At 35.4% G+C, this 230,686-nt stretch carries 197 protein-coding genes and 3 tRNA genes (2 of these 200 cut by a window edge); 87 read left to right on the top strand and 113 right to left on the bottom strand.

All coding sequences use genetic code 11. The features are described 5' to 3' along the window. From EV142_RS03600 to EV142_RS03515, 17 genes are all read left to right on the top strand, one after another. On the top strand, nt 1-422 hold the 3' portion of the coding sequence (locus EV142_RS03600; protein WP_132032782.1) for an ABC transporter ATP-binding protein. The gene continues 274 nt to the left of window position 1, outside the view; only the last 422 of its 696 coding nucleotides appear in the window; the start codon falls outside the window, past its left edge; the stop codon is at nt 420-422. A gap of 88 nt (nt 423-510) precedes the next feature. Further along, on the top strand, nt 511-3,132 hold the full coding sequence (porW, locus tag EV142_RS03595; RefSeq protein ID WP_132032780.1) for a type IX secretion system periplasmic lipoprotein PorW/SprE: 2,622 nt from the start codon (nt 511-513) through the stop codon (nt 3,130-3,132). A 4-nt stretch (nt 3,133-3,136) separates the two neighbouring features. Continuing rightward, a complete protein-coding gene (locus tag EV142_RS03590) occupies nt 3,137-3,547 on the top strand; it encodes a bactofilin family protein (RefSeq protein ID WP_132032778.1) in 411 nt (136 codons plus the stop codon). Beyond that, a complete protein-coding gene (locus tag EV142_RS03585) occupies nt 3,513-3,740 on the top strand; it encodes an AtpZ/AtpI family protein (protein WP_132032776.1) in 228 nt (75 codons plus the stop codon). Before EV142_RS03590 ends, EV142_RS03585 begins: the two co-directional genes overlap by 35 nt. 569 nt (nt 3,741-4,309) lie before the next feature. After that, on the top strand, nt 4,310-5,458 hold the full coding sequence (gene atpB / locus EV142_RS03575; protein ID WP_132032772.1) for a F0F1 ATP synthase subunit A: 1,149 nt from the start codon (nt 4,310-4,312) through the stop codon (nt 5,456-5,458). 99 nt (nt 5,459-5,557) lie between these two features. Beyond that, a complete protein-coding gene (gene atpE / locus EV142_RS03570; RefSeq protein WP_053472986.1) occupies nt 5,558-5,749 on the top strand; it encodes an ATP synthase F0 subunit C in 192 nt (63 codons plus the stop codon). Nucleotides 5,750-5,874: 125 nt separating this feature from the next. Next, on the top strand, nt 5,875-6,375 hold the full coding sequence (locus EV142_RS03565) for a F0F1 ATP synthase subunit B (protein WP_132032770.1): 501 nt from the start codon (nt 5,875-5,877) through the stop codon (nt 6,373-6,375). A gap of 4 nt (nt 6,376-6,379) precedes the next feature. Continuing rightward, nucleotides 6,380-6,913 carry an ATP synthase F1 subunit delta gene (atpH, locus tag EV142_RS03560; protein WP_132032768.1) on the top strand — a complete coding sequence of 178 codons (534 nt, stop codon included), beginning with the start codon at nt 6,380-6,382 and terminating at the stop codon, nt 6,911-6,913. 38 nt (nt 6,914-6,951) lie between these two features. Next, entirely contained in the window at nt 6,952-8,529 is a 1,578-nt protein-coding gene (gene atpA / locus EV142_RS03555) for a F0F1 ATP synthase subunit alpha (protein WP_127338104.1), read from the top strand. 90 nt (nt 8,530-8,619) lie between these two features. Next, nucleotides 8,620-9,480 (top strand): ATP synthase F1 subunit gamma, encoded by an 861-nt coding sequence (atpG, locus tag EV142_RS03550; protein WP_132032766.1) that lies wholly within the window; start codon nt 8,620-8,622, stop codon nt 9,478-9,480. 573 nt (nt 9,481-10,053) lie between these two features. Then, nucleotides 10,054-10,500, top strand: coding sequence for a GNAT family N-acetyltransferase (locus EV142_RS03545; protein WP_132032764.1), 447 nt, complete (start codon nt 10,054-10,056; stop codon nt 10,498-10,500). Between the two features lie 94 nt (nt 10,501-10,594). Next, the gene (locus EV142_RS03540; RefSeq protein ID WP_132033191.1) at nt 10,595-12,055 is read left to right on the top strand and encodes a lipopolysaccharide biosynthesis protein; all 1,461 of its coding nucleotides are present in this window, start codon (nt 10,595-10,597) and stop codon (nt 12,053-12,055) included. 44 nt (nt 12,056-12,099) lie between these two features. Then, nucleotides 12,100-12,534 (top strand): dUTP diphosphatase, encoded by a 435-nt coding sequence (dut, locus tag EV142_RS03535; RefSeq protein WP_132032762.1) that lies wholly within the window; start codon nt 12,100-12,102, stop codon nt 12,532-12,534. 89 nt (nt 12,535-12,623) lie between these two features. Then, nucleotides 12,624-13,640 carry a sugar phosphate nucleotidyltransferase gene (locus EV142_RS03530; protein WP_132032760.1) on the top strand — a complete coding sequence of 339 codons (1,017 nt, stop codon included), beginning with the start codon at nt 12,624-12,626 and terminating at the stop codon, nt 13,638-13,640. Between the two features lie 48 nt (nt 13,641-13,688). Continuing rightward, nucleotides 13,689-15,038 carry a tetratricopeptide repeat protein gene (locus tag EV142_RS03525; RefSeq protein WP_132032758.1) on the top strand — a complete coding sequence of 450 codons (1,350 nt, stop codon included), beginning with the start codon at nt 13,689-13,691 and terminating at the stop codon, nt 15,036-15,038. A 14-nt stretch (nt 15,039-15,052) separates the two neighbouring features. After that, the gene (locus EV142_RS03520) at nt 15,053-15,832 is read left to right on the top strand and encodes a DUF4292 domain-containing protein (protein WP_132032756.1); all 780 of its coding nucleotides are present in this window, start codon (nt 15,053-15,055) and stop codon (nt 15,830-15,832) included. Nucleotides 15,833-15,855: 23 nt separating this feature from the next. Next, nucleotides 15,856-17,109: a murein hydrolase activator EnvC family protein gene (locus tag EV142_RS03515; protein ID WP_132032754.1), complete on the top strand. Its 1,254-nt coding sequence runs from the start codon at nt 15,856-15,858 to the stop codon at nt 17,107-17,109. Nucleotides 17,110-17,147: 38 nt separating this feature from the next. On the opposite strand, the gene EV142_RS03510 is transcribed toward EV142_RS03515, so the two are convergent. Then, nucleotides 17,148-17,561 (bottom strand): CBS domain-containing protein, encoded by a 414-nt coding sequence (locus EV142_RS03510; RefSeq protein ID WP_132032752.1) that lies wholly within the window; start codon nt 17,559-17,561, stop codon nt 17,148-17,150. Between the two features lie 227 nt (nt 17,562-17,788). Between EV142_RS03510 and rbfA the strand changes: the two genes are divergently transcribed. The 3 genes from rbfA (at nt 17,789) to EV142_RS03495 (ending at nt 20,982) form a co-directional block, all read left to right on the top strand. Then, nucleotides 17,789-18,181: a 30S ribosome-binding factor RbfA gene (gene rbfA / locus EV142_RS03505; protein ID WP_047774669.1), complete on the top strand. Its 393-nt coding sequence runs from the start codon at nt 17,789-17,791 to the stop codon at nt 18,179-18,181. A gap of 1 nt (nt 18,182) precedes the next feature. Further along, nucleotides 18,183-19,382: an ABC transporter permease gene (locus EV142_RS03500; protein WP_132032750.1), complete on the top strand. Its 1,200-nt coding sequence runs from the start codon at nt 18,183-18,185 to the stop codon at nt 19,380-19,382. A gap of 172 nt (nt 19,383-19,554) precedes the next feature. Then, nucleotides 19,555-20,982, top strand: coding sequence for an MATE family efflux transporter (locus EV142_RS03495; protein ID WP_132032748.1), 1,428 nt, complete (start codon nt 19,555-19,557; stop codon nt 20,980-20,982). 177 nt (nt 20,983-21,159) lie between these two features. Here the strand turns inward: EV142_RS03495 and dusB are convergent, their stop codons facing one another. Beyond that, nucleotides 21,160-22,152 (bottom strand): tRNA dihydrouridine synthase DusB, encoded by a 993-nt coding sequence (dusB, locus tag EV142_RS03490; RefSeq protein ID WP_132032746.1) that lies wholly within the window; start codon nt 22,150-22,152, stop codon nt 21,160-21,162. Nucleotides 22,153-22,371: 219 nt separating this feature from the next. Here dusB and EV142_RS03485 point away from each other — a divergent pair, with 219 nt between their 5' ends. Then, nucleotides 22,372-23,481 (top strand): hypothetical protein, encoded by a 1,110-nt coding sequence (locus EV142_RS03485; protein ID WP_132032744.1) that lies wholly within the window; start codon nt 22,372-22,374, stop codon nt 23,479-23,481. Between the two features lie 90 nt (nt 23,482-23,571). On the opposite strand, the gene EV142_RS03480 is transcribed toward EV142_RS03485, so the two are convergent. The 35 genes from EV142_RS03480 to EV142_RS03310 all read right to left on the bottom strand — a co-directional run bounded on the left by EV142_RS03480 (nt 23,572) and on the right by EV142_RS03310 (nt 57,648). Continuing rightward, nucleotides 23,572-24,864, bottom strand: a complete 1,293-nt coding sequence (locus tag EV142_RS03480) for a phenylacetate--CoA ligase family protein (protein WP_132032742.1) — start codon at nt 24,862-24,864, stop codon at nt 23,572-23,574. Between the two features lie 2 nt (nt 24,865-24,866). Next, complete coding sequence (locus EV142_RS03475) at nt 24,867-26,528, bottom strand: C45 family autoproteolytic acyltransferase/hydolase (protein WP_132032740.1); 1,662 nt, start codon at nt 26,526-26,528, stop codon at nt 24,867-24,869. A gap of 8 nt (nt 26,529-26,536) precedes the next feature. Continuing rightward, complete coding sequence (locus tag EV142_RS03470) at nt 26,537-28,054, bottom strand: phytoene desaturase family protein (protein WP_132032738.1); 1,518 nt, start codon at nt 28,052-28,054, stop codon at nt 26,537-26,539. Nucleotide 28,055: 1 nt separating this feature from the next. Beyond that, entirely contained in the window at nt 28,056-31,736 is a 3,681-nt protein-coding gene (locus EV142_RS03465; RefSeq protein WP_132032736.1) for a 1-acyl-sn-glycerol-3-phosphate acyltransferase, read from the bottom strand. 2 nt (nt 31,737-31,738) lie between these two features. Beyond that, a complete protein-coding gene (locus tag EV142_RS03460; RefSeq protein WP_132032734.1) occupies nt 31,739-32,920 on the bottom strand; it encodes a DUF2062 domain-containing protein in 1,182 nt (393 codons plus the stop codon). 18 nt (nt 32,921-32,938) lie between these two features. Continuing rightward, nucleotides 32,939-33,424, bottom strand: a complete 486-nt coding sequence (locus EV142_RS03455) for a hypothetical protein (protein WP_132032732.1) — start codon at nt 33,422-33,424, stop codon at nt 32,939-32,941. 2 nt (nt 33,425-33,426) lie between these two features. Continuing rightward, on the bottom strand, nt 33,427-33,798 hold the full coding sequence (locus EV142_RS03450) for a hotdog family protein (protein WP_132032730.1): 372 nt from the start codon (nt 33,796-33,798) through the stop codon (nt 33,427-33,429). 4 nt (nt 33,799-33,802) lie between these two features. Next, nucleotides 33,803-34,432: an outer membrane beta-barrel protein gene (locus tag EV142_RS03445; protein WP_158286289.1), complete on the bottom strand. Its 630-nt coding sequence runs from the start codon at nt 34,430-34,432 to the stop codon at nt 33,803-33,805. A 20-nt stretch (nt 34,433-34,452) separates the two neighbouring features. After that, nucleotides 34,453-35,073 (bottom strand): outer membrane beta-barrel protein, encoded by a 621-nt coding sequence (locus EV142_RS03440; protein WP_132032726.1) that lies wholly within the window; start codon nt 35,071-35,073, stop codon nt 34,453-34,455. 6 nt (nt 35,074-35,079) lie between these two features. Next, nucleotides 35,080-35,697 carry a porin family protein gene (locus EV142_RS03435; protein ID WP_132032724.1) on the bottom strand — a complete coding sequence of 206 codons (618 nt, stop codon included), beginning with the start codon at nt 35,695-35,697 and terminating at the stop codon, nt 35,080-35,082. Between the two features lie 37 nt (nt 35,698-35,734). Beyond that, the gene (locus EV142_RS03430; RefSeq protein WP_132032722.1) at nt 35,735-36,370 is read right to left on the bottom strand and encodes a hypothetical protein; all 636 of its coding nucleotides are present in this window, start codon (nt 36,368-36,370) and stop codon (nt 35,735-35,737) included. After that, on the bottom strand, nt 36,336-36,962 hold the full coding sequence (locus tag EV142_RS03425) for a LolA family protein (protein ID WP_132032720.1): 627 nt from the start codon (nt 36,960-36,962) through the stop codon (nt 36,336-36,338). Before EV142_RS03425 ends, EV142_RS03430 begins: the two co-directional genes overlap by 35 nt. A 129-nt stretch (nt 36,963-37,091) precedes the next feature. Beyond that, nucleotides 37,092-37,874: a polysaccharide deacetylase family protein gene (locus EV142_RS03420; RefSeq protein ID WP_132032718.1), complete on the bottom strand. Its 783-nt coding sequence runs from the start codon at nt 37,872-37,874 to the stop codon at nt 37,092-37,094. After that, nucleotides 37,871-38,932: a beta-ketoacyl synthase N-terminal-like domain-containing protein gene (locus EV142_RS03415; protein ID WP_132032716.1), complete on the bottom strand. Its 1,062-nt coding sequence runs from the start codon at nt 38,930-38,932 to the stop codon at nt 37,871-37,873. Before EV142_RS03415 ends, EV142_RS03420 begins: the two co-directional genes overlap by 4 nt. Then, nucleotides 38,929-40,128, bottom strand: a complete 1,200-nt coding sequence (locus tag EV142_RS03410) for a beta-ketoacyl-[acyl-carrier-protein] synthase family protein (protein WP_132032714.1) — start codon at nt 40,126-40,128, stop codon at nt 38,929-38,931. Before EV142_RS03410 ends, EV142_RS03415 begins: the two co-directional genes overlap by 4 nt. 113 nt (nt 40,129-40,241) lie before the next feature. Beyond that, a complete protein-coding gene (locus EV142_RS03405) occupies nt 40,242-40,499 on the bottom strand; it encodes a phosphopantetheine-binding protein (RefSeq protein WP_132032712.1) in 258 nt (85 codons plus the stop codon). Between the two features lie 2 nt (nt 40,500-40,501). Then, on the bottom strand, nt 40,502-41,116 hold the full coding sequence (locus EV142_RS03400; protein ID WP_132032710.1) for a beta-ketoacyl-[acyl-carrier-protein] synthase family protein: 615 nt from the start codon (nt 41,114-41,116) through the stop codon (nt 40,502-40,504). A gap of 90 nt (nt 41,117-41,206) precedes the next feature. Further along, nucleotides 41,207-41,821: a hypothetical protein gene (locus tag EV142_RS03395; RefSeq protein ID WP_132032708.1), complete on the bottom strand. Its 615-nt coding sequence runs from the start codon at nt 41,819-41,821 to the stop codon at nt 41,207-41,209. A gap of 29 nt (nt 41,822-41,850) precedes the next feature. Next, nucleotides 41,851-43,002, bottom strand: a complete 1,152-nt coding sequence (locus EV142_RS03390; protein ID WP_132032706.1) for a beta-ketoacyl-[acyl-carrier-protein] synthase family protein — start codon at nt 43,000-43,002, stop codon at nt 41,851-41,853. Between the two features lie 96 nt (nt 43,003-43,098). Next, complete coding sequence (locus tag EV142_RS03385) at nt 43,099-43,548, bottom strand: acyl-CoA thioesterase (protein ID WP_132032704.1); 450 nt, start codon at nt 43,546-43,548, stop codon at nt 43,099-43,101. Continuing rightward, the gene (locus EV142_RS03380; RefSeq protein WP_162304643.1) at nt 43,523-44,806 is read right to left on the bottom strand and encodes an ABC transporter permease; all 1,284 of its coding nucleotides are present in this window, start codon (nt 44,804-44,806) and stop codon (nt 43,523-43,525) included. Before EV142_RS03380 ends, EV142_RS03385 begins: the two co-directional genes overlap by 26 nt. Then, on the bottom strand, nt 44,796-45,548 hold the full coding sequence (locus EV142_RS03375) for an ABC transporter ATP-binding protein (RefSeq protein ID WP_132032702.1): 753 nt from the start codon (nt 45,546-45,548) through the stop codon (nt 44,796-44,798). Before EV142_RS03375 ends, EV142_RS03380 begins: the two co-directional genes overlap by 11 nt. A gap of 7 nt (nt 45,549-45,555) precedes the next feature. Beyond that, entirely contained in the window at nt 45,556-46,554 is a 999-nt protein-coding gene (locus EV142_RS03370; RefSeq protein WP_132032700.1) for a BtrH N-terminal domain-containing protein, read from the bottom strand. After that, nucleotides 46,554-46,958 carry a hypothetical protein gene (locus EV142_RS03365; protein ID WP_132032698.1) on the bottom strand — a complete coding sequence of 135 codons (405 nt, stop codon included), beginning with the start codon at nt 46,956-46,958 and terminating at the stop codon, nt 46,554-46,556. The genes EV142_RS03370 and EV142_RS03365 overlap by 1 nt, the downstream gene beginning before the upstream one ends. Nucleotides 46,959-46,981: 23 nt before the next feature. Continuing rightward, nucleotides 46,982-47,449: an ABC transporter permease gene (locus EV142_RS03360; RefSeq protein WP_132032696.1), complete on the bottom strand. Its 468-nt coding sequence runs from the start codon at nt 47,447-47,449 to the stop codon at nt 46,982-46,984. A 7-nt stretch (nt 47,450-47,456) separates the two neighbouring features. Then, nucleotides 47,457-47,888, bottom strand: coding sequence for a hypothetical protein (locus EV142_RS03355; RefSeq protein WP_132032694.1), 432 nt, complete (start codon nt 47,886-47,888; stop codon nt 47,457-47,459). Then, nucleotides 47,888-49,021: a beta-ketoacyl-ACP synthase III gene (locus tag EV142_RS03350; RefSeq protein WP_132032692.1), complete on the bottom strand. Its 1,134-nt coding sequence runs from the start codon at nt 49,019-49,021 to the stop codon at nt 47,888-47,890. Before EV142_RS03350 ends, EV142_RS03355 begins: the two co-directional genes overlap by 1 nt. A gap of 16 nt (nt 49,022-49,037) precedes the next feature. Beyond that, a complete protein-coding gene (locus EV142_RS03345) occupies nt 49,038-49,940 on the bottom strand; it encodes an NADPH-dependent FMN reductase family protein (RefSeq protein WP_132032690.1) in 903 nt (300 codons plus the stop codon). 33 nt (nt 49,941-49,973) lie between these two features. Beyond that, nucleotides 49,974-51,623: a phytoene desaturase family protein gene (locus EV142_RS03340; protein WP_132032688.1), complete on the bottom strand. Its 1,650-nt coding sequence runs from the start codon at nt 51,621-51,623 to the stop codon at nt 49,974-49,976. A 71-nt stretch (nt 51,624-51,694) separates the two neighbouring features. Then, nucleotides 51,695-52,576 (bottom strand): LpxL/LpxP family acyltransferase, encoded by an 882-nt coding sequence (locus EV142_RS03335; protein ID WP_132032685.1) that lies wholly within the window; start codon nt 52,574-52,576, stop codon nt 51,695-51,697. Then, the gene (locus EV142_RS03330) at nt 52,576-52,830 is read right to left on the bottom strand and encodes an acyl carrier protein (RefSeq protein ID WP_132032683.1); all 255 of its coding nucleotides are present in this window, start codon (nt 52,828-52,830) and stop codon (nt 52,576-52,578) included. The genes EV142_RS03335 and EV142_RS03330 overlap by 1 nt, the downstream gene beginning before the upstream one ends. 3 nt (nt 52,831-52,833) lie before the next feature. Further along, nucleotides 52,834-54,057, bottom strand: a complete 1,224-nt coding sequence (locus EV142_RS03325) for a beta-ketoacyl-[acyl-carrier-protein] synthase family protein (protein ID WP_132032681.1) — start codon at nt 54,055-54,057, stop codon at nt 52,834-52,836. Between the two features lie 17 nt (nt 54,058-54,074). After that, on the bottom strand, nt 54,075-54,806 hold the full coding sequence (fabG, locus tag EV142_RS03320) for a 3-oxoacyl-ACP reductase FabG (RefSeq protein WP_132032679.1): 732 nt from the start codon (nt 54,804-54,806) through the stop codon (nt 54,075-54,077). Nucleotides 54,807-54,880: 74 nt separating this feature from the next. Continuing rightward, a complete protein-coding gene (locus EV142_RS03315; protein ID WP_132032677.1) occupies nt 54,881-56,092 on the bottom strand; it encodes a WG repeat-containing protein in 1,212 nt (403 codons plus the stop codon). 35 nt (nt 56,093-56,127) lie between these two features. After that, complete coding sequence (locus tag EV142_RS03310; RefSeq protein ID WP_132032675.1) at nt 56,128-57,648, bottom strand: HAL/PAL/TAL family ammonia-lyase; 1,521 nt, start codon at nt 57,646-57,648, stop codon at nt 56,128-56,130. 101 nt (nt 57,649-57,749) lie between these two features. Between EV142_RS03310 and EV142_RS03305 the strand changes: the two genes are divergently transcribed. Beyond that, nucleotides 57,750-59,000, top strand: a complete 1,251-nt coding sequence (locus EV142_RS03305) for an NAD(P)/FAD-dependent oxidoreductase (RefSeq protein WP_132032673.1) — start codon at nt 57,750-57,752, stop codon at nt 58,998-59,000. A 19-nt stretch (nt 59,001-59,019) separates the two neighbouring features. Here the strand turns inward: EV142_RS03305 and EV142_RS03300 are convergent, their stop codons facing one another. The 5 genes from EV142_RS03300 to EV142_RS03280 all read right to left on the bottom strand — a co-directional run bounded on the left by EV142_RS03300 (nt 59,020) and on the right by EV142_RS03280 (nt 64,973). After that, nucleotides 59,020-59,625 carry a hypothetical protein gene (locus EV142_RS03300; RefSeq protein ID WP_132032671.1) on the bottom strand — a complete coding sequence of 202 codons (606 nt, stop codon included), beginning with the start codon at nt 59,623-59,625 and terminating at the stop codon, nt 59,020-59,022. Between the two features lie 117 nt (nt 59,626-59,742). Beyond that, nucleotides 59,743-61,428 (bottom strand): sodium/sugar symporter, encoded by a 1,686-nt coding sequence (locus EV142_RS03295; RefSeq protein ID WP_132032669.1) that lies wholly within the window; start codon nt 61,426-61,428, stop codon nt 59,743-59,745. Between the two features lie 202 nt (nt 61,429-61,630). Beyond that, nucleotides 61,631-62,692, bottom strand: coding sequence for a UDP-glucose--hexose-1-phosphate uridylyltransferase (locus EV142_RS03290; RefSeq protein ID WP_132032667.1), 1,062 nt, complete (start codon nt 62,690-62,692; stop codon nt 61,631-61,633). A gap of 16 nt (nt 62,693-62,708) precedes the next feature. Next, nucleotides 62,709-63,869: a galactokinase gene (gene galK / locus EV142_RS03285; RefSeq protein ID WP_132032665.1), complete on the bottom strand. Its 1,161-nt coding sequence runs from the start codon at nt 63,867-63,869 to the stop codon at nt 62,709-62,711. A 48-nt stretch (nt 63,870-63,917) separates the two neighbouring features. Beyond that, a complete protein-coding gene (locus EV142_RS03280) occupies nt 63,918-64,973 on the bottom strand; it encodes an aldose epimerase family protein (protein WP_132032663.1) in 1,056 nt (351 codons plus the stop codon). Between the two features lie 101 nt (nt 64,974-65,074). Between EV142_RS03280 and EV142_RS03275 the strand changes: the two genes are divergently transcribed. The 3 genes from EV142_RS03275 (at nt 65,075) to fsa (ending at nt 69,037) form a co-directional block, all read left to right on the top strand. Then, nucleotides 65,075-66,073: a GntR family transcriptional regulator gene (locus EV142_RS03275; protein ID WP_132032661.1), complete on the top strand. Its 999-nt coding sequence runs from the start codon at nt 65,075-65,077 to the stop codon at nt 66,071-66,073. Between the two features lie 244 nt (nt 66,074-66,317). Further along, the gene (locus tag EV142_RS03270; protein WP_132032659.1) at nt 66,318-68,366 is read left to right on the top strand and encodes a transketolase family protein; all 2,049 of its coding nucleotides are present in this window, start codon (nt 66,318-66,320) and stop codon (nt 68,364-68,366) included. Between the two features lie 14 nt (nt 68,367-68,380). After that, nucleotides 68,381-69,037, top strand: a complete 657-nt coding sequence (gene fsa / locus EV142_RS03265; RefSeq protein ID WP_132032657.1) for a fructose-6-phosphate aldolase — start codon at nt 68,381-68,383, stop codon at nt 69,035-69,037. A gap of 314 nt (nt 69,038-69,351) precedes the next feature. Here fsa and EV142_RS03260 read toward each other — a convergent pair whose 3' ends face one another. After that, nucleotides 69,352-70,041 carry an NUDIX hydrolase gene (locus EV142_RS03260; RefSeq protein ID WP_132032655.1) on the bottom strand — a complete coding sequence of 230 codons (690 nt, stop codon included), beginning with the start codon at nt 70,039-70,041 and terminating at the stop codon, nt 69,352-69,354. A 565-nt stretch (nt 70,042-70,606) separates the two neighbouring features. Between EV142_RS03260 and EV142_RS03255 the strand changes: the two genes are divergently transcribed. The 27 genes from EV142_RS03255 to EV142_RS03135 all read left to right on the top strand — a co-directional run bounded on the left by EV142_RS03255 (nt 70,607) and on the right by EV142_RS03135 (nt 108,029). Beyond that, nucleotides 70,607-73,663: a SusC/RagA family TonB-linked outer membrane protein gene (locus tag EV142_RS03255; RefSeq protein ID WP_132032653.1), complete on the top strand. Its 3,057-nt coding sequence runs from the start codon at nt 70,607-70,609 to the stop codon at nt 73,661-73,663. A 31-nt stretch (nt 73,664-73,694) separates the two neighbouring features. Next, the gene (locus EV142_RS03250; RefSeq protein ID WP_132032651.1) at nt 73,695-75,257 is read left to right on the top strand and encodes a RagB/SusD family nutrient uptake outer membrane protein; all 1,563 of its coding nucleotides are present in this window, start codon (nt 73,695-73,697) and stop codon (nt 75,255-75,257) included. A 119-nt stretch (nt 75,258-75,376) separates the two neighbouring features. Continuing rightward, on the top strand, nt 75,377-76,381 hold the full coding sequence (locus EV142_RS03245) for an arabinan endo-1,5-alpha-L-arabinosidase (RefSeq protein ID WP_132032649.1): 1,005 nt from the start codon (nt 75,377-75,379) through the stop codon (nt 76,379-76,381). A gap of 61 nt (nt 76,382-76,442) precedes the next feature. Next, on the top strand, nt 76,443-77,990 hold the full coding sequence (locus EV142_RS03240; RefSeq protein WP_132032647.1) for an alpha-N-arabinofuranosidase: 1,548 nt from the start codon (nt 76,443-76,445) through the stop codon (nt 77,988-77,990). Between the two features lie 10 nt (nt 77,991-78,000). Beyond that, complete coding sequence (locus EV142_RS03235; protein ID WP_132032645.1) at nt 78,001-79,620, top strand: arabinan endo-1,5-alpha-L-arabinosidase; 1,620 nt, start codon at nt 78,001-78,003, stop codon at nt 79,618-79,620. A 180-nt stretch (nt 79,621-79,800) separates the two neighbouring features. Next, entirely contained in the window at nt 79,801-80,760 is a 960-nt protein-coding gene (locus EV142_RS03230) for a glycoside hydrolase family 43 protein (RefSeq protein WP_132032643.1), read from the top strand. 232 nt (nt 80,761-80,992) lie between these two features. Next, entirely contained in the window at nt 80,993-81,976 is a 984-nt protein-coding gene (locus EV142_RS03225) for an arabinan endo-1,5-alpha-L-arabinosidase (RefSeq protein WP_132032641.1), read from the top strand. Nucleotides 81,977-81,989: 13 nt separating this feature from the next. After that, a complete protein-coding gene (locus EV142_RS03220) occupies nt 81,990-83,972 on the top strand; it encodes a glycoside hydrolase family 127 protein (protein ID WP_132032639.1) in 1,983 nt (660 codons plus the stop codon). Between the two features lie 176 nt (nt 83,973-84,148). After that, a complete protein-coding gene (locus EV142_RS03215; protein ID WP_132032637.1) occupies nt 84,149-86,134 on the top strand; it encodes an alpha-L-arabinofuranosidase C-terminal domain-containing protein in 1,986 nt (661 codons plus the stop codon). A gap of 168 nt (nt 86,135-86,302) precedes the next feature. Continuing rightward, nucleotides 86,303-87,994: a ribulokinase gene (locus EV142_RS03210; protein WP_132032635.1), complete on the top strand. Its 1,692-nt coding sequence runs from the start codon at nt 86,303-86,305 to the stop codon at nt 87,992-87,994. Next, nucleotides 87,978-88,679 carry an L-ribulose-5-phosphate 4-epimerase gene (locus EV142_RS03205; protein WP_132032633.1) on the top strand — a complete coding sequence of 234 codons (702 nt, stop codon included), beginning with the start codon at nt 87,978-87,980 and terminating at the stop codon, nt 88,677-88,679. Before EV142_RS03210 ends, EV142_RS03205 begins: the two co-directional genes overlap by 17 nt. Nucleotides 88,680-88,836: 157 nt before the next feature. Then, complete coding sequence (gene araA, locus EV142_RS03200) at nt 88,837-90,345, top strand: L-arabinose isomerase (protein ID WP_132032631.1); 1,509 nt, start codon at nt 88,837-88,839, stop codon at nt 90,343-90,345. A 105-nt stretch (nt 90,346-90,450) separates the two neighbouring features. Further along, on the top strand, nt 90,451-91,635 hold the full coding sequence (locus EV142_RS03195) for an aldose epimerase family protein (RefSeq protein WP_132032629.1): 1,185 nt from the start codon (nt 90,451-90,453) through the stop codon (nt 91,633-91,635). Between the two features lie 244 nt (nt 91,636-91,879). Further along, a complete protein-coding gene (locus EV142_RS03190; protein ID WP_132032627.1) occupies nt 91,880-92,347 on the top strand; it encodes an OsmC family protein in 468 nt (155 codons plus the stop codon). Nucleotides 92,348-92,662: 315 nt separating this feature from the next. Then, complete coding sequence (locus EV142_RS03185; protein WP_132032625.1) at nt 92,663-93,973, top strand: tyrosine-type recombinase/integrase; 1,311 nt, start codon at nt 92,663-92,665, stop codon at nt 93,971-93,973. Continuing rightward, entirely contained in the window at nt 93,954-94,208 is a 255-nt protein-coding gene (locus EV142_RS03180; RefSeq protein ID WP_132032623.1) for a hypothetical protein, read from the top strand. Before EV142_RS03185 ends, EV142_RS03180 begins: the two co-directional genes overlap by 20 nt. Nucleotides 94,209-94,329: 121 nt before the next feature. Further along, nucleotides 94,330-94,617, top strand: coding sequence for a helix-turn-helix domain-containing protein (locus EV142_RS03175; RefSeq protein ID WP_132032621.1), 288 nt, complete (start codon nt 94,330-94,332; stop codon nt 94,615-94,617). Nucleotides 94,618-94,804: 187 nt separating this feature from the next. Further along, nucleotides 94,805-95,044: a hypothetical protein gene (locus EV142_RS03170; RefSeq protein ID WP_132032619.1), complete on the top strand. Its 240-nt coding sequence runs from the start codon at nt 94,805-94,807 to the stop codon at nt 95,042-95,044. A gap of 553 nt (nt 95,045-95,597) precedes the next feature. After that, the gene (locus tag EV142_RS03165) at nt 95,598-98,435 is read left to right on the top strand and encodes a CHC2 zinc finger domain-containing protein (RefSeq protein WP_158286288.1); all 2,838 of its coding nucleotides are present in this window, start codon (nt 95,598-95,600) and stop codon (nt 98,433-98,435) included. A 708-nt stretch (nt 98,436-99,143) separates the two neighbouring features. Continuing rightward, nucleotides 99,144-99,311: a hypothetical protein gene (locus EV142_RS23975; protein ID WP_158286287.1), complete on the top strand. Its 168-nt coding sequence runs from the start codon at nt 99,144-99,146 to the stop codon at nt 99,309-99,311. A gap of 224 nt (nt 99,312-99,535) precedes the next feature. After that, nucleotides 99,536-99,691 (top strand): hypothetical protein, encoded by a 156-nt coding sequence (locus tag EV142_RS23970; protein ID WP_158286286.1) that lies wholly within the window; start codon nt 99,536-99,538, stop codon nt 99,689-99,691. 341 nt (nt 99,692-100,032) lie between these two features. Further along, a complete protein-coding gene (locus EV142_RS03160; RefSeq protein ID WP_132032615.1) occupies nt 100,033-100,662 on the top strand; it encodes a hypothetical protein in 630 nt (209 codons plus the stop codon). A gap of 165 nt (nt 100,663-100,827) precedes the next feature. Continuing rightward, nucleotides 100,828-101,349, top strand: a complete 522-nt coding sequence (locus EV142_RS03155) for a TlpA family protein disulfide reductase (RefSeq protein ID WP_132032613.1) — start codon at nt 100,828-100,830, stop codon at nt 101,347-101,349. 6 nt (nt 101,350-101,355) lie between these two features. Then, nucleotides 101,356-103,515 (top strand): peptidase domain-containing ABC transporter, encoded by a 2,160-nt coding sequence (locus tag EV142_RS03150; protein ID WP_132032611.1) that lies wholly within the window; start codon nt 101,356-101,358, stop codon nt 103,513-103,515. Nucleotides 103,516-103,949: 434 nt separating this feature from the next. Then, complete coding sequence (locus EV142_RS03145) at nt 103,950-104,918, top strand: hypothetical protein (RefSeq protein ID WP_132032609.1); 969 nt, start codon at nt 103,950-103,952, stop codon at nt 104,916-104,918. Further along, entirely contained in the window at nt 104,915-105,430 is a 516-nt protein-coding gene (locus EV142_RS03140) for a hypothetical protein (protein WP_132032607.1), read from the top strand. The genes EV142_RS03145 and EV142_RS03140 overlap by 4 nt, the downstream gene beginning before the upstream one ends. 145 nt (nt 105,431-105,575) lie before the next feature. Continuing rightward, nucleotides 105,576-108,029 carry a P-loop NTPase family protein gene (locus EV142_RS03135; RefSeq protein ID WP_132032605.1) on the top strand — a complete coding sequence of 818 codons (2,454 nt, stop codon included), beginning with the start codon at nt 105,576-105,578 and terminating at the stop codon, nt 108,027-108,029. A gap of 195 nt (nt 108,030-108,224) precedes the next feature. Here the strand turns inward: EV142_RS03135 and EV142_RS03130 are convergent. Beyond that, nucleotides 108,225-108,304, bottom strand: a tRNA-Leu gene (locus tag EV142_RS03130). A 289-nt stretch (nt 108,305-108,593) separates the two neighbouring features. On the opposite strand from EV142_RS03130, the gene EV142_RS03125 reads away from it, so the two are divergent. Both EV142_RS03125 and EV142_RS03120 read left to right on the top strand, forming a co-directional pair. Beyond that, a complete protein-coding gene (locus EV142_RS03125; protein ID WP_132032603.1) occupies nt 108,594-109,535 on the top strand; it encodes a ribose-phosphate pyrophosphokinase in 942 nt (313 codons plus the stop codon). A 120-nt stretch (nt 109,536-109,655) separates the two neighbouring features. Continuing rightward, nucleotides 109,656-110,267, top strand: a complete 612-nt coding sequence (locus EV142_RS03120; protein ID WP_132032601.1) for a 50S ribosomal protein L25/general stress protein Ctc — start codon at nt 109,656-109,658, stop codon at nt 110,265-110,267. A gap of 175 nt (nt 110,268-110,442) precedes the next feature. On the opposite strand, the gene EV142_RS23965 is transcribed toward EV142_RS03120, so the two are convergent. Then, complete coding sequence (locus EV142_RS23965; protein WP_158286285.1) at nt 110,443-110,586, bottom strand: hypothetical protein; 144 nt, start codon at nt 110,584-110,586, stop codon at nt 110,443-110,445. Between the two features lie 421 nt (nt 110,587-111,007). On the opposite strand from EV142_RS23965, the gene pth reads away from it, so the two are divergent. Next, the gene (gene pth, locus EV142_RS03115) at nt 111,008-111,634 is read left to right on the top strand and encodes an aminoacyl-tRNA hydrolase (RefSeq protein ID WP_132032599.1); all 627 of its coding nucleotides are present in this window, start codon (nt 111,008-111,010) and stop codon (nt 111,632-111,634) included. A gap of 138 nt (nt 111,635-111,772) precedes the next feature. Beyond that, the gene (locus EV142_RS03110) at nt 111,773-112,384 is read left to right on the top strand and encodes a superoxide dismutase (RefSeq protein WP_132032597.1); all 612 of its coding nucleotides are present in this window, start codon (nt 111,773-111,775) and stop codon (nt 112,382-112,384) included. 515 nt (nt 112,385-112,899) lie between these two features. Here EV142_RS03110 and EV142_RS03105 read toward each other — a convergent pair. The 6 genes from EV142_RS03105 to EV142_RS03080 all read right to left on the bottom strand — a co-directional run bounded on the left by EV142_RS03105 (nt 112,900) and on the right by EV142_RS03080 (nt 117,612). Continuing rightward, the gene (locus tag EV142_RS03105; protein ID WP_132032595.1) at nt 112,900-114,798 is read right to left on the bottom strand and encodes an amidophosphoribosyltransferase; all 1,899 of its coding nucleotides are present in this window, start codon (nt 114,796-114,798) and stop codon (nt 112,900-112,902) included. A gap of 82 nt (nt 114,799-114,880) precedes the next feature. Continuing rightward, nucleotides 114,881-115,804 carry a PfkB family carbohydrate kinase gene (locus EV142_RS03100; protein WP_132032593.1) on the bottom strand — a complete coding sequence of 308 codons (924 nt, stop codon included), beginning with the start codon at nt 115,802-115,804 and terminating at the stop codon, nt 114,881-114,883. 212 nt (nt 115,805-116,016) lie between these two features. After that, entirely contained in the window at nt 116,017-116,358 is a 342-nt protein-coding gene (locus tag EV142_RS03095; RefSeq protein ID WP_132032591.1) for a type II toxin-antitoxin system RelE/ParE family toxin, read from the bottom strand. After that, nucleotides 116,316-116,570 carry a hypothetical protein gene (locus EV142_RS03090; protein ID WP_132032589.1) on the bottom strand — a complete coding sequence of 85 codons (255 nt, stop codon included), beginning with the start codon at nt 116,568-116,570 and terminating at the stop codon, nt 116,316-116,318. Before EV142_RS03090 ends, EV142_RS03095 begins: the two co-directional genes overlap by 43 nt. A 69-nt stretch (nt 116,571-116,639) precedes the next feature. Beyond that, the gene (locus EV142_RS03085; RefSeq protein WP_132032587.1) at nt 116,640-117,041 is read right to left on the bottom strand and encodes a hypothetical protein; all 402 of its coding nucleotides are present in this window, start codon (nt 117,039-117,041) and stop codon (nt 116,640-116,642) included. Beyond that, nucleotides 117,025-117,612 (bottom strand): RNA polymerase sigma factor, encoded by a 588-nt coding sequence (locus tag EV142_RS03080; RefSeq protein WP_132032585.1) that lies wholly within the window; start codon nt 117,610-117,612, stop codon nt 117,025-117,027. Before EV142_RS03080 ends, EV142_RS03085 begins: the two co-directional genes overlap by 17 nt. 325 nt (nt 117,613-117,937) lie before the next feature. Between EV142_RS03080 and EV142_RS03075 the strand changes: the two genes are divergently transcribed. Continuing rightward, on the top strand, nt 117,938-118,285 hold the full coding sequence (locus EV142_RS03075) for a DUF6249 domain-containing protein (protein WP_132032583.1): 348 nt from the start codon (nt 117,938-117,940) through the stop codon (nt 118,283-118,285). A 52-nt stretch (nt 118,286-118,337) separates the two neighbouring features. Here the strand turns inward: EV142_RS03075 and rnhA are convergent, their stop codons facing one another. Both rnhA and purN read right to left on the bottom strand, forming a co-directional pair. Further along, nucleotides 118,338-118,814: a ribonuclease HI gene (gene rnhA / locus EV142_RS03070; RefSeq protein WP_132032581.1), complete on the bottom strand. Its 477-nt coding sequence runs from the start codon at nt 118,812-118,814 to the stop codon at nt 118,338-118,340. Nucleotides 118,815-119,022: 208 nt separating this feature from the next. Beyond that, nucleotides 119,023-119,586, bottom strand: coding sequence for a phosphoribosylglycinamide formyltransferase (gene purN / locus EV142_RS03065; RefSeq protein WP_132032579.1), 564 nt, complete (start codon nt 119,584-119,586; stop codon nt 119,023-119,025). A 175-nt stretch (nt 119,587-119,761) separates the two neighbouring features. Between purN and EV142_RS03060 the strand changes: the two genes are divergently transcribed. The 5 genes from EV142_RS03060 (at nt 119,762) to pyk (ending at nt 124,292) form a co-directional block, all read left to right on the top strand. Further along, nucleotides 119,762-119,998, top strand: a complete 237-nt coding sequence (locus tag EV142_RS03060) for an acyl carrier protein (protein ID WP_007137004.1) — start codon at nt 119,762-119,764, stop codon at nt 119,996-119,998. Nucleotides 119,999-120,236: 238 nt separating this feature from the next. After that, nucleotides 120,237-121,490, top strand: a complete 1,254-nt coding sequence (gene fabF, locus EV142_RS03055; RefSeq protein WP_132032577.1) for a beta-ketoacyl-ACP synthase II — start codon at nt 120,237-120,239, stop codon at nt 121,488-121,490. A gap of 8 nt (nt 121,491-121,498) precedes the next feature. Then, nucleotides 121,499-122,239: a ribonuclease III gene (gene rnc, locus EV142_RS03050; protein WP_132032575.1), complete on the top strand. Its 741-nt coding sequence runs from the start codon at nt 121,499-121,501 to the stop codon at nt 122,237-122,239. A 125-nt stretch (nt 122,240-122,364) separates the two neighbouring features. Continuing rightward, complete coding sequence (locus tag EV142_RS03045) at nt 122,365-122,853, top strand: IPExxxVDY family protein (protein ID WP_132032573.1); 489 nt, start codon at nt 122,365-122,367, stop codon at nt 122,851-122,853. Nucleotides 122,854-122,858: 5 nt separating this feature from the next. After that, complete coding sequence (gene pyk, locus EV142_RS03040; RefSeq protein WP_132032571.1) at nt 122,859-124,292, top strand: pyruvate kinase; 1,434 nt, start codon at nt 122,859-122,861, stop codon at nt 124,290-124,292. 83 nt (nt 124,293-124,375) lie between these two features. Here pyk and EV142_RS03035 read toward each other — a convergent pair whose 3' ends face one another. Next, a complete protein-coding gene (locus EV142_RS03035) occupies nt 124,376-125,236 on the bottom strand; it encodes a CPBP family intramembrane glutamic endopeptidase (protein ID WP_132032569.1) in 861 nt (286 codons plus the stop codon). A 78-nt stretch (nt 125,237-125,314) separates the two neighbouring features. Next, nucleotides 125,315-126,112: an AraC family transcriptional regulator gene (locus EV142_RS03030; RefSeq protein ID WP_132032567.1), complete on the bottom strand. Its 798-nt coding sequence runs from the start codon at nt 126,110-126,112 to the stop codon at nt 125,315-125,317. Between the two features lie 236 nt (nt 126,113-126,348). Between EV142_RS03030 and EV142_RS03025 the strand changes: the two genes are divergently transcribed. After that, nucleotides 126,349-127,545, top strand: coding sequence for a C1 family peptidase (locus tag EV142_RS03025; RefSeq protein WP_132032565.1), 1,197 nt, complete (start codon nt 126,349-126,351; stop codon nt 127,543-127,545). A 357-nt stretch (nt 127,546-127,902) separates the two neighbouring features. Here the strand turns inward: EV142_RS03025 and EV142_RS03020 are convergent, their stop codons facing one another. From EV142_RS03020 to rseP, 7 genes are all read right to left on the bottom strand, one after another. Next, nucleotides 127,903-130,146 carry an AAA family ATPase gene (locus EV142_RS03020; RefSeq protein ID WP_132032563.1) on the bottom strand — a complete coding sequence of 748 codons (2,244 nt, stop codon included), beginning with the start codon at nt 130,144-130,146 and terminating at the stop codon, nt 127,903-127,905. 605 nt (nt 130,147-130,751) lie between these two features. Further along, entirely contained in the window at nt 130,752-131,141 is a 390-nt protein-coding gene (locus EV142_RS03015) for a helix-turn-helix domain-containing protein (RefSeq protein ID WP_132032561.1), read from the bottom strand. 209 nt (nt 131,142-131,350) lie between these two features. Beyond that, nucleotides 131,351-131,968 carry a class I SAM-dependent methyltransferase gene (locus EV142_RS03010; protein ID WP_132032559.1) on the bottom strand — a complete coding sequence of 206 codons (618 nt, stop codon included), beginning with the start codon at nt 131,966-131,968 and terminating at the stop codon, nt 131,351-131,353. Nucleotides 131,969-132,050: 82 nt separating this feature from the next. Continuing rightward, nucleotides 132,051-132,908, bottom strand: coding sequence for an AraC family transcriptional regulator (locus tag EV142_RS03005; protein ID WP_132032557.1), 858 nt, complete (start codon nt 132,906-132,908; stop codon nt 132,051-132,053). 116 nt (nt 132,909-133,024) lie between these two features. Then, a tRNA-Asn gene (locus EV142_RS03000) sits at nt 133,025-133,098 on the bottom strand. A 38-nt stretch (nt 133,099-133,136) separates the two neighbouring features. Then, nucleotides 133,137-133,210, bottom strand: a tRNA-Asn gene (locus EV142_RS02995). Between the two features lie 83 nt (nt 133,211-133,293). Further along, nucleotides 133,294-134,637: an RIP metalloprotease RseP gene (gene rseP, locus EV142_RS02990; RefSeq protein WP_132032555.1), complete on the bottom strand. Its 1,344-nt coding sequence runs from the start codon at nt 134,635-134,637 to the stop codon at nt 133,294-133,296. 351 nt (nt 134,638-134,988) lie between these two features. On the opposite strand from rseP, the gene EV142_RS02985 reads away from it, so the two are divergent. The 12 genes from EV142_RS02985 (at nt 134,989) to hflX (ending at nt 150,527) form a co-directional block, all read left to right on the top strand. Continuing rightward, on the top strand, nt 134,989-135,309 hold the full coding sequence (locus EV142_RS02985) for a hypothetical protein (protein WP_238698646.1): 321 nt from the start codon (nt 134,989-134,991) through the stop codon (nt 135,307-135,309). A gap of 62 nt (nt 135,310-135,371) precedes the next feature. Then, nucleotides 135,372-135,620 (top strand): hypothetical protein, encoded by a 249-nt coding sequence (locus tag EV142_RS02980; protein WP_132032553.1) that lies wholly within the window; start codon nt 135,372-135,374, stop codon nt 135,618-135,620. A gap of 92 nt (nt 135,621-135,712) precedes the next feature. Further along, complete coding sequence (locus tag EV142_RS02975) at nt 135,713-136,180, top strand: hypothetical protein (protein WP_132032551.1); 468 nt, start codon at nt 135,713-135,715, stop codon at nt 136,178-136,180. A 95-nt stretch (nt 136,181-136,275) separates the two neighbouring features. Beyond that, on the top strand, nt 136,276-137,418 hold the full coding sequence (locus EV142_RS02970) for an HlyD family secretion protein (RefSeq protein WP_132032549.1): 1,143 nt from the start codon (nt 136,276-136,278) through the stop codon (nt 137,416-137,418). Continuing rightward, nucleotides 137,419-139,569, top strand: a complete 2,151-nt coding sequence (locus tag EV142_RS02965) for a peptidase domain-containing ABC transporter (RefSeq protein WP_132032547.1) — start codon at nt 137,419-137,421, stop codon at nt 139,567-139,569. A 116-nt stretch (nt 139,570-139,685) separates the two neighbouring features. Further along, a complete protein-coding gene (locus EV142_RS02960) occupies nt 139,686-140,756 on the top strand; it encodes an NADH:flavin oxidoreductase/NADH oxidase (RefSeq protein ID WP_132032545.1) in 1,071 nt (356 codons plus the stop codon). Nucleotides 140,757-140,983: 227 nt separating this feature from the next. After that, a complete protein-coding gene (locus EV142_RS02955; protein WP_132032543.1) occupies nt 140,984-142,024 on the top strand; it encodes a Gfo/Idh/MocA family oxidoreductase in 1,041 nt (346 codons plus the stop codon). A 386-nt stretch (nt 142,025-142,410) separates the two neighbouring features. Further along, on the top strand, nt 142,411-143,628 hold the full coding sequence (locus EV142_RS02950) for an MFS transporter (RefSeq protein WP_132032541.1): 1,218 nt from the start codon (nt 142,411-142,413) through the stop codon (nt 143,626-143,628). Nucleotides 143,629-143,914: 286 nt separating this feature from the next. Then, complete coding sequence (locus EV142_RS02945) at nt 143,915-146,746, top strand: carboxypeptidase-like regulatory domain-containing protein (RefSeq protein WP_132032539.1); 2,832 nt, start codon at nt 143,915-143,917, stop codon at nt 146,744-146,746. Between the two features lie 21 nt (nt 146,747-146,767). After that, on the top strand, nt 146,768-148,117 hold the full coding sequence (locus EV142_RS02940; protein WP_132032537.1) for a DUF5689 domain-containing protein: 1,350 nt from the start codon (nt 146,768-146,770) through the stop codon (nt 148,115-148,117). A gap of 135 nt (nt 148,118-148,252) precedes the next feature. After that, nucleotides 148,253-149,119 (top strand): hypothetical protein, encoded by an 867-nt coding sequence (locus EV142_RS02935; protein WP_132032535.1) that lies wholly within the window; start codon nt 148,253-148,255, stop codon nt 149,117-149,119. 166 nt (nt 149,120-149,285) lie between these two features. Then, nucleotides 149,286-150,527: a GTPase HflX gene (gene hflX / locus EV142_RS02930; protein ID WP_132032533.1), complete on the top strand. Its 1,242-nt coding sequence runs from the start codon at nt 149,286-149,288 to the stop codon at nt 150,525-150,527. 375 nt (nt 150,528-150,902) lie between these two features. On the opposite strand, the gene EV142_RS02925 is transcribed toward hflX, so the two are convergent. The 7 genes from EV142_RS02925 to EV142_RS02895 form a co-directional block, all read right to left on the bottom strand. Next, complete coding sequence (locus EV142_RS02925) at nt 150,903-151,853, bottom strand: DUF3078 domain-containing protein (protein WP_132032531.1); 951 nt, start codon at nt 151,851-151,853, stop codon at nt 150,903-150,905. A gap of 78 nt (nt 151,854-151,931) precedes the next feature. Next, nucleotides 151,932-152,441, bottom strand: a complete 510-nt coding sequence (locus EV142_RS02920) for a DUF2480 family protein (protein ID WP_132032529.1) — start codon at nt 152,439-152,441, stop codon at nt 151,932-151,934. Between the two features lie 73 nt (nt 152,442-152,514). After that, complete coding sequence (locus EV142_RS02915; protein ID WP_053472865.1) at nt 152,515-152,838, bottom strand: SUF system Fe-S cluster assembly protein; 324 nt, start codon at nt 152,836-152,838, stop codon at nt 152,515-152,517. A gap of 189 nt (nt 152,839-153,027) precedes the next feature. Beyond that, nucleotides 153,028-153,438, bottom strand: coding sequence for a GxxExxY protein (locus tag EV142_RS02910; protein ID WP_132032527.1), 411 nt, complete (start codon nt 153,436-153,438; stop codon nt 153,028-153,030). Between the two features lie 119 nt (nt 153,439-153,557). Then, a complete protein-coding gene (locus EV142_RS02905) occupies nt 153,558-153,980 on the bottom strand; it encodes a SufE family protein (protein WP_132032525.1) in 423 nt (140 codons plus the stop codon). A 2-nt stretch (nt 153,981-153,982) separates the two neighbouring features. Then, entirely contained in the window at nt 153,983-154,336 is a 354-nt protein-coding gene (locus tag EV142_RS02900) for a hypothetical protein (protein ID WP_306462529.1), read from the bottom strand. Nucleotides 154,337-154,422: 86 nt separating this feature from the next. Beyond that, a complete protein-coding gene (locus tag EV142_RS02895; protein ID WP_132032521.1) occupies nt 154,423-155,637 on the bottom strand; it encodes an aminotransferase class V-fold PLP-dependent enzyme in 1,215 nt (404 codons plus the stop codon). Between the two features lie 220 nt (nt 155,638-155,857). Between EV142_RS02895 and EV142_RS02890 the strand changes: the two genes are divergently transcribed. Next, nucleotides 155,858-157,204 (top strand): serine hydrolase domain-containing protein, encoded by a 1,347-nt coding sequence (locus EV142_RS02890; protein WP_132032519.1) that lies wholly within the window; start codon nt 155,858-155,860, stop codon nt 157,202-157,204. Between the two features lie 106 nt (nt 157,205-157,310). On the opposite strand, the gene sufD is transcribed toward EV142_RS02890, so the two are convergent. The 7 genes from sufD to EV142_RS02855 all read right to left on the bottom strand — a co-directional run bounded on the left by sufD (nt 157,311) and on the right by EV142_RS02855 (nt 162,280). Continuing rightward, the gene (gene sufD, locus EV142_RS02885) at nt 157,311-158,627 is read right to left on the bottom strand and encodes a Fe-S cluster assembly protein SufD (RefSeq protein ID WP_132032517.1); all 1,317 of its coding nucleotides are present in this window, start codon (nt 158,625-158,627) and stop codon (nt 157,311-157,313) included. Between the two features lie 66 nt (nt 158,628-158,693). Continuing rightward, nucleotides 158,694-159,440, bottom strand: coding sequence for a Fe-S cluster assembly ATPase SufC (sufC, locus tag EV142_RS02880; protein WP_132032515.1), 747 nt, complete (start codon nt 159,438-159,440; stop codon nt 158,694-158,696). A 13-nt stretch (nt 159,441-159,453) separates the two neighbouring features. Continuing rightward, complete coding sequence (locus tag EV142_RS02875; protein ID WP_132032513.1) at nt 159,454-159,942, bottom strand: flavodoxin family protein; 489 nt, start codon at nt 159,940-159,942, stop codon at nt 159,454-159,456. A gap of 6 nt (nt 159,943-159,948) precedes the next feature. After that, a complete protein-coding gene (locus EV142_RS02870; RefSeq protein WP_132032510.1) occupies nt 159,949-160,221 on the bottom strand; it encodes a Txe/YoeB family addiction module toxin in 273 nt (90 codons plus the stop codon). Beyond that, nucleotides 160,212-160,409, bottom strand: coding sequence for a DUF2683 family protein (locus EV142_RS02865; protein WP_132032508.1), 198 nt, complete (start codon nt 160,407-160,409; stop codon nt 160,212-160,214). The genes EV142_RS02870 and EV142_RS02865 overlap by 10 nt, the downstream gene beginning before the upstream one ends. Before the next feature lie 15 nt (nt 160,410-160,424). Beyond that, on the bottom strand, nt 160,425-161,873 hold the full coding sequence (gene sufB, locus EV142_RS02860) for a Fe-S cluster assembly protein SufB (protein WP_132032506.1): 1,449 nt from the start codon (nt 161,871-161,873) through the stop codon (nt 160,425-160,427). A gap of 77 nt (nt 161,874-161,950) precedes the next feature. Next, nucleotides 161,951-162,280 carry a HesB/IscA family protein gene (locus EV142_RS02855; RefSeq protein ID WP_132032504.1) on the bottom strand — a complete coding sequence of 110 codons (330 nt, stop codon included), beginning with the start codon at nt 162,278-162,280 and terminating at the stop codon, nt 161,951-161,953. Nucleotides 162,281-162,650: 370 nt separating this feature from the next. Between EV142_RS02855 and EV142_RS02850 the strand changes: the two genes are divergently transcribed. Beyond that, nucleotides 162,651-163,565 (top strand): hypothetical protein, encoded by a 915-nt coding sequence (locus EV142_RS02850; RefSeq protein WP_132032502.1) that lies wholly within the window; start codon nt 162,651-162,653, stop codon nt 163,563-163,565. Nucleotides 163,566-163,796: 231 nt separating this feature from the next. Further along, nucleotides 163,797-164,654: an MBL fold metallo-hydrolase gene (locus tag EV142_RS02845; protein ID WP_132032500.1), complete on the top strand. Its 858-nt coding sequence runs from the start codon at nt 163,797-163,799 to the stop codon at nt 164,652-164,654. A 77-nt stretch (nt 164,655-164,731) separates the two neighbouring features. Here EV142_RS02845 and EV142_RS02840 read toward each other — a convergent pair whose 3' ends face one another. The 4 genes from EV142_RS02840 to EV142_RS02825 form a co-directional block, all read right to left on the bottom strand. Further along, nucleotides 164,732-167,212 carry a T9SS type A sorting domain-containing protein gene (locus tag EV142_RS02840; protein WP_132032498.1) on the bottom strand — a complete coding sequence of 827 codons (2,481 nt, stop codon included), beginning with the start codon at nt 167,210-167,212 and terminating at the stop codon, nt 164,732-164,734. Then, nucleotides 167,178-167,777 carry a carbohydrate binding domain-containing protein gene (locus tag EV142_RS02835; protein ID WP_132032496.1) on the bottom strand — a complete coding sequence of 200 codons (600 nt, stop codon included), beginning with the start codon at nt 167,775-167,777 and terminating at the stop codon, nt 167,178-167,180. The genes EV142_RS02840 and EV142_RS02835 overlap by 35 nt, the downstream gene beginning before the upstream one ends. Nucleotides 167,778-167,938: 161 nt before the next feature. Further along, nucleotides 167,939-171,991 carry a T9SS type A sorting domain-containing protein gene (locus EV142_RS02830; protein WP_132032494.1) on the bottom strand — a complete coding sequence of 1,351 codons (4,053 nt, stop codon included), beginning with the start codon at nt 171,989-171,991 and terminating at the stop codon, nt 167,939-167,941. A gap of 139 nt (nt 171,992-172,130) precedes the next feature. After that, on the bottom strand, nt 172,131-173,834 hold the full coding sequence (locus EV142_RS02825) for a T9SS type A sorting domain-containing protein (protein ID WP_132032492.1): 1,704 nt from the start codon (nt 173,832-173,834) through the stop codon (nt 172,131-172,133). Between the two features lie 239 nt (nt 173,835-174,073). On the opposite strand from EV142_RS02825, the gene EV142_RS02820 reads away from it, so the two are divergent. Then, nucleotides 174,074-175,708: a S8 family peptidase gene (locus EV142_RS02820; protein ID WP_132032490.1), complete on the top strand. Its 1,635-nt coding sequence runs from the start codon at nt 174,074-174,076 to the stop codon at nt 175,706-175,708. Nucleotides 175,709-175,770: 62 nt separating this feature from the next. Further along, nucleotides 175,771-177,651 carry a M1 family metallopeptidase gene (locus tag EV142_RS02815; protein WP_132032488.1) on the top strand — a complete coding sequence of 627 codons (1,881 nt, stop codon included), beginning with the start codon at nt 175,771-175,773 and terminating at the stop codon, nt 177,649-177,651. Nucleotides 177,652-177,725: 74 nt separating this feature from the next. Here the strand turns inward: EV142_RS02815 and EV142_RS02810 are convergent, their stop codons facing one another. Further along, nucleotides 177,726-178,925, bottom strand: a complete 1,200-nt coding sequence (locus EV142_RS02810; protein WP_132032486.1) for a DUF418 domain-containing protein — start codon at nt 178,923-178,925, stop codon at nt 177,726-177,728. Nucleotides 178,926-179,115: 190 nt separating this feature from the next. Then, complete coding sequence (locus EV142_RS02805; RefSeq protein ID WP_132032484.1) at nt 179,116-180,054, bottom strand: L-threonine 3-dehydrogenase; 939 nt, start codon at nt 180,052-180,054, stop codon at nt 179,116-179,118. A 511-nt stretch (nt 180,055-180,565) separates the two neighbouring features. On the opposite strand from EV142_RS02805, the gene EV142_RS02800 reads away from it, so the two are divergent. Beyond that, the gene (locus EV142_RS02800) at nt 180,566-181,174 is read left to right on the top strand and encodes a hypothetical protein (protein WP_132032482.1); all 609 of its coding nucleotides are present in this window, start codon (nt 180,566-180,568) and stop codon (nt 181,172-181,174) included. Continuing rightward, the gene (gene mfd, locus EV142_RS02795) at nt 181,167-184,532 is read left to right on the top strand and encodes a transcription-repair coupling factor (protein ID WP_132032480.1); all 3,366 of its coding nucleotides are present in this window, start codon (nt 181,167-181,169) and stop codon (nt 184,530-184,532) included. Before EV142_RS02800 ends, mfd begins: the two co-directional genes overlap by 8 nt. A gap of 219 nt (nt 184,533-184,751) precedes the next feature. Here mfd and EV142_RS02790 read toward each other — a convergent pair whose 3' ends face one another. From EV142_RS02790 to EV142_RS02735, 12 genes are all read right to left on the bottom strand, one after another. Further along, entirely contained in the window at nt 184,752-188,105 is a 3,354-nt protein-coding gene (locus EV142_RS02790; protein WP_132032478.1) for an Ig-like domain-containing protein, read from the bottom strand. A 252-nt stretch (nt 188,106-188,357) separates the two neighbouring features. Continuing rightward, a complete protein-coding gene (locus tag EV142_RS02785) occupies nt 188,358-190,538 on the bottom strand; it encodes a glycoside hydrolase family 97 protein (RefSeq protein WP_238698645.1) in 2,181 nt (726 codons plus the stop codon). 51 nt (nt 190,539-190,589) lie between these two features. Further along, nucleotides 190,590-191,969: an alpha-amylase family glycosyl hydrolase gene (locus tag EV142_RS02780; RefSeq protein WP_132032476.1), complete on the bottom strand. Its 1,380-nt coding sequence runs from the start codon at nt 191,967-191,969 to the stop codon at nt 190,590-190,592. A gap of 121 nt (nt 191,970-192,090) precedes the next feature. Then, the gene (locus tag EV142_RS02775) at nt 192,091-193,203 is read right to left on the bottom strand and encodes a SusE domain-containing protein (protein WP_132032474.1); all 1,113 of its coding nucleotides are present in this window, start codon (nt 193,201-193,203) and stop codon (nt 192,091-192,093) included. 12 nt (nt 193,204-193,215) lie between these two features. Next, nucleotides 193,216-194,733 (bottom strand): RagB/SusD family nutrient uptake outer membrane protein, encoded by a 1,518-nt coding sequence (locus tag EV142_RS02770; RefSeq protein WP_132032472.1) that lies wholly within the window; start codon nt 194,731-194,733, stop codon nt 193,216-193,218. Nucleotides 194,734-194,741: 8 nt separating this feature from the next. Further along, complete coding sequence (locus tag EV142_RS02765; protein ID WP_132032470.1) at nt 194,742-198,008, bottom strand: TonB-dependent receptor; 3,267 nt, start codon at nt 198,006-198,008, stop codon at nt 194,742-194,744. Between the two features lie 131 nt (nt 198,009-198,139). Beyond that, nucleotides 198,140-199,321: a FecR family protein gene (locus tag EV142_RS02760; RefSeq protein WP_132032468.1), complete on the bottom strand. Its 1,182-nt coding sequence runs from the start codon at nt 199,319-199,321 to the stop codon at nt 198,140-198,142. A gap of 231 nt (nt 199,322-199,552) precedes the next feature. Continuing rightward, nucleotides 199,553-200,116, bottom strand: a complete 564-nt coding sequence (locus EV142_RS02755) for an RNA polymerase sigma factor (protein ID WP_132032466.1) — start codon at nt 200,114-200,116, stop codon at nt 199,553-199,555. A gap of 377 nt (nt 200,117-200,493) precedes the next feature. Then, entirely contained in the window at nt 200,494-201,150 is a 657-nt protein-coding gene (locus tag EV142_RS02750; RefSeq protein WP_132032464.1) for an aspartate kinase, read from the bottom strand. Nucleotides 201,151-201,270: 120 nt separating this feature from the next. Continuing rightward, entirely contained in the window at nt 201,271-201,630 is a 360-nt protein-coding gene (locus EV142_RS02745) for a YraN family protein (protein WP_132032462.1), read from the bottom strand. A gap of 203 nt (nt 201,631-201,833) precedes the next feature. Continuing rightward, nucleotides 201,834-202,733, bottom strand: coding sequence for a S66 peptidase family protein (locus tag EV142_RS02740; RefSeq protein WP_132032460.1), 900 nt, complete (start codon nt 202,731-202,733; stop codon nt 201,834-201,836). 154 nt (nt 202,734-202,887) lie between these two features. Next, complete coding sequence (locus tag EV142_RS02735) at nt 202,888-203,961, bottom strand: serine hydrolase domain-containing protein (RefSeq protein WP_132032458.1); 1,074 nt, start codon at nt 203,959-203,961, stop codon at nt 202,888-202,890. Between the two features lie 139 nt (nt 203,962-204,100). On the opposite strand from EV142_RS02735, the gene EV142_RS02730 reads away from it, so the two are divergent. Together EV142_RS02730 and EV142_RS02725 are read left to right on the top strand one after the other, a co-directional pair. Next, nucleotides 204,101-205,186 (top strand): endonuclease/exonuclease/phosphatase family protein, encoded by a 1,086-nt coding sequence (locus EV142_RS02730; RefSeq protein WP_132032456.1) that lies wholly within the window; start codon nt 204,101-204,103, stop codon nt 205,184-205,186. A 151-nt stretch (nt 205,187-205,337) separates the two neighbouring features. Next, on the top strand, nt 205,338-205,877 hold the full coding sequence (locus EV142_RS02725; protein WP_132032454.1) for a 3-hydroxyanthranilate 3,4-dioxygenase: 540 nt from the start codon (nt 205,338-205,340) through the stop codon (nt 205,875-205,877). A gap of 199 nt (nt 205,878-206,076) precedes the next feature. Here EV142_RS02725 and EV142_RS02720 read toward each other — a convergent pair whose 3' ends face one another. Further along, the gene (locus EV142_RS02720; RefSeq protein ID WP_132032452.1) at nt 206,077-207,036 is read right to left on the bottom strand and encodes an MBL fold metallo-hydrolase; all 960 of its coding nucleotides are present in this window, start codon (nt 207,034-207,036) and stop codon (nt 206,077-206,079) included. Between the two features lie 182 nt (nt 207,037-207,218). On the opposite strand from EV142_RS02720, the gene amaB reads away from it, so the two are divergent. Continuing rightward, on the top strand, nt 207,219-208,772 hold the full coding sequence (amaB, locus tag EV142_RS02715) for an L-piperidine-6-carboxylate dehydrogenase (RefSeq protein WP_132032450.1): 1,554 nt from the start codon (nt 207,219-207,221) through the stop codon (nt 208,770-208,772). A 73-nt stretch (nt 208,773-208,845) separates the two neighbouring features. Here the strand turns inward: amaB and EV142_RS02710 are convergent, their stop codons facing one another. The 18 genes from EV142_RS02710 to aspS form a co-directional block, all read right to left on the bottom strand. After that, a complete protein-coding gene (locus tag EV142_RS02710) occupies nt 208,846-211,692 on the bottom strand; it encodes a pectate lyase family protein (protein WP_132032448.1) in 2,847 nt (948 codons plus the stop codon). A gap of 635 nt (nt 211,693-212,327) precedes the next feature. Beyond that, a complete protein-coding gene (locus EV142_RS02705; RefSeq protein WP_132032446.1) occupies nt 212,328-213,101 on the bottom strand; it encodes a Bax inhibitor-1/YccA family protein in 774 nt (257 codons plus the stop codon). A gap of 163 nt (nt 213,102-213,264) precedes the next feature. After that, nucleotides 213,265-214,656, bottom strand: a complete 1,392-nt coding sequence (locus tag EV142_RS02700) for an NADH-quinone oxidoreductase subunit N (protein ID WP_132032444.1) — start codon at nt 214,654-214,656, stop codon at nt 213,265-213,267. A gap of 64 nt (nt 214,657-214,720) precedes the next feature. Continuing rightward, nucleotides 214,721-216,160, bottom strand: a complete 1,440-nt coding sequence (locus tag EV142_RS02695; RefSeq protein ID WP_132032442.1) for a complex I subunit 4 family protein — start codon at nt 216,158-216,160, stop codon at nt 214,721-214,723. Between the two features lie 10 nt (nt 216,161-216,170). Then, nucleotides 216,171-218,054, bottom strand: coding sequence for an NADH-quinone oxidoreductase subunit L (gene nuoL, locus EV142_RS02690; RefSeq protein ID WP_132032440.1), 1,884 nt, complete (start codon nt 218,052-218,054; stop codon nt 216,171-216,173). A 6-nt stretch (nt 218,055-218,060) separates the two neighbouring features. After that, nucleotides 218,061-218,381, bottom strand: a complete 321-nt coding sequence (gene nuoK / locus EV142_RS02685; RefSeq protein ID WP_017494599.1) for an NADH-quinone oxidoreductase subunit NuoK — start codon at nt 218,379-218,381, stop codon at nt 218,061-218,063. Beyond that, nucleotides 218,381-218,920, bottom strand: coding sequence for an NADH-quinone oxidoreductase subunit J family protein (locus tag EV142_RS02680; protein WP_132032438.1), 540 nt, complete (start codon nt 218,918-218,920; stop codon nt 218,381-218,383). Before EV142_RS02680 ends, nuoK begins: the two co-directional genes overlap by 1 nt. Further along, entirely contained in the window at nt 218,921-219,466 is a 546-nt protein-coding gene (locus EV142_RS02675) for a NuoI/complex I 23 kDa subunit family protein (RefSeq protein ID WP_127338242.1), read from the bottom strand. Between the two features lie 108 nt (nt 219,467-219,574). Continuing rightward, nucleotides 219,575-220,630: an NADH-quinone oxidoreductase subunit NuoH gene (nuoH, locus tag EV142_RS02670; protein WP_132032436.1), complete on the bottom strand. Its 1,056-nt coding sequence runs from the start codon at nt 220,628-220,630 to the stop codon at nt 219,575-219,577. Nucleotides 220,631-220,632: 2 nt separating this feature from the next. Further along, a complete protein-coding gene (locus EV142_RS02665) occupies nt 220,633-221,664 on the bottom strand; it encodes a 2Fe-2S iron-sulfur cluster-binding protein (RefSeq protein ID WP_132032435.1) in 1,032 nt (343 codons plus the stop codon). Nucleotides 221,665-221,768: 104 nt separating this feature from the next. Beyond that, entirely contained in the window at nt 221,769-223,139 is a 1,371-nt protein-coding gene (gene nuoF / locus EV142_RS02660) for an NADH-quinone oxidoreductase subunit NuoF (protein ID WP_132032433.1), read from the bottom strand. Between the two features lies 1 nt (nt 223,140). After that, nucleotides 223,141-223,671, bottom strand: a complete 531-nt coding sequence (locus EV142_RS02655) for a complex I 24 kDa subunit family protein (protein WP_047774917.1) — start codon at nt 223,669-223,671, stop codon at nt 223,141-223,143. A gap of 204 nt (nt 223,672-223,875) precedes the next feature. After that, nucleotides 223,876-225,114 carry an NADH-quinone oxidoreductase subunit D gene (locus EV142_RS02650; RefSeq protein WP_132032431.1) on the bottom strand — a complete coding sequence of 413 codons (1,239 nt, stop codon included), beginning with the start codon at nt 225,112-225,114 and terminating at the stop codon, nt 223,876-223,878. A 25-nt stretch (nt 225,115-225,139) separates the two neighbouring features. Next, nucleotides 225,140-225,661 (bottom strand): NADH-quinone oxidoreductase subunit C, encoded by a 522-nt coding sequence (locus EV142_RS02645; protein WP_132032429.1) that lies wholly within the window; start codon nt 225,659-225,661, stop codon nt 225,140-225,142. A gap of 1 nt (nt 225,662) precedes the next feature. After that, nucleotides 225,663-226,211, bottom strand: coding sequence for an NADH-quinone oxidoreductase subunit B (locus EV142_RS02640; protein WP_127338250.1), 549 nt, complete (start codon nt 226,209-226,211; stop codon nt 225,663-225,665). 127 nt (nt 226,212-226,338) lie between these two features. Continuing rightward, a complete protein-coding gene (locus tag EV142_RS02635) occupies nt 226,339-226,704 on the bottom strand; it encodes an NADH-quinone oxidoreductase subunit A (RefSeq protein ID WP_007809098.1) in 366 nt (121 codons plus the stop codon). Between the two features lie 243 nt (nt 226,705-226,947). Beyond that, nucleotides 226,948-227,142 carry a cold-shock protein gene (locus tag EV142_RS02630; RefSeq protein ID WP_007137066.1) on the bottom strand — a complete coding sequence of 65 codons (195 nt, stop codon included), beginning with the start codon at nt 227,140-227,142 and terminating at the stop codon, nt 226,948-226,950. A 295-nt stretch (nt 227,143-227,437) separates the two neighbouring features. Beyond that, nucleotides 227,438-229,189, bottom strand: coding sequence for an aspartate--tRNA ligase (aspS, locus tag EV142_RS02625; protein WP_132032427.1), 1,752 nt, complete (start codon nt 229,187-229,189; stop codon nt 227,438-227,440). Nucleotides 229,190-229,347: 158 nt separating this feature from the next. Here aspS and EV142_RS02620 point away from each other — a divergent pair, with 158 nt between their 5' ends. Both EV142_RS02620 and EV142_RS02615 read left to right on the top strand, forming a co-directional pair. Beyond that, nucleotides 229,348-230,343, top strand: a complete 996-nt coding sequence (locus EV142_RS02620) for a TlpA family protein disulfide reductase (RefSeq protein ID WP_132032425.1) — start codon at nt 229,348-229,350, stop codon at nt 230,341-230,343. Nucleotides 230,344-230,554: 211 nt separating this feature from the next. Continuing rightward, nucleotides 230,555-230,686, top strand: partial view of a toxin-antitoxin system YwqK family antitoxin gene (locus EV142_RS02615; RefSeq protein ID WP_132032423.1) — the 5' end (the start) only. 216 nt of this gene lie beyond the right edge of the window; 132 of the gene's 348 nt are visible here — the first part of the coding sequence; it begins with the start codon at nt 230,555-230,557; the stop codon falls past the right edge of the window.

Here is a 230,686-nt window from a genome sequence, read left to right as displayed (position 1 = left end):
AATATTTTTATTTTATTGGCGATTTACGTCATCAGAATAAAGCGGACGTTGATGCTTTATTAGCCAGACACGAAGAGTTTTTTAATGGAGAAATCCTGAAGAACAAAAAATATTTGCGTGATTTGTCAAAAGGAAATCAAAAGAAAGTAGGTATAATTGCAACCCTTATTGGTCATCCCGAGGTAATTATTCTGGACGAGCCTTTTGCTAATTTAGATCCGACTACGGTAAGCAGATTAAAAAAAATCATCAAGGAACTGGCTGAAGATCCAAACGTAACCGTTTTGGTTTCAAGCCATGATTTACAGCATACAGTAGAGGTTTGTGATCGAATTGTAGCACTGAATAAAGGAGAAATTGTAAAAGATATTCAGACATCAAAAGAAACCTTGCAGGAACTGGAATTGTTTTTTGCGGTATAAGTTTCCATATTACAAAAAGAAGCGTATTTTTACAAGTCATTATACTAAAAATCGTTTTTAGAAGTTAAATGATTTAAACTCTTTTCTATTGAAAAAGAATACTCTTAAATATAGTTTTTACCTGGTGTTTTTCTTCTTTTTGATAGCTTGTTCTACCAAAAAAAACACTTTTTTATCGAGGAATTCACATGCTTTAAGTACAAAATATAATATTTTGTACAATGGCGGTATTGGTCTGGACAAGGGTTTAAAATCAATTCAGGGCAATAATCAGGATAATTTCTGGAAAATGCTGCCGATTGAAAAAATGCAGGTTGACGAAGGTTTTGCGGATGAGAACAAGGCTAAAAATCCTGATTTTGAAAAAGCGGAAACAAAAGCAACAAAAGCCATTCAGAAGCATTCCATGAACATTGGCGGAAGGGAAAAAAACTCACAAATGGATGAAGCTTATCTGATGCTCGGAAAAGCCAGATATTATGATCAGCGTTTTATTCCGGCTTTAGAAGCATTCAATTATATTTTATACAAATATCCAAACAGCAGTAATATTTATACCGCAAAAATCTGGCGCGAGAAAACCAATATGCGTCTGGGAAATGATGGAATTGTAATTAAAAACATTAAACTCTTATTAAAAAATGCGGACTTAGACAAGCAGACTTTTTCGGATGCCAATGCTTTGCTGGCCGAGGCTTTTTTAAATTTAGAAGAAAAAGACAGTGCCGTTACCAAACTTAAAATTGCGGAAGATTTTAGCAGGATAAACGAAGACAAAGCCCGTTACCGTTTTATTTTGGGGCAAATGTACCAGGAACAAGGAAAAAAAGACAGTGCCATTTATTATTATGACGGAGTCATTGATATGAACCGAAAAGCAGATCGTAAATACATGATGCATGCCTACGCTAAAAAAGCGCAGTTGTATGATTATGAAAACGGTAATGACACCATATTCCTAAAAACCTACAACAAACTGACGGCAGATCGGGAGAACAGACCTTATTACGATGTCTTGTTTTATGAAATGGGAGTTTTTTATGATAAAAAGAAAGAACAGGAAAATGCGCTGAAATTCTATAATAAATCATTGGCCAGAAAATCTAAAGACCCTTATTTAGTAGCTTCCGCTTATCGAAATATCGGGAACCTGTATTTTAAGAATACAGACTACACGATGGCTGCAAAATACTACGACAGCACATTGGTAAAGTTAGATCCAAAAAGCAGGGAGTATACTTTTATAGAAAAAAACAGAAAAAACCTGGACGACGTTATTAGATACGAAGGAATTGCAAAACGCAATGATAGTATCATAATGGTGTATGGTTTGCCTGCTCCGGACAGAAAAATTTATTTTGAAAATTACATTGCCGAGCTTAAGAAAAAAGACGAAGCCAAACGCATTCTCGAAGAAAAGGAAAAAGAAAAACTTGCAAATATAGAACGCAATACCAAAGAAGACAGCGGTCCAACGGCTGTAAATCCTCAATCCCAACCCGGAATTACGCCACCCGGAGTCGGAACTTTTAATCCACCAACAGGGAACGAGCCGACAAGTACCTTTTATTTTTATAATCCAACAACAGTGGCTTACGGTAAATTGCAATTTAAAAAAACGTGGGGAAACAGAATTTTAGGAGGGTATTGGAGGATGGCTTCGGCAAAAGCAGCAAATGATGATGCACTATTAAAAGAAGCTGCGGAAATCAATGGAGATTCTATAAATGCAGTAAAAAAAGATTCTATAATTATAGAAAAATATACTACAGCATTTTATGAAAAACAGCTCCCAACAACTCAACCTGCAATGGACAGTATTGGCAAAGAACGCAATTTTGCCTACTATCAGTTAGGACTTATTTATAAAGAAAAATTTAAAGAAAATAAATTAGCGAGTGACAAGCTGGAGCAATTGTTAAAAAACAATCCGGAGGAAAAATTAATTTTACCGGCGATGTATAATTTGTATAAGATTTATGAAATTACAGATCCGGCAAAAGCGCAAGCGATAAAAGCAAATATTACAGCAACATATCCGAATTCGAGATATGCCCAAATTTTAAATAATACCAATAATGAAGATTTAGCCTCACCGGAAAAAGAATATCATAAATGGTATAAACTTTTTCAGGAAGAACAATTTGATGTGATACTGGATAATATAGATAATTTGATCAATCAATATTCCGGAGACGAAATTGTTTCTAAGTATGAATTACTGAAAGCGAATACCTTAGGGAAAGTAAATGGTTTGGCGTCTTACAAAAAAGGGTTAGAATCAGTTGCAGATAATTATCCGAATAGTGTTGAAGGCAAAAATGCGCGTGAAATTTTAGAGAAACAGGTTCCGGGATTAGAAAAACTTGATTTTACAGCAGTTGATGGTAAAAACTGGAAAATTTTATATTTAATTTCTAATAACGATTCGAAATCGCTTCAAAAAATTGAAGAAGCATTAAAGGTATTTTTGTTAGTTGAAAATTATGAGAGACTGACAACTTCTGTCGACAAATACAATAAAACCCAAAAATTTGTAGTTATTCATGGTATGAAGTCTGAAGCTTATGCTAATGATCTTGCAGGTGTTTTCAGAGATGATAAAAAGTACAAAATTACAACTCCTCCTATCATTATTTCAAGTGACAACTACAAAATAATTCAAATTAAAAAGAATCTTGAAGCTTACTTAGCTCCTAAAAATCCATAAGATAATGTTTGATAAAGCCAAAAAAAACGGAACCGAACTTTTAGGAAAAACCAATAGAATTGTAGAAGGCACATCAATTATTGGTGATATAGTATCAAAAGCTGATTTTAGATTAGATGGAGAATTGATAGGAAATTTTACGTCGCAGGGAAAATTAGTTATTGGGGTATCGGGTGTTGTAAAAGGAGAAATCGTTTGTAATAATGCTGATATTGAAGGAGTTTTTCAGGGAAAAATAAAAGTTTTGGAAGTCCTTAATATAAAAGCGACAGCGCATATTCATGGAGAAGTTGCTGTTGGAAAATTATCTATAGAACCAGGAGCCGATTTTACTGCTACTTGTACCATGCTAACCAATACTAAAGAAGTTACCGTAAAAGATGGAAAAAGAGCCGAACAGAAGCCCGAGGAATAAATGGATTGCACTCATTAATATTCCTATTCAAATGGGAGCTATCATTTTCTTGTTTTCCTATCTGGGAAACTGGTTAGATGAGAATCATCCTAGCCCTAAAGTGTATTACAACAAAATTCTTATCATGGTAGGAGTCGCGTTAGCCTTATACAATGTATTTCGCCAGGTTAACGAAATCAATAAAACAAAGTAATTTATCTTTTAAAACAGCTTTAAATAAATGTTGCATCTTTGCATGAAAATTATTTAAAATGCTTTTAAAAAATCACAAACCCATTCTACATTTATTTTTTCTTACTGTAGTGGCTTATATCGTGCATAAAGCCGTGTTTTTAATTTTTGGAATTCAGGATCAAAACTTTCATTACACAATAGAATTGTTGTATTTGATTTTTTTTGCATTTGCAACGGTTTTATTCATGATACTGTTAAAGTTTAAAACAACTCATTTTGATAATATCGGAATGCTTTTTATGGGAGGAACTTTTATTCAAATGTTTTTTTTGTATTTTGTTTTGAGACCTATATTAGTGGACAAGCTGCAAAACATGGCAATTGAAAAAATCAATTTTTTTATAACATTTATTTTATTTTTGTTATTTGAAACGCTTTTAACTATCCGATTATTAAATGAAAAGCGTTAAATTAGCGATTCTGTAAAACAAGGTTAAAAAATAATTTTTCATATCCTTTTGAATATTAATAAAAAATGTACCTTTGCACCAAATTTTAGAAACGTAAAAAATAAGATTTTTAACAGATATGGTGATTCCAAACAAACCACTCAGATTTATTCTTGTAGCTTTAGTAGCTTGTCTTCCGGTAATAAGCTTTGCTAATTCCGAAAAAGACGCTGTACATACTCAAACTGAAGTAGCTCACGAAGCTGCTCCGGAAGGCCATCATGCAGAGCCAACAGATATAAAATCTAAAATTAAAGGTTTTATTGGCCACCACGTTTTAGATTCTCATGATTTTACGGTAACTCAGGATGATGAGACAGGAAAATATTATGGTTTTCCATTACCAGTTATTATCTGGGATAATGGTTTACAAATTTTTTCTTCTTCAAAATTTAATCATGGTCACGCTGTAGCAGAATCAAATGGTAATTTCTACGCGATTAATCATCATGATGGTAAAATCTATAAAACAGATGCTACCGGAGAAATCAAAGAAGATGAAAAAACAGGACACCCGACAAATGTGCGTCCTATTGACTTTTCAATTACAAGAACAGTAGTAGCCATTTTTTCAGCAGCTATCCTAATGTTTTTATTGTTTTCAAGTTTAGCAAAATCGTATGCTAAGAACGGAGGAATTGCTTCAGGTGTTGGAAGAATCTTCGAACCATTAGTAGTTTATATCCGTGACGAAGTTGCCATTCCAAATATTGGTGAAAAACATTACAGGAAATACATGAGTTATTTACTGACTATTTTCTTCTTTGTATTGTTTTTAAATATTTTAGGTTTAACTCCACTGGGGATTAATGCTACAGGTAATTTAACCATTACATTTGCTTTGGCATTGGTTACTTTCTTAATTACAAATCTTTCGGCAAACAAAAATTACTGGGGTCACATTTTCTGGATGCCAGGGGTGCCAAAACCAATGAGAATTATTTTAGCTCCGATTGAATTGTTAGGAGTTTTCATTAAGCCATTTTCATTAATGATTCGTTTGTATGCAAATATCTTTGCAGGTCACATAGTTTTAATGAGTATCATCGGATTAATGTTTATCTTTAAAAGCTGGATTGGAAGCAGTTTATCTTTTGGATTATCATTTGTGCTTTCTATTCTTGAAATTTTAGTAGCATTTTTACAAGCTTATATTTTCACCATGCTATCTGCGCTTTACTTTGGTTCAGCAGTAGAAGAGCATCACCATGAGGAAGCTCATCATTAAAACGTAGATTTCGGAATTTAGATTTCAGATTATTCAAATCTAAATCTACACTCAAAATCTAAAATCAATTTGAATGTTTAATTTTTAATATATATACATATGAACGGTTTAAATTTCATAGGAGCAGGATTAATTGTAATCGGAGCTGCATTAGGTATTGGTAGAATTGGTGGTTCAGCAATGGACGCTATTGCACGTCAGCCAGAAGCTTCAGGAAAAATCCAAACAGCTATGCTTATCGCAGCTGCACTTATTGAAGGTATTGGTTTCGCTGCATTATTTGCTGCTTAATTAAAACACAAAAAAACACTAGTTGTAACGGTTGGTTGCAACTAGTGTTTAAAAATTAAAACATTAAAATTGCTTTTAAACAGTAATTTAAAAAAGACATAATTTAAAATTTATAATTATATATAATGGATAAGTTAATAAATCAGTTTGAGTTCGGTTTGTTCTTTTGGCAAATATTAATATTTGTTGGATTGATATTTTTGTTAAAAAAATTCGCCTGGAAACCAATTCTTGATGCAGTTAATGATAGAGAACAAGGTATTAAAGATGCATTGCTTTCTGCTGAAAGTGCAAGACAGGAAATGCAAAATCTGCAAGCTGACAATCTAAGAATTTTGAACGAAGCTCGTGCAGAACGTGACGCGATGTTGAAAGAAGCTCGTGAAATGAAAGAGAAAATGATCGCTGATTCTAAAAACGAAGCTCAGGCTCAAGGTCAAAAAATGATCGAGCAGGCTAAAGCGGCTATCGAAAGCGAAAAAAATGCTGCAATGGCTGAATTGAAATTACAAGTTTCAACTTTATCCTTAAGCATTGCTGAAAAATTGTTGAAAGAAGAATTATCTAACAAAGAATCTCAAACTAGATTAGTGGAGAAAATGTTAGGTGACGTAAAGTTAAACTAAGATTATGGCAAGTACAAGAGCAGCAATTCGTTATGCAAAAGCAATTCTGGACTTAGCAAACTCTAAAGGTGTTGCCGAAGTTGTAAATAACGATATGAAGTCGATTGCCTCAGCAATTGAAAACAATTTAGAATTGAGTGCATTTATTCAAAACCCGACTGCAAAAGTTGAAGTTAAAGAAAGTGCTCTTTTAGAAGTTTTTGCAGATGTAAATGGTGTAACCAAAGGTTTATTTCATTTATTATTCGAAAACAAAAGATTCGAAATTCTGGAAGCAATTGCAGTAGAATACAACAAAGTATTTGATCAGAGTAATGGTGTTGAAATAGCAAAAGTTACAACAGCGATTCCTATGGATGCAGCTTTAGAAGCTAAAGTTTTAGCAAAAGTAGCTACATTATCAGATAAAAAAATAACAATAGAAAATATAGTTGATCCGGCGATTATTGGAGGATTTATTCTAAGAATAGGGGATCAACAGTACAACGCTTCTGTTGCAAACAGATTACAAGTATTAAAAAGAGAGTTAAGTAATTAGTTTTATCACACATAAAAGTGTCTAAATTATAAATTAAGATGGCGGAAATCAAACCTGCTGAAATTTCAGCAATATTAAGAAAGCAAGTAGAAGGTTTTGAATCTGGTGCTACGCTGGAGGAAGTAGGAACGGTACTTCAAGTTGGAGATGGTATTGCTCGTATTTACGGGTTATCTAATGTACAATATGGTGAGTTAGTTGAATTTGATAACGGACTTGAAGCTATTGTATTGAACCTTGAAGAAGACAATGTTGGTGTGGTACTTTTAGGACCATCAACAGGAATCAAAGAAGGATCAACAGCAAAAAGAACACAACGTATTGCTTCTCTTAAAGTAGGTGAGCAAATGGTAGGACGTGTAGTAAACACTCTTGGTTTTCCAATTGACGGAAAAGGACCAATTGGCGGAGACTTATACGAAATGCCTTTAGAAAGAAAAGCACCTGGTGTTATCTTTCGTCAGCCGGTAACAGAACCATTACAAACAGGAGTAAAAGCAGTTGATGCTATGATCCCTGTTGGTCGTGGACAACGTGAGCTTGTTATTGGTGACCGTCAGACAGGTAAATCAACTGTTTGTCTTGATACCATCTTAAATCAAAAAGAATTTTACGATGCAGGAAAACCTGTATTCTGTATATATGTTGCAATTGGGCAAAAAGCTTCAACTGTAGCAGGAATTGCTAAAATGTTAGAAGAAAAAGGTGCAATGGCTTATACCGTTATTGTTGCAGCTAATGCTTCTGATCCGGCTCCAATGCAAGTTTATGCTCCTTTCGCAGGTGCAGCAATTGGAGAATACTTTAGAGATTCAGGTCGTCCTGCACTTATTGTGTACGATGATTTATCTAAACAAGCTGTTGCTTACCGTGAGGTTTCTCTTTTATTAAGAAGACCACCGGGACGTGAGGCATATCCTGGAGACGTTTTCTACTTACACTCCCGTTTATTAGAGCGTGCTTGTAAAGTAATTGCAGATGATGGAATTGCTAAAAACATGAACGATTTACCGGATTCTATCAAGTCTATCGTAAAAGGTGGTGGTTCATTAACGGCCTTGCCAATTATCGAAACTCAGGCTGGTGACGTTTCTGCATATATCCCAACAAACGTAATTTCGATTACAGATGGTCAGATTTTCCTTGATGGAGATTTGTTCAACTCAGGAGTTCGTCCTGCGATCAACGTAGGTATCTCTGTATCTCGTGTTGGAGGTAATGCTCAGATTAAATCTATGAAAAAAGTTTCCGGAACTTTAAAATTAGACCAGGCTCAATTCCGTGAATTGGAAGCTTTCGCTAAATTTGGTTCTGACTTAGATTCTGTTACTTTAAACGTAATTGAAAAAGGTAAAAGAAACGTTGAGATCCTGAAACAAGGTTTGAATGATCCTTATACAGTAGAAAATCAAGTAGCTATTATTTACGCTGGTTCTAAAAACTTATTAAGAAACGTTCCTGTAAATAAAGTAAAAGAATTTGAAGCTGATTTCTTAGCTTACTTAAACAGTAAACATAAAGATACGCTTAATGCGTTGAAAGCTGGTAAGTTAGATGACAACATTACTGATGTTATTGAAAAAGCAGCAAAAGAAATTTCAGCAAAATATATCTAATTAGATAATAAGCAAATTAGATAATTAGAATATATCTCTGGATACTTCTAATTGTCTAATTTTCAAATTGTCACATTTTTTAATTAACAAATGGCAAATTTAAAGGAAATACGTAATAGAATTACTTCCGTTTCATCGACGATGCAGATTACATCGGCTATGAAAATGGTTTCTGCTGCAAAGCTTAAGAAAGCACAAGATGCAATCACTGCAATGCGCCCTTATGCCGAGAAATTAACAGAGCTGTTGCAAAACCTTTCTGCTTCTCTTGATGGTGAAGTTGGAGGTGACTACACAACACAACGTGAAGTAAAAAAAGTATTACTTGTTGCTATAACTTCAAACAGAGGTTTATGTGGGGCATTTAATACTAATATTATTAAAGAAGCTAAAAATCGTAGTTTGTTTTATGAAGGAAAACAAGTTGATATTTTTCCAATAGGTAAAAAAGGAAACGACGTTCTGGCTAAAACGCATAAAGTTCACGGTCATCATAATGCAATTTTTGACCATTTAACTTTTGATAATGTAGCTTCAATTGCAGAAAAATTAACTGAAAAATTCCTGTCTGGAGAGTACGATAGAATTGAATTGATTTACAATCAGTTTAAAAATGCTGCTACTCAGATTGTTCAGGTAGAGCAGTTTTTACCGTTAGCTCCAATTAAAACGGATCTTCCAGTAGCTTCTGCTGATTATATTTTTGAGCCTTCTAAAGAAGAAATTGTGTTGACTTTGATTCCTAAATCATTAAAAACACAATTATATAAAGGTATTCGTGATTCATTCGCTTCAGAACACGGAGCGCGTATGACAGCAATGCATAAAGCAACTGACAACGCAACTGAATTAAGAAACCAATTAAAATTGACTTACAATAAAGCACGTCAGGCAGCTATTACTAACGAAATCTTAGAGATTGTTGGTGGGGCAGAAGCTTTAAACGGATAATTTATTTTGAAATCATAGAAAAAGGGCCAACAATTGTTGGCCCTTTTTTATTTATAAAATTGTTCTCGAATTTTTTATATTTTTAAAATGGTAATTCCCGATTCAATCATAAACCGAGAATCAAAACCATTTTAAAACTTATGCACAGATTATAGACATCTGCAACGCTTTGTCTTTTATGGGAACAAACTAGCTTTATTAATCCCAATGCTCTGTTTTTTTTAGGGTTACATATCAGCAGAATCAATCCCTTGTGCTTTGTCTTTTGTGGGAACAAACTAGCTTTATTAGTCCCAATGCTCTGTTTTTGTAGGGTTACATTTCAGCAGAATCAATCCCTTGTGCTTTGTCTTTTATGGGAACAAACAAGCTTTATCAGTCCCAGTGCTTCCTTTTTTATAAGGGTTGTATTTAGCTTTCTCAATCCCTGTTTAGCAAATTTAAGAAAGAGTCAGTCAAAATTACTTACATAATTTTTGGCAATAATTTATATATTTCACATACGCAGTTGTGAATTATATAAGGAACAATGAAAAATAAATTAAGTATTTTTGATGATCTATTTTTAAAATCATGAACTTACACATACAAGAATTAGTGACTGTTCCGGAAATGCTGCTCCAGATTGAAACCATGAGATTTCTCTACCCCAACCTTTCCGTTGAAAAATACGAAGCCTATCTTTCTGAGATGGTACCACATAATTATATTCAGATTGGAGTTTTTGAAGGTGAAAGCTGTGTAGGAATAACAGGTTGCTGGTCAGCTACTAAATTATGGACCGGTAAATATCTCGAAATTGACAATTTTGTTGTTAATCCAAACCATCGCTCTAAAGGAATCGGAAAATTACTGACCAATTATATAGAGGAAAAAGCTATGACTCTGGAGTGCAGCAGTATCGTTTTGGATGCTTTTACCGGAAATTTTGCTGCACACCGATTTTATTACAATCAGGGCTATGGTCCAAAAGGATTTCATTTTGTTAAAATCCTAGATGAAAAAAAATTAACGGTATAAAATCATATGTAAGTTTTTTTATTGAATCAACAAAAGCAATAATTAACCAAAGAAATGGTTATTTTTGTTTCACAAACTTTATTACGAATATATTTTGGGATTATATAAGAATCTATTTAAACAAACGGCTATTTACGGACTAGCAACGGTTTTGCCGCGAATGCTAAGTTTTTTATTAGTAAGATTGTATACCGGTATTTTACCAACATCAGAATACGGAGAAGTTTCTATCGTTTTGTCGTGGATGGTATTCTTTAATGTAGTACTTTCTTACGGAATGGAAACTGCTTTTTTTAGGTTTTACAGTGCCGAAGAAGATAAGAAAAATGTCATCGCAACGTCTACGATATCTATTTTCTGGTCTTCGATAGGATTTTTGTTTGCTGCTTTAATTTTTAGAAATACGCTGGCCAATTGGGCTGAAGTCGACACGCAATATATTACCTATTCTGTTTGGATTTTAGTTCTGGATGCATTGGTTTTAGTTCCATTTTCCAAGCTGAGGGCTAATCAGAGGCCAATGGTTTATGCGGCCATAAAAATTGGGAATGTGGTAATTAATATGGTACTGAATTTTTTCTTTTTAATCTACTTACCAAAACTTGCAGCGTCTCATCCCAATACTGTCTGGGATAACTTATATGTAGAGAACTTTCAGATTGCGTATATTTTCATTGCTAATTTATTGGCGAGCTTAGCCACCTTCGTGGTTTTGTCTCCCAATTATCTTTCGCTTGGACGAAAATTTGATCCTGTTCTTTGGAAGAAAATGATGAAATACGGTTTGCCAATTCTTGTAGCAGGACTTGCCTTTGCCGTTAACGAACATTTTGATAAAATTTTATTGGGTTATTTATTGCCGGAAAACCTGGCGAAATCGGAAGTTGGGGCTTATTCGGCCTGTTATAAATTAGGTTTGTTTATGGTTTTGTTTGCAACGGCTTTTAGACTGGGTATTGAACCGTTCTTTTTTAGCCATTCTAAAAATGCAAACGCACCTCAAACCTACGCTGTTATCACGAAATACTTTGTGATTTTTGGCTCGTTGATTTTATTGAGTGTTATTGTATTTGCAGACTTTTTAAAGTTTCTTTTACTCGATAATAAAGCATATTGGGAAGCTATGAAAGTGGTTCCCCTAATCATACTGGCAAATTTCTTTTTGGGAATTTACAATAACTTATCGGTTTGGTACAAACTTACAGATCAAACGAAAATCGGAGCTTACATTTCTATTGTCGGAGCAATTGTGACATTGGTTTTGAATTACTTCCTGATTCCAAAATACAGTTATTACGGATCTGCAATTGCGACTATTTCTGCCTACGGTTCCATGATGTTAATATCCTATTTTTTAGGAAACAAGTATTATCCAATACCGTATGATATGAAAAAAATAGGCGCTTATTTGGGGATTTCAATTCTATTTTCTGCTGTTTCTTTTTATGGATTCAGGGAAAAATATTATGTTGGCATCCCGCTGCTTTTAGTCTTTATTTACTTTGTTTATCACAACGAAAAAGACACCATCAAAGGAATTATGAATAGGAAATAAGATTGGTTTTAAATCCAGTTTTGTTTTTAAGATTTTAAATAAAAATGAAAATACAAATTATCAATAAATCACAGCACGACCTTCCAAATTATGAAACTATTGCTTCGGCAGGAATGGATTTACGTGCTAATCTGAATGAATCAATTACTTTAAAACCATTAGAAAGAACCATTGTAAAAACGGGACTTTTCATTGAATTACCAATAGGATACGAAGCACAGGTGAGACCAAGAAGTGGTCTTGCAGCCAAAAAAGGAGTTACTGTTTTAAATTCACCCGGAACCGTAGACGCTGATTACAGAGGAGAAATAGGGGTAATTTTAGTAAATTTGTCCAATGAAGTTTTTGTAATTGAAAACGGGGAAAGAATTGCACAATTGATTATTGCCAAACAAGAAAGAGCGGAGTGGATTGAAGTGGAAGAACTTTCAGTAACCTCCAGAGGCGAAGGTGGTTTTGGGAGTACGGGAGTGAAGTAGTTTTCAGTCTCAGCTTTCAATTTATAACTTTACAACAAACCAAACCAATAGAAGATTTCCCAATCTTCCCATAAAAAATAAAAAGACAAATGAAGATAATCGTTCCAATGGCGGGTCGCGGATCACGACTTAGACCACATACCTTAACTGTTCCCAAACCATTAATTCCGGTTGCAGGAAAATCAATTGTGCATCGATTGGTTGAAGATATTGCTGAAATATTAAAAGAACCAATTGAAGAAGTTGCTTTCATACTGGGAGATGCTGCTTTTTTTGGAGATGATCTTGTGGCAAGTTTAGAAGAATTAGCCGGAAGCTTAGGTGCGAAAGCATCTATTTACCGTCAGGATTTACCTTTAGGAACAGGACATGCTATTATGTGTGCCAAAGAATCTCTGTCAGGGCCAGCCGTAATTGCTTACGCTGATACTTTAATCAGAGCAGATTTTGAATTAGATCCGGCAGCAGATGCTGTAATTTGGGTAAAACAGGTAGAACAACCAGAAGCTTTTGGAGTAGTAAAATTAAATACAAATAATGAAATTACAGAACTGGTTGAAAAGCCAAAAGAGTTTGTAAGCGATTTAGCAGTTATTGGTATTTATTATTTTAAAGAAGTTGGTGATTTGAAAAAAGAACTTCAGAATGTTTTGGATAATAACATTCAAAATGGAGGAGAATATCAGATCAATGACGGAATCAAGGCCATGATGGCTAACGGAAAAGTTTTTAAAACCGGTAGTGTCGATGAATGGATGGACTGCGGAAACAAAGATGTAACCGTTGAAACGAATACAAGAATGCTGGGTTTTTTACATAATGATGGAGAACACTTAGTTGATTATAATGTAGTATTAGAAAATGCGACAATTATTCCACCGTGTTATATCGGGGAAAATGTAGTGTTGAAAAATGCAACCGTAGGACCTAATGTTTCTCTGGGAAAAGGATGCCATGTTATTGACAGCACTATTAAAAATAGTTTAGTACAGACCTATTCCCAAATTAAAAATGCTAACTTAGACAATGCGATGATAGGAAATCACGTTGTTTATGATGGTAAGTTTACCAGTATCAGTATTGGTGATTATTCTGTTTTAGAATAGTTTAGGCATTTAAAAATCCTTCTAATTAGGAATAGAATTATAAAAAGGATGAAAAAAGAGTTTTGGATAATTTTATTTTTTGCTCTGTTTAGCAACACAGCTTCCGTTATGGCTCAGACAGAACCGGAAGATATTGCTATGGCTACCGATCAATATCAGGACTCTTTTTATGAATCATTAAAGCAAAAAGGAATTGAAAATTACGATAAAGCCATTCTGTCCTTAGAGAAATGTATTAAGCTAAAACCGAATGATGCTGTTGCTTATTTCGAATTAGGCAAAAATTATCTGGCTTTAAAACAATATAGAAACGCACAGGATTCTTTCGAAAAAGCGACTCAGTTAGACCCAAAAAACAAATGGTTCTGGTTAGGAATTTATGATGTAAGTTTTGAAACCAAAAACTATCCTCTGGCAATTGAAACCATTCAGAAAATTATTGTTTTTGATGAAGAGTATAAAGATGATTTGATTTCGTTGTACATGATTACCAATCAACAGGATAAAGCATTGATTGCGATTAACGAAATGAATGATAAGTTTGGAAAATCATCAGATCGGGAAATTTATAAAAACCAGATTTTATCCCAGGGGAAATATCAGAATGCTGAAATTGGTAATTTGATCAGTGAGATTAAGAAAAATCCAAAAGAAGAATCCAATTATGTCAACCTGATTTTTTTATATTCGAAAGCAGAAGAAACAGATAAAGCCTTAGACGTTGCAAAGCAGTTAGCAAAAGAAATTCCAACTTCTGAATGGGCGCAGGTGAGCCTGTTCAAAGGATATTTAGAAGCCAATCAAGCTGATAAAGCAATTAAGGCGATGAATGTAATTTTGTCAAGTTCCAAAATTGATTCCAAAATAAAACATCGTACCTTAAATGAGTTTTTGATCTATGTGAATAAAAATCCACAGTACGCTCCGGATCTGGAAAAAGCAATTTCTTATTTTGACAACGATAAGGAAATCGACGTTGCGAAAGAAATCGGAAAATTTTATCACAGTAAAAATCAATTTGAAAATGCGATTAAGTATTATGAGAAAGAGTTGAAATCGAATTCAGATACAGATCGGGAGACCAATTTACTTTTGCTTGAAGCATATACGCAGGCAAAACAATTTGAACCTTTGACAAAAAGGGCGATGTATATGATTGAAGTTTATCCGAGTCAGCCACAGTTTTATTACTATGCCGGTTTGGGAAATAATCAGTTGAAACAATTTAAGAATGCAAAAACCGTTTTAGAAATGGGACTTGATTATGTTGTTGATGACATAAAGCTGGAAGCAAATTTTAATATTCAGCTAGGTGAGGCTTACAATGGGCTGGGAGACGCTAAGAAAAAAGAGGAATACTTTTTGAAGGCAAATGAAGTATTAAAGAAAAAAAAATAAAAGACTAAGATTAGATGAAAAAATATATAGCCTTACTACTGGTATCCGTTTTTGTGATTTCCTGTAAATCTAAAGCGGTTGCCGTACAAAATAATAGTGCTGCAGTTGTTGAGACAAAAACGGACAAAAAAGCAATTGATAAACATTACGAAAACAAATTAAATTTCAAGACATTATACATAAAATCGAGTGCCAGATATGTTGATGAGAAACAAAGCCAGAATGTTTCTGCCGAAATTAAAATTGAAAAAGACAAGCAGATTTTAGTAAGTGTTCGCTTTCTTGGAATTACAATGGCAAAAGCTCTGATTACACCAACAACCGTAAGTTATTATGAAAAAATAAACAGCACATATTACGAAGGTGATTTTACGAGTCTGAGCAAATGGCTGGGAACAGAACTGGATTACAGCAAAGTGCAAAATTTATTAATCGGAGAAGCTTTAGACGATTTAAGAAAAGGAAAATATACGCAGGCAATTGTAGAAAATCTTTTCCGTCTGGATGATGAAAAAGAAACCAATATTAAAAAAACGTTCTTTTTGGAACCGGAAAAATATTTGCTGCAAAAAGAACAAATTTCACAGCCTTCGGAAAACAGAATGTTAGAAATTAGATATTCTGATAATAAAACGTTTGACCAGGGAACAATTCCAACAGCAATCGAAATTAATGCGGTTCAGCCAAAAGGAAAAACAGACATTAATTTAAATTACAATAATATTACATTCAACGAAGAACTTTCTTTTCCTTATAGTGTACCAAGTGGCTATAAAAAGGTTATAATTAAGTAAATTTGCAAAAAGAAAACAGAAACATGCCAAAATTTCTCCTAAGCCTAATTTTTATATGCGCCACTACAATGTTGTGGGCACAAGATTCGCAACAAGAAAAACTTGAACAGCGAAAAGCTCAGATTCAGCAGGAAATTAGAGACAACGAAAAAATGTTGCAATCCGTAAAGAAAAAAGAAAAATCAGCGGTAAATGTATTTTTAATTCAGGCAAATAAAATCAAGCTGAAGGAAAAACTAATCAATACAACAGCGAAGCAGGAAAAATTGCTGAGCAATGATATGTATATTAACCAGGTCAAGGTTAATAAGTTAAAAAAAGAACTGACAGTTTTAAAAGAAGATTATGCTAAAATGATCCTTAAATCTTATAAAAGCCGTTCAGAGCAAAGCAGAGCGATGTTTATTCTATCATCGGAGAGTTTTTTACAGGCCTATAAAAGAGCACAGTATTTAAAGCAATATACTAATTTCAGAAAAAACCAAGGGTTAGAAATTCAGTCTAAAAGTGCACAATTGGTCGATTTCAATGCAAAACTGAATGGTCAGCGACAAGACAAGAAGAAAATTATTGCTGAAAATCAAAAAGAGCGACTGGCTTTGGAAGTTGAGAAAAAAGAGCAGCAAAAGCTGGTGAACTCCATTAAAAAAGATAAAAATAAAATCATTGCAGATACAAGAAGCAAACAGCAGGAAGCGAAAAGAATTGACAGACAAATTGATCGTTTGATCCGCGAAGCTATTGCTGAGGCCAATAGAAAAGCAGCTCTTGAAAAAGCAAAAGACAATCCGGGATCGGCGCCATCAAATGCACCAGTTTCCTCTTCTAAAATTGCTTTAACGCCGGAAGGAAAAATTTTAGCGGCAGACTTTAAAGCAAACCGCGGAAAATTGCCATGGCCGGTAGAAAAAGGATTTATTTCGCTGGGTTACGGAGATCAGCCTCACCCGCTTTATCCGTCATTAACCGTTCATAATTCTGGAGTAGAGATCACAACCGAACAAGGCGCAAACGCCCGCGCGGTATTTGAAGGAGAAGTTTCCAGTATTATGGTTTTATCTCCTATAAACAGGGCCGTTATGATACAGCACGGGGATTATTTTACCGTTTATCAAAATTTGAGTCAGGTATTTGTAAATAAAGGAGATAAAGTAAATATTAAACAAAGTATCGGAAAAGTAAGAACCAGCGGGGATACCGGAAAAACAATTATTAAGTTTTTGATTCTTCAAAATACATCCAATAATAATCCGGAAGGATGGTTACAAAACAGATAAAAAAAGGGAGCTCAGTGAAGCTCCCTTTTTTTTCAATTCTATTGCTCTAAAAAATAGTGCATCACATCGGTTGTGGTGACAATGCCTTTTAGGATTCCCTTATCAACTACAGGTAAAGCATGAAACTCTTCTTTTGCAAAAATCTCAACGAGATCCCGAATACTGGTTTCAGGTGAAACAGTTTTAGGTTTGGAAGTCATTATTTGTGCAATGGAAAGCATTTCGAGGATCGCTTCATCAGCACCTTCCTGGCCTTCAAATAAAGCGCCAAAAGTAAGTCTGTTGATATCCGAACGACTTATAATACCAATAACTTCGTTGCCATTAACAACAGGAATGTGCCGAATAGCATTTGATTTTAGTTTTGCGACTACTTCTTTGAGATCATCCATTTGATTTACGGTAATGACACTTTTAGTCATGATATGACTGACTGGTTCTCTTTTTTTCATAATTAAAGCTGTTTTGTTTGTGTCAAATATGTAAAATATTTCTTATATAAAACATGATTTTTGTCACCTTCAAAACAGTAGTTTTTGGCTTTTTATAAAGTTGTTACTTTTTATTTAACTAAAAAAAAGAGTCTAAAATCGAAATTGAAATAAAGAAGAGTTTAAAAATCACTTTATTGTTTATTTGAAATTGTATTGATTGAAATTTAAAATAGTATTTTTGCAGTATGGAAACAAATAGACAGAAAAAAATAGGCGGTGTCATCCAAAAAGATTTGGTTGATATTTTGCAAGGTGAAGTGCGAAAAAACGGAATTAATAATTTAGTAATTTCGGTATCCAAAGTTAGTGTTACTTCAGACTTATCAGTGGCAACAGTATATTTAAGCATCTTTCCTCAGGAGAAAGCCAAAGAAACTTTAGAAGGAATTAAATCGAACAGTACTTTAATCAAACACGATTTATCTCAGCGTGTGCGTTTGCAATTGCGTCGTGTACCAAACCTGGTATTCTTTATTGATGACTCTTTAGATTATATTGAGAAAATTGACAACGCATTGTCAAACAGAGAAAACCCAATTGAAAATCGTGATCTTTTAGAAAAAAGAAGAAAGTCATAAATTGAATTTTCCGCTTTACATAGCCAAACGTTACATTTTTAGCAGAAGTAAAAACAATGCTATAAATATTATCAATCGTATTGCCAGCATGGGAATTATTGTTGGTACAATGGCTTTGTTTGTGGTATTGTCTGTTTTTAGCGGGCTAAAAGTTTTTAGTCTTTCGTTTACAAATGAAATCGATCCGGATTTAAAAATGACCAGTACATATGGAAAATCATTTTTACTGACACCCGATCAGGAAAGTCAGATTAAAAAAATTAACGGTGTAGCGTCATATACTAAAATTATCGAGGAACGTGTTTTGTTTATTTTTAAAGACAAGCAACAAGTTACTTACATAAAAGGAGTTGATAGCAATTATGTAGTGGTAAACGACATCAAAAAAAAGCTGTTTAACGGACAATGGCTGAAACCGGATACCTATCAGGTGGTTGTTGGCTATGGAATTGCCCGTGACTTTTCTATGGGATTATTGGATTTTGAAAACCCATTGCAGATCCTAGCCCCTAAACCCGGAAAAGGAGCCTTTGAAAATCCAGAAGAAGCATTTAATAAAACGGATGTCTTGCCAGTCGGAATTTATTCGATTAGTGAGGATCTGGATTCGAAATATGTGTTTACCGATTTGGCACTGGCACAGGAATTATTGATGTACAAACCCAATCAGATTTCGGGAATTGAATTGAATCTGAAAGAGAATGCAGATGAAGCGGCTATCAATTCTCAATTAGAAAAGATTTTTAAAAATAAGATTACTTTAAAGAACAGGGCACAACTCAACGAGTCTTTGTATAAAATGCTCAACACCGAGAATATTGCCGTTTACCTGATTTTCACCTTAGTTATTATCGTTGCACTTTTTAATTTGATTGGTGCTTTGATCATGATGATTTTAGATAAAAAAGGAAATCTGAAAACCCTTTTTAATTTGGGAACGGAAATCAATGATCTGAGAAAAATCTTTTTGCTTCAGGGCACTTTACTAAGTGTTTTCGGAGGTATTATTGGTCTTGTTCTGGGGATTATTTTAGTACTGCTGCAACAACGATATGAGTTGATTATGATTACGCCAACTTTGGCATATCCTGTAGTTTTTACTTTAGAAAATGTACTTATTGTGATGGGAACTATTGTTTCTCTTGGCTTTGTGGCTTCTTTAATTGCCAGCAGCAGGGTAAGTAAAAAGCTGTTAGATTAGTACCCTTCCGTATAAAATAATTACTTATATTTATCCCCTTAAAAAACTCATGTCTATGATTGTTTCTTCCTAATCCTATTTTATTTTTCGAATAATTAGGATACTTACGTTTTTTTTCTTCAGTTCAGATCTATTATATCTGGGCTAATTTTATCATTTATCCTATTATATCATGACAGAAACAACTATACAAAAGAGTTTATTTTCTAAAATTTTTACCACTTTAAAATTAGCGATCAAAGGAGACGAATCTTTTGATTATACTTCCGGAAGCATTAAAAAAGCAGTCATTCTCCTGGCCATTCCTATGGTTCTGGAAATGATGATGGAATCGGTGTTTGCACTAGTCGATTTATATTTTGTTGGGCATTTGGAGCATAGCAGTTTTGCGATACAGACAGTAGGTTTAACCGAATCTGTAATTACAATAGTGTATTCGGTTGCAATTGGTATTAGTATGGCTGCAACAGCAGTTGTAGCAAGACGAATCGGAGAGAAAGATCCGATTGCCGCCGCAAAAGCAGGTATGCAGGCCATCATTATAGCTTTTGTAATCAATAGTGTAATGAGTATTCTGGGTTTTATTTATGCCAAAGATATTCTGATATTGATGGGTGCCTCTCTTGATGCTGCGGAACACGGTTACCGATTTACACAGATTATGATTGGTGGAAGTTTGTGTATCATGCTTCTATTTCTGATTAACGGAATTTTTCGCGGAGCCGGAAATGCTGCCATTGCCATGAAAAGTCTTTGGCTGGCCAATATTTGCAATATTATTCTATGTCCGGTATTAATTAACGGTTTTGGTCCCGTTCCCGCTTTTGGGTTGACGGGCGCTGCAATTGCAACTACCTTGGGACGAAGCATTGGAGTTCTGTATCAATTGTACCATTTGTTTTTTGGGAAGGGTGTTTTAAAGATCATTGCATCGTATTTTATTCCTGATTTTAAACAAATAAAAGCATTGATAAAAATTGCTGCTCCCGGAGTGTTACAATTCGTAATCGCATCCTGCAGTTGGATTTTCCTGGCGCAACTGGTGGCAACAACCGGAGGTGATCATGGATCTGCCGGATACCAGACGGCACTACGAATCATGATGTTTTTTATACTTCCAGCCTGGGGATTAAGCAATGCAGCCGCAACTTTGGTTGGACAAAATTTAGGTGCAAAACGAATTGATCGTGCTGAAAAATCGGTTTATACCACGGCCAAATACAATGTGATCTTTATGGCTACCATTATGGTCATAACCTTATGTTTCGGAAAATATATCATTTCCTTTTTTACCAATGATGAAATGGTGAAAACCATTGCCGTTGAAGCCTTACAGATTATGAGTATTGGGTTTATTTTCTACGGAATCGGAATGGTATTGATCAACACCTTCAATGGGGCAGGAGATACCTGGACACCAACCGGAATTAATTTCTTCGGCTTTTGGCTGTTTCAGATTCCGTTGGCTTTTATATTGGCAAAACATTTTCAGATGGGACCAACGGGTGTTTTTATAGCAATTCCGGTTGCTGAAACGGCCATAACACTGGCGGGTATTTTCTTTTACAAAAGAGGGAAGTGGAAACGAACTCAGGTGTAAAGTAAATGGCAGAAATATTTTAGAATTTAACCGCAAAGAACGCCAGGTTTTTTACTATAGTATTTTATATAATCGCAAAGTTCGCAAAGCTATATCAATTATAGCTTTGCGAACTTTGCAATTTTTATCATATTGCCAGGATATAAATTTTAGCGTCCTTGCGATTAAAATTATTTTTTACACAAACTCGTATCCGGCATAAACCTCTTTTATTTCATCCATAATCGCGAATAAAATTTCAGGTTCATCAGTCGTAACCAGTTTTTGCTTGTATTCTTTAAAAGAATGAATTCCTTTGAAATAGTTGGTATAATGACGACGCATTTCTACAATCCCTAAACGTTCGCCTTTCCAGTCCATAGACCATTGCAAATGATTTCTGGCGGCTTCAACACGATCACCAACCGTTGGAGCAGCTAAATGCTCACCGGTCTTAAAGTAATGTTTAATTTCGTTAAAAATCCACGGATAACCAATTGCAGCACGACCAATCATGATTCCGTCGATGCCGTATTCGTTTTTATATTTTAGTGCTTTTTCAGGACTGTCGATATCGCCATTTCCAAAAATTGGCATTGTAATTCTTGGGTTGTTTTTTACTCTTGCAATGTGCGACCAATCGGCGTGGCCTTTATACATTTGCGCACGCGTTCTGGCGTGAATTGTTAAAGCCTGAACACCAATATCCTGAAGCCTTTCGGCAACTTCATCAATATTAATGGAGTTATCATCCCAGCCCAGACGTGTTTTTACTGTAACAGGTAAATCAGTACTTCTGATAACCGCTTTGGTTAAACGAATCATCAAATCAACATCTTTCAGCACTCCTGCACCGGCACCTTTGCAAACGACTTTTTTTACCGGACATCCAAAATTGATATCCACTAAATCGGGTTTTACGGTTGTGACAATTTTTGACGAAAGTGCCATCGCTTCTTCATCACCACCAAAAATCTGAATTCCAACCGGGCGTTCGTAATCAAAAATATCCAGCTTCATTCTGCTTTTGATCGCATCACGAATCAATCCTTCTGACGAAATAAATTCAGAATACATTAAGTCAGCGCCATGCGTTTTACATAATCTGCGAAACGGTGGATCGCTCACATCTTCCATCGGTGCGAGTAGTAAAGGAAATTCGGGTAATTCTATGTTGCCAATCTTGACCATCTTCAATATTTTGTGCAAAATTACAACATTTAGTTTAATTCATTGCTATTTAGAGGTTCAAAGGGGTAAAGTGACAAAGGGTCAAAGGTTTAGTTTAAGTGCGGAAAAAATTAGAAGAGCAAAGTTTAAGTATTCCATAAAATTAATACTGTAGTATTTATCCTAAAATCACATATATTTGAGTAATAAATTATTAAACCCAAAAACCTAATCAAATCTATGAAAAACTTAAAATTTATTTTCATGTCATTTATGGCTTTAACAATGCTTTCGTGCTCTGAAGAAACCATGAAGCAAAATGATGAAATTTCACTTACAAAAAACACAGTCAGCACTAAAAAGATAGCAGCAGAAGACTGCAGTACACCTGCCTTAATTGGTCCGGCTGATACTTCTTATAACTGCTTTGGACTTGCTTTTTCTTTAAGTGAAACAGAAGAAAAAAAACCAATGGACAATGCAGAAATATATCAAGCTTATATTGCAACAGGTATATTTAAGGAAGACAACAGTAATAAAGCAACAAAAGTATTATATTGGAATAATTTGACAGATTATCAAACAGGTAATTATACAGCGATTGACCACGCCGCTATAATAACTGATAGCGGAAATACTACTGTCTATTCGAAACAAGGTTTAAATGCTTTATATAAAAATTGCATTGGATATTATTACCTGAATACCACAAAAAGTTACTATCGAACTTATTCTCTAAATGTAGATTTAAATAAACCCGTTACTGCTCCGATAAGAGGAGAGGTTTTTTCAGTTTCACTTCAGCACGATGCTCATTCTTTAGGAGTACAATATAGTTGGGTGTATGATACCGATAATTTACAACTAATCTCAAATGATGGAATCACACTTACATTAAAAGTAAAAGATAATGCAGTAGCAAAAAGCTATAGTATTACATTAAATGCAAAACATCAGGCAGGCGTGGTAATAAATGGTTTATCATTTCCAAAAACAGTGACAAGTTCATACAGTTTTGTGTTGGCTTCAAATACTCCTCCAGCACTTACAGCCAGTTTTACAGGTTCCAGTTATGTAACAAAAGCATCAATGGGATCCTGGTCTGCAACAGTTTCCGGAGGAACGACTCCTTATCAGCAATACAGCTGGTGGATTAAGCGTCATGAAGATCCAGTTTCGTCTTACATTCAGATTGGTACTGGAAATCCATTGTACTTATTTACCAGAACATCTGTAAAATCAACTTATTACGACTTGTATTTCAGAGTTATCGATGCAAACAATCAGTCCTATTCAACAACTCCACAAATAATTCAGTCTACCGGAGTATTAGAGTTATTCGATATGTAAATTTTGAATCTAAAGCCTGGTATCAACCAGGCTTTTTTTATTCGGATTACAAGCCTTTGCCCCTCTGAACCTCTGCAACTTTGAAACTTACTATTGAACTCTATAATCAAAAAATCGAATTGGTTTTCGGCTCATTGGGTTAAAAACCAAAGGATTTAAAGTTTCTTTTGAAGCGAATTCAATCTTTGGCGTTACTCTTAATTTGGCTCTGAAGTGATCTTTTATTTCCTGTAAGAATTCAGGGCTTTGATTTTTTACGGCAATTTTTATTACAATTTCATCCGTGCCTAAATCATTGGTTGAAATTTCAATAATATGATTTTCGATATTGTCGAAATCACTTAAAACATCGTTCATGGCAGGCGGATAAAGTGTCGTTCCTTTGTATTTAATCATTTGCTTTTTACGTCCGACAACCGGACCAACGCGCAACGTATTTCTTCCGCAGGCACAAGGGCTGTTATGCAATTGTACAATATCGCCTGTTTTAAAACGTAATAAAGGCATGGCTTCAATACCTAAAGTGGTAAAAGTCAATTCACCGATTTCTCCTTCTTTTACAGGAATATTATTTTCGTCCAGGACTTCAACAATGATCAATTCCGGATGATGATGACCGCCAACGCCATGTTCGCATTCCGTAAAGGCAGTGCTCATTTCGGTAGAAGCATAAGTCGAAAACAACTTGATATTCCACTTTTCAGTGATTTTATTGGAAAGGATATTCATCGAAAAATCCTGATTTCTTAGCGATTCTCCAATGCAAATGGCCCCCTTTATACTTGAATTATTATAATCAATTCCGTGTGCTTCGGCATATTCAATTAACTTCAGTAAAAAAGAAGGAACCGTAATTAAATAGGAAGGTTTGTATTTCAAAATCGAGTCCCATTGCAATTCTGGAATTCCGGCACCCACCCGAATTACGCCGACTTTTAATTTTCGCAATCCCAGAAAATAAGCCAGACCAGCCATAAATTTTCGGTCGATTGTAGTCATTAACTGTACGACATCGCCTTCTTCAATTCCGGCACAGGCAAACGAAATGGCTTCATTATACGCCAGTCGGTCTAAGTCCGCATCGGTTAGACCAAAAGTCACAGGATCTCCCAAAGTCCCTGAAGTAGAAGCATAATCAATAATTTTATGTTGCGGAACGCATAAAAAATCATCGTTGTACTGTTGTAAATCTTCTTTTGTTGTTACAGGCAAATGCTGTAAATCTTCCAGGGTTTTTATTTTTGAAAGATCAATATTCTGCCCTGCGAAAAGTCTTTTGTAAAAAGGGGAATTCTGACTGATATACGTTAAAAGTTCCGCTAATTTCTGCTCCTGAAAATTTTTAATCTGTTCTAAAGAATCCTTTTCTATTGATGGAATCATTTTCATTTTCTTTTGAGTTTTTTTAAATATTTTTCAATTGCTTCTTTGTCAGGAACAGTTGTGATTTCTTTGGTTAATGCTTTTTCAAAATTAATCTGAGCCAGCCGGAAGTATTTCTTTTGGTAAAAATACAATCCTGCTTTATAATACACAACCCAATAATCCGGGTTTAAAGATTGGTAATTCCGAATAAAATCAAAAGTAATTTCGGTTTTATTCTTCAGGTAGGAATCTATTTTATGATCTTCAATTCTAAATTTCTGATAGTTTTTGAAAGTGGTAGTTTCCAGAAAAGGATCTTTGGCAATGTTATGGCTTTCTTCTTCAAATGAAATGACATGTTCGTTTTTTCTTTCTTTAAAAACAGAATCTAAATTATAGCAGACAAATTCTCCCATTTGATAAGGATTTGCAGAAACCCAGACTAGTTTTTCTTTCGGTTTAAATATAATTCCGTGATGCGCCATCAATTGATTTAGTGCTTTTTCGTTGCCGTAACCCAAAGCTATATTTTGTAAACCCTCTTTATTTCTTAGAATTTGGGATGCTATTTCGGGATTGATTTTTGGGCTTTCTGCAAAAAGTTCCCGCATTCTGTCAAAGCGATATTTCGAATGACTATTGGCAATTTGCAATTGGTTCCTTTCGTCATTTTTAAAAGCATCGCTCTGAAAATGGTTCGAACAAATTAACTGACTGCTATTTGGAGCATCAAATACATCCATTTTTTCCGGTGATACTTCAATTAAAACCGCTTTGTTGTCCTGAGCGCTTCCTACCATTATAGATTCTGAAACAAATACTTTTCTTTTTTTGGCGATCGCAATTGCTTCCTCAATATTTTGTGCATGCTGTAAAATCTCTCTCGTCAGAATAGAGATGGGTGTTTTTGCCGTCATTGGAATTTTAGATTTCCCTGCATTTATGGTCACGGTCAGTCCTTCATTATTCATTCCGGAAACAGCGCCGATCATACCGGCCCAGGTTACCATCATAAAAGGATGGCCTTCCTTCGGATTTATAAAAGCCACGATTTTATTTTCCGCGAAAGCGTCATTCACATAAAAATCAAAATTACGGCCCAGAATTAAATGACCATCTTCAGATTTGTCACCCCAGGCAGCAAAAGAGGAACAGCCTACCAAAGCCAGATCCTGTAAAGCGTGACCAATATCGTGTGCGGCATGCAAATATAAATTGCGCAGGTATTGCGGGGCTAAGTTGTCAAAATCATGAGAAGCATATTGGGAAACACCGTAAATCTCCGTTTGATATTCATCAGGTACATTCTGGAATAATTTTCTGTTGTACCATTTTAGAAAATTGCGAAGCAGCCTTTGCTGGAATTTTGAAGGTACAAAATCTTCAATTCGGGAGAAAAAAATCTGTTCCTGCTTTTTTAAAAGAGAATCGGAAAGAGCCCCGGTTACAAGCCCAATTTCAAGCGGATTACCTTCAACGTATAATTCCCAAAGGCCTTGTTTGTTTTTTAAAAGTGAATTTTTACCCGAAAGAAATACACTGTCGGAGAATTTTGTAACAATCGGTTTTGCGGCTTCGTAATGCGCGATATCCGGCAGGTGATTTTTTGATTTTGAGATACCACAAGAAACCAATACTCCTAATAAACCAATAAAGATAAGTAGATGGATCCGGTTTTTCATGATACTAATTATTCAGATGCCTGATTGATTTTGTTAATGAGATATTCTTTTCCAATAATTTCAGAGCAGGTTACGACCGCTCCGATGGTAACTCCCAAAACGCCATGCATATTGATACTTTGTCCGGTAAGGTAAAGATTGTCTAATTTGGTTTTGGAGGCAATCAGTGTCTTCATCGGATTATTGGAATCCTTTACGTAACCATACATATTACCTCCGTCGCCACCAATGTAATCCCTGTACGAAAGCGGTGTGGAAGTATGTACGGATCTGATGCAGTCTCTGATTCCGGGGAATTTTATTTCAATTTCATCTAAAAATTTAGCGGCTTTTCGGGACTTAAATTCCTCGTAACTTTCGCCTCTGTCATTTTTATCAGCTGCCGTATTGTAAGTTTCCGTCCACGGCAGGACATCATCAAATTTCATGTAGGTAATAAAAGTCATTCCTTCGGCCCATTCTTCCTCTTTTTTAGAAGCATTCATCGATGCCATATACGCTTTTGGCCAGGTTTTTTCATCATACTCATGAGAGGTCCAGACTTCTGTACTCTTTTTAAAATGATAATAATTATGATTGATGTAGTGGAACGTTTTAGGTTTAAAAACAATATAAAGGCTAAAGGCAGAAATCACACCTTCAAGACTCTGAATGCGACTGTAGAATGATTTCCTGAAATTTTCTTCGCCGACCATTTTTAAGGTCGTTTTCGGTTCAATATTCGAAATAAAATAAGTGCCGGAAACCTCGGTTCCGTCTTTCATTTTTACAGCAGTTACTTTGTTATTTTCAGATGGAAAATGAGTTACTTCTTTGTGTTTGTAAAATTCTCCTCCGTGTTTTTTGAGCTGTTTCAGGAGTTGTTTTGTAATCTGGCTTCCGCCATTGATGCAACGCCAGGAACTTTGAATATAGGAGTTTACAGAAAGAGCATGAACATAAAATGGTGATTTGTCGGCAATTCCGGCATACAAAAAATTAGAGCCGCCAAGAACCGCTCTTAGTTTTTCGTTTTCTGTAAATTCGTCAATAGTTGCTTTGGCATTTAATTCTAAAATAGCATTGTCATATTTACCTTCCCACTCTAAATTGTAAAGGGGAAACGAATCGCAGATGGTTCTTATTTTCCGGCAATACGCTTCCAGATTTGTTTTTTCTTCGGGGAAATAATTTTGCAATTGTTTTACAAAATTATCATACCCCTGCGCGTGGGGATATTCGATTTTATCATCTTCAAAAGAGATCATATCGAAACCATTTTCATCTAATCTTTTTAAATTTAAATGATCGATTATTCCGAGATATTTGAAATATTTATACAGGTTTTGTCCTTCCTTCAATCCTCCGATATAATGAATCCCGGTATCAAAAATGGTTTTGTCCCGTACAAAAGTCTGCAGGTTTCCGCCATATTGATTGTTTTTTTCAAGCACACAAACGCTATAGCCTTCTTTAGCCAGAATTATAGACGACACCAATCCGCCTAAACCGCTACCTACAATTACTACATCGTAATGTTCTTTCATCCTAGTTTTTCTTTAATACAATTAGGGCACCTTCATCCAAAACAGAATGAAAACCAAAGTTAGTCAAAGTGTTTTTTAAACCCGAGCTATCAATTAAAATTACCAATGAAGTAAGGGAAATAATTTTTTCAAGATCAGTTTTATAATTTTCATCGGAAATTAAAATGGCATCATATTGATTTTCGAATGCGGTCTCTCTATTTTCCAGATAAGAAATCTTTCTTTTTGTAACGATATAATTGGTTTTGGCAACGGCTGATTTTTCTTCGTCATGATGAAAAGAATAAATTTTTCGCTGCGGTTCCTGTAAAGTCAATAAGACATCCAGTTGCCCGTAATCATCCGACAAATGTAATATTCTGGCTTTCGCCGAAAGATATTTATTGAGTTTATGATACGTTTCAAAATGAGTTTTCAGATTACTTTTAACACTCTTGATGACTTCAATTTCTTTGTAATCATAACTGTGAATAAGCATTTTTTTCCAGTATTCCGGACCTTCTAATTCGTGACGAAGGCTGCTAAATTGATCCCTGAAAAAAGAACCTATTTGTTTGGTTCTTTCGCCATAATTTTTTCCAAACGAAAGATTTTCGGGCGTGATTCTTTCTAAAATAGAAAGTGTGAGATAACTGTGATGAATGACAAAATCTCCTTTCGGAATAGCTTCTGAAGCACCGTGGATCAGGACAGGGACAATGTCTAAATTAAATTCTTCGGCAAGATAAAAGGCACCTTTATGAAAACGATTAATCTGGTTGCTTTCTGAACGCGTTCCTTCCGGAAAAATCATTAAGGAATATCCTTCGTTTACTTTTTGGCGTAAATGCTCAACGCCTCCTTCGATTCCTTCTGAAACCGGATAAAAACCTGCTTTTCTGACAGTACCACCAAAAATAGGAGAGTTGTACACCCAGTCATTGACCAAAAATATAATCTTCGGACTCAGCATTCCCATAGCCAGAATGTCAATAAAGGACGAATGGTTGGCAATAATAATAGCCGGTTTATCGAAATTTTCGTTACACTTATTAATGATTTTTTTATGTAAAAGCGGACTTGAATACAGGACAGATTTCATAAATTTTGAAATCACATATCGAAATGCTTTCATTTTTGGTTTTTCCCGAACCGGAAGAATCGGCATGATAGTCATGCTGAAAACAGACATTAGAATACCGCCAAGTCCGTAGTAAGCAAAGGATATTATTCCATGAAGTAAGCTTCGCAATTCAAAAGGAGCATTTCCTTTTTTTGAACGGTTTGAGATAAATACTTTGAACAGGATCGGATAGAAAATAAACGTAATAATAAGCGCTGCAAAAACCCCGATTAAAGAAACCGAAGAAATAGACCTCAGGGCAGGATGCTGTGCAAAAATCATGGCACCAATTCCTAAAATAGTGGTAATGACGGCCAGAATAATGGACGTTCTGTAAATGGCAATTTCGTTTTTCCCGTTGGTATATTCTTTCTGAAGTGCGCTTGTCATAAAAATACTGAAATCTACCCCGTGGCCAAAAATAAGCGTACAGACGATCATGCTGAAAATATTCATCTGAATGCCAAAAATGCCCATAATTCCGGCCGTTACAATTCCCGTTAAAGCAATCGGAATACAGCTTACAATAACCAGTTCGATTCTTCTGAAGAAGAAAAACAAAATCAGGATTACGGCAACAAAAGAATAATTGACGAGCGAATTAAAATCAGTTTTTAAAGTGCTGAAAAAAGTTTCATTCATCTGCTGACGGTCAATTACGATCAGATTCTTTTTGGTTTCAGCCGATTTTACAAATGCATCACGTTGTCCGGGACCTACTTTTACTAAAGTGGAAATCGTAAAAAAACCATTTTTTTCTGTGACAAATTCATGCAATTGCAAAGCCTGAACTTTTAGATATTCAGCTGCTGAAATCGGTTTGAAATCTAAATCTAAATGCTCAAAAAAGCGGGAATAAGTCGTTGGTTTGAAACCCAATTTTAAACCTTCCGAAATCAATTGGGATTTTAGAAGCTGTTTTTTATTCAAATCCCAAAAGGAATTCCATTGGTCAATTTTTTGCTGTTGCTCTTTTTGCGAAAGCATGATTCCGCCAACGGAGCTGAAATTTAATATTTTCTGTTGTTGTTTTTCTTTAGACAAATCAGTAAAAAGGCGGCTGTTATTTTGCAGCACTTCTTCCATCGTTTTTCCGTACGAAGCAACATAAATGGTTTTGGAGGTTAAACTGGTACTTTCCTCCAGGTCTTTTTCGGCAGCTTTTATTTCTTTCGGAACAAAATTCAATTGCGACAAATCATTGTTGAAGCCCACATTATTATAAGTAAAACAGCAAACAATCGTGATCAGTACACAAAAACCAATTAGGATTTTATTATTATGGAATGAAAAATGCGCCAGTTTATCGATCACATTTTTCTTGTGGTCGAAATTATTTTCTTTCGGCTTGTACAAATGGGGAACAATCAAAAGGGAGAAAAAAGCAGAAGCCATAACGATAACAGCTGCAAAAATTCCTAAGTCATTCAATGCGTCTGATTTTACAAAAAGCAGGCATAAAAAGGCAACAGCAGTAGTAGAACTACTCATGATGACCGGCATGGTAATGTCTTTGTACAACGTTTTTACATCGCTGTTGTGTTTGTAATGCGTCAGGATATGAATGGAATAATCAATCGTGATTCCCAATAAAATAGAACCGATTCCCAGAGAAATAGCGGAGATTTGTTCTTTTACAAAATATAAAAAAGCGACGGCAAACAAAGCACCAAAAACGGTCGGCAGAAAAATGATTAACGGTATTAATACTTTTCTGTAGAATAAAATCAGAATCAACATCAGCGTAATCATCGCGATTGATGTCGTTAAGATAATATCACTTTTAATTTGATTGGCGTTGGCAACAGCAATCAGAGCGGAACCAAAATAACTGATGGACGTTTTGGTTTTGAATTTCTGATTTAAATTTTCCTGAATCGATTGAAGCCTGGCAGCAAAGAGGGTGTTTTTTTCAGTTTCGCTGGAGGGAAGATTAGACGTAATAAATAGCAGTAATTTCTTTTTGTCTTTGGTCATTACAAAACCATTATCGAGCGTAAAATCATCGCCCACATTGAGCTGTTGTAATTTTTTTAAGGCAATAAAAGAAATTCCCAAAGGATCCTGCAGGATAAAATCTTTGGTTACGAATCCAGACGGTGAAATAATCGATTTGTAATTTCCCTGAACAGTTGCTGCAATACTGTCTTTTTGCAGTTTATCCTGAATAGCGGTGTAATCTTTATTTTCCAGAAACAAAGGCAGATTGCCGTAAACAAAATCAATTGTTTCCTGAATATTTTCTTCGTCTATTTTTCCCTGAATTCCTGTTATATAAGGCTTGCACGATACAGCAACACTGTCTGAAAAAGCAGTGGACATTTCTTTTAAATCTTCCTGAGTTCCGTTTTTATCCAGTTTGAAAATAACGGTAATTTTATCCGCAAAATTGAGTTGTTTCAGCACTTTTGCCGTAACATCAGACTTATCGTTTGTTGGAATAAGCTTGGTAATATCTTCTTCAAATTTTATACGGGAAGCAAAAAAACCAAAAAGGAAAAGCATCGCAACTGCAAACAAAACCGACAGCGATTTTCTTCGATTTACAAATAAATGAATAGCGTAGAAATAATGATGCATGTTTATTTTTTGTTTTTTCTTGAACTAAAAATGGTTAAAAGCAAATAGCTTAAAAGCCCTGTAATCAACGCGGAAACGGTTGCTAAAATAAGACTTCCTACGATATATTGCGTTGCATTTTTCTGAATATCGTCAAGTGTAAGCGAACTGTCTAAAACTAAAGGAGTTTCACTGGACACAAAATAGCTTCCCATTTTCAGGGAACCATAAATAATGAAGGGAATAAAAGGAGGAAAGCTCACATTTGATGACAGGTAGGCAATGACTTTATTAAGCTTAAATAAAGTAGCGAAAAACAAAAGCAAAATGGTCTGGAATCCCCAAAAAGGAGACATTCCAATAAAAATTCCCAGTGCAATTGCGGCTGCTTTTTTGAAATCGGAATCACTGCTTTCTAAAATATCTTCCAGGAAAAATTTCTTAAATCCTTTTTTTTTTGCTCTTCTGAAAAAATCTCTGGGTTTAATGTACAAAAGCGTATTGATAACCAAAACAGTATTCAGAATACTGATTCGGGTAAAATCTTTAAACGGACGAAAATGCGAAACCCTTTCGGCAGGATCGTATAAAATCTGAATCGGAATATTTTTTACGACAATTCCTTTCCAGGCCGAGCGGACGATAACTTCAATTTCAAATTCAAATTTATTGGTATAATATTTTTTCGGAATCAGCTGCAACGGATACAACCGGAAACCCGATTGTGTATCTTCAAGCTTAATTCCGGTTTCAAACCAGAACCAGAAATTCGAAAATTTGTTGCCGAAACTACTTTTCTTAGGCACATTTTCCTGTGTCATGTTTCGGCTTCCGATTAATAAAGAATTCGGCTGATTTTGAATTTCAACAATAAAATTCGGAATATCGGAAGCAAAATGCTGTCCGTCGGAATCGATTGTAATGGCGTATTCAAAATTCATTTCAATTGCTTTTTTGAAACCGTTTCGCAAAGCCATTCCTTTTCCGGAATTTTTGGTGTGATGAATCTGAGTTAACTGCGTATATTGTTTTAGGATTTCACTTGTTTCATCGGTCGATCCATCATTAACTATAATGACATTGGGAGTGAAATCTAAAATAGAATCCAGCACCTTTTTTAAAGTTTTGTGATTATTGTACGTGGGCACAATGACACAAAAATTAATAGTAGGAAGGAGTTCTTGTTGTGGTATTACAGGTTTCATTGCATTTGGTTTCTTCGTCTACTGCACAAATTGCTTCTCTTTTTTAGAGAAACTTTTAGATTGCAGGACAAAGTCTTTTAGATATCCTTTTAAAGCAGCATTTTGCTCGCTGTAATGGTCAGTGATATATTTTCTGTCTTCTTTGATGTTTTTCTTGTAACCTGTAATTCCGGGTACATTTTCCTGAATACTCAGGCGGATCATTCGGATTTCGATATTGTTTGGTTCGTTCGCAATAGTCGATTCCAATAGTTTCGCACCTTCTTTAAAACGTTCCATTTTTTGGCCTAATTTCTTCTCGAATTTAGAATCCAGTAAAATCGAAGCCGCTTTATAAGCCACTAATATTTTTTCATCAGTCGTAGAAATGCCTGAAAGTTTTTCTACAAAATCTTTGGCAGAAGCCTCTGATTTCGGAGCAGTAGTATACATTTTGCGAATGCTTGCCAAATCCGGGGTTCCGGCAAAATTTATCCAGAGCAGTACTGACAGTAGTAATTTCATAATTATATTTTTTTATACACATTGCTTAATTTTAAAGCAACCGTATCGTTAAAATAGGTGGTGTTTTTCACCTTTACCAAATCATCATCTGTAGTTGTTATATCAAGTTCTAAACGCAATTCCGGATTCGTTTCAGGATTTATCAATGCCATGAATTTTACATTGGTCAGTGTCTGAATCATCAAAGTACTTTTAGTAATAGATTCTGTCAGTTCTTTAATAATCTGAATCATGCAAACGCCCGGCATAATTGGGTTTCCAGGAAAATGACCTTTAAAAACATCATGATTGGCATTAACCAATATACGAATATTATATTTGGCATCTCCTGTTTCTTCTTCTGAAAGGACTTTATAGAAGTCTTTTAAAACCATAATTTTATTTTTTTCCGAATGTATAGGCTGCACCTATTTGATAAACCAGATTCGTATTTACCGTAGCCGATCCGTTCACATCATCAAATGCATCTCTTGTTCCTTTTTTGATTCTTGCTTCAAAAGCAATTCCTTTTGGAAGGCTAAATCCAACACCTCCGATAATTCCAAAATCAATATCTTCACCTTTTGAAATCGGTGCAAAAAAATTATTCGACTTATCGTACTTCACTTCATCACCCACCATAAAATCAACAAAAGGACCGGCCAGCAGATATATGTTTTCCGTAAGATTAAATTTATTCATCGTTATAAATGACAAATACTGAAGCGAAATATCCAGACTTCTTTTTTCAGTTATAGTTTGTGATTGGCCATAATAAAATCCTTCAACAGAACCTTTTGATCCTTGTCTCGAATAGGTTATTTCAGGCTGTAAAGTATAAATTTTACCAAGTTTCAGCGCTCCAAAACCACCAATGTAGAAATCTGTTTTGCTTTTTAGATCCAGCTCCGTTTTTCCTATTTTAGAGATAGTAGCTCCAGCCTGAATTCCGGGTCTGAAAGTTACTTGTGCTTTTGTTTTTGTAAAGCTTAAAAAGATAATGGCAAAAAGTAAAAATGTTTTTTTCAAGATATTTATTTTAAAATGGTTTATTTTTTTGCTGCAAAAGAATAAGAAATCCCTAATTGAAAATTCATATTGGTATTATAATCTCCAAATAAATAATAATCATTATGATCATTGTGATAATAATCACTGTCTAATACGTCAAGCAACCCTTTTTTCAATCGCGCTTCAAGGGTTAGATTGGAAGACAACTTATAAGCGATACCAGTAATAAAGGCTACATCGTTATACGTTTTTCTTCTCACTAAATTATCATATAATAAAACATCTAAAGCGGGTCCGAATTGTATTTGAATGCCGGGTCCAAATGTAAATTTATTAATAAGGGCAAACGATAAGTAATCGATTTTTAAATCACGACGTTCGACTCTTTCTGTGCCGCTATTATTGTCAAAATAATTCCGGGTTACATTATTAGAGGCTTGTCTGGAATAGGTGATTTCAGGTTGCAGCGCATAATGTTTTTTTATATTTATTTCTCCAAATCCACCAATATAAAAATCGGGTTTATAATCAGCATGCGTTTCTGAAATAGTAGAAAATGTAAAACCTCCTCTCAAACCGGGTTTAAAAGTAAATTGAGCTTGTGTTTGCTGCAATGCAAAAAAAGCGACTATGGCGATAAATATTTTGTTTGGACTCAAAAACTTTTATTTCGTTTTAAATGTATAGCTAATACCAATCTGGAATACCTGATTTAAGATTACATCATCATAATAATAATCTCCGTTATCATCGTAATCAAGACCGTCATACCCATAAATATCAATTAATCCTTGTTTAAATCTTGCTTCAAAAGTTAATCCGTTTGGTAAGGTGTACCCTAATCCGGCAACTATAGAAAGGTCAAAATCGATCGGGTCAAAACCGTATTCGCCAAAATTATCACTTGTTTTAAAATCAGCTGACGGCCCCGCTAAAATGTGAAAGCCTTTTCCGCCGAAGTAAAATTTAGCAACAGCACCAACCGTAAGATAATCTAATTCGTATTTTGCAGGTACACCAAAATTCGGGTTTTGATCATCAAAATATCTTCCTTCAGAACCTTGTCTTGAATAGGTCAATTCAGGCTGAAGTGTAAAATACTTATTGAATTTTATATCAACTAAACCACCAACATAAAAATCTGATTTTAAACCATTATCATCAATATTCGATAATTTCGAAAGGTTTAAACCTCCGCGAAGTCCCGGGCTGACAGTTACCTGCGCATTTGATGTTACAAGACCTGTAAATAAAACAAATGCAATTAAGGTTAATTTTTTCATTTTGGTTTGATTTAAAGTTTATGATTAGTTTAAATTTTTATTCAGATTTAAAATAATTCAACTCAATTTTCAACTTAATATTTTGATGAATAATCTGAATTTTCTCGGCAAAAATATTGTTTTCTGAACTAAATAGAAGTGTTATTTTTTCTTTTGTTTGAGATGCATGAATCACTTTCTCTAATTTCTGGTCTTTTTTGGATAGAAACAGATAATTATCTCTTTTACCATCAGCCGATTTGTAGATGTTATCTGATTCTTTTTCAAACTGTTCCTGTATTAAATATTCTTTTTTCAGCAATAATCGAAAATCTTCCCTCAAGGTATTAATTAATATTTTTCGGTCTAATTCTGAAACAATCGAATTGACTTTAAAACTCTTTTCCGAAATTTCAAAATCCAGCAATTTGTTACCAAATTCAGTGGTAAAAACGATTCGGTGTACGGTATCATTTATTTTTTTAGCAATGAAAATTCCGCTCATTTCATTTCCGTAAACCGTAATATTGGTTTTATAAACATAATCTGTTTTTGGATTTGAAAAATACGGCGCTTTATAAGACGTTTTGTCTAATTTTTTAGGGGAATAATTTTTTGTGACTGAGCCACAAGAAATCAAAACAATTGCCAGTACGCAATTAATTAGTAAAAAGGGAATCGTCGATTTTTGCATTGATCACTTTATTTTTAAGTACAATTCGGGTATAATCTTCAGAGGATTCCAATAATTTTACCTGAACCACAGTTGCTTCTTCTTTATCGAAAGTCAGTTCAATCTGTTTGATGTATTTTTTCAGCGTTGCATCTTTCGGAATGAATTTGGCCAGATTTTGTCCTTTTGATTTAAAGTATGAAATCGTAAATTCTTTATCATCAAACATATTTCCACTCACGCTGCCCACAATTAATTTATTGATGCGGCCAAAAATTTTACTGTTTCCAACATCAACGGCACTTTTCTTTCCTTCATCATTAATCAGGATTTTCCCGTTCTTAAAAACAATACTATAATTGTATGGCTTTTTGTATTGCCACTGCAGCATGTTTGGTTCCTTAAAAATCATTTTTCCGGAAGTTTCAATATCCTTCGATAAAAAGTCCAAATGTTTGTACTGTACAAAATCGGTAGTCAGTGTTTTGATTTTTTTTGCGGATACATTGACGTCCTGTTTGAAAGCGGCAATTTCTGCATCAGACATTTTTTGTTCCTGGGCAAATAAATTGCCTGAAATAAATAGAATTAGTAGTGCTATTTTAGTTTTCATAATTTTATTAAAATTGTGCTTAAAAACATTTTGCCACAGATTAAAATGATTTACACAGATTATTATTTGAATTAAGCATTTTGATAAAATCTGTTTTATCCGTGTTTTCGCTTTAGCAAATCTGTTTTATCAGCGTTCCGTCTCATACGCTTTAAGATTCAAAAGCTCTTCAGTCGAAATTACTTTATAATTGTTTTGCTGTAAAAATTGCAAAAACCGTTCCAGTACCAAAACAGAGTGTGACGCTGTATCATGCAAAAGTACGATTCCCCCGGGAGAAACACGTTTTATAATGCGATTGAAAATTAAATTCTGGTCTTTTGTGCCGCCATCAAGTGATCTGATATTCCAGCCAATAACGTTATGTCCGGTAATTTTTAGGGCTCTTCGGATGGAGGGCGTGGTTACACCATAAGGAGGACGAAAGAAATTTATTTTTTTGGAAGTAAGCTTTTCCAGCAATAAATCTGTTTTCTGAATTTCTTCGGTAATTCTTTTTGCAGTATAGAAATCAAAAAAAGGCGAGTGGCTGTAGGAATGATTTCCAATTAAATGTCCTTCGGCTATAATCTGTTTTACAATTTCCGAATGCATCTCGATATTTTTCCCAATGCAGAAAAAAGTGGCGGTTGCGTTGTATTTTTTTAAAAGGGCCAGAACCTCCAAAGTATACGAACTGGGTCCGTCATCAAAAGTAAGGGCTATTTTTTTTTCGGTTTCCAAAGGATTATTGCAGAAAGCTTTTACATGATAATCAGAAGAAATTCTGGCAGAACCGATAGCATTAATGCCCAGCCAAAGTAGAACAATGGCAAGAAACCACATCCAGTTCATTGCGGTATACAAGTTCAGAAGAAGCAGTAAAAGCAGTACAAAAATAAAAAATAACGAGATGTTTCTATGCGTTATCATTTTGACAGTAACGTAAAACTATGGTTTTTTCCGCTCAGCTGATTGTATAATAAAATGGTATTGTAAGCTGATTTTTTAACTGAATTTACTTTTACAATTTCCGGAATTTCCTGCAGTTTTATAATTTTTGACGCCATCCATAATCCAAAAGCAGAAGCCGTATCGTATTCGCCGCACAAATGTTTGTAATACAACTGAGGGGTATCTGAAAAAGTATTTTCGGTCAGTCTTTTATAATAAGAATCGAATTTTACATCGCCGTTAAAACCTAAAACGATAGCATCAACAGCTGAAACTTCAACGTTATTAGCTTTTAGAAAAGTAGTTATTTCCGTTTCAATTTCGTTTTCTTCTAAAGTGTTTATAATTTGAACATCCAGAATTTCGGCGTAAGTAGTGTCTTTTTTTTCACTTTCCAAAACAAAAAAACTGGCCCCTTCACCATGAACGGATCCAATTGTTTTTGGAGCTAAAAGCGTAAACGGCTGCTCGCTTTCCTGTTTAACACGTTTTGCCAATTTAAAAAGTTCCATGGTGTAATCACCGTTCTCATCTACACCGCCCACCAAAATCGAATTGGCTTCGTTTTCTTCCAGTTGCATTTTAGCATCCAGAAGGGCAGATTCAAAAGAAACCGCACCATTTACATAGGTAAAATTATACCCTTTACATTGCATCGTCAGCGCAATTTGTGCCCCAACGGTATTATGGGTGGATTGAATAAATGCGGTTGGCGTTAAAAATTCTTCGTTATTGTCCAGGATGTTTTTCAGGAATTTTTCAGAATCCTCAATACAGCCTAATCCTGTTCCGGTAATAATAGCGTCTACATTTTCAGCATGTGCATCTTTCATCGCAAGTGCCGAAGCTACAATTCCGTTTTTCACCCCTTTTGCCATTCTTCTGGCAGCAGCGGGAGCAATAAAATCTTTGTAGACAGGGGAGACAACGCTAAGAATGTTGTCATTTTGATTGTATACGGCGTCTTCTAAAAAAACAGTATCAAATGTTTTTTGAGTCGAAATACAACCTACTCCATTTATATATGTTTTCTTCATTCGCTTTTTGAAAATATAAGGGTGGAACAGTTTCCTCCAAATCCGAAAGAATTAGATAAAACGTGATCTATGTTTTTATTTTTTAAGGAAGTCTGTGGCTGCAAATTAAATTCCTCCATCGGAGTTTCGAAATTCATATTCGGATAAACCACATTATTCTGAATGGCCAAAACACTGTAAACCGCTTCAATTGCTGCTGCTGCTGCCAATGTGTGTCCGGTAAAAGGTTTTGTTGAACTAAAATCAGGTACTTTTTCATCTCCGTAAATACGAAGTATCGCTCTTCCTTCGGATAAATCGTTATTGGGAGTTGCCGTTCCGTGTACGTTGATGTAATCTATTTCAGAAGGTTGCAATCCGGAAACTTCAAAAGCTTTTTTCATCGCTAAATATGCACCGTCTCCATTTTCTGAAGAAGCAGTCTGATGAAAAGCATCGTTAGCATTTCCGTAACCGGAAACTCTGGCGAGTACTTTTTTGTTTTGTTTTTTTACAATTTCATCCGATTCCAAAACCAGATATGCTGCCGCTTCTCCTAGATTTAAGCCTTTACGGTTGTTGTCAAAAGGTTTGTTGTAATCGTCAGATAAAATCATTAAGGTCTTAAATCCGTTGATGGTAAATTTTGCCAAAGCATCGGCTCCGCCCACAATAACGCGATCCAGTTTTCCGCTTTTAATCAGTCGCGCGCCCAGCATAATGGAATTTGCTGCCGAGGAACAAGCGGTACTGATTGTGGTTACCATTCCTTTTAAACCTAACTCTGAAGCGATTTTATCGGCAACATCACCGCCATCATGGCAACTGATATATTTTACAAGTTCCGGTTTTTCGAAATAATCATAATAATATTTTTCCGTCATGTCCATTCCGCCCACACTTGTAGCCGAAATGAGTCCGGTTCTGAATTCGTTTATGGCTGTAATTCCGGCATTTTCAACAGCCTGTTTTGCTGCAAAAGTGGCAATCATAGCTGTTCTCGAGAAATTATTATTCGCAGGAAGATGCAATTCGGCAATCAGTTCCGAATTGGTTTTTTTGATTTCCCCTACCTTATTAATATCAGCATGAATAGTCGAAATATTCTGGACACGGGTAATGGCACGATTTTCATTTAATAATGAATCGAAATTTTCCTCAACGGAATTTCCAATCGAAGAGATAATTCCCATTCCCGTTATTGCAACACCTTTCATTATTAGACTTCTTAGATTGTTAGAATTTTAGACTTCTTAGATTGTTGTATTACATAGATTTTCAGACTTTTTTATCTAAGAAGTCTAAAAATCCAAGCAATTCTAAGTGAGTCTTATTTTGTTCTGTTAGCGCTAATGTAAGCCGCCATAGATTCGATCGATTGGAAAATAGTTTTCCCTTCTTTCGGGTCTACCAGTTTAATTCCGTAATCCTTATCTAAAATCACGATTAACTCAAGAGCATCAATCGAGTCCAAACCTAAACCATCTCCAAATAAAGCGTCATTATCTGCAATATCTTCAACAGCGATATCTTCAAGGTTTAAAGTGGTAATGATTTTATTTTTTAATTCCAGTTTTAATGCTTCCATGATTATTGATTATATAATGTATTGATAGTTTCGTTTGTATATTTTGTGCTTTCTTCTTTACTGATAGTGCAAAGAAACGCTTTGTAATCGTCATTAAAAAATTCTACCCATCCACAAAGAACCAGGTCTGCTTTATTCGTATTCAGAAGAATATTGGAATAATTAGACATAAATTCAGTGTTAAAGGCATCAAATATAAAGAAAGAATTTTCACTTTTCAGCTGATGGCGGATACTTATTTCGCCCAGACAAATATTTGGCAGCGTATAAACGAAAACCGCCGGACTCGGAAAGTAGTTTTCCTGGTCGGAAATAGATTCCTGATATTTTACATCGGTATCTAAACTGGAGGATTTATTGGCCAGAACCAGCGCAATATTATTTTCTTGTTCCCCCGAAGTCATGGGGCTCAAAAGCAATTCAGCTCCAAGAAAAGCCAGTTTACTCAAAGCATCCATTTTGAAAAACTTCGGGTATTGCACGTCAAAATTACGATAGGCTTGTTTCGAGAAATCCGCAAAATCGGTGGGTTCGATTTTGAATACCGAAGTTCCGTTCAAAACAATTTCGTTGTTTTGGATTTTGATATAGGATTGTATGTTGTTTTTTTGAGTCATTGTTTTTGTTTAACACTAATTCCACAAATTTACACGGGATTGTTTTGGGTTGAAATTACACTAATTAATCTGTGAAAATTACTTCCTTTTTTAAGAAACCCAGGTTTGCTCAACATTTGTAATATGCCAGTTTCCTGCTTTATTTTTAATTGTAATTATAAATCCTCTTCCGCATTTTCCACCTCCGCAAGAAGCACTTGCAGTTATAGTTCCGGAAGTTTTGGTTTTATTAAAATGAATATTAGAAATTTCAATTGTGCCAGCAGGCATTTTACTATTTTTATTATTTATATCCCAATATATCTCTTTAGGATATTTAGAAACATATTGAAAATCAAATTTTTCATTATTTTTAAAAGGTGTTAAATCAAATTTGTTATTTCTAATTTTATTGTTAACTACAAAATCATATACACCTATTATAATTTTATTTTTATCATTTTTAATACTGTCTTGTTCTATCTGATATCTTTTTAGTTTATCATGATATCCAATTGTATCTATTATGTTTTTTCTAAAATCTACTATTTTTGGACTTGGAGGTGGAAACATAATTCTTCGATCCATATAGATTGAATCTACAATTTCGATAAAGACACTATTCATTACGCCTTTTTCAAAATCAGATTCAGACACTTCTTTCTTTTTGCATCCGAAAGATGAAAGAAGAACAAGAATTATAAATATGAATTTTGATACTTTCATTTTTATTATCAATAATTAATCTGTGAAAATTAGTGCAATTCGTGTTTCACTTTTTCAAAAACCACAGCCGTATTACAGCCACCAAATCCGGAAGCCGTCTTCAGGAAAAATTGAATAGTTGCCTTTTCATTCTTCTCAATTACATTTATAGTTTCACTTACGCCGATTTCATCAAATCCTTTGGATTCAAAAAGCAGATTCTGATTGGCAGATTCAATTGAAATAACGGTTTCTAATAATCCTGAAGCGCCTAAAGTGTGACCGTAAAATCCTTTCAGACTGTTTATCGGGACATTTTGTAAACCTAAACGGTTTAAGGCGATGGCTTCCATTTCATCATTGAACGGAGTCGCGGTTCCGTGTGCTGAAATATAATCGATTTTATCGACTTCAATTTGAGCTTCTTTCAACGCATTCTGAATACTTCGGTACAAACCTTCACCTGTTCTCGACGGACCGGAAATATGATTGGCATCGTTTATCGAACTGTCTCCAATCACTTTTATTTTTGCGTTTGTGGCATCCGTTGAAAGTAAAACTGCAGCCGTTGCTTCGCCTAAACTTACTCCGGTTCTGTTTTTAGAATAGGGCTTGCAGGGCAAATCACTCATGGCCTGAAAGGCATTAAACCCGGATAACACAAACTCCGAAACTTCATCGCCGGCAATGACAAAAGCATTGTCATACAGTTCCGACTGAATTAATCTTTTGGCAACGGAAATCGCTAAAATTCCGGAAACACAGGCATTCGAAACAACAATTGGCTGCGTTTGAAATCCGAAGAAATCGGCAATATTTTTTGCTAAAACATCCAAATGAGCATTTTGAAAACTGTCGTCTGAATCCTTTTTTAGCGCTGTAACATTTCCTTTTGTAGTCGAAAGGATAAATGCTGTTTTGGAATTTAAATCAATTTCTGAATTTTTGATAATAGGTTCTAAAGCCAGAATCATCATTTTCTCCAGACGGGAATATTTTGTATCAGTGCTGATTTTCTCAAAGGCACTGTTTAGTTTTTCATTATTTATAATTGAAGCATAAAACGGCATCGGCATCAGAGAAAGATCGTCATGTAATTGAATACCGGAATCACCACGAAGAATCGCCTCGGTATTCGATTTGACATCAAACCCTAAAGGTGTTATACAATTGGTTTCGGTGATATAGATTGCTCTTGTCATTTTTCTTTTTTTCTGGCGGGTAAATCGGCCACAGATTGTACGGATTAAAAGGATTAACGCAGATTTTTTATTTTGTAATTATTGAAAATTAGTGTTCTACGTTAATAACCCTACTTTTCTCTTCCATTCTTCGTAGAAAGGAGGATTGGTCAGCATTAAATTTCCGTCGCCGTCTAAAAATACCTGAACAGTTTCGCCAGTGCAGGCTACTTCGCCTTTGGCATCGATTATTTTAAAACGGTAAATCATTTTAGCAGCCGGAGTATCCACTACGGTTGTTTCTATCGTTACCACATCGCCGTAACGAAGGGATAATTTATGCTCGCATTTTGATTTTACAATCGGGGTCGTGTAACCTGTGTTGCCAATATCCAGGTAGGTAAGTCCGTGCTGGCGGCCAAACGCTTCCCGTCCATCCTCAAAATAGGTAATGTAATTTCCATGCCAGACAATGCCAAGCGGATCAGTTTCGTTAAAACGAATTCTGATTTCGTGCGTTACCGTCAGGTCAGTGGCTTCGTTAAACTGTTCTTTTCTTTTTGTCATAAAATAATGCGATGGAGGTTGTGATGATAAAAAACAAAAACAATAAACTTATTTTTGGAATGATTTCTAATAACGTTACGTTGCGCAGCAGGACATCGTAAAAGGCTTCCAGTCCCCAATTCATAGGAGACGATTTGGCTATGACCTGCATGATTTTCGGCATGGCGAAAACAGGAACCCAGACTCCGCCAATCGCTGCTAATATGAGTACACTCGTTGCACCAAACGGCGCAGATTGTTCCTGGGTGCTGGCAACAGTTCCTAATAAAATTCCGAATCCGATGGCGGCAAATCCTGAAAATAGCGCCACGACACTCATTAAAAACAAATGCCCTTCGATATTTAAAGGAGGCAGGCCAATATGCGGAAACAGAAAAATCGCAACCGCAACCATCATATAAAACTGAATCATACAGATCACAGAATACGTAATGGTTTTTCCGATGATGACAATCAGATTGGAAACCGGATTGGTTAACAATCGTACGAATGTTCCTTGTGATTTTTCTTTTACGATATTGATAGACAACGGAATTACAATAAAGAATATGGCAAAAAGCGTCCAGGCCGGAACATTATGCTGCACCGAATTGGGAAGAATTTCTTTGTTGTTTATTTTCGGAATGATTTCTTTAAACGTAATAAAACTCTTTTGTTCGAATGAAGCAGTGCCTTCTCCTAACTGATTCTGAAAAGTGGTATAAATTGATTTAGTCTCGATTTGTGAAATCATTTTATCAATAGAACTCATGACCGCATTTTTAAAACTCATCTGAACCGCCGGATCAAAATACAATTTCACTTCTTTTTCCTTGATTATTTTAGAAGGTTCCGCCGTTGCCGTGCTGTCGGTTAAACCCATACTGCTGACAATTTTGGCTACATTCTGATCAATTTTGGTTTGTAAATCGACACTCAGGTTTTTCGGAATTACAATCGCCAATTGAAATTTTCCTTTGTAAACGGCTTCTTTGGCAACTTCTTCCGTAATGGGTTTGTTGTCAATCTGAGTGACAACGCTAAACAAATTGCTTTTTTCGAGATTATCAAAAACAGTTTTAGAAACAGAACCTTTGTCATTGTCGACCAGTAAAATCGGAATTTTAGTATCGCTAATGGTTTTAAAAGTACTGTCCTGTATTAAAGTTACCGTGATGACAAGTACCAAGGGCATGATAAACAAAATAATCAAACCGCCTAAATCGCGTTTGAGCAGTAAAAATTCTTTTACGACCGACATCCAGATTTTATAGACCATCTCTTAAGTTTTTACCGGTTAATGAAATAAAAACTTCTTCGAGATTTCTGGCTCCGGCAGTAGCAGCAATCAAACCGGAAGGAGTTCCCTGCGCATAAATACTTCCCTGATCCAGAATAGCAATATTGGTACAGAAATCTTCCGCTTCGGCTAAATGATGCGAAGTATAAATAATGGTAGTTCCGTTTTGATTTAAGAGTTTCAAATAATCTATAATTGCATTTTTGGATTGAACGTCAACGCCTACGGTTGGTTCATCTAAAAACAAAACTTTCGGATTGTGCAGAATTCCGGCAATCAGGTTTACTCTTCGTTTCATCCCGCCCGAAAAGGTTTCGATGCGTTTATCAGCGAATTTCAAAAGCCCTAAAAGATCTAACGTTTCGATTACTTTATCTTTCAGATAGGAACCTTTCAGACCGTACATGCTTCCAAAATAATGCAGGTTTTCCCTGGCGGTTAAGGTTGGATATAACGCATATTCCTGCGGTACAACGCCAATAATTTTTTTAATTTTTGAAGCATGACTGGCGTAGTTCAGATCATGAATAGTAAAATGACCTGAGGTTGGTTTTACTAATCCGCAAAGCATGGAAATCAAAGTTGTTTTTCCGGCTCCGTTCGGACCTAATAATCCGAAAATCTGGCCTTCGTATATGTTCAGCGAGAAATCGTTCAAAGAATACAGTTCTGCATTTTTGTACTTTTTCGAAAGGGATTCTATTTTTATAATGGGATGCAAAATATGTTTAGCTAATTGCTTTTTTTAATTTTTTGAAAAAGAGTTCTTCTCTGTTGGCAATGTCCAGAAGTTCATCGGCAATAGTATTGTAGGCATCTTCTTTGGCACTTCTGTTTTTATAAATGCGCGATGCTTCTACGGCAAAATCACGCCATGAATCTCCAATTTGGGTCATTTCCTTAGAAAGTACTTTCAGTTCTTCATTGTTCAGAATAACCGAAGCTTCCTGTAAAAAAGCAGCATAAATAAAACGGAAACCACCGCCTCCGGTTCCAATTTCCTCCTGCATTCGTACCATTTGCGCCAGATAATGATTGGCTTTTTTAGTGCCGTGTTTTACAGGCCATTTTCTAATTTGTCTGGATACAAATTTAATTCCGCGGACACCAATAATGGGCATGGGAGCCAGCATGTCGCGACAGGTATTTTTGATCCCTTTCAGGATGGCACTTTTCAAATCTACCTCTTTTGGAATCTGAATCGGATAATACATTTGACCCCGTGGTGCAAAAGCACCTTTGGCAAAACGTACCTTATCTAATTCGTCATGCGTTAAAGTAGTAACGGTTTCCATTACAGGATCACTTACTAAATAGTCCGTTTCGGTTTTGCCATAAACAACTAAATTGTGCGCGTTAAAATGAAAGCGGTATTCATCAGGGAAATAACTCAAATGATACACACCAACTTGTAATCCGGTTGGAATATTGTTTTTTAAATTCGCATCCAATGCTGCATTGGCACTTGCTACGGAAGAGAATTTTTGTCTTTTAATTTTTAGATTCAAACGGCTTGCCACCTTATTAAAAATCTGTCCGGGCAATGTTCTGTAACTAATTGCCGGGGCGTGATTGACTTTTATAAAAGGGAGGTATACGAAAAAAAGCCCGGAACCAATCCCAAAAACCATCGGTTCACTGATGCTCAGTCCGTTGTTTTTTAACAAATTCGAAGCTACTCCATTCTCGCAATGGGCAGATTGATGATGTGTGAAATTAGTTTGCATTAGTCTTTTTTGATATTTTTTAGTTCGGCTATTGATATCTCAAAAGCGTCGGCATATTTCTGTAAAATAGTATCGTTTAATTTGGCAAAAACGGAGGGTTTAAAATGTCTTTTCACACGCCATTTCCACATTCCGACATAACTTGCCAAAATGGTCAGATCCATTTTATTGCGTTCCATATAATAACAAATCGGACTTGCTTTACCAGTTTCAACCTGCAATTTTGCTTCGGCAATCCTTTCGTTAATATCATCAATAGAATTGGAAAGTGCAATTGTCTTTGGTTCCCAGCCGGTACTTAAAGTCGTTGTATAATCCCCGTTTTCGTCGGTCGCGTATAACAATTCTTTCAGGTTGTTTTTGGTTAAATTGCCTTTGTCCTGTGGTACTTTTTCTTTTTCCATGACAGTTTAGTTTTCTATTGAAATTAGGATACTACAGTCGAAATTGATTTTTGAATGAACAAATTAATTTCGCACTCTAAAAGTTTTTTTTCTCCCAGTACACTTTCGCAGCTCATCGTACATAAAGTATAATCGTCGCCTTCAAATTTAGAAACCAGATTTGCTCTGGTAATAATGGTATCGTAAGCTTTTGGCAGTTCGTGTATTTTTAGGTTTTTTATAGCACTGATAAAACCAATTACATTTATGTTTTCGTTTTCTGAACCATTCTCGTCAAAAAAATATTTTTTCCCGACTATAGCAGAACAGGTTTGTGCGGTATTTTCTATGAGACCAGCTTCGATAAAAACATCGTTACTGACAAATATATTGTCTTCTTTTATCAAAAATACGGTTTCTACGTAACTGGCATCTACATTCAGAATTAAATCGACCATGAGCATAGGTGGCCGGTGCGGTAAATAATTCTGGATGTCAACAGCAGTTCTCATACCGATATTATTTAGCTAAAACGGTTTTCATTTGTCCGTTAGCGATTTCTTCATTGTTTAAAGTCGTTACGATATCGACCAGAGTAATTCCGGCAAATTCCTGTATAATGGTTACCGTAGACTGAATCGTATCATTGACTTTAGGTAATTTCTTAATCTTAATTTCTTTTATAGAACCAATATAACCTGTTGGTGCTATTTCGTTTTTCAAAAAGAAGTCGTATCCGGTATGTAATGCGACAGACTGGGCCATGTGCTCAATTAAACCGGCTTCCAGAAAAAAATTATGGTCAGCAAATATATTATCGTCTATAATCTTCAGTCCGGAAACTAACGAGTTTTCGGTAAACGAATACATTTTATCTACCATTACAAAAGGAAACTTTTGTGGCAGTAAATTCTCGACAGCTTCTTTTTCTAACACTAAAGTGGTTTCCATTAGCAAACGGTTAAATAGGCATAGGCAAAAGAAAATCTCCCGCTTTCGGGAACTGATAAAAGAATACGGTCTCCCTTTTTCAGATTACCGGAATTCATTAATTCTTCCAAAGCTAAATAAATAGAGGCAGAACCCACATTTCCAACTCGTGAAAGATTCATGAACCATTTATAATCGGCCATTCCGATTCCTTTTTCCGTCAGACCTTTTTTTAATCCTTCCACAAAAAAGTTAGAAGAAACGTGCGGCATAAAATAATCCACCTGATCTGCTGTAATATTATTTTTCACCATGGCATCTCTCATGCTTTCGGCTCCTTTGGAAAGAATAAATTCGTCCAGTATTTTCACATCCTGTTTGATGGCAAAAACAGATTCCTTCAGCCATTCTTCAGGGGCATAATCGCTCCATGCTTTGATTTCGCCATTTTCTAATTTATCACCTCCGGCATACATGCAGGTTTCTAATTCGTACGCATAAGAAAAAGCTTCCATCCATTCGATTTTCAGGGAAATAGGTCCTCTCGGTTTATTTTCCAGTAAAAAAGCTCCGGCTCCATCAGATAACATCCAGCGTAGAAAGTCTTTTTTGAACGCAATAATAGGCTGCTCTTCCAGGCTTTTTAGATTGGCTGCTTCATGATTGTACATTTGGGCATTCAGCCAGGTCGAAACTCTTTCAGATCCTGTGCAAATTGCATTTTTGGAATTTCCTGATCGTACGGAAAGGAAACCAAATTTTAAGGAGTTCATTCCCGCGCAGCAAACACCGGTTGATGAATTTAATTCTACTGATTTATTTTTTAATAAACCATGTACCATTGCAGCATGCGAAGGCAGGAAAACATCAGGTGTTGAGGTTCCGCAGGAAAGCACTTCAAGATCTTGTGCAGTGAAGTTTTCATCAAACAATTGCACAACAGCGTTTCGGGTTAATTCGGCATTGTTGTGTGTACTCTTTCCTGTTTTATCTATGGCGTAATAACGACTTGTAATTTTATTATTGCGCAAAATAATGCGTCTTGCTTTTGAAGCGGCATCATTGATGAGTCCTAAGTAATCTTCCATTTCGTCATTAGAAACAGCTTCATTTGGCAAATATTTTGCAGCTTTGGTAATATATACTTCAAACATAATCTAATTTCGTCTACTAAACTCCCTGATAATATTGAGTTTCTTTTTTTATTTTTTTTAACTTAACGGGATAGGTAATAAGGTGCAATATATATACTATTGGTGAGATTAACCATATCGCGAGGAATAAATAAACATAAAATAGTTTCAGCAGCTTTTTTCTGTTTTTTTGATTTTTATAAATCAGGTTTGACCATTTATTGAAAATTTTATTGGCCGTTTTATCTACTGTTACCAGATACGGGCTAATTTTAACTCCTCCAATGGCCACTAGTCTGGGCTGCAATTCGTTTAGTTTATTCTGATTAAAATGGGAAAGTATCACTTCTCCGAACTTATCTGATTCCTGAATGTCTTTGTCTGAAACTCCCGGTAACGGAAAAATCCCCAAATACTTTTTCTTTACTCCGGAGAACATCCATTCTACAATGGTAATCACACTGATTAAATTTCCGACACGGTCTACCAGTGCTACATTTCCAACTAATTCTGCATTTGCTTCCTGCAATAAAACCTTGATTTTTTCCTGCGCCATGATCCACATATTTCTGGAACCGCTGATGGTTATGACAGGCGTATTATTCAGTATTTTTTTGCCTGAATCACTTTTCAAAAATGAATTGATGGGAATAGAAGGGGATAAGTACCAAACCTGATAATGAAACAGGATCAAGTCATACTTTGTATTTAAAATTTCTTCCGGAACCGGTTTTAATGCTGTTGGTATTTGAAGAAAAGTTTCCGGGAAAGCATCAAAAAAAGAAGTTTTATCCCATGGAAACGGAAATGGCTGCTCTAATTGTATTTCATGAAAAGTTACCTGGATCTCTTCTGAATTAAGGAATGGTTTTGCAATATTTTGTGCAATCGATTCCAGTTGTCCGGATTGGGAATAATAAATGACAAGAACGTTTTTCATTTCGGTTTCTGGCTTTGGTTATCGCTAAAGTAGTTAATTTTTCGGAATGAATTTCCTGATTTTGTCCGACCGTTTTGTATGTACCCATTGCGGCCATGTGGAGGAATCCTCTGCATCATAAATTCGTATTTTCTGATCGGCATCTTCAATTAACAAATCATCCGGTGTGCAGTCTAAAATTAATGCTGCAGCAGCAATACCGGAATACGTTGCACCGGTAACACCATGTGAAAGCGTACAGGCTCCACAAAGAAATAAATTGTCAATCTCGGTTTTGTTCTTGTAGGCAAAAGGTCCCACCTGATTAAGTGTTTTTTCGGTTCCGTATACATTCCCTTTAGTTGAATTAATATAGAATTCGTTGGTTTTTGGCGTTCCTAATTCGGCCTGAATAATATGTTGTTTCGCATTCGGGATTATTTTTTCGACATTGTTCATGAGTTTGTTGGTGACCTTTTCCTTGAAGATTTTGTATTCTTCATTGTGGTAATCCTCTAAACCGTTAAAATCATCCAAATGCTCATAATTGACATAAGTAACAATTTCGAAATTATGATATCTTCCATTAAAACTTGCAGGATCTTTAAGGGTCGTACAGCTTATAAAAACAGCAGGAAACGAATCGCCTTCTGCAATATCATTATTCATTAAATCTTCAAAATTGTCATCGTCATTTTCATCTTTCATCATCCAGATATTTCCGGAATCAATTTTAAACCGGGTAACATCAATGTCTAATGTCAGAAATAAAATCAATGAAGTAACCGAGTATTTTGTTTTCTGAAGTTTCTTCAGCAGGGAATTGCTAAGGTGTTCTTTTTCGATCAGGTTTAAATACGTAATCGAAGGATCAGCATTCGAAACGATATTTTTAGCAAATATTTTTTCGCCATTTTCAAATGCAACACCAATGGCTTTTTTATTTTCTATGATAATTTTAGATACATTTTGCTGTACGCGAACTTCGCCTCCATGTCTTTTTATTCCGTTTGTCATCGCTTTTACGATACCGCCGCCGCCGCCCATCGGATAATAACCGCCATCAAAATAATGACTCATTACAGAACAATGTACCGGGAAACAGGCTCTGCTTGGAGGAAGGCCATGATCTCCACATTGAATGTTAAGAACGGCTTTCAGCATCGGATCTTTAACATGCCAGGCCACTACCTTTTTTAAGGGGAATAAGGCAAATTTTCCAAAATGTTTGGTTCGGAATGGCACCGTTATTTTTTGCCACCAGCCTTTTAATTTTGGAATTAGCTGAAGTTCATAACTTACTTTTTCGACTAAGGAAAGATATTCATCAATGTTTTTTTCTTCAGCAGGGAAATGGGCAGCAAGTGTTTTTTTTAGATTATCAATTCCGGCCGGCAAGTCAAAAGACTGATCACCAATTAAGCAATGTTCGTAGGCGTTTTTATTCATTCGGAAAAAAACCAGGTCATTGGCAATTCCCAAACCGCGATAAAGTTCATTGGTAGAGGAACCTTCTTCAAGAAGTCCTACATAATGTACTCCTGGGCTGAAACGTTGTCCGTTTAGGGTAAAACTATGACTCCAGCCTCCGGGAACATAGTGCTGCTCCAGAATTAAAACTTTTTGTCCTGCTCTTGCCAGACAAATACCTGTCGCTAAACCTCCAACTCCGGAACCAATGATAATCGTGTCGTATTCTTTCATGCCTTGTTTTAAGATTTCCTAAAAGTATAAAAGAATGCCCATCAAAAGCAGTACGTTGTTTTATTTTATCTTTATTTTTTAAGCTGATTCCAAAAATCGAAATAATTGAACCATTGTAAAGGGTATTTCTGTAAAATAGTTTCTACACTTTGTACATATTCTTTCAGCAAAGCCTTTTCGTCACGATGTTTTACGGTGGCTTCTCTTGCGTATAAATGATAATGTAAGTTGGGCTCTTTCATGACATAAACGAAAACAACAGGGACTTGTAGACGGGAAGCGATTAAAAAGGGACCTGCAGGGAAATGAGCTTCCTGGCCCAGTATTTTCTCGGAAAGGGATTTTGTTCCTTCAAAATAACGATCACCGGTAAAACAAACCAATTCATTATTGGTTAAGGCCGAGTTAATCTCAAAAATATGAGACAAATCGTCTTTGATGATGATAAATTTTACGGTAGGTTTCTGAGCAAGACTTTCAAGGTAGTTTTTGATGGCAGAATGTTCTAAATCCGTAGTAACAAGATTAATGCTGAAATCAAGATTAATATCGCCTAAAAAATGTTCGGCAATTTCAAAATTCCCAACGTGTGCACTAATAAGCACTCCGCCTTTTTTTGCTGCCAAAAGATTTTTTAAAACATCAATTCCGTCAAATTCATAGGTGAATTTATTTCGCATTCCTGCCGAAATAGAAATTTTATCAATGATGGTCTGTCCAAAAGTATAATAACTTCTGAATACCATTTTTTTCGACTTAAACCGGGAATATTCTAATCGTTGATTAAAATAGTAGAAGATAGCACTGTTGCTTTTTTTCAGGAAAAGAAAATAATAAGATGCTACAAAGTACAAAAGTCCGTAAGCAGATCGAATACCCATTTTTTGTATTAAAAAAACAAATATTCTATATCCTAAAACGGTACCTTTTGATTTACCATCCCATTTGCTCATTAAACAGCTTTGGCTTTTAGTTTCGTTTCAATCAGGTCATAAAAATTCTGAAAAGAAGCAATTCCAACAAAATCGACTTCTACCAGTTTTACTCCAAAGTTAGATTCAATAGAAACGACTAAGTCTACATAATCTAAACTATCTAAACCTAATGTGTCTTTTAAATTAGCGTTTGGTTCAATATCGTCTCCGTCAACTTCAAATTCTTCAACCAAAAAACTATTAATTCTTTCTATTATTTCTTCTTTATTCATCACTCAATTAAACTTTTTAACTACCAACGCCGAGTTGGTTCCTCCAAACCCGAAGGAATTGGACAAAAATATGTCAAATTTTTTGTTTAACGTAGTTTTAACTAAATTTAATTTTGAAGCATCTTCATCCGGATTTTCTAAATTGATGTTTGGTGCGATAAAATCATGCTGCATCATTATTATAGAGTAGATTACCTCACTTGCCCCGGCCATCCAGCATTCGTGTCCTGTCATTGATTTTGTAGAACTAACGTAAGGATTTTTCTCACCAAAAACTTCAAAGATCGCTTTGGCCTCATTACCATCTCCAACTGGGGTTGAAGTCGCATGAGCGTTAATGTAGTCAATATCTGACGCTTTTAATTTGGCATCGTCAAGTGCTCGCTGCATCGCAGTTGCAGGCCCTTCTACATTTGGAGTCGAAATATGACCTCCGTTGGACGAAAATCCGTAACCCGCTACTTCGGCAATAATCGTAGCGCCGCGTGCTATTGCAGATTCGTAACTTTCTAAAATTAAAGTTGCCCCTCCGCCACTCGGAATTAACCCGTCACGGTCTGCATCAAAAGGTCTTGACGCTTTTTCAGGTTCATTTTCCCTTGAGGAAAAAACCCCTAAACCGTCAAAACTGCTCATAGCATATTTGTTGATTTCCTGCGCACCACCGCAAATAATGATATCCTGAAAACCGCTTTTGATTAAAAAATAGGCCAGTCCAATGGAGTGTGAACCACTGGCACAGGCTGCACTTATAGTAAGATTGATTCCTCTTAGCTTGAAAATTGTAGATAAATTCATGGTTACCGTAGAATTCATCGATTTAAAAATGGCTCCGGAACCAATTAGGGCAGTGTCTTTTTTCTCGCGGACAATGTCTGTTGCATCAATAATAGCTTTAGAAACACTATCGTTTCCGTACATGATTCCAACTTCGCGGGTGTCAAAAAAGGCATCGTCGATATTGGCATTTTTCAGGGCTTCGATAGTAGCCATATAAGCATATTCGGTTTCTTCACCAATGCTCATACGTTGTCTGCGGGACAGTAAATTTTTGAGATCAGTTTTAGGAACCATACCGGTTAAGGCAGATTGAAATCCAAATTCCTTTCTTTCAGGGTCAAACTGAATACCCGATTTTCCGTTGTATAGGGATTCCTTTACTTCGTCTAAAGAAGTTCCGATACAGGAATAAATTCCCATTCCAGTAATTACAACTCTCTTATTCATCGTCTTTCAAAGTAATTTTAAGAATATATTCCTCCGTTTATATTGATAATTTCTCCTGTAATGTAGCTTGCTTTTTTTGAAATCAAAAAGCTTACCAAATCAGCTACTTCTTCGGCTTCGCCAAAACGATTTACCGGAATTAGTTTTAGTAATTCTTTTTCATCCAAGGCACTGGTCATATCTGTTCGGATAAAACCGGGTGCCACTGCATTTACAGTAATATTTCTTTTGGCAACTTCCTGGGCCAACGCTTTGGTAGCTGCAACAATTGCTCCTTTTGCAGCCGAATAATTGGTTTGTCCTGCTGTTCCTTTTACTCCGGAAACAGAAACCATATTCACGATTCGGCCATATTTGTTGCGCAGCATTTTCTGAATGAAAAACTGCGTTACATTAAAAAATCCGTTTAGGCTTGTATTGACCACTCCATTCCAGTCTTCGGGAGTCATCCACATAAAAAGACCATCTTTTGTAATTCCGGCGTTGTTAACAATGGCTTCAACAATTGCCTCAGGATTTGCTTCCTGCCATTTTGTTAAAGTATTTTGTACTTCTTCAAAATTAGAAACGTCGAAACCTAAAATTTCGCCGGTTGCCCCTAATTTTTGTATTTCCTGAAGTGTTTCTTCGGCAGCAGTTTTGTTAGAATGATAATTAATCAAAATATGATAATTGGCATCAACGGCTAATTTTTTACAAACCGCGCTTCCAATTCCTCTCGAACCACCTGTTACTAATACACATTTCATTTAGGTAAAATTTATTTTTTATAGTTTATTCCTGTTGTCGCCCTTTTATTGGATTGGCGCTTTCATAAATAAAATTATTTTTTCTTTTTGGTCACTGGTTTTGTCGCGGCTTTTGTTTCTGCTTTTGGCTTCTCAGCAGCGATTTCACCGGTGTTGTTTTTTTCTGTTGTTTTTGAAAATAATTCAGCGTTTTCAAACCATTGATTCCCTAATACCGTTCCATCCGGTTTAAGAAATCCCCATTTTCCTTCATTTTTTACTCTTGCTATACCATCAATGAATCCTTTGTCCTGTTGTACGAACAAAGCAATAATCAGACCGTTTGAAGTAATACCGTATTGGGTAGGGATTATTAATTTTCCGGTTTCATTGATGAATCCCCAGTTTTTTTCTTTTACGGGGGCCAGTCCATTTGAACTGAAAACCTCGGCATCACTGTAAGTTGGCGGAATAATGAATTCTGCTTTTGTGTTAATGTAGCCCCATTTCGATCCCACACAAACAGGAGCTAAATTTTTCGAGAATGCTCTTGCTTTATCATAAATAGGCAGAATTGCCCAGTTTCCTTTTAAGTCAATGAATCCGATTTTTCCGTTCTTTTTCGCATACGTTAAATCTTGTGTTTCAAAATCCCAGATTTTTTCAGCACCTTCAACCGGAATAAAATTTCCGGCACTTACAATTCCAAAAGTTTTATCTTTTCGTGCCCAGGTTGTGTTTTTAAAATAATTGCCTATTTCATCGTAAACAGGTTCTACTACTTCTTTCCCGGCAGTAGTAATGATTCCCCATTTTTTATTCAGTTCCACTCTTGCAAAACCATTTTCGAAAGGTTTGATCTGGTCGTATTTCGGGTCTAAAACGATTGTCATTTTAGGATTAATCAATCCAACTTTGGCGTTCTGTCTGAAAAACGCGACCCCATCATTAAAATCAAATACTTTATCAGAAACCAGTGCTTTTTGAATTTCTCCCTTTGTATTAATATAAACCCAGTCTTTGTCTTTTTGAACAATGGCAATTCCACTGTTAAAATTCTTGGCATCCTTAAAATCAGCAGGAATTACCCAGGTTCCCTTACTGTCAATAAAACCCCATTTTCCATTATTTTCTACAGCAGCCAAACCTTCAGAAAAACTTTTGGCCGATTTATACTGAGGCTCGATTTTAAAACTACCATCTTTGGAAAGATATCCAATTTTAGCATTTTTTTTGACCAAAGCCAATTCCTGACTATTAACAAACTGAATAAATAATAACAATAAAAAAAAGAAATATTTTTTCATGGGTTTAAGATTCAAGATTAATAATTGTGTACGGTTTAACTGTTTATAAGGTAATCTTTTACGTTTTGAACAAAAGGATACATCACCTGATCTTCCTTAAATGTCGGAACTATATTTCGAACATCATCATACCATTTTTTGGTAACAGATGAAATTTTATCTTTTTGGCCTAAATAATCAATTGCCTGAACGATTGTAATCATTTCAATACTTAATACTTCAAAAGCATTTTCGATTACTTTTGAGGTAATCACGGCAGCATTTGTTCCCATGCTTACAATATCCTGATTGTCATTGTTGTTCGGAATACTGTGCACATACATTGGGTTCGACAGCATTTGGCTTTCGGCAGTGGTTGAGGTAGCGGTAAACTGAACACCCTGCATTCCGAAATTAAATCCTAATGTTCCCAAATTTACAAATGGAGGAAGTATTTCGTTGATTTTCGAATTCAATAAATAATTCAACTGACGTTCTGCCAGCATCGTTAATTTGGTAATAACGATTTTCAATTTATCCATTTCAAGCGAAATATAATCGCCGTGGAAATTACCTCCGTGATAAACGTGTTTGTTTTTTACATCGATAATCGGGTTGTCGTTTGCGGAGTTAAATTCGTCCTCCAGAATAGAAGCAACATTATTGATTGTTTCTAAAACCGGACCTAAAATTTGAGGTACGCAACGTAGGGAATAATACTCCTGAACTTTTTCTTTGAAAATTTCTTCGGTATTTTCTCCTGAATATAAGTGATCTTCTCTTTTACGGATTAAAGTACTGTCCGAAAGATTTTGTCTCATTCTTGCCGCAACTTCCTGTTGTCCTTTATGACGTTTGGTTTGGTTTAATTCTTCAGAAAAGTGATCGTCATACGCCTGAACCAATTCGTTGATGGCGCAGGAACATTTTAACGACCAGTCTAATAATTTATTGGCATGATGTACATTTACCACTCCAATTCCGGTCATAACCGAAGTTCCGTTGATCAACGCAAGACCTTCTCTGATTTCTACCTGAATGGGTTTTAAACCTTCAATTTCGAAAACTTCCTGAGTTGGTCTTCTTTCACCTTTATAAAAAACTTCGCCTTCGCCGATTAAAACTAAAGCCAGATGTGACAATTGTACTAAATCTCCACTCGCACCAACACCACCGTGTTCAAAAATTAAAGGGGTAATATCTCTGTTAATCAGCTCGGCCATTAAATGAATTACAGACGGGTGAACGCCTGAATTTCCTAATGAAAGCGTATTAAGTCGTGCCAGGATGGCTGCTTTTGCACATACAGGACTCAAAGGTTTTCCTGTTCCGGAAGAGTGGCTTCTAATTAAATTATATTGTAACTGAATCTGGTCGGATTCTTTAATCCGGTATTGAGCCATTGGTCCAAAGCCCGTATTTACTCCGTATATTACTTTGTTTCCCGAAAATTCCTTTAAAAAATTAAAGCTTTCATTTACTCTGTTTAAAACAATATCGCTAACAACAACTTTATTATTTCCAAAGATAATAGACTCAAATTCTGCTAAACTTAAATATTCATTAATTGTATTCATTAAACCGGTTTTGATTGTGCTAATTTAATTTTATTTATCAAAATAAATGTAGTTATTTTGATGATGGCAAATGTAAGTTAATAAATCATAACATTTCTAATATGACAAAGGAGTTTGTAGATGTTTTAATCATAGGCGCAGGACCTTCTGGATGCGTTTCGGCATCGTATCTTCATAAAAATAACGTCAGGATAAAAGTTGTGGAAAAAACAAAATTTCCGAGACTTGTTGTCGGCGAAAGCCTGATCCCGAGAGTTATGGATCATTTTGCAGAGGCAGAGCTTTTGGAGAGTCTTGACGCCATGAATTTTGAAAAGAAATTAGGGGCCCGTTTTATAAGAGGAGAAGAGATTTGTGTTTTTGATTTCAGTAAAAAATTTGGTGAAGGCTGGGATTGGACCTGGCAGGTGCCAAGAGCTGACTTTGACAATACAATGGCGCAGGAAGTAATTCGAAAAGGAATTGATCTCGAGTTTGAATCGGAAGTACTGGAAGTTTCTTTTGAAGGCAAAAAATCCAAAACAATCGTAAAAGATAAGGACGGAAACCTGAAAGAAATCCACGCCAATTTCATTATCGATTCCAGTGGATACGGACGTGTTTTACCCCGACTTTTAGATCTGGATACGCCATCACAACTAGATCCGCATTCGTCGATATTTGCACACGTAAAAGATATTAACAGACCGGAAGGAGAGGAAGGAACCCAGATTTCGTTTGATATTCTGGAAACCGAAGTCTGGTTATGGGTAATTCCGTTTTCGAATGGAAATACGAGTTTGGGCGTTGTGGGTCCGACGGATTTCATCAATTCATTATCTGAAAATAAAGATAATGCCGAGGCTTTGCGAAATGCGATTCAAAAATCTGATTATTATATCAAAAGATTTAAAGGAACCGAGTTTTTATTTGAGCCGGTGAAGCTGGAGAATTATTCGAGAGCCGTAAAAAGAATGTACGGAGATGGTTTTGCCCTGACAGGAAACAGTTCTGAATTTCTGGATCCTGTTTTTTCATCGGGAGTTGCTTTTGCAACTGAATCCGGAATGCTGGCCGCAAAATTATACCTGAAAGAATCTCAAGGAATTGCAGTAGACTGGGAGGTTGAATTTACTGCCTACATGAAACGCGGAATTGCTGTTTTTACCACTTACGTGAAAGAATGGTACACCGGAAACCTGCAAACGCTGTTTTTTCACCAACCGGAAAATCCGGAAGTAAAAGAAAAAATATGCTCTGTTTTGGCAGGTTATGTTTGGAACGAGGAGAATCCGTTTGTAAAGAAACACGATCATGTGATCAAGAATATGGCGTATTTGCTGAATATGCAAAAAGAACAAAGCCCTGAGTGATCAGGGCTTTTTTTTGATTTTATTTGAATGCTTTTTTCAATAAAAGTTTAGATAATGATTTTGCTGTTTTTGCATATCCTTCTCCAATTCTGGTTTCATTATTAAAGTTGCTTCCCCACTGATCTCCCGGAGCCTCTTCGCTTGTTATTTCGAGTAAGACATTTGATTTGTTTGCTGTTTCAACAAACTTTAAGTTTGTAGTAACTTTTGCAGGTTGTTTCATAATTCCGGCATCCCAGCCTGGGTAAAGCCATACGGTTTGAACAATTAAAGTATATGGAGTTTTTAATCCTTCCTGAAAATTGACATCTTTACCCGCTTTAGACAAAACAATGTTTCCGATTTCCAGAAATTTTGGAGTCCAGATTTGTTGTTTTGCCACAATCCATCGCTTTTGCCAAAGATTTCCGTTTCCTTTTGCTTTCTCATCTAAATCGGCTTTATGTTCTTCAACATATTGTGCTTCTGATTTTTTTTCTTTCATCATAGTAAAATTACTATAATCAAATTCGGTGTTGATTTCTTTTTGATCTTTTAAAAAATCAAAGTTTCCCTGAACGACTTTCATGTCTTGTGCAAACACAACTCCTGAAATAAAGAAGCATGCAATGATTAATTTTTTCATTTTTATTGGTTAATTATTAAGGGTCTAAAACTAAGTAAAATCATTGTAAATAAAAAAAAGGATATCGTTTTTGATATCCTCTTCTTTCTTCAAAAAATAATATAGTAAAAAATTATACTACCAGAATTTAACATATAAAGCCACAATAACCAATAAGGTAATTACGATTAAAACCGTAGTTTGTGGTTTTACCTTAAACATTTCAGAATCTATTTCAAACGCTTTAGGATTTACTTTTGGTCCTGCAAAACTAATTGCAATCATAGCTAACATCGTAAAGAAGAATGATAATCCCATACAGATGTGGAAAGGAATTTCGAAAGCCCCTTTTCCGTTAGGATAAGCAGTGTATAACAAAGTTTCGTTTCCGAACAGCATTGGAGCATATTCGTTGAATAATACAGATAATACAAATCCTAAAATTACACCCACAATGGCTGCAGTTCCGGTAGTTCTTTTCCAGAACATACCAAGAAAGAACATTGCAAAAACTCCGGGGCTGATAAATCCGGTATATTTTTGGATATAAGTAAATCCACCAACTCCGCCAATTCCCAGGATGTCATTCCATGTAAACAGAACAGCCAGAAGCATTGCAGCAAAAACGGCAATTCTGCCAATGTTTACCTGTTGTTTTTCGCCAGCTTCTTTCTGAATGTATTTTTTATGAATATCTAAAGTATAAATTGTTGAGATACTGTTTACTTTTCCGGCCAATGATGCCACAATTGCAGCAGTCAAGGCCGCTACGGAAAGTCCTTTTAAACCTGTTGGCAGGAAAGTCAATACAGCAGAGTAAGCACCGTCTTTTCCTCCCACTAATTTTGTTAAATGTCCGTTTTGATATAAAACATAAGCAGCGATACCAGGCAGCATTACGATTAAAGGCATTAACAATTTTAACATACCGGCAAATAAAATACCTGTACGGGCTGTTTGTAAATCTGCACCCAAAGCTCTTTGTGTAATGTATTGGTTACAACCCCAGTAATTCAGGTTGATAATCCAGATACCGGCAAGGTAAGACATCAAACCCGGGAAAGTCAAATATTTGTCAATATCAAGTTGAGAGGAAGTTGCCGTTGGTTTTGGAATAATCATTTTGAAATGCTCCGGAGCTTCTCTCATTAAAACTTTAAAACCTGCGATAGCATTTTCGCCAACGCCAAAATACTGTCCAACGGTTGTTAGTGCAATATATGAGGTCACTAAACCACCAATAATTAAAACGGCTACCTGAATAACGTCTGTATACGCTACAACTTTCATTCCTCCTAAGGAAATCAATAAAGCGAATAAAGCCAGTCCAACCATGATTACATGCAGGTATTCTCCGCCCGCAAGTCCGTTAATGGCAACCGCACCCAAATATAAAATAGAAGTTAAGTTTACAAATACATACAAAAACAACCAGAAAACGGCCATAATCAATGCAGTCGATTCATTATAACGCGTTTTTAAGAATTGTGGCATGGTGTAAATCTTATTTTTAAGATAAACCGGAATAAACCAAACCGCTACAATAATTAAAGCAACAGCCGCTAACCATTCGTAAGCAGCAACTGCAATTCCTAAAAAGAAACCTTCCCCACTCATTCCGATGAATTGCTCAGCAGAAATATTAGAAGCAATTAAAGACGCTCCAATAGCCCACCAGGTTAAATTCCCTTCAGCCAAAAAGTAAGCTTTAGCATCTTGTTCGTCTTTTTTACGTTTGTGGTAAATAGTAAAACCGTAGGTTGTCACTACGATAAAATAGATAATAAAAACCGCATAATCTGCGAAAGCAAGGTTCTGGTTCATTGTTAGTAATAGTTTAAAAATTAGTAAAGGTGATTGTTTGTTTTATTATTTAATACGGTTTAAAATATAGGATGTGTTTTTATTTCGTTATTTTTTTGTGAAAAAATGATCCAAAGCCAAAAATAAGATAAAAAAACATTTCCGCACCAAAAATAAATGTGTTTTTAACATTTATAACCGCATTATTACATTAAATGTAATTTTAGTCTGCTTTTAGTTTCGTTTTATAGTGAACATCTGATAATTGTCTTAAAATTTCTGCACTTTTTTCAGGAGTAATGTCCCTTTGTGATTCTCCTAACATTTCGTACCCAACCATGAATTTCTTAACCGTTGCAGATCGCAATAAAGGCGGATAAAAATGCATGTGAAAATGCCACTCGGCATGTTCCAGACCATCTGTCGGAGATTGGTGAATTCCCGATGAATATGGAAAAGAAGTATTGAATACGTTATCGTATTTTGACGTCAGTTGCTTTAGGATTGTGGCAAAAGAAGTCGTTTCGTCAGCAGTAAAATCTGTGATTTTTCCAAAGGTTCTTTTACTGATAATCATAGTTTCATAAGGCCATGTAGCCCAAAACGGAACCAGTGCCACAAAATGATCGTTCTCGATTACAATGCGTTCCCCGGATCTTAGTTCGGCCTGCAGGTAATCTGCCAGCATCGTCTTGCCGTTTTTGTCAAAATAAGCTTTCAGGTTTTTTTGCGTTTTTTCTACCTGGGTCGGTAAGGAAGACTGTGCCCAGATTTGTCCGTGCGGGTGCGGGTTGCTGCAGCCCATTACACTTCCTTTATTTTCGAAAATCTGAACGTGATTGATATATTTGATGTTTCCTAAATCAGTGTATTCTTTTTGCCAGGTTTTAATGATATTTTCAATTCCGTCAATATTCATTTCCGGTAAGGTTAGATCATGTCTTGGTGAAAAACAAACTACTCGCGAAATTCCGCGTTCCGGTTGTGCTTTAAAAAAAGTGTGTTTAATATCTTCTTCAAACATAATTTCATCCTGCTTCATTGCGGCGAAATCATTTTCAAATACAAAACTGCTTTCGTATTTGGGATTGCTGACTCCATTGGCACGAACATTCCCCGGACAGAGGTAGCAAGTGGGGTCGTAATTTGGCAAAGCTTCGGTTGAAATAGTTTCGTTTTGCCCTTGCCATGGACGTTTTGCACGATGGGGTGATACTAAAACCCATTCGTTGATTAGTGGATTGAAACGTCTGTGAGGATCTTCGGTAATGTCAAAATTTTTCATTGTACTGCTAGTGGTATTAAAGTAGTGTTGTTCCGTTTGAGATTTTTACATCATAAAATTTTAATTCAATCCCAAATGTATCTAAATAAAGATTTGAAAACTTACGTTTAGCCTCATTTTCGCAACCTTTTTTTATTAAATTTATGGTACACCCACCAAAACCCCCTCCCATCAATCGGGAACCGATCACAGAATCATCTGCTTTTGCTGTATCCACCAGCATATCCAGCTCTGCACAACTTACTTCATATTCCTGCGATAACCCGTAATGCGTCTCAAAAAGCAACGCTCCCAAAAGTTCAATATTCCCGTTATCTAATGCCTCACAAGCTTTTATGACACGGTTAATTTCTTTGATAACAAAATGTACTCTTTTAAAAACAGTCGGATTCATTTTACCCTGAATGCTCAAAAGCTGTTCTTCGGTACAATTTCTAAAACTTTTTACTTCCGGAAAATGCTTTTTTATGATTGATAAACCTTCTTCACATTCCAGTCTTCTGGTATTGTATTCAGAGGTGAAAAGCGAATGTTTTACATTACTGTCCATTAAGATTAATGAATAATCTTTGAAATTAGCATCGTGATATTCAAATTCCAATGTATTGCAATCTAATTTGATCACTTTATCTTCAATTCCGTGAACACTTGAAAACTGGTCCATAATTCCGCAATTGATACCTACCCAGTGTTCCGCTTTTTGACCCATTAAGGCAATGTCAACTTTTGTAATTGTAAGATCGAAAAGTGCTGCAATACCAAAAAGCATTCCGCATTCTAAAGCCGCAGAAGAAGACAGCCCAGAACCAACCGGAATATTACTGCTGAAAACACAGTTGAAACCTTCAAAAGAAAAACCATTATCCTGTAATTGTTTGATTACACCAAGAATATAATTGGTCCAGACAACATCACTTAACTTAATTTCCTGCGTAAGATCTACCTCAAATTCTTCGTTTAAATCGATGGCGATTATTTTAGATTTTTTGGTATTGTTTTTCTCAAAAGCAAAGCAGATTACTTTGTCAATTGCTGCCGGTAAAACATAACCGTCATTATAATCGATATGTTCTCCGATAATGTTTATTCTTCCCGGAGAAAGCACGGTTTTTTGAGGAGAAGAACCAAATGATTTCTCAAAAAATGCCGTTGTATCCTGTATTAAAATGTCATTCATTTTTTTTGTAATTGTAAAGTGTTGTCCTGTAGTTATATGCTAAAAATCTCAGTGTATATTTTCAAATCGGTAAACCGTTTTCTGGCTGTATTCTTCCCCTTTTTTCAGGATCGAATTCGGAAAATTTTTATGATTGGGTGCATCCGGAAAATTTTGTGTCTCAAAACAAATTCCGCTTGACGGATGATAAGCCGCATCTTGCTTTCCTTTTAGCCTGCCAAAACAATTCCCGCCAACATAGATATGAACACTGGGCTGATCGGTATAAACGTTCATTTGTAAATTGTTCCCTAAGCTGATTAATCTTGCAACAACCTCTGTTTTCGAATTCACGACAAAAGAATTATCAATCGGAAATGGGCATTTTTTTGGTGTTCTGAAGTCGAAAGCATGATTCGTAAGATCCGTTAAATTCCCTGTCGGAATATTGTTCTCATCCGTTTCCAGCATTTTGACCGATTTGATAAATATCTCCTGATCTAAAACGCTCGAATCATGACCGTTGAGGTTGAAATAACTGTGGTGTGTCAGGTTAATAATAGTATCTTCCGTTGTTGTCGCTTTATATTCTAATTTTAATTCGTTTTCTTCCGTTACCGTATACGTCAGGTAGACATGCATTTCTCCCGGAAAATTTTCGTCCGAGTCCTCGCTTAAAAGACCAAGAGTAATCGAAGGATTTTCACCGGAAGTTACATTGACCACATTCCACACTTTTCTTCCAAAACCAAAAGTACCGCCATGCAGCATATTACCATTATTATTAGCCGGCAGCTGAAAAGTTGTATTATTAAGAATAAAAGAACCATTGTGTATTCTTCCGGCATAACGCCCAACGGTAGTTCCGAAATAAGGTGCGCTTGGTAAAGTATAAGAATCCAGGTACGCCTCAAGATTGTCAAAACCCAGAACAACGTCTTTCAGGGTACCATTTGAAAGCGGAACCTGCAAAGAAGTTACGGTTGCTCCGTAGTTGACGATCTGAACTTTCATTCCGTTTTTGTTTGTCAATTCGAAAGAATAGATTTCTTCGTTGTCAGGCATTAAACCAAACAATTTGTAGTCAGATAGATTCTGAAAATGAGATATCTGTTTTATTTTCATATAATTTTTACCAAAAATGAAATTCAAAAATAGAAACATTTCGAAAAATCACATACCAGTACCTACCAGTTTTTGTATCTTGCACCCAAAAACTATTTTTTATGAACGTAATTTCTGTACAAAACAATTTAGGGCTTCCAAAATATAAGCAGATAATTCTTTCAATTGAGAAAGCTATCGAAGAAGAAAAATTAAAAAAAGGAGACAGATTGCCATCCGTCAATAAAGTTTGCCTGGCTTTTTCATTATCGCGCGACACGGTTTTACAAGCTTACGATGAACTTAAAAAAAGAGGGATTATTTATGCCATTCCAGGTAAAGGCTATTATGTAAAAAGCGTTGAAACTACCCTAAAACATAGAATTTTTTTACTTTTTGATGAATTGAATATTTTCAAAGAAGACATTTACAATTCGTTCCTGAAAAACATTGGAAAGAATGTTCAGGTCGATATTTTCTTTCATCATTTTAATGTCAAAGTATTTCAGAAGCTAATAAATGACAGCAACGGAAATTACACCAAATACATTATTATGCCGACGAACTTAAACGATGTAGTAAATTTTATAAAAACCCTACCAGTAAATGAAGTAATCATACTGGATCAGACCAATGAGAACTTAAAATCGTATCCCGCAATTTATCAAAATCATCAGAAAGATATTTTTGAAGGATTGTTTAAAGCGAAATCCAGATTGAATAAATACAAAAAACTCATTTTGATTTTTCCGGGATTCAGGGAACCCCTTGGTATGAAATCAGGTTTTGAGGATTTTTGTGACGCCTATCATTTTAACTACGAAATCATCACCGAATTTACCGCAAGAGAAATCACAACAGGAGATCTTTATATTATTCCGAATGATCGGGATCTGGTAAAAGTTATTGAAAATGCCGGAAAGCAAAGCTTAAAATTAGGCAGCGATTTTGGTATTATCTCTTACAATGAAACGCCACTCAAAAAAATTGCAGCCAATGGAATTACGACAATTTCAACTCATTTTGAAGCTATGGGAAAAATTTTGGCCGAAATGGTTTTGAAAGGGAATAAAGAACAGATTGAGAATAAATCGTCCTTAACCATCCGGAATTCGCTGTAAGAGATAAAAAATGAGTTTTTCGCGTATTACTGGTTATGTGATAAATAAATTTGTTTATAAGTAGTAAATCATCAAATTTTTGATTAAAAAAATAAGGAAACAATTTTTTTGTTTTTGTGGAATTATTTTACATACATTTGTAAATGTAAATTTCACACTTATTATTTGTTTCGTTTTGCGTTCGTTATTATGAGCTAAAAACAAATAAAAAACCACTATAAAACAAACCAAACTACAGCTTAAAATGAATAACAAAATAGACCAGTTATCGGCAGATAATATAAGAGCTTTGGCCATTTCGATGGTCGAGAAAGCAAATTCGGGTCATCCCGGAGGAGCAATGGGAGGCGCAGATTTCATGCACATTTTATATTCCGAATATTTAAAATACGATCCGACCGATATGCACTGGATTTTCAGGGACCGCTTTTTTATGGATGCAGGACATCTTTCGGCTTTAATGTATGCGCAATACCATTTGCTCGGAAATTACACAAAATCAGATCTTGAAAATTTCAGACAGTGGGGTTCCGTAACACCCGGACACCCTGAAATTGATGTTAAAAGAGGCGTCGAAAATACTTCAGGGCCATTAGGACAGGGTCATGCAATGGGCGTTGGAGCAGCAATTGCGGCTAAGTTTTTATCGGCGAGATTTGAAAACTTATTCGATCATAAAATATACGGTTTTATTACTGATGGCGGCGTTCAGGAGGAAATTTCGCAGGGCGCCGGACGAATTGCAGGACATTTAGGATTGAATAATTTTATTATGTTTTATGATTCGAATGATGTACAGCTTTCGTCCATGACAGATGAAGTTACGACCGAAAATACAGCGATGAAATATGAAGCCTGGGGCTGGAAAGTAATTACAATTGAAGGTCATAATCATGCGCATATTCGATCCGCATTAAACGCAGCCCACGCCGAATTAGAAAGACCAACTTTGATTATCGGAAGAACTGTAATGGGAAAAGGCTGCGTTACCGCCGATGGAACGATGTATGAAGGACAATGCGAATTGCACGGTAAACCAATTGGCGCTACAAAAGCCAACTTCGAAAAAACAATATTAAATCTGGGAGGAAATCCGGAAGATTCATTTGCAATTTATGATGCTGTTGCAGCGCATTACAAAACTATTTTAGCCAATAAAACAGCAGAAGCGGCTAATAGGAAAATACAAATTTCAGCTTGGGAAAGTCAGAACCAGGAATTAGCTCAAAAGATGCAACAGTTTTTTAACGGAGATTTACCGGTTTTGGATTTTGGCAGTATTGTTCAAAAAGCAAATGCAGCAACTCGTGATGCATCGGCGTCCGTTTTAGGATATTTAGCTGAAAATGTAGAAAATATGATTGTGTCTTCTGCCGATTTATCGAATAGCGATAAGACAGACGGTTTCCTTAAAAAATCATCTGTTCTGCAAAAGAATAATTTTAAAGGCGGTTTTTTACAAGCCGGTGTTGCCGAATTAACGATGGCGGCCATTGCAAACGGAATTGCGCTTCACGGCGGTGTGATTCCTGTTGTGGCAACATTTTTTGTGTTTTCAGATTATATGAAACCAGCCATTCGTTTGGCGGCAATTCAGGAATTACCTGTAAAATATATCTGGACACATGATTCTTTCCGCGTAGGTGAAGATGGTCCTACCCATCAGCCAATTGAACAGGAAGCTCAGCTTCGATTACTGGAAAAAATTAAAAATCATTCCGGCGATCAAAGTTTGCTGGCCTTGCGTCCTGCAGATGCCATTGAAACTTCTGTAGCCTGGCAAATGGCACTTGAAAACAAAAAAACACCGACAGGTTTAATCCTTTCGAGGCAAGATATTGCAGCTCTTCCAACAAATGGAAACTCCAGATTTGATGAAGCTTCGCAAGCCAAAAAAGGAGGTTATCTGGTAAAATCAAATTCAAATCCTGACATTACTTTAATCGCAAACGGCTCAGAAGTTGCCACACTTACAGAAGCTGCAACTGAGCTGGAAGAGCGTTTTAAAATAAACATAAACGTTGCTTCTGTTATTTCAGAAGGACTTTTCAGATCACAATCAAAAGAATACCAGGAAAGTATTATTCCAAAGAATGCCTTAGTGTTTGGACTTACGGCAGGACTTCCTGTTAACCTGGAAAGTTTAGTTGGCAGTAACGGAAAAGTATTTGGCTTAGATCATTTTGGCTATTCGGCTCCCGCATCAGTTTTAGATCAGAAATTTGGATTTACAAGTAAAAATGTCTGCGAAGAAATCCTTAAATATTTAAAAGAGAATAATTATAACCTTTAAAAATAAAAGAAAAGATGAAATTTTTTATAGACACAGCGAATTTAAAAGATATTAAAGAAGCCAATGATTTGGGAGTTTTAGATGGTGTAACCACTAATCCGTCGTTAATGGCAAAAGAAGGAATTACAGGAGCGCAGCATATTTTAGACCATTATGTAAAGATTTGCGAATTGGTTGACGGTGACGTAAGTGCTGAGGTGATCTCAACAGATTTTGAAGGAATGGTTGCCGAAGGAGAAAAATTAGCAGCTTTGCATCCGCAAATTGTGGTGAAAATCCCAATGATAAAAGAGGGTGTAAAAGCAATCCGATATTTTTCGAATAAAGGAATCAGAACCAATTGTACTTTAATATTTTCGGCCGGACAGGCTTTGTTGGCAGCAAAGGCCGGCGCAACTTATGTTTCACCCTTTATTGGACGTTTAGATGATATTTCGACTGACGGAATGGTACTGATTGAAGATATTAGATTGATTTATGATAATTATGGTTTTGAAACTCAAATACTAGCAGCTTCCGTTCGTAATGTGATGCATATTATCAATTGTGCAAAATTAGGATCTGATGTTATCACAGGACCCTTAAGTGCAATTGAAGGTTTGTTAAAACATCCTTTAACAGATATTGGTCTGGCTACTTTCCTGGCTGATTATCAAAAAGGAAACAGCTAGACTATAATTTTCAGCCACAGATTACACAGATTAACACAGATTTTTTAATCCTTTATCCCGATAGCTATCGGGAGGGGCAAACTTAAAGACAATAATTTTTATAGTAGTTTTATTGAAGAAAAAACCCTGAAAGTTTGTAGCTTTCAGGGTTTTGTTTTTATTCGAAAAAATTGTTTTCCCGCAGATTTAGCAGATTGAGCGGATTTTTTTAAGTCTTCCATCTGCTTAATCTGCGAGAGAACTTAATCCGTTCTCTGATAAATATAATCTGCGCTAACCCGTTTCATCCGTAAAATCCGTGGGTAAACCAATTTTTATAAATTCAATACAAAATCATTCAGTAATTTCTCTTCATATTTTTCTTTATTGAAAGTATACAGATAAGATCCTTTACGGGAAGATGCCATATCTTTTTCTTCTAATTTATTCAGGATTTCTAAAGAATTAATCTTGCTGATAAAGTTTCGTTTGTCTAATTCCTTGCTCAAAATTGCTTCGTATAATTCTAATAATTGTCGCATGGTAAACTTTTCAGGCAGCAATTCAAATCCAATTGGTTTTATCGAAGTCCTGTAACGAAGTCTTCTAATGGCTTGCTGAACCATTTCGTTGTGGTCAAAGATTAAATGAGGAGCATCGGCAATACTAAACCATTGCGCATGATAATTTTTAATCAGCTCGGCATTATGATTTTCAATATTAATCAAGGCATAATAGGAAACTGAAATGGTTCTTTCAACAGGATCACGATCAATTTCACTGTAAGCATATAATTGCTCCATGTAAATATCGTTAAAACCTGTATAGGTATTTAAGATTCTGATTGCCGCATCATCTAGTACTTCATCTCGTTTTAAAAACCCACCAATTAAGGACCATTTTCCTTTTTCCGGTTCAAAATCTCTCTTGATTAAAAGGATTTTTAAACCCTCAAGGTCGAATCCAAAAATGATACAATCTACTGCTAACAAGACTTTATCGGCAGAGCTATAACTGTTTAGCATACTCAATTTTTTATTGTAAATATATAAACTTCCTAATCGGTTTCATAATTTATTAATGTAGGTTTCACACTTAAAACATTCCCTATTCAAGAATAAAGTTAAAAAAGCGTCTTTTAGCGCAAAATTAACATCCATTTTTGTTTTTTATGATTTTTTTAAACAAAAAAAAGGACAGTAAAGAATCGTTTTTTTTTAAACGACTCAATTGAACCGTAAAACAAAGAGTTATAAATCAGTTTATTTTTACAAAAAAAGCACGTTACCGCATTCAAACAGTTATAAAACAGCTCCTTTGTTATTTTTTTTAAAAAAGTCATTTTTTGCTTAAATAGTGGCTTTTCACTTAAAAGTGTAGTTTTTACACAAATAACTCTAAGGAAAGACCTTTTTTTTTGAAAAAAACATTAAGCTTTAAATATTGTAAACATCTCTAATTTACGATATGCGTTTTTTTAAGCACTTTTTTTTATGATATTAATTTGTTTTTAAGCTTTTTTTTTAGTTAAATTTACAAATGTAAAATTAACACTTATAATTATACACTAACTAACTTAAACTAACCAATATGATAACAAACCAAAAATTATTTTTTTATTGCAATTATTTATTGCCAAAAAAAGAATGGCTTTTAGCAGTTTTAATGCTATTATTTTCCGTTAATCAAATGTCGGCTCAGGACAAAATGATTAGCGGAGTTGTTACTTCGGCTCAGGACAAACTGCCTTTGCCGGGTGTGAACATTTTGATAAAGGGAACTAAAACAGTTTCAACCACCGGTTTTGATGGAGAATATTCGATTAAAGCATCGCCAAATGATGTTTTAGTTTTTTCATTTATAGGATTTCAGAACCAGGAATTAACAGTAGGAAATCAATCTAAGGTAAATGCGGTTTTAGGTGAGGATACAAATAAATTAAATGAAGTAGTCGTAATTGGTTACGGAACACAAAGGAAATCTGATTTAACAGGATCTGTAAGTGTTGTTAATATGGAATCGGCAAAAAAAACAGTTACGTATGATGCTGCAAAAATGCTTCAGGGACAGGTTCCGGGAGTAACAGTACAATCATCCGGCGAGCCCGGAGGTTTTGTAAACATCAAAATCAGAGGTATAACTTCCTTTACCAACAACAATCCTCTTTTTGTTATTGACGGTATTATGGTTGACGCTCCTTACGATTTTGCGCCGGGGGAAATAGAGTCGATGCAGGTTTTAAAAGATGCATCTTCGGCAGCCATTTATGGGGTTCGCGGAGCAAATGGAGTTGTAATCATTACAACTAAGAAAGGAAAAGCAGGCAGAATGGATATTAAATTCAAATCAATTGTAGGTCTTCAGAATGTTACTAAAAAGTGGGATGTAACAGATCGTCTGGGCTACCAGACTATTACGAACCAGGCGGAAAGAAACAGAGATATCAGAGCAGGGGTCGCAGAAAATATCGCACCTGGAAATAATCCTGCAAGTCCTTCCTATATTACCAATGTTAATACAGATTGGCAGAAAGAAGCTTTGCAGACAGGGGTTATACAAAATCAGGCACTTACATTGAATGGTGGTGCAGAAAATATCGCCTATAGCTTTAATGTTGATTATTTCAAGAATACCAGTTATGTAAAAACGCCACAGGATTATGAAAGAATATCAACGAACCTGAATCTGAACGGTAAAAAAGGAAAATTCAAATATGGAGCAAAATTAGCCTATACACAATCTGATAAGGAGATTTTTAATGAATATAACGCAGGACAAACCGTAATTAGTGATATTCTTGGTGCCATACCAACAATGCCGGTGTATGATGCTAATAGACTTGGGGGTTACGGAGGTACTGATAATTTGACACAAAGAGCTATTTCGATGAACCCAATTGGATTTAATAATCTGATTGAGAACAACGGTAAGAGAAATCGTTTTATAGGAGATATTTGGGGTGAAATTGAAATTGTAAAAGGGCTTAAATATAAACTGGATGTGAGTTATGACAAAACAGACTGGCAAAACAGAAAATTTGTGCCGCCAAGTGATTTAGGCTGGTATTATATTACAAAGAATGATGAAGCTTCTCTGGATATTTCGAATGGGAATGAGTTAAGAACTTTCATGAACAATTTACTGACCTATGAAATCTCATTAGGAAAACATAAAATAGATGCTCTTGCAGGATGGATCCAGGAAAAAAGAGATAACTACAATCACTGGTCCAGAGGTGTAGGTTATGAACCGGGCGAAATTAGTATGCTTCAATATGCGGATTCAAGAGATGCAGGGGAATATAAATTTACCATTACCGGAGTATCCTACATCAGCAGATTAAATTATGCCTATGATGACAGGTACTTGTTACAAGCTAATTTCAGACAGGATAAAACATCTCTTTTTAGTGAAAAAAATAATTCGGCCAACTTCTATTCTTTTTCCGGAGGCTGGAAAATCAGCAACGAAAAATTCCTGCAGTTACCAAAGTGGGTAAGCAACATAAAACTTAGAGGAGGTTATGGTACACTGGGGAACAATACAATTCCGCAATACTTTTTTGCCTCAACAGTAAATAGTTTTGCAGGTTATGATTTCAACAATGAACTTGCTCCCGGTACAACAGTGGTAAGTGCATTAGATCCTAATGTAAAATGGGAGAGAACAACCAGTAAAAATATTGCACTTGAATTGGGTTTTTTTAATAATGACTTACAATTTACAGCGGAGTACTTTACAAAAAAAGTTACGGATATATTAGTTAAGGTGCCCCTGCCCTTTTCTAACGGAGCTTTTCCGGCAGAAATTTTTACGAATGCGGGAGATATGAAAAATAGTGGTGTAGAGTTTACAGCATCATACAGTAATCATCATCATAAATTCAAATATGACATCTCAGGTAATTTTGGGACGTTAAAAAACGAAGTGACCAAAATTGGAGTAAACGGAAATCCTCTTTACGGAGCAGTTTCAAAAACAGAAGTAGGAAGATCTGTTGGTGAACTTTTTGCATGGGAAGCAATTGGTATTTTTCAAAATGCTGCCGAAGTTGCCTCTTCTCCAAAACAAACAGGTGCCGCACCCGGAGATGTTAAATTTAAAGATGTAAACGGTGACGGAATTATTACGGATGCCGATAGAACTTTTCAGGGAGTATCAATTCCAAAATATGGTTTTGGAGTGAATTTTAGCGGATCTTATGAAAATTTTGATTTCTCAATGTTTTGGCAAGGAAGCGGAGGAAATAAAGTTTTTAATGCCATGTATCGTAATCTGATGGCAGGACAATATGGAAACCACAGTACCGATGAACTTAACTACTGGACTCCGACAAATACAAATACAAATGTTCCTGCACCCGTTATTGGTGACCCTAACGGAAATGGCAGAGACTCTAATCGATTTATTGAAAGTGGCGATTATATTAGATTGCAAACAATGGAGTTGGGTTTCAATATTCCGATGAAAGATAAATTTATCCAAAAAGCAAGGGTATATCTTAATGGTCAAAACTTGTGGACTATTACAAAATATACAGGATATGACCCTGACTTTAATAGCGACGGATTAATTTCAAGAGGATATGATGCAGGATCTCTTCCTAATCCAAGAACTATTTCTCTAGGAGTAGAAGTAAATTTCTAAAACAGGTCTAACCAATTAAAAATCAATTAAAATGAAATATAAAATATTAAATTATATAGCTGTTTTCTTTTCACTGGCTGTTGTAACAACAAGCTGTGTTGACGATGAAGATTTGACTCAACTTGACCCCAATAATGATGCAGTAGATTCATTTTGGAAAACAGATCAGGATGCCATTGAGGGTGTAAATGCTGCTTACGGGAGCTTACTAACAGATGGAACTTACATGAGAAGTACGCCTTTATTGTTAGATGCAAGATCTGATGACGCCCGTACCAATAGCCCTTGGGGTTCTATGTATAATGCAGGTCACTTTAACTCAAATGTTGCCGATGCCGCAATATACGGATGGGCTTTTGAAACCTACTATCAGGGAGTTTACCGTGCGAATCAGGTTTTAACAAATGTGCCTAAAATTAGTTTTGCAGACGAAGGACTTAAAAACAGAATCTTAGGACAAGCTTATTTTTTAAGAGGATTGTATCTTTTTCATGCCGCTAATTTGTTTAAAAATGTACCGGTACCAACAGAACTGGCAGTATATTATCCTCAAAAAACAGAAGCAGAAGCGTGGGCTCAGGTTATTGCAGACTTTAAAGCGGCAGCCGAATTATTGCCTGTTTCCTATACTGGTATTTCAGGTTTAGACGCAGGTCAGAAAGGGCGTGCAACAAAAGGTGCTGCTTTAGGATATTTAGGAAAATCGTTTTTATTTACCAAAGATTTCGCTAATGCTAAAATCGCTTTTAGACAAGTTATAGATTTAGGAGTGTACTCTTTAGTGTCAAACTATCGTGACAATTTTACTACTGCTAACGAAAATAATTCTGAATCTCTTTTTGAAGTACAATTTAGCAGGGATGCAGGTGGTGTTGACTTAGGTTGGGGTGGTGCTCCGGCTTCAGGTTGGGGAAAAACTTCGGGAAGAGCAATTACCTATGCACCAAGAGCTTTTGGGTGGACAGATGTTCAGCCATCATGGGCATTGTTTAATGAATTTCATGATGAAAAAACAAAAACAGGAGATCTTGATCCTCGTTTAGATGCCACTATATTTTATAACAAGCCGGGCGGAATGAAATTGTATGGTAAGGACTTTTCAACTTTCTATGCTTCCAGTCCGGGAGATTTAAATGATATATTTTGTAGAAAATACCAAAATTCAGATGGTGAATTTGCAGATGAATACGATTGGCGTTCCGGTATAAATGAACGTTTATTAAGATATGCCGATATCCTTTTAATGTATGCCGAATGTTTAAACGAAACAGGTGATACTCCGGGAGCATACGGATACATTCAAATGGTAAGAAACAGAGTTGGTTTACCGGATTTAAATACTACAAAACCAGGAATGTCGCAAGTAGAAATGAGAGAACAAATTGGTCATGAAAGGTTTTTGGAATTCCCTCTTGAAGGCCACCGTTTTGATGACATTCGACGTTGGGGATGGTTACAGAATCCTACAAAACTAGCCTGGTTAAAATCCAGAGATGCCGAGTTTAATTCTTATACGCAGGGAAGAGAATTTTATCCAATTCCGCAATTAGAAATGGATAATAATCCGGGAACAAAACAGAATGAGAGTTATTAAGTTTTCAGTCTCGGTCCCAGTCTCAGTTTTCAGTCTCAACTGAAGACTGCGACTGCGACCGAAAACTGCGACTGAGATTGTACAGAGATAATTAGTAACAGTAACTAAAATTATAAAAAATGAAAACAATTACAAGTTTGGTTTTATTAGCAGTATTATTAGTAAGTTGTCAAAATGAAGATGTTGTAATTCCTTCAAACGAGGATGCAGCTGTAAAAACTCAAAATTCTCAAATAAAAAGTTTAACAGCCAAAACAGTTGCCGGAACCGTGCCTTCACACGATCCAAGTACAATTGTAAAAAGCGGAGTCAATTATTATGTTTTTACGACAGGCGATAATATCCCAATGACGTATTCTACAAATTTAACAAGCTGGACTTGGGGAACATCAGTTTTCACTTCAACTCCGGGCTGGATCACAGGATATGTACCGGGTTTTGTAAAAACATTCTGGGCACCTGATGTAGCATGGTTCAATAACAGATGGAACATGTATTATTCCTGTTCTACTTTTGGCTCTGCAACTTCTGCCATTGGGTTAGTAACAGCGCCTTCGATTTCGCAAAGTGCAGGTACAAACTGGACAGACAGAGGTGTGGTTGTTTCTTCTTCTTCATCTTCAGATGTAAACGCAATTGATCCTTCAATTTTAGTAGACGGAAGTAATGTTTATATGGCGTATGGCTCCTGGCATGCCGGAATCGGAGTCATTCAGATAAATCCTTCAACAGGAAAAACGACAGGAAGCAAAACTATTGTAGCGGGCGGAAGCAGTGCAAGCTGGGAAGCCCCTTGTTTAATCAAAGAAGGAAGTTACTACTATATGTTCGTTAACCGGGGCTCTTGCTGCAATGGCGTAAACAGTACCTATTATATTGTAGTGGGTCGTTCAACAAGTCCGTTTGGGCCTTTTGTGGATAAAAACGGAGTCAATTTAAAAAGCGGTGGCGGAACGACCGTTTTAGCTACACAAGGAAATTATATTGGCCCTGGTCATTTATCCAGAATTACAGGAACTCAAAAAGGATCCGTTCATTATTATGACGGAGCCGACAGTGGAAATCCTAAACTGGAAATTGTATATTTCACGTGGTCATCAGGATGGCCAACACTTTCGTATTAAAAATACCATTCAGAGGAAAGTCTCATAAAGCTTTCCTCTTTTATAACTTATAAAACATACTATGAAAAAAGCACTTTTAATCACATTTCTTATTACCATTTGCAATCAGGTAAGTTTCGCTCAAAATCAGACCACAGTTGTTACGATAAAGAATGCGGCCGATGCTCCGACAATCAACAAAAATATCTACGGACATTTTGCAGAACATTTAGGACGTTCTATTTACGGAGGTTTTTTTGTGGGAGACACCTCAAAAATTCCAAATACAAAAGGAGTTAGAAATGATATTATCAAAGCTTTAAAAGAATTAAAAATTCCAAACTTAAGATGGCCCGGCGGATGTTTTGCGGATACCTATCACTGGAAAGACGGTATTGGACCGCAACAGGAAAGACCAACAATCGTAAACCAATGGTGGGGAGGAGTAACAGAAGACAACAGTTTTGGAACACATGATTTTCTGAATATGTGTGAATTGCTTGGAGCAGAACCGTATTTATCAGGAAATGTAGGCAGCGGAACCGTTCAGGAATTAGCAGATTGGGTACAGTACACCAATTTTAGTGGTAAAAGTCCAATGAGTGATTTACGTAAAAAGAACGGAAGAACGGAACCATGGAAAGTAAAATTCTGGGGAATTGGAAATGAAGCATGGGGTTGCGGCGGAAATATGACAGCAGAATATTATGCGAATGAATACCGCAAATACGCCACCTTCATGTCAGATTGGGAAAACACCGGCGGAATTACCAGAATTGCATCCGGATCAAACAGTGCCGATTATAACTGGACAGAAGTTTTAATGAAAAACATTCCTTTAAATATGTTAGGAGGATTAGGGGTTCATCATTATGCCGTAATCGATTGGGGTAAAAAAGGCGACGGTGTAAACTTTACCGAAGACGGTTATTTCCATACCATGCAATCGGCGCTAAAAATGGAAGAATTGGTTACCAAACATGCAGCTGTAATGGATAAATACGATCCGGAGAAAAAAGTAGCCATGATTGTAGACGAATGGGGAGCCTGGTACGAAGTAGAAAAAGGGACAAATCCGGGATTTTTATACCAGCAAAATACCATGAGAGATGCAGTTTTAGCCGGAGCAACGCTTAATATATTCAACAATCACGCTGATAGGGTCCGTATGGCAAACTTAGCACAATGCGTAAACGTTTTGCAAGCCGTAATTCTTACAGACAAAGCAAAAATGATTACAACGCCAACGTATCATGTCATGAAAATGTACAGCGTGCACCAGGATGCTAAATTATTACCGGTAAGTTTTCAATCGCCGTCATATACTTTTAATGGAGAAACACTTCCGGCAGTATCGGCTTCAGCTTCAAAAGACAAAAGCGGATCGGTTCATATTTCACTAGTAAATGTTGACGCAAAAAATCAAAATAAAATAGAAATTGATGTAAACGATCTTGGAGTAAAAGCTTTCAAAGGAACGATTATAACATCAGCAAAATTGCAGGATTACAATTCATTCGATGCACCAGACAAAATTGTACCAACGGTTTTTAAAGGTTTCGAAAACAAAAAGGGAAAATTAGAAATCACAATTCCTCCTTTCTCAGTAGTGGTGTTAGAAGGAAAATAAAAATATAAAAATGAAAAAATCAAATTCCATTTTAAAAATGGCTTCGTGCATCGGACTATTTTTAATTGCAGTTGCGGTAACGAGTTGTTCAGGTGATGATCCTGCGGAGCATAATCCGGATCCTGTAGTAGTACCTCCGGTTGTGGTAACACCTGGTTTTCCCGGGCCAACGTACGCCGACAATTATACGGCAATATCAGGCTGGGGAAGTAAAGCACAATGGAATTTGGCCAACGTACATGATCCCTCAGTTGAAAAAAGCGGAGAATACTATTATATGTATCAAACCGATGCTTCTTACGGAAATGCAACGGATGGACACGGACATTTTTTTTACAGAAGATCGAAAGATTTAATCAATTGGGAATTTATGGGATCATCCATGACCGAAGCTCCGGCCTGGGTAAAAGATTCCCTGAATAACAAAAGAGCCAGAATGTCTCCGGCATTACCCGCCATTACAAATCCGAATTATGGATACTGGGCACCTTGTGTTCGAAAAGTCGGAAATATTTACAGAATGTATTACAGCATTGTGGTTACAAATCCTATTGTAGGAACAGACACCAATACTTCCTGGACAGAACGCGCTTTTATTGGTTTAGCCGAGACAAATGATCTGGCTTCAAACAATTGGACAGATAAAGGAATGGTAGTTTGTTCTGAACCGGACGGCGTAAAAAGTTATGTTCGAAACGGAGGAAATGATTGGGATGCTTATTTTAAATTCAACGCCATTGATCCCAGTTTTATTCAGACTCCTGAAGGCGATCAGTATTTAATTTACGGTTCATGGCATTCCGGAATCGCAGCTTTAAAACTGAATCCAACTACAGGGAAACCCTATAAATTAAAGACAATTGACGATTACGGAGTGCGAATTGCAGGACGAGGAAATGTAAATACAAACCGTTGGCAGGCACTGGAAGGACCGGAAATTATCTATAATCCGGACACTCAGTATTATTATTTGTTCTTGGCTTATGATGAATTATCGGTTGCCTATAACACGCGTGTTGCTCGTTCAAAAAGCATTTTAGGACCGTATTTGACAATCAGCGGAATTAGTATTACCAACGGAGCCGATTGCCTGCCGATGTTGACTCATCCGTATTCCTTTAAGAATCACACGGGTTGGGTTGGAATTTCACATTGCGGAATTTTTCAGAATCCGGAAACCAAACAGTGGTTTTATACCTCACAAGCACGTTTACCGGAAGGAGTTCCGGGAATTGCAGTTTCGAATGCCGTGATGATGGGACACGTTCGTGGTATACAATGGACAGAAGATGGATGGCCGGTCGTTGATCCGGAACGTTATGCCGGAGTACCAGCCACGACAATTTCTGAAGCCAGTTTTGTTGGAACCTGGGAACAAATAACCATGAATTATCAATACAAAACCATTCAAAAATCAGTAACCCTTTATTTAACCGCAGATAAAAAAGTAAGCGGGGACGCTAATGGAACGTGGTCGTATGACAGCACCAAAAAAATCCTGACTATAAACGGAGTAAAATGTAATGTAACCGATGCCTGGGATTGGGAATTAGCCACCAGAAAAGTGACTTTGACCTATTCAGGTTTAACATCAGGCGGATTACCGGTTTGGGGCAAGAAAGTGAATTAGAAAATTCCAATTTTTAAAACCCCAAATTCCAAACATTAAATAATAGCCAATCGCAATAGCTATTGGTATAAAGCATTAAAAGATAAAAATCAGCCCGATCGGCAAAATCTGCGAGAAAAAATATTTACAACAGGAAGAATGGTTTTTACATTTTGGAACGATGTCTTAAAATAAATCATAATGAAAAATACAATTACATGCCTGTCACTTTTAGTTTTGCTTTCCTGCTGTCAGACAGTTCAAAGCCAAATGGACCACGTAAAATTCAATAACCCTATAATCAAAGATCAATATACAGGCGATCCTGCAGCATTGGTTTACAAAGACAAAGTGTATTTGTACGCCGGTCATGACGAAGCACCAAACGATTTTAATTTTTATAAAATGAACGAATGGGTGGTGTATTCTTCATCAGATATGAAAAAATGGGAATCACATCCGGTGCCCCTAAAAGTAACAGATTTTGCATGGGCAAAAGGCGATGCATGGGCTTCGCAGGTAATTGAAAGAAATGGAAAATTTTATTGGTATGTAACCGTTCACCACGGAAGTATAGACGGAAAATCAATTGGAATTGCAGTTTCAGATAGTCCAACAGGACCGTTTAAAGATGCCTTAGGAAAAGCTTTAATTACAAATGACATGACAAAATTTACCGATATAAGCTGGGACGACATTGATCCGACGGTCTATATCGATGGTGATGGACAAGCCTATTTGTTTTGGGGAAATACCTCTTGCCATTATGCCAAATTAAAAGAAAACATGATTGAACTTGACGGACCAATTCAGCACATCGATTTGCCGCATTTTACAGAAGCACCTTGGATTCACAAACATAAAAACTGGTATTATCTATCATACGCCTATGAGTTTCCGGAGAAAATTGCCTACGCCATGAGCAAGTCCATTACAGGTCCGTGGGAATTCAAAGGAATTTTGAATGAATTAGCCGGAAACAGTAACACCAACCATCAATCGATAATAGATTTTAAAGGACAATCGTATTTTATTTATCACAACGGAGCATCAATTCCAAACGGAGGAAGTTTCAGAAGATCGGTTTGTGTAGACAAATTATATTACAACAAAGACGGAACTATGAAACGAGTGGTGATGACTTCTGAAGGAATTCAATAGTTTTTTAGTTTTCAGTCGCAGTTTATAGTTTACAGTTTACAGTTTGCTTATATGATTTAAAAAGTTTCCGGTCAACGCAAAACTTAAATGATTTTTTATCACTTATATGGGTAAAAAAAGTTTACAGTCACAGTTTTCAGTCCAAACTTAATGATCTTATATCACTTATATGGTAAAGAAAAAAGTTTACAGTCGCAGTCTACATTTTTCAAATAAGAATAAAACATTATACATGGAATTACACAAAAATATCAAACATACATTTTCGGCTCTTATGCTGCTGATGGCTTCAGTTTCATTTGCGCAGGAAATAGTAGTGCACGACCCCGTAGTCATTAAACAAAAAGAAACCTATTATCTGTATTGTACCGGTAAAGGAATTAGTGTTTTCAGTTCGAAAGATTTAAAAAGCTGGAATCCCGAACCTCCCGTTTTTAAAGACAAACCAGTTTGGGCAGATGGTGTTGCAGCTGATTTCAAAAACCATATTTGGGCACCGGATATTTCTTTGCATAATAATGTTTATTATCTGTATTATTCCGTTTCGGCTTTCGCCAAAAATACTTCGGCAATTGGTGTTGCGACAAACACAACATTAGATCCAAAAGACAAAAAATACAAATGGGTCGATCAGGGAATTGTGATTCAGTCACAGCCCAATCGCGATATGTGGAATGCCATTGATCCAAATTTAATTTTCGATGAAAATAATACGCCGTGGTTATCATTTGGTTCTTTTTGGGAAGGATTGAAGATGGTAAAACTAAATCCTGATTTAAAATCAATAGCACAGCCACAGGAATGGCATACAATCGCTAAGCGCAAAAGAACTTTCGAATTACCGGATTCTGACCCGGGCGATGGCGCACTGGAAGCCCCTTTTATTTTTAAGAAAAACGGATATTATTATCAATTTCTTTCCTGGGATTTATGCTGTCGCGGAGAAAAAAGCACCTATAAAGTGGTTGTTGGAAGATCTAAAAATATAACCGGGCCTTATGTCGATAAAGACGGAAAATCTTTAAATGAAGGTGGAGGAAGCATCTTAGTTCAGGGCGATGAAAAGTACTATGGCACAGGCCATAACAGCGCTTATACGTTTGATGGCAAAGATTATATTTTCTATCACGCCTATGAAAAGAAAACCAACGGAACACCAAGACTAGTAGTTCGGGAAATGCTTTGGGATACAGATTTATGGCCCGTTTTAAAATAGAATATTCCAAATAATGAAAAAATATACTTTCCATATTGTAACAATTTTTCTATCATTTTTGATTTTTATTTCCTGTAAGGAGACAAAGAATGATGTCGTAGTATCGAATAAAACTTCGGTGTTAAAAGCAGGTTACGAAATTGAACCGGTCAACATTCAGAATGTAAAACTGACCGATTCTTTTTGGTTGCCTATAATTAAGAGAGTGCAGGAAATTACGATTGCATACGCCATTCAAAAATGTAATGAAGAAGGCCGTTTTGAGAATTTCTTAATTGCAGGAAAGCAAAAAACAGGAGAAGTGAGAGGACAAATGCCTTTTGATGATACCGATGTTTATAAGATTATAGAAGGAGCATCGAATACCTTAATAAGTGCGCCAAACCCAAAATTAGATCGCGTTTTAGATTCCTTGATTGCCATTGTAAAAATTGGCCAGGAAAAGGACGGTTACTTGACCACATGGAGGACAATAAATCCGGCAAAACCGCCAGCGCCCTGGGTTCCGGTTATCGAAGGAAAACGTTGGGAATCATTGCAAATCAGTCATGAATGCTACAATTCGGGACATTTGATTGAAGCAGCTGTCGTACATTATGAAGCTACGGGGAAAAGAAATTTTCTTGACATTGCTATTAAAAATGCAGATTTGTTAGTCAAAACTTTTGGCGACAAACCATGTCAGGTAAAAGGAGTTCCGGGGCATCAGATTGTAGAAACAGGTTTGATCAAACTGTATCAAATTACCGGAAAAGAAGCGTATCTGAAACTGGCAAAATACTTTCTCGACAATCGCGGAAATCCCAACAATCATAAATTATATGGCGAATATGCACAGGATCATATTCCGGTGGTACAGCAAAACGAAGTCGTTGGCCACGCCGTAAGAGCCGTTTACATGTACGCCGGAATGACCGATATTGCCGCCATAACAAAAGACAAAGCCTATACCGAAGCCGTAAATAATTTGTGGAATAACATGGTCAGCAAAAAAATGTATATCACAGGCGGAATTGGTTCCAGACATGACGGAGAAGCTTTTGGAGCCAATTACGAATTACCAAATTTAACCGCATATAACGAAACCTGTGCAGCAATTGGTGATGTATACTGGAACCACAGACTACATAATTTAACGGGGAAATCGCAATATTTTGACGTGATCGAAAGGACCATGTATAACGGATTAATCTCCGGAATTTCATTAGACGGAAAAGAATTTTTCTATCCAAATGCCTTAGAATCTGATGGCGTTTTCAAATCAAACAGAGGATCTTGCACACGTCAGGCTTGGTTTGATTGCTCTTGCTGTCCAACAAATTTAATTCGATTTGTGCCTTCGATTCCGGGATTGATTTATTCAAAATCAAAAGATGTTCTATATGTGAATTTGTATGCTTCGAACAACGCATCCTTCACTTTAGGAAAAACCGATCTACAGATTTCACAGCAAACCGGATATCCCTGGAACGGAAAAGTAGCGATCTCAGTTAACCCGAAAAAAGAAAGTCAATTCACGATCAAACTGAGAGTTCCGGGTTGGGCAAGAAATGAAGTTTTGCCGGGCGATTTATATTCTTATAAAAAAGCATCCACCCAAAAAGCAACCATTAATCTGAATGGAGAAACATTAGCTATTCAGCCGGAAGCCGGTTATTTAACCATTACAAGAAATTGGAAAAAAGGAGATAAAATCCAGCTTAATTTCCCAATGGAAGTTCAGGAAGTAGAGACAAATGCAAAAGTAGAAACCAATAAAAATAAAGTTTCTTTAGAATACGGACCAATCGTTTACGCCGTTGAAGAAATCGACAACAAAATGAATTTCGATAAAATAGAGGTGGCATCAGGCGACACTTTCAAAGTAAAAAAAGAAGCGAGTTTATTGCAAGGCGTAAATGTTATCGAAAATTCAAAATTCAAAGCAATACCCTATTACAGCTGGTCAAACAGAGGAGTTGGAAAAATGAAAGTTTGGTTGGATTATAAGAATTGAGAGTAAAGAGCAAAGAACATAGAATATAGAGGCAAGAAGAAAGAATCAAGAAAATGCCACAGATTAAAGGAGTAAAAAGATTAGAAAAAAATCTGCTCTATCTGCGAGAAAACAAAAATAAAAATCCGTTTTAATCCGCGTCATCCGTGCCATTAAAACAAATTAAAACATAAAAAATGAAGTCCAATTTAATTACCAAAATTACCCTTTGCGGTTTATTGCTGAATGGCTTTTATGCTTCGGCACAAAAAAATAATCTTCAGGTTGATGTTGCAAAAACAGTAACTAAAATTCAGCCAACGATGTACGGAGTGTTTTTTGAAGACATCAATTTTGCTGCTGATGGAGGTTTATATGCAGAAATGATCAAGAACAGATCGTTTGAATTCGAAACACCCATGATGGGATGGAACGAACCCAATAGCGACCGACACAAATTAAACCTGCAATCCGGAATCGCCACTATTATTCAATATTCGCAAAAAGGAACCAATCATAATTATTGCCGGGTTACAATCAACGATGCAGGCGGTTATGAAATGATCAATGAAGGTTTCAGAGGAATGGGAATCAAAAAAGATCTGAAATATAATTTATCGCTGAAGGCTTCAAAAGCATCAGGAGCTGTTTCTAAGATTAAAATTCAATTCATTGATAAAAATAAAAAGGTTTTAGGTGAAACTTCAATCACGCCAACAGCGAAAGAATGGACCAGTTACACCGCACAATTAACCGCGACGGCAACCGAAGCAAAAGCACAAATCAGAATCACTTTTGAAGGAACAGGAATAATCGATTTAGATGCAATTTCCTTATTTCCGGAAGATACCTGGAAAGGAAGAAAAAACGGTCTTCGCAGTGATTTAGTACAATTGTTGTACGATTTAAAACCAGGGTTTTTACGTTTTCCGGGAGGGTGTATTGTCGAAGGAAAAACACTGGCATTGCGTTACCAATGGAAAAAATCGATTGGTAATGTAACAGACAGAGAAACCATGATTAACCGTTGGAACACCGAGTTTGCACACAAATTGGCACCGGATTATTTTCAAAGTTTCGGATTAGGATTCTTCGAATATTTCCAGCTTTCAGAAGATATCGGCGCTGCGCCGTTACCCATTTTAAGCTGCGGAATGGCGTGTCAGTTCAACACAGGAGAATTGGTTCCGATGGATCAAATCGATCCTTACGTACAGGATGCCTTAGACTTAATTGAATTTGCAAATGGAGATTTAAACACCGCTTGGGGAAAAGTCAGAGCGGATATGGGACATCCAAAATCCTTCAATTTGAAATTTATCGGAGTTGGAAATGAGCAATGGGGACCGGATTATATCGAGCGTTTCAAAGTGTTCCAAAAAGCCATCAAAGCAAAATATCCAAACATTACAATCGTTTCCGGAACAGGACCATTTCCTGACGGAGATTACTTTGATTATGGTATGACTGAACTTAAAAAACTAAACGCAGAAATCGTTGACGAACACTATTACAAAGATCCGGCCTGGTTCCGTAAAAATGCAACCCGTTACGACAATTACGATCGTAAAGGACCAAAGATTTTCGCCGGAGAATATGCAGCCCAAAGTGTAGCGATTGCAAGTCCGGACAATAAAAACAACTGGGAATGTGCTTTCTCCGAAGCCGCTTTTATGACCGGAATGGAGCGAAATGCTGAGGTTGTTCATCTGACATCCTATGCGCCTTTACTGGCCCACGTAGAAGGCTGGCAATGGACACCTGATATGATTTGGTTCAACAATTTACAATCCTACGGAACGCCAAATTATTATGTTCAGAAATTGTTCTCTAATAATAAAGGAACCGATTTAATCAACATTACAAAAGACGGAAAAGCAGTCACGGGTCAAAATGAGTTGTTTGCATCTGCAGTAAAAGATGTCAATTCGAAGGAAGTAATTCTGAAGATTGTGAACACTGCGGCAGCGTCTCAGAATGTGACAATTGATTTAAAAGGAGCCAAATTAGAAGCAAAAGGAACGGCCATAATTTTAAAAGGAGACGGAATAAACGATGAGAATTCTTTTGAAACTCCAACTAAAATCAGCCCGAAAGAAAGTGAATTTAAGATAAACGGAAGCAAGGTTCAATACGATTTTCCGGCATACTCGGTTACGGTTTTGAAAATTAAGATGAAATAATCGCAACAGAATAAATGTAAATCAAACGTTTATTTTTTGTTTTTATCCTAAATCCTTGTTTTGATGCATTATTTGCAAAAATACAAGCCCTTATTTTTATTAAGTGTTTTTTACACACTTATAAATTATTTATATTTATATTTGTCATTATTATAAAATGAATTTCGAATGAAAAATTACGTTATAGGATTGGACTACGGAACAGATTCTGTTCGGGCGATGCTGATAGATACTGAAAATGGACAAGAATTGGCATCCAATGTTTCTCCTTATAAAAGATGGAAAAACAAGCAATATTGTGACGCATCTGTAAATCAGTTTCGTCAGCATCCACTCGACCATATTGAAGGTTTAGAAATTACGATACAAACTGTTGTAAAAGAGAGTGGAGTTGATCCGTTTCAAGTACGCGGAATTTGTATTGATACCACCGGATCTTCTCCCGTTCCTGTAACCAAAGAAGGAATTCCGTTGGCATTAACAAAAGGTTTTGAAGAAAATCCGAATGCAATGATGGTATTATGGAAAGATCATACCTCGATAAATGAAGCAAACGAAATCAACGAACTGGCAGTAAGCTGGGGCGGAGAAAACGTAACAAAATATGTAGGCGGAATTTATTCATCGGAATGGTTTTGGGCAAAAATCCTGCACATTGCCAGAGAAGATGAAGCCGTTAGAAATGCAGCGCACACCTGGATGGAGCACTGCGATTTAATGACGTATTTATTAATTGAAGATAAAGATTTAAAGACATTCAAAAGAAGCCGTTGCGCCGCGGGTCATAAAGCGATGTGGCACGAAGACTGGAACGGACTTCCGCCAGTTGAATTCTTAGAAAAATTACATCCGTATCTGGCAACACTTCGCGGTAATTTATATGATGAAACGTTTACATCAGATGTAGTTGCCGGAAATTTAAGCAAAGAATGGGCAGATCGTTTAGGACTTTCGACAGATACAATCGTAGCCGTAGGAACTTTCGATGCACATTCCGGAGCTGTTGGAGCAAAAATTGGCGAGAACACCTTAGTTCGCGTTATGGGAACTTCAACCTGTGATATTTTAGTAGGTTCGAAAGAAGAAGTAGGGACCAAAACTGTTCGCGGAATCTGCGGACAAGTTGACGGATCCGTAATTCCGGGTTATATCGGTTTAGAGGCAGGACAATCTGCTTTTGGCGATTTATTGGCCTGGTACAAAGAATTATTGCTTTGGCCAACCGATCATTTATTAGATTCTTCTTCTATTTTAAGTGACACTCAGAAAGAACAATTAAGAGAAGAATTCAGCGATAAATTAATTGTGGAACTGACAAAAGAAGCAGAAAAAATTCCGGTTTCAGACAGTCTTCCAATTGCTTTGGACTGGATTAACGGAAGAAGAACTCCAGACGCCAATCAGGAATTAAAAAGCGCAATCTCCAATTTATCTTTAGGAACAAAAGCGCCTCATATTTTCAAAGCATTGGTAAACGCAATTTGCTTTGGAGCGAAAAAAATCGTGGATCGTTTTGAAGAAGAAGGTGTAAAAATTGACAGCGTTATCGGAATTGGAGGCGTTGCCAGAAAATCGCCTTTTATCATGCAGACTTTGGCAAATGTTTTAAACAAACCCATTAAAATTGCAGCATCAGATCAGACTCCGGCTCTGGGAGCGGCAATTTACGCAGCCGTTGCGGCAGGAATTTATCCAAACGTAATTGAGGCAAGTCAAAAGATAGGAAGTGATTTTGACGGAGAATATTTTCCTCAATTAAATAAAGTAGCAGCTTATCATAAATTGCTTTTGGCATACGATCAGTTAAGTGCTTACGAAGACCCAACTATTAAATTACCACAACATGAGTTCTCGTTATAAAGATTTAAAGCAGGAATGTTACGAAGCCAACATGCAGTTAAATGCATTGAATCTGGTGGTTTATACTTTTGGAAATGTAAGTGCGGTGGATAGGGAAAATGATGTTTTTGCCATTAAACCCAGCGGCGTTCCTTATGAGGATTTAAAACCCGAAGATATTGTAATTGTTGATTTTGACAATAACATTATTGAAGGAACCATGCGTCCGTCATCAGACACCAAAACACATGCTTATTTATACAAAAACTGGCCAAATATTGGAGGTGTTGCGCATACGCACGCAACCTATTCTGTGGCCTGGGCACAGGCGCAGCAGGATATTCCAATTTTCGGAACCACACATGCCGATCATTTAACGTCAGACATTCCGTGCGCACCGCCGATGGCAGATTCACTAATCGAAGGAAATTACGAACACAATACCGGAATTCAGATTTTGGATTGTTTCAAAGAAAAAAATCTTTCCTACGAAGAAGTAGAAATGATTTTGATTGGAAACCACGGTCCTTTTGCCTGGGGAAAAAACGCAGCCAAAGCAGTTTACAACAGCAAGGTTTTAGAAGTCGTAGCCGAAATGGCCTACCTGACTTTACAGATAAATCCAAACGCACCAAGATTGAAAGACTCCCTGATAAAAAAACATTACAACCGCAAACACGGAAAAGATTCGTATTACGGACAGTAGAAAATTTTGTTTCAGGTTTCATGTTTTTTTGTTTCAAGTTATTGGAACGTGAAACGTGAAAGTCAAACAAAAGAAACCTAAAACAAAAAATAACAATTCGAGTTTTCAGATTCCAACACTTGAAACCTGAAACTTGAAACAAAAAAGAACAAAAGAAATGATAGATATATCTCAAAAAGAAGTTTGGTTTGTAGTAGGAAGCCAGGAATTATACGGACCGGAAACTTTAAAATTAGTAGCGGAACATGCTGCAATTATGGCAAAAGGTTTAGACGCTTCATCACACATTCCGGTAAAAATAATTTGCAAAGACACCTTAAAATCGCCTAAGCAAATTTTAGATTTATGTTTAGAAGCAAACTCCACTAAAAACTGTATCGGTCTTATTGCCTGGATGCATACTTTTTCTCCAGCTAAAATGTGGATTGGAGGATTAAGCATTCTAAAGAAACCCCTGTGCCATTTACACACACAATACAATGCTGAAATTCCGTGGGGAACTATCGACATGGATTTCATGAACCTGAATCAATCCGCTCACGGAGATCGTGAATTTGGTTTTATCATGTCCAGAATGCGTAAAAAACGTAAAGTGGTGGTTGGACATTGGGAAGATCCACGTGTTTTAAACAAATTAGGAGTGTGGACAAGAGTAGCTTTAGGATGGGACGAACTTCAAAACTTAAAAGTAGCCCGCATCGGAGACAATATGCGTGAGGTTGCCGTTACAGAAGGCGATAAAGTAGAAGCCCAGATTCGTTTTGGAATGTCGGTTAACGGATATGATTCTTCAGATGTGACGAAACATATTGATAAGGTAACAGAGCAACAATTAAACGATTTATTAGCCATTTACGAATCATCTTATTCTTTAACCGATTCTTTAAAAGAAGGCGGAGCGCAAAGAAGTTCATTAGTAGAAGCAGCAAAAATAGAATTAGGCCTAAGAGCTTTCCTTGAAGAAGGAGGTTTTGGAGCTTTTACAGATACATTTGAAAACCTTGGAGCCTGGAAACAATTACCAGGAATTGCGACACAAAGATTAATGGCCGATGGTTACGGTTTTGGTGGCGAAGGCGACTGGAAAACGGCTGCAATGGTTCGTGCATTAAAAGTTATGAACGTCGGGCTTGAAGGAGGAACTTCTTTCATGGAAGATTATACCTATCATTTCACACCTCAGAAATCATACGTTTTAGGATCGCATATGTTGGAAATTTGCCCGTCAATCGCAGAGTCAAAACCTTCCTGCGAGGTGCATCCGTTAGGAATTGGAGGAAAAGAAGATCCTGCACGTTTGGTATTCAATTCACCTGCCGGAGCGGCAATCAATGTTTCTTTAGTAGATATGGGGAATCGTTTCCGTTTGATTGTAAACGAAGTGGAAGCCATTAAACCATTGGCAGATTTACCAAAATTACCGGTGGCGAGAGTTTTATGGGACTGTAAACCAAATCTTGATATCGCAGCAACCGCCTGGATTCTAGCCGGTGGAGCACATCACACGGTTTATAGTCAGGCCATCACGACAGAATATATGGAAGATTTTGCAGATATCGCCGGAATCGAATTATTAGTTATTGATGAAAGGACTACGGTAAGGGACTTTAAAGATAAAATCAATGCGAATGAAGCATATTATCATCTGTTTCAGCATGGACTTTAATTAAGGTGCAAAGGTTCAAAGTGGCAAAGGTTTTATCTTGAATTTTAATTTGCTATTTTTAACTTTTAACAGCTAACATTTAACCAAAACTAAAAAATATCATTTATGAATGTATTAAAACGTTGCGTTTTTGGAATCAGCCTTTTGAGTTTGGCTGCGGTTTCAGTTCAATGCAAAAGCGATAAAAAAACAGATGCAAAAGCAGTTTCAACAGATGAAAAAGCTACGGTTACAATTGAAAAATCAGCTTACGGAACCACTGCAAAAGGAGAAAAAGTCGATAGTTACAAATTAAAAAACCAAAATGGGATGGAAGTGGACATCATCACTTTTGGTGGAAGAATTACAGATTTGAAAGTACCAAATAAAGAGGGAGTTTCTGAAAATGTAGTAATCGGGTTTAACTCTTTGGCACAGTACGAGAAAGAGAATCCGTTTTTTGGAGCTTTGATTGGAAGATACGGAAATAGAATCGCTAAAGGAAAATTTACTTTAGACGGAAAAGAATATCAATTAGCCATAAATAATGCGCCAAATGCTTTGCACGGTGGACCGCAGGGATTTTTCAATGTTGTTTGGAAAGCCGATGAGGTAAAATCAGGAAATACAGCTTCTTTGAAATTATCGTATCTAAGTAAAGATTTAGAAGAAGGGTATCCCGGAAACTTAAAGGTTTTTGTAACCTATACGCTGACAAATGATAATGAGCTGGAAGTGCTTTATGAAGCATCAACCGATAAGAAAACAATTGTGAATTTGACACAACATTCATACTTCAATTTATCCGGAGATTTTTCGAAAACAATCTTAGATCACGAATTGACTTTAAATGCGGACAAATTAGTTCCGGTTGATGCAACGCTTATTCCGACAGGAAAATTAGAGGATGTTGCTAATACGCCTTTCGATTTCAGAACACCAAAATTAATTGGAAAAGACATCGAAGTGAAGAACGAGCAATTAGAAAGAGGAAAAGGATATGATCACTGCTGGGTACTGAACAATCCTGAAAAAGGAAAAACAATCATAGCGAAAGTGTACCACGCTGCAAGTGGAAGAGTGCTGGAAATGACAACCGACGAACCTGGAATTCAGTTTTACTCCGGGAATTTCCTTGACGGAACTTTACCAACACGCGACGGTGGAAAATATGCACACAGAACCGGACTTTGTTTAGAAACAGAGCATTATCCGGATTCTCCAAACCAGAAAAACTTCCCGACAACGGTTTTAAACGCGGGAGAAAATTATCAAACTAAAACTACTTTTAAATTTTCTGTAAAAAAATAGTTTTAGAATTTGTTTATTAGTTTAGTAATTCTCTAAGAAACCTCGAAAGTTATGCTTTTGAGGTTTTTTATTGAGTGAAGTTTGCCACGAATTGCACTAATTTACACAAATCAGGATGGTTAATTTTAATTAGTGAAAATTCGTGAAATTAGTGGCAGAAAAAACTTTGCGACTCTGCGACTTAGCGCGATTAATTCATAGTAACTATATAAAATGGTAACTTAGCAAAGTAAACTAAAGCAAAATGAAACATCTATTCAAAGCAGAACTCAATTGGACTTCAAAAAAAGAACAAGAATCAGTTTCAAAGTTGTACAATAAAAGTCATCAAATTAAAATTGAAGGGAAACCTGTTTTAAATGTTTCCGCAGCAAAAGCCTTTAAAGGTGATCCGGAAGTATACAATCCCGAAGATTTACTGTTGAGCAGTCTGGTTTCCTGCCACATGATGTCATACTTATATGTCTGCTCACAAAACGGAATAGAAGTTCTGGAATATTCAGATCATGCCGAAGCAACACTGGAAGTCTCACCAGACGGAAGCGGACGTTTTACAGAAGTTCGATTAAATCCTAAAGCAAAGATTTCAGATCCGGAACAAATAGAATTAGCTCTAGGATTACATCAGAAAGCAAATCAGTTGTGTTTTATTGCGAACTCGTGTAATTTTCCTGTTTTGCATGAGGCGAGTTGTGAGGTTTTAACCATGTAGTTATATAAATAAATATAACGTTACGTTATAAAGCAGCAGTATTAAATGAACTTACATAACTTATATGGTTAAATAAAACCAAAAAAACCTCTTCCGTTAAGAAGAGGTTTTTGTACCCGGAGCCGTTTTGCAACCCTCTTAATTTGTACGAATTAAACAATCTGCAAAAATCACTGCAAATCCTTTAAAATTAATTAATTAAATGTTTTTATCTTACAAATATTATTAAGATAAATTAAGTGTTATTAAGATAAATTAAAATATTTTCGGCAATATTTCGGCAAAACACTATCTTCGTATGATAATGTTCACACTATGAAAATTCGATATTTTATTATAAAAGGCAAATCTGAATTATCCAGTATCTATGTTAGGTTTTGGGATAGTAAAAGAATAGACCAAAAATCACGAACAGGGCTATCAGTAAAATTTAACGAGTGGAGCGAAACTAAAGAACAGGTAAAAATTAGCGTTACAACTCCGCAAAAAGATTTCATTAACAGTAAACTTCGCCATCTGGAAAATTATCTCTTAGAAGAGTATAATATCGACTACAATACTCAACAAAATATAAGCAGTATTTGGCTTAAAGAAAAAATAAAAAAATTCTTTGGAAGAGCTGACAAAGATGAACTTTACAAAATCTATTTTACGGATTGGGTAAAAAAGTATATTGATGATTCGCCACAAAGACTTTACAAAGGGAATCCTATTTCTCCGAGAACAATTCAACATCATATAACTGCAAAAAATAAACTTTCTAATTACGAAAAACACTCAAATAAAAAGCTTCGTTTTCAAGATATTAATTTAGAGTTTTATAGGGATTTTTTATTTTACTGCCGAAATTTCGAAAAATTAAACGACAACACTTTCGGAACACAAGTTGCAATTTTAAAAACATGGTGTAAAAACATAGAAATAGAAGGATTACCAATAAATCAAGAATACAAACACTCAGAATTTAGAGTTCTCACAAATCCAACAAAAGATGTTTATCTTACAGAAAATGAAATAAATGCAGTTTTTAATCATGACTTTAGTCATTCAGAACGACTGGATAATGTGAGAGATAATTTTATTTTTGGTTTGCGAACTGGTTTAAGAATTTCTGATTTTTTAAAATTAGAAAAATTCAATTTTGTTGGAAACTATATTGAAATTATTACCAAAAAAACTGCACATCTGGTTATTATACCAATGCATCAACAGATTACGGCCATTTTACATAAACGTAATGGCAATTTACCACATCAAATTTCAGATGCTAAATTTAATGAATATGTAAAAGAAGTTTGCAAAGCTGTTGGTTTTACTGAAATGATCGAAAGTGCAAAAATGACAAACAAAAAGGACGAAAAAGACTTCTTTCCTGACATAACAATTATATCAAAAAATAAAAATCGAAAAGTGTTTGGTACATTCCCAAAACACGAACTTATTACCTCGCATACATGCAGGCGCTCGTTTGCATCAAATCTTTATGGAAAATTATCCAATATGACAATTATGGCTATAACAGGACATAAAACCGAAACGCAATTTTTAAAATACATAAAAATTACTCCGAGAGAAAACGCTGAAAAATTAAAAGAGCATTGGGAAAATGAAAATAATTCCCAATAAAATAACTAAAGCTTTTTTGTTCGAGGCGTATGGTGATCAATTACCTGAAAAAGTGATTAGACAAGTGATTAATTATTACATTAAACTTTTAGGGGGGAATGTTAGAATAAAAATAATACCCGTAATTGTTTTTATTTCAATCATAAAACAAATTGGCGTTCCTAATGGATATAAAGCTTCTGCGGAATTAAAATTGAAATGTGAAAAAGTAGGATTTTATTGCAGTTATTGGTAGGTAAATGTTAAAGTTTTAAGTAGACTTCCCAAACCTTTCTTATCCTAGTTAATCGCAACAGCACTAAATTAATCGTACTTAAGTTTGTCTTATCAATCATCAATCAAAAAACGATTAAGTTATGACAAACGTACTACAACTGGAAAACACAAATGCTCTTGATTTCAAAAATGAAATCGTAAAAGAGGTTGTCGATGCACTTAAGGGATTTGCAAACACTTTGCAACCTGACAATGAAAAACTGCTAACAAGAGAGGAAACGGCTAAAATGTTGTCGGTTTCACTTGTAACATTATGGGACTGGACAAGAAAAGACCTTATTCCCGCTTATAAAATTGGGAATAAGGTTCGCTACAAAAAAAGTGAAGTTTCTGAGGCATTACAAAAAATGAATAAATTTCAATCTTAATTTATTTTAATTGGAATTAATTTGTACGTTTGTTGTGCAAACATATCTCGGGGAGCAATCTCCAAAAAAATCTTATCGACAATAACGAAGTACCCTAAGGGTCTCAACTGCTAAAGCGTTGTTAATTTATTCCTCGGAATATGTTTGCAACCCTAAGGGGTACTTCGCCTATACAAAACTTTTTCTTATGCAAACAGAAAAAACACCTTACGAAATCCTTAAAGCTAATTACGATTATTTAAGAGACAGACTCGACATTCTCGTAGAGCTTAAAAACCTTTACAAACAAGACTTAGACCGAAAAGAAAAGGAACTTGATATGTATAAGCAGGGCACGCCATCTTTTATAAAGCATTCCCATATTGATTTTGAAAAGGCAAAGATTTATGTAGAGCCCAATTTTTCAGAATTGCAAATGCTTAATTAAAATATTGCAAAGGCTTTGCAAAGGCTTTGCAACAAAATTTGTAATCTAATTAATTCTTAAAATGTAGATTTTTTTCAATTCCTGGACAAAGTGCCGGCGCAGATCTCAGCAAAATAAATCTACATTTTAAAATACTTACTACAGAAGGTATTCAAAGAAAAATACAAACCTAAAAAAACAAAATCCATTGCTGGCTAATTGCAAGGGATTCTAACAATTATATCAATATGAGTCTAAAAGTATTACACACTATAAATAATAAGGCAGAATTACAGAATTTATATATAAGTCAAATGTCCTGTGAATTTATCCGAAAACAAATAAACGACATAATCAAAGAAACAAGGAAATCTACTACCATCGGATCGATAATTCATGCCAAGCGAATATCTTCTTTTGAAGCAATAATGTTCATTTGTAAACATGGCTCACCTGATGGTTATATTCTATCTGACAGATTAAATAATGCGATCAATAGTTATAAAGGAAACAATTCGTAAAACAAAAAACCCATTGCTGACCAACTGCAATGGGTTGTAAAACATATAATTATATGATTTCAAATATTTTGACCAAAGATATAATTTTTGGACATACTACGGCTGAAAATATTTATTTAAAATTTTTAAATATTTCTGAATTTCCAAAGGGAAATATATCCAGTCCTTTTTCAGAAGATAAAAACGCATCGTTCAAGCTTTACAAAAATGGAACTTTTAAATGCAATAGTTCAGGAAAACAAGGGGATGCATTCGAGTTCGTGGCCAACTTAAAACAACTGAATTGTAAGACACAATTTAATGAAGTCTTAGAAACAGTTGCAAAGGAAATGAACATACCAATAAAGCAAGATTTTAAAGGCTTTGCAAAGGAAAATCAAACCTTTGCAAAGCCTTTGCAACAAAAGGAAAAAACTGTTGCAACGCAAGAAAAGCCATTTGTATTAAAGGTTATTAATACTCAAATGAAAGAAAATCATTTTTCTTTCTGGAATAAATTAGGCGTAGAAAAAGAACTTTTAGAAAAGTACAATATTAGAGCTGTTGAAAAATACAGTTTTTTTAGCAGTGCAAAAAATAAAGATTTCAATTTCACTATAAAAGAAGATGTTTTAGCATTCAGTTATGAAGTAAATGGAAATTTTGAAGTCTATGCTCCTGCTCAACCAGATAAAAAACAACCTAAAATATTCAGTAATGGTTTACAAAACGGGGATATATTCGGATTAGAACAATTAGGAAACGAGAAAACAGAAAACCTAATCATTTGTGCCGGAAAAAAAGATACTATTGTAGCGGTTTCAAGAGGTTATAAAGCGATCACATTCAGGAGTGAAACCCACAACCCTACAAACGCCCAAATAAAGACTTTGCAAAGCCTTTGCAAAAATCTTTTTATCTGTTATGATAACGATAAAGGTGGCGAGACTGGGCGTAATGCAATAACAAGTAGATTTCCTAAAATAGTACCCTTGCAACTTCCAAAAAATGAAGCTGTAAAAGGTTACGATCTTACAGATTATTTCCAAGAACATACAGCCGAAGACTTTCAAAAAATCATTGATTTGGCTTTAAAGGTTAATGATTATGTTGTTGATTTACAGGAAAATGAAAAGTTATATGCTCAATATGAAATGCCAAAAGAGGTAAAAACGCCTATTTCAGAATTAATTACTGACATAGAAAAATATAGAATGTTTATGGCAAATAATCAAATTTGGATAATGCAGGGAGATTCAAAAAAATATTTCAAATCGGTTTCCAATTTCGTTGTAAAAATCATTCAGCACATGCAGGATGAAAAATTCCCGATGAAACTTATCAAAATAAGGAATGTATATAAACAAGAAAAAATATTTGATGTTCTATCCGATAAATTAAATACCCCTCAAAAATTTGATGATATAGTAACCTCACACGGAAATTATCTTTGGTCAGGAACTCCAAAGGACTTTCATATCTTAAAAGCATTCCTATTTGACAAAATGGGAAACGGAAAGAAAATTGATTGCTTAGGATGGCAAAAAGAGGATGATTTTTGGCTCTGGAATAACAAAGTAAACCTTTGTGACGGCAACAAAATAGAAATTGACGAAAATGGAATTTTTAAACATAAAGAAACGTCCTATTATGTTCCATCGGCAAACAAAGTTTACAAAGAAAATGCCTTTAAATATGAGCCACAAAAAAGAGTTTGTATAAAGACTTCAACCGTTACAATTGATGCTTATTTATCTAAAATGTTTGAAGTTCACAGAAACAATTCAATTTCTGCAATTCTTTTTACCATGGCCAGTATATTTCAGGATATTGTAGTAGATGAATTAAAAGCATTTCCAATATTGTTTTTTCATGGTAAAGCATCATCGGGAAAAGATCAGCTAGCAAACTGTTGTCAAAGTTTTTTCGGCAAGCCTCAATCTGCAATTAATATCGAGGGAGGTGCGTCCACTTTAAAGGCTCACATTAGGGAATTTGCACAATTTGTTAATATAATCTGTCAATTTTCCGAGTATAAAAACGGAGATAAACAACTCGATGGAATACTGAAAGGTATTTGGGACAGGAACGGGTACAAAAGAGGGACTATAGACAGTCATGTAAGCACTGAAACCGTGCCTATATTATCATCGTTAATTTTAACGGGTAATCATTCTCCTGATGACGAAGCTTTAATAACCCGTTTACTGTGGTTAGATATGAGTAAAAACACTTTTACAGATGATGAAGTTAAAAAGTACGATGAACTTGCAGATATGACCGAAAAAGGTATTAGTTCATTTACCGATGATTTATTGAAAGAAAGAAACCGATTTTTAATCGATTTCAAAACAAAATTCAGACTATACAAAACCAGTATATCCGCAAAAATGCCTATCGGCTCACCAAGTAGATTCTCTACTAATTTTGCGATTTTAGGGGCTACCTACGAGATTTTAAAAGATACTATTGTTTTTCCCTTTACGCATGCTCAAATGATGGAGCATTTTGAAAAAATCAGTGAATTTCAAATGAATAAAATTAATTCTGCAAGTGCTTCAAATAAATGGTGGGATTGCTTTTTGGTTTGTATAAGAACCAACGGAGATAACAAATTAGATTACGAAAGAGATATAAAATTGGACGGCAACTTTTTGTATTTTAATTTTTCTAATACCTATGATAAAATACAAAGACAATGGTACAATCAATACAAAGAAATGATACCAAGTAAAGCAACTATGCAGGATACAGTAAAAAAAGAAAATGCATTTTTCGAAATAAAAAGTAGCTATCGTTTTCGAACCGGAAGAGATGGCTCGGTAACTTCAGCTTTTGTTGTAGATATTACCAAATTAAGCAATTTTGACGAAATTAATGAAGCCATTCATTATATGAATACAATGCCATAAATTGAAACCAGTAAAAAATAAAAAGCTTTTTAGCGTTCTTGCTTCTACTTTTTGAAAATTTTGTTTTTCTCGACCTACACAACCTACACGCAATACTACAGTTTCTATATTGCTTATAATCATAATGTTATGTGATATAAATATAAAAAAATGTGTAGGTTTGTGTAGGTCGGTGTATTTTCAAAAAATCGCAAACCTACACAAACCTACACATTTTAACGTGTTTTTGGACTTAACTATCTGATTTATAGAATATTGTAGGTTGTGTAGGTTTGTAGGTTTGCGATTTTGCCAGTTTAGGATTTTTAGGTTTTTATTTTTACTGTTAAAAATGTAGATTTTTTTTAATCAGATCCTCAGCTGCAGTTTGTCCAGGAATGAAAATAAATCTACATTTAAAAATTATTGTAAAAAAATACTTAGATTATTTTTTTAAACGATCAAAAAGTATACTTTTGGTTCTCGAAAGAAAAAACTGTAATAAATGGGGATTTATAACAAGACGTGCGGGTAGCTGTAGCTGGAATAGTTGAAGTAAATCTTATGTTTTAATAAGCGAAGAAACAAATCCGCCATAAAAAAAAGATTTAATAATTATTACGGAAAAACCGTAATTCATTTTATTAAGTTATCCCGATCATTGCGAAGTCAATTTTGTTAAATGACATTTTTAAAACAATTATTAATTATAAATTTTAAATCACTTTTATGAAAAAATTAGAATTAAATCAGATGGAACTCTACAGTGGAGGAACTAGTGGACGAGGTTGTCTTATTGCTGGAGCAATTGGAGTTTTAACATTAGGTCTCCCTGGAGGTGGCCTTATAGCTGGTCTAAGTATTTTTGCGGGAGCAGGACTATCAGATTGCTTTTAAGCAATTTCTGTAATACCAAAAACAATCAGTAAGTATAGAATAATTTAAAACCAATATATTATGTATAAAAGCGTAAAAATAATGACGTGGGTCGTTGTGGCGATAATGATACTTAATGCTAGTCAACATTTTCTTTCAGACAAAATGTTTGCAAATATGATGCTTCTATTATTAATCGCTGTCATCATAAATATAATTGGTTTAACTTTTAAAAAAGATTAATCATGAAAAAAATTAAGACGATAGAGTTAGAAAAAATCAGTGGAGGTTCTGTCCCTGGATGCGGAACAGTTGGCGCGATTGGAATTGCAGTAAATGCTTTTGCAAGTACTTTCGCTCCATATTGGAATAGTTTAGCAATGGTATGTTGGGACAATTAATAAAAGAAATTATTCTGCCTGATTTATATTCAGGCAGAATATATTTTTTAATAGTTTAAAATCCGATAATTAGATTACGTTTTTATCGGATTAAAATTTTCATTCGGGTCGTAATTGTATTTAAAACATGAAAAAAAATTATCTTATATTTTTAATCATTAGTTCTTTTGTCTTACTAATAGATATTTGTCTCAATGTTTTCTCAATAGATATTAAGAGATTAAGTTTTTGGATCTTTTTAACCCTGAACATATTGTTTTTGTTAAAATTAAAATCCAAAAAAAACATCTCTTAAAGGATTTAATATCCGGCTAAAAATCCGTTAATATTTTTACTCATTTATGAAAAGCACTTTTTTTAAGTTCTTAGCACTTTCTATTGCTTCCATTTTAATTACAGAAATTTTTAAAAAAGTCATTCATTTTGATGATTTACTTTACAATTCACTTTCTGAGCAACTCACTTCAAAACAAATTGAAAATTTACTTGGCTTTCAAAAAAAGTGGCAATGGATTGGATACGTGTTTATTCCAATTTTTCTTTTAATCAAAACCACTATAATTGCTACTATACTTTATATTGGTTTGTTTTTCTTTGATAAAGATTTGAGGTTTACTAATCTTTGGGATATAGTTCTAAAAGCAGAATTTATCTTTTTACTTGTTCCCGTTTTTAAAATTATTTGGTTTTATTTTTTTCAGCCAAATTATAATTTACAGGATATTCAAAATTTCTATCCATTATGTGCATTAAATATAGTGGGTTATAAAGATTTGGAAACTTGGTTTTTTTATCCGTTTCAAACCCTTAATTTATTTGAGCTTGCCTATATTATTTATCTAGGATTTCAAATTGGTAAACTAACGGGTACTAATACAGATCGGGGTTTAAAATTGGTTGCTTATAGTTATGTGCCTGCATTATTACTTTGGGTAGTAACAATAATGTTTTTTACACTAAATTATTCTTGAAATGCTAAGACTAAAAAAAATATTACTAATATCTTACTTCATCGTGATTATTGCACACATCATTGGGTATGTTTTTTACAATGAAAGTCTTTTTTCTTTGGTATTAGGATTACTGTCAATGGGAGCAATGATTTTGGTTGTAATACTATATAAAGAAGAAAAAAAATGAAACGATTTTTAAAAATAGTTTTTCCGATCGTATTTGCATGTTTTATTTGCTTTTTGGGTTATTTGATAATTACAAAAATAAATCGAAAAAAGGAAGCAGCAGAAAACATCAAAACCATTCCTAAATTTTCATATAAAGATGTAAACGGAGGTTTTTTCACCAATCAGGATATAAAAATCAATATTCCAACCTTATTTATTTACTTCAATACTGAATGTGAATATTGCAATGAAGAGACCAAAATGATAAAGGAGAATGAAGAAAAATTCCAAAACGTCCAACTCATTTTTGTGTCGTTTGAAAAACCGGGACTTATCAAAACATTTGCCACAAAACACCAACTTACTTCTTATCCTAATATTCATTTTTTATACGATAACAAAGTTACTTTTGCTACTATATTTGATGTTAACTCATTACCTTGTTTAGTTTTATATGATAAAAATCAAAAACTAATAGAAAAGATAAAAGGGCAAACCAAAATCGAAATTCTTCTAAAAAAACTGACTTCTCAATAAATCCTAATGAACCTAAAACATATTGAAAAAACACATACGTTACAACTAGACCAATCAGATTGTGGCGTTGCTTGTTTAATGAGCATCATAAGACTTTATCAAGGCAATAACACTCTTGAAAAAATTCGTGAGTTAAGTGGTACAACCAAGCAAGGAACTACGATGTTAGGTTTGTATCAGGCAGCTATCAAATTAGGCTTTACCGCTGAGGGTTGCGAAGCCGATATTCAAGCACTTATAGATCACAAACAACCCTTACTCTTACATGTTTTAATTGAAAATCAACTCAATCATTTTATAGTTTGCTATGAGTATGACGAAACAAAAGGCTTCCTAATTGGCGATCCGGGAAAAGGTGTTTTTTATATGTCCATAACTGAATTAGAAAAAATTTGGGTTTCAAAAATCTGTCTTGTTCTCGAACCAAATAAAACTTTTATTAAAGAAAAAGCAGAGATAAACGCTCAAAGAAAATGGTTTTTAGAAATTCTGAAAGAAGATTATAAACTTTTATGGATTAGCATTTTACTAGGTATTTTTGTTGCTGGTTTAGGAATGGCGATGTCGCTGTTCTCTCAAAAACTAATTGATGATATTTTGCCATCTCAAAATATCAAAAAATTAATTTCAGGTATTGGCCTGTTAACCATTTTATTATTGGCAAGAGTAGGATTAGCTATTTTGAGAGAATTCTTTTTATTACAGCAATCAAAAGATTTCAACAACCGAATCAATAATCAATTTTTCTCATCGCTTTTACATTTACCTAAACCGTTTTTTGACACCAGAAAAATTGGCGAATTAGTTGCTCGATTAAACGACACACAACGTGTACAGAGCGTTATAAAAAAATTAACGAGTTCTTTTGTAATAGATGTTTTAGTTTCTATTATATCGCTGGGATTTTTGTTTAGTTATTCCTGGAAATTAGGATTAATTTCTTTGTTGAGTTTGCCGATTTATTTTTATATCATTTACAGAAGCAATAAAAAAATAATCAATGCACAAAAAGAAGTGATGCAGAGTTATGCGTTTAATGAAAGTAATTACATAAACAGCATACAGGGAATATCAACTATCAAAAATGATAACAAACAAGAAATTTTTGCAAAGGCAAATAATATTATTTTTGCCAATTTTCAAGAAAAAATATTCAATCTCGGAAAAATAAATATTACTCTTTCATGGCAATCAGGTTTAGCAAGCGTTCTGTTTTTAATCGGAATTCTAATTTATGCTTCCATACAAGTTTTTAATAATGAAATGAAACTGGGGGAATTAATGGCAGTCTTAGGAATCACCGGATCATTATTACCATCTATTGCAAATATCGCACTGATTGCAATCCCAATTTATGAGGCAAAAATCGCTTTTATTCGAATGCATGAATTTGCATCAATCGAAAAAGAGGAAAAAGAAGGTTTTGAAATTTCAGGAATTGAACAGATATCTATTCAAAATCTTTCATTTCATTTTGCAGGAAGGAGTGAATTGTTCAATAATGTTAATATAGAAATTAGGAAGGGAAAATTTATTGCTATAGTTGGAGAAAGCGGTAGTGGCAAAAGTACCGTCGGTCAGATATTACAGCGGTTTAACACTTATGAAAAAGGGAATATTATTATTAATGATCAATATGAACTTTCTGAAATAAATTTAGAGAACTATAGAAATTTAATAGGTGTCATTCCTCAGGAAATAACAATTTTTAACGGTAATGTAGTAGATAATATCTTACTTGGGAGTAAATCCGCGCCTGAAACTTTAATCGATTTCATTGAAAATTATGGTTTTGATGTTTACTTTAATCAATTTCCACAAGGATTAGCTACAATTTTAGGGGAAGAAGGGATTAATTTATCTGGTGGACAAAAGCAGATTATCGCTTTAGCAAGAGTGCTTTATAAAAAACCACAGTTCTTAATACTTGACGAAGCTACTTCGGCCATGGATAGAAACACAGAAAATTTTACGATGACATTATTTCAAAAAATAAAGCCAAATTGCGCTATATTTTTTATTTCACACCGTTTGAATATGCTTAAAAATGTTGCAGATATCATTTACATATTAGAAGATCAAACAATTTCTATATCAGGAAATCATCAGGAATTAATCGAAACTGATAATTTTTATAGTAATTATTTTAAACCCCAGTTTATTTAGCTTAGACGTTGCTTTTTGAGAGAGCTTAAGTGATTGATTAGGGAAATGTATCGCTTAAACATTATATTGCCTTAAAATTACTTTTCGGTCAAAATAAACAATTGATAGGAATTAACTATTTCTAATTGTATTAAAAACTCAATTTTCGGCAAAATTTTAAAAAAAAACCTAAGCCTTTTTAAAATAAATGTTTAGGAGTTTTTAAAGTACCGTTTACAGTTGAGTTGTCGAATTTATTCGTTGAGGTTTTAAAGAAATTATCATACACTTACAAGAAATTATTCTGGCATAGTTAAAAGTGTAATATATAATTTCTGATTCTTGTTTTAGCAATAAAAAAATTTATAGGCTCTCTATAATATAAAGAATTAAAAATCTCACAAAAAATCACTTTATTTGCAATACACGAAATGCAAAAAAGCTACTATAAACAAATGAAAAGCATCCAAGAAAACCTTACAGAAGTCAAATTTCAATATTTCTCTTTAAAATTTACACCTTTAAATCATTTAAAGGAGAAATATAATAGTAATGACATTATGAGGAATGTAGCTACATATATTTCAAGAAAACTTCAAGAAGATAAAGAAGGACATCTTATTGATAGACATGAAGGAAGACCAAATAGCATGAGAGAGCTTTTTATGAATAGAGCAGTATTTCTTCCTAAAGAAAGGAGAATTAGATGTTCTATGGCATTATTAAGAAGTGGAAGAGAACCTTTATTAAAACCAAGAGAGCAATTTAAATTAGTTTCTATGAATGCTCTTGGAAGTATTGCTGAAGAAACGCATTTTTTTATAGATTATAGCAAAGGGTTTTCTGTTATTTGTATTGAATACCAACATTTTGGTCCGCGTTTGTCAGATATTGAGTATTACTTTAGGAATGTGGCACAAAAAGTTCTTAAGCAAAGTAAAGCAACTGAAGTAAACTTGTATATGGACGTTTCAATAGATAAAGCTCTAAGTAATTTAAAAAACGTGCTGAATATGGATATTAAAGTTCAGCCAAAAAATTTGCCGCAACTTGATGCTGATATTCAGGGGAAATATTTTACTGGGATGAATAACATTGCAAATACACTAAAGCCAAAGTATATTAAAATTGAAACCTTCTTTCAAACACCCGGAAAAGGTATTAAAAGTACCGAATTGAATAAGGAGGCAAACAAGATGTTTATTGATATGCTTCAGAGATTCAAAGGGCGTACATTCAATATTGATGCATTTGATACATTTGTAGTTAAATATGAAGATAAGGAAGGAATTGAAGAGGTTTTTAACTTATTGAATAGTAAACGTGAATTTGTGATTCCAGTCGATTTGAAAAAAATTACCAAGTCGAAGGACTGGTATTCTTTAATTGAAGAAGATTTTAATGCTTTAATGGCTACATTATGATTTTGGATAGATATTTTAAGCGACCGCTTATTTGGGACTTTTTTATGGCACTATTGTTATCCGTAATAGGTTTTATATTAGTCTATAAAAATATAATTTTTAGACCTCAAGCAGATGATTCGATAGCAATAATAACAGATATTACAAATATAAGCTTAACAATGTCAGGCTTTATTTTGACTCTTCTAACTGTTTTAATAACATTTAAGGGAAGTTCAAAAATTACCAAAGTAGAAGTTGATAGTAAAGAACCCTTATTTGACCTTTTTTTTGTAACTGGATTGTATCATGAAACTGTTAGGCACTTAAAAAACTGTATTAAATCATTAATTATTGTAGCAATTATAGGTTTTACAATTAAAATATTTTCTCCAGAATCTCTTAAAACTAATATCTTCTATTTTAATATTTTTGGATTTACAGTCATTATGCTGACAATTACTAGATGTCTATTGATTTTAGGAAAAGTAATGGATTTGCAAAAAGAAAATGATGAAAAAAATAATGAATGATATTGTTATATTTATTCTTATTCATAGCCGAAGGCGATCATAAGAATAAATAGCATTATGAAATTATTAGATTGCAGACCTAAGTAAGTTCAGGTAATAGCTACAGAAAAAATGTTATATTAGCTTATCATTAAATCCTTACAATATGTCAAAATATGATAATGCTTATGAACAATTTTTATCTTTTGAAAAAGATTATCTGGTTTATGAAGATATTAATTTATCGGAAACCGATACTAGAAGTAAATTATTAGATAAGATATTGATTGATATTTTAGGATGGACAGAATTTGACATAGAAAGAGAAGGATATGTGAAAGTAGGTTATTTTGATTATGAGTTAAAAACATCTAATTTCAAATTCGTTGTTGAGGCTAAAAAAAATTTAGTTGCTTTCAAATTACCAGAAAAGGGCAATGAAATAAAGTTAAAAACTATAAATGCGTCAAACGAAGAAGTTGTCAAGCAAATCAGGGAATATCTTTTTGAAAAAGGCTTGTCTTATGGTGTTATAACTAATGGAACTCAATTTATAATTGGCAAATTCTACGCTGAAGATTGGCAAGAGGAAAAATGCTATATTTTTAAAAATTTTGATGATATTAAAAAGAACTTCCATAAATTTTATGATTTACTATCGAAGGAATCCATATCAAATTACGGGAAAATTAAAATTACAAAAGATGTAATTGTTGGTAAAACTATAGTGCAGGATTACCCATTGGCTAGAAAAAACGATGAGCTAGTTCGTAATCAGTTAAGTAATCAATTAATTCCTATTATTAATGGTGTTTTTGAAGAAATCTATAATACAGATGAGCTTGAGGGAATTAAAATTTTAAAAGATTGTTATGTCCTAAATGAAGATGTTAAGAAATATAATTCAGAATTAGGTTCAATTTTTTCTGATGAACCACCAACATTTGATACAAGAATTCTTCCTGTCCAAAATACCTCTAGTACTCATGACCAATTAAAGAATCAAATATTCGGAAATAATTTGCCTGACCCGATTATTCTTATAGGAACTGCAGGTGCGGGAAAAACAACGTTTATTAAGTATTTTTCCGAAATTGTATTGTCGCCAAAAAACAAAAAAAATAGACCTGTAATTTATCTTGATTTTAGACGCTCTACAAGTCAGACAATTAAAGACACTAGATATATTTATAGTGAAATAATTAATCAACTTGAAGATAGATATTCAGAATTAAATCTAACAAAGATTAACGTTTTAAAGGTTATTTATAAATCAGATATTGATAAAAAGAAAACAGGTGTTTGGTCATGTGCTCTTTCAGATACTAAGAAAATAGAGGAATTAACTGGTGCTTTTATTGAAACTAAAATGTCTGATTCTTTGGTTCATTTACAAAAAATATCAGAATATTTACTAAATATCTGCAGTAAGAGGATTTGCGTGATTTTTGATAATGCAGACCAGTTAGATGATTCGGATCAAAAAGATGTATTTCTATTAGGTAATGCTATAAATAGGGATTTAAAGACCTTAGTAGTAATATCCCTTAGAGAAGGTTATTTTTACAAATGGAGAAATAAACCGCCTTTTAATGCATACCAATCTATTGTTTATCATATAACCGCACCACCATATTCTGAAGTCTTAAAAAAGAGAATTAATTATGTTGTTCGGAATTTTCAGTTTGAAGAAACAAAGATAATAGGCGGAAATAAAACAGTACAATTTGAACGAGGAAGTCTTAAAAAGTTATTTGATAATTTATATGACACATTATTTAATTCTAAAAATGCTGAAATTTTAGATTTTTTAGAGCAAACCTCGTATCCTAATACTAGGCAGGGATTGGAAATTTTTAAAAATTTTCTACTTTCAGGTCATACTAAAATTTCTGAGTATATGTCTTTTGGTTATGGAACTAGTGCAGGTGCAGGTATTCCAATATGGGAATTTTTTAAATCAATCGCATTAGATTCTAATTTTTACTACGAGGTATCAAAAAGTTCAATACTTAATTTATTTAGTCCTAGTCCTTCTAATTCTAATCATTTTACAAAAATTAGAATTTTAAATTTTTTGTATTGTCGGTCTTTAAAAAGAACAAAAAAGATTGAATTTGTTGAAATTGATTTTATTTCAAGCCTTTTTGTAAAAGCAGGATATTCAAAGGACATTATCTTAGAAGAAATACAAATTCTTTTTGACTATAATTTGATTTCTACCTCTGAGTATTCCGAAGATATCGAAGAGGTTACAAAAATTGAGGGAACTTCGTCAATTACGATTACGCCAGTAGGGGTTTATTATTTGAAAAAATTACTGTGTAGATTTACTTATATTGATTTGGTATTACAAGATACACCTATATTTAGTGAATCATTTTTCAATGAATTGACAGCAGTATTTCCAGATAGTGATGAATATGGCAACAGAGATTTAAGAAGAAGAAAATTATCTGCTGAAATTTTTGTAAAATATTTAGTAGAGCAGGAAAAATTAGATTTAGAATTCAGGAAAAATTTTGATAATGATGAAGTAATCTATAATGTAGTTGCATCTATTAAAGCGCATTTTAATTCTGAAATCGAAAGAATTGACAAGGTTTTAACGCATAAATAGCGTTTTATTAGAATTTGTTTTTATAGTAATTCTAGTGAGTTTTGATTGTTACAGGCTGGAAAAAACTAAAATTTGGTTGGAATACCACGCTTGATAATACAATGAAAGAGCTAAATATTTCGGCAAAATTTCGGCAAAATTGCAAACAAAAAACCCCTAAGTCTCTTTTAAATAAGAGCTTAGGAGTTTTTAAAGTACCCGGAGCCGGAGTCGAACCGGCACGGTTTCCCACAGGTGTTTGAGACCAGCGCGTCTACCAATTCCGCCATCCGGGCTTAGCAGACGAAAAAACAATCAAAATCGATTATTTTAACGCAATAAAATGAAGTCATAAATGGCATCATTCCTTTAACACGGTGCAAATGTAAAAAATAAAATTAAATGTGCTACTAAAAATACTTAAAATTTTCCTTTAAGTGTCCAATAAATTTTATAAATTTGCACCTCGTTAAAACGACGCACACACAACTAACTACACCCGAGGCATTTATATTTATTTTGTTTTACCGAAAATGGTGAAGCTTGATTGTACTAAGCGCAGCGGAGCAAAAACAACAAATTATAATGTCGCACCTAGAACCAGAAGCTAAAATTTTTGCTTGTTCACAAAGTGTTTATCTTGCAGAAAAAATTGCAGAACAATACGGGATTCCGTTAGGAAAAGTAACGATGTCAACGTACAGTGATGGTGAGTTTCAGCCATCTTACGAAGAGTCAATCAGAGGATTACGTGTTTTTATCGTGTGCTCAACATTTCCAACAGCCGATAATTTGATGGAATTGTTATTAATGATTGATGCTGCAAAACGCGCATCAGCAAGACATATTACAGCTGTTATGCCATACTTCGGTTGGGCAAGGCAGGACAGAAAAGACAAACCGAGAGTTCCGATTGGAGCAAAATTAGTAGCTAATTTATTAGATGCTGCCGGAGCAACAAGAGTAATGACAATGGATTTGCACGCAGATCAAATTCAGGGGTTTTTCGAAAAACCGGTAGATCATTTATTTGCCTCTACCATCTTTTTACCATACGTAGAAAGTTTAGGATTAGAAAATCTGACCATTGCATCTCCGGATATGGGAGGTTCAAAAAGAGCATATGCTTACTCTAAGTTTCTGGAATCAGATGTAGTAATCTGTTACAAACAAAGAAAAGCAGCCAACGTTATCGATACCATGGAACTGATTGGTGAAGTAAAAGGTCGTAACGTAATATTGGTAGACGACATGATCGATACGGGTGGAACATTAGCGAAAGCTGCCGATTTAATGATCGAAAAAGGAGCATTAAGCGTCAGAGCAATTTGTACACACGCTATTTTATCCGGTGACGCCTACGAAAAAATAGAAAACTCAAAATTAAGCGAGTTAATCGTTACCGATTCTATTCCGTTAAAGAAAGAATCAAAGAAAATAAGAGTAGTGAGTTGTGCGCCTCTTTTTGCTGAAGTTATGCACATGGTGCACCACAACAATTCCATTAGTGGAAAATTTATAATGTAAGAAGCAATACGCTTTAGGCTGTAAGCCATAAGCTTTGTTACTCATTTTAAAAAAGCCTAAAGCCTAGTGCTTAAAGCTTAAAGCAGTTGAATATTTATTAATAACTATATTTTTTTTACAATGAAATCGATTACAATTAAAGGATCAGAAAGAGAAAGCGTGGGCAAAGTGTCAACTAAAGCCTTACGTAATGCTGGAGCGGTTCCTTGCGTGTTATACGGAGGAAATCAGGCAGTACATTTCTCAGCGGAGGCTGCGGCATTCAAAAACTTGGTTTACACTCCAAATGCACACACAGTTGTGATTGAGCTTGGAAAAGGAAAATCATTCAATGCAATTTTACAGGATATTCAGGTTCACCCGGTATCTGACAAAATTTTACACATTGACTTCTTTCAGTTATTTGATGACAAAGAAATCACTATGGAAGTTCCTGTAAAAGTTGTAGGTACATCAAAAGGTGTTCTTGCAGGTGGTGTTTTACGTTTGAACACTCGTAAATTAAAAGTAAAAGCTTTACCTAAAAATCTTCCTGATTTTGTTGAAGCTGACATTACGCCACTTGAAATGGGTAACAAATTATATGTTACTAAAGTTGGTACGCCAGACTACAAAGTGATGCACCCGGAAAACACGGTTGTTGCTCAGGTAAGAATCTCTCGTGCTGCTATGAAAGCTGCTCAAGAGGCTGCAAAAGCTGCAAAAGCTCCTGCAAAAGGAAAGAAAAAATAATTTTTTTCAAATTCAATACAAAAGCATCAATCGAAAGATTGGTGCTTTTTTTGTTTTTAGAGGTTCTGAGATGCTGAGGTACTAAGGTTCTAAGAAAGAATTATCTTCAATATAACAGACTGAGCAATCCAAAAATCCTCATGAGAAGTCCCTGTAAAAAACCGTGTAAATCCGTTTAACCAGCACCATCCGCGTGCACCAGCGAACCTTGCGCAAAAAAAACCTTGCGTTCTTTGCGGTTAAACCGACACGCAATAAAATCAGCATTTTTTTTAGAAGCAGAAATTTTAGTTTTTTCAACACGAGATATTCCTGCCATCCGCTATATCTTTTCCTTGCTAAAGAAGCAAGAAAAAGGATGCCGCTTCTGTCAGGGCTAGCCGGAAAATTTGGTTTTATAAGGAAAAAGGTTCAAAGTTGCAAAGGTTCAGAGGTACAAAAAATGACAAGGCTACAGATGTCAGGCTGAGCGAAGTCGAAGTCCCGCAAGTGACTCGATAATCTAAAATGAAGTACTTTGTGGTCCTTCGACTTCGCTCAGGATGACAAATATGCGAGCAAAAGCTAATAAAGCAAAATAAAATCGGCACAAATCCGTGTCATTTGCGTACCATTCTTAGCGCACTTAGCGTATCCCGATAGTTATCGGGATTGCGTTCTTTGTGGTTAAACCCGTGCGCAATTCAAATTATCTAATTGACACATTTTCTAATTACCAAATTAACCCTATTTTTGCAGACATGATAAAATGGATAACAAAACTGTTTTCATCAACACCAAAAGAAGAGAACACAGATTATATGAAGAAATATTTAATCGTAGGACTAGGAAACATAGGAGCCGAATACGTAAATACACGACACAACATTGGATTTAAAGTTCTGGATTTTTTAGCCAGAAAAGAAAGTCTTTCTTTCGAAACCGTAAAATTGGGTGCACTGGCAGAATATAAATTTAAAGGAAGAAGTTTTTTCCTGCTTAAACCAAACACCTACATGAATTTAAGCGGTAAAGCCGTTAAATACTGGATGGATAAGGAAAACATTCCATTAGAGAATATTTTAGTCATTACAGACGATTTAAACCTGTCTTTCGGAACCATCCGAATCAAACCAAAAGGCAGTGACGGAGGTCATAACGGATTAAAGAATATCAATCTCGTTTTAAATACACAGCAATACACCCGTTTCAGATTCGGGATCAGTGATCAGTTTAAAAAAGGACAGCAGGTAGATTACGTTTTAGGAGATTGGGACGAAGAAGAAAAAGCAAAACTGCCGGAACGGTTAGAAGTAGCTTCGGAAATTATCAGGTCATTCGGAACTGCCGGATTAGAAAATACAATGACGACTTTTAATGGAAAATAAAGATTTACAGCTATTTAAACCTTAAAAAATCAGATTGTCAATTAATTAAATCAAATTATAACGAAATAGTATTTTCTATTCCAAAGTTAAATGTTTAAATTTGGGATAAATTATTATAAACCATAAAATCATAATATCATGGCTTTTGAATTACCACAATTACCTTATGCATATGATGCATTAGAACCACATATTGATGCCCGTACAATGGAAATTCACCATTCAAAACATCATAATGCCTACACAACAAATCTTAACGCTGCAATTGCAGGAACAGATTTAGAAGGTAAAACAATAGAAAATATCTTAATTAACTTAGATAAAACAAACGCTGCGGTTCGTAACAATGGTGGAGGTTTTTACAACCACAACTTGTTCTGGACAGTAATGTCTCCGGACGGTGGCGGATTACCAACAGGAGATCTATTGGCTGCAATCGAAGCTTCTTTTGGAACTTTTGAAGAATTTAAAGCTAAGTTTGCTAAAGCAGGTGCTACACAATTCGGTTCAGGATGGGCTTGGTTAACAGTGCAAAAAGGAGGAAAGTTAGAAGTTGTAGGTACTCCAAATCAAGACAACCCATTAATGCCAGAAGTTGCTGGTAACGGTGGAACTCCAATCTTAGGAATGGATGTTTGGGAACATGCTTACTACTTAAACTACCAAAACAGAAGACCGGATTATATTGAAGCGTTTTTCAGTGTAATTAACTGGACAGAAGTAGCAAGAAGATTTGCTTTAGATAAATAGTAGAGCATAGAATAAAGAAAAAAGACGGACAGCCTGAAGGTTGTCCGTCTTTTTTTGTCTATATTTTTTCTTCTCTCTATTTTCTTTATTCTATTCTCTCTCTCGTCTTGATTCTATAATCTATTCTCTTTTTCACATCACACCAGAGTTTATTCCAATAAAAAAGGCGGAATTTCTTCCACCTTTTTTGCCCCAAATCTACCATATACTTAACCTACTAATGTTATGGTGTAGTAAATGTAGGATAGCAGTATTGTAATGCCAAATATTTTAGATGAAATGCAAATAAACTCGATGAAATACGTAATTTCTTACTTTGAATAAATCCTTGACTTTATTCCAATAAAAAAGGTGGAATTGCTTCCACCCTTTTTGCCCCAAATCTACCATAAACTTAACCTACTAATGTTATGGTTTCCCAAAAGTATTGTAGCTTTTCTATTTTGCCAAACATTTAGGATTAACGGCAAAAAAAACCGATGAAATGCACAAATTAACCTTTTCTTAATAATTGTCTAATATGCTCTTGCATCTTTTCCCTCATAAAAATTCATGAAAGCTCTGTTTACAACACGATTTCCTCCTGGTGTAGGATAATCTCCGGTGAAATACCAATCTCCCAGATTCTTAGGACATGCGATATGTAAATCCTCTACTTTTTGGAAAATGATTTTTACTTCAGCATTGATTTCCGGAGAACTCAACATTTCGGCAATTTTATCTGAAACCTCTTCCGGCGTAAACTGATCATAGATAGCCGTTACATAATTGATAACATCTGTATCAGCAAAGTTTTCCTGTGCTTTACATTTAATGTAAACCTCGTCTACTATATGGTATAAGTTTCTTTCTTTCAATAAAGCCAGTGCTGCTCTAAAAGCAACAAGACCTTCTAATTTTGCCATGTCAATTCCATAACAATCCGGATAACGGATCTGCGGAGCTGAAGAAACGATTACGATGCGTTTTGGTTTTAGACGATCCATCATTTTAATGATGCTCATTTTAAGAGTCGTACCGCGAACAATACTATCATCAATAATAACCAGATTGTCCGTAGGCTTAATCACTCCGTAAGTCACATCGTAAACGTGTGCTACTAAATCATCACGGCTGCTGTCTTCGGTAATAAAAGTTCTTAGCTTGGCATCTTTAATCGCTACTTTCTCTGTGCGAATTTTTACAGCTAATAATTCCTGTAAGGTTTCTGCAGTAAGTGTATTTCTGTTTTCTAAGATATAATTGTTTTTACGCTGGTTCAGGAAATCCTGCGCAGCTTCTACTAAACCATAAAAAGAAGTTTCAGCTGTATTCGGGATGTATGAAAAAACAGTATTATCTGTATCACTGTCAATCGATTTAAGAACAGCAGGCAAAATTAATTTACCAAGGTTTTTACGTTCCTGATAAATTTCAGCATCACTTCCTCTTGAGAAATAAATTCGTTCAAAAGAACATGCTTTTTTAACAGTTGGTTCCAGGATTTGCTCCATCGAAACTTTTCCGCTTTTTTTGATGATCAGAGCATTTCCCGGTGAGATTTCCTGAACACTTTCAAAAGGAACATTAAATACAGTTTGAATCACAGGACGTTCAGAAGCGACTACCACAACTTCATCATCCTGATAAAAGTATGCAGGACGAATTCCTGCAGGATCTCTGAAAACGAAAGCGTCACCATGACCCAATAAACCGGCCATTGCATAACCTCCATCTAAATTTTTAGCCGAACGGGCCAATATTTTTGCAATATCTAAACGTTCTGCAATAACAGGAGAAGCTTCTCTTTTAGAATAGCCTTCTTGTTTGCAGTCCTGATACAATTGCATCACCTCTTTGTCAAGGAAATGACCTATTTTTTCCATTACGGTAACGGTATCGGCCATTTCTTTCGGATGCTGTCCAAGCTCAACTAAATTCTCGAAAAGTTCTTTAACATTCGTCATATTAAAGTTACCTGCCAGGATAAGATTACGGTGCATCCAGTTACTCTGACGTAAAAAGGGATGTACGCTTTCGATACTGTTTTTACCGAAAGTCCCGTAACGAACGTGACCTAAAAATAACTCTCCTATATAAGGTATGTTCGCTTTTTGTTTTTCAACATCATTGGCATATTCAGGATGCGCAGTCATTTCTTCATTGATGCGGTCATTGATCTGTGCAAAAACATCCTGGATAGGTTGCGAATGATTCGAACGGACTCTGCTGATGTAGCGTTGTCCGGCTTCAACATCAAGTTTGATGCTTGCAAAACCTGCACCATCCTGACCACGGTTGTGCTGCTTCTCCATCATCAGGTACATTTTTTGTATCCCGTAAAAAGCAGTTCCGTATTTCTCTTTGTAATATTCAAGCGGTTTCAGAAGTCTAACTAAGGCTATACCACATTCGTGTTTTAACGCGTCGCTCATTTTTTTTGTATTTGTGTTGTTGTTGTAAGTTGTGTGTATTAACGTAATAAAAAAAGCCCCGTTTTATCGAGGCTCTCAGGTATTATATTTCTATGTCAAACTGAGTTAACGATTTAAATTGCTGTAATCGAATCGCTACTTCAGCTTTGCTTAATGTTTGCATCCTTTCGGTTCCAAATTTCTCTACGCAGAATGAAGCGAGATTTGAACCGTAAATAATTGCGTTTTTCATGTTCCCAAACGAAATGTTTTCACTTTGTGCAATAAATCCTGAAAAACCTCCTGCGAAAGTGTCTCCGGCTCCTGTTGGATCAAAAACATCTTCTAAAGGTAATGCCGGTGCAAAAAATACTTCTCTGTTGTGGAATAAAAGTGCGCCGTGTTCTCCTTTTTTGATCACCACATATTTTGGTCCCAATTCCTGGATTTTGTTCGCCGCCTTTACTAATGAATATTCTCCCGAAAGCTGTCTTGCTTCTTCGTCGTTGATTGTGATAACGTCTACACGTTTAATTACTTCAAGCAATTCCGGTAAAGCGCAGTCCATCCAGAAATTCATAGTATCTAAAACTACTAATTTTGGTTTTTTCTCCATTTGATCCAAAACACTGCTTTGTACCAGCGGATGTAAGTTTCCTAACATTACGATGTCAGCATCTTTGAAGTTCTGAGGAACTTTAGGCTGAAAATCAGCTAAAACGTTTAGTTCCGTTACAAGAGTGTCTCTGGAGTTTAAATCGTTGTGGTATAAACCGCTCCAGAAAAAGGTTTTTCCGCCTTTTACAATTTCGATACCCGAGATATCAATATTTTTTGAAGTCAGTAAATCTAAATGTTCTTGAGGAAAATCGTCACCAACTACAGAAACAATGGCCGATTGCAGGTTGAAAAAAGATGCTGATAAACCAATGTACGTTGCAGCACCACCTAATATTTTATCTGTTTTTCCGAAAGGAGTTTCAATCGCGTCGAAAGCAACTGTTCCAACAATCAATAATTTATTCATTTTATGAATTTCGAATTAGGGTGCAAAGATACTTCATAAGTTACAATATTGCAACGGTTTACACTCTCAAAATTTTCATAAAAAAAACAATATCGTTTTCGGGTCTGAAACTATTGTAAATGAGTAAATTATATTTGATTCAATGGAATGCTTAAAATAGGATTTCCCGATTTAAATCGCAAGTTTTATTTTTGAAAAAAGCTTTAAAATTTCTATCTGATTTTTCTAAAAGAAGAAGCTTTTCTCTTTCCGCTTAAAACACCAAGAATTGTAATGTGGTTTTTCTTTATCTTAAATATAATGAGCCATGTTTTATAAGAAGCTTCCCTGTAAATTTTGGTTTTAGTTGGAATATTTTCACATTCAGAATAAATTAAAGGATTATGGATTATCTTAGCCATTGCTTTATTTATTCCATTACCAACTTTAATTGCATTTAAAGGCTGATGTTTTTCGAATGCGATGTAATTTACAATTTCTTCTAAATTCAGAAAATAATGTTCAGAAATATCTAACGTATATTGTTTTGTATTTTCAGCTTTTTCTCTTCCCATTTTTCATTAAACATTTCTAAAGACATTGTTGGAGATTTTTCAGCAGTTTTTATCCATTTTAAAAAATCTTCTTTAGATAATTCTATTTCATTCTGATCGCTTTCGTCTTCGAAATCAATTGATACTGTCAATGCTTTTCCAATATAATTTTTTGGAATCTCAAAAGAAAGATTGACAATTTTATCTTTGGGAGTGATGGTTTTTTGTATCATTTGATTAAAATTAAAGACCTAACAAAATTACAACAATTTGAATTTCAAATAAGTTAAAAAAAATTAAATCTACAACTCATACTTCTTGTCAAAATAATTTTTCAAAACCCCAATCTGAATTAAGATCATAAAAGGAACTATTAAAACCCCATACAATATGTTTTTAGAAAAATGAATTCCTGAAAATAGGGCAGAAGCTTTATCTAAATTTAAATACAATTGAGAGGTTTCTAAAGCAGAAGTGTCGCTACTGGAATAAAGCGAATAAGCAATCAAAGCAGCTAAACCTGCACCCATAAGTATCCAGGTTGTTTTGGAAATCAAAGGTTGGTAGGCTTTGATTTTGCTTTTTTCAGCCGCTAAAACCTGAGTCATTATTTTTGAAGTGAAGTCAATAGATGGTGATTCTAAAGTGTTTTCGGCCATCATTTTATCAATAAGATTTTCTATGTTTTTATCGCGCTCTGTCATAATACTCCAGTATTTCGGGTTCTAATTGCTTCTTAAGGATAACAGCCAGTTTTTGTCTGCTTCTGAATAATTTTACTTTAGCATTGTTGGCTGAAATATTCATGATTTTTCCAATTTCTTCCAGACTCTGATCGTCAAAATAAAATAAAGTCAGGATGATATTGTCTTCTCCCGGCAGTAAATTTAGACAATTCTGAATGGTCTGCTTCCGTTCTTTGTCTTCTAATGCACTCAGCGCATTGTCCATTGTTTTTATTAAATGTGCCGAAAACTCATCAATCGAGATATTGTTTTCTTCTTTTTTATTTTTCTTCAAACGGTCTAAGCAGGTATTGTAGGCGATTTTATAACTCCAGGTTGAGAATTTAGAATCTCCTTTAAACTTACTTAAGGAATTGTAAATCTTAATAAAAGTATCTTGTGCCACTTCTTCGGCCTCCTCGCGGTTTTTAACCATTTTGAGTGCCAGGCTAAAGATCATATCCTTATATCGATCTACCAGCACGGCAAACACATTGGTCTCACCCTGCAGAATTTTGTCGATATAATGCTGATCATTTAAAGTACTCATATTATATAGGACGACAGTTACTTTAATTAGGTTACAGGGAAAGTAAAAAAAATCATTTTTAAAATTCCAACTTAAAGGAAATTCCAAAAAAAGAAAATTCCAAATCCCAATATTGAAATTCCAATTATTACAGATGAAAATCAGTGCAAAGAGTATAGCTTTATATAATAAACTCAAAGGTAATGGTAATTTCGTTGGAATTTGGGATTTGAAAAATTGGAATTTCTTCCTTTTTAGAATTTGGTTTAATTTTTTTAAAAATTCTGTAACCTAAATAAAACTCCTCTCGTCTTATGAAGTATCAATCAATTAAAAACAAAATATTATGTTAGCAGGAATTTTAGTACCACTTAGTTTTTTTCTAATGATCTTCGGGATTGTTTATCTTATTTATTCCACCAGAAACCGGGAACGTTTGGCACTTATAGAAAAAGGTGTCGATGCCAGCATTTTTTTACAAGGCAGGGAAAAAGGTGTTCCGATCTGGAAAATCTTAGTTGTTAATTTGGCTTTTTTATTAATTGGCTCCGGCGTTGGAATTTTTCTTGCGTTGCTGATTACAACTTACACTTCTTTAGAAGATGGTGCCGTTTATCCATCTATTATCTTTATAATGGCAGGAATTGGACTTTTGACCGGATTTAAAGCAGCAAAAGACTTAGATAAAGAATAAGTAAGCATTTAAGTTAGTAAAAAAAAGCATCCGCCACAGCGGATGCTTTTTTTTATTCTTTAGATCCGATGGTTTCGTAATAAACATCTACAGAAAGTTTGGGCTGCATTGATGCCATAACGGCCAGTTGGTCACAACGTTCGTTTTGCGGGTGATTGTTATGGCCTTTTATCCATTTAAAATCGACCTGATGTTTGCGGTAGATCACTAAAAACCGTTTCCATAAATCTGAATTTTTCCTTCCGGCAAATTTCTTTTTTTCCCAGCCTAAAACCCATTTTTTTTCAACGGAATCCACGACGTATTTAGAATCAGAAATCACAAGTACTTTCATATTTGGGTTTTTTAATTTCTCCAGACCCACAATTACCGCCAAAAGTTCCATTCTGTTGTTGGTCGTCAGGCGAAAGCCTTCGTAAAATTCTTTTTTATGCGGTGTTCCAACCAATTCCATGACTACGCCATAACCTCCGTTTCCAGGATTTCCTTTAGCGGCGCCATCAGTATATATATGTACTTCGTGATTCATTTTTTTTTAGACTTCTTAGATTTTTGGACTTCTTAGATTGTTAGATTTTTGGATCGCTAGAATTTGGATTTTGGATTGCTGGATCTTTAGACGGATTAGAATGTAGGATTTTAGACTTCGTGAATTTCTATTAGAAATGCTTAAATACTTCTAATATCTAAAGAGTCTAATAATCCAAAAATCTAAGAAGTCTAACAATCTAAGAAGTCTAACCTTCTAACAATCTGGAAATAATTTCCGGAAAATACTTTTGTTCCAATTCATGTATTTTTTCGGCCACTGTTTCCGGTGTATCTTCTTCTGTCAGCAGTACATTTTTCTGAAAAATAATACCGCCTTCATCATAATGTTCATTTACATAATGAATAGAGATTCCGGTTTCTTTTTCTTTGTTGTTTACTATTGCCCTGTGAATGTGCATTCCATACATACCTTTTCCCCCGTAATTAGGTAAAAGCGCAGGATGAATGTTGATAATTTTATGAGGATACTGTTCAATTATATGGTCCGGGAATTTCAATAAGAAGCCGGCAAGGACAATCAGATCCGGATCGATTTCCTGTATTTTTTGCAATAAATTTCTTTCTAAAAGTTCTGTTTTAGAGAAGATTTCGACAGGAATTTGATGATTTTTGGCTCTTTCGATAACTTTTGCCGAAGCATTATTGGTAAAAACCGAAACGACTTTTGCGATTTTCGTTTTTGCAAAATGTTTTATGATATTTTCGGCATTACTTCCTGATCCTGAGGCAAAAACAATAATTTTTTTCATAATCGAATTTATTTTGAGAATGCAAAAAACGGAATAAAAAACGAAAATAAATAGTATTAAAAGGGCTTTCTTGAAATTAATTTTATAAATTAGTATCACATTTATAAACTAAATAGTTGTTTTAAAATAAAGTTTTTTATTTTTGCCAACAAATTAAATTCTAAAATTAAAGATTATGTCAGACATTGCATCAAGAGTAAAAGCGATTATCGTAGACAAATTAGGCGTTGACGAAAACGAAGTTGTAACAGAAGCAAGCTTCACTAATGATTTAGGAGCTGACTCATTAGACACTGTTGAGCTTATTATGGAATTCGAAAAAGAATTTGATATTCAAATTCCAGACGATCAAGCAGAAAACATTGCTACTGTTGGTCAAGCTATTTCTTATATCGAGGAAGCTAAAAAATAATAATACCACACCCGAATTCTAAAAAACTCAAATTTGAAATTCCAAATCCCAAAATTGGTTTTGTTTTTTTAAAATTGGAATTTATGGAAATCGGGTGTTATTATTTTTTTAAAATTTAAAATTCGATTGGTTTTCAATCAAAAAGATATATTTATATTGTAATACCCATAGCTCTTAAAGTAACACTACAGTTAAGAAAGCATGGGTTTTATTTGTTTAAAGTACAAAATACATATTTATGACGTTAAAGCGAGTTGTTGTAACAGGATTAGGTGCTCTTACTCCTATCGGGAATAATATCCAGGATTATTGGGAGGCACTTTTGAATGGAGTTAGCGGAGCCGCTCCTATCACGTATTATGATACAGAAAAGCATAAAACGAAATTTGCTTGCGAAGTAAAAAACTTCAATATTGAAGATTACATGGATCGCAAGGAATCCCGAAGATTGGATAAATTTGCCCAATACGCTGTTGCCGCAAGTGATGAGGCCATTAAAGATGCCGGACTTACGAATGATAATATCGACAAAACAAGAGTTGGTGTGATCTGGGGAGCAGGAATTGGAGGTTTGGAAACGTTTCAGGAAGAAGTAATTTATTACGCTAAAGGTGACGGAACTCCAAAATTCAATCCGTTTTTTATTCCAAAAATGATTGCCGATATTGCTCCTGCGCATATTTCAATGCGTAATGGTTATATGGGTCCAAATTATACTACTGTTTCTGCATGTGCCTCTTCTGCAAATGCCTTAATCGATGCTTTCAACTACATCCGTTTAGGAATGTGTGATGTTATTGTATCAGGTGGTTCAGAAGCTGCGATTACTATTGCCGGTATGGGAGGTTTTAATTCTATGCACGCTTTATCTACCAGAAATGAAAGTCCCGAAACAGCTTCAAGACCTTTTGATGGAACCAGAGACGGTTTCGTTTTAGGAGAAGGAGCAGGAGCTTTGGTTCTTGAAGAATACGAACATGCTAAAGCACGCGGAGCAAAAATTTATTGCGAAGTTGGCGGTGGCGGAATGTCATCTGATGCGTACCACTTAACAGCACCACATCCGGAAGGAATTGGAGTTATTGCAGTAATGAAAAATACATTAAGAGACGCAGGAATGACTCCTGAAGATGTTGATCACATCAACACTCACGGAACTTCTACTCCATTAGGAGATGTTGCCGAACTAAAAGCAATTAGTGCTGTTTTCGGAAGTCATGCCAAAAACATCAATATCAACTCTACAAAATCGATGACAGGACATTTACTGGGTGCTGCCGGAGCTATTGAAGCAATTGCTTCTATCCTGGCGATGAAACACGGAATTGTTCCTCCAACGATTAACCATACGGTTGTGGATGAAAATATCGATCCGGCATTAAATCTGACTTTAAACAAACCTCAGAAAAGAGAAGTAAATGTTGCGATGAGTAACACTTTTGGTTTTGGTGGACACAATGCTTGTGTATTGTTTAAAAAATTAGCTGACTAGTTTTGTCTATGAATTTTATCAAAAAAATATTTTCAAAATCCCGTTCTCCAGAAGACGGGATTTTTTTTGACACTATTCAGAAAATACTTGGTTTTGAGCCCGCTTCGATAGATTTTTATAAGAAAGCTTTTACACACCGCTCTTCTAACAAGCTGGATGAATCCGGGCACCCCATTAATTACGAACGTTTGGAATTTTTAGGAGATGCCATGTTAAGTGCTGTTATTGCAGCGCATTTGTTTAACAAAGCACCTAATGGGGATGAAGGGTATCTGACTAAGATGCGCTCAAAAATTGTAAGCCGGGAACACCTGAATGAATTAGGGAAAGACCTAAACTTAGTTCGGTTTGTAGAAAGCAAAGTGCCTATTCATCATTTTGGAGAAAATATTCATGGTAATATTTTTGAATCCCTGATTGGCGCTATTTATCTGGATAGAGGATATCCTTTTTGCGAAAAGTTTATTCAAAAAAGAGTCATTACACCGTATGTTGATATCGCCCGACTTGAAGGGAAAGTAATTAGCTATAAAAGTTTGGTTATCGAATGGTGTCAGAAAGAAAAGAGAATCTTTCATTATGATATTTTTGAAGATAACGGAATTGACGGGCAACGTTTGTTTGGCGTAAAATTAAGTATAGACGACAAAGTAATTGCAAGAGCGAGAGCAACTTCAAAAAAGAAAGCAGAAGAAAAAGCATCGCAGCGTGCCTATTTTGCATTTCAGGAAAAAATAGATAAGAAATAACTACATAAATAGCATGGCTTTGTTAAAGCTACAACGTTTTCGTTTATAAATTAACAAAAACAAGCTAATCTTAACTATTGATGGTCCGTTAGAAATAGTATATTTACAACTTGATTTTTCATGATATGGCAATTCATAGATTGGATTTGGACGAATTTGACGAAATTGATTATTATTTAATGGCAATTCATACTTCATTAGAAGATTACCGACTGGCCTATTTTATCAATAAAAAACTTCCGATAAACTTAAGTAAGAGCAAGAACGAGATCCACGCTCAAACTAAGGAAGGTGAAGCAAATTTTTCCAGATTTTACTATTATGATTCTGAAAAGGCCGTTTCATGGAATCTGATTCAGAATAAAAATGAGATCATTTCAGTGAGTACAAATGATTTCCAGAATTTGTTTTCCAATGAAACGAGTGAGGTTTCTACAACAATTCATTTACTTCCTGAATTCAAAAAAGTAGATTTTTTCCTGAAAATCGATATCAGCGACGAGGCTGTTGATTATTCAGAAATCCAACAACAGTTAAATGCAATAGAGAGTATCGCAGCTATATATGTTGTGGATACAAACAAAATAAAGTCAAAAAACAATTTAATTTTTTAAAAAAAATGCTTACAAACAAAAAAACCAAAATTGTAGCCACACTTGGACCTGCATGTGGAACTAGAGAGATTATCAAAGATATGATCGACGCAGGTGTAAATGTGTTTAGAGTTAACTTTTCGCATGCTGATTACGAAGGAGTAAAAGAAAAAATTGGAATTATCAGAGGCCTTAATGATGAGTTTGGTTACACTACGGCAATCCTTGGAGATTTGCAGGGACCAAAACTTAGAGTTGGGGTTATGGAAGAAGGAACCGTAGTACATGATGGTGACATCATTACTTTTACTACTGCTGAAGACGTGATCGGAACGGCTTCAAAAGTATTCATGAAATACCAGAATTTCCCAAATGATGTGAACCCGGGAGAGCGCATTTTGCTTGATGACGGTAAACTTATTTTTGAAATTATTTCAACAGATAAAAAAACAGAAGTTGTAGCTAAAGTAATTCAGGGTGGAGAATTAAAATCTAAAAAAGGAGTTAATCTTCCAAACACTAAGATTTCTTTACCGGCTTTAACTGAAAAAGATATTGCAGATGCTATTTTTGCTATTGAGCAAAAAGTAGACTGGATTGCGCTTTCATTCGTGAAAACGCCTCGTGATTTACAGGATTTACAGGAATTGATTGCACAACATTCAGATGTTAAAATTCCTATTATTGCTAAAATTGAAATGCCGGAAGCTCTTGAGAACATGGATAAAATTGTAGCGTATTGTGATGCTTTAATGGTTGCCCGTGGAGATTTAGGAGTTGAACTTCCTGCACACGAAGTACCATTAGTACAAAAAGACCTGATCAGAAGAGCAAAAACAGCCAGAATTCCGGTTATCGTTGCGACTCAGATGATGGAAACCATGATTACCAGTTTAACGCCAACAAGAGCGGAAGTAAATGACGTTGCCAACTCTGTAATGGACGGTGCTGATGCCGTAATGTTGTCCGGAGAAACTGCTACAGGAAATTATCCGGTACAGGTAATTCAGAAAATGACTCAGATTTGTGAAGCAGTTGAAAACTCTCCGCTTATCAATGTTCCTCAAAATACGCCGCAAATCAAAACAAAACGTTTTATTACTAAAACAGTTTGTCACCAGGCCGCTTTATTGGCGAATGAAATTAACGCAAAAGCAATTTGTACGTTAACAAACAGTGGGTATACCGCTTTCCAGATTTCTGCGTGGAGACCTTCTTCAGCACATATTTTGGTATTTACTTCAAACAGAAGAATCTTAACACAATTGAATTTATTATGGGGAGTAAAATCATACTACTATGATAAAGACGAGAGTACAGATGATACGGTAACTGACGTAAACAGAATAGCAGTAGAAAAAGGATACGCTGTAAAAGGAGATTACTTAATTAACCTTGCGGCAATGCCAATTAAAGATAAAGGAATGGTAAATACGATGAGAGTTTCTGAAATAGAATAGTCCTCTCGTTTTACGATAACAACCTATCAAAAAAGGGTTTATGAAAATTTCATAAACCCTTTTTTATTGGTGATTGGTGTAGTTTATTTTTTCCAGTAAGGTGCCATTATTTTGTTTTCTTTGTGGCTTAAAGCCAATAATACAAGTGCGGCGATAAAACAAAACAGGGTGGCTTGTATACTGCCTTCCGGCCCAAATTCTCCTCCGGTTAAAAGGACTGATCCCTGTATTTTGCTTTCCAGTAAACTTTTGGTTTTTTCGTTTCCGGAAGTGATCGCGCCAAAAATGCCCGACTGGGTAAAATTCCACGCAAAATGCAGCGCAATCGGAAACCATAAATTTCGGCTGTAAACAAAAGCAGCACCCAGTAAGAATCCTGCAAACGTAATACACAATCCCGAAAGCAAAGTGCTGTTTGGATTTGCCATGTGCAGGGCTCCAAATAAAACAGCCGAAATGCTGAGGGCAATATAAGTTCCGAGTTTTTCCTCAATAATCCTGAACACAATCCCGCGAACCAATATCTCTTCAATAATGGCAATTGTAAAAGCCACTGTAAGCGGAATCAGAATAAACGAAACCGGATTTACGGCAACAATACTAAATCCTCCACTAAGGTAAATTACCAGAATCGTTAGGGCCTGCAGCACAAAACCGATTAATGTTCCTATGATCAGATTTTGAGCCAGTCTTTTTGACGATAATTCGGTTACGGCTCTTTTTTCATAATAGGTAAAGAAAAGAATATAACTCGTAACGGCTAAGGCCGAAACAAAAATTCCTTTAAAAAGATTTCTGAAGTCTTTATCCAGGGCAGTCATTCCAAGTAATTTTGCGGCAATTTGCTGTCCGATAATTATGAAAGCCATAAAGGTAAGTAAGGCCAGAATGATTTTGGTAACCGGGAAATTAAATATTTTTTGTTTGGCAGTAAGCGTTTCCATTTGAGTTTGATTTAATGATTATAATAAGACAAATGTAGCCCGCATGAAAACCAAAAAATAGAATGAAATTTGCCTCTCCTATAATTTTTGAAATTGTTTCGGAAGAAATCCGGTTTGATTTTTAAACGTCCGTATAAAATGACTCTGATCCGAAAATCCGCACTGAAAACTAATTTCGGTCAGATTGCTTTCTTTCGAATTGATCAGCGAAAGGGAACGGTTGATTTTAATCCGGCGCATGTATTCGCCGAGTGTACAGCCGAAATATCTGGGAAAATGTTTTGAAATGGTAATCGGATTTAAATTTAAAACCTGCGCCAGATCCTGCAGGTTCGGGTTTTCGTTCCAGCAATCGTTGAGTAATTCATTTAAACTCTTAACCCAAAACGGACTTTTTTCGAATTGATCCAAATGGGCATTCGGGTTGGACAGTTGCGCAAACAGCATGTTGATCGTATCGCCCGAAAAAGGATCGGCAACCAGGGATTCTCTAAAAATCTTAAGGATCAGAAATTTGGTAAGAGTGGTATTTCGAACCGATTTTTCGATAATGGATTCGTTGATCTGAAGTTCCTTAAGTACGTTTTCTTCAATCTCGAGGTTAATATTTTTAGACGGAAAAAGCGTATTGTGATTCAGGTGCAATTCATCGCTATGGTAAAACAATAACGAACCGGGACCGACATCAAGACTGGAATTTTTTCGTTTTTCAGACGTTCCGCCTTTCAGGAAAAGCGTAATGTGCGCATTGTTGTGCGAGTGCCAGCCTTCAAAAACTTTCTGCTGATACTCTGTTTCTACAACGGCAATTCCCTGACTGTTGTTGTAAATGTTTTTGGTATTGCCTAAGTATTTCTCTTTTTCCAGTTCGTACATTGTAGTTGGGAATTACAGCAACCAAATTACTATTAATTTCAGAACTATAACCTGTTATTCTTTTCAGATTGTAAAAACAACAATTGGTTTTGCATATTTTGTACTATTTTACGCCTTAATAAAAAGATTGTGAAAAAATTAACCGCAGAAGCGCAATAAATTACATAAAATTTAATTGTTTTGTAACAAATTAGAAACATTACAGACTAATTTATTCAAACCTTAAACATTAATTTATGAATCCATTTTCATTCAAATCGGTACTTGCGGCTTCGGTATTTTTTGTTGGAGCAAGCAGCTGTTTTGCACAGGACGTTTTGGTAAACTCCTTAAAACTAAATGCGAGTGATAAAAGTAAAGAGAACTTTAAATTCACAGAACAAATCAATTTAGGAACAACCTCTGTAAAAACACAAGGTTCTTCAGGAACTTGCTGGAGTTATTCTACCAACTCTTTTTTAGAGTCAGAAATGATTCGTTTGGGAAAACAGCCGGTTGAATTGTCTCAGATTTATTCGGCAAGAAATGTTTATGTTGAAAAAGGAATCAATTATGTTCGTATGCACGGAGCGGTTACTTTGGGTGACGGTGGTGCCTTGCACGATGTAATTAATATGTACAGAAAATACGGAACCGTTCCTAGAGAAGTCTACACAGGACTGAATTACGGAACTGATAAAAATAAATTTGGAGAAATGGCTGCGCTTATCGAAGGCGTTTTGGCGGCTGTGGTAAAAAATCCAAACGGAGAATTAACACCAAACTGGCAAAAAGCGTATGCTGCCGTTATTGATTCGTATTTAGGAAAAGCGCCGGATAATTTTACATACAAAGGAAAAAATTACACGCCACAATCTTTTGCGAAAGAAGTAGTAGGAATCAATCCTGATGATTATATCGAAATGTCATCGTTTACAACAGCGCCGTATTACCAAAAAACAACCATGATGGTACCGGACAACTGGTCTTTTGATCAGGTGTACAATGTAAAAGTAAACGATATGACAGACGTTATCGACAATGCTTTGAAAAAAGGATACACGGTAGCCTGGGCAACTGACGTAAGTGAAAAAAGCTTTAGCTGGAAAAATGGTGTGGCGTATGTTCCGACCAAAAAATTCGATGATATGACTGCCGAAGAAAAAGCAGACATGTTTAACGGACCAAAACCGGAACCGGAAATCACACCAGAAATGCGTCAGGCTGCGTTTGACAATTACACGACTACAGACGACCACGGAATGCATATTATCGGTCTTGCCAAAGATCAAACCGGAAGAGAATATTACATCGTAAAAAACTCCTGGGGAGAAACAAACGACTACAAAGGTTTCTTGTTTGTGACCAAAAATTTCGTAAAATATAAAACTACAGCTTTGTTGGTAAACAAAGGAGGGCTTCCTGCTGAGATTGCTAAGAAGTTAGGAGTTTAAGTTTATCTCGATTTTAGAATATAGAAAAGCGCTGCAAGTAATTGTGGCGCTTTTTTTTATTCAAGATTTTTAAATCTATTTAGTGAATTAATGATGTATTAGATGATTGCTCAAATGCGAGCAAATATTTAAATCAATCACTTTCCTGAAGTCGGGAAGTTGATAATAGTAAAAGACAATATACTCTTAAAAACAGAATGTAATTTGTTGTTGTAAAATAATATTTTGAAATTTAATTTGTTTTCGCTTCATTTGAAAAAGAAAGTGTTACAAATTAGTTTTTTGTTCAATTTTGTCATAGAAATTAAAAATAAGCATATAAGTAGATGTTTAAAAGAAAAAAGAAACATCCATATTTTAATTAGTTATTATTTTAATTTGACCTGCAAAGTCTTTAAGAACATAGTTGGCAACTACATCACAACCTCCTTTAATCATTTGATCGGTATAGGGTTTTTGAAGTCTTATTACACCATGAGATCCATCATGCATTAAAGAATATAAAAATTCATTTTCTGCAAAATCATCTATTCTTTCACAAAATGCATTAAGCTCAATATCAGGAGCAATAAATCGATTTATTGTTTCTAATATATGTCTTAACGAGTTTGGAGTAGTATGTGATGGATTTTTTGTTCCTTGAGATATTTCATAAATATCTCTAAGATGTTCTTTATATGGCATTATTAATTCATTTCCTAGCGTTTCAAGTTTATTATTTATTAAAATAAATTTTTGGTCTATAATTTTGTTTCTAATTATAATAGACATGAATTCTAAATTATGTGTAAGAATAATTAATCTTAGTCTTTGAATATTAAACAGTTTGTTTAATGTTCTTATAATTTGCGAGGTTGCATAAACAAAGTGAAAATCTTGACTAGATATCGGATCATCTATAATAAAGAACAATTTATTATAATCTTCTTCTTTATTAATAAATTTATGTGTTTCGGCAATATAAAAACAAAAGGCTACAATACTTTTTTCACCGTTACTCAAAACATCGCTAGCATTAGATTCTAATAAGTGATTTTTGAACTTTAAACAGAACGTTTTATCGTCAAAAGAATATTTTGAACCAAAAAATTTAGTCAGTAACTCAGTAAAGGTTTCTACAACCTTTTGCTTTTTTGAAATTTTTTCATTCTGTTCCTTTTTTAAAATATCTTCTTCTAAGGTTTTAATTTTTGATTTGCAATTGTTTATATCCGTTATTTTTTCAGCTTCAGTTTTTTTTAACTCATTAAATCTGGCTCTACACAATCGTTTATTTAAGTCAAGTTTTTCAGAACTGATATTATTTTTTTTGTCATTAAAACTTTTTATTATCAGAGAATTTTCTTGAATTATTTCATTTTGATTTTGAATCCATAGTTGAATATTTTCAATAGCCTTTTTTGTGTTTTCGTTTGAAAGAGAAATTGAAATATCTAGTTTCTTTTTTTCAATTTCATTATTAATTATTGTATAGTCAGAATCTAAGATTTTTAATTCTTTTAGTTCTTTTAAATTTATATTGCTTAACGATGGAATGTATTTTTGATTTTTTAAATATTCAATTTCAATATTTTTGAAAGATTTTAAAATTTCCTCATATTCTTTTTTTTCAGCGTGCAATTGTATCGATAAATCATTAGCTTTTTTTATTTGTAAAGCTTCTGTTTCAGAAAGATATTCCAAATATTGGTCAATTAATTTTAGTGCATCTTCTTCTAGATTTTGTTCGCAAAAGGGACAATCATTTGCGCTTCTGTCGAGAATTTTAATACCCGTTTCAATGAATTCTTGTTTATTTTTAATTTTTGTTTTGAAATCATCAGCTATAGTACTCTTAGTAAATACCTGATCTAAAAAGACAATTATATCATAAGTAGTTGTGGTTTTTTTTAAATAACTTGAATTTCTCAAATCTTGTAAATTGTCAGGTAGTGATTTTAATTGATTATGTTTAGTTATTAAATCGCTAAACTTTTCAGTTTCTGTAACATTAAAGGAAGGATTGAATAAATTATTAAAATTTATGTTTTGATAATCACCAGTATTTTTTCTGATTGATAAGTCATCTAAATCTTTTATTGCTTTTGAAACTTTTCCATTTAATTCTTTTCCTTTTATTTCAAGCTCTTTTTTAATTTTTTCAAGCTCATCTTTCTCTTTAGTTAAATCGATTTTTTCTTTACCAAGTATATAACCTTCTATTTCTCCACTTGGTTTATATTTCAATCCTTCTAAATTTTCTCTAATGTAATCGTCATTGAATACACGAAAAATGTATCCGGTCGTGTTTTTTGAAATGTTTGGGATTTTTTCTCGATTTATTGAAAACTCTAATTCTCGTACAACACTTGGTTCAGCAGTATTAGTTATTTTTAACTTAAATGATCCATCATTTTTCCCAATTGTTAGTAATTTATTTGAATCAGTGGTTTCTAATTCTTCTTTACTAATTAATCTAAAAGCTCTGCTCAGAAAAGTTTTACCGGTACCGTTATTTGCATAAATTCCCATTTCCAATGAGCTAATTTGGATTTTAGTATTTAGAGCTTCATGTGGTCCTAAATTTACGGTAGACAATTCAAATGTGATATTTTTGGCCATAATTTTGTAATTATAAATAAATAAAAAGTTTGTTTTTTAAACACATTTTTATTTTACGATTCTTATTTAAAAAAGAGAAGATTAGTAAATAAACTATTTTAAAATGACATCTCATATACGTATAAATACTCAATTTGCCATTACAAACTTAAAATTAGATAATTGATTGGCAGTTTTTTTACGGTTTTACATAAACGATTAAATAAATTACTGCAAAAGATTAGTGAGTTTAAGATTCAATAAAAAAAGAGGTCACAAGAGAATTTTTTATATAATTGATATGTTTGAAAAAGAACTACTTTTTTTTTCACCCAAAACAAAACGCTCATAAAGCTCTATAACTTTATTAATCGAATTAAAATTGAAATTTGATTGCCATTTCATTTTAAAAAAGAAACTGTAACAAATTTATTTTTATTAAAATTTGTTTCAAAAACGGTAACATTTTTTTAAAATTTTAATTTTGTTTCACTTTTTGAAACAAAATATTTTTAATTCCTTTTTTGTTCCAAAAACTTTGAGATGTAAACAGACACACTAAAACAAAAAAAGAGAGATCTCAGACGAGACCTCTCTTTTATATAAATGCTATGTTTTAAAAAGAATTACTTCTCCTTCAACAATTTTTCTAAATATTCAACCTTATCTTTTTCAGCCTGAACCAAACGCTCGTAAAGTTCAATAACTTTATCAAGTGGGTTGAAATTACAACTGAATGCGTTTCCATTAATAAAGCTACCATCGTGTAGGGTATTTCCAATAATGTTTAAAACGGCTTCCTCAGAGAAATTTTTAATGGCTTCTGCTGTTACACCAAGTGCTTTAGCAACTTCTATCAGTTTTTCTTCATCAATTGTTTCGCTGTTTTCAATAATCGAAATCGCTTGTTGGTTGGTGCCTAAAGCCTGTGCCAATGCTTCCTGCTTCATATCACGAAGTTCACGAATACGGCTGATTTTTCGCCCTATATGATTTGGTTTTGTTGCTGTGCTCATAGTTCAAAGATATTTAAAAATGTTGAGAAATAATCGGTTCTGTACGATACAAGTTTACATTAGTAGCTTATAATTATTCGATTCGGGCTACTGCTTCCTTGTAGGACGTGAAACAAAAGTATAATTTTTCTTACACAAAACAAAAGCGATAGATTTACAAGTTTTTTTTTATCATTTGGACAAGGCAGCAGTTACGGGTCATTTCAAATTTAGGAATTCATCTTTTTTCCCACAAACCGAATAACAGCCCCGGTGCCGACGTGAAATTTTCCTTCATTCAGCCTAATTTCTTCTTCCTCTAAAAGTACGATTTCATAATTCGAAAAATCCGAGGCTATTTCGGCGGTAGAAAACAAATCAGCAATAGAATCAGGTCCGCCCACTTTTGGATTCTCTTTTTTAAAAGCGATATGGTTTTTGCTGAACGCTTCAAAAATAATAAGACCGCCCGGTTTCAGGTATTCGTTTAGTTTTTTGTGGAGCGCTGATTTTGTTTCTGCCGAAAAATGAGCATAAATCAATCCGATCGCATCAAACGATTCTTTTTCGAATTCGAGCGCTTCGAGATTACCAACCACATAATGTAAGTTCACGTTGTTTTCACTGGCCAGTTGCAGGGCTTTCATTTGCCCTTCAGTGCTTAAATCAAACGAAGTGACCTTCCAGTTCAGCTGCGCGGCAAACACGCCGTTACGGCCTTCGCCATCGGCCGGCATTAAGATCGCTCCGGGTTTAAATTTCGGAAGCCATTCTTTAAAAAAAGCATTCGGTGCTGTTCCGTAGGCAAACTCGGTGCCTTTGTATCTTTCGTCCCATTTCTGACTCATCTTATTTCGGTTAAAATTGATACTTCAAAAGTACTTTCAAAACGGTTTTAACAGATAGGACAAAAATGCAGTTTGCTATAACTTATCTGAAGTTTTGCCGAAAGGTCTCCGGAGAAAATCCGGTATGTTTCTTAAAGAAACGAATAAAATAAGAGACATCATCATAACCCATATACCCCGCAATCTGATTGACCTGATGGGTTGTGGCCAGGAGATATCTTTTCGATTCCAAAAGGATGGCTTCGGTGATTAGTTCAGAGGCCGTTTTGTTTACTAAGGTTTTGGTAATGGCATTTAACTGATAAGAAGTCAGATGCAGCATTTCGGCATAAGAGGAGGCTTGTTTGTGCGTGAGAATATGAGTTTCCAAAAGTTCGAGAAATTCTTCCAGACGCTCCTGCGCATACGAATTGGTTTTGTCTTGATGATTTTTGTTTTGCTCCCGAATCAGTTCAACGAAAAGAATGTTAAGATTGGCTTTGATGATTTCAGTATAATTCTCCTGCTGGTTTTTATATTCCTCAAAAATAGAAACTAACACAGGAAGTACTTTTTTGAATTTATTCTCCTCAAGAGCATAGTGATTCTGATAAGCTGCCTTGCGTAAAAAAGAGCTGTTGTTTTTGTCATCAGATGAATAGAAATCGGTATTCAGCTGAATCATGTATCCGGAGCAGTCCGCCTTTAGTTCCAAACTATGCGCCTGTCCGGGACGGATCAAAAACACGCTGTTGTCTTTTACTTCATACTTTTTAAAGTCAATCGAATGAAGGCTTTTTCCCTTTTCTAAAACCAGGATATGAAAGAAATCATGTCGGTGTAAGGGCTGCACCATATCTTTTCCCGAAAGTAAATCGGAAATACTACGGATGCTGAAATGCTGAAAAGAATCAGATTTGCCAGAAGTTGCATCGATACGCCGAACGGGGATTTTTTCCATTTGTTTTTGATGTTGTACAAATGTACAAAACGGGAGGAAAATCGGGAAGTGCTCATTTAAGGATAGTCATAAAAACAAAAAAAAGACTTTACAGTGATGTAAAGTCTTTTTAAAAGCTCCCTCTCTTGGGCTCGAACCAAGGACCCTCTGATTAACAGTCAGATGCTCTAACCAACTGAGCTAAGAAGGAATCACCTTAAAGGTAAATATGTTTGCTAAAAAAAGTTGCTCCCCCTCTTGGGCTCGAACCAAGGACCCTCTGATTAACAGTCAGATGCTCTAACCAACTGAGCTAAGGAGGAAGTTGTTGCTCTTTTTAGCGAGTGCAAATATAGTTGATTTTTTAATTTCGCAAAAATATTTTAGCACTTTTTCTCAATTATTTTTATCTGCCTACAATTGCCTTGTAGATATCATTTCCGTTAGCAAACAAAAGCAGTGCTATAAGTAAAACGAAACCAACCATTTGGGCGTTCTCTAAGAATTTATCGCTCGGTTTTCTGCCGCTGATTATTTCGTATAATAAAAACATCACATGACCTCCGTCAAGGGCAGGAATTGGCAATAAATTCATAACACCAAGCATAATTGACAATAAAGCCGTGATCGACCAGAACACTTTCCAGCTCCATGAACTCGGAAAAATGTTAAAAATCGCTGCAAAACCACCTACTTGTTTGTACGCTTTGGTTTCCGGATTAAAAATCATTTTAAGCTGTTTTCCGTAACCTACCAACTGGTCTTTCCCTTTTTCAAGTCCAACCGGAATAGATTCGAAGAAACTATATTCTTTAGTGCTTATTTTATAGTAGCCTAATTTTTCTAAAGAAGATAAATCAACGCCACCTGCAACAACACCCAATTTTCCGTTCTTATCTACTTTTAGGGTAACAGGAGTTTGCTTTAAATCACGTAAAACAACCCCCGGAATTGTTTTTCCTTTGTTGTTTGCTAAAATAGCTACTGCCTGATCGTAGTATTTTGCCTGTTGACCGTTGATGCTGACAATTAAATCTTTTGATTTCAGATCCTTATTGGCAGATTCAGCAGGAACATCTTTTATCGCAAAAGGTGTACGAATTGATACCAAAAGACCTTTTTCGTATTTCGATAACTGATCTACAAAATCAGTTGGCATAGTAAGCGTTTGCTGTTTTCCGTCTCTTTCAATCAATATGTGTTTACCCATGATGATGTTCATGTTTAAATCACTGTCAAAATTAACCACTTGTTTACCGTCTATAGCAACAAGTTTATCTCCCGTTTTAAAACCCGCTTTAAGCATCACCGGATTTTCAACCAGAATACCGTCTTTCAGATCACTGTTCGCTACATAAGTATCGCCATAAGCAAATGCCATTCCGATATAGATAATAAATGCCAGGATAAAATTTACCGTAACACCTCCCAGCATAATAATCAAACGCTGCCAGGCCGGTTTAGAACGAAATTCCCAAGGTTGCGGAGGCAGGGCCATTTGTTCTTTGTCCATGCTTTCGTCAATCATTCCGGAGATTTTTACATAACCTCCAAGCGGTAACCATCCGATTCCGTATTCTGTTTCGCCGATTTTCTTTTTAAGAAGAGAATATTTAACATCAAAAAATAAGTAAAATTTTTCGACTCTTGTTTTAAATAATTTAGCAGGAATAAAATGTCCTAATTCGTGAAGAATAATAAGTAAAGATAAACTCAATAGAAATTGAGAGAGTTTGATAACTATATCCATTTTGTATTTTTAGTTCGTAATTTAACGCACAAAAGTAACGTTTCTATTTTAATTTGATAGTGCAAGATAATACATAAGGTTTTAAATGTTTGTTAATAAATGTATCTAAGTTTTTTTAAAACCTATTTGGATTTATTTTCTTGTTTTTTTAGGAACCCTTCCTCTTTTTAATGGGCCTTTTAGTGAGAAACTGCTTTTTCTTTCTTAAAAGTGTCTTATTCTGGTATTTTTAAGACTAATCCGGGCCTTTTTATATTTCTGTTATAATTAATTTTCCATCTGTTTAAAAACTTTTTTACTATTGAATGTAAACGAGAATATTGTATTTCATTAATTTATCTAACATGAGTTATGGATATTATCAAACAAATAGAGCGTTTAAAAAAAATGCACCAATTAATTTTTGCTGAAAAAACGGGTACCCCCTGTGTATTTGCAAAAAAAATGTATTTAAGCCGTAGCCAGTTATATAATACGATTGATATAATGAAAACTTTAGAGGCACCAATAAAATATTGTAAAAAAAGGGAAACTTTTTATTATGAAACTCCTTTCGATCTGGAATTAAGTTATTCATTTAAAGCAATTATAGACGACGAAGCCAAAGAAATTTTTGGAGGTTTTAGTTTCCGTCCAATTTTATTAGACGGAACTATTATAAGTTTGCTCTGACAAATAAATTCTCGAGAAAATGATTTTGTTAAATTTTTAATAACCGTTTAAAATTTAAAATTATGGAATTAGCAGTAATGAATTTAGAAGATTTAAATTTAGTTGAACTGGATTTTCAGGAAGTTCAGGAAGTACGTGGTGGGGCTCTTTTTACTTTTATTGCACTTGGAGCATTAATAATAGGAGTCGGTTTATTTTCTAATAACAATAGTAAAAAAGTTAATGGGCCTGGGGGAGGTGTTTCTAATCCTCCTGGTAACTCTACTGGTTATTTTAGAGGCGATTTACTTACTACAGGAGGAATTTTTTAAATTAAAATAAAGAGCCTTGAGTTTTCAAGGCTCTTTAAATTCACAATAATTGAGGATACTCTTTACTAAAAACAAACATTAATACAATCATAATGCGAAACAATATTTTAAAAACCATAAGAAGAACAGCACTTTTTTCAACACTGCTTTTAGTCTGTTCTTGCGGATTAAAATCTATTCCTTCTGACTATACTTTTATTAAAGGCGGTTTTGAGAAGGTTGAATTAGATAAATTGGGAAATGGAAAAATACTCATCTATAATGGTGCTGATATTTCACATAAAATAGATAATACTGCCAGATTAAATATCTGGATTGATGATAAACCATTAGGTCAGCTAAGAGCAAGCGAGTATGTGATAATTGATCTAAAAAACGGTATATATCAATTCAAAGTACAGCATTTAGATTTGGTTAATATGCGGAGTATAGACGAAGTTGAAATTGATGAAAAAACAAGAGTTATAAAAATTAAAGCCAATCTTACTTCGAACAAATTAACCATTACAAATGAATTGCCTAAAAACTTCGATAAATTCAGGTACTCAGAAAAAAAATAATGTTTCCCTATTATTGAATTTTTATAATAGATCTGGTAAATGCAAGAAAGACTGCTTACCATAAACTTTTTGCTTTTAAAGCTAATACTTATTTTATGAACTTCAGTTCAGATCCAATAAATACACTGGAAAACCTTATTTCAAAAAACAAAACAAAGAGTTTCTCAATTTACGTTGTTGTTATTGCAGGAATTATAATTTTTCTGGGATTACTGCCCATTATTAAAATTGATATAAGCAGCCAGAGTCGTGGTATAATTCGAAGTAAAATAGATAATGTTCCCGTTTTTACAATAGTAAGCGGCAAGGTTAATTGGATTCATTTAAAAAATAATGGTTTGGTAAAAAAAGGAGATACGATTTTAAAAATTGCTAAAGAAAATCTGGAAAATGATAAAAAAACCCAGGACACCTTATCGGATGCTGTTTTAGCAATACTAAAGGATATTTCGAACATTTTAAAAAATAGAACAATTGATTTACAGACGTCTGCAGGAAGAGAAGAATTGTTGAGATTTCAGTCTGAAACCAATGAATTGCAAAGCAAAATCTCACAAGCGCAAATAAATTATGATCGAAATAAGATTTTATACGATAAAGATATTATTGCAAAAGCAGATTTTGAGAAAAACGATTATGAATTACGTATAGCTAAACAAGCACTGCAAAGTTTTGTAAGTCAGCAAAAGTTAACTTGGGAGAATCAGAAAAGGGATTTAGAAGAACGGCTTAAAAACCTTACCGGAACTGTTGCCAAAATAAATGTAGAGTCAAGCAATTATGTAGTTTTGGCTCCTATTTCAGGTACAATCGAAAATTATTCAGGTATTCAAAAAGGTTCTTTTGTAAGTGCTTCACAATCTATTGCAACAATTTCACCTACAGAACATCTTATTGCCGAATGTAGTATTTCTCCAAATGATATTGGTTTAATTAAGAAAAACCAAAAAGTAAAACTTCAGTTTGATGCTTTTAACTATAATCAATGGGGGTTTTTAGAAGGAAAAGTAATTGATATTGATCAGAATATAACGATTCAGGGAGAACAGGCTTTTTTTAAAGTCCGATGTGCCATGAGTTCAACTACACTACACTTAAAATCCGGTTATAAAGCCAGTGTTTCAAAAGGAATGACACTAACAACAAGATATATAATAACCCGCAGAAGCTTGTTCGATTTATTATTTGACAAAATAGATAATTGGCTCAATCCAAAACAAATATCAAGTAAAAAATAAATGGCTTCAATTAAAATAAAACAACATGATATTAAAGATTGTGGTGCTGCTTGTTTGGCATCTATTGGAAACCATTTTAAAGTTAATCTTCCTCTAGCGAGAATTCGCCAATATGCCAATACAGATAAGAGAGGTACGAATGTTTTGGGAATTATTGAAGCTGCCGAAAAAATGGGATTTACTGCCAAAGCAGTAAAAGGCGGTATTGATTCTTTAGACAAAATTCCGCTTCCCACAATAGCCCATATCGTTACAAAAGAACAGTTGCATCATTATATTGTAATTTATAAAGTTGATAAATCTAAACTAACGGTTATGGATCCGGGTTTTGGTAAAATGGAAATTTATACTTTCGAAGATTTTCAAAAAATATGGTCGGGAGTATTAATTCTTTTTGCACCTAATGAAGATTTTAAAATATTGAATGAAAAAACTTCACCCATAAAACGTTTTTGGAATTTAATTCAGCCACATAAAACGATTTTAATTCAGGCTTTAGTTGGTGCAGTTGTATATACCGTACTAGGATTGGCGATGTCTGTTTATATTCAAAAAATAACGGATTATGTTCTGGTAGACGGCAATAGAAATCTACTCAATTTGTTGAGTATTTCTATGATTGTCATTATTTTGCTTCAGGTATACATCGGCTCTAAAAAAAGCATTTTTGTAATGAAAACGGGGCAATTAATTGATGCGAAATTAATTCTTGGTTACTATAAGCACTTGCTGCATCTGCCCCAGCGTTTTTTCGATACGATGCAAATAGGCGAAATAATATCCAGAATAAATGATGCAGTAAAAATTCGTTCGTTTATAAATGAGGTAGCCATCGAAATGATTGTAAATATTTTTATTGTTGTTTTTTCATTCACTTTAATGTTTACTTATTATTGGAAATTAGCTTTGGTTATTTTGCTGGTGATTCCATTTTACAGCACAATTTATTTTATTCTGAACAAATTCAACAAGAAAGTAGAACGAAGTATTATGGAGAATGCAGCTGAACTTCAAACTCAGTTAGTTGAAAGTATTACACATGTCAGGACTGTAAAAGAGTTTGGGATTGAAGAATTTTCAAATCTGAGAACGGAGAATAAATTTGTAAAATTATTGTTTACTACTTATAAATCCGGATTAAATGGTCTTTTTGCTAATACATCGACTCAAATTCTGGCTTCTGTATTTACTGTTGTATTAATATGGATCGGATCGGGATATGTAATCGATCGAAATATTACTCCCGGCGAATTATTTTCCTTTTATGCTTTGATAGGTTATTTTACATCTCCAGTTGCTTCACTAATAGAAATGAACAAAACAGCACAAAATGCATTAATTGCAGCTGACAGACTGTTTGAAATAATGGATTTGGAACGCGAAGAAACTGAGAACAAAATTGAAATTAAAAGGGAAAAAATAGGCGATATAAAATTCGAAAATGTTTCTTTTCGATATGGGTCAAGAGTTGAGGTTTTTAAAAATTTTAATGCCATATTCAGGAGAAATGAAACAACAGCTATTGTTGGAGAAAGTGGCAGCGGAAAAACAACTTTGATTTCATTACTGCAAAATTTATACCCCATAAAAGAAGGTAAAATTTACATAGGAAATTATGATACTCAATTTATACATTACAAGAGTTTAAGGAAGGTTATGGGTGTTGTTCCACAGCAGCTTAATTTGTTTTCAGGAAATATTATAGAAAACATTGCTTTGGGAGATTCGTTTCCAAATATTCAAAGCATTTTAGATTTATCAAAACAACTGGGTATTACTGAATTTGTTGAAAAACTACCAAAAGGTTTTGAAACACAAGTTGGTGAAAATGGAGCATTGTTATCCGGAGGACAGAAACAGAGAATTGCAATTGCGAGGGCATTATACAAAAATCCTGAAATTTTATTAATGGATGAAGCCACATCATCATTAGATACCAATTCAGAAAATATGGTAAATGAAGTTATTGAAAAGTTTAAATCGCAAGGAAAAACAGTAATCGTTATTGCTCATCGATTAAGTACAATTGCTAATGCAGATACAATATTGGTAATGAAAAATGGAAGCATTGTTGAATCCGGAAATCATATCGATTTATTAGAACAAAAAAGGGAATATTATAATTTATGGAATAAACAACATTTGCTTTAAATGTTTGTTAATTAATAAACATTTAGATTTCTCCTTTTAGGCAGATACCTTAACTTTACTTTTTTAAACGCTATCATACCCAATAGGTAGCGTAGAACTATTAAAAGTTACAAAATATGGCTTCATTATTATTATCTCCACTTACAATAAAAAAAATTACCTTAAAAAACAGAATCGTTATTTCGCCTATGTGCCAGTATTCCGCAGTTGACGGATTTGCAAACGACTGGCATTTGGTTCACTTGGGAAGCCGCGCTAGCGGTGGAGCAGGTTTGATTATTCAGGAAGCGACATCCGTTTCTCCCGAAGCCAGAATTTCTCCTTCAGACTTAGGAATCTGGAAAGATGAGCACATTCAAAAATTAAAACAGATCAACGAATTTATCGTTTCTCAAAACTCCATTCCCGGAATTCAGTTGGCGCATGCCGGACGAAAAGCCAGTGTTTCGGCTCCGTGGGAAGGCAATAAAAAATTAGATTTTGCTCAGGGCGGATGGCAGACCGTTTCTGCGAGTGCGATTCCGTATCACGATGGTGAACCGTTTCTTCCGGAAGCTTTAGACCAAAACGGAATCCGAAAAGTAGTTTCAGATTTCAAAGCAGCGACCAAAAGGGCTGTTGAAGCGGGGTATAAGGTTGTGGAAATTCATGGGGCACACGGTTATTTACTACACCAGTTTTTATCGCCTTTAACGAATGTCAGAACCGACGAATACGGAGGAAGTTTTGAAAACAGAATCCGTTTTACGTTAGAAATTGTCGAAGCCGTTCAGTCGGAATGGCCCTCAGATTTGCCGTTATTCGTTCGAATTTCAGCAACAGACTGGGCAGAAGGAGGATGGAATCCCGAAGAATCTGTAAAGCTTTCGAAAATATTAAAAGATAAAGGAGTAGATCTTATCGATGTTTCTTCCGGAGGATTAGTATCGCACCAAAAAATTCAGATTGGTCCCGGCTATCAGGTTTCTTTTGCTGAAAAAATCAAAAAAGAAGCAACTATTCTGACAGGGGCCGTAGGTCTAATTACCGAAGCCCAACAAGCCGAAGAAATTCTAAATAACGGTCAGGCCGATTTAATTTTATTCGCGAGAGAATCTTTAAGAAACCCAAATCTGCCTTTGGATTTCGCCAAAGAACTAAACGACGATATTCAGTGGCCCAAACAATACGAACGCGCTAAGATTTAATTTTTTTTGCTACAGATTATTTTGATTAAAAGGATTGAAAAAAGTTGGCCACTCCCGATAGCTATCGGGATTCACGAATTTTCACAAATCAGTGCGTGTAAAAAAGCTAAATTAATTCGCGGAAATTTGTGAAATTAGTGGCAAAAAAAAATCTTTTTTTAATCACAAAATCTATGGCAAAAGAAATTTTCAATCACAATAATCCGTGACAAAAAAACGAAACGAAAATGCAAAAAATAAAAACAGCACTATTATCATACGGAATGTCGGGGAAAGTTTTTCATGCCCCGTTTTTAAACCTTCATCCGGGATTTGAATTATTAGGTTCCTGGGAAAGAAGCAAAAAACTCATTCAGGAAGATTATCCCACCGTAAAAAGCTACTCTTCCATTGATGATTTACTGGCAGACGATGTCGATTTGGTCATCGTAAACACACCGGTTGGGACCCATTACGAATATGCAAAAAAAGTACTATTGGCCGGAAAACATGCCGTTGTCGAAAAAGCATTTACAACCACTGTAGCGGAAGCCCAAGAACTGGCAAAAATTGCAAAAGACAAAGGACTGAAGTTGGCCGTTTTTCAGAACCGACGCTGGGACAGTGATTTCAAAACCGTTCAAAAAATAATCAATGATGGAGTTTTAGGAGATTTGGTCGAAGCTGAATTTCATTTTGACAGATACAATCCGTTGCTGAGCCCGAAATCACATAAAGAAACCGTTAACGATGGCGCCGGAATTCTGAAGGATTTGGGACCCCATTTAATCGATCAGGCTCTTGCTTTGTTTGGTTCACCGAAAGCTGTTTTTGGTGATATCAGAGTGACCCGGGAAAATTCTTTAGTAGACGACTGGATCGATTTGGTATTGATTTATAGTGAATTCAGAGTTCGTTTAAAAGCAAGTTTCTTTGTCAGGGAAGCGAATCCCGCCTATACTATTCACGGAAAAAAAGGATCTTTCCTGAAACCTCGCGGGGATGTTCAGGAAGACGATTTAAAACTCGGTAAAAAACCAGATTCAGCATTCTGGGGAACAGAATCGGAAAGTTTGCAGGGCCTTTTGCATACCGAAATTAACGGAAAGGAAGTGCGTGAAAAAGTACCAACACTTCAGGGGAATTATTTTTCATTTTTTGATGGTGTTTACGAATCAATTGCAAATGATAAAACAGAACCGGTTACGGCACAAGACGGTGTAAAAGTAATGCAGATTATCGAAGCTGCTATTGCGAGTGCTGCGCAGCAAAAGGTTATTGTTCTTTAGCTGTTTTTTTCCCGCAGATTTTGCAGATTACGCGGATTAACGCAGATTTTTTCAATCCTTTTTATGCGTGATCCTGATCACTTTGGATTGGTAAAAAACTTTGAATATTACAATTAAAAGTTTTCCCGCAGATTTTGCAGATTACGCGGATTGACACAGATTTTAAATTCATTTAATTATGTGATTTCGATAGTTATCGGAAAGGCAAAAAATAAAACCAGTAAAAACCCGCCTAACCCGTAAAACCCGCGCCCCAATACCTTTTCTGCTTCATTAAGCGTACAATTTATAAACAATAACGTTATAAATTAGGGAACCGAAAGGGTTTGGTAGTCTGTAAAGTAGCTTTTTAGTACTTTTGCCACACAAACATTAAATGCATTATTTTGATCAATTTCAATCCATTATCATTCTTTCAGGCCAAAGGGAAAATTAAGAAAGTCTACAGAGAAGCAAAGGCTTCTTATTTAAACCGAATTCGTTTTGCTGTCGGAATGTTTTATTTTGGAATGGGTTTAAGTTTTGCAACCTGGGCAAGCCGTATTCCGGATATTAAAACCGCACTCCACCTGACCGAAGGAGATTTGGGATCTATACTTTTTGCATTGCCCGTAGGTCAGTTGGTAATCATGCCTTTTTCAGGAAAAATGGTGACCAGATTCGGAAGCCACCGTATTTTGATTTTCTCTCTGATCATGTATGTTTTATGTCTTGCCAATTTAGGTTTGGCAACTACAGTTCTACAATTATCATTAGGATTATTTTTGTTTGGACTGTTTGGAAATTTAGCCAACATTGCCGTTAACACGCAAGGCGTTTATACCGAAGTCCTTTTCAAAAAAACAATCATGTCGTCCTTTCACGGCATGTGGAGCTTTGCCGGATTTACAGGAGCTTTGGTAGGTTTGGGAATGTTAACCTTAAACTTAAGCCCGTTGCATCATTTTTTAATTGTTGGTGTAGTAGTACTGCTTATGGTCGCTTTTAATTTTAAATTTCTGGTGAGAGCCAAAGAAAAAATTAAAGCAAAAACCGGAGAAAAGAAAAAACTATTTGTGAAACCGGACAGCGCACTAATCTGGCTTGGTGTAATTGGTTTTTGCAGTATGGCCAGCGAAGGAGTTATGTTTGACTGGAGTGGCGTCTACTTTAAAGACGTTGTGGAAGCACCGGGACCATTAGTGGTTTTAGGATACACTTCATTCATGATTATGATGGCAAGCGGTCGATTTTTAGGAGACGGAATGATCAATAAATTTGGCCGTGAACGCGTCATGCAAATCAGCGGTGTGATGATTTCTGCCGGACTTTTTACCGCAGTTTTTCTTCCTTATATTATACCTTGTACGATTGCTTTTATGCTGGTTGGACTGGGAGTTGCGACAATTGTTCCAACAGTGTACAGTATGGCAGGAAAAAATCCGACAGTTCCACCCGGAGAAGCTTTAACGATAGTTTCCAGTGTTAGTTTTTTGGGATTTTTAATGGGACCACCAGTAATCGGACACATTGCCCAAAACTTCGGACTTCAGTTCTCCTTTGCTTTTATCGGAATCTTTGGTGTTCTGATTGCGTTTATGGTTTCTAAAATCAGAACTACTTAGTAAGTATCTTTTTCGAAGATTTTACAGCGCAATGTACTATCTGATAATGAAATCAATTTAATATAAATCTGTATGAATTTAGAATCTTCTATTTGCTTTTAAAATAAAATAGTAAGAAAAGTATTATTTTAATTAATAATACTATCTTTGAAGCGTGAACGATAGTTCTTCCATTATAATACCTTTTTTCCAAAGACCAATTGTATCCTTTGATGTAATGATTAAATGTTTTGTTTTTAAAATATTCTAATCCTAAACAATTTATCAAAGTTAATTGGTGATCTCCATGAGAAAAAAGTATGTATTGTTTTTTATTTTGCTGCCTTTTGGACTTGCTTTTGCACAAAAGGAAATTGCCATTTCAGGAATTGTGATTGATGCAAAAACACAAAGTCCCTTAGAGAATGTTGTCGTAAGCATTCAAAACTCTTCTGTCACACAACTTACTACAGCAAATGGAAAATTCGTTTTGTATTCTTCCCTTAAAGGAGAGCAATTGCTTTTACTGCACAGTCAGGGATACAAAGATCTGCTGCTGAAAATTAATATCTATGCCAACCTTACTTTAGGAACCTTACAATTGGAAGATAATTTTACAGATGAGGTACAGGGAACTTTGATTACCCTGCTGGATAGTGATTTGTCGGATGATAACAGTTCCAGCGAAATGACTTCTGGTCTTCTGCAATCTGCGAAAGATGCATTTTTTCAGGCCTCCGCTTTTAATTGGGGACAAGCCCGGTTTAAGGTTCGCGGTCTGGACAGCGAAAACGGTACCATGATGCTGAATGGGATGCCCATGAATAAAATTTACGACGGAAGGCCGCAATGGACCAATTGGGGAGGATTAAATGATGTACTTCGAAATCAGGAATTTTCTATTGGTGCGGCTTCTTCCCTTTATACTTTTGGAGGCATTTTAGGAACACAGCAAATTTATACGCGGGCTTCCTTGTACAGAAAAGGAGAACGTATTTCGTTGTCGGGAAGTAATACCACTTATAACTGGCGGGCTACAGGAACTTACGCTTCAGGTATGAATTCTGCAGGCTGGGCGTATGTCGTTTCAGCAGGGAAACGTATTGGAAATGAAGGTTATTTTGAAGGAACCAATTTCGATGGGGAATCTTTTTTTCTAAGTATCGAAAAAAACTTAAACAGAAGGAACGCGATTAATTTTACAGGATTTTACACGCCAAATTCGCGTGGAAAAAACTCCGCCAATACAACTGAAGTTACTGCATTGACAGACGGAAGATACAATTCCTATTGGGGTTGGCAAAACGGGAAAAAACGAAATGCCAGAGTAAAAAACATCGAAGAACCGCTTTTAATGCTGAACCATTATTTTAAAATTAATGAAAAAACAAACCTGAATTCGGCCATACTGTACCAGTTTGGTAAAACAGGAAACAGCAATATTGATTACCAGAATACACCAAGTCCGGATCCTGTTTATTATCGCAAATTACCAAGTTATTACAGCTCCATGTATGCTTCTGATAGAGGAGAGTTCTCCGGTGATTTTACTCCGGATTATAAAAATGCCGAAAAAAGTAAGGAATTGTTTTTGAAGAATCCTCAGATTAACTGGGAAGAAATCTATCGTGCCAATCAGAAACCCATAACAAATGCTGACGGAATTATTACAGGGTATGGGCCAGTGCAAAGTCATTATGTTTTGTACGAAGACCGGACAGACGACAAAACATTTGCCGCAAACTCAAACGTAAACATACAGCTTACAGAAAACAGTGCTTTTGACGGCGGAATTACTTTCCGGAATTTAAAATCACACCAGTTTCAGTATCTTTTAGATTTATTGGGAGGGGAATATTTTATGGATATTGATGCGTTCTACATCGGCAATCAGGCACAATCTGATTTGCGAAATCCAAATCGACAGGTAAAAGTGGGAGATCAGTATGGGTACAATTATAATCTTCTGGCAACGACTGTTGATGCGTTTACACAATTTAAATTCAATTATAAAAAAACAGAGTTTTATCTGGCACAATCTTATTCTGTGTCGGATTATCAAAGAGAAGGACTGTATCAAAACGGAATTTATCGAACCACTTCCCTTGGCAGAAGTCAGAAAGTAAGTTTTGAGAATTTTGGTTTCAAAGGCGGATTTACCTATAAAATTTCAGGAAAACAAGGACTTTTTTTTAATGGAATGTATCTGACAAAAGCACCCTCCCTTCGCAATACTTTTTCAAATTCGCGGCTCAATAACTCGATTGTGAACGGAATTGAAAATGAAAACATAAGCAGTATAGAAGGAAATTATGTGTACCGTTCGCCCAAACTTAAAATCAGGACAACCGTTTATTATAGCCTGATAAAAAACACGACCAAAACATCTTTTTTTTATGCCGAAGGAATTTTTGACAAAGGAGCCGGTTATAATAATACGGATGCTTTTGTAAGTCAGACTTTAAGCAATTTAGACAAGAAAAACAGCGGAGCTGAACTTAGTTTTGAATATCAGGCTTCAGCAACATTAAAAATAACTTTATCTGCTGCATACGGCAATTATACCTATAGCAGTAACCCGAATGTTTCGATCACCAATGATGCCAATGCTGCAAAAGCAAATACACAGGCCACTTTTGATTTTGGAGAATCCTACCTTAAAAATTACAAACAGCCGGGTATGCCGCAACAAGCCTATTCATTAGGTTTGGAATACAGGGATCCTAAATTTTGGTGGCTTGCTGCGAATATTAATTACTTAACCGATAGTTATATAGATGTTTCCCCAATCGCAAGGACCAATCGTTTCTATGTCAATTCAAAAAGTGGTTTAGCATTTCCCGAAGCCACAGAACAACGGGCTTCTGAACTACTAAGGCAGGAAAAATTCAGTCCGGTTTCTTTACTAAATATTACAGGCGGAAAGTCCTGGCGGGTTTTCGGAAAATATGTTGGTTTTTTTGCGAGTGTTAATAATGTTTTTGATTCTTCCTATAAAACCGGTGGGTTTGAACAGGCAAGAAACGCCAATTTTAGAGCACTTAATCAGGATGTTTCGAGTAAAACCCCATCGTTTGGTCCCAAATATTTTTATGGATACGGAAGAACTTATTTCGTAAACATTAGTATCACTTTATAAAACTTAAAAACAGATTATATTATGAGAAATATATATTTAAGCTCTTTTCTAGCCATACAATTATGCCTGTTTTGTGCTTGCAGTACTGAAATTGAAATTCCTAAATTAGGATGCGAGCAGCTTGATCTGCCCGTAAACCAAACGGTAGAAAAAGTAAAAAGTGTTTCAGGTATAGTTCCGAAGCAATATAATTATGATGATGTAATTGAAGGATATGTAGTATCGTCAGATGAAGGGGGTAATTTTTTCAGGACTATTTCTTTTCAGGCCCTAGCGAATGAGCAAAATCCTGCCGCAGGATTTAGTGTCGCTGTAGATGCGGCCAATAGCTACATAGATTTTGGTGTAGGCAATAAAGTTTATATCAGACTTAAAAATCAATATACAGATTTAAGTTATGGCGCTTTAAGGATTGGCAGTTTGTATGCGAGTAATTCAGGTGAGCCAACAATAGGCAGAGTTTCACAAAATGATTATAAAAGTGTGCTGAATGCTTCCTGTGTTGTGGTTGATGAAAATCAATTGGTTCAGTCTCTTTCGATAGCGGAAGCATTAAATGAAAACAAGCTCAACACATTGGTAGAGCTTAAAGACGTACAATTTACGGAAGCTGCAATCGGGCGTCATTATTTTGAGGAATCCAATACTATTGGCGGCGCAACCAATTGGAACCTGACTGATAAGACAGGGAATCAGATTATTTTCAGGACCAGTAGTTTTGCGAATTTTGCTGCCGGTCTTGTGCCGGACGGAAGCGGAAAAGTGCGTGGAGTGATCACAAAATTCGGATCCGATTATCAATTAGTGGCGAGATTTGAAAGCGATGTTGTAATGGAAGGGAAAAGGAGTGCGCCTTTCTTTTCGGAAGATTTCCAATCGGTAAAAAACAACGTAAATTTTAATCTTCCGGGATGGGGCAATATCGTTGAAAAAGCCTCAAAATTATGGAAAAGCATTGTGTATGGAGGAAATGGCTATGCCGAATTTAATACCACAAGCACAACCGCTGCCGAAAACATCGCCTGGCTTGTTTCTCCTAAAATCGATTTGGATTCGTATAAAAATGCAATCTTATCTTTTAGAAGTGCGCAACATGATTTAAAAGTGGATTCTCCATTAAATGCAGTAGAAATTTATGTCTCCTCCAATTTTGACGGCTCAAATCTAACCAAAGCCAATTGGACAAAATTATCCGCAAAAACAGCAACACAATCCACGCCTCCCCGTCAGTTTATAAGCTCAGGAGCTATAGACTTAGCCTCTTATTCCGGAAAGATTAATATTGCCTTCAAATACAGAGGTTCCGGAAAAGACAAAACCTTAAATGGCGCCTTTATGATTGATGATGTTAAGATTTATGGGGAAAAATAGCCACAACTTTTTTTAAAAATTAAATTAAAGTATTGGTTTTTAGAAGATTATTTAAAAATGTATAGTTTTTAAACTTATAACTGTTAAATTTAATGGAATTTTGTATTTTGGTCATCCCAAATTGATACAAATACCATGAAGAAAATCTACTTAATTGCCATCCTAATGATGGTGTTTCCATGTTTAGTACATAGCCAGGATGCTCCACCTGTAAGATTAAAACAAATCAACATTGTAAAAACAAATTACCAGAACTACAAGGACGGTGAAATTGTAAATAAAACAGTCGTTTTTAGTGAAGGAAAAATACAAACGATTACAACTTCTGATGTAATTCAGAAATTCTTTTACAACAAAAACGGATTATTGGATATGACCGTAAAAGAAAAAATTGGAAGCGACTGGAAAGAGGTGATCAATTACACTTATGACGCAGACAACAACATTATAAAATTCGTAAACAAATATCATGAAGGTAATGATTACATTACCAAAACGGTAACTTTTACTTACGAAGGAGCGAGAATAAAAGCAATCACTAAAAAAAGTACCAATCACCAGAATATTCTTGATGATATTGAATACATTGTTGAAAATGGTATTATCGTAAGACGTACTTCCCGCGATAGAAACAAGCAGATCATTGGTAAAATAGAGTATGTTTATGTGAATGATAATGTCGCAAAACACAAAGGTTTAGTTGGAGATAAAATCTCTAAAACCTATACTTATGATGATAAAAAATCGGTAGAATCATTAATTGTTCAGAATCTTTTTGGAGATAATTACAAAATAATTGTACCAATGATTTCCTATCACGAAGATGAATTTACTTTTGAGACTATTTCTTATAACAATGAAATGAATTTTAGTCCTTCGTCTACAGCTTTAGTAGCGGTAAGCAGAAAATACAAATACAATAAATTGAATTATCCAATATCTTGTTCTCAGCTTGAAGAAAATGGTATTGTAAAAACAGAAAAGACTTTTATTTACGAATAAAGACGATATACTTTATTTTTTAAGTCCTTTAGAAATTAAGATTTTAATTTTTAAAGGACTTGTTTTTTTTAAATGAAAGAGCATAATTTCCCAAATAGAACTTAAAAATAAAATTCTATAAGGGTAGTAGCTTACAAATCATTAAATTTGCACCTTATTCAAAGCTATGTTAGAAAAAGAAGTTATAAATTTTGAGAGAACCGCCATTGTTGGTATTGTAACTCAAAATCAAAGTGAGGAAAAACTAAACGAATATTTAGACGAATTAGAGTTTTTGACTTTTACCGCAGGAGGTGAAGTGATCAAACGTTTTTCGCAAAAAATGGAGCGCCCGAATCCGAAGACTTTTGTTGGGACAGGTAAGATAGAGGAAATTAATCTTTTTGTAAAAGAACACGAGATATCAACTTTAATTTTTGATGATGAATTATCACCATCACAACAGAAAAATATATCAAAAATTATTGATTGTAAAATTCTGGACAGAACCAATTTGATTCTGGATATTTTTGCGCAAAGAGCTGAATCTTCTTATGCAAGAACGCAGGTAGAATTGGCGCAGTGTATCTATTTGCTGCCAAGACTTTCCGGTTTATGGACACACCTTGAACGCCAGAAAGGTGGTATTGGTATGCGTGGTCCCGGTGAAACGGAGATTGAAACGGACAGACGTATTGTACGTGACAGGATTTCGTTATTAAAAGACAAGATCAAAACAATCGATAAGCAAATGGGAGTTCAGCGTAGCAATCGCGGAGCGATGGTGCGTGTTGCCCTGGTGGGTTATACCAATGTTGGAAAATCGACTTTGATGAATGCTGTTGGTAAAAGTGATGTTTTTGTTGAGAATAAATTGTTCGCAACGCTGGATACAACCGTTCGTAAAGTGGTGATTAAAAACTTACCATTTTTGCTTTCGGATACGGTAGGTTTTATTAGAAAATTACCAACACAATTGGTAGATTCCTTTAAAAGTACATTAGATGAGGTTCGTGAAGCGGATCTGTTGTTGCATGTGGTGGATATTTCACATGCGGATTTCGAGGATCATATCGAATCGGTAAATCAGACCCTGTTAGACATCAAAAGTAATAACAAACCAACTATTATGGTTTTTAATAAAATTGATGCTTACAAACATTTGACGATCGATGAAGATGATTTGATTACAGAAAAGACCAGGAGACATTATACGCTTGAGGAATGGAAACAAACCTGGATGAGTAATGTTGGTCAGGATAAAGCGTTATTTATTTCGGCAACCCAAAAAGAAAATTTCGAAGAATTTAGAGAAACCGTTTATGAGGCAGTCCGCCAGATTCATATCACAAGATTTCCCTACAATAAATTTTTGTATCCGGATTATAAGGATGCAATTGAGAAAGAAGAAGAACAAGATCAGGAATAAATAAAATTTTTACCGTAAAGAACGCAAAGATTTTTATTTTGCCGGAAGTTTATAAAACACAAAGTTCGCAAAGCTAAATTCAGATAAAGCTTTGCGAACTTTGCGTTTTTGCGAGAAATATGAATTTTTTCATTTTGCGAATATTTTTTGTTTCGCAGATTTTGCGGATCTATTTTAAAAAAAAAACATTAAAAAAGAAAATCTGCTTAATCAGCCAAATCTGCGGGAAACTTTACTGCACAGTTTTAAATCTATGGCAAAACCTTAACTGCAAAGTTCGTTAAGCTTTTTATATTTAATCTCGTAAAGTTTTTCTTTAGGTTTTTAAACTTGGCGGTCTCTGTGGTAAAAACACAATTGGTTTTCCGTTTTAAATTAAAATCCGAAATTAATTCCCAAACCGAAAACTTCCCTGGTTTGAAAACCCTTAAAAGCATTGTCGTCATAAATAGCCTGGAAGGCTAAATTGGCAGACAAGAATTTGTTTACTTTCATGATAATATTCAGAGAGTAATTAATGTCTACGTTCTGAGGATCTTCTAAATAATTAGAATATAAATTCAAAGTATTTTCTGCCGTTACGTTGGTCATAATGGCAAGTTTGTAATAAACGGAAGTATAAAAACCAAGCTCGTATCTAATGCTTTTATTGGCATCTACGCCAAAATAAGCTCCGTCAACATAAGGTAATCCGGTTCCCTGATCGATTCCTGAAGTATAAGCACTGTCTACAAAAGTAAATTTTGAGGTCAACGGTGCAAAGTTTATTTTGAGATTTTCATCTTTAGACCAGTAAATACCCGGACCAGTGGTGAGATAACCGGGAGACATGAATTTGGTGTTTTCCGTTCTGATTTCTTTTCCATTTACATCTTTACCGTAAAGGTAACCAGTGGAGAATTGGGTTCTGAAATTTAAAAAGAAAGAGTAATACCAGTCGCCAAAAGCTCTTTTTCCGACTATTGAATTAAATTCTAAACGGTCATCGGTCTTTTTTCCAAAATCAGAATTTTTAGTTTGTAAAATCCCATAGGAAGCCAGAATTTTATTATCCCAGGTGATGTCATCCTTTTTATAATTAAAGTCGTAGTTGATTCCTAAAGTTCCCGAGAAACTGTCTTCCCCTCCTGCGAGCCAGTTATTAAAACTGGATTGATTTAGTAAAAGAGATACAATTCCTTTTGCTTTCCAGCCTTCACCCTCAATCGTATCATTTAATTTTTTTACGGCTTTTTCAGTGTTTTGAACTAATTCTTTTTCGGAATTTTGTGCCTGAACAAAAGTAAGATTTGCTAAAACGAAGAGTAATAAGAATATCTTTCTCATAGTATTTAGTTTAAAGTGTAATAACAAATATACTAAAAACTGCCAGATTCTGTAGGATTAATTGGTGGTTAAAGTGCGCTATTTCTTAACTTCTTTGTATAAAGGTACTGCAGAACATGCCTCTCCGTACATAATGCTTCTTGCAAAAGGTTGTAAATAGGTTGTTGCTAAAATATAAGCACGCACAGGAACAGGCTTTTTTGAGCAGCCTTTTACAATAACAGGTTTGTTTCTGTATGCTGAATAATCAATCTTGCTTAAGATATCTTCGTATAAACTTCCGTTTAAATCCTCGATGGTACCGTTGACTGTTTTTTTGGCATAAGGTGCCAATTGAACCGCAACTAACAGTAAAGCCCAGGCGGGAATAATAGCATCGGTACTGCAGTTAACGGCAACATACTGATCCTGATATTGTGACCAGTCGTGATTTTTTAAATGCTCTCTAAAGTCTTTTTCTTTTAATAAAAAACCTTCCAAAAGCCATTGTGAAATGTCAAGCTGCACACGCATTCCTTTTGGATAATAATCCTCAAGATCAAATACTTCCAGAGCACTATTGGCAACTTTATTGATTATTTCTTCCATTTTTTTCAGTTTTCAGTTTTCAGTCTCAGTCTCAGTAAAAACTGAAAACTGAGACTGAAAACGGTATACTTTCTTAAAGCATTCCTAATTCTAATTTTGCTTCTTCGCTCATTAAATCTTTACTCCATGGCGGATCGAAAGTAATTTCTACATCAACATCTTTTATATGCTCGATTGTTTTTACTTTTTCTTCTACTTCCCTTGGTAAACTTTCTGCAACCGGACAGTTTGGGGAGGTTAAGGTCATCAGGATTTTTACCTCATAATCGGTGTTTACCATTACGTCATAAATCAGTCCTAATTCGTAAATATCTACAGGGATCTCAGGGTCGTAAATTCCTTTTAAAACTTTTACGATTGATTCACCTAATTCGTTTGTGTCTATTTCTTGTTCCATTTTATTGTTTTTTGTTTTTCACCATATAAGTGATGTAAGTTCATTTAAGTATGGTATGTATAATTTTTTTCCTTACCATATAAGTGATATAAGTTCATTTAAGTACGTATTGTATAATTTTTGTTTTTCATCGTATAAAAACATAAGCGTTCCAGCTTATATGTGCTTATATCACCTATATGGTTTAATCTAATCTTCTAACCAACGATACAATTCGTTGACGTATGTTTTTTGACCTTGGTGATAAATATTCGTGACGTTAAAATTTATCATGAGTCCTATTGGTGAATTTAAAAGTTTCATATATGACATTAGCTTAGCGATGTGAATTGGTATAATTTGATTTACCGCTTTTAATTCGAGGACTAAACAGTCTTCAATAAATAAATCACATCTTAAATCCGGCTCTAATTCTAAACCTTTATATTCAATAGGAATTATTAACTCAGATTTAAAACTAATATGTCTTAGAGATAATTCCTTAATCATGCATTTATGATAAATACTTTCTAAAAGTCCCGGCCCAATATTTTTATGAACTTCAATTACTGCTCCATTAACGTGATATATTAAATCAGCTAAATATTTCTTTCTTATCATCTGCTTTTTTAGCAATAACAGGAAATAAAAGAAAGATAAAACCTACTTTTTTAAAATATTTTTTCCCAGTAAATTATTCAAGTTCCATTTATATGAACTTACATAACTTATATGGTTTCCTAGTTGTTTTTGGCATTAAAAGCCAAAGCGTACATTTTAATATTTTTTATCATCGACACTAATCCGTTTGCACGTGTTGCCGATAAATGTTCTTTTAATCCGATTTCGTCAATAAAATCAGTGTCTGCGTCAAGAATATCTTTTGCTTTCTGATTGGAAAAAGTGCGAATTAAAATGGCAATAATTCCTTTGGTTAAGATGGCATCACTGTCTGCAGTAAATACAATTTTATCATCAGTTTGTTCGCCCTGTAACCATACTTTCGACTGGCATCCTTTGATTAAATTTTGATCCGTTTTGTATTCTTCGTTTATTAGCGGAAGACTTTTTCCCAGTTCGATGATGTATTCGTAACGTTGCATCCAATCATCAAACATTGAAAACTCATCTATTATCTCGTTTTGAATTTCTTTTATTGTCATAATTATTCTTTAGTAAAATCTACTAATAAGTTGACCAGTTTTTCAATTTCCTTTGGAGGAAAACCATTGTCAAACCCTTTTGTTTCGTAGGTTTTTCCGTTTGAAGTTATTTTTAAATTTCCGATTGCAGCCCCATCATAAAAGCGTTTTTCTGTTGGAGCTTTGAGATCGGGAATGCTTTCTAAATTCACTTTTTCAAATTCAGAAACAATTTTGTTCCATTTTGAAGCCTCTATTTTAGTTTCAACGGCTTCTTCGTTTCTGCCATTTGTAACAGAAACGGATTCATTCTGAACAAGGATTTTTTTATAAAGTCCTCTTGAAACAGCTGAATATTCAATTTGAGTCGATGTCATGTCTGCTTTTTTTTGGCTTGAACAACCAGTTGCTATAAAGACAGTTAAAAGTAATAAAGATAATATTCGCATAGTTTTGTTTTTTTTTAGCTTAGCATTGTTTTAGCTTTTTTGACGGCTTCTACCATCAAATCAATTTCTTCTACAGTATTGTAAAAAGAAAAAGAAGCACGGATTGTTCCGGGAATACAAAAGAAATTCATAATGGGCTGAGCACAATGATGCCCGGTTCTAACCGCAATTCCTAATTTATCAATTATCGAACCAATATCGTAAGGATGAATTCCATCAATATTAAACGAAACAACAGAAGCTTTATTCTTTCCGGTTCCGTAAATTTTCAGGCCTTCAATTTCCAGTAAACGTTTTGTGGCGTGTGTCAGTAATTCTTCTTCTTGCTTCTGAATGTTTTCAAAACCAATACTATTCAAATAATCAATTGCAGTACCCAATACAATTCCGCCGGCAATATTTGGGGTTCCTGCTTCAAATTTATGGGGCAGATCGGCATAAGTTGTTTTTTCGAAAGTTACTTCTTTGATCATTTCACCACCACCCTGATACGGAGGAAGTTTATTGAACCACGCTTCTTTTCCGTATAAAATTCCGGTTCCTGTCGGACCGCACATTTTATGTCCGGAGAAAGCATAAAAATCACAATCCAGGTCCTGAACATCAGGTTTTAAATGCGGAACAGCCTGTGCACCATCAATTAAAACAGCTGCGCCGACAGCATGTGCTTTTTCAATCATATATTTAATAGGATTGATGATTCCCAAAGCATTTGAAATGTGGTTTACGGTAACCACTTTTGTCTTTTCAGAAAGCAGCGCCTCAAAAGCTTCCATAATCAATTCGCCGTCTTCGTTCATTGGAATAACCTTCAGTATAGCTCCCGTTTTCTCGCATAACATCTGCCAGGGCACAATATTACTGTGATGTTCTAAAGACGAAACGATAACTTCATCACCCGGTTTTAAAATCGAAGCAAAACCATTGGTCACTAAATTAATTCCGTGTGTAGTTCCGGAAGTAAAGAGAACTTCATGCGCGAATTTAGCATTTATATGGTGCCGTACCTTGCCACGGGAAATCTCGTAGGCATCTGTAGCTAATTGACTTAAAGTATGAACACCGCGGTGAATGTTGGCGTTTATTTCCTGATAATATTTCGCGATAGCATCAATCACAATTTGTGGTTTTTGTGAAGTCGCACCGTTGTCGAAATATACTAAGGGTTTTCCGTTTACAGTTTGTGAAAGTATTGGAAATTCAGCTCTTATTTTTTGAATATCTAGCATGTCTTATTTAGAAAAAATCTATTTACAAAAGTACTAAAACTAAATTGTTTTATACGGCTATTCTATAATTTCCTTTTATGACGCCATCAACATAAGGCTAAAAGGTTGATTTGTGAATTATTATTTTAGTTTTCTGAATTTTCCGAATTGTATTTCTAAATTGGGTTGTAAAAACGTGCGTATAAATTAATTATATTGCAGTAAAAATATCTGAAAAATTATGAAAAAAATCCTCAAACTGCTTGTACTTGTTTTAGTTATTGCCTTTTTATATTTTGGGTTTACAACTTATCCGAAGCTTGATCTGATTTCCGGGTTTTCTGCCAAAAGTATAGCTTCCGGGCATTTTCTGGATAATCGTCCGTTAGATTTAATTCAAAAAACGGACAATGACATCAAGATGATAGATCTGGCTTCCAATTCAATTGATGAAGCGGGAAAGTTTGCAACGTCAAATGTCTACGGATTAAAAGAGCGAAAAGCGATTTATCGGGAAGGTTTGGGTGCCATTTTAATTAATGATGATTTTGATGTTTCAAGACCTTATTTGTTGCCAAAAAGGGCAAAATCGAAACCATTACCTTTTCCTTATGGAAATATTGATCCGGCCGATACACTCTTTTCGAATGTGGATTATTCAAAATTAAAAAAAGCCGTTGATGCTTCTTTTGATAAAAACGGAGGAAAAACAAAACGTACACGGGCAGTTGTAGTTTTGTATAAAGATAAACTGATAGCCGAAAAATACGATACCGGTTTTACAAAATACAGCAAAATTCTAGGCTGGTCCATGACAAAAAGTATTACAAGTTCTGCTTTTGGAGTTTTAGCCAAACAAGGAAAAATTGATATTTATAAACCAGCCCCAATTGCAGAATGGAAAAATGATGATCGTAAAAATATTACGATTAATGATTTACTGCACATGAATTCCGGTTTGGAATGGGAGGAGAATTACAGTACTATTTGTGATGCGACAAAAATGCTTTTTCAGGCAGAAGACATGGGAAAAGTACAAATGGATAAACCGGCACAATTTAAACCCGATACACATTGGAATTATTCTTCCGGAACTACAAATTTATTGTCCCGAATTTTAAAGAGTCAGTTTAAAACGCAACAGGAATATCTTGATTTCTGGTACAGTGCCGTAATCGATAAAATCGGAATGAGCTCGATGATTGTCGAACAGGATATGTCCGGAACTTTTGTAGGTTCATCTTACGGCTGGGCGACACCCCGCGACTGGTCGAAATTCGGATTGTTGTACCTTCATAAAGGCAACTGGAACGGAGAACAAATTCTGGATGAAAGCTGGGTAAAATATACATCAACTCCAACCAATACTTCTGAAGGAAAATATGGTGCGCAATTCTGGTTAAACGCCGGAGGGAAATTTCCTGATGTGCCTCGTGATATGTATTATTGCAGCGGATATCAGGGGCAGATGGTAGCGATTATTCCATCTCTGGATATGGTGATTGTGAGAATGGGATTGAAAGAGGAAGATCAGGGCTTTGATTTTAATGGGTTTTTGAAGGGGATAATTTCTTCTGTAAAAAAGTAATTTTAACCGCAAAGAACGCCAGGTAAAAAGCGCAAAGTCCGCAAAGTTTTTTATATCAACTTTGCGGACTTTTGCGTAAATCTTTGCGAACCTTGCGGTTAAGCTATTACAAATCGAATCCTAAATTCACGCCTAATTTCATGGCGATAATTTTAGTAATACGTTGTTTTAATTCCGGTATTTTAATGCTTTCGATAACGGCATTTGAGAACGCGTACATCAATAAAGCTTTTGCTTCTTTCTTTGGAATTCCGCGGGACTGCATGTAGAACATTGCTGTTTCATCAAGCTGTCCGACAGTACATCCGTGAGAACATTTTACGTCATCAGCAAAAATTTCCAATTGTGGTTTTGCATTGATTGTAGCTTTGTCACTCAATAAAATGTTGTTGCTTTTCTGGAAAGCGTTTGTTTTTTGAGCTTCTTTTTCTACGTAAACTTTTCCGTTGAAAACTCCTGTAGAGCGATCCGAGAAGATCCCTTTATAATCCTGGAAACTTTCGCAATTTGGCGTTGCGTGATTTACCAGCGTATAATGGTCTACGTGTTGTTTTTCACCGATAATTGTGATTCCGTTTAGGGTACTTGTCAGTCTTTCTCCGAAATGGTAGAAGTTCAGGTTGTTACGTGTAATATTTCCTCCAAAAGAGAACGTATGTACATAAACATGGCTTTCCTGTTGTTGTGAAACATAAGTGTTGTCTACCAGGTTGGCTTCACTATTATCATTTTGAATTTTGTAATAATCAACAATAGCACGTTTTTGAGCAAAAATCTCTGTAACCGAATTGGTTAAAACCGGATTTTCATTCAAACTCTGGTGACGTTCGATAATCTGAACATGTGAATTTTCTCCAACAATAATCAAATTTCGGGGCTGAACCATTAGTGCAGCTTCATTTCCTGTGGAGAAATACATCACTTCAATAGGTTTGTCCGCTACTTTTTTCTGTGGAATATTGATAAAAGCCCCTTCACTTGCAAAAGCCGTATTCAGCGAAGTCAGACTTTCGTCTTTGCTTGCAATCTGATTGAAGTAGGTATCAATAACCATCTTATATTTTGGTTTGGTCAATGCCGATGACATTAAGCAAACGTCGATTCCGTCATGTGTTGTAGAAGACAAATGTGAACTGAAAACACCATCGATAAATACTAATTTATACGTATCGATTTCATGTAAAAAGTATTTTTTTACCTGATTAAATTCAATTGCATTTTCCTGCTTTGGAAAAACCGTAAAGTCATTTTTTAAGATGGCGTTTAGCGATGTGTATTTCCAGGCTTCTTCTTTTTTGGTTGGGAAACCTTTATTTTCAAAGTTTTTTAGGGCGTTCGTGCGAATGTCGTGTAAATCTGAATGTACATCAACACGCTCTTCAAAAGCCATAAAAGACGATACTAATTTTTCTTTTAAATCCATTTCTGTAGTTATAAGTTATGAGTTATAAGCTATAAGTTTTTGCAAACCGTAAACTGTAACTGTAAACTAGTTTTCTGCTTTAATCCAGTCGTATCCTTTTTCTTCCAGTTCGTAAGCCAGTTCTTTTCCTCCTGATTTTACGATTCTTCCGTTGTATAAAACGTGAACGAAATCCGGAACGATGTAATCTAACAAACGTTGGTAGTGCGTGATCACGATAATGGCATTTTTCTCGCTTTTCAATTTGTTAACTCCGTTAGCTACAATTCTTAAAGCATCGATGTCAAGACCTGAATCGGTTTCGTCAAGGATGGCTAATTTTGGCTCTAACATTGCCATCTGAAAAATTTCGTTTCTTTTTTTCTCACCACCCGAAAAACCTTCGTTTAAAGAACGGGATAAAAATTTACGATCAATTTCCAGTAATTCCGATTTCTCACGAATCACTTTCAGCATTTCGTTAGCCGGCATTTCGGCCTGACCGTTTGCTTTACGGGTTTCGTTGATCGCCGTTTTCATGAAGTTAGTAACACTTACTCCGGGGATTTCTACAGGATATTGAAAAGAAAGGAAAACTCCTTTGTGTGCTCTTTCTTCCGGAGCTAAATCAGCAAGGTCTTCTCCGTCAAGGAAAACAGCTCCGTCAGTAACTTCGTAGTTTTCGTTTCCGGCAATTACAGCCGAAAGGGTACTTTTCCCGGAACCGTTAGGCCCCATGATCGCGTGTACTTCGCCAGCTTTAACTTCTATATTAATTCCTTTAAGGATTTCTTTATCACCAATTGAGGCGTGAAGGTTTTTTATTGATAACATTGTTTTTTTTATTTTATATAAATGTCAATTCTATTTTTGTTGTCTGGTTTAGGATGTTGGCATTAAAATGCGCGTGTCCTAAATATTCCATGCCTAAATAATCGGCTGATTTTTTGAACGGTATGTAAAAACTTTCTTCAATTTCATTGTCATGTGAATTGGAAATCACGCCAATTTTCTTTCCTCTGAGTTTTCTTCCGGTTTCTTTCTCAATACGGATTAAATCCGAAATGCGATCAAAGAAAACTTTCATAATTCCACTCATATTATACCAATAAATAGGAGTAGCAAAAATCAAAGTATCATACTTTTCGAGTATTTTTCTTATCAAAGGCAAAAAATCATCATCTATGTTTTTGCTTTCATAATCATAATAGGAAATAGTATAATCGCTCAAATTAATTACATCTGTTGCAGCATCTTTAGCGATTTGATCTACAATTTTTGTGGTGTTTCCATTTTTTCGGGAAGAACCTAAAATGATGACTGATTTGTTTTCCATTAATACTTATTCGTAATGTCCTTTCATAGAAAGGATATTGAGTATTTCGATATTGTTTTCTTCTGTTATTCTATATATTATTCGATGTTCTTTATCGATTCTTCTTGACCATCTTCCGGATAATTCATATTTTAATTGTTCCGGTTTTCCCAGTCCTTCATAAGGATGAATTAAAATGTCTTCAATTAAACTTGTGATTTTTTTCATTATTGATTTGTTTCCGGATTTCTTCCAAAAAAGAATATCCTTTTGTGCCTTTTCAGAATAAATTATTTCCACAAATCTTCAATTTTTATTTTAATTCCTTTTCCTTCTTCAATACTTTTTTCCGCGTCAAGAATTTCTTTTACAAACTTTGAATTGTATGGTTTTTCATTTTCTTCTATAATTTCAAAACCAAGAGATTTTGCCAGGGATTTTAAAACTGGAAAATCTTTTTTCTTTACATTTTTTAAGATGATATCCATAATTCTTGTTTTTTATTATCCAACAGATCCTTCAAGAGAAATCTCTAATAATTTTTGAGCTTCAACCGCAAATTCCATTGGCAATTTGTTCAGTACATCTTTACTGAAACCGTTTACAATTAAGGCAATCGCTTTTTCAGTCGGAATACCTCTTTGGTTGCAATAAAATACCTGATCTTCTCCAATTTTACTTGTCGTTGCTTCGTGTTCTATTTTAGCCGACGGATTTTTACTTTCTATATAAGGGAAAGTATGTGCGCCGCAGTTGTTTCCCATTAAAAGAGAATCACATTGCGAAAAGTTTCTTGCATTCTCAGCTCTTGGGCTAATTTGCACTAATCCGCGGTAACTGTTTTGTGATTTACCTGCCGAGATACCTTTAGAAATAATAGTCGATTTAGTATTTTTTCCTAAATGGATCATTTTAGTTCCGGTATCTGCCTGTTGGTAATTATTGGTTACGGCTATAGAATAAAATTCTCCAACTGAATTGTCTCCTTTCAAGATACAGGAAGGATATTTCCATGTTACTGCAGAACCTGTTTCTACCTGTGTCCAGGAAATTTTAGCGTTTGTTTCGCATATACCTCTTTTGGTCACAAAATTATAAACACCACCTTTTCCTTCTTTGTTTCCGGGAAACCAGTTCTGAACGGTAGAATATTTAATTTCAGCATCATCCATCGCGATCAATTCAACTACAGCAGCGTGCAATTGATTTTCATCACGACTTGGAGCAGTACAGCCTTCTAAGTATGAAACATAACTTCCGGCATCAGCAATAACAAGGGTTCTTTCGAATTGTCCTGTTCCGGCCTGATTGATTCTGAAGTAAGTTGAAAGTTCCATCGGGCAACGAACGCCTTTTGGAATATAACAGAAACTTCCGTCAGAGAAAACCGCTGAGTTTAATGCAGCATAGAAGTTGTCTTTTTGAGGAACAACGCTTCCTAAATATTTACGAACTAATTCAGGATGTTCTTTGATCGCTTCAGAAATCGGACAGAAAATAATTCCTTTTTCTGCCAGTGTTTTTTTGAAAGTCGTAGCCACAGAAACAGAATCGACCACAATGTCCATAGCGACATTGTTCATCATTTTTTGTTCATCGACAGAGATTCCTAATTTTTTGTACATCTCTAAAAGTTCCGGATCTACATCATCCAAAGTTTTGGACGGATCTACCTGTTTTGGAGCAGAATAGTAAGAAATCGCCTGAAAATCGGGTTTTGTATAATGTACATTGGCCCATTCCGGTTCGATCATTTCTTTCCATGCCCGAAAAGCCTCGATGCGCCAGTCGGTCATCCATTGAGGTTCTTCTTTTTTAAGAGAAATAGCGCGAACAATATCTTCATTTAATCCAATAGGGAATGTTTCCGATTCAATATTAGTATAAAATCCGTATTCGTATTCTTTGGTTTCGAGTTCGATTTTTAAATCGTCTTCAGTGTATTTTGACATTTTTTTCTTTTTTAAAACGCTGTAAGAAATTGATTTTCTTAAACATTTAAATTTTTGCTTTTATAAATTCGTTTGATTTATAGAGAAAAAGATTCTCCACAACCACAGGTTCTGCTTGCATTTGGATTATTAAACACAAAACCTTTTCCATTTAATCCTCCGGAAAATTCAAGAATTGTCCCGGCTAAGTATAGAAATGATTTTTTTTCAACTGCAATTGTTATGTCGTTGTCTACAAATATTTTATCGTCGTCGCCTTTCGTTTTATCAAATTTTAAATCATATGACAAACCAGAGCATCCGCCACTTTTTACACCTACGCGTACGTAGTCATGAGTGGCATCAAAACCATCATCTTTCATCAGGTCGATGATTTTCTTTTTGGCTGTATCAGAAACTTTTATCATTGTGTTTATGGTATTTATCTTTTCTTATATTTTAAGCTGCATTTAATAGTAATGAAATTATTACATTTTAAAGTGCTGTCTTTCAATGTTGAAATGAAATTATCTGCAAAGATACGACTTAAAAACCTTTTTCCATAATGGTTCACATTATTATAACAAATGTTAAAATAGACAGAAGTTATATAATAATTGCAGCAACCGTTTTTATGTTTCGAATGACTTCTGTAATTACTAGAATTGAAGAATAATAAGTAAGAAAATTGTTTTGTAGGGTTTAAGCGTCAATAATATTCGTAAAATGTTAAAAAGGCGTATTTATACGTATTCCCGCTAATTAATTAGTGGTATTTTTGCAGAAAATTGTGAGTTTATGAAAGAACAATACAATAACAAGTGGCTGACAGCACTTCTGGCAGTATTTTTCGGTTTTGGACTAGGGGCTACAGTCTTTATTTTTAGTAAGGGACCCATTGACAGGGAAAAAACAAAGGATGTAAATAAATTACAGGGAATTGTGGAACCCAGTCAGGAAACTAAGGACCAAAAGAATATATTAGATTCTCTAAATGTTTTAAAGTTGGCTTATGATGTCGCGATTCTGGAAAAAACAGCCCTTTCTCAGGAATTGGAACTGGAAAGAAGAAACGTTGAAAATCTGATGGAAATTATCAAATACTCTAAAAATCCTTCGCCTTCACAAATAAAGGTTTATCGAAAGCAATTATCGGATTTAAGTGCTAAAGTGCTTGAAATTAAAAATTTAAAATTTCAAAATAAAAACTTACTGACTGAAATTGAGATTCAGAATCTGGTAATGTATAAGCAAAAAGCAGAAAATGATACTTTACTATTGAAACAAAAAAAGTTAGAATCCACTTTAATTGATGCGTCTAAATTATCAGCGAATACTTTTAAGGTAATTGCACTTCGTGAAAAAAAATCGGGAAAAGAACTGGAAACCGATAAAGCCAAAAGCACTAAAAAATTAAAGATTAGTTTTTCTGTTAATGGAAATACTGTTGCAAAAACGGGAAAGAAAGTTTTTTACATTCAGGTGCTGGATCAGAAAAACACCGTTCTGGGAGAAAATAAACTGATAGAATTTGATACTGATAAAGCTTTGGTTTATAGTTTTATAGTGGTGGTTGACTTTCAGGGAAAACCTGCCAATGTTTATGGAATTTTGAATGAGGAAGACGGATTTCAATTTGAAAAAGGAACTTACTTTGTCAATTTCTTCGACAAACAGGAAATCATGGGTAGCGCTTCTATTACGCTCGAATAAGGTGATTTTTTTTGCGACTAATTTCGCTAATTTTCGCTAATTTTTCTTTTGATTATAAATGAATTCAGCAATTTTATTTGAGATGTGAGTTTCTAAATGATTAGTGAAATTTGTGGCGGACTTTTTTATTTCTTTTCCTCTAATTAAGAAAGATTGCGTTTTTGAAGGTGAATGTTTAGTATAAGGAAATCCAATTTCCTAGCTTTGTTTCACTAATAGAAACTTAAGCTCATGAAACTTTATCCAATAGAATCCGGAAATTTTAAACTTGATGGAGGCGCGATGTTTGGGATTGTACCTAAAACAATCTGGAACACAACCAATCCTGCCGACAGCAATAATCTGATTGATATTGCAGCGCGTTGTCTTCTTATTGAAGAAGGGAATCGCCTGATTTTGATCGATACCGGAATGGGAGACAAACAATCGGAAAAGTTTTTTGGATATTATTCGCTTTGGGGATCTCATTCGATAGATAAATCATTAGCAAAATATGGCTTTAGCCGGGACGATATAACTGATGTTTTTATGACGCATTTGCATTTTGATCATTGTGGAGGAAGCGTTCAGTGGAATTCGGATAAAACTTTTTATGAGCCCGCTTTCAAGAATGCTAAATTTTGGACCAATGAAAATCATTGGGAGTGGGCAACAAAACCGAACGCGCGTGAGAAAGCATCTTTTCTTTCAGAAAATATTTTGCCCATGCAGGAAAGCGGACAACTGAATTTTATAAAACGTCCTGAAGCTGATTTTGGTTTTTCGGAAGAAATGAATTTTGGAATTTATTATGTCGATGGCCATACCGAAAAGCAAATGATTCCGCATATTCAATACCAGGATAAAACCATTGTTTTTTGTGCCGATTTGTTAGCAACAGCAGGACATATTCCGTTACCGTATGTTATGGGTTATGATACAAGACCTTTATTGACAATGCCGGAAAAATCAAAATTTTTGAATGAAGCAGCAGATAAAAATTATTATTTGTTTTTAGAGCACGATGCGCATAATCAGATTATAACGGTAGAACATACCGAAAAAGGAGTTCGATTGAAAGAAGTTTTTACTTGCGAAGATATTCTTTAGAAGATGATTTAAAACATAAAAAAATCCCGTTTTCAAATATTTGTGAAAACGGGATTTTTTAGTTGTACTAAATTATATTATTCAACGATGATTTTCTTCGCTGAAGCGGCATCGCCATTTATTAAATAAACATAATAAAAGCCTTTTGGTAAACCAGATAGGCTAATTGCGTTATTGCTTTCTCCATTACTGAAAGTGAATGATTTTACTAATTGTCCTAATGAATTATAAACGTTTGCTTTTTCTAAAACAATGTTGTTAATATGAACCTCACCATTAGTCGGATTTGGATAAACTACGGCTTTTTCAAAAACTGAATCTTCAACACCTAAAGTGGTACAATTTGAAGAATAAACAGCTTTAGGATCTTTTTTATCCGACCAATTTTTATTGGAATAATTTTCATCATCGACATTAATACAAGTAAGCAGAGCATTATTTTTAAAATTAGAATCAGTCAGATCAAAATTTTTGTTATTTCCGTTTTTTACATTCAAATTCTTCAGCTTATTATTGTGGCTGTTAAATTTAGTCACGCCTATATTTTTAGAAATATCTAAACTTTCTAATAAATTGTCATTGCAATAAAAAGTAGTCAAAGACAGATTTTTTACTACATCCAGGGTTGTCAATTTATTATTTGTACAGTCGAAAGTTTGCAAAGCTAAATTTTTGGAAACATCAATAGTAGCAAAAGAATTTTTACTCAAATTTAAATATGTCAAAAATCTATTTGCTGAAAGATCAAGACGGGTAAACTCATTTGTGCTGCAATCTAAAAAAGTTAACAATATATTTTTAGTCAGATTTAAACTTTTTGCAGAATTCTTTGAATAATATAAAGTAGTTAAAAGAACATTTTCTGAAAAATTTGGTGCGTTAATTTTATTTGAACCACAATCTAAGTAAGTTAAAGATGTAAAATCTTGAATTCCTGTTAAATTAGAAATATTGCTAGAAGCAACATCTAAGTTTTCGACGTAACAGATGTTAGCAGTTAACACTTTTCCGTTCTTACCATCGGTATCAATTCCTATGGTTATTAATTTTTCTTCAAAAGCGGGATCTGGGATAAGCGTATAAGGAATATTTTCAGGGCAACCTTCACTATAAATAGTTTTTGCATCTTTAGAAGTCGCCCACTGGGAGTCGGTAATAGTTTCCTTGTCAACGGTGATGCACTTTAAATTAGGATTTTCTTTAAAATAGTGGGTTTTCACTGCTCTATTGTTTCCACTTTTCAAATTCAGATTAAATAGATTGTTTTTGGTGCAACTAACATAAGTTAATAAATAATTTTCTGAAAGATCAAGACTTATTATTCTATTATAAGAACAATTTAGGTAATTAAGCTTAATGTTTTTAGAAACGTCCAGATTTGATAATCGATTACTAGAACAATCGAGATAAGTAAAATTAGGATTTTGAGGAAGTTCTAAAGTAGTTAAAATATTACTTCTACAATAGAGTTCAATCAGTTTCAAATTATTCTTTAGGTTTAAAGTTTTAAGGTTTAAATTTTCACAATATAAATAGTTTAAATTAACATTCTTAGATAGATCTAAAGAACTTACTTGATAATTATCTGAACAACGTAATGATGTTAAAGCAATATTTTTTGAAACATCTAACGAAGTCAACTTATTGCTATTACAGCTTAAAGAAGTTAATTCGGTAAAATCTTCAATTCCAGTCATATCTGATACGTTTCTGGAAAAGACAGATAGACTTTTCAGAGAAGAAATGTTTGCTGTTAATACTTTTCCATCAAGTATAGGTGAATCTTGTCCAAGATCTACAAGTACTTCTTCAAAATTTGGATCAGGAATAGCCGTATAACGTCCATCACAAGCGTAGGCATAAGCAGACTCATTGGCTTTGTTTCCGGCCCAATTTTTACTTGAATAGATTGGATCGTCTACAGTGATACATTTCAAATCTTTAGTACCATAAAAACTTAAATGAGAAATAAAATTCCAGAAAAAGGCCTTATTATTTCCATTTTTTATATTTACGCTTGTTAGGGAGTTGTTTTGACAATAGAAAGATTTCAAAGCTGTGTTTTTTGAGGCATCCAGATTTGTCAGTAAATTGTAGGAACAATCTAAAGTGACTAAGGCAGTGTGTTTTGAAATGTCAAGACTTGTTAGTGAGTTTTTTTCGCATAGTAAAGTGATTAAGGCAGTATTTTTTGAAATATCCAGACTTGTTAATTTATTGGATGCACATTGTAAATTGGTCAAGCCTAATTTTTCAGAAACATCCAGAGTAGTTAGTCTATTACCATTGCAAATAATAGCAGTTAAAGCTGAGTTTTTAGAAATATCCAAGTTTGTCAACAAGTTGTTCTGGCAATTTAAAGTAACTAAAGCGGTATTCTTAGTCAGATTTAAACTTGTCAATTGTTGACCTTGACAAATTAGTAATGTTAATGCTGTGAAATCTTGGATTCCCGTCAAATCTTTAACTAGACCAGCCCCATTAGTATTAGCAGTAATATTTAAAGAAGTTAATGTAGCAATATTAGCTGTTAACACTTTTCCATCTGTCGTAACCAAGAGCAATCAAGTTTTTTTCAAAACTTAAATCTGGAATAAGTGTATATTGCTCGGTTCCTTTAGCATAGATCTGTATATGATCTATAGTGGCATTAAACCCGATATTATCAAGAGTATTTAAAGAAATACTCAAATCGTAAGATAAATTTTGATCTGGCGTGAAAGTAGTTTCAACAGCTGTCCAGTTGTTGTTTATGGCAAAATAACTGCTAGAAAGGGTTGTCGAACTTCCGTTTTTGTTAATGTTTAATACAATTGGGTGAGAAGTATTATAATTACTGCTTAAGTATTTATATTTGAATTTAACTACATACGTAATTCCTGCATTTAAAGGAACTTGTGTTGTAATTTTCGGAATCAAGGCACTATTTGTAAAAGATAGTCTTGCGCTGTTGAATCCTTCCCAATACTCTGCAGTGTTTTGAGCAACATTGTTTTGAGTTGTCCAATCGGACAATACGGTTGCGCTTGCCCATTTTTCAAATCCTCCATTTAGGACTAAATTGGTTTGTGCATAAATAGAAAAATTGGCTAATAATAGCACTAAAAGTAGTTTTGTTCTCATAGATTACATTTATGGTTTTTTGAATACAAGGATACGAATTACAAATCAAATTTTATTACGGAAAGACGTATTAAAAATAAATAATTTTGTAGTATAGTTTAAACTAAAAATCCCATTTTCAAGTGAATGAAAATGGGATTTTCTGTTAAACGAGTTCGTCCTTATTCAACAATAATCTTCTTCGCCGAAGAAGCATCCTGATTGATTAAGTATACATAGTAAATTCCTTTAGGAAGTCCCGATAAGTTGATTGTATTACTACTATCAGCGGTATCCAAAGTAAATGATTTTACCAGTTGTCCTAATGAATTGTACACGGTTGCTTTTTCTAAAGAAACGTTATCAATAGTTACCTCACCTTTCGTTGGGTTAGGGTACACCACTGCGTGATTAAACACAGAATCTTCAAGGCCTAATGAACAGCTATTAGAATAGGAAGCAGTCGCATCTTTAAAGAATACACCGCTAGTGCTTGCAAATGAAGCGTTGTCTACTGTAATACACTTCAAAGCAGGATTGGTAAACATGAATGCAGTTGTAAAATTGATATTATTACCATTTTTAAGATTTAATGTTTCCAATGCATTTTCTGACGCATTGATGTACACTAAACTGGTATTTTTAGAAATATCTAAACTCTTAATTTTGTTTTTGTTGGCCTGTAAAGTAGTAAGGTTTTTATTCGCAGCTACATCAAGAGCTGTTAAAAGATTTCCATGACAATACAACTCAATAAGGTTTAAATTTTTTGACAGGTTTAATGAAGTCAGATCATTAAACTGACAGTTTAAAAATTCAAGGGAAACAAAACCTTCAATTCCTGTTAAATCTGCAATTTCATTCAATTCTACATTTAAATCTTTTACAACAGCAATCGATGATGTAAGCACTTTTCCGTTTTTACCGTCAATATCAATTTTTAAATCAATAAGGGCTTGTTCAAAATTTGCATCCGGAATTAAGGTAAAACTGCTGCAATCTACAGCAAAGAAAGAAGTTTTGTCCAGTTTGCCATTCCAGTTGTCGTTAGAATACGCTGCGTCATCAACCTGAATACAGCTCAAAGAAGGGTTTTTTGTAAAGTTCACACTAAACCAGTCCAGTTTTGTGTTTTGACCGTTTTTCAAATTCAAAGAACTTAAGTTGTTATTTGAAAAATCAATATACAACAAAGCAGGATTTTTTGAAATGTCCAAACTTGTTAAAGAATTGTAAGCAACCCTTAATTCGGTCAACAACGGATTGTTTGCCGGGTTGTAAGAGGCTACAGTATTTGTGCTGAAATTTAAAATTTTCAAAGAAGTGAAATCCTGAATTCCGGTAAGGTTTGCAATAGCGCTTGATGAAATATCTAAAGTTGTAACAGAAGCAATACTTGCCGTTTTAACTTTTCCGTTTTTACCATCAGTATCAATGCCTAAGTTTATCAGTTTTTGCTCAAAATTAGCATCCGGAATTAGCGTATAAGGGGTACAGTCGACATTAAAAGAAGCCGATATATCTTTTCCGGTACTCCAGTTTGTAATAGCATAAGAAGTGTCATCTACTAAAATACAAGTTAACTTTGGATTTTTAAGCATAACTACACTTGTAAAAGCAGTGTTGTTTCCATTTTGAAGATTTAAATAATTCAAATCATTTTCAGAAGCATTTAAGCTCACTAACTTTTTGTTTTTGGATAAGTCTAAACTTTTTATTTTGTTTTTGTTTACCTGTAAAGTGGTTAGGTTGCTATTTACAGCAACATCAAGAACTGTTAAAAGATTTTCATGACAATACAATTCAATTAAGTTTAAATTCTTTGACAAATTTAGGGACGTTAAATTATTGTACTGACAGTTTAAAAATTCAAGTGAGGTAAAATCCTCAATTCCGGTTAAATCTGCAATTTCGCTAAATTGAACGTTTAAATCCTTAACAACAGCAATTGATGCTGTTAATACTTTTCCGTTTTTACCATCTTTATCAATTCCTAAATCAATTAATTTTTGTTCGAAATTGGCATCCGGGATTAGTGTATAGGCTGTACAATCAAGGTTGTATTTTGCATTTACATCTTTAATAGTAGCCCAATTTGCATCAGAATAAGCAACATCATCAACCTGAATACATTTTAAACTTAAATTATTTTTAAAATTGGTATCCGGCAAAGTCAGGTTAGTATTATTACTGTTTTTCAGGTTTAAAGAAGTCAGAAGATTATTACTAAGCCCTAGTTTTACCAGTTTACTATTTGTAGAAACATCAAAAGTTGTAAGTTGATTGTTTTTAGCATCAATCAATGTTAGTTCCGGATTTTTGGAAACATTCAGAACCGTTAATTTATTAGAATCGACTATCAATTCTTTAAGAGAAGTGTTGGCAGAAAGATCTAAAGCTGTCAGTTGATTGTTACCACAATACAAATTAACTAATTGCGTATTACCTGAAACATCTAAAGCGGTTAATGCATTATTCCTGATGTCTAACTTTTTTAGTGCTGTTAAAGCCGAAATATCTACAGTAGTTAATTTTCCGTTGGAACAGGTTAATGTTGTTAACGAAATATTGTTACTAACATTCAGACTCGTTAATAAAGTACTTGGCGCGTATAACTCTTCTAATTTAGTATTATGTGATAAGTCAAGACTCGTAATAGAGTTCACATAACAATTAAGATAAGTTAGGGATTTAAAATCCTGAATACCGGTTAAATCAGTAATAGAACTCCATGAAACATCTAAAGTAGTTACATTTTCAATACGTGATGTTTTTACTTTACCATCGGGAGCACCAAAATCAATTCCTAATGAGATTAATTTTTTCTCAAAATTAAGATCAGGAATTAAAGTGTAAGGAATCGTATTACAATCTGTACTAAAGGTTGCTTTAGTTGGTTTGAATGCCGACCAGTTTGCATTAGCATAGTCAGCATCATCTACCTGAACACAGTCTAAACTGGCATTAGAGGTAAAACTTAAATATTGTAATTTTAAGTTATTTCCATTTTTTAAATTAAGGCTTCCCAGAGCATTTCCATTATTGCTTCTAAAACTGGTAAGCGCCGTGTTTTTAGACAGGTCCAATTCCTTTAAAACGGGACTGTTAATACTAATGTCTGCAAGAAGTAAATTGTGCGACAAATCTATCGAAGTAAGACCTGTATTATCACTGTCTATATGGTTTAAAAGTGGATTTTGAGAAATATCTACAGAAGTTAACTGCGAACTTTGATCAATAGACAAAAAAGTCAGTAAAGGATTTTGAGTAACATCAACCGATTTTAAGGTTTTCTGACCGCAGCTTAAAGAACTTAATTTTGCGTTTGATCTCACATCAAAAGTTTCTATAAGATTCTCCGAGCAGACAAAAGTCTTTAGAGCAGTAACATTAGAGACATCAATAGTCGTTAACTTATTTCTCTGACACCAGAATTCCCAAATTAAAGGGTTGTTCGAAACATTTAAAGAGGTTAATAAATTGTCAGTGACAATTATAGACTCTAATAATGGATTTGATGATAAATCCAGACTAGTTACTTTAGTACTGCTGCATCTCAAATATCTCAAAAGTGAATTATGGCTTAGATCTAATGTTGTAAGGGCATTTCCATCACAATCTAAATTTTCCAAAGCAATATTTTGAGAAATATCTAAGGTCGTTAATCCTGTTAATGTAACGTATAAGTTTTTTAAAGTACTATTATTTGTTACATTTATATTTTGCAGGTTATTCCTTTCAACGCTCAATGTGATCAAAGAAGGAAGGAACGAAACATCTACACCGGTTAATTTGTTTTTACTCAGTCCAATCAGTGTTAAAGATGTGTTTTTAGAAAAATCAATAGATGTTAATTGATTACTTCCGGCGCTTAGTTCATTCAAACCAGTATTGTTCGAAATATCGAGACTGGCTAATTGATTGGAATAAATATACAGAATTTTTAAATTAATGTTTTTGCTTAGATTAATGCTGGTGAGTGTGTTTCCGCTGCAATCTAACTTCGTTAACGAAGTGAAATCCTGGATACCGGTTAAATCTGCAATTGAATTTCTGGAAACATCAAGAGATGTTACGCCCGAAACCTTTGAGGTTAAAACCTGTCCATCGGCAGTACCCGAATCAATACCCAATGCGATTAATTTATTTTCAAAATTGGCATCCGGAATAGCCGTGTACTGCGCATAAATAGAAAAATTGGCTAATAATAGCAACAAAAGTAGTTTTGTTTTCATAGAGTATAATTTTGTTTTGATGGCATGAATGTTATAATAGTATAGGGTTTCGATGTGTTGAAAGCACAAGATTAATTAAAACTAAAAAGCCCATTTTCAAATAGATGAAAATGGGTTTTTTTAGTGTAAGACCATCCAATTATTCAAGAATTATTTTTTTAGCCGAAGCAGCATCCTGATTGATTAGGTATATATAGTAAATTCCTTTTGGAAGACCCGCTAAACTAACCGTATTATTGGTGTTTGCAGCATCCAGTTGAATTGTTTTTACCAGTTGCCCGGATGTATTATAAACGGTTGCTTTTTCTATAGAAATATTGTCAATACTAACCTCTCCTTTTGTTGGGTTTGGATATACTACCGCTTGATCAAAAACAGAATCGGCAAGACCTAATTTAGTGCAGGTAGCAGAATAGGCAGCTGCTGCATCTTTTATATTCATCCATTTTGCATTGGAATAAGCAACATCATCCACTTCAATACAGGTTAAATTCGGATTGTTTCTGAAATTAGTAAAGCCAAGTTCTATTTTTGTGTTATTTCCGTTTTTCAAATTCAAATACGTTAACTGATTGTTTTCACAAGCCAGTTCTGTTATTTTTGGATTTTTAGAAATATCAACACTTGTAAGTTTGTTGTCTAAACAATCGAACATATAGATATCCGGATTTTTAGACACGTCAATAGCAGTAAGTTTATTGTCGTTACACATAAAACCCTGAAGCAAAATATTTTGTGAAACATCTAAACTTGTAAGTTGATTGGTATAACAATAGAAATCCAGTAAAAGAACGTTTTTGGAAACATTTAAACTTGTTAAAAAATTGTTTCCGCAATTTAGGGAAGTCAGCTTTGTATTGTTTTGAATATCTAAAGAGGTTAATTTATTTCCTCGGCAATCGAAATCGTCTAGTTCCGTATTTTTCGATACGTTTAATGTCGTTAGCTGATTAAGCATAGCCGTTAATCTTTCTAAGGAAATATTCTCAGATAAGTCAATATCAGTTAAACTATTTCTTTGAAAATCTAAGCTAGTCAATAAAACATTTTTTGTAACATCTAAATTGGTCAATTCATTTCGGCCGATATTCAAATAAGTTAAAGCTACATTTTGAGATAAATCTATATTTTTCAGTTTGTTTTTTGAACAGTCCAGGTTAGTAAGTGAAGTGAAAGCTTCAATTCCTGTTAAGTCAGTAATCAAGCTGTTACTGACATCTAAAAAAGTCAGTTCTGAAATACTTGAAGTTAAGACTTTTCCGTCAGCAACGCCCGAATCAATACCTAAATCAATTAATTTATTTTCAAAGTTAATATCCGGAATTGAAGTATATTCTTCAACCTGGTCGCTATATACTTTAACGTCGTCAATTAAAACATCAAATGGCTCATCGTCAAAACTAAAAGTAGAAAAAGACAAATTAAAAGTAAGATCACTGCTTGGTGTGAAAGTCGTTTCTTTTTCAGTCCATGCATTATTTGAAGCAAAAGCACTGCTGGATATGCTGCTGCCACTTTCATCATTATACAATTTTAAGGCTATAGGATGGCTGCCGCTATAATTGCTATTGAGGTATTTATACTTAAACTTTACAGTATACGTGATACCACTCTTTAAGGGAACCTGAGCAATAATCTTAGGGGATAAGCCAGCGGTTAATGATAATTTTGCACTATACTGTCCTGTTGCAGCATCAGTACTTTGGGATATAGAATTTGTAGTAGTCCAACTATTAGGAGTATTACCTGTCCAGTTATCAAAACCGCCATCAGGTACTAAATTAGTTTGAGCAAAAACAGAAAAATTAGCTAATAAAAGTAATAAGAGTAGTTTTGTTTTCATAGAATTAATTAAGGATTTTGGAAGTGCAAGTATACAAATTACAATTGTAGTTTTATTACGGAAAGACGTATTAATTTTGATATTTTATCTTTTGTAAAGCAATTAAAAATAAAAAAAACCGGGCTTATGTTAAATTCCTTACAGAAAAAAATCATAAGGCATTGTTAATGGTTAGTTTTTTGTAACAAAAAAGCATAATTTAGTCGCAACTTTTAACTTTATACATTAAAAATAAACACATGAATCCTATAAAACCTATTACTTTATCTGCATTTGCATTGCTTGTTCTGACAGGTGGAGGTATAACTGTACAAGCACAAACTTCAGCTCCTAAAGAAGCAATCACTGTACCTTTAGCTATTGTAAAAAAAGCTCCGGTTACAGAAAACGATTTAAAAAGATGGAGTCATCTGGATCTGGTAAAAGATACGATTCCCGGAATGAGTGTTGACAAAGCCTACGCTGAATTGTTGCAAGGAAAAACGGGACAAAAAGTAATTGTTGGAATTGTAGATTCCGGTGTAGATATTGAACATCCGGATTTGCAGGGAATGATCTGGACCAATGCTAAAGAAGTTGCGGGTAACGGAATCGACGATGACAAAAACGGTTTTATCGATGATGTCCACGGATGGAATTTTCTTGGCAATGCCGTTCATGAAAACCTTGAAATGACCCGTGTCATCAAAAAAAAGGATGACGGATCTGCCGAATACAAAAATGCGTTAGCACAATACAACGAAAAATACGAAAAGGCTTTACAGGATAAACAACAAGTAGATTATTTACTCGATGTTCACAATACTATTAAAAAAGAGTTAAATAAGACGACTTACAAACTGGAGGATTTAGCGGCTGTTACTTCAACAGATTCAAAAGTGTTGATGGATAAAAAAATCATGACACAGATTTTTACCAATGCAGGACATACTTTTGATCCGGAAGCTGAACTAAAGGAGTATAGCGAACAAGTTTACGATGAGTTAAATTACAACCTAAACAAAGAATACGACGGAAGAAAAATTGTAGGAGATAATCCAGAAGATATCAAAGACAATCATTATGGTAATAACATTGTTTTTGGTCCGGACAAAGAAAAAGCACTTCACGGAACTCACGTTGCCGGAATTATTGCACAGATCCGCCATAACGATTTAGGTGGAGACGGTATAACCAACAATGTTGAAATCCTGACCGTAAGAGCTGTTCCTGATGGAGATGAATATGATAAAGATATTGCATTAGCAATTCGTTATGCAGTTGATAATGGTGCAAAAGTAATTAACGGAAGTTTCGGAAAAAGCTTTTCCCCACACAAACAATGGGTGTATGATGCGATCAAATATGCCGCTAAAAAAGACGTCCTAATTGTGCATGCTGCAGGTAATGACGGTTCTAACATTGATGAAACAAAAAACATCAATTTTCCTAATGATGCTGAAGATAACGTCAAAGAATTTGCGGACAATGTGCTTACAATTGGTGCCATTAATAAAGCGTATGGAGAAAATGTAGTAGCCGGATTTTCGAACTTCGGAAAAATAAACGTCGATGTTTTTGCTCCGGGAGAAGAAATTTATGCAACAGTGCCAAACAACAAATACAAATATTTACAGGGAACTTCAATGGCTTCGCCTAATGCAGCCGGAGTTGCCGCTTTGATTCGTTCTTATTATCCAAAATTGAAAGCCTCACAAGTAAAACACATTCTGATGGATTCAGGGGTTTTGCTTCCTGCTCAGGTAGTTTTGGGTGAAAATCCAAACCCAAATGAAAAACCTGCACCGGTTTCTTCTTCGGAATCTTCTAAAACGGGTAAAATGGTAAATGCTTATAATGCTTTATTGATGGCTGAAAAAATGTCAAAAAAATAAAAAAATAAATTACTAATCCAATGGAAGAGTGAACACTCTTCCATTTTTTTATTTAAATGAAGATGTATAAAATTATTCTATTTTCTTTTCTGAGTTTTGGTTTAAACGCTGCTTTTGCACAAAATGCGCCTTACTGGCAGCAACATGCCGACTATAAAATGGAGGTTTCGATGGATGTAAAAACCTATCAGTATAAGGGGAAACAGGAATTGGTGTATACCAACAATTCTGCTGATACCTTAAAAAAAGTATTTTATCATTTGTATCCAAATGCTTTTCAGCCGGGAAGTGAAATGGATGCACGTCTGCATACTATAAAAGATCCGGACGGAAGAATGGTGAATAAAGTAAAGGGTGCTGATGGCAAAGAAACAAAGCAAAGCCGAATTGAAACTTTAAAACCAAACGAAACAGGTTTTTTAAAAATTACTAATTTTAAACAAGATGGCGAAACGGCTCAGACAAGAACTTCAGGGACTATCTTAGAAGTAACTTTGGCGAAACCAATTTTGCCGAATTCTAAAACGACTTTTACGTTAGATTTCGACGGACAGGTTCCGGTTCAGATTCGCCGTTCCGGAAGAAACAATTCGGAAGGAATAGAATTATCAATGTCACAGTGGTATCCTAAATTAGCCGAATTTGATTTCGAAGGATGGCATGCGGATCCTTATATTGCGCGTGAATTTCATGGCGTTTGGGGAAATTTTGATGTAAAAATTACAATTGATAAGGATTATACAATTGGCGGTTCCGGATATTTACAGGATAAAAACGAAATTGGTCACGGGTATCAGGATGCAGGTGTGACGGTTACGTACCCAAAAAAAACCAAGACTTTGACATGGCATTTTATTGCACCAAACGTTCACGATTTTACCTGGGCAGCAGACAAAGAATATGCACATGATATTGTAAAAGGACCAAATGATGTCGATTTGCATTTCTTTTATAAAAACACTCCGAAAGTAGCTGAAAACTGGAAAAAACTGGAGCCATTAATGGTGAAAGTAATGGATTATTACAATCATACAGTTGGGGCCTATCCGTACAAACAATACTCCTTTATTCAGGGTGGAGATGGCGGAATGGAATATGCAATGTGTACTTTAATGTTAGGAAACGGAACTCTTGAAGGAATTTTAGGAACCGCTACACACGAACTGGGACATTCATGGTTTCAGCATATTCTGGCTTCAAACGAATCGAAACATCCGTGGATGGATGAAGGTTTTACAACTTACATCGAAGACAGCGCTTTGAATGAGCTGGCAGGAGATAAAAAAGTAGCCAATCCGTTTAAAGGAAATTATAATGCCTATTACAGCTTAGTTTCATCAGGAAAAGAGCAGCCACAAACGACTCATGGTGACCGTTATGATGAGAACAGACCTTACAGTATCTCTTCTTATGTAAAAGGAAGTATCTTTCTTTCGCAGTTAGTATATGTAATTGGACAGGAGAATCTGGATGCGACTTTAAAAAGATATTACAGTGATTTTAAATTCAAACATCCTTCTCCAAATGATATCAAAAGAACAGCTGAAAGAGTTTCCGGTGCAGAATTGGACTGGTATTTAATGGATTGGACGCAAACAGCCAATACGATTGATTACGGAATTAAAGACGTTGCCGATAATGCGGGCAAAACAACCGTTAGTTTAGAAAGAATCGGCAGGATGCCAATGCCAATTGATTTGCTGGTAGAATATACTGACGGAACTTCTGAAAGTTTTTACATTCCGTTAAGAATGATGAATTTCATCAAACCAAATCCAAATCCAAACGTAAAAAGAACAGTTTTGGACGACTGGGCCTGGGCGCAATCGAATTATAGTTTTACAATAGACAAAAGCAAAGGTGCAATCAAAAAGATCACCATTGACCCAAGCGGATTAATGGCTGATGTTAAAGCTGCCAATAATGTTTTTGAAGTGAAATAACAAAAAGAATCTTATAAAGTAAAAGCCCTTAAAGTGATTTAAGGGCTTTTCTTTTTTCAAATTTATCTTTATTATTATATTGTTTTTACTTCTGTAGCAACAACGGTTTCTGTTTTCTTAAACGGAAATAATTTTCGATAACTGGCAGATCGCCATAACCATTCGATTGGACCATAATTGTATCTTGACAGCCACCATTTGCTTATAAATAGCTGCACGATAAAAATAAAAACCGCTAAGGAAAAGTAAAACCAGTAAGGCATTGCATCTCCTATTCCCAGACCAATTCCCGAAAAAATAAAAGCCGCTAAAATGTTTTGGGCGATATAATTGGTCAGTGTCATTTTTCCGCCGGCACTAAAATAACTGAAAACGGTTTTTAGCTTTCCATTATTATACAACAAGGAAATTCCCGTAGCGATAAAAATCATGGTGCTTAGAACGAGCCAGTAGAGCGGGTGAAAGACTTTGAAAATAGCGACTTGTTTGTAGAAAATAATCAGATTAAAGCATACACCAATAATGACGGCCGTAGCTAAACTGATCCAAAGTACACGTTTTAATAGCTTTTTCAGTTCGTTTAGACGATTAAAAAAGTTTATTTTCTGAAGTAAAAAGCCAAAAAGCATGCAGGCAAACATGACAAGATGTGCCGTAATGGCGTAACCCGGAATAATGATTTGTTCGTAAAAGGAAGCAAGCAAATTAAACCTGAAAAAATCCAGCCAGTTTCCGGAATGATACAATTTTAAATATTCGGGATTTGTTGCGATTTCCGGATGTTCGACCTTATAGCCGTTGACATAAGCCATGACAAAAGGAATGGTAAGAACAATAACAGCAGAAATTATGGCTAATGTTTTTGCAGAACATTTGTAAAAAAGTAACATTACAAGTCCTAAAAAAGCATAATCTTTTAAGATGTCGCCAAGCCAGAAAGACGAATTAATAAAAGCCAGTACAAAAAGTAAAATCATTCGCCACGCAAAAAAGGTGACCGGATTTTTGCCTTTACTGGCAACATTATCAATTAAAATAGCAAAACCGTAGCCAAATAACAGCGTTAATAAGGTCCAGGATTTTGCTGCAAAAAAGTAGCGGTTAAACGTCATCAGTATTTCAGATAAAATACTGTGGTTGAATTTGTGTGGTACGCCGATAAACAGGAAGTCCGAATAATTTCCAATGGCAACGCCTAGTAGAGCCCAGCCCCTGAGGATGTCAACAATAGCAGTTCTTTTGCTTTGTTCGACAGGATGATAAGAATTTGTCATTTGATTAACATTTTTGTTGTGATTTGATTGATGATTTTAGATAAATTTGAAATTATTCTAACGCAGCCAAAAGTAAGAAAATTATATAATCCTGTGCTTTTATCTTAAAATATATTTCACAAAAAAAGCGTATTATTTTAAAAGAACTTCTTTTAAAATAATACGCTTTAAATAGTTAGGAATTTTTAAACTATCCCAAATGTTCCAGCATATCTTTTGTCATTGATTCCAGATCAAAAGTATGTTGCCATCCCCAGTCTTTTCTCGCTTCAGCGTCATCAATACTGGCAGGCCAGCTGTCCGCAATTTTCTGACGGAAATCAGGATTGTATGTAATTTCAAATTCAGGAATATGTTTTTTGATTTCAGCAGCAATTTGAGTTGGAGTAAAACTCATTGCGGCTAAATTGTATGAAGAATGTATTTTGATGTCTTCAGCAGGCGCTTTCATAATATTGATAGTCGCTTCAATAGCATCATCCATATACATCATTGGCATTTTGGTTTCTGCCGATAAAAAGCATTCGTATTTTTTATCAGCAATCGCTTTATAAAAAATATCAACAGCATAATCGGTAGTGCCGCCGCCCGGAGGAGTCGACCAGCTGATTAAACCAGGATAACGGATACTGCGAACATCAACACCATAAATATTATGGTAATATTCACACCATCTTTCTCCTGCCTGCTTGCTAATTCCGTAAACAGTCGAAGGTTCCATTACCGTATATTGCGGCGTATTTTCTTTTGGAGTTGTCGGGCCAAAAACGGCAATACTGGAAGGCCAGAAAACTTTCTGGATTTTTTTGGCTTTAGCCAGATTCAGAACATGAAATAACGAATTCATATTCAGGTCCCAGGCAAAGGCGGGATTTTTTTCGGCGGTAGCAGATAAAAGTGCTGCCATCAAATAAATATCCGTAATCTTATGTACTTCAACAAGATGTTCAATTTGATTGAAATCCAACGCATTGACCACTTCAAAAGGCCCTGAATTAACAACGTCCGTATTTAATTTTCGGATATCAGAAGCGACAACATTTTCGGTTCCGTATAATTTGCGAAGCTTTTGAGTCAGTTCTGTCCCAATTTGACCGCATGCACCAATGATCAATATTTTTGGATTCATTTGTAAATTTTTAGATACGCAAATATAACGTTTTCGCAAATATTTTTGGTTTTCAGAAGAACAAATTATAAATTTAACAATGATAAAGATGCTTTTTTGGATTATTCTCCGTTGAGGCTTTTAATTATTTAACCGCAAAGCACGCAAAGATTTTTAAAAATTATGCCGTTTTATAAAAACGCAAAGTTCGCAAAGCCAGTTCAACGCCAAGCTTTGCGAACTTTGTGTTTTCTAAACTTACTGCAAGATAAAAAGCTTTGCGTGCTTTGCGGTTAAATTTTCCAGACACAGTTACAGCGTTTTCTTTGCTACGAATTTGCTTCGCCTGTTCGCTATCGCTAGGACCCCGAATTAGCACAAATCTATGCGGTCAAAACTTGAAATAATTCGTGAAGATTAGAGAAATTCGTGGCAAACTTTTTAAAATCCATATCCAGGGCAATATATGGCCAAAATCAGAATTCGTAATTGTAAATTTACTTTGTAACTTTGTAGCTTAATGTTTGACCAAATGAAATATAAAATATCTCTTTTTCTACTTTTTATTTTTGTATTGAACTCCTGTCAGGGTGAAGACGAAAGGCGCCTTGCAGAGTATGAAAAAGAAGCTAAAAAAAAGGAAGTCATATTTAATAATATCAATAAAGGCTGGGTTTTTATTGATGAACCCATCAATGAAGTCTCTGAGCAGAATGCAGCAACCTGGACAGAATGGCGCGACTTCTTAAAAGAAATCGGAGAAAAACCGAAGAAAACGATTGGAGCGTTTCAGAAAAAATCGGCTGCAATTGCTAAGAAAGCAATGCTTTTAAATAATAATATTCCGGCACAATTCAATCTGCCTCAGATAAAAAGCAGAATCTCAATTTTGATCACTAAAATCAAAATGATGGATTTGTTTATTCATCTGAACCAAATTCCCGACGAGAAAGTGATTTTTTTAGTTGGTGAAATCAATAAGGAATTAGTTTCACTGGAAAGACAAATGGATAAAATTGTTGAAAAAAGCAAGATTCCGAAAGAAGAAGGAGAAGCAGATTTCCTGAAAATGTTAGATACAACACGCGCGATTCCGAATTCGGCACCGCCATTAGATCAAAATTTACCTAAAGTTGAGTAAAAACGCCCTTTATACTACGTATGATAATCTGCCAAAAGCAAAGCAGATTGCATCAAATTTACTGGAAGAAAGCCAGATAAAAATGCATCTTAGCGGTTTGCTGGGATCTGCAGTATCCTTTGTAATCCGCTCTGTTTTTAAGCAAACCGAACTGCCTTTTTTGATTGTTTTAGACAACAAGGAAGAAGCGGCGTATTACCTGAATGATCTCGAACAGATGATTGGCGAACAGGATGTCTTGTTTTATCCGGCATCATTTCGCCGTCCTTACCAAGTTGATGAAACCGATAATGCCAATGTACTGCTTCGCGCTGAGGTTTTAAACCGAATTAATTCCCGTAAAAAACCAGCGATCATCGTGACCTATCCGGAGGCGCTTTTCGAGAAAGTGGTGACGCGCCAGCAGCTGGACAAAAACACTTTAAAAGTCGCTTTAAACGATAAAATTTCAATTGATTTTATCAATGAAGTTTTGTTTGAATATGAATTCAAGAGAGTCGATTTTATTACCGAACCGGGCGAATTTTCCGTTCGTGGAGGAATCGTTGATGTGTTCTCCTTTTCAAACGATCACCCGTACCGAATTGAATTTTTCGGAAATGAAGTAGACAGCATCAGAAGTTTCGATGTAGAAACACAACTATCTGTAGAAACGCATAAAAAAATAACGATTATCCCGAATGTAGAGAACAAGATCTTTCAGGAAAACAGGGAAAGTTTCTTAGATTATATTGCAGAAAAAACGGTTCTTTTTATTCAGAACACCGACGGGCTTTTTTCTCAGTTAGACAAACAATTCGCAAGGGCAGAAGAAGCTTTTGAGAAACTTTCGAAAGAGATAAAACACGCCAGTCCGGAACAACTGTTCTTAAATCAGGCCTCATTTATAAAAAGGGCGTTAGACTTTTCGGTTGTTGAACTGGCTTCAAAACCCATTTTCAAAACCACCAAAAAGTTCGAATTTCATATTCTGCCGCAGCCCTCATTCAATAAACAATTTGATTTATTACTGAATAACCTGAGTGAGAATCATTTTAACGGCTATAAAAATTACCTGTTTTGTTCTAATGAAACGCAGGCAAAACGTTTTCATGATATTTTCGAAACTTTAGATGAAGCCAATTCAGAGAATATTCGAAAACAATATCATACTATTGTATTGCCTTTATACCAGGGTTTTATTGACGAAGAAAATCAGCTTACAGCTTATACCGATCATCAGATTTTTGAGCGGTACCATAAATTCAACATCAAAAACGGCTATTCGAAAAAGCAGAATATTACGCTAAAAGAATTAACGTCACTATCTGTTGGGGATTATGTGACGCATATCGATCACGGAATCGGGAAGTTTGGCGGCCTGCAAAAAATTCAGGTGGAAGGTAAAACGCAGGAAGCCATAAAATTGGTTTATGCCGATAATGATATTGTGTATGTGAGCATTCACTCGCTTCATAAAATTTCAAAATACAACGGAAAAGACGGAACACCGCCTAAAATTTATAAACTGGGATCGAACGCCTGGAAAATTTTAAAACAAAAAACCAAAGCGCGTGTCAAACATATTGCTTTCAATTTGATTCAGCTGTATGCGAAACGCCGTTTAGAAAAAGGTTTCCAGTTTGCGCCGGACAGTTATTTGCAAAATGAATTAGAAAGTTCCTTTATCTACGAAGACACTCCGGATCAGACGAAATCGACTCAGGAAGTAAAAGCCGATATGGAAAGCGATCGTCCAATGGATCGTCTGGTTTGTGGTGACGTTGGTTTCGGAAAAACAGAGGTGGCGATTCGTGCCGCTTTTAAAGCGGTTGACAACAGTAAACAAGTCGCGATTCTGGTTCCCACAACTATTTTGGCATACCAGCATTATCGGACTTTTACGGAAAGATTAAAAGATATGCCGGTTTCAATTGGTTATCTGAACCGATTTAGAACGGCCAAACAAAAAGCACAAACCTTAAAAGATTTAGCCGAAGGTAAACTGGATATTGTAATTGGAACACACCAATTAGTCAACAAAAATGTAGTTTTTAAAGACCTTGGTTTATTGATTGTCGACGAAGAGCAAAAGTTTGGCGTAAACGTAAAAGACAAGCTCAAAACGATTGCAGCCAATGTAGATACGCTGACCTTAACGGCAACGCCAATTCCGAGAACGCTTCAGTTTTCCTTGATGGCGGCTCGCGATTTATCGGTAATTACAACACCTCCGCCCAATCGTTATCCAATAGAAACCAATGTGGTTGGTTTTAATGAAGAGATAATCCGCGATGCGATTTCGTATGAAATTCAGCGTAACGGACAGGTTTTCTTTATCAATAACCGAATTGAAAATATTAAGGAAGTGGCCGGAATGATTCAGCGTCTGGTTCCGAATGCCAGAGTCGGAATTGGTCACGGACAAATGGAAGGTGCCAAACTAGAAGAATTGATGTTAGGTTTTATGAATGGGGATTTTGATGTTCTGGTCGCGACAACAATTATCGAAAGCGGTTTGGATGTACCCAACGCCAATACGATTTTCATCAATAATGCCAATAATTTCGGATTATCAGATTTGCATCAGATGCGAGGCCGGGTAGGGCGAAGCAATAAAAAAGCCTTCTGTTATTTTATCTGTCCGCCATATTCCTCTATGACCGAAGATGCGCGTAAACGTATTCAGGCGTTAGAGCAGTTTAGCGAATTGGGCAGCGGATTTAATATTGCTATGAAAGATCTTGAAATTCGTGGTGCCGGGGATTTGTTAGGTGGAGAGCAAAGTGGTTTCATCAATGAAATTGGTTTTGATACTTACCAGAAAATCATGAACGAAGCCATCGAAGAATTAAAAGAAAACGAATTCAAGGATTTATATCCGGAAGAGAATGATATTGAAACGAAGGAATACGTAAAAGATTTACAAATTGATACGGATTTTGAACTATTGTTTTCTGATGAATATATCAATAATGTCACAGAGCGTTTGAGTTTATATAACGAATTGGGTTTTGTTAAAAATGAAGAAGAACTAATCATTTTCCAAAACAAATTAATTGACCGTTTCGGACCGATGCCTCCGCGTGCCAATGCCTTGATGAATAGTATTCGAATCAAATGGATTGCCACAGCTGTAGGTATTGAAAAACTGGTCATGAAAAAAGGCAAAATGATTGGCTATTTCGTCTCAGATCAACAATCTGATTATTATCAGTCGAAACGTTTTCAGAAGATGATAAAATTTGTGCAGACACACAGTAATCTTTGCACAATGAAAGAAAAACAGACACCAAACGGCTTGCGTCTTTTGCTGACTTTTGAGAATGTAAAATCTACGAAAAGGGCTTTGGAACTGATGGAATTATTGGGAGAATAATTTTTTTATTTTTTACAAGCAGAAAAATTAAGTTCAAAAGACGACCAGTCCCGCTATCCCTTTCAATCTTTTGTGCTGAACCCCAGCACAAAAGGATTTTCAGTCCTATCGGGGCTAAAAAAGAGGTTTAGTAGTTCTATTGACGTTCCTTTGAAAGAATAAATAAAAAATGCCGTATGAAAACTCCATACGGCATTTACTTTTCAAATCTAAAGAGAACTATTTAACAATCAGTTTTTTAGTTACATTTGAATTTTTCGAATTAATAGTTACAATATAAATTCCCGATGCCAAATGATGATTGATTTGTCCTGAAGCCGAAAGTTTTTCCGTTTGTACGATTCTTCCGTTCATATCAGAAACGGTAATCGCTGCCACGTCTCCATTTTCTAATTCCGGCAATAAAACCTGAAATTGATTGTCTGTTGATGGATTTGGATAAATGGTAATTACGGTATTTTGTACCTCAACATCTTCTTTAGTATTCAAAGCCATTTTTGAAGCAGTGGTGCTTTCAAGCTGCCATTGTGCGCTGTACCAGCCGTCTTGTGAATTACCATATTGAGCAGATCCGGTTTGATTTTCAACATGAATAATATTTCCGGATTGCCATCTGTTTCTAATTCTGGTCCAGGTTCCGTCAATATAATCAGCAGACCATTGCGCACTCCAGAAAGTGGTATCGGTAATGTTGCACTGCACACTTCCGGTTTGTCCTTCAATATTAATTAATTCGCCTGTTGCTACATTTTTCAATACGAAATAAGTAGCATCAATCGCAATTTTCTGCCATTTGTAACTGTTATTGGAAGCGGTTGCTCCGTAACCCACATTTGTTCCGGCATCCGATAAGTAAGCACCTGTCCATCTGTTTTTAATAGTGTAATACGTTCCTGTTGGGGTTGAAACCGTGACAGCAGCTGTACTTGTTTTGCTTCCGCTAACAGTGGTTACCGTTATAGTTGCAGTTCCATTTGCCACAGCCGTTATTAATCCGGATGCATTTACCGTTGCCACAGCCGTATTGCTTGAACTGTACGTAACATTTTTGTTTGTTGCATTTGCCGGAAGAACAGTCGGTGTAAGCTGTTGTATTCCGCCAACGGCTAATGAAACTGTTGTCGGACTAAGACTCACACTTGTCACGGCTACAGTTGAAGCATTCACCGTTACCGCGCAGGTTGCTGTTTTAGCACCATCCTGAGTCGTTACCGTAATAGTTGCAGATCCTGCAGCTAGTGCAGTTATTAAACCGGACGCGTTAACTGTTGCTACAGCTGTATTCCCTGAACTATAACTAACCGTTTTATTGGTTGCTGTTGCAGGCGAAACTGTTGGCGTTACTTGTTGCGTGGCACCAATTAGTAAAGTAGCTGTTGTTGGCGCAAGTGTTACTCCTGTAACCGCTACAACCGTTCCCGGATTAGAATCGTACCAGGTAGTGTTCATGTACCAACCCGTTTTGTTTCGGCTTAAATCAGCACTTTGGCTGGTTCCATCATTGAAAATTAAATTGGTTGACGTTATATTCGTAAACGTATAACTGTACCAGCCATTTCCTGCATCGGTCATGTTTACACCCGGCCATGATGCGTCAGCCAAAATTCCTGTTGGTAAAGCACTCCAATGATAGATTTTAATGCCCGTTCCCCAATTTGATGGTTTGTAGAAATAAACCGTAAAATTGGTATTCGCATTTACAGTAATTGCTGCAACTGCGGTTTTATTTCCGTCCTGAGTAGTTGCTGTAATATTGGCTGTTCCTGCAGCAACAGCTGTAACCAATCCGGATGAATTTACAGTTGCCACTGCACTATTACTCGAAGACCAGGTTACCGTTTTGTTCGTTGCATTTGCCGGAGCAATCGCTGCCGAAAGCTGTTGTGTGTTTCCCGCATACAAACTCGCAGTAGTTGGCGAAACACTTACAGAAGCAACCGGAATTGCTGCAACAGTTATAGCAGATGTAGCGGTTTTATTTCCGTCAACTGTTTTAACCGTAATGGTTGTTGTACCTGCAGAAACTGCAGAAACCAATCCGGATGCATTTACGGTTGCAACCGCTGTGTTACTGGATGTCCAGGTTACGTTTTGGTTGGTAGCATTTGCCGGAGCAATAGTAGCATTTAATTGTTGTGTAGATCCTAAACCAACAGTTACTGTTGTCGGACTCACCGTTACGCCAGTTACGGCTACTGCTGCAACATTGGTATTGGTTAAAACAATATACTGAAAAGCATTAAAAGATTGTGTAGCCCCCGAAACCAATGTCACGGTAGCGCCGGTATAAGCATCTTTATACGTTCCTGCCAGTGCAGCCGGAATCACGAATGTTTTACTGGCATTTCTAAGATTGGTCATTACAATCACTTTCTCTGTCCCCAATGTTTTGGTAAAGGCACAAATATCATCACTCGCATAAGGTGTCATGGTACCACGTCTGATGGCGGCACTGCTATTTCTGAAGTTAAGTATCCTGGCAAATTCAGGTGTGGCAGCTGTATTGCTCCAGTTGATTTTTACACTTGTATAAGGCCACGGAATTACCTGATTGAAGGCTACCTCTTGTCCGCTGGTTAAAAAAGGAACTCCCTTCATATAACCTGAAACTAAGAAATTGGCAACCACTCCGGCATTACTTTTAAATACGGTAAAAGGAGCGGTATCACTATTGTTTTCTGAGTCATGATTTGCAGTCCATCTCACTTCTTGCTGATTGCCTGTTGCATAGGTATATTCCATGTCATTTGTAGTCTGGAATCTTGTAGAAACAGGGCCTCCGCCTGCCACATTTTTCAAGGCATCATAAAACCATTTGTCGCCAAAATTCATATCGAATCCGGCTTGAAAATTTTGTAGACGATCGCCTTCTGCAAGCATTAATAAATTATGAGAAGAGATGCCTCTTAAATTACTGATAATTTCTGTCCAGAAATCCAGGGGAGGATTGTTGGCAAAATCACAACGGTATCCATCGATATTTGCGGCAAAGATCCAATACCGCATGGCATCTTTTATGGCAGCCCTCAGGCCACTATTGTTAAGGTCCAGAGCCGCTATATCACCAAAATTGGCCAGCTGATTAATCGTTGTTCCGGTTCTTTGATAATATTCCGGGTGAGAAATAGTCCAGGGATGATCCCATGAGGTTCCGTTTACCGCAATATCCAGCATTACTGCCATACCTTTGGTATGCGCCGTGGCTACCAGATTACGCATATCGGTAAGCGTTCCGTATTCGGAGCCAACAGCTTTAAAGTCTTTGATACAATACGGAGAGTTTGTACTTCTTGAATCGGTTCCGTAAGGGTAAATCGGCATTAAATACAGTACATTGATTCCAAGTGACTTAATGCGGTCCAGATCGGAAGTAACTGCGGCTAAAGTTCCGGAAGCACTGTGCGGACGAATATGAACCTGGTAAATATTGGCATCTCTTGGGTCCGGTACTCCTGTGTAAGGTGTTCCGTACTGAGCAGGGTCCTGTGCATACACGGAACTTGCAAATAATAACAGAAAACAGACTAGTGTTTTCGTGATATGAAATAATCGATTGGTAATGTTGATTTTCATAATTTTAATTTTTTTGTATGCTTGTCAGCATCTCTAACTAAAATTCATTCTCACTTGCATTGGTTTTTTAAGTTGACAAACATTTTGTGGTTAATAGTTTTCAAGTAGTAAAAATTTTGATTTTTTTCCGCCACGAATGGCACGAATTTCCCCGAATTAAGGCTTTTTATAAATTTTAATAAATTAAAATTTGCGCTAATTCGTGCAATTCGTGGCAAAAAAACTTTTAATTACATAAGAGAGTATGTAATCTTATAACTTTTTCAATCCTTTTAATTCTGTAGGAGTTCCTTCTTTGATGCTAATGGCAACGCCACCGCCCGGAGCTAAATATTGTTTCAAAATTGTTTTTGAGGTTACGACAACTTTAGTTACGGTATAACTTTGCGGTTTCTCCTTCCAATTGGCTTCTTTTGCATCGGCATAAATGGTAGCAATAAATTTTTTGCCTGCAGGAAGATAATCGAAAGTAATGTTGGCCGTTCTGGCATTTTCATCGGTAATTCCGCCAATAAACCAGGCTTCTTTCCCTTTTGCTTTACGGGCAATGGTAATGTAATCTCCCGGTTCAGCTTCTAAAATATAACTGTTGTCCCAATCTACGGCAACATCTTTAATAAACTGAAAAGCATCTGGAAAACGTTCATAATTCCCCGGAATATCAGCAGCCATTTGCAACGGACTGTACATAGTCACATAATACGCCAATTGTTTCACCAAAGTAGTATTGACACGTTGTGAGCTTCCGGTTCCGTAATACGAAAGATCGGTTTGGAAAATCCCGGGCGTAAAATCCATAGGACCACCCATTAAACGGGTAAAAGGCAAAATCGTCGTATGATCCGGATTCAGTCCTCCCATAGATTCAAACTCAGTTCCACGAGCTGATTCCTGCGCGATCCAGTTTGGAAACGTACGGTTTAAACCTGTTGGCCGAACGGCTTCGTGGCTGTCGATCATGATTTTATAGTCGGCGGCACGTTTGGCTACATTGATGTAATGATTCACCATCCATTGTCCGTCATGGTGTTCGCCACGCGGAATAATCTTACCTACATAACCTGTTTTTACGGCATCGTAACCGTTGTCATTCATAAATTGAAAAGCACGATCTAAACGACGCTCGTAATTGGTTGCCGATCCTGAAGTTTCGTGGTGCATGATAATTTTCACTCCTTTAGAAGCGGCATAAGCATGAACCGCTTTTACATCAAAATCCGGGTAAGCGGTTACGTAATCAAAAACTTCTTCCTTCCAGTTGTTGATCCAGTCTTCCCATCCAATATTCCACCCTTCAATCAGGATCGCATCGAAACCGTTTTTAGAAGAAAAATCAATATATTCTTTTGCTCTTTCTGTGGTGGCCCCATGTTTTCCGTTAGGGGTTAATTTCGAAAAATCATCCGTTAATTTTACATTGTTTTCTTTTCCGAAAGCCCAGGTGCTTTTTCCGGCCACAAAATATTCCCACCAGATTCCGATATATTTTACCGGTTTTATCCAGGAAACATCCTTGTAACTTGTCGGATCGTTGAGGTTCAGAATTAATTTTGAAGCCAAAATTTCAGTTGCTTTATCACTTACTACAATAGTTCTCCACGGCGATTGCGCATCGGTCTGTATGTAACCTTTATTTCCCACCGCATCAGGTGCTAAATGACTGCGCATTTTATTAGTCGCAGCATCAACTTCAAGATACATGGCAGGATAATTGATTAAACCGGCTTCGTGAATGTTAATGTATAAACCATCATCAGATTTCATCATAGAGGGTGTCTGTACTGATAGTTCTTTTATGGGCCATTGTGAGTTGATGTCAATAGTAGCCTTTTTCATCAACGACGGAATTTCAGAAATTTTCGAAGTAGTGTATGCATATTCATTGGTATCATAATCTCCCGGGATCCAGAAAATTTTATGATTTCCGGCCAGGTTAAATTCAGAACGTTCTTCTTTAATCACAAAATAATTCAAATCATTTTGCTTTGGAAATTCGTATCTGAATCCTAAACCGTCATTGAATAATCTAAAACGGATTCGAATATATCTGTTGTTATTTTTCGCCTGGGATAAAGTCACAACCAGCTCATTGTAGTTATTGCGTATTGTCTTTTCTTCACCTAAAACAGGATTCCAAATATCATCAACTGAGGATTGTACTGTATTTGTGATGGTAAAACCATCGAGAAACGAAGGCAGATTTTGCAGTTCTAATCCCAAAGAACTTGGTTTAATAACTGGTTTTTGTTTATATGATAATTGGTAAGAAGGAATTCCGCCCTCTTTTACTTCAAATTTTAAAGAAAGGTTTTTGTCAGGAGAAGTGATCTCTTGTGCCTGAACCCATAGGGCATTGGCACAAACAAAAAGACATAAGGCAACTGTTTTGCTTAAAGAAACTTTAAGCAATGCTTTTTTGGATTGAAAATTCATTTTATTTAGTTTTTTGCAAATCTAATTGTATTTTTTAAAAATGCTTGTGTATTAATTTTTCAATATCAGATATTGATAAGGTAAAAGAGTTGTTTCACTGCCAAGAGTTACGGTTGCGCCCGAAAAAGCATCTTTCCATGTTCCTTTTAATGCAGGTGCGACCAAATATTTTGCGGAAGAATTGGTCAGGTTAGAAAGCACTAAAACTTTTTCAGCATCTTTTACCATAGTAAAGGCACTTATGGCATCACTGCTGTATCCTGTAAAAGTTCCTCTTTTTATAGCATTACTGCTATTTCTAAAGGCGATAATCTTTTTATATTCTGCAAGCATTTCTGTATCAGCAGCAGACCAGTCAATAGGAGTACGGGCGAAATAATTCAGTCTTTGTGCATATCCAATTTCCTGTCCGTTGTAAATCATCGGAACAGATTTTAGATAAGCCGTTACGACAAAACTCGCCAAAGATCCTTTTTTACCGCCAAAAAGCTCCAAAGGTGTTCCATCGGTAAGGTTAACATCATGATTGCTGGTGTATCGTACCACTTTGCTGTCAGGGCTGTAAATATTGGCATATTCAGTAGCGTTTGAATTTTGCAAAGTCGATGCAGAAAGATTTTCTTTGAAAACTTTTTCTAAAGCACTGAAAAAATTAAATCCAAAAGTATAATCAAACCCCGAAGTAAAATGACTTATTTTAGAACCTTCAGCCAACATTAATATCTTTTGATTTTTTTTGATGCTTCTTAATTTGGTGATGGCCTCTGTCCAGAATCCCGGAGCTACGAAATCGGCATAATCACATCTGAAACCATCTATGTTTGCGTTATAAATCCAGTACGACATCGCGTCGATCATGGCAGCTTTCATTTCAGCATTATTGAAATCCAACTGGGCAACATCCGTATAATTTGTTCCCGGTGGAATAATGATGTTTCCGTCACCATCTTTTTGGTACCAATTGGGGTGTTGTGTAATCCACGGATTATCCCAGGCAGTGTGATTCGCAACCCAGTCCAGCACAACAGCCATGTTTTTTTTATGCGCTTCTTCCACCAAAACCTGAAGATCTTGTAAAGTTCCAAAATCCGGATTTACCGCTTTATAATCCTGCACCGCATAAGGGGAACCCAATTCTCCTGAAGCTTTTACTTTTCCAACAGGATAAACAGGCATTAAATAGATCACATTTGCTCCAAGTTCCTGAATCTGTGAAAGTCTGTCCTGAACTCCTTTTAAAGTTCCGGCCTGACTAAAAGCTCGGATATTTACCTGATAAATAATGGCATCTTGTTTGTCCGGCATTTTTTCAAAGGCGGCACCATACTGTGTGTAGGGCGAAGGTGGTGTGGAATTGTCATCAGAAGAACTACACGAAATAAATGCCAGGGTAATTAGCAAAGTGTAAATGATGTTTATATTTGATTTCATAATTTAATTTTTAGTTTTTAATAAGTCTGGGAGTGTTTTAAGTTTTAAAACATTTTAAAGTAACCTGCCTTTCACGAATGAAAGACAGGTAATTACTCAACCAAACTAATTTAAATTTTAATTATTTTTTTGTTATGGTACAGATGGCAGTTGCCGGATAACCGGTAGTTGCGGGATCTGTCTCTACTATTTTAAACGTTACTTCGTAAGTTCCTGCTTCAGCAATACTATAAGCTCCTCCGTTATCAAGATTTACCGTATTTGTTGCAGCATCTGCCGGTCCGTAATTAATAGTCCAGTTATCATTCAATCTAAATTTTAATGCTCCCGGTAATAAATTGGTTGTAATTTTCCATGTTTTGGTTTGATGGTCATATGACATCGGAACAGAGTGATTCCATCCGTAATTGGCGTCACCAGCTGTTTGTTCAGCTGTTGCTGATGCAGGACCCACAATTCCCCATGCATATGGAGTAGCGGTCCATTTGAGTGTGTTTAAATTTACTTTCATCTGATATGATCCGGCAGCCGGCAGCAGAAAATCGGCATCACTCATGTTTTTCATATCAAAATTAGTTTCTCCTGCGCCATAAAACTGAGCCCAGTTTCTTTCCTTGTTTATTTTGAATTCACGCCCCTGTCCAACCGGAAGTGTCATGTAGCCCTGATAAACACCTTTTTGTATGGCAGTTAAAGCAGCAGCAGTTTCTATGCTCCAGCCCTGATAACTTCCCGGCATGTATATTTCGCCAAAAACAACACTTCTTTCATACGTAGTAATGGTTAAGGTAAGAGGATCCGAATACACTTTATGATCTAAGCTTGCTTCTACGCGAACCACTAATTTTCCTGTGAGTTCAGGTAAAAGTCCTAAGTCTGTGGCTATCTGGTTTAAATCTTTTCCAAGAATAGCTTTGCTTAAAACATCTTCACCCACTTCAATTCGTTTGGATTTTTGCCAGGCCGTTGGTCCGGTAATATCTGAAATGACATCAATTTGTAATGCATACGTTACCGCTGTACCAACAGGAAATTGTACTGCCGGCCATGAGAATAGCACGACAGAATCATCCGCAGTATCTTCTGTCAATACCAATGTGGTGGAAGAGGCTACAAGCGTACTTGGAAAAGTAACGGTTTTTAAGGTTGTAACCTGGGCAGATTCACTTTCACAGGAAGCACCCAAAAAAAGCAAGCTGCCTAATATGAATAATTTATTTATATATTTTTTCATGATAGTTTGTTTTTATTGCGGGTAGCCCGGATTTTGTTTTAGTGCTGTGTTAGCATTTATGGCAGCGGTTGGAATTGGGAACAATTTTCTGAAAGCAGGCGATGCAACTGTTCTGAATTCGTTGGGTAATAAAAATTTATTAAAACGAATCATGTCCTGTCTTCTGTGTCCTTCCCAGTTTAATTCAAAACCTCTTTCGTCATAAATGTTATCCAATGTCGGATTTGCATCCAGTGCATTAAGACCTGCACGTTGTCTGATCGCATCCACAAAAGGTTTCGCCGCTCCCGGATTACCTAAACGAACATTACATTCCGCCATCATTAAAATGATATCAGCGTACCTGTAGATGGGGAAATCATTAGAAGCCCCGCCTCCTGTATTTGCTCCGGCCGGATAAAATTTAACATTACGCACTCCGGCTTGCGGATCTGCTCCCGGAAGATCTATAGACTGAACATCTAAGGTATAATTAACACCTCCTGGCTGTTCACCGGCTAAAAACTGTTTTTTACGAATATCGGCATTGTCATATTTCAGGTAAAATTGTTTCGGAACGATAGTACCATTCCAACCGTTGTATTTAAGCGCAGTGATACCATGAGCACCATAAAGGCTCCTAACGGCATACACATTGCGGGATAAAACATCAATGGTGGCGTAAATCGATAAAATGGTTTCATCCTGAGGCGAAACATCACCAAATAATTCATAATACTTGTTTCCAAGTGGGCTTCCTGCATCAGCAGCACCGGAGTGAAGTGAAAATCCGCCTTCGCTTACTTTGTTACAAGCTGCTAAACACTCTGTCCATTTTGCTTCACCGGTATATACTTCCGCATTCAGGTACACTTTTGCCAGTACGGTATAAGCGGCCCATTTGTTGAATCTTCCGTAATATTCTCCTCCTTTGTTATTCGAAAGTAAATCGGCATTTTCGGTCAGTTCTTTTACAATAAAAGTATAGACTTCTTTACGGCTTGCCTGTGGAATTTTATCTGAAGCAATATTGTTGTCGGTATAAAAAGGAACATCTCCGAAATCATCAATCAGCAGATAATAGAAAAAAGCACGTGTTACTTTAGCTTCGGCAATTTTTGAAGGATCTGCATTTGCTTTTTCTAATAACGCTATTGCTAAATTGGCTTTGAAAATACATCTGTACAGCCAATTCCAGGTGTTGGTGATAATACCTTCACTTGGCAGCCAGGCGTGTTTATGCAAACGGGCAAAATCCTGTTGCCAGTTACCGTCATTTCTATGCGGAATAACCTGTTCGTCAGAGGACATGCAGTTCATATCATACCAGCCATTATCGGCTCCGGCATAGCCAACACCAGCATAGCCGTCTCTGGTAAATTCTCCCGGGATTTGGGCATAAATACTGGCAAGGAGACTATTGGTTCCTTCAGGAGTGCCGTAAAACTCATCTGCAGGATATTGATCGTATACTGTTTCACTAACATCAGTACAGCTAAACAGGGCAAGGAAAGAGATACTTCCTGCCAACAATATATTTTTAATTTTCATTTCTTGTACTATTTAAATTTTACAGTTAAACCAAATGCAATACTTCTGGTACGGGGATAAAATCCTTTGTCACCACCGAAATTCTGACCGCTTCCACTTACATCCAATTCCGGATCCATACCGGTATAATCCGTAATCAGGACTAAATTGTTCCCCGTAAGAGAAAGTCGGATCGACTCAAAATATTTATCCGTAAAACGGAAACTGTACCCTGCTGTAACATTATCCAGACGGATGAAAGAACCATCTTCTAACCATAAATCAGAACCGTAGGTAGAAGTAACAATTCCTTTGTCAACAGCACTGTCCAAAACATTTGATTTACCAACATTCTCCAGCATGCTAAGTCTTTGGCCAAGGGCATTGTAAATTTTATTTCCTCCTGAACCTCTCCATAACATAGAAACATCAAAATTCTTATATCGATAAGACGGGCTAAAAGCAAATGTATACGTTGGTAAAGCTGAACCTGCATAGTAACGGTCAGGGCTGTCGGCATTCTGATTGATCTCGCCTCCGCTTCCGTCACGATCTTCAACAGTCTCGGCTTTGTTACCGTCTACGCCTGTAGAATGCAGGATGTAAAAGGCTCCCACCGGTTTTCCTTTTACCAGGTAAGAGTTTGCAGCTCCCCAACCCACATAAGCTGTTGTTAAAGGCTCACCATTATAACTTCCACTTAAATTAAGCACTTCGTTTTTCGTAAAGGAAACATTCCCTCCTAGTGTAAGTGTGCTGTTTTCTGTTCGGATCACATCATACGCCAAAGAAACCTCTAAACCTTTATTTGAAATACTTCCTACGTTAGCTTTAATATAATTATAGTCATTCTTAACCTGAGACAGTGTATAGTCAAATAATAAATCATCTGTTCTGGAATCGTAAACATCTACCGTACCTCTTAATCTGTTGTCGAAAAGTCCAAAGTCAAGACCAATATTGGTTTGTTTTTTGGTTTCCCATCGCAAATCAGGATTAGCATTTTGTTTTGGACTGTAATTATTGATTTGTGAACCTCCAAAATAAGTTAATCCCGTTGGGCCCACTAACGCAATTGAGTTTTGGGGTCTAAGACCTTGCTGATTCCCTGTAACACCATATCCTACGCGCAATTTCAGTTCATTAAATAAATTTTGGTTGGCCATAAAAGACTCCTTGTTTATTTGCCAGGCTACAGATGCAGATGGAAAATCCCCCCATTTGTTATTGATACCAAATACAGATGAACCATCTCTTCTGAAACTTCCCGTAAATAAATAACGGTTAAGCAAAGAATAATTGACGCGCCCTAAAAACGACACTAAGGTTCGGTCATTTTTGTACGATGTTATATCATTAGGTGAAACTTTCGAAAGATCACCAAGCTGCAACGAATTGTACGTTGTTTTGTCACTGATGAAACCTTTTGCCTGTGCATAATTTCCCTGATAAGTCTGATTTTGCCATTCGTATAAGGCCAGTGCATTGATGTTGTGAATGCCAAAGGTTCTTTTATAGGTAAGACTGGCATTCGTTAATCTTTCATTTTGCTTTTCATTTCTAATGTTAGCATATCCTTTCTGATCAATTGCATAGGCATTTGTTGAGGCAGCGGGAAGATAATAACCATTCATGTTATTTGTTTTTCTCCAGCTTCCAAACCAGCTGGCTGTTAAACCTTTCGCTAAATCCAGATCAGCTTTCAGGCTTCCGAATAGGTTGTCTTCCTGTCTTTCATTCGTAACGGTTTGTGCCGCTGCATAAGGATTTAAATACTGAAACACATTTGGATCTGTAAAGTAACTTCCGTCAGGATTAAGAACAGGATCTGTTGGTCTCATTAAATAAGCATTGGTAATTAGATTTGAGGAGTAAGCAGCAGTTCCGATATCCCCAATGCTGTTATTCCCATTGATAATACCGTTGGTTAAATTAAAAGTCAGTTTTAATTTATCATCAAGCCCCGTTTGAGTGGCCTGAATTCGGCCTATGTATTTTTTATTATTCGAATTAATGACCACACCATCTTGTAAAATAGCCGTTACAGAAGCTCTGTAATTGAATTTGTCCGTTCCTCCACCGAATGCCAGCGTGTGTGTTTGTGTTATTCCGGTTTGTGTTAAAAGACCATACCAATCTGTATTTGAACCATGATTGGAGGAAGCCGGTGTACCTGTAGACTGAGCTGTTTGCCACCATTGGTCGGAATCTAACATATCCAGTTTTCTTGGAATAAAATCCAGTGATGTTGAGCCAATATATTCTATCGTTGTTTTTCCTGCCTTATTCTTTTTTGTCGTTACAATGATGACACCAGGAGCTCCTCTTGAACCGTAAACGGCAGTAGCAGAAGCATCTTTTAAAACATCAATACTTTCTATTTCACTTGGTGGAACCTGATTTAACAAATCCATATTTCCCTGAATTCCGTCTACTACGACCAAAGGATCATTTCCTCCACTTAGGGAGCCGATTCCTCTAATACGTACACTTGGCCCTGAACCCGGTTCACTTCCAACCTGGGTGATATTTACACCCGCTGCTTTTCCTGCAATCAGTTGTAATGGATTTACAATTGCGCCTTGGTTCATGTCTTTTGCAGCAATCGAAGATACGGCTCCCGTAACATCTTTTTTGGCTGTGGATCCATATCCAATTACTACTATTTCCTGTAAATCTGTTGTGTCGGGAAAAAGTTGAATATTAATTACTTTCTGGCTGGCAGTGACCTTTTTTTCTTTGTAACCCACAAAAGAAACGATGATTACAGCAGTATTGCTTTCAACAGTAAGCTGATATTTCCCGTCAAAATCGGTTACAAAACTATTTTTGGTTCCTTCTTCAAAAACGGTTGCGCCAGGCAAAGGCAAGCCATTTTCATCGGTAATGATTCCGGAAATGGTTTGTTTTTCATATCTGACAGTCTCTGTTTTTAGTTCCGGTTTTTTTAAAATAATCTGGGTGTCCCTAACTTTAAATTCGGTTGGAGTTCCTTTAAAAAGTTTATTTAAGACAATATCAATCGGTTGGTTTTTTACCGAAATAGTAATTACCCGATCCAAATCGATATCGCTCAGTTTATAAATAAATCTGAAATCTGTTTTCTGTTCGATGGTTTCAATAACCTTTTCGATTGTTGAATTGTTTAATTCTAAGGATACTTTTGTCTTTTGGGCATAAGTATTTCCCCGGATATTAAACATGGCGACCAAAATAAGTAGTGTAGTTAGTTTCAATTTTAGGTCATTTTGGAACACGCGGGATAAAAACCCGGTATTCTTTGATTTTTTTTTCATAATTTTGTTAATTGATTGTAGTTAATTCGTTATATTCAATCACTTAGTAAATCGGAAATTGTTCGCAGCTCTTTCCGATTTTTTTTATTCTCTTACTTTTAATTCTTTCTTTTTTGTCATTGGCTTGGTGGTTATTTAATTAGTATTTCATTGTTTTTTATGGTGTAATTAATGCCATGAATGTCATTAAAATAACTCATTACTTTTTCTATGGATTCCTCTTTAAAACTGGCATTGAATTTTTCGTTGGCCAGCTTTTCATTTTTGTTGATGATCGTTATATTATAGCGTCTTTCTAATTTTGTGATGATATTTTTGAAAGTCATATTTCTAAAGGTCAGGCCTCCATTTATCCATGAAGTGTAAATGTCTGTCAATACCGGTTTGGTAAAAATTTTGTCATTTCCTCTGTCAAAACTACCTTTGTAACCCGGCTTAAGGATGGTATTGATGTCGGCATTAAACGCTTCATTGGTACGGTACATTCCAACAGAGCCTTCAACAAGAACAACATCTGTCGATTCGTCTTCCGGATAATTGGAAACATTGAAGTGCGTTCCCAGAACGCGAACGTTCAGCTTGTCTGCATTTACAATAAAGGGATGTTTTTTATCTTTCGCGACATCAAAAAATGCCTCTCCTTCAAGAAAAACCTGTCTGTTCTCTCCGGCGATAAATTTCACCGGATATTTTAAAGTAGTTCCTGAGTTTAGGTGAACAAGAGTTCCGTCAGACAATTGCAATTGAAACTTTTTGCCGTAAGGAATTTTAATGGTGTTATACGATAGTTTTTCCGAATCAGAACCATTTTTATAAACCAATTTATCTCCACTTTGATTCCCAACAATATTTCCTTTTGAATCTCTTACTTGTACAGAATGATCTTCAGAAATAATCTGAACATTTCCATCTTCTAGTTGCAAAACAATATCGGTACTTTTAAAATCAAATTTATGTTCCGGTGTTTTTTCAAAAATGTTTTGTTTGTAAACAGCAAAACCAATTCCGAAAACAACCAATATCGAAGCAGCTATCGAAATGTACTTTCTGAAATTTGATTTCCCGGAAGAGATGCTGATCGTAGTTTCATTTTCTTTTGAGGCCTGAAGAATGTTCAGGAAAATGTCATCAGCTGTTTTTGGATTCATTTTCGGCATTTCGGTAAGCAGATTTTGAATATCCGCTACCGAAGGAAAATCATCCGTCAGTTTATTTTTTTTATAATAGGCAATTACCTCATTTGTTTCTTCGGGTGTACATTGGTTTAAAACAAATTTTTGTAAAAGACTTTTTATTTCAGAATTTGAATTCATTTCGAATTGGTTTTAGGTCCGGTTCTGATATAATACAGTTGAATAGAAGGGGAGTACTACTCAAACGTTGTAAATTTTTAAAATTTAACATTTTGTACGGAATAAAATCTCATAGAAAAGCCTGTGATGACTTGATTTTATTGACTTTTCAGGAATAAAAAATATTTCAAAAAAAAGCAAAAAAAAATCACCCGAAAGAGTGATTTAATTGGTTAACTGTGGTTTTTTGGTTTAGACAATTTCGTCATGAACCTGAAAAAAGACCCGCATCGATTCTAACGCTTTGCTCATCTGGTTCCTGACTGTATTTATAGAGATGCCGAGTTCCTGACTGATTTCTTCGTAACTCATACCTTTCTTTCGTGACATTTTAAAAATTTGCTTTCGCTTGGGTGGCAATTGATTCATGGCCTGCTTGCGGAGTTTTTTGCAATCCGCTTCCCGTATAGCATAATCTCCATATTCGTGTGATTTCTGGCTTTCATAAAAAATCTCTTCTTTGAGCAATACATCGTTTGCTGCTTTATTCAAGAAATTAAAGGCCTGATTTCGGGCAATGGTAAAAATATAAGCTTTAAAAGACAGTTCCGGATTTAAATTTTCCCGGTTCATCCAGACTTTCATAAAAACATCCTGAACATTTTCTTCAGCAGCTTCCTTCGATTTTAAAATACTAATGCTGTATCCATAGATATCCTGATAGTATAAATCAAAAAGGGTACGAAATGCTTTTTCGTTGCCGTTTTTAAGTTCACTGACCAATAATTTTTCGCTATGGTTGTTCGCTTCTAACATTAATTTAATTAGTCTTGTTTAATTCTAATTATATTATGACTCTAAATGGGTGGGTGTGATTGTTTGCTTGGTTAGCAAATATATAAAAATATTATTCTCAGCAAATTATAACTAAAAAAATTTATTTCTTAATTTTTGTTAGTTTTTTTATTAAATGAAGAATGAACCTTGGTAAGTCACTCTTTATAAGCAAGTGTCATTTTAACGCTTTTGAGTTTTGCAATTTAATCGTAAAAGATACTTTTGAGAATATTCTTATTTGTGTGTACTAAATAAAGGCGATCTAAAGTTTATAAACTTAAAAAATCCTTTTCTCTTTTAAACTTTAAAAGAGAAAAGGATTCTATGTTTTGGTAAATTTTGTGTTGTTTTAGCTTTTAGTTTTTCAGATCTTTAATAACTTTAAAGGCAACATCAACCTGATCTTCGCCAACCAGAATGGTGAATTCATTTGAAGTCGAAATGACCTCATTGATAATGATTCCCTCCCAGGCCAGACGCTGAAAAATAAAGTAATAAATACCCGGAACAACAATGTTTTCCTTAGGCAATTTTACAGTGATGGAAGCAAGATTATCTAATTTCTGAATTAGTTTTTCGCGCATAAAGTGTTTCTCAACCAAATGATTAACACTACTGCTTACTACAATATTAGTTTCATTTACACCGCGGGATGAGGTGTAAAAAATATCAGATAAAACATTAATATCAGAGATCAGATCTGCCTGTTTATTTAAAACAGTTTCTGAAGCTGCAAAAGTGTAATCCGTCAATTCTGAACGAACCGTAATCTCCCCAATGTTCTTAATGACTTTGTTGATTTTATGATTCAGTTTAAAATCTAATTCTTCTGTAAGCCGTTTAAGAGACATTACAACAGCGCCTTGTTTTACTTCTTTACCAAATTCACTTTCCAGTTCGTTCATAATGTTCCGGGACAAAGAAGTCAGATTGATAATTCCAAGGGATAACGCATTCAGTAAAAAGGGCTTTGTTTTAATGTAATTTTCTACAATGGAAGAAACGGTTTTCATAGCTTTTTTTTTTTTTTTTGTAACTTAATTGGTTGGTTTAGTTAACAGCACGATGTTATAAAACTGTGCAAATATAAATAAAAAAACAATTTGTTACAATTATAACAATAAAAAATTATGTTAAAAATGATAAAAAGCGTCCGTAAGATGTTCAATAGCAAATGATTCGTTGCTTTTTTGTATCGCAATGATGTCAAATCTTACTTCAAAATCTATTTCCCTATAGTTTATGTAGGCATTTACTGCTTTTACAAGTAGTTGAATTTTTTTAGGCTTGACAAAATCCTGCGGTAAACCAAAATCGATACTGGATCTGGTTTTGACCTCAATTATGGCCAGAATATTTTCTTTTTGGGCAATGATGTCAATTTCAGCCTTCTGAAAGGTCCAGTTGCGCTCCAGAATTTCATAACCGTTTTCCTGAAGGAAGGCTACGGCAAGTTCTTCTCCTTTTTTTCCGAGTTCATTGTGTTCTGCCATTTTTTTATTTTTTTAGTCTGGTTTGAGTCTCAGTTTTCAATCTCAGTTTGGGATTGATTTTTTTATGGGTATATTATAGTTGCACGCAAAGACGCAAAGTCGCAAAGTTCAAAATGAATTACTTTGCGACTTTGCGTCTTTACGGGATTTATATTGTGGTATTTAAAAGTCTTCCTTAATTCAAGGAAATTATTGGAGAAGTCTTATTTGATAAAAACAACAGTACTTCCGGACTCATTAACTTCTATGGTAACAGTACTTCCCATAATTAAAGCTCTGTTGTCCTGAATGTGACCGGCCGGGAAATTGAAAATTACCGGAATGTTGTATTTTTTGGTGACATCATCAACGATTTCGACAGCATTTTTACCCCACGGAAATTCGTTGTCTTTCATTTTGGTCATGGCTCCGACAACAATTCCTTTCAGGTTTTCGATACATCCGTTGCGTCTCAGATTCATCATCATACGATCGATATGATAAAGATATTCGTCTAAATCTTCAATAAATAAAATTTTATCCTTGCAATCTATGGCAGATTGGGATCCTAACAAACTGTAGAGTATGGATAAATTTCCGCCTACCAATTCACCGGTTGCTTTTCCGTAGCGATTCATTTTATCCGGCCCAACCGTATAGGAAAGAGGTTCACCAAATAAACCTGATTTCATAGAACTAACAGCTGCCGGAGTGGCACGCGGAATCGTTACCGGCATCACACCATGTATCGATTTATACCCCATCGTATTCAGATGGTTGTGCAAAACGGTAACGTCACTAAATCCAATAATCCATTTTGGATGTTGTCTGAATTTAGTAAAATCCAAAAGGTCAACCATTCTGACAGTTCCATATCCGCCGCGAACACACCAGATGGCTTTAATGTTTGGATTGTCCAATTGTTTTTGAAAATCAGCAGCACGTTGTTCGTCTGTCCCGGCCAATTGGTTAACGTCAAGACCAATAGTACTTCCAATTACAGCCTCTAAACCCCAGCTGTGCAGTAAATCGATGGTAGGTTTAAGATTGTCATCTATATTTTTTCTGGCTGTTGCCAAAATAGCTACAGTATCTCCTTTTTGTAAATAAGGCGGTGTTATCATATTTTGTTGGGATTGACAGGTGAATGATTGCAAAGCAAAAGTAAGAAATACGATTTTACAAATAGTAAAACGCTTCTTTATATGTGGAAAACAGCTCATTTTCATAGTATCTTTTGCTTAAAATTATAAATTATTTTTAAGATTTTGGCTAAAATTAACCGCCATATTGTTTTTGTAATTGACCCAAAAGAAGCATTAATCCTTTATCGGCCTCTTCAGATTGTACATTGGCAAAAATAATAAAAGCTTTATTAATAGCCGGACAAAGATACACTTTGGTTAAAAATGTTCCCGGATTTCCGTTATGAAAGGAATATTTTAACGTGCTTTTTTCTTTTGTTTCGGACTCCCATCCAAATGAAAATTCAGAAAAACCAAAATGCATGTTATTGAACTCTTCAGCGGTTAGTCGTTTAGATTTACCCAGCAGTCCGTTAAGCTGCAGTTGTGCAAACTTACAATAATCAGGTAAGCTAACATTGACATTTCCTGCTGATGAAAGCCAGTTTAGTTTGTAATTCAAAGCCGGTTTTTTAGGTTTTAAATTTTCATCATGACCCCAGGGCTGGTTTTTGTCTTTGAGATTGGGCTGACCGAAATCAAAAGCAATGTTTAACAACTTTCCCAATTCCTGTACCAAAGTTTCATAGGTTTTCCCGGTTGCCTTTTCAAGCATTAATCCTGCTGCAACATAACTCGGATTGGACCAATAGATTTCCTGTTTCTCTACAATCGGTTTTTGCTGAAAAAACCATTCTATAAATTGATAACGTTGTTGTTGATTGTTTCCTTTAATTTCTTTTTGAGTCGGGGTTTTATTTCCATAAGACCAGGTGTCAAGATTCGCTCTGAAAGTTAAAAAATCCTGCAGTGTAAAATCATAAGCGGCCGGATTGCTTTTTGATTTTAATTCCGGGTATAAATCGAAAAATTTAGTGTCCCATTTTATTTTTCCTTCTTTGACCAGAAGGGTTGCTATATAGCTTGTAACCGTCTTTGTCAGCGATCCTAAACGAAAGCGATCATCAATTTTTGCTTTATAAGAAGTATTGAAACGCTGATATCCTAAAGCCTGAATTTCCAACACAGAATCTGAAGAGACAACAGCATACGCCAATTCCGGAATTTTGTGTTTGATTCTGATACTGTCTGCAAATGAACTGTTTTTTTGCCCGTAAAAAGTAGTGAAAAAGCTAAGAGATAAGGCGAAAGCAAAGATTCTTTTCATTTTATGAAGCGTCAGATTTTGTAAGCAAGTTACAAGACATTTTCAGAGAAACAAAAATTAAAAACAAAAATAAATACGTATAAATTTCTTACAAATAATTAATTGATTAAATTGCGCCCTTTTAAATTGGTTAAATGTTATGCGTATTATTATCCGGTCATCTTTGTTTTTCTTTTTGGTACTATCATGTGCATTTGCCCAGCCGAAAAAGTATACGATACATACGGTTGCTTTTTATAATTTTGAAAATCTTTTTGACACGATCAACGACCCCGCAACAAATGACGATGAATGGACTCCGACCGGAATACAAAACTGGACGAATGAGAAATACCAGCAGAAATTAAAAAATATTGCCAGAGTTTTGGCTGAAATTGGAACACCTGAAAACACCAATGCGCCTGTTTTGATAGGAGGTTCTGAAATTGAAAACCGGAGCGTTCTCGAAGATTTGATCAGACAGCCAACATTGCAGCAGTACGATTATGGAATCATCCATTTTGATTCGCCGGACAAACGCGGAATCGATGTTGCCTTATTGTATCAGAAGAAATTTTTCAGGCCGACTTCCTTTTCGAATATTCCTCTAAATATTTATAAAAATCAGAAGATGGCAAAAGAAGAAGAACCGGAAGAAGAAAAATTGACGATATCTCAGGGCAATCGGGTTTTTACCAGAGACCAGCTTTTAATTACTGGATTTTTAGAAGAAGAAGAAATAAGTATAATTGTCAATCACTGGCCATCGCGTTCCGGAGGAGAAAAAACGTCATCGATATATCGGGAAGCAGCCGGAGCCTTAAACCGAAAAATTATCGATTCCCTGCAACAAATAAATCCCAATGCAAAAGTGATTTCAATGGGAGATTTTAATGATGGCCCTTATAACAAAAGTTTTAAAGTTGCTTTGGGAGCAAAAGCAAAAAAAGCGGAAGTGCCGGAATTTGGTATTTTTAACCCCTTTGAAGAAATGTTTACCAAAGGAATGGGAACGCTCGCCTTTAGGGATTCCTGGGATATTTTCGATCAGATTATACTCTCCGAATCTTTGATAAAGCGGGATTTCGATTCTTTCAAATTTTGGAAAGCGGGAATTTTCAACAGATCCTATCTCATTCAAACCTCAGGAAAATATAAAGGATATCCGTTACGGCATACTTTAACGGAAGTGGGTTTCAGTGATCACTTTCCGGTGTATTTATATCTTATTAAAGAAATGAAATGAGTCTCAGTTCTCAGTCTCAGTTTTCAGTTTTTCCGTGTAAACTGCGACTGTGACTAAAAACGGGTCTAAGTCTCGGTTTTTAAGCTGTAAACTGCGACTGCGACTGAAAACTTTTACCTAACTTAGCCTTTATATAAATTAAGGACACAAAATGGCAATAGCAAAACCTTTCAACCTCACCAAATGGATTGAAGAAAATCGTCAATTACTTAAACCACCAGTCGGAAACAAAAATCTTTACGTAGATTCAGGTGATTATATCGTCATGATTGTGGCAGGTCCAAACGCCAGAAAAGATTATCATTATAACGAAACCGAAGAGCTTTTTTATCAGTTAGAAGGAACTATTAAAGTAGTAATTCAGGAAGATGGAGAACGTAAAGAAATGACTTTAAATCCAGGTGACATGTACCTTCATCCGGCAAAAATCCCACATTCTCCGGTTCGTTCCGAAGGCTCTATAGGATTGGTGATCGAACGTAAACGTGCCGGAAAAGGATATACGGATGGTTTACTTTGGCATTGTGATCACTGCAATCATAAATTGTATGAAGTGCATTTTGAATTACACAATATCGAGAAAGATTTTCTCCCACATTTTGAACATTTTTATAATTCGGAAGAATTGAGAACTTGCAACAAGTGTGGAACCGTTATGGAATCTGACCCCAGATTTACGGCGAAGAAATAAGACATTCTTTCTAATCAAATCGAAGAGGTATTTCCTGAATTCTGAATTAATAATTTATTTTTAAGGAGCTGTTTCCCGCTATTCGTTTCAATCTTTTCCTGGCTAAAGAAGCCAGAAAAAGGATTTCCACTTCTATCGGGGCTATGGCACTCGTTTTCAAAATAAAAATCTGAGAATTTTAAAATCTGTGGCTAAAAAACTATAAATCAAAACGTTTTCCCTGCTCCGGATAAATAATCTTCAATCCCAAATCATTTTGATTTTTCAACTGTTCTTTAATTTTAATAATGTTTTTGGTCGGCGGTTTTAAATGGGTTACGATAATTTTAAAACCTTTCAAAGTATCTTTTCCGGCCAGTTCTTCCAAAGAATGAAGCTCTTTCATTAAATAATTCGGTGTTAAATGTCCAAATAAGAATTTATCAGGCTGTTCGTTCGGAAAAGAAACTTCAATAAAAATTCCTTTCAGTTGCTTGTTTTTAATTAGCGGTGCAATCGCTGTCCATAATTCCTTTAAATTAGTGCTTTTTTCTACTTCGTCCGGTCCGGTATCTCCCAGATATAAAGCGTAACTATCACCATTTCTGATTAGAAAAGCCGTGCTTTCAAAAGGATTAACATGACTTAACGGAAAAGCTTTTACGGTCATTGTCGTATTTGAAAGAGGAGTTTCTTCATTACTGTTTAAAGTTTGAAAATGATATTTTTTCAAAGGAAATCCAGGTCCCTGATCACCAAAATTAGCCCAGGTCTGATCGTTGAAGTAATGGTTCTCCATCATTTCCATACACTTCTTGGTAGCATAAACGGTCTTTGAAGAATCGGCAGGTGAATTAATAATCAAACCGGACACGTGGTCCAAATGCGCATGGGAAATCAAATACCCTTTGATGTATTTTCGCAGGACTTCGCTGGTGGAGATTTTGAATGTTTTCTTTTCGATCGCTTTTTCGATTCCGGCATTTATAGTTCCGGCATCGAGACAGATGTAGTCATTGGTTTTTGTTGGCGCTAACAAATAAGCGGAAAGGTTTTTTTCATCAATACCGCCTTTTACGCCCAAAGGAACAACCTGAAAAGAAGGTTGTTGTAGTTTTTGAGAAAAAGCGGAACCAGATAATAAAAGAAAACAGATCAGAAGTTTATTGAAAAATGTCATGTCTAAATAATTTTGTGATACAAATTTCATTAAATAATGGCAATAAATTACCACATACTTTTACAATTCCTGTTTAATAACCCTAAATTTACTTTGTTTTTAACAACATAATTAAATCAAAATTCAACTCGAAACAATATCTTTACAAAAAAAATATAACAATTTTAACTAAAAAAGTTACAATGACAACAATAGCATCACAATTTGGAATGAATGAGGCTCTGGAAAAATTGGGCATCAAAACGATAAATGAAGGAACATCTACAGGTTTAGAGAACTTTTCTTCGGGAGAAATCCTGGAAAGTTATTCACCTGTGGATGGAAAATTAATTGCTTCCGTAAAAACATCAACGGCTGAAGATTATGAAAAAGTAATGCAGTCGACAACAGCTGCTTTCAAAACTTTTAGATTAATTCCGGCTCCGCAGCGTGGTGAAATTGTGCGTCAGTTTGGAGAGAAATTACGTCAGAACAAAGAGGCGCTTGGTAAATTGGTTTCGTACGAAATGGGAAAATCACTTCAGGAAGGGTATGGGGAAGTACAGGAAATGATTGATATCTGCGACTTTGCAGTGGGTTTATCACGTCAGCTTCACGGATTGACCATGCATTCCGAAAGACCCGGACACCGTATGTATGAGCAATACCACTCTTTGGGAGTTGTTGGAATTATTTCCGCATTTAACTTTCCGGTTGCAGTCTGGGCGTGGAATACCGCTTTGGCCTGGATTTCAGGAGATGTCTGTGTTTGGAAACCTTCAGAGAAAACACCGCTCTGTGGAATTGCCTGTCAAAATATTATCGCGCAGGTGATCAAAGAAAATAGTTTGCCGGAAGGAATTTCATGTCTGATCAATGGCGATTACAAAATAGGAGAATTAATGACGGCTGATACCCGTATTCCATTGATTTCGGCTACAGGTTCAACCCGAATGGGAAAAATCGTGGCGCAAACTGTTGCAGGTCGTTTAGGAAAATCATTATTAGAATTAGGAGGAAATAATGCTATTATCGTTACTCCGGATGCTGATATCAAAATGACAGTTATCGGTGCCGTTTTTGGAGCTGTAGGAACTGCAGGACAACGTTGTACTTCAACAAGAAGGCTGATCATTCACGAAAGTATTTATGATAAAGTAAGAGATGCTCTGGTAGCCGCTTACAAACAATTAAGAATCGGAAATCCGCTTGACGAAAATAATCATGTCGGACCGCTAATTGATACCCATGCTGTAGCGATGTATGCACAGGCTCTGAATAAAGTAGTAGCTGAAGGCGGAAATATTCTTGTAGAAGGCGGAGTGCTTTCTGGAGAAGGTTACGAAAGTGGCTGTTATGTAAAACCGGCAATTGCAGAAGCTCAGAATTCATTTCAAATTGTGCAGCACGAAACGTTTGCCCCGGTTTTATATTTAGTAAAATATTCCGGAGAAGTAGAAAATGCAATTGATCTTCAAAACGGAGTAGCACAAGGATTATCATCGGCAATAATGACCAATAATTTACGCGAAGCAGAAAGATTTCTATCGGTTACAGGATCTGACTGTGGAATTGCCAATGTAAACATTGGAACTTCGGGAGCTGAAATCGGAGGCGCTTTTGGAGGAGAAAAAGAAACTGGAGGCGGTCGCGAATCAGGTTCGGATGCCTGGAAAATATACATGAGACGCCAGACCAATACGATCAATTACACTACCAGTCTGCCATTGGCGCAAGGAATTAAATTTGATTTGTAGTATTCTGATTTCAATACTAAAAAAGGCTTCCAAAAATTTTGGAAGCCTTTTTCTTTTTACTGTTTCTGAGGTGTTATTTCTTGATAATAGTTTGGGTAAAAGTGCCCTCTGATGTGTGTATTTTAGCAAAATAGGTTCCGGGACTTAAATTGCTTACATCGAGTGCTTCAGTGTTTTTCCCTGAAGTTTTAACTAAGGAAGCTGACATATTATAAATTTCAACTTTTTCTACAGATTGCCCTGAATTTGAAACATATAAAGTTTCCGAAACAGGATTCGGATATACTACAGTTTTTGCAGTTTCAGTTTGTTTGGCGTCATTTTGTGATACACGTAAAGTTCCACCGCTATAGGCTGTACTGATGTAAAATAAATTGGCTACCGATCCTTTGGTAATCGTATTTGTTCCGGCAGGAATTGATGTTGTTACTATTCCGGCAGCAGCAGTATACGATACATTATTTACTTTTATTGTTCCGGTAAAATTAGCATCAAAGACCAAAGTTAAAGTAGAAGCGGCCGTTGTAGTGTACGTGATAGAAGTACTGGATTCAATTTTTAAACGAGCTGTTAGTGTTAATCCGGCATAAGTTACGGATCCGGCCGTAGAGTTCATGTTTCCTGTAATGGAATAGAAAGAACTTGTTTTTCCCGATGTAGTAAAATTATGTATTTGATTTCCGGATGAACCTCCGCCAGTGGTAACGGTTATGGTTCCGGAACCTGTTGCCGGTGTGCCTGCAGTTCCGGTTGTGGCAATTGAATACGATACGGTTGCCGTTGGCGTTCCCGTAATTGTAATGGTTTTGGCTGTTATGTTTTTTACAAAGCTAAGACCGGATGCCGGCAGACCTGTTACAGTAGCATCTGTTGCATTACCGCCCCAGGTGAAAACAATGGAGCCAATTGCGGTACCGCTTGCTACAGTCTGGTTGTTATTGCTTGTTGAAGTCAGTGTTTGATTACCGGCTGCCGTAACCGTTATTGTCCCGGAACCTGTTGCTGGTGAACCCGAAGTCCCGGTTGTAGCAATTGAATACGATATTGTTGCGGTTGGTGTTCCCGTAATCGTAAGGGTTTTGGCCGTCGTATTTTTGACAAAACTGATTCCCGATGCAGGTAATCCTGTTACGGTTGCATCTGTAGCAGTTCCTCCCCAGGTAAATACGATTGCCCCTATAGCTGAACCGCTTGTTACGGATTGGTTATTATTAGAAGTTGAAGTCAGCGTCTGTGAGCCGGCTGGCGGATTCGATTCTCCCTGTACGGAAACTAATGTACTTGAATAATTAGTAAGTGCTGATTTTAGGGCTGAAATTACCAGAGACGATGTGTCATCTGTTGCATTATTAAAAGTCCATTTTAAATCACCACCGGAAACACGCCCGGAATATTGAACCGTTTTGGTTTTGGCAGCAGCAGGTTGTTCTACTGTTAAATTCTTTACATATAATGCTGCATTAGTATCAAAATTATTATAGGTATTGGCACCCGATTTTGATTTAACGGTACTGCTTACCACTTCACCTCTTGTAGTAGCTGCATAAGCATCAAAGTCTGTGGTTGAACTGATTTTACCGGAAATATTATAAAGTGGATTAGTATCTCCGTAAGCCACAAAACGCATATTGTTAGTAGCAATATCAGCATCAAAAGTATTATTGAAAGCTTTGATAGAACCTCCGGCTTCACCAGAAAATGTTCCCATCGTTCCGGCATTATTTACCTGATTGGCTTCGTCCCAGATATCAGTGCCCTGTAGTGAAGTCAGCATGGGATGTTTGCTGTTTCTGAAATAATTGCCTTCTACAAACAGTGAAGAACCTAAAGTAGAACCTGAACCATATTTGGCAACACCATCAAAATAATTGTTGTAGATGTGAGCAGAATAATAACGAACACGCGGATGACGTGAATCAGAGTGGTCAAACCAGTTGTGATGATAAGTAATGTATAAACCAGCCGTTGTTCCTTCGCTTAATCCTAATAAACTTGCTTTTCCATTATCCCAAAAGTGATTGTATGATAATGTAATGTAAGTTGATGTTTTATTATCTAAAGCACCATCACCTTTTATCTGATCGGCATCGCTACCGGCATCTCCGTAGAATAAATCGCAATTGTGTACCCAAACGTGATCATTATTTTGCTGCATTCCAACATTATCTCCGGCAGTACTGTTACAATTCATAAAACCGAGATTGCTGACTTCAATGTTTGAAGCTGCTTTGAGACGAACTCCCCAGCCATTGGCAACTGCATCAGTTCCAATACCTTCAAAAGTGACATAACTGGAAGCGTTATTGGCGTTTTCTATTACAATGTCACCTCCTTCCATCACGGTCAAATCAGTAATGTTTCCGATGAGACGGAAGATAAAGGGGCGTGTGTCCTGACCTTTTTTTATCGCGTACAATATATTTTGCAATCCGACACAAGGATTTGCGCTGGCTCCTGTAACATCAAGGGAAACCGTATTTTTGGTATTCTGCGTGATGTATACAATTACGGCATTGTCTTTTGGTGTTCCGTCAATTTTGTAACCTCCGGGAACCCTTCCGCTATCAAATGCAAATCCGTTACGATCCTGAGCTACAACAGTTAGATTGCCTGTTGTGCTGCCGCTTCCTTCGGTTCCGGAAATTACCGGTTTTACTTTCACGGTGTACGATCCTGCTTTAAGACCAGGTATGTCAGCACGGAAATAACTGCCATAACTTCTAATCAGCTGATTGTCTATTTTTTGATCGGTGATTCCCTGACCCGTATAGTATACATTGTAGCTTTGAGCATTGCTAACGGGTTGCCATTTTACAAAAGCTGATTCGAGCCATCCGGAAGATTCAGTAATTTGAACTTGTTGTGCCCATGTCTGAATTGCTAAGAGGAAAGCAGCCAGAAAAAGTAAGTTTTTTTTCATAGTGGTTAGTTTTTAAAGTTAGTAAATAATCAAAAGTGGTTTTTTGTGGTTTTTAGTATCAACTACAAATTTAAATTGTAATCGATTACACAAAAGTATATAAAATTTCGATATTCAAAATAAATTTAGGATAAAAAGACATTTATAATAAAAAAAACATATTTTGAATATGTTATATGTAATAAATTGCATTAATTGTAATTTATTACATATTTAAATAAATCTTTCGGAAGTATTATTTTTACTACACTTTTCAGATTTTACAAAATCATTATTACTGAAAAAATAATGTAAGAAATCAAAATGTGGCGAAATATTTAATCTTTTCAAATAAAAAGAAAAATACTGTTAAATTGATAAAGTTGTAAAGCGTTTTTTACATCAAAAATTAGTTTTTAAATCAATTTTGGACTAAAATGAATTTGTATATCATTCTAAAAATCGATTTTTGTAGAGGACTGAGTTATCTTTTTAAACAATAAAATAGAGATAGTATCACCGATTTAATTCAAATTGGATGAATTTATTCCGGTAACTGAAAAATAGAAGAAGGGAATTAATTTCAATTTTAAACGAAAAAAAGAGCCTTTTTGAATTTCAAAAAGGCTCTTTTTTATGAGAAGGAAGTAAAGAAATTAGTCTTTGCTTGATAGTTTTGAAAGTAATCTCAGGAATTCAATATACAACCAAACTAGTGTGATCACTAATCCCATTGCACCGTACCATTCCATAAATTTCGGCATTTTTTGTTGTACTCCTTTTTCGATTTGGTCGAAATCCAGAAATATATTTAAAGCCGCTATGATAATTACAAAAACGCTAATTCCAATACTCATTAAGGAATTTCCATGATGAACAGGAGTGAAGCTGGTAAACATGGATACTACCCATGAAATTAAGTAATACGTTGCAATGGCTAAGGTTGCAGCAATAACAACAGATCTAAATTGTTCCGTTACTTTTACGATTTTAAATTTGTATAATCCCAGACAAATTAAGAAAGTAACCAGAGTTGCTCCAACAGCATTGACTACGATTCCAGGATATCTGGCCTCAAAAATAGCAGAAATTCCTCCTATAAACAGACCTTCAAATAAGGCGTACCCTGGCGCTAAATAAGGAGAAGCCTGTGGTTTGAATGCAGAAATTACAACTAAAATAAGTCCAACAATAGCACCGCCAATTGTTGGCAGCATTACATTCATTCCGTTAAACGCCATCCACCACGTTATTATGGATGATCCGCATAAGATTAAAAATAAAATGGCGGTCTTATTAATAGTACCTGATAAAGTCATTTCCTGATTATAGTCAATAATCTGTGCGTGGTGTACTTCTTCAGCTTTTGAAACCGCATTTGATGAAAAACGCTTGTTGCTTAAAAAAGGATTTTTTGAATTGAAGTTCATAGTTCTAATACTTTTAATTGTAGTCAAATATATGGAGTTTTTTTGAAGTGGAATTGTTTCTGTATTTTTTTTAACATGATTTTTTCTTCTGAATAAAGTAATGCTAAAATAAAAAATCCATCAGCTCTCACTGATGGATTTTTATATATAAAGATTGAAATTTCTATTTCAGTAAATCTAAAACTAAAGAAGGAAATAATCCCAAAGCAATATTCAAAACAATAGAAATAATTGCAACAGCGTAAATAAGGAAAGGTTTTCCGGTGCGCACTTCATTTGGTTCTTTTGAGTACATGGCCAAAATTAGTTTGAAATAATAGCCAACACTAATAATGGAGTTGATTACTGCTACGATAACCAAGGCAATATATCCGCCCTGAATCGTTTGATTGAATAAAAACAACTTGGCAAAAAATCCGGAGAAGATCGGAATTCCGGCCATTGATAATAACGAACCTGTCAGTATAGCGGCTAATAAAGGATTTGTTTTCCCTAATCCGTGGAAGTTGGTGATGTCTTCGTTATCCTGATTTTTACAAACATATAAGATAACGCTGAAAGCAGCAATTCCGGCCAAAGCATAAGCAGCAGTATAATACAATAAAACACCTGCTGAAGTTGCAACGCTTAACAAAGTCATTAACATAAATCCTGCATGTGAGATTCCTGAGAATGCCAGCATACGTTTTACATTTACCTGACGCAATGCCATAATATTACCTACGGTCATAGAAGCCATCGATACGATTACAACAATTATTTCAAATGTTCCTAAGAGATCCTGATTTTCAAGTGACGGGATTAAATTTAATGCGCTTACTAATTTATATAAGGTTGCGATAGCAATAACTTTTGCCAAAGTACTCATTAAAGCTGTTGTTAATGCCGGAGAACCTTCATATACATCCGGTGCCCAAAAATGAAACGGTACAGCAGCCACTTTGAATAACATTCCGATGACCACCAAAACCATTCCGATTGGAAACCAGATTGGCAACTCTGCAGATAAAGAACTTTCATGTATTTCAACAACATCAAAGCTTCCCATTGCCCCGTAAATCAAACAAATTCCGAATAGAATAATTCCTGATGCGAATGAACCCATTAAGAAATACTTCATACCGGCTTCGTTACTTTTTAAGTTCAGACGATCACTTGCCGCAAGGATATATAAGGCGATGGATAAAATTTCAATTCCTAAGAAAAACATAGCTAAGTTTCCAAAAGACACCATCGCTACACCTCCTGCTAATAAAAATACTTTTATAGCAATAAAATCGGAGATTTTAGTTTGATGATTTTCATAAAAATTATGACTTAAGGCTACTAAGAAAATCGTCAGCACAATAAATAATGATGAAAAAGCAGTAGAGAATTTACTCACTTCAATCATGTTATTGTAATAACTTCCTGTCGAACCGAATTCATAAAAATTAAGTGCCAAAACTCCCAAAAGTCCAACAATTGTAAAAGGAACGATGGCTTTCCTTAAATTAAGAATTTCAAACAATAGGCAGAAAATACCCAATCCCGTTATAGCTATTAATGTATTCATTTTTGTTTTTTTGATTTAGGAAATCTAAAACCAATGATGCCCTAATTTATTTTTATTTAAAATATTAATTTTTATTGATAACGTTTAAAATCGTCTCTAAACTTGGTGTGATCAAATCTGTAATTGGCTTTGGATAAAATCCGAAGAAGATTAAAACCGCAATAATTACGACTAATGAAATTCCTTCATTAACAGAAACATCAGCAAATGTTTTTGAATTAGCATCTCCCAACATTACATTTTGAAACATCTTAAGCATATAATACGCTCCCAGGATAATAGTGGTTCCGCCTAAAACAGCGAACCATACATTTATCTGTGAAAGACTATATAAAACGGTGAATTCTCCAACAAAATTAAAAGTACTTGGCAACGCAACAGAGGCCAAAACCAAAATTAAAAACATTGACGTAAATTTTGGAGATTGGATACGAATACCGCCCAATTCAGAAATTTTCCTTGTTTCAAATCTTCTGAAGATAATTTCGGCAGCATAGAATAATCCGACTACAACAAAACCGTGAGCAATCATTTGCAGGACAGCGCCACGCAAACCGTCAAGAGTTAAGGTGTAAGTTCCTGCAGCAATTAATCCAACGTGAGCCAAAGAAGAATACGCTAATAATTTTTTAAGGTCTTTTTGTCTCAACGCTACAATAGAACCATAGATTACACCTGCAATTCCTAAAGCAATAAAAATATTCATATATTCTTTTGCTGCAAGGGGAGCAATTGGCAATTGCCAACGGATGACACTGTACAATCCCATTTTTAGCATGATCCCGGATAAAAGCATGGTTCCAACGGTTGGTGCTTTTTGGTATACGTTTGCCTGCCAGGTGTGGAAAGGAATAATCGGAATTTTAATTGCATACGCCAAAAAGAAAGCTAAGAAAATCCAAAGCTGTTCTGTTGGGGATAAATTCAGTTTATATAAGTCTTCGATTAGAAAACTTCCCGCTTTTTGATATAAATAAATGAAAGCAACTAACATAAACAGCGAACCGGCAAGTGTATAAATAAAGAATTTAACCACTGCTTTTCTGCGTTCCTCAGCATCTCCGTTACCCCAGATCAGCGCAATAAAATAAATTGGAATAAGGGATAATTCCCAGAAAATATAATATAATAAACCATCTGCAGCAAGGAAAGTTCCTGTCATTGCAAAGGCCATAAATAAAATTAAAGCATAAAAACCTTTCGCATTTTTATATTCATTTCCAAAAGAAGAGAATATAATAATTGGGGTTAAAGCCACAGTTAACAAAAGCATTGCAATCGCTAATCCGTCTGCATTTAAAGCAAATGAAATTTTAGGCTGTGTAATCCAGGCATTGATTAAGCTGATGTTTTCGCCCGCATTGAAATGGCTTAACAAAACCAGCGAACAGCCCAAAGCTGCTAAACTAAAGAACAAGGCTACTTTTGAAGCAAGTTTGTCACCAACAAAATAAGTGGCAAATGCACCAATTAAAAGAATAATTAATATAAGAGAAACGTTCATAGTTATAAAATTATTGAGCTAAAAATATATAGGAAATAATGGCACAAAGACCCAAAACAAAAGCGAAAAGATATAATCCGATACTTCCGTTTTGTAATTTTTTACCCTGAAAACCTATTTCATTTGTTACTTTACCCAGTCCGAAAACAAAGGCAGATAAACCGGTTTCGATATAATCCCTGAAAAATCGTGATAAAACATTTACAGAGCGTACAAATATCACATCATAAATTTCATCTACATAATATTTGTTATATAAAACCTTCGTTAATCCGGTAATATTTTCGTCAGATTCAGGAACATTATCCTGTTTAAAGTATTTGATGTAAGCAATTAAAATACCTAACAATCCGCCTGCGACAGCAATTCCCATCAGAGTGTACTCTGTTGTTCCTAAATGATGTTCTTCACCAGCTACTTTTGTGAAAAGTGGTGCTAAATAGTCGTTTAACCAACTGTTTCCAGGTAAGCTTATTAATCCGCCGAATGTAGCCAATAGTGCTAAAATCATTAAAGGGAAAGTAATTAAACCGTCACTTTCATGTAAATGATATTTTTGTTCTTCTGTTCCTCTAAATTCTTTAAAGAAGGTTAAGAACATTAATCGGAACATATAAAAAGCCGTCAAAATAGAAGCAATAGATCCAACGACGTACAGTGGAATACTGTGGTGGAAAGCCGTCATTAATATTTCATCTTTTGAGAAGAAACCGGAGAAAAACGGAACACCTGAAATTGCTAATGATGAAATCAACATCGTCCAGAATGTAACCGGCATTGCTTTACGCAAACCACCCATCTTACGCATATCCTGTTCTCCATGTAAACCATGAATTACAGAACCTGATCCTAAGAACAAACAAGCTTTAAAGAAAGCATGTGTGATTACGTGGAAAACGGCTACTTCGTAAGCACCAAATCCTAAGGCTAAAAACATTAAACCTAATTGGGAAACGGTAGAATAAGCCAATACTTTTTTGATATCGGTCTGAACCAAACCAATTGTTGCAGCAACCAATGAAGTCACAGCTCCAATTACAGCAATAACAGTCTGAACATCCGGCGCTAAGTCAAATACGAAATTTAACCTTGTTACCATAAAGATACCGGCTGTCACCATCGTAGCAGCGTGAATCAACGCAGATACCGGAGTTGGTCCTGCCATTGCATCCGGTAGCCAGGTGTATAACGGAATCTGCGCAGATTTACCACAAGCACCAATAAATAAACACAAAGCAGCTAATGAAAGCAATGGAATATTTAAGTTAGTTGCTCCGGCAATTGCAGTTTTTAAAGTGGCATAATCCAGAGTAGAGAACATGGAACCAAGAATAAACATTCCGATCAAAAGACCTAAATCTCCAATTCTGTTCATGATGAAAGCTTTCTTCGCAGCATCATTGTAATCCTGATTTTTATACCAGAATCCAATTAATAAGTACGAACAAAGTCCAACACCTTCCCAGCCAATAAATAAAACTAATAAGTTACTTCCCATTACAAGTGTAATCATGAAAAACACGAACAAGTTTAAATAAGAGAAAAACTTATGCATATTCTCATCATCGTGCATGTAGCTGATAGAATATAAATGAATCAGTGAGCCGATACCCGTTACAAAAAGTAACCAGAGTAAGGACAGCTGATCTAATAAAAATCCAAGATTAATATGAAGATTGCTAATCTGAATCCAGTCAAATAAGGTTACTTGAATGGCTTGTTTTGTTTGTGTAATCTCAGAGAAAAAGAAAAGTGTAACAGCAAACGAAACTACTACTGCAGCCGTTCCGATGATACCGGAAACTGTTTTGCCTAAGCTTTTTCCAAAGAAGACATTGATTAAAAATCCTAAAAAAGGAGCTAATACTAAAACTAAAGCTAAATTGGTATTCATTTCCATTTATCCTTTTAAATTTTTTAAATTATCGATACTAATCGAACCTAAATTTCTAAAGATCGAAACTAAAATAGCCAATCCTACTGCCACTTCAGCCGCAGCAACTGCCATCGAAAAGAAAACAAAAACTTGTCCTTGTGCATCCTGATGATAGGTTGAAAAAGCTACAAATAAAAGGTTAACCGCATTCAGCATGATTTCGATAGACATAAAAACGATAATAGCATTTCGTCTGTACAATACACCAAAAATACCAATACAGAAAAGTACAACACTTAAAAAGATGTAATTTTCAATACCTATTTGATTTAATATATTACCCATTATTTATTTAATTTTTCTTTTTTAGACAATAATACAGTTCCAATCATCGCTACCAAAAGCAAAATCGATGCAAATTCAAACGGAACCATATATTCGTTCAATAATATTTTACCCAGTACTTTTATCGATTGAAAATCTTCACCGGTAGAATCATATGCTCCAACAATCGGTTTCGAGTTTATGAAAATTGCGATTAATACAACGCAAATCAAGCAAAAAGAAACTATGGCGCCCAAACGTGTAATTCTGGGTCTGTGTACCTGATGGCGTTCGTTTAGATTCATTAACATGATCGTAAACAGGAACAAAATCATAATAGCCCCGGAATATACAATAAGATGTACGATAGCCAAAAATTGTGAATTTAATAATAAGTAATGACCAGCGATCGAAAAGAAACAAATTACTAAATAGATAGCACTGTGAATCGGGTTTCTGCTAAAGATGGTCAAAAAAGCGGTGATTACCGTAATAAACGCTAAGAAACAAAATATAATTTGTACAGTAGTTGCGTGTGCAAAATCAGGAATATGTATCATTTAGTTAGCATTATTAAGTTGGGCATTTTTGATTGCCACATCAAGAGGCATCACTAATCTGTCTTTTCCAAAAATGAAATCTTCTCTTTCGTAACTTGAAGGAACCAAAACTTTCGAAGTAGTCAGATAGATGGCATCTTTTGGACAAGCTTCCTCGCACAAACCACAGAAAATACAACGAAGCATGTTGATTTCATAAATCGATGCATATTTTTCTTCTCTGTACAAATGCTTTTCATCAGCTTTACGTTCAGCGGCTTTCATGGTGATGGCTTCAGCAGGACATGATAAAGCGCATAATCCACAAGCTGTACAGTTTTCACGACCTTGCTCATCACGTTTCAATTGGTGCTGACCGCGGTATACAGGACTCATTTCACGTACTTGTTCCGGATAATGGATCGTCACTTTTTTTCTGAATAAGTGCTTTACCGTAATAAATAATCCTTTTACAATCGCTACAAGATACAAACGTTCCAAAAAGGTCATCTCCTTATTGGAGACCATCTTTTTTCTACCTGATAATGATATAGTTTCTATTGACATTTTTTAACGTATGATTTATGATTTTCAAGTTGTGCTAAACAAATTCAAAATCTATTTTATTTTTATTTGAAGTTAATCCCGCTGCTATCAGGGTTGGGTTACTCCGTATTAAAAACCTAAAAAGGCTGCAATTTCACTTCTTAAAATAACAACTCCGGTAATCATGATATTAACGATCGAAAGCGGAATTAATATTTTCCATCCTAAATTCATCAACTGATCATATCTGAATCTTGGAATTGTCCAACGAACCCACATATAGAAAAAGATGAAAAAACATATTTTAACAAACAATACTGCAATTCCCAAAAGGTTAGCGGTATTAACGCCAACATTTTCTACCATCCATTGCATTCCCGGATAATTGTAACCTCCAAAAAACAATACAGATATAATAGTAGCTGAGATAAACATATTCGCATATTCAGCAAATAAGTAAAATCCCATTTTCATAGAGGAATATTCAGTATGATAACCCCCAATTAATTCAGATTCACATTCCGCCAAATCAAAAGGAGTTCTGTTGGTTTCTGCAAAAGCACAAATCAGGAAAATCAGGAAAGATAATGGTTGGTAAAATACATTCCAGTTCATTCCTGCCTGTTGCTCAGAGATTTCTTTTAAGCTTAAAGTTCCGGTCATCATCAATAAAGCAATCATCGATAATCCCATAGCCACTTCATAAGAGACCATTTGAGAGGCCGCACGAACAGCTCCCATCAAAGAGAATTTATTGTTCGAGGCCCATCCACCGATCATGATACCGTACACTCCAACAGAAACTACTCCGAAGAAATACAATAAACCAATATTGATATCCGTAGCCTGTAGAAGAACATCTCTTCCGAAAATATGCAGGCGATCTCCCCACGGAATTACGGCACTGGTCATTAAAGCAGTACTCATGGCAATTGCCGGACCCACAACAAATAAGAATTTGTTAGGTGTATTCGGGAAAAATTCTTCTTTGGAGAATAATTTCAAACCATCGGCAAGAGGCTGTAATAAACCTCCCCAACCTGCACGGTTAGGTCCGACACGGTCTTGTAAAAAAGCGGCCACTTTACGTTCAGCCCAGGTAGAATACATGGCCATAATCATTGTTACAGCAAAAACCACCACAATTACAACACTTTTTTCTATAATAAATGCACCATCTACCATCGTTAAGAGTTTTGGTTGTTAGTGTTTAACGGAATTTCAGCCATACTAATTTTTTTACGGTCAATATCTCTTCCTAAAAGGATATTTTTCTCTGTATCGATTTCTACTTTCTCTAATTTCTGAGTGTAGTTGTTTTGATTGATAACAGAATCTTTTTCAAATTCTCTTGGTCCTTCAATTGTCCAGTCGTTTACATTTTTGTGGTCGAAACGGCAAGAATTACAGATGAATTCTTCTACTTCATGATATTCGTCTTTACGACCTGTAACACGTTGAATTTCTCCTCCAAACATCCAAACCGTAGTTTTTCCACAACATCCCGGAGTAGTACATTCTCTGTGCGCATTGTAAGGTTTGTTGAACCAAACTCTCGATTTGAAACGGAAAGTCTTGTCAGTCAACGCCCCAACCGGGCAAACATCAATCATGTTTCCTGAGAATTCATTGTCGATCGCTTTAGAAATTCCGGTAGAAATATTAGCGTGGTCTCCACGATCTAATACCCCGTGAACTCTGTTGTCTGTAAGTTGATCTGCCACTTGCACACATCTTTGACATAAGATACAACGGTTCATATGCAGTTGAATATTCGGACCGATATCTTCCGGTTCAAATGTTCTTTTTTCTTCAATGAAACGTGATTTTGGATTTCCGTGCTCAAAACTTAAGTTTTGCAAATCGCACTCACCAGCCTGATCACAAACCGGGCAGTCTAATGGGTGATTGATCAATAAAAATTCAGTTACAGATTTGCGGGCTTCCGTTACTCTGTCTGAAGATTTACTGTTTACTTCCATTCCGTCCATACATCCTGTTACGCAAGATGCCATTAATTTTGGCATTGGTCTTGGGTCAGCTTCACTTCCTTTAGAAACTTCCACTAAACAACAACGACATTTACCGCCGCTGCCTTTTAATTTGGAGTAATAGCACATGGCTGGCGGAACTAAATCTCCTCCAATCATACGTGCAGCCTGCAGGATCGTTGTTCCTGGTTCTACGTCTATACTTTGACCGTCTATGGTTACCTTCATCTCTTTGTTTTGTTTTTTTAGTTTCAGGTTTAAAGTTTCACTGCCGATAGCTATCGGTATTGAAACTAAAAAAACTTGAAACTTGAAACTATTTTTAACTTTGACTATATTATTACTTTACCGCCTACTAAATGTTTCACTTGCGAAAAAGGTTCAGCAACAAAGTGATCTCTGTTTTTTATTTTTTCCGGGAAACGAACGTGATATTCAAATTCATCTCTAAAATGACGAATCGCGGCTGCTACCGGCCAGGAAGCTGCATCACCAAGTGGACAAATTGTGTTTCCTTCAATTTTGCTTTGAATGCTCCACAATAATTCGATATCCTCTTCACGGCCCTGACCGTTTTCGATTCTCCATAATATTTTTTCCAGCCATCCGGTTCCTTCACGGCAAGGTGTACATTGTCCGCAGGATTCGTGGTGATAGAAACGGGCAAAATTCCAGGTGTTTCTTACCACACAAGCCGTATCATTATACACGATAAATCCTCCTGAACCTAACATAGATCCGGTAGCAAAACCACCATCACTTAGAGATTCGTAAGTCATTAATCGGTCTTCACCGTTTGCTGTTTTAAAAATCAATTCAGCTGGTAAAATTGGCACAGAAGAACCTCCGGGAACAAACGCTTTCAAAGGTCTGCTCGAAGACATTCCGCCTAAATATTCATCAGAATTCATGAATTCATCTACACTTAAACCTAATTCAATTTCGTAAACTCCCGGATTTTTAATGTGTCCTGAAGCTGAGATTAATTTAGTTCCTGTTGAACGACCCACACCAATTTTGGCATAATCATCACCGGAATTGTTGATAATCCAAGGCACAGTGGCGATAGTCTCCACATTGTTTACCACTGTTGGATTGGCCCAAAGTCCCGAAACCGCCGGAAATGGTGGTTTGATACGAGGGTTTCCTCTTTTGCCTTCCAGTGACTCAATAAGTGCAGTTTCTTCTCCACAAATATAAGCTCCGGCTCCACAGTGAACATATAGTTCTAAATCGTAACCTGTTCCTAATATATTTTTTCCTAACCAACCGGCAGCCTTAGCTTCGGCGATCGCTCTTTCTAATATTTTGAAAACCCACATATATTCTCCACGAATGTAGATATACGAAAGGTTAGCGCCCAGGGCAAAACTTGAGGTAATCATTCCTTCGATCAAAAGGTGAGGAATAAATTCCATCAAATAACGATCTTTGAAAGTTCCCGGTTCAGACTCATCGGCATTACAAACCAAATGTCTTGGTTTTCCGGATTTTTTATCAATAAAACTCCATTTCATTCCGGCAGGGAAACCAGCTCCACCACGACCACGAAGTCCCGATTTTTTCACTTCTTCCACAACTTCGTCCGGAGTAAGTGTTTTCAAAGCTTTTTCTACAGAAGCATAACCACCGTTTTGGCGATAAACTTCATAGGTTTTAATACCCGGAACATTGATTTTGTCTAATAATATTTTTTGTGACATATTATTTATCGTGTAATATTATTTTATCGTCTCTGCAATCAGCGATTAACTGATCGATTTTTTCTTCTGTTAGTTTTTCTTTGTAGAAATCGCCTAACTGCATCATCGGAGCATATCCGCAAGCCCCTAAACATTCAACACCGGCAATGGTAAACATTCCGTCCGGAGTTGTTTCGCCCATTTTAATGCCTAATTTTTCAGAAGTATAATCCATTAAATTTTCGGCACCATTTAAACAACAACAAGAAGTCTGACAAAATTCGAACATGTATTTTCCAATTGGTTTTTGGTTGTACATGGTGTAAAAAGTAACCACTTCATAAACCTCAATGGGTTTGATGTGCAAAATTTCAGCAACTTTATCCTGTAATTCCGTACTCAACCAATTGTCATGAGCATCCTGGACTTCATGCAAAACAGGCAGCAAAGCTGATTTTCTTTTGTCTTCCGGATAATGACTGATCAATTCATTGATGCGGTTCATCAATGCTTCAGTCATGTTTATTTCTTGTTTGTAATGTTTACGCTCCATTTTTTATTTTAGATTTCGGATTTTAGATTTCGGATTTTTTCAAATCTTTGTCTATAATCTATATTCTGCAATCCTTTTTTAAGTTTTAGATTCTTCAATCCTGAATTTTTCAATTCTATGTAAGCCCAGATTTTCAATCTAAATTCTAAAGTCCGCAATCTCATTTTGCAATCTAAAATCTAAATTCTAAAATCGGCAATATTTCTACGCGTCTAATTCTCCGGCAATTACATTTAAACTGGACAGAATAACAATTGCATCTGATAGTAAAGCACCTTTGATCATTTCAGGATAGGCCTGATAATAAATAAAACAAGGTCTTCTGAAATGTAATCTGTATGGCGTTCTGCTTCCGTCTGTCACTAAATAAAATCCTAATTCTCCATTTCCTCCTTCAACAGGGTGGTAAATTTCTGCAACCGGTACAGGAACTTCTCCCATTACAATTTTAAAGTGATAGATTAATGATTCCATAGAAGCGTAAACATCTTCTTTTGGAGGAAGGTAATAATCCGGAACTTCTGCGTGATATTCGTTTCCGGCCGGCATTTTGTCCAAAGCCTGACGAATGATGCTTAAACTTTCGCGAACTTCGGCATTACGAACACAGAAACGGTCGTATGTGTCACCTGATTTTCCAACAGGAACAATAAAATCGAAATCTTCGTAAGACGAGTAAGGATGTGCAACACGAACGTCATAATCAACTCCGGCAGCACGTAAATTCGGACCTGTAAATCCGTAAGCCATTGCCTGCTCTGCTGAGATGGCACCTACGTTTACGGTTCTGTCAAGGAAAATTCTGTTTCTTTCGAATAGGTTTTCAAATTCTTGCCAGGCGACAGGAAATTCTTTTAAAAACACATCCAGTTTGCGGAAAGCTTCCGGTGACCAGTCTCTTTCGAAACCACCGATTCTTCCCATATTTGTTGTTAAACGGGCACCACAAATTTCTTCGTAGATTTCGTAAACTTTTTCTCTAAATTGAAAAACATATAAGAAACCGGTGTAAGCACCAGTATCAACACCCAGAATTGAATTACAGATTAAGTGATCGGTAATACGCGCCAATTCCATTACGATAACTCTTAGGTACTGGGCTCTTTTAGGAACTTCAATATTTAGTAGTTTTTCTAAAGTCATCCACCATCCCATGTTATTGATCGGGGAGGAACAATAGTTCATACGGTCTGTAAGAGGTGTAATTTGATAAAAAGGGCGATTTTCGGCGATTTTTTCGAAAGCTCTGTGGATGTAACCGATTGTTGGTTCAGCTTCAAGAATTCTCTCACCATCCATCAACAGGATATTTTGAAAAATACCGTGAGTGGCAGGGTGTGTCGGACCTAAATTCAAAACGGAAAGCTCGCTTCCGTCTTCGTTTAGTTTATCCTTAACTATTTTAGCATAGCGATGCTCTGGTGGTAATAATAGTTCTGACATTTTATAATGTTGAATTATTTATTTTTTAGCAATTTGTTGTTGTTCTTCCAAAGAATCTGTCATCCTTATCCGTTCTTCCACTGTCTTCCAGCGGGAATTCTTTTCGCATTGGAAAAGAGATCATTTCATCCATATTCAAAATACGTTTCAATTGCGGATGACCAATAAAGTTAACACCGAAGAAATCGTATGTTTCTCTTTCCATCCAGTTGGAGCTCAGAAAAATATTTGAAATCGTTTTTATTTCCGGTTTTTCGCCGTTTAGGTAAACTTTGATTCTGATACGTTTGTTTTCGTACCAGTTGTGTAAATGATATACGATTGCGAACTGACGATCCACTTCATTATCAGGGTAGTGAATACCGCATAAATCCGTTAAAAAGTGAAATCGTAAATCAGCATCATTTTTCAGGAAAAGAATCAAAGAAGTGATTTTATCAGCTGTTGTTTCCAGGGAAAAAATATCTCTTTCCTCTTGAAAGTTAAAAACACTTGCGTCAAATGTTTCTGTAAGTTTATCTTGAATCAGGGTATTTTCTAATGCCATTTTATGAAATATTATATGAAGCTAATAATTCCTGGTATTCAGGAGAACTTCTGCGTCTTACAGATTCGCTTCTTACTAATTCTTGTAGTTTCATTACACCGTCAACAATTTGTTCTGGTCTTGGAGGACATCCGGGAACATAAACGTCAACCGGAATAACTTTGTCAATTCCCTGTAAAACAGAATAAGTGTCAAAAATTCCGCCTGATGAAGCACAGGCTCCGACAGCAATTACCCAGCGTGGTTCAGCCATTTGTTCGTAAACCTGTCTTAAGATGGGTGCCATTTTTTTAGAAATAGTTCCCATAACCATTAACATATCAGCCTGACGGGGAGAGAAACTCACACGTTCGGAACCAAATCTTGCCAAATCATAATGGGAAGCCATTGTTGCCATAAACTCGATTCCGCAACAAGAAGTTGCGAACGGCAAAGGCCAAAGAGAATTCGCACGAGCCATACCTACAACATCATTTAGTTTTGTTGCGAAGAAACCTTCACCAACAACACCTTCAGGAGGGGCAACCATATTTACTTTTGAATCGCTCATTTTTATTTTAGATTTTAGATTTCAGATTTTAGATTTGGGTAAATCGTAAAAAATTAAAATCAAATTTTAATATCGTTAAATCTTCCATTTGAGAAATCTAAAACCTGAAATCTCAAATCATAAATTATTATTCCCAGTCTAAAGCTTTCTTTTTGATGATATAGAAAAAACCAACCAGAAGCAAAGCCATAAAAACAATCATTTTCAGCATTCCCTCAATACCTAATTCTTTAAAGTTTACTGCCCATGGATAAAGGAAAATTACCTCTACGTCAAACAATACGAAAAGAATGGCAACCAGAAAATATTTTACCGAAAAAGGAATACGGGCATTACCGACAGATTCGATACCGCATTCGAAATTCTTATCTTTCACCTCAGAGGTTCTTTTTGGACCTAATTTTCCGGAAATAATGATAGTTCCTACCACAAAACCAACAGCAAGAATAAGCTGCATTAAAATAGGAAGATAGCTGTATTGATCAGATTGCATAAACTTAGGGATTTTTACTTAAAAAATAAGCCACAAAGATAGCTTCCAACTCTGTAAATCACAAGCTAAAAAAGGATTTAAGTAGGGTCGTAAACATCGTTTATGCCTAATTTTTATTCATTATAAATAACTTTTGCTTTTTTTACTATTTTTTTAAGATTTGAGCAAAAAAAAACGTTTCGAAATAAATCGAAACGTTTTAAAACCATTCAGAGGCAAAAAAAATAAATTGCTATATTTTTCTTAGATTACTGCTACTTTAGCAGCAACTTTCCCTTTTCTTCCTTCTTCTTCTTCGTAGCTTACACGGTCTCCTTCGCGTAATTCTTCCGCGTTAATTCCTGAAGCGTGAACGAAGATATCTTTTCCTGTTTCTTCGTCTGTAATGAATCCATAACCTTTAGATTCATTGAAAAATTTTACTGTACCTGTACGCATTGTAATTGTAATAATAATTTATAATGAAGCAAATGTAATATATAAATTCATACAAAAGACAATAAGGTGTTAATTTTTTGTAAAAATTATTGATTTACAGTGTTTTTACTATTTATTTTGCGTCTCTTTTGATATGTCATTGTTTAAATTGGCAATCATTAAAGATATGTTAAAAAGTAGGAACTTTTTGACTTTATGGAGCGCTGAATTATGAAATAAAAGATGAAAATTCACCTCTAATTTTCTGTTTTCTATAATTTTTTCAGGCTAGCAATTTTATTCGTTCCGAATGAATTTATACCAAATTTACTTTTATGTGTAATTCTTTTAATTGAGCGTCATCAATTTTAGCCGGAGCATCAATCATTACATCACGTCCTGAATTGTTTTTTGGGAACGCGATAAAATCCCTAATCGTTTCCTGACCACCTAAAATAGCAACTAATCTGTCTAGTCCAAATGCTAATCCTCCGTGAGGCGGTGCTCCAAATTGGAAAGCATCCATCAAAAAGCCAAATTGTGCTTTTGCTTCTTCTTCGGTGAATCCTAAGTATTTAAACATTAATTGTTGTGTTGCTTTATCGTGAATACGAATAGATCCTCCACCAATTTCATTTCCGTTTAAGACCATATCGTAGGCATTGGCACGTACTTTACCGGGTTGTGTTTCCAATAAATGCATATCTTCCGGTTTAGGAGAGGTAAACGGATGGTGCATCGCATGGTAACGGCCGCTTTCTTCGTCTAATTCCAATAATGGGAAATCAACTACCCATAGCGGAGCGAATTCTTCCGGTTTACGCAATCCCAAACGGGTTGCTAATTCCATACGAAGAGCTGAAAGCTGTCCGCGGGTTTTATCAGCAGGACCTGAAAGTACAAAAATCATGTCTCCTGGTTTTGCACCTGTAATTTTTGCCCATTGTCCTAAATCATCCTGATCGTAAAATTTATCTACAGATGATTTGTAAGTTCCGTCGTCATTGCATTTTGAATACACCATTCCTGATGCACCCACTTGGGGACGTTTTACCCAGTCAATCAGTCCGTCAATTTCTTTACGGGTGTAGTTTCCTGCTCCGGGAACGGCGATACCCACTACTAATTCCGCAGCGTTAAATACCGGGAAATCTTTGTGTTGTGCAAATTCGTTCAGTTCTCCAAATTCCATTCCGAAACGAATGTCCGGTTTGTCATTTCCATATGTTTTCATGGCATAGTCGTAGGTAATTCTTGGAAATTTGTCTACTTCAATACCTTTAATTTCTTTTAGCAAGTGTCTTGTCAGTCCTTCAAAAACATTCAAAATATCTTCCTGCTCCACAAATGCCATTTCGCAATCGATTTGTGTAAACTCAGGCTGACGGTCTGCACGTAAGTCTTCGTCACGGAAACATTTCACGATCTGGAAATATTTATCCATTCCACCCACCATCAATAACTGTTTGAAAGTTTGCGGGGATTGTGGTAATGCATAAAACTGTCCTTCGTTCATACGGCTTGGAACCACGAAATCTCGCGCGCCTTCCGGAGTTGATTTGATCAGGTAAGGAGTTTCTACTTCACAGAAATCCAGATCAGATAAATATTTACGAACTTCCATTGCCACTTTGTGACGGAAAAGCAAACTGTTTTTTACCGGATTACGACGAATATCCAGGTAGCGGTATTTCATCCTGATATCTTCCCCGCCATCTGTTTCGTCTTCAATTGTAAACGGAGGTGTTAAGGCAGCATTTAAAATAGTTAATTCAGAAACTAAAATTTCGATATCACCGGTAGGAATATTTTTGTTTTTGGCTTCACGCTCAATAACAGTTCCTTTAACCTGAATTACAAATTCTCTTCCAAGCGTTTTTGCCAGTTCAAAAACAGTTTTATCAGAACGGCTCTCGTCGAAAATAAGTTGTGTGATTCCGTAACGGTCGCGTAAATCAACCCAGTTCATAAATCCTTTATCGCGTGATTTTTGAACCCAACCCGCTAGTGTAACTTCCGTATTAATATTTGAGGCGTTTAATTCGCCACAATTATGACTTCTATACATGATCAAAATTTTAGATTGCAAAAGTAAACACAAAATTCAAAATAATAGAGAAAAGTAGGCAACTAGATCGTGTTAAAATGAAATATTTTGTTAATTCGTAAATTTTGAAAGGAGAATTTATTTAGTTTTGAGTCACTATAAACAAAACTATATTAGATATGAGAAAACTTTTTGTTGCTGGTTTGTTGCTTTTTAGTGCCCTGAATGTAGTCGGGCAAGTCAAAAATCCAATCAAATTTACGGCTAAAATTACGAACCGAAACAGTGATACCTTAGTGATAAAAGGAGCTAATAATTTCAAACAAGTTATTCCGATTAATAAAAAAGAAGTTTTTGCTGCTACTTTTGAGGCTCCGAAAGGGTTTTATCGATTTTCTGACGGAGTAGAATCTTCTACCTTATTTTTGAAACCAGGTTCTGAAGTAAACCTGACCATGAATGCTAAAGAATTTGATGAAACAATTGTATATAAAGGAAAAGGAACAAATGAAAGTAATTTTTTAGCGCAGCAGGCTCTAAAAGACGAAAAATTTCAAAATGAAGCTTTCGCGAAAGAAGCGGCTGAATTTAAAACTTTATTAGCAGGGAAAACAAAAGCTGATTTGGACAATGTGGAGAAAGGTGATTTTGATCCTGAATTTAAAACAAATCTAAAAAAATCATTTGAGCAGTTTAATCAATACGCTGTACAGATGTATGAAAGTGCTGCTAAGATGAAGGGCTTTGTTGGAAAACCTTCGGCTGAATTTGACTATGAAAATCACAAGGGCGGAAAAACGAAACTTTCAGATCTAAAAGGAAAGTATGTGTACATTGATCTTTGGGCAACCTGGTGCGGACCCTGCAGAGCTGAAATTCCATTCCTGCAAAAAGTGGAAGAAAAATATCACGGGAAAAATATCGAGTTTGTCAGTATTTCTGTCGATGTACTAAAAGACCACGAAAAATGGAAAAAATTCGTAACCGATAAACAGCTGGGTGGAATCCAGTTATTTTCAGACAGCGACTGGAAATCTTCGTTTGTGACCAGTTATGATGTAACCGGAATTCCGAGATTTATTTTGATAGATCCTCAGGGTAATGTAGTGAGTGCTGATGCTGCCAGACCCTCTTCTCCAGAGCTTCAAACGCAGTTAGACTCGTTATTGAACTAATTTATTGATCAAATTTACAACGTTATCGTAAATTGAATATTTAGCTAAAACACCAGTAAAACCAGTGCCTCAGCACTGGTTTCTTTGTATGCTTCTGATTTCTAATGTTAATTTTTCATCCAATGTTACCAAATTGTTAACTAAAAGTTTTTTTAATGTAAACATTTGATTATATTTGGTAAAGATTTGATAACATTAAAACCTACAAGATATGAAAAAGTGTGTAATTTTAGTTGCAATATTGTTCTCTGGAATTTTAGTTGCACAAGAGAATAAACCAGAATTAGAAGCTGTTGGAAATACAGTGAAAGCTACTTATTACTATGATAATGGTAAAGTACAG

Origin of the sequence: Flavobacterium circumlabens, from assembly GCF_004345565.1 — a bacterium.
Taxonomy (GTDB): Bacteria; Bacteroidota; Bacteroidia; order Flavobacteriales; family Flavobacteriaceae; genus Flavobacterium; species Flavobacterium circumlabens.
The sequence above is the reverse complement of the archived record's forward strand: the minus strand, read 5'-3'. Positions and strand labels throughout refer to the sequence as shown.

Excerpts from the sequence above, each read along its gene's own strand:
- EV142_RS03100 (WP_132032593.1), bottom strand. The coding sequence starts at position 115,804 with ATGAATAAATTATTGATTGTTGGAACAGTTGCTTTCGACGCGATTGAA.
- EV142_RS03205 (WP_132032633.1), top strand. The coding sequence starts at position 87,978 with ATGAGTTCTCGTTATAAAGATTTAAAGCAGGAATGTTACGAAGCCAAC.
- EV142_RS02845 (WP_132032500.1), top strand. The coding sequence starts at position 163,797 with ATGAAACTTTATCCAATAGAATCCGGAAATTTTAAACTTGATGGAGGC.
- EV142_RS03520 (WP_132032756.1), top strand. The coding sequence starts at position 15,053 with ATGAAAAAATATATAGCCTTACTACTGGTATCCGTTTTTGTGATTTCC.
- EV142_RS03090 (WP_132032589.1), bottom strand. The coding sequence starts at position 116,570 with ATGATACAAAAAACCATCACTCCCAAAGATAAAATTGTCAATCTTTCT.
- EV142_RS03060 (WP_007137004.1), top strand. The coding sequence starts at position 119,762 with ATGTCAGACATTGCATCAAGAGTAAAAGCGATTATCGTAGACAAATTA.
- EV142_RS03590 (WP_132032778.1), top strand. The coding sequence starts at position 3,137 with ATGTTTGATAAAGCCAAAAAAAACGGAACCGAACTTTTAGGAAAAACC.
- EV142_RS02695 (WP_132032442.1), bottom strand. The coding sequence starts at position 216,160 with ATGAACGTTTCTCTTATATTAATTATTCTTTTAATTGGTGCATTTGCC.
- EV142_RS03300 (WP_132032671.1), bottom strand. The coding sequence starts at position 59,625 with ATGAAAAAATTAATCATTGCATGCTTCTTTATTTCAGGAGTTGTGTTT.
- EV142_RS03365 (WP_132032698.1), bottom strand. The coding sequence starts at position 46,958 with ATGGAAAAAGAAAAAGTACCACAGGACAAAGGCAATTTAACCAAAAAC.
- EV142_RS03325 (WP_132032681.1), bottom strand. The coding sequence starts at position 54,057 with ATGAATAAGAGAGTTGTAATTACTGGAATGGGAATTTATTCCTGTATC.
- rnc (WP_132032575.1), top strand. The coding sequence starts at position 121,499 with ATGAATTTTATCAAAAAAATATTTTCAAAATCCCGTTCTCCAGAAGAC.
- sufD (WP_132032517.1), bottom strand. The coding sequence starts at position 158,627 with ATGGATTTAAAAGAAAAATTAGTATCGTCTTTTATGGCTTTTGAAGAG.
- EV142_RS03355 (WP_132032694.1), bottom strand. The coding sequence starts at position 47,888 with ATGGAAACCACTTTAGTGTTAGAAAAAGAAGCTGTCGAGAATTTACTG.
- EV142_RS02760 (WP_132032468.1), bottom strand. The coding sequence starts at position 199,321 with ATGAATTCAAATTCTGAAATAAAAAGTCTTTTACAAAAATTTGTTTTA.
- EV142_RS02875 (WP_132032513.1), bottom strand. The coding sequence starts at position 159,942 with ATGGAAAACAAATCAGTCATCATTTTAGGTTCTTCCCGAAAAAATGGA.
- EV142_RS03465 (WP_132032736.1), bottom strand. The coding sequence starts at position 31,736 with ATGCATCATTATTTCTACGCTATTCATTTATTTGTAAATCGAAGAAAA.
- EV142_RS02800 (WP_132032482.1), top strand. The coding sequence starts at position 180,566 with ATGAAATATAAAATATCTCTTTTTCTACTTTTTATTTTTGTATTGAAC.
- EV142_RS03095 (WP_132032591.1), bottom strand. The coding sequence starts at position 116,358 with ATGGGAAGAGAAAAAGCTGAAAATACAAAACAATATACGTTAGATATT.
- EV142_RS03415 (WP_132032716.1), bottom strand. The coding sequence starts at position 38,932 with ATGAAGAAAACATATATAAATGGAGTAGGTTGTATTTCGACTCAAAAA.
- EV142_RS03485 (WP_132032744.1), top strand. The coding sequence starts at position 22,372 with ATGAAAAACTTAAAATTTATTTTCATGTCATTTATGGCTTTAACAATG.
- atpB (WP_132032772.1), top strand. The coding sequence starts at position 4,310 with ATGGTGATTCCAAACAAACCACTCAGATTTATTCTTGTAGCTTTAGTA.
- EV142_RS02635 (WP_007809098.1), bottom strand. The coding sequence starts at position 226,704 with ATGCAATCTGATCAATACAGCTATCTTCCTATTTTAATGCAGCTTATT.
- pyk (WP_132032571.1), top strand. The coding sequence starts at position 122,859 with ATGCTTACAAACAAAAAAACCAAAATTGTAGCCACACTTGGACCTGCA.
- EV142_RS02790 (WP_132032478.1), bottom strand. The coding sequence starts at position 188,105 with ATGAAAATCAACATTACCAATCGATTATTTCATATCACGAAAACACTA.
- EV142_RS03400 (WP_132032710.1), bottom strand. The coding sequence starts at position 41,116 with ATGACTCAAAAAAACAACATACAATCCTATATCAAAATCCAAAACAAC.
- EV142_RS03420 (WP_132032718.1), bottom strand. The coding sequence starts at position 37,874 with ATGATAACGCATAGAAACATCTCGTTATTTTTTATTTTTGTACTGCTT.
- EV142_RS02725 (WP_132032454.1), top strand. The coding sequence starts at position 205,338 with ATGGCAATAGCAAAACCTTTCAACCTCACCAAATGGATTGAAGAAAAT.
- EV142_RS03170 (WP_132032619.1), top strand. The coding sequence starts at position 94,805 with ATGCAAACAGAAAAAACACCTTACGAAATCCTTAAAGCTAATTACGAT.
- EV142_RS03190 (WP_132032627.1), top strand. The coding sequence starts at position 91,880 with ATGAAACATCTATTCAAAGCAGAACTCAATTGGACTTCAAAAAAAGAA.
- EV142_RS03175 (WP_132032621.1), top strand. The coding sequence starts at position 94,330 with ATGACAAACGTACTACAACTGGAAAACACAAATGCTCTTGATTTCAAA.
- EV142_RS03405 (WP_132032712.1), bottom strand. The coding sequence starts at position 40,499 with ATGGAAGCATTAAAACTGGAATTAAAAAATAAAATCATTACCACTTTA.
- EV142_RS02915 (WP_053472865.1), bottom strand. The coding sequence starts at position 152,838 with ATGGAACAAGAAATAGACACAAACGAATTAGGTGAATCAATCGTAAAA.
- EV142_RS03080 (WP_132032585.1), bottom strand. The coding sequence starts at position 117,612 with ATGAGTACTTTAAATGATCAGCATTATATCGACAAAATTCTGCAGGGT.
- EV142_RS02865 (WP_132032508.1), bottom strand. The coding sequence starts at position 160,409 with ATGGATATCATCTTAAAAAATGTAAAGAAAAAAGATTTTCCAGTTTTA.
- EV142_RS03110 (WP_132032597.1), top strand. The coding sequence starts at position 111,773 with ATGGCTTTTGAATTACCACAATTACCTTATGCATATGATGCATTAGAA.
- EV142_RS03030 (WP_132032567.1), bottom strand. The coding sequence starts at position 126,112 with ATGTACGAACTGGAAAAAGAGAAATACTTAGGCAATACCAAAAACATT.
- nuoH (WP_132032436.1), bottom strand. The coding sequence starts at position 220,630 with ATGGTAGATGGTGCATTTATTATAGAAAAAAGTGTTGTAATTGTGGTG.
- EV142_RS02755 (WP_132032466.1), bottom strand. The coding sequence starts at position 200,116 with ATGTTAGAAGCGAACAACCATAGCGAAAAATTATTGGTCAGTGAACTT.
- nuoK (WP_017494599.1), bottom strand. The coding sequence starts at position 218,381 with ATGGGTAATATATTAAATCAAATAGGTATTGAAAATTACATCTTTTTA.
- atpE (WP_053472986.1), top strand. The coding sequence starts at position 5,558 with ATGAACGGTTTAAATTTCATAGGAGCAGGATTAATTGTAATCGGAGCT.
- EV142_RS03240 (WP_132032647.1), top strand. The coding sequence starts at position 76,443 with ATGAAAAAAGCACTTTTAATCACATTTCTTATTACCATTTGCAATCAG.
- EV142_RS03335 (WP_132032685.1), bottom strand. The coding sequence starts at position 52,576 with ATGAGCAAATGGGATGGTAAATCAAAAGGTACCGTTTTAGGATATAGA.
- fabG (WP_132032679.1), bottom strand. The coding sequence starts at position 54,806 with ATGAAATGTGTATTAGTAACAGGTGGTTCGAGAGGAATTGGAAGCGCG.
- EV142_RS03250 (WP_132032651.1), top strand. The coding sequence starts at position 73,695 with ATGAAATATAAAATATTAAATTATATAGCTGTTTTCTTTTCACTGGCT.
- EV142_RS02785 (WP_238698645.1), bottom strand. The coding sequence starts at position 190,538 with ATGAATTTTCAATCCAAAAAAGCATTGCTTAAAGTTTCTTTAAGCAAA.
- EV142_RS02780 (WP_132032476.1), bottom strand. The coding sequence starts at position 191,969 with ATGAAATCAAATATAAACATCATTTACACTTTGCTAATTACCCTGGCA.
- EV142_RS02975 (WP_132032551.1), top strand. The coding sequence starts at position 135,713 with ATGCGAAACAATATTTTAAAAACCATAAGAAGAACAGCACTTTTTTCA.
- EV142_RS03255 (WP_132032653.1), top strand. The coding sequence starts at position 70,607 with ATGATAACAAACCAAAAATTATTTTTTTATTGCAATTATTTATTGCCA.
- EV142_RS02620 (WP_132032425.1), top strand. The coding sequence starts at position 229,348 with ATGAGAAAACTTTTTGTTGCTGGTTTGTTGCTTTTTAGTGCCCTGAAT.
- EV142_RS02630 (WP_007137066.1), bottom strand. The coding sequence starts at position 227,142 with ATGCGTACAGGTACAGTAAAATTTTTCAATGAATCTAAAGGTTATGGA.
- EV142_RS02720 (WP_132032452.1), bottom strand. The coding sequence starts at position 207,036 with ATGACATTTTTCAATAAACTTCTGATCTGTTTTCTTTTATTATCTGGT.
- EV142_RS03360 (WP_132032696.1), bottom strand. The coding sequence starts at position 47,449 with ATGAGAACTGCTGTTGACATCCAGAATTATTTACCGCACCGGCCACCT.
- EV142_RS03025 (WP_132032565.1), top strand. The coding sequence starts at position 126,349 with ATGAATCCATTTTCATTCAAATCGGTACTTGCGGCTTCGGTATTTTTT.
- EV142_RS03150 (WP_132032611.1), top strand. The coding sequence starts at position 101,356 with ATGAACCTAAAACATATTGAAAAAACACATACGTTACAACTAGACCAA.
- EV142_RS03460 (WP_132032734.1), bottom strand. The coding sequence starts at position 32,920 with ATGAAACCTGTAATACCACAACAAGAACTCCTTCCTACTATTAATTTT.
- rnhA (WP_132032581.1), bottom strand. The coding sequence starts at position 118,814 with ATGAATCACGAAGTACATATATATACTGATGGCGCCGCTAAAGGAAAT.
- EV142_RS03435 (WP_132032724.1), bottom strand. The coding sequence starts at position 35,697 with ATGAAAAAATTAACCTTAATTGCATTTGTTTTATTTACAGGTCTTGTA.
- atpG (WP_132032766.1), top strand. The coding sequence starts at position 8,620 with ATGGCAAATTTAAAGGAAATACGTAATAGAATTACTTCCGTTTCATCG.
- EV142_RS03345 (WP_132032690.1), bottom strand. The coding sequence starts at position 49,940 with ATGAAAAACGTTCTTGTCATTTATTATTCCCAATCCGGACAACTGGAA.
- EV142_RS03020 (WP_132032563.1), bottom strand. The coding sequence starts at position 130,146 with ATGGCCAAAAATATCACATTTGAATTGTCTACCGTAAATTTAGGACCA.
- EV142_RS03565 (WP_132032770.1), top strand. The coding sequence starts at position 5,875 with ATGGATAAGTTAATAAATCAGTTTGAGTTCGGTTTGTTCTTTTGGCAA.
- EV142_RS23970 (WP_158286286.1), top strand. The coding sequence starts at position 99,536 with ATGAAAAAAATTAAGACGATAGAGTTAGAAAAAATCAGTGGAGGTTCT.
- EV142_RS02675 (WP_127338242.1), bottom strand. The coding sequence starts at position 219,466 with ATGTCAATAGAAACTATATCATTATCAGGTAGAAAAAAGATGGTCTCC.
- EV142_RS02920 (WP_132032529.1), bottom strand. The coding sequence starts at position 152,441 with ATGGAAGAAATAATCAATAAAGTTGCCAATAGTGCTCTGGAAGTATTT.
- EV142_RS03230 (WP_132032643.1), top strand. The coding sequence starts at position 79,801 with ATGAAAAATACAATTACATGCCTGTCACTTTTAGTTTTGCTTTCCTGC.
- EV142_RS02850 (WP_132032502.1), top strand. The coding sequence starts at position 162,651 with ATGAAAGAACAATACAATAACAAGTGGCTGACAGCACTTCTGGCAGTA.
- EV142_RS03370 (WP_132032700.1), bottom strand. The coding sequence starts at position 46,554 with ATGCAAACTAATTTCACACATCATCAATCTGCCCATTGCGAGAATGGA.
- atpH (WP_132032768.1), top strand. The coding sequence starts at position 6,380 with ATGGCAAGTACAAGAGCAGCAATTCGTTATGCAAAAGCAATTCTGGAC.
- nuoF (WP_132032433.1), bottom strand. The coding sequence starts at position 223,139 with ATGTCACAAAAAATATTATTAGACAAAATCAATGTTCCGGGTATTAAA.
- EV142_RS02970 (WP_132032549.1), top strand. The coding sequence starts at position 136,276 with ATGAACTTCAGTTCAGATCCAATAAATACACTGGAAAACCTTATTTCA.
- EV142_RS03105 (WP_132032595.1), bottom strand. The coding sequence starts at position 114,798 with ATGAGCGACGCGTTAAAACACGAATGTGGTATAGCCTTAGTTAGACTT.
- EV142_RS03275 (WP_132032661.1), top strand. The coding sequence starts at position 65,075 with ATGAACGTAATTTCTGTACAAAACAATTTAGGGCTTCCAAAATATAAG.
- EV142_RS03510 (WP_132032752.1), bottom strand. The coding sequence starts at position 17,561 with ATGAAAAAAAGAGAACCAGTCAGTCATATCATGACTAAAAGTGTCATT.
- EV142_RS03085 (WP_132032587.1), bottom strand. The coding sequence starts at position 117,041 with ATGACAGAGCGCGATAAAAACATAGAAAATCTTATTGATAAAATGATG.
- EV142_RS03425 (WP_132032720.1), bottom strand. The coding sequence starts at position 36,962 with ATGAAAACTAAAATAGCACTACTAATTCTATTTATTTCAGGCAATTTA.
- EV142_RS03410 (WP_132032714.1), bottom strand. The coding sequence starts at position 40,128 with ATGAAAGGTGTTGCAATAACGGGAATGGGAATTATCTCTTCGATTGGA.
- EV142_RS02810 (WP_132032486.1), bottom strand. The coding sequence starts at position 178,925 with ATGACAAATTCTTATCATCCTGTCGAACAAAGCAAAAGAACTGCTATT.
- EV142_RS02935 (WP_132032535.1), top strand. The coding sequence starts at position 148,253 with ATGAAGAAAATCTACTTAATTGCCATCCTAATGATGGTGTTTCCATGT.
- EV142_RS03315 (WP_132032677.1), bottom strand. The coding sequence starts at position 56,092 with ATGAAAAAATATTTCTTTTTTTTATTGTTATTATTTATTCAGTTTGTT.
- EV142_RS02775 (WP_132032474.1), bottom strand. The coding sequence starts at position 193,203 with ATGAAAAAATATATAAATAAATTATTCATATTAGGCAGCTTGCTTTTT.
- EV142_RS03210 (WP_132032635.1), top strand. The coding sequence starts at position 86,303 with ATGAAAAATTACGTTATAGGATTGGACTACGGAACAGATTCTGTTCGG.
- EV142_RS03340 (WP_132032688.1), bottom strand. The coding sequence starts at position 51,623 with ATGAAAGAATACGACACGATTATCATTGGTTCCGGAGTTGGAGGTTTA.
- EV142_RS03165 (WP_158286288.1), top strand. The coding sequence starts at position 95,598 with ATGATTTCAAATATTTTGACCAAAGATATAATTTTTGGACATACTACG.
- EV142_RS03295 (WP_132032669.1), bottom strand. The coding sequence starts at position 61,428 with ATGAACCAGAACCTTGCTTTCGCAGATTATGCGGTTTTTATTATCTAT.
- EV142_RS03305 (WP_132032673.1), top strand. The coding sequence starts at position 57,750 with ATGACAAAGGAGTTTGTAGATGTTTTAATCATAGGCGCAGGACCTTCT.
- purN (WP_132032579.1), bottom strand. The coding sequence starts at position 119,586 with ATGAAAAAAATTATTGTTTTTGCCTCAGGATCAGGAAGTAATGCCGAA.
- EV142_RS02965 (WP_132032547.1), top strand. The coding sequence starts at position 137,419 with ATGGCTTCAATTAAAATAAAACAACATGATATTAAAGATTGTGGTGCT.
- galK (WP_132032665.1), bottom strand. The coding sequence starts at position 63,869 with ATGAATGACATTTTAATACAGGATACAACGGCATTTTTTGAGAAATCA.
- EV142_RS02980 (WP_132032553.1), top strand. The coding sequence starts at position 135,372 with ATGGAATTAGCAGTAATGAATTTAGAAGATTTAAATTTAGTTGAACTG.
- EV142_RS02815 (WP_132032488.1), top strand. The coding sequence starts at position 175,771 with ATGTATAAAATTATTCTATTTTCTTTTCTGAGTTTTGGTTTAAACGCT.
- EV142_RS03455 (WP_132032732.1), bottom strand. The coding sequence starts at position 33,424 with ATGAAATTACTACTGTCAGTACTGCTCTGGATAAATTTTGCCGGAACC.
- EV142_RS02765 (WP_132032470.1), bottom strand. The coding sequence starts at position 198,008 with ATGAAAAAAAAATCAAAGAATACCGGGTTTTTATCCCGCGTGTTCCAA.
- EV142_RS03495 (WP_132032748.1), top strand. The coding sequence starts at position 19,555 with ATGACAGAAACAACTATACAAAAGAGTTTATTTTCTAAAATTTTTACC.
- EV142_RS03245 (WP_132032649.1), top strand. The coding sequence starts at position 75,377 with ATGAAAACAATTACAAGTTTGGTTTTATTAGCAGTATTATTAGTAAGT.
- EV142_RS03480 (WP_132032742.1), bottom strand. The coding sequence starts at position 24,864 with ATGATTCCATCAATAGAAAAGGATTCTTTAGAACAGATTAAAAATTTT.
- EV142_RS02700 (WP_132032444.1), bottom strand. The coding sequence starts at position 214,656 with ATGAATACATTAATAGCTATAACGGGATTGGGTATTTTCTGCCTATTG.
- pth (WP_132032599.1), top strand. The coding sequence starts at position 111,008 with ATGATAAAATGGATAACAAAACTGTTTTCATCAACACCAAAAGAAGAG.
- EV142_RS03225 (WP_132032641.1), top strand. The coding sequence starts at position 80,993 with ATGGAATTACACAAAAATATCAAACATACATTTTCGGCTCTTATGCTG.
- EV142_RS03125 (WP_132032603.1), top strand. The coding sequence starts at position 108,594 with ATGTCGCACCTAGAACCAGAAGCTAAAATTTTTGCTTGTTCACAAAGT.
- EV142_RS03330 (WP_132032683.1), bottom strand. The coding sequence starts at position 52,830 with ATGAATAAAGAAGAAATAATAGAAAGAATTAATAGTTTTTTGGTTGAA.
- EV142_RS03530 (WP_132032760.1), top strand. The coding sequence starts at position 12,624 with ATGAAGATAATCGTTCCAATGGCGGGTCGCGGATCACGACTTAGACCA.
- EV142_RS03140 (WP_132032607.1), top strand. The coding sequence starts at position 104,915 with ATGATTTTGGATAGATATTTTAAGCGACCGCTTATTTGGGACTTTTTT.
- EV142_RS03475 (WP_132032740.1), bottom strand. The coding sequence starts at position 26,528 with ATGAAAAACCGGATCCATCTACTTATCTTTATTGGTTTATTAGGAGTA.
- sufB (WP_132032506.1), bottom strand. The coding sequence starts at position 161,873 with ATGTCAAAATACACTGAAGACGATTTAAAAATCGAACTCGAAACCAAA.
- EV142_RS02640 (WP_127338250.1), bottom strand. The coding sequence starts at position 226,211 with ATGAGCGATTCAAAAGTAAATATGGTTGCCCCTCCTGAAGGTGTTGTT.
- EV142_RS03180 (WP_132032623.1), top strand. The coding sequence starts at position 93,954 with ATGAAAATAATTCCCAATAAAATAACTAAAGCTTTTTTGTTCGAGGCG.
- EV142_RS03235 (WP_132032645.1), top strand. The coding sequence starts at position 78,001 with ATGAAAAAATCAAATTCCATTTTAAAAATGGCTTCGTGCATCGGACTA.
- sufC (WP_132032515.1), bottom strand. The coding sequence starts at position 159,440 with ATGTTATCAATAAAAAACCTTCACGCCTCAATTGGTGATAAAGAAATC.
- EV142_RS02855 (WP_132032504.1), bottom strand. The coding sequence starts at position 162,280 with ATGATAAAAGTTTCTGATACAGCCAAAAAGAAAATCATCGACCTGATG.
- EV142_RS02825 (WP_132032492.1), bottom strand. The coding sequence starts at position 173,834 with ATGAAAACAAAACTACTCTTATTACTTTTATTAGCTAATTTTTCTGTT.
- EV142_RS03145 (WP_132032609.1), top strand. The coding sequence starts at position 103,950 with ATGAAAAGCATCCAAGAAAACCTTACAGAAGTCAAATTTCAATATTTC.
- nuoL (WP_132032440.1), bottom strand. The coding sequence starts at position 218,054 with ATGAATACCAATTTAGCTTTAGTTTTAGTATTAGCTCCTTTTTTAGGA.
- EV142_RS03035 (WP_132032569.1), bottom strand. The coding sequence starts at position 125,236 with ATGGAAACGCTTACTGCCAAACAAAAAATATTTAATTTCCCGGTTACC.
- EV142_RS02655 (WP_047774917.1), bottom strand. The coding sequence starts at position 223,671 with ATGGAGCGTAAACATTACAAACAAGAAATAAACATGACTGAAGCATTG.
- EV142_RS03185 (WP_132032625.1), top strand. The coding sequence starts at position 92,663 with ATGAAAATTCGATATTTTATTATAAAAGGCAAATCTGAATTATCCAGT.
- EV142_RS02925 (WP_132032531.1), bottom strand. The coding sequence starts at position 151,853 with ATGAGAAAGATATTCTTATTACTCTTCGTTTTAGCAAATCTTACTTTT.
- EV142_RS02835 (WP_132032496.1), bottom strand. The coding sequence starts at position 167,777 with ATGAGAACAAAACTACTTTTAGTGCTATTATTAGCCAATTTTTCTATT.
- EV142_RS03195 (WP_132032629.1), top strand. The coding sequence starts at position 90,451 with ATGAATGTATTAAAACGTTGCGTTTTTGGAATCAGCCTTTTGAGTTTG.
- rseP (WP_132032555.1), bottom strand. The coding sequence starts at position 134,637 with ATGGATATAGTTATCAAACTCTCTCAATTTCTATTGAGTTTATCTTTA.
- EV142_RS23965 (WP_158286285.1), bottom strand. The coding sequence starts at position 110,586 with ATGGCAGGAATATCTCGTGTTGAAAAAACTAAAATTTCTGCTTCTAAA.
- EV142_RS02650 (WP_132032431.1), bottom strand. The coding sequence starts at position 225,114 with ATGTCAGAACTATTATTACCACCAGAGCATCGCTATGCTAAAATAGTT.
- EV142_RS02955 (WP_132032543.1), top strand. The coding sequence starts at position 140,984 with ATGCAAAAAATAAAAACAGCACTATTATCATACGGAATGTCGGGGAAA.
- EV142_RS02770 (WP_132032472.1), bottom strand. The coding sequence starts at position 194,733 with ATGAAAATTAAAAATATATTGTTGGCAGGAAGTATCTCTTTCCTTGCC.
- aspS (WP_132032427.1), bottom strand. The coding sequence starts at position 229,189 with ATGTATAGAAGTCATAATTGTGGCGAATTAAACGCCTCAAATATTAAT.
- EV142_RS03395 (WP_132032708.1), bottom strand. The coding sequence starts at position 41,821 with ATGAAAGTATCAAAATTCATATTTATAATTCTTGTTCTTCTTTCATCT.
- EV142_RS02940 (WP_132032537.1), top strand. The coding sequence starts at position 146,768 with ATGAGAAATATATATTTAAGCTCTTTTCTAGCCATACAATTATGCCTG.
- EV142_RS02895 (WP_132032521.1), bottom strand. The coding sequence starts at position 155,637 with ATGCTAGATATTCAAAAAATAAGAGCTGAATTTCCAATACTTTCACAA.
- EV142_RS03005 (WP_132032557.1), bottom strand. The coding sequence starts at position 132,908 with ATGGAAAAAATCCCCGTTCGGCGTATCGATGCAACTTCTGGCAAATCT.
- EV142_RS02705 (WP_132032446.1), bottom strand. The coding sequence starts at position 213,101 with ATGAACTTCAATTCAAAAAATCCTTTTTTAAGCAACAAGCGTTTTTCA.
- EV142_RS02645 (WP_132032429.1), bottom strand. The coding sequence starts at position 225,661 with ATGGCATTAGAAAATACCCTGATTCAAGATAAACTTACAGAAACATTT.
- EV142_RS03525 (WP_132032758.1), top strand. The coding sequence starts at position 13,689 with ATGAAAAAAGAGTTTTGGATAATTTTATTTTTTGCTCTGTTTAGCAAC.
- dusB (WP_132032746.1), bottom strand. The coding sequence starts at position 22,152 with ATGGTCAAGATTGGCAACATAGAATTACCCGAATTTCCTTTACTACTC.
- EV142_RS02680 (WP_132032438.1), bottom strand. The coding sequence starts at position 218,920 with ATGATACATATTCCTGATTTTGCACACGCAACTACTGTACAAATTATA.
- EV142_RS03290 (WP_132032667.1), bottom strand. The coding sequence starts at position 62,692 with ATGAAAAATTTTGACATTACCGAAGATCCTCACAGACGTTTCAATCCA.
- EV142_RS03545 (WP_132032764.1), top strand. The coding sequence starts at position 10,054 with ATGAACTTACACATACAAGAATTAGTGACTGTTCCGGAAATGCTGCTC.
- EV142_RS02830 (WP_132032494.1), bottom strand. The coding sequence starts at position 171,991 with ATGAAAACAAAACTACTTTTGTTGCTATTATTAGCCAATTTTTCTATT.
- hflX (WP_132032533.1), top strand. The coding sequence starts at position 149,286 with ATGTTAGAAAAAGAAGTTATAAATTTTGAGAGAACCGCCATTGTTGGT.
- amaB (WP_132032450.1), top strand. The coding sequence starts at position 207,219 with ATGACAACAATAGCATCACAATTTGGAATGAATGAGGCTCTGGAAAAA.
- EV142_RS03045 (WP_132032573.1), top strand. The coding sequence starts at position 122,365 with ATGGCAATTCATAGATTGGATTTGGACGAATTTGACGAAATTGATTAT.
- EV142_RS02730 (WP_132032456.1), top strand. The coding sequence starts at position 204,101 with ATGCGTATTATTATCCGGTCATCTTTGTTTTTCTTTTTGGTACTATCA.
- EV142_RS02910 (WP_132032527.1), bottom strand. The coding sequence starts at position 153,438 with ATGATAAGAAAGAAATATTTAGCTGATTTAATATATCACGTTAATGGA.
- dut (WP_132032762.1), top strand. The coding sequence starts at position 12,100 with ATGAAAATACAAATTATCAATAAATCACAGCACGACCTTCCAAATTAT.
- atpA (WP_127338104.1), top strand. The coding sequence starts at position 6,952 with ATGGCGGAAATCAAACCTGCTGAAATTTCAGCAATATTAAGAAAGCAA.
- EV142_RS03585 (WP_132032776.1), top strand. The coding sequence starts at position 3,513 with ATGGAAAAAGAGCCGAACAGAAGCCCGAGGAATAAATGGATTGCACTC.
- EV142_RS23975 (WP_158286287.1), top strand. The coding sequence starts at position 99,144 with ATGAAAAAATTAGAATTAAATCAGATGGAACTCTACAGTGGAGGAACT.
- EV142_RS03015 (WP_132032561.1), bottom strand. The coding sequence starts at position 131,141 with ATGAGCACAGCAACAAAACCAAATCATATAGGGCGAAAAATCAGCCGT.
- EV142_RS03280 (WP_132032663.1), bottom strand. The coding sequence starts at position 64,973 with ATGAAAATAAAACAGATATCTCATTTTCAGAATCTATCTGACTACAAA.
- EV142_RS03310 (WP_132032675.1), bottom strand. The coding sequence starts at position 57,648 with ATGAATACAATTAATGAATATTTAAGTTTAGCAGAATTTGAGTCTATT.
- EV142_RS02905 (WP_132032525.1), bottom strand. The coding sequence starts at position 153,980 with ATGACAATAAAAGAAATTCAAAACGAGATAATAGATGAGTTTTCAATG.
- EV142_RS02960 (WP_132032545.1), top strand. The coding sequence starts at position 139,686 with ATGGCTTCATTATTATTATCTCCACTTACAATAAAAAAAATTACCTTA.
- EV142_RS02805 (WP_132032484.1), bottom strand. The coding sequence starts at position 180,054 with ATGAATCCAAAAATATTGATCATTGGTGCATGCGGTCAAATTGGGACA.
- EV142_RS02985 (WP_238698646.1), top strand. The coding sequence starts at position 134,989 with ATGGATATTATCAAACAAATAGAGCGTTTAAAAAAAATGCACCAATTA.
- EV142_RS02665 (WP_132032435.1), bottom strand. The coding sequence starts at position 221,664 with ATGAAGGTAACCATAGACGGTCAAAGTATAGACGTAGAACCAGGAACA.
- EV142_RS03075 (WP_132032583.1), top strand. The coding sequence starts at position 117,938 with ATGTTAGCAGGAATTTTAGTACCACTTAGTTTTTTTCTAATGATCTTC.
- EV142_RS03135 (WP_132032605.1), top strand. The coding sequence starts at position 105,576 with ATGTCAAAATATGATAATGCTTATGAACAATTTTTATCTTTTGAAAAA.
- EV142_RS03450 (WP_132032730.1), bottom strand. The coding sequence starts at position 33,798 with ATGGTTTTAAAAGACTTCTATAAAGTCCTTTCAGAAGAAGAAACAGGA.
- EV142_RS02710 (WP_132032448.1), bottom strand. The coding sequence starts at position 211,692 with ATGAAAAAAAACTTACTTTTTCTGGCTGCTTTCCTCTTAGCAATTCAG.
- EV142_RS02740 (WP_132032460.1), bottom strand. The coding sequence starts at position 202,733 with ATGATAACACCGCCTTATTTACAAAAAGGAGATACTGTAGCTATTTTG.
- EV142_RS02820 (WP_132032490.1), top strand. The coding sequence starts at position 174,074 with ATGAATCCTATAAAACCTATTACTTTATCTGCATTTGCATTGCTTGTT.
- EV142_RS03120 (WP_132032601.1), top strand. The coding sequence starts at position 109,656 with ATGAAATCGATTACAATTAAAGGATCAGAAAGAGAAAGCGTGGGCAAA.
- EV142_RS03470 (WP_132032738.1), bottom strand. The coding sequence starts at position 28,054 with ATGAAAGAACATTACGATGTAGTAATTGTAGGTAGCGGTTTAGGCGGA.
- EV142_RS03220 (WP_132032639.1), top strand. The coding sequence starts at position 81,990 with ATGAAAAAATATACTTTCCATATTGTAACAATTTTTCTATCATTTTTG.
- EV142_RS03385 (WP_132032704.1), bottom strand. The coding sequence starts at position 43,548 with ATGACAAAAAGAAAAGAACAGTTTAACGAAGCCACTGACCTGACGGTA.
- EV142_RS02750 (WP_132032464.1), bottom strand. The coding sequence starts at position 201,150 with ATGAAAACCGTTTCTTCCATTGTAGAAAATTACATTAAAACAAAGCCC.
- EV142_RS03390 (WP_132032706.1), bottom strand. The coding sequence starts at position 43,002 with ATGACAAGAGCAATCTATATCACCGAAACCAATTGTATAACACCTTTA.
- EV142_RS02735 (WP_132032458.1), bottom strand. The coding sequence starts at position 203,961 with ATGAAAAGAATCTTTGCTTTCGCCTTATCTCTTAGCTTTTTCACTACT.
- fabF (WP_132032577.1), top strand. The coding sequence starts at position 120,237 with ATGACGTTAAAGCGAGTTGTTGTAACAGGATTAGGTGCTCTTACTCCT.
- araA (WP_132032631.1), top strand. The coding sequence starts at position 88,837 with ATGATAGATATATCTCAAAAAGAAGTTTGGTTTGTAGTAGGAAGCCAG.
- EV142_RS03215 (WP_132032637.1), top strand. The coding sequence starts at position 84,149 with ATGAAGTCCAATTTAATTACCAAAATTACCCTTTGCGGTTTATTGCTG.
- EV142_RS03270 (WP_132032659.1), top strand. The coding sequence starts at position 66,318 with ATGAATAACAAAATAGACCAGTTATCGGCAGATAATATAAGAGCTTTG.
- EV142_RS03010 (WP_132032559.1), bottom strand. The coding sequence starts at position 131,968 with ATGAGTCAGAAATGGGACGAAAGATACAAAGGCACCGAGTTTGCCTAC.
- EV142_RS02945 (WP_132032539.1), top strand. The coding sequence starts at position 143,915 with ATGAGAAAAAAGTATGTATTGTTTTTTATTTTGCTGCCTTTTGGACTT.
- fsa (WP_132032657.1), top strand. The coding sequence starts at position 68,381 with ATGAAATTTTTTATAGACACAGCGAATTTAAAAGATATTAAAGAAGCC.
- EV142_RS02890 (WP_132032519.1), top strand. The coding sequence starts at position 155,858 with ATGAAAAAAATCCTCAAACTGCTTGTACTTGTTTTAGTTATTGCCTTT.
- EV142_RS03350 (WP_132032692.1), bottom strand. The coding sequence starts at position 49,021 with ATGTTTGAAGTATATATTACCAAAGCTGCAAAATATTTGCCAAATGAA.
- EV142_RS03430 (WP_132032722.1), bottom strand. The coding sequence starts at position 36,370 with ATGCAAAAATCGACGATTCCCTTTTTACTAATTAATTGCGTACTGGCA.
- EV142_RS03160 (WP_132032615.1), top strand. The coding sequence starts at position 100,033 with ATGAAAAGCACTTTTTTTAAGTTCTTAGCACTTTCTATTGCTTCCATT.
- EV142_RS03380 (WP_162304643.1), bottom strand. The coding sequence starts at position 44,806 with ATGGTCTATAAAATCTGGATGTCGGTCGTAAAAGAATTTTTACTGCTC.
- EV142_RS03260 (WP_132032655.1), bottom strand. The coding sequence starts at position 70,041 with ATGCTAAACAGTTATAGCTCTGCCGATAAAGTCTTGTTAGCAGTAGAT.
- rbfA (WP_047774669.1), top strand. The coding sequence starts at position 17,789 with ATGGAAACAAATAGACAGAAAAAAATAGGCGGTGTCATCCAAAAAGAT.
- EV142_RS02900 (WP_306462529.1), bottom strand. The coding sequence starts at position 154,336 with ATGACATCGACTCAAATTGAATATTCAGCTGTTTCAAGAGGACTTTAT.
- EV142_RS03155 (WP_132032613.1), top strand. The coding sequence starts at position 100,828 with ATGAAACGATTTTTAAAAATAGTTTTTCCGATCGTATTTGCATGTTTT.
- EV142_RS03515 (WP_132032754.1), top strand. The coding sequence starts at position 15,856 with ATGCCAAAATTTCTCCTAAGCCTAATTTTTATATGCGCCACTACAATG.
- EV142_RS02745 (WP_132032462.1), bottom strand. The coding sequence starts at position 201,630 with ATGGCAGAACACAATGAACTCGGAAAAAAAGGAGAAGAACTTGCCGTA.